Below are 228095 nucleotides of genomic sequence, written 5' to 3'. Positions count from 1 at the left end.
TCAATGACTGGCTCGACGGGCGTGACGGCGTTGACTATATCTTGGCCGGCGGCGGTAGTGACCGAGTCATTGGCGGTCAGGGCAGTGACCGAATCTCCGGCGAAGATGGCCCTGATAGTCTCTCCGGCGACAACGGCCGCTACGTACCGCGCGTCCTCGGTGAGGACAATGACGAGGTCAACGGCGGTCGCGGCAACGATGTCCTCTACGTGGGTGACGGCCGGGACTTTTTGTCAGGCGGGGCCGATAGAGACACTTTCGTGTTCCAGTTCCACGATCCAATTCCTGGGATGCATACGCCTTGGGAGTATCCTGAGGAGCCTGGGGAGCCTGGGGAGCCTGGGGGAGAATCGGTGTTCCCGATGCGCGACATCACTACTATCGAAGATTTCGATCCGAAGGAGGACACCTTCGCCTTCGACGCCGTAGGCCTCCTCAACGATGGTTTTGGCGCAAACTTCATCAATAACGCCAGCCCAGAGTCTGGCCGCCCGGTGAGCAGCTTCTAGAGCGGTAAGGCCTCGGATGCGAATGGCGAGCACGTCGTGGTGATCACCGACAAATCGTTCACCTCTGCCTCTGACGCCGCGAATGCCATCTCCGGCGAAACCGTCGGCGACATCATCGTCTACCACTCCAACGACGGCAAGGGACTCGCGAGTCTGGCCTATGTCACCTCCGAGAACCAGGCGGAGGACTTCACCCATTTGGGCGGTGTGGACAGTTTGGCCGATCTGGCCAATCTGGGCCTGACAGCCTCGGACTTTACCTTCGTCTGATTCGGAAAGTCGATATGGGACCCGCCCCACACGTGGGGCGCTTCCTTTTCCACTACTTGCCGATGGCCGTGGCGCAGCATGTCACCTTGATAAAGGGCTGCTAGTCGTAGACCGTCCTGAAGGTACACATTGAGGCGGTGAGGCTGTCCGGACCCCTGGCAGGAGCGGAGCACAATGGCTGATGAACGAGCCGGCGCGATCAGTGTCGCTCCTCCATTTGGCGAGCACTGCGCGTGCTGTGCCGACAATTAACGGAGGCATTCTCCTGAGCAAGTATCTCTCGAACATTTCAGTGTGGAGACCTTCCGGTCTGACTTCCACCATTGGGGGAATTTTGTTGATAAGTGGCGTGGTCAATGTGCTTGCGCTGACCTCGCCGCTGTTCATGCTGCAGGTCTACGACCGCGTTCTGGCAAGTCACAGCGTACCGACGCTGGTGGGGATAGCCGTGCTTGCTGCCGGGCTTTATGCGTTCCAATGCCTGCGCCTCAGTCAGGCATCGTTCAACAACTCGCAATTCATACGGTCGGCGGAGTGATCGCGCCCGCCGATCCGATCATGCTAATTGTGCCCGAAGGCGACGATCTGACGCTAGAAGTGCGGATCAACCCGAAGGACATCGACCAAATCCAGCTCCTTCACAAGGCTGTGCTGCGGATGTCAGCCTTCAATCGGAGAACCACGCCCGAATTGAATGGATATGTAAGCCGGATCGCAGCCGATCTGGTGACGGACGAAAAAAGCGGCAGTTCCTATTACCTGGTGAGTCTCTCAATCCCGCATGCGGAACTGACGAAACTCAAGGACCTGACGCTCGTGCCCGGCATGCCGGCCGAAGCGATGGTCCAGACGGGCGAGCGTACGGCGCTTTCCTATCTTGTGAAGCCGCTGGCCGACCAAATCAGTCGCGCATTCCGCGAGGAATAGAAAATAGGCATTTTCGCCGCTGAACTCTCTATTTTGCCAAACGTTGAATCGGGATGCCGTCCAGTTATCCGAGTTCTCGGCGACCTCAGGTCATTGCTGGTGATGTGAAACGGGCGTACGCTCCCGCCCATTGGTCACTTTCAGTTTAACGAGCCGATCATTGGCCGTCGAGTCAAAGCTGCGGACTCATGGCCGGCGTCCTCACCTGCGTTAACAGCATGCAAGCCGGCGGGAGGAGACGGAGAATACTCGGCCCAGGTGCGATATGCAGCCCAGCGCACTCCTTCGTCTCGCCGTGGCTTGCTTCTCCGGGCCGGACGCAATGACTCGTTTTGGCGACAAGAAGCAAACCCTCTTCCGAGCCCTGGATCCACGCACCAAATCCTTCTGCAGCGGTGGCCTCGTTCGTCAGCGATCCAACAAAGGTGCTCACGTCTTAGCTCCGCATGGGCCGTGCGGCAGGCCGCGAATCGGTTGCCACAGTACCGGCCCATTCAGACGTCCCCTCCAGCGGATGCGCAACAGGCTGGCGTGAGAGATCTCGAGAAACCCGGCAACCGCCTGCGTTTTGCCGACGGGCTGAGGCTTTCCGATGCGCGACAATGGCCACGTTGCGAGGCGAAGGATCCGATCCATACGCGTATCGGTCACCGTCACGATCCGGGTGAGATTGTTGGCCAAGCCGAATTCGATCATGCCGGCGAAGAGCTCGTAGGTTGCTTGGGCAAGGCCGCCTGCCGCCTTGGGCGTTGATGGGGGCAAATCGAGCCCGAAACGGCTGCTTTCCCATATGTCAGGACTCGCGGGCTGGGCGCGGTCCGCATCGACTATCCATGGTATGGATGCGCTCATCGAAACAAACTATTTGATCAACCTTCCGGGATCTCGCATTGACAAGAGCCCGGACACGCACCGAGAACCCGTTGCCTTTGTCGCTTGAAAAAGGACCCGAAAGGGAAAATCTTTGAATGAGCTCAGACGTGCGCTGGAAATTGTTCTGGGAATGAGTTGCAGAAGGTCAACGATTTCGAACGCCGACCTCTCTTTCACGCAGCTGAATTAGCGGAGACAGCCCATGTTTCCGCCCATCATTGCCCTCGCTGGTCGGCAAGGTTTTCCCGACTGACCGGGGCCGGACGCCGGAGCTGCTCTTTCACTCGCAGCCGCGACACTGCAAAATTGCCAGTCACGTTTGCCGCTTAATCGTTCAACGGATAAGACGGGAGGCGCCAGCTTGGCCGGCCTACTGTCGGCATTTTCACCGCGTCACATCTACCGGAGGTTTGGGGGTTTCGTGGTCCCCTGGTCAGCATGCTTATGAGCGTTGTTGAATGTCGCGAATGTGGTCTCGACAAAGTGCGGCGCTGTCCAGTCAAAGTCCGCTGCAAGTTCGACATCACGCCCGATCTCGTGATTGCCGAGGTAGACGCCTTGATGAATTATTGTAAGGGGCGCGACAAACTTATTGTGGCTCCCGGGTGTGCGGCCAGCACGACCGTCGCGCGCGAGGAGGCAGCTTAGTGCGCGTGTCGTGACGCGGCCGCTCGATTCAGGTCATCTTGTGGAGCGCCAACCATACGGGTCGCGGCAGCGATCGCCTGTCGACGGCGGTGTTTGATATCCGGCACCCTCAGCCGACTGGCGATGGCTTGGACATAGCCATAGCCCCACGCCCAGCCCAAGAGGAATGCTGTAGCGAAAGCGGTTCGTGGCGCTGAACGTCTTCCTTGGGCGATCAGATATTCCGGCGCTGCAGGCCTGAAAGAGTTCGAGCGAATCGATGTTTCCGAAGCCCGACCCACAGGATGAACCCGCCCCGCGGATCGGTGACCTTTGTGCTTTGCGCGATCCGCCCGCGCGCTTCGTTGAACCGGAGAGCGAGTGTGAGGCGCTGAGCATCTAGCAGCGACCGAGACGTGCCGAGCTGTTGCGCGGAGTGGCCATGCGGGATGGCTCCTGCAACCAGAGGCTTGCTGCGTCATTGAAACGTATCCCTATCCACAGCGTGGATGCGTCTTATCGAAACAAATAATTTTATCAATCTTCCGGAATGTCGCATTGACGACAGCACCTCACACACACCGATCACCCGCTACCCTTCGTGTGACGACTGCGAAAGAAGAGCCCGAAAGGAGAAAATCTTTCCATGAGCTCAGACGTGCGATGGAAGTTGTGCTGGGAAATGAGTTGCAGCTGGCCGACCATTTCGAACTCTCCGACTTCTTCCGAAAGCCGAGATTTTTGACGACGGTCCACTTTGCACATTCGAGATGCTGCTGGCGCAAAATCGGGTGCCGGCAACGTTCTTCGTCATCGATGCCTACGCCGCAGACCAACCGGAACTCATCCGGTCTCTATAATGCGATTGGTGTTGGCGAGTGGCACAAGCCTGGTCAGGGACGATTTTCGCGACGTGACTGGCAGAGGCATGGCGCCGCGCCCACGTCAAAAGGCATTACTATGGAAAGGAACAGAATGGCTGATCAACTCGCAACGGAAATCATTGCCACGATCAAGAACCGAGTCGAATCGGAGAGCGGCGAGGGAAAGAGTGTGTCCATCATCGGCGAAATAACGACTGCCACGGAACTGACCTCACTCGGAGTCGATTCGCTGGGTCTGGCGGATCTCCTCTGGGATGTGGAGCAAGCCTACGGCATCAAGATCGACATGAACTCGGCCGACGCCTGGTCGAATCTCAAGAGTGTCGGCGACATGGTGGAAGCCGTCCGCGTTTTGCTCGCGAAGGAGGTCTGACTTGGACAGGCGAGTCGTCATTACTGGGATGGGCGGGCTTTGCGGCCTAGGCAACGACGCCGCCTCTATCTGGAAAGAGATGCGCGAAGGCCGCTCCGCCATCCGCCCGATGGTAACTTCCGAGATTCATGAGCTGAAGGGCACTGTCGGTACCGAGATCAAGGAGCTGCCCAACCACGACATCGGCCGCAACCAGCTCGTCTCGATGGACCGCCTCAGCTTGCTCGCTGTGCTTGCAGCGCGCGAAGCCATGCAACACGCCGGACTTTCCTGCGATGAGGGAAATCCGTATCGCTTCGGCGCGACAGTGGGCGTCTGCGGCTGGGGCTGGGGAACGGTCGAAGAAACCTACCGCGCCCTCCTTTTGGGCGGCGCGAAGCGTGCTGGCATTTACAGTGCACCAAAGGGGTTGCCGAGCGCCGCTGCCAGCCAGGTCAGCATGAGCCTCGGCCTGCGCGGCCCGGTCTTTGGCATCGCCTCCGCATGCGCATCGGGCAACCATGCGATTGCGTCGGCGGCTGATCAGATCAGGCTCGGCCGGGCCGACGTGATGCTTGCCGGAGGTGCCGAAGCGCCACTCGTATGGGTTCAGCTGAAGGCATGGGAAGCAATGCGCGCGCTCGCTCCGGATACGTGCCGGCCTTTCTCCGCCGATAGGAAGGGAGTGGTGCTAGGCGAGGGTGCGGGCATGGCCGTGCTAGAAAGCTATGAGCATGCCGCGGCACGCGGTGCCACGATGCTTGCCGAGATCGCAGGCATCGGCCTTTCCGGCGATGCCTTCCACATCGTCGCGCCGTCTATCGAGGGGCCGGAGGCCGCGATGCGCGCTTGCCTTGCCGACGCCGGACTGAATACCGAGGACGTGGACTACCTCAACGCCCACGGCACCGGCACTAAGGCCAACGATCAGACCGAGACAGCGGCGATCAAGCGCGTCTTCGGACACTATGCCTATTCGATGTCTGTCTCGTCCACCAAGTCCATGCACGCGCATTGCCTCGGCGCAGCGAGCGCACTTGAAATGATCGCCTCCGTGATGGCGATCCAGGAGGGCGTCGTGCCGCCGACCGCCAATTATCGCGAGCCAGACCCCGATTGCGATCTCGACGTCACGCCCAATGTGGCGCGCGAGCGCAAGGTGCGCGTGGCACTGAGCAACGCCTTTGCCATGGGCGGCATGAACGCAGTTCTGGCGTTCAAGCAGGTGTAGAAGCCATGCGAGATGCCTCCAGTAACAATATCTTTCGTGTCAAAATGCCTGCCGGATCACGATTGTGAAGGACGTGCCCTTGGACCGCCTCGGTGAATGCGCCAAGTGACAGCGGAAGCTGACGAGCGAGGCCCCGTTTTTGTTAAAATTCTCAACTGTTGAGGCGGCGGGGACCTGCCGCTGCCCGGAAGGTTAAGCGAGGCCCTTCGGGTTCGGCTAGAGCGTCTGTCCAAAGCTATACCCGATAATGTCTGGAAGGCGCAGGGCCGCCGGTGACCGCCTCCGTGCGAAGCCGGTCCTTAGAGAGGGAATCGATAACAATGTTCGATCTGACTGGCCGCAACGCGCTCATCACCGGAGCAAGCGGTGGAATCGGCGAGGCCGTGGCGCGGGCGCTGCACGCGCAGGGCGCAAACGTCGGCCTGCACGGCACCCGTGTCGAAAAGCTCGAGGCGTTGGCTGCCGAGCTTGGCGGGAGGACAAGACTGTTTCCGGCGAACCTCTCAAACCGCGACGAGGTGAAGGCGCTGGGCGCAAAGGCGGAAGCCGAACTCGAAGGCGTCGACATACTGGTCAACAATGCCGGCATCACCAAGGACGGGCTTTTTATCCGCATGTCGGACGCGGATTGGGACGCGGTACTCGAGGTCAACCTGACCGCCGTGGTCCGGCTCACCCGCGAACTGACCCATTCGATGATGCGCCGCCGCAACGGCCGCATCATCAACATCACCTCCGTGTCCGGCGTAACCGGCAATCCCGGCCAGGCGAACTATTGCGCCTCAAAGGCTGGCATGATCGGCATGTCGAAATCGCTGGCGCAGGAGATCGCGACTCGCGGCATGACTGTGAACTGCGTGGCGCCAGGCTTTATCGAATCGGCCATGACCGACAAGCTGAAGGACAAGCAGAAAGAAGAGATTATGGCCGCCATTCCGGCCAGGCGCATGGGCACCGGCGCGGAAGTCGCCGCGGCTGTCGTCTACCTGGCCTCGAACGAGGCCGCCTACATCACCGGCCAGACCATTCATGTGAACGGCGGCATGGCAATGATTTAGCCTAAAACGTTCAGTGCGCCCGACGAGGCGTATCAACGGTGGATGAAGGTTCCCGCCCAGATAGCAGTCGGTTGGTCTAGCAACGCAACTGACGAGCGGCTCGGTCGGGCAACTGGCCGGGTCGAAGCCTCGTCATAAAGGCCGCCTTGGGCGGAGGTTTAGATCAAGCTCTTTGAGCGCCTGGCTTTTCCTATTCATAGCGTGGATGCATTCATCGAAACAAACGATTTTGCCAATTCTGCAGAACGGCATAGCAAGATCAAGGATCTAAGCCAAAAGGTACTTATGGATGTTTGTATTGGCTCCGAGCAGCAATTTCTGGTGCATCGCCTCCCGGTGTGCTCCGAACACAACGAAGTCGCATGTTCATTGCGGCTAGTTTCTTCAATGATCTGCGCAAGCTACATCGAGCCGGCATGATACGACAGCGTCCTTAAGGTAGGGCTTACCTCAATCAAACAGCAACAAAGATGAGGTCTTTCATGTGCTCTGACGTGCAGTGGAGGTTGTGCTGGGAAAATGAGTTACAACAGGCCGAACATGTCGAACTCTCCGAATTCTTCCTGAAGACCTATGGACCGACTGGGGCCTTCAACGCAAAACCATTCGAAGGCGGCCGTAGCTGGGCCGGTGCGAGGCCAGAACTCCGCGCAATCAGCTACGATGCGCATGGCGTAGCGGCTCATATCGGCATACTACGCCGCTTCATCAAGGTTGACGAGGTCGAACTCCTAGTGGCCGACCTGGGCTTGTACGGGGTGCGTCCGGATCTTGAGGGACAAGGGATCAGTCATTCAATGCGCGTTGTGTATCCAGTGTTGCGGCAGCTTGGGGTTCCATTCGCTTTCGGCACCGTTCGGCACGCGATGCGGAATCATTTTGAGAGGTTCTGCAGAGACGGCCTGGCGGCGATTGTGTCGGGCGTTCGCGTGCGGTCCACTCTCGCAGATGTATACCTCGACCTACCCCCCACATGCGTCGAGGATGTGCTCGTCGTGGTTGTGCCGATTGAACGCTCGATGAGCGAGTGGCCGTCCGGCACCCTGATCGTTCGGAACGGCCCAGAGCTATGAAACATCTTGAAGTGCTGGGTGATCGCGCCGAGGGCACCAGAGCGGCGGGGTTTTTGCAGAGCTACTCGGATTGCATAGGCGTTCCCATTCACGTTAGCTGTGGGTAATTAAGGCTGAAATAACATGCATAATCTGCGCATCTAAATCGATCCGAGCGCGATTTCCGCGCGCACGGACGTGCCGGACCTGAATCGCCGTCCCCTGAAATCGACAAGGCGTCGGCTATCCCAAAAACAGTGCTTGACGTTGCGTAAGGCCCCGTGTTTTCAGATACGCGGGAACGACTTCCAGTCTCACCCAAGGCAACGAAATAGGGGCAGCAATGGTGGCTGGCGAACCTAATGACGTGCGCGTCAAGCGTTGCGGTGGGGGATGGATCGTTCATACTGTCCAGGACGGCAAACTGACAGTTCTTCGGTTCAAGACGCAGTCTCCCGCCGAAAATTTCGCCGATGCCCAACGAACCAGGCTCGGCCTTGCTGCCAAGCCACCGATCGACCGGCGCTGATATGTGACCGGATTGGGCGTTGGATGGCTGGTGAGGGCTTGGCGCCGGCGGGATACACTTTGCCGAAGGCCCGCTTCAATGGTGCGTTTTGATTCGGACACTCAGACATGCAAACCGCTGTTCGCGGGCACGAAGGCCCGCCGTACCGAAGGCGCAGTGGGCATGGGGGTTTCGAAGCTCGAGTCTTAGACGCTCTTCAGTGCCCAGCAAGTTGCAACGGGGCGAAGAGGCTCGCACATCTATCGAGCGCGGCTCACGCCCCGGAGACCAGGGCAGGAATGACCAAAGGCTCATTCGCCTCGTCAAGAATGGAGAAACTGTAACGGCCGTCTGTGTCGACATCGACTGAGTAGCTCAGGCGGTCGAGTATGTGGTTATCCTGGTCAAACGTGACGATCCGCGGCTTCAGCGAGGTGATATGCGCTTCGTCCAGGTAGATGGAGTTGCAGACAATGATCTGGTCGTCGGGCTGACAGGTGCGAGCCGCCGCTCCGTTGAGGATGCAGCACCGTGAACCGCGCTCGCCGAGGATGACATAGGTCGAGATCCGCGCTCCGGAATTCTTATTCCATATCTCCACGAATTCCATCGGCAGGATCCCGGCTGCCTCGCAGTGGTCGGGGTCGAGCGTTATCGAACCATGGTAGTTGAGGTTCGCTTCGGTGACGTGGATGCCGTGCAGCTTGCCGGCCACTATTTTTCGCATTGGTTCTGTTGTCCTCATCATCATACAAGGTGAATCTTGGTAACTGGTTCGCGCGGCTAAATCCCGAAGACGAGAGCGCCTCCGCTGAGACCCGCACCTGCCGCTGCCAGAAGGATTTTCTCGCCCTGTTGGAACGGCTCCGCCTGATGGGCCAGAGAGAGCGACAGCGGGATCGTCCCGGCGGAAGAGTTGCCATACTCGGCGATCGTCTTGACGATCGCGTCATCCGCGATGCCGAGGTTTCTCCCGACGGCATCGAAAATGCGGGCATTGGCCTGGTGCGGCACAAACCGATCGATATTCTGTGGCTGCATGCGGGCAGCAGTGAGCGCTTCCTGCGAGCAGGCAGTCATCATGTCCACGGCCTTGGCAAATACTTCGCGGCCGTCGGTGATCGTCATCCGGGTCTGCTCGAGGTCGAGGTCGCCATGGAACGGAGTGTTGCTTCCGCCGGCGGGAATCTGGATCAGCCCGTAGCGCGAGCCGTCCGAATCCACCGAAGCGCCGAGAATGCCCCGATCCGGGTCATCGCATGGACCAATCACCACGGCGCCGGCGGCATCAGCAAACAGCACGGCGCTGGCACGCTCGGCCGGATTGATGCGACGGCTGAGGATGTTGGCGGCAATGACAAGGCTCGCCTTGCCATGCAGGCGGGTGAAGCCGTCGGCGAACATCAGTGCATAGATGAAGCCGGCGCAGGCGCCGGTCAAGTCGATCGCACCGGCACGGCCCAGTCCCAGTCTATGTCCAACCAGCGGCGCGCTTGGTGGAAGGAGGTGATCGGGCGTCGAGGTGGCGAGCAACAGCAAGCCGATGTCGCTGCGGTCGATGCCGGCGTTCGCCAGCGCCATGTCGCCTGCATGCGCGGCAAGGCCCGACAGCGTGTCTTCGTCGTTTGCCCAGAAGCGCGACCGTATCCCGGTGCGTCGCTCGATCCAGCCGGGCTCGAGCCTGAGACGATTTTCGATTTCCGGATTCTCCACCTTGCGCGAGGGCGCATGATGACCAAATCCGAGAACGCACGACGACCTGCTCATGATCTCGAACCGAAACGTTCGCCGGCCTCCTCGATGGCGTCATAGAGCCCGTCCAGTTCCTCGCCGGTGATGCAATAGGGTGGCAGAAGATAGAGGACATTACCGAGTGGGCGCACGAGCAGACCGCGCTCGAGGAAGAACGCGCGCAGCTTCGGCCCGATCTCGGCCAGGTAGCCGGCAGATCCGGCGCGCAGGTCGAGGGCCGCGATCGTGCCGGTCGCCCGGCTGTCGGCGAAGTAGGGACTGTCGCCAAAGCGCCGAAGTCCGGCGGCCTGTCTCGCGCTCAGGGCCGCGATGCGCTCAGTCACCGGCTCGTCACGCCAGATCTCGACATTGGCGAGTGCCGCCGCGCAGGCAATCGGATTGGCGGTGTAGGAGCTCGAGTGGAAAAAGGTCTTCTGCCGATCCTCGGAATAATGGGCCTGGAAGATGGGGTCGGTGGCGAGCGTGACGGCCAGCGGGATGGCACCACCGGTCAAGCCTTTCGAGGTGCACAGGATATCTGGAGAGATGTTCGCCTGCTCGCAGGCGAATATGGTTCCGGTGCGCCCCCAGCCGGTCATCACCTCGTCGGCGATCAGCAGCGTGCCGGAGGCCTCAGTGATCTTCTTCAATTCGGTGACAACCGAGGCCGGATACATCAGCATGCCGCCTGCGCCAAGCACCAGCGGCTCTACGATCAGCGCGGCGGCGCGCCGGTCGCGGCTCACCGCCTCGAACCGATCCAGCGTGTCCTGCTCGCGGCCGACGGCCGGGAAGGGGATGGTGTCGACCTCGAACAGCAAAGGCTCGTAGGCGGCGTTGAACACGCCACGGGCGCCGACGCTCATCGTGCCGATGGTGTCGCCGTGGTAGCTGTGCTCCATGACGACGATGCGCGAACGCGGTGCACCGATGTTGCGGAAATAGCCGAGCGCCATCTTCAGCGCGACCTCGACGGAGGTCGAGCCGCTGTCGGAATAGAACACCCGGTCGAGGCCGGCGGGAGCGAGGCCGACAAGCGCCTCGGCGAGCCGTTCGGCCGGCTCGTGAGTGAAGCCCGCAAAGATGATCTGGTCGAGGCTCGACGCGGTCGCCTCGATGGCCTTCATGATGCGGGGATGGCGATGGCCATGGGTGACGACCCACCAGGATGAAATCGCGTCCAGGATGCGCGTGCCGTCGGCCTTGTGGAGATAGGCGCCTTCCGTCCGCACGATCTCGGGGATCGCGGGCTCAAGGGCGTGCTGGGTGAACGGATGCCAGACTCTAGACTGCGACATCAGTCGCCTCCGGCAATCAGGGTAGGGTCGAAACCGGCAACCATCGCATCTCTCAGCGTTTCACCCGTCAGCGGATTGAGGTGCGGCAGCCTGCCAAGCTGCGGCATGCCGCCGAATTCCACGATTGTACTTTGTGTCTCAGCCACCTCTTCGCCGATGAAGGCTATGCCGATGAGCGGGATGGAGCGGGCCCGCAGAGCCTCGATCGACAGCAGGGTATGGTTGATGGTGCCGAGCGCGGTGCGGGCGCAAAGGATGACCGGCAGCTGCCATTGCGCGAATATATCGATGAACCTTGTCCGCCGGTTGAGCGGCACCATCACCCCACCCGCGCCCTCGATGATCAGCGGTCCCGGCACGGCGGGAACCGAGAGGTCAGCCGCCTCGATCGAGACGCCGTCGATTTCGGCCGAACGATGCGGTGACAGCGGCATCCTCAGACGGTAAACTTCCGGCAGGACGCGCCCGGCCGGTAGACCGGAAAGCCGGGCAACGACCTCGCTGTCAGTCTCCTCGTCGAGGCCCGATTGCACGGGCTTCCAGTAAAAGCCGTCGAGCAGGCCGGCGAGCCCGGCCGAGAACACTGTCTTGCCGATTCCGGTGTCTGTTCCGGTGACGACGATGCGTTTGGTCATGCCGGGGCCAACACCTCGGCGAGCGCCTCGACCATGGCGGAAATGTCGGCTTCGTCGACGTTGAGCGTCAGGGAAATGCGCAGGCGCGACGTGCCCTCGGGGACCGTCGGCGGACGAATGCCGCGAATGTCGAAACCGCGCGCCTGGAGCGCCGCCGCCACCGCCATGGTGCGTCTGTTGTCGCCGATGGCAAAGGGCTGAATCTGCGAGCCGCTGGGTGCCACGCCGCAGCGCTCGGCCAATTGCCGGCCGGCGGAGGCAACGCGTTCGTGCAGTTGAACGCGGCGCATGGGCTCATCAGACAGCATGGCAAGCGCTTCGCGTACCGCCACTGCCATCAGCGGCGACGGCGCGGTGGCGTAGATGAATGGCCGGCACCGGTTGACGAGATAGTCGCACAGCGTTCGCGGTCCGGTGACGAGCGCGCCCGACGCGCCGAGCGCCTTGCCGCATGTGTGGAGCGCGATGATGTTGTCGCGGCCCTCGAAAGCGGCGGCCAGTCCGCGGCCGTCCGGTCCCCAGACGCCGGTGGCATGCGCCTCGTCGACGACGATGAATGCCTCGTGCCGATCGGCAAGCGCGACGAGGCTCTCGATCGGCGCGCGGTCGCCATCCATGCTGTAAAGGCTTTCGACCGCGATCCAGACGCGCCCCACGCCGCCTTCAGCGCGCCAGCGGGTGATCGCATCCTCGACAGCGTCGACGTTGTTGTGCGCGGCCAGCCCGAACTCAGCGCGCCCAGCCTGTGCGCCCTCATGCATGCTGGCATGGGCGAGTTCGTCGAGGACCAGCAGGTCGCCCTTCTGCGGCAGTGCGGTCAGGAGAGCGAAGTTGGCGATGTAGCCGCTGCCGAAGAACAGCGCGCGATCGGCCCCGAAAAACGCCGCCGCGTCCGCCTCCAGCTGCTCATGTTCCGGCGCGTTGCCGCGCAACAGCCGCGACCCTGTGGCGCCGACCGGTGTTCCCCGGGCAATCGCCGCCGCAACCGCTTCGCCAAGTCTTTTGGAGGCGGCAAGTCCGAGATAGTCGTTCGACGAGAAGTCGAGGCCGGCGCGCGGCGCAAGCGTCCGCAGCCGGTCCTTGCGCGCCAGTCCGCGCAAGGATGCCTCATACCGGGCAAGCGGTGCCTCGTTCATTGCGTGCCGATTTCCATCGGCTCGATGCCAAGACGCTGCAATAAAAGAGTATCCTTGCCTTCGCCCGGATTGTCCGCCGTTAGCAGCGTGTCGCCGACGAAGATCGAGTTGGCGCCGGCAAGGAAGCACAGCGCCTGCATCTCGTCGGTCATAGCGGTGCGGCCGGCGGAAAGGCGGACGTGCGATTTCGGCATCATGATGCGGGCCAGCGCGATCACGCGCACGAATTCAATCGGCTCGATGGGTTTAGCCTCGGCCAGCGGAGTGCCCTCGATCGGGATCAGCATGTTGATCGGAACGCTTTCGGGATGCTCCGGCAGATTGGCCAGCGTCACCAGCATGTCGATCCGGTCCAGCGGCTCTTCACCCATGCCGACAATGCCGCCGCAACAGACCTTGATGCCGCTGTCGCGGACATTGGCGAGCGTATCGAGACGCTCGGAAAACGTGCGGGTCGAGATGATCTCTGAGTAGTAGCGCTCGGAGGTGTCGATGTTGTGGTTATAGTAGTCGAGACCGGCCTCTTTCAGGCGAGCGGCCTGCTCGAGATCGAGCATGCCCAGCGTCATGCAGGTCTCCATGCCGAGCGCCTTGACGCCCTCGACCATCGCCACCACGGCATCCATGTCGCGCGGCTTGGGGTTTCGCCAGGCAGCGCCCATGCAATAGCGGGTGGCGCCGGCATCGCGCGCCTTGGTCGCCTCGGCGATGACGCGCCGGACCTCCATCAGCTTCGACGTCTTCAACCCGCTTTCGTGATGCGCCGACTGGCTGCAATAACCGCAATCCTCCGGGCAGCCGCCTGTCTTGATGCTGAGAAGGCGGCTGAGCTGGACCTTATTGGGATCGAAATTCTCGCGGTGGACCGTCTGAGCCCGAAAAAGCAGGTCGTTGAAGGGCAGGTCGTAGACCGCCTGAGCTTCCGCTCGCGTCCAGGGGGGAAGCGCCCATCCGATTGGATCCGAGGTCAGGTCTGGGCTGAGTTCGTTCATAACGGTCTTGTTCTCCATAATCTTCCGTCCTTGACCGGGAGCGTTGCAGTGGATGCTGAAGACAAGGCGCATGCCCAGCGGGAAGTCTTCTATCGAAATGCGATTGGTGGCGCGCTCGAGCGGACTCTCCAACTGCTGCCCGCAGGCTCAACTCACGTCATCCGCGGGGATTACAGTTTCCATTGTTTGGCTCTGAGCACAGGAATGCTCCTTTCTGATCGCGTCGCAGGATTCGGTGAACGCGACGTCCAGCAGATAACCGAGAAGTTCCAGCCCATGAGAGGCCGCCAACTGGCGCATCTCGTCGAGTCGGCAGATGATGACGCCAAGGGCTTCAACGCGTCCTTCTGTACCTTGCTGGTCCGTCGATCCCGCCTCCGTCGTTGAAGCGTGTCGCTTGGCACCGTGCAGGCTTGCATCGGCTGTTGGTGGAACCGGGGACGTGCTGACGCAAGTTAGCCTGCGACCAAAGGAGTTCCTGCGATCCCGGTTCATGTCCTCTCCCTCAGTTCAGATGTCTGTTGCAATTTCGGTCGGCCGGCATGTCGAGACCGATGTCGAGAATGGGCGCGCTGTGGGTAAGCCAGCCGACCGATATGAGGTCGACGCCGGTCGCCGCAATTGCCGCGGCGCTCGCCCGCGTTACCCGGCCTGAAGCCTCCGTGATCGCACGGCCCCCGACCATAGCCACTGCCTGCGCAAGGTCCTCGACTGACATGTTGTCGAGGAGCACGGCGTCGACGCCCGCTGCAAGCGCTATCTCCAACTGATCCAGCCTGTCCACCTCGACCTCGATCTTGACCATGTGACCTATGGCGCTACGCGCCCGCTCGATTGCGGTGCGGATATCGCCGGCAATGGCGATGTGGTTGTCCTTGATCAGCACGGCGTCGTCGAGCGCGAAGCGGTGATTGGCCCCGCCGCCCGCTCGTACCGCATATTTTTCCAGGACACGCAGGCCGGGCGTCGTTTTGCGTGTGCACACGATCTTTGCGTTATGGCCGCGCACCGCGTTTACGAGCGTAGCCGTTGCCGTTGCGATGCCGCTCAGCTTGCACAAGAAATTGAGCGCCGTCCGTTCGGCCGTCAGCAGGCTGCGCGCCGGCCCGTTTACGATCGCGATGGTCTGGCCGGTCGAAATCTTGCCGCCCTCAGGACACCGCAGCTGGATACTGATCCCGGGATTGACCAGCAGGAAGGCAAACATCACCAAGTCGAGCCCGGCAACAACGCCCGCTTGGCGCGCGTTCAGCGAAAGCGTGGCTTTGCAATCGGCGGGGATGATTGCATCGCTCGTGATGTCGCCGGCTCTGCCTAAATCTTCCAGAAGGGCATTTCGTACGATCGGCTCCATGATGATCTGGGGAAGTGGTGCAAGTGAAGTCATATCAACGGCTCCGTTCGGATGCTTGCCATCTGAGCGTGACGGCATTCTCAAAAGCTGTGCAGAGCGTCAGTCGTGAGGGGCAGGCGGCAGCATCGCGCCCGGGGAAATCGGATCGGTAATGCGAACCCCGGCTCTCCTCGCGCCGAAGGGCTGAGATCGCCATCAACAATGCCACCAGGGCCGGATCGGCCGCGGCCGTCTCGCCAACGGCCAATGGCAGCAGTGTCGTGATTGTTTCGCGCAGCCTCTTGCCGTTGCGGACTATCCCGAGTGCATCGGAAGCGACCTGGCGTATAGATGACGGGTTCGGTCGCGCGGGCACTATCTCGGGAAGCCTGGGCCATTGCCACCCCGCGCAAGTGCCAGCGACGCTTGCCGCCACCCAAGCCGATGTTGCGACCGCTTCGGAGAGCGAGTTGCTGGCCAGCCTGTTGGCGCCATGCAATCCGGTACGGGCGACCTCGCCGCACGCCCATAAGCCAGTCACGGAGCTCCGCCCCTCGGCGTCAACGGCCACTCCGCCCATGTGATAATGTGCCGCCGGACGCACGGGGATTGGCTCCAGGGCGGGATCGATACCGGCCTGCTTGCAAACAGCGTCGATTGCTGGAAAGCGTTTTGCGAATTTCGGCCCGAGGCATTGTCGTGCATCGAGATACACACGATGCCCGGCGGCGAGCTGATCGGAGATCGCCCTCGCGACCACATCGCGCGACGCGAGTTCTGCCCCGGGCGTGTCTGCCAGGAAGCGATGGCCGTGCTCATCGATCAGCACCGCGCCTTCGCCGCGCACCGCTTCGCTGACAAGCGGCATTGGCCGGCGCGGACCATCGAACGCGGTCGGGTGGAACTGCACAAATTCGAGATCGGCGAGCTCCGCTCCAGCACAGGCCGCAAGCGCAAGACCGTGGCCGAATGAGGAGAGCGGGTTTGTTGTGTCGCAAAAGAGACCACCTATACCACCGGTGGCCAGCACCACACGGCGCGAGGGCAATGCGAACACGCCGCCGTGCAGAACAGCCAGCAAGCCCACAATGCTGCCCTGGGCGACAACCAGGCGAAGCGCTGTCATGCCTTCCATGATCGTGATCGAACGGGTTCGCCGCGCCACGCCGAGCAGCACCCGAAACAACTCGCGGCCGGTTGCGTCGCCGGCGGCGTGGACGATCCGGCGACGTGAATGCGCCGCTTCCAGGCCGAGCCGCAGCCTCCCGTCTAGCGAGCGGTCGAAGGGAGCACCAAGACGAATGAGGTTCTCGACGGCTTGAGGTGCGGCCTCAATCACCCGCCTGGCCATTTGTTCGTCGCAGTGTCCGTCCCCGGCAGCAAGCGTATCGGCGAGGTGGAGTTCCGAGTTATCGTCCTCGCCGAGGCTGGCTGCGAGCCCGCCCTGGGCGAGCGTGCTGGAGGCTTCGGTCCCGAGCGGAGTTCTGGAGAGAAGAACTACCGGTTGTGGCGCCAGATGCAGCGCCGTGAGAAGGCCGGCGAGGCCAGCGCCGACAATGACCGGCGCCCCGCCAATGTCAATGTCCTGCGTCATACGAAGAGCATGCGCTCGACAGCCCAGCGGGCCCGGTCAGCAACACGCGGGTCGATCGTGACGACGTGGCGGTTCTCCTCGAGCGCGGTCCGGATATTACGAAGCGTGATCCGCTTCATGTGCGGGCACAGATTGCATGGGCGCACGAAATCCACGTCCGGATGCTCGACCGCGACGTTGTCGCTCATGGAACATTCCGTCATCAGCATCACACGCGCCGGCTTATGCCGGGCGACATAATCGGACATCGCTGCTGTCGAGCCGGCGAAATCGGCTTCCGCGACCACTTCGGGCGGACATTCGGGATGGGCAAGTACACTGATGCCGGGATGGGCCTCACGCAGCTCGCGGATGTCGGCCGCTGTGAAGCGCTCATGCACCTCGCAGCGCCCCTTCCAGGCAATGATCTCGACCTTGGTCTGCGCCGCGATGTTCTTCGCCAGATATTCATCGGGCAGCATAATCACACGCGGCGCGCCAAGCGATTTTACGACTGCAAGCGCGTTGCCTGAGGTACAGCAAATGTCTGACTCGGCTTTCACCGCGGCGGAGGTGTTGACGTAGGTGACGACCGGAACGGACGGATAGCGCTGCCGCATCAGGCGTACGTCTTCGGCCGTGATCGAGTCGGCAAGTGAGCAACCGGCCTCGAGGTCCGGTATGAGCACTGTCTTGTCGGAATTGAGCAGCTTGGCTGTTTCCGCCATGAAATGCACGCCAGCCAGAACGATGATATCGGCATCGACCGTCATTGCCTTTCGGGCCAACGCCAGGCTGTCGCCGACGATGTCAGCCACGCAGTGAAAAATCTCCGGCGTCTGATAATTATGCGCCAGTATGACCGCGTTGCGCTGTCGCTTCAGTTTCAGGATAGCGTCGATGTCCTCGACGAAGAGTGGCCACTCGATTGGTGGGATAACGCGCCGAACGCGGTCGTATAGTGAGGCGCTCGAAGGCAGGACGGCGCTCATCGAGCCTCCAGTTATAGTCAACGCGATTATAAGGCCTATATAATCGTTGTGACTATAAGTGGTGTCAAGCCCGTGCGAGCGGCAATTTTGTGCCGGCCACAGGCCTCTCGTCTAGAATAGCATGGTGGAAGCGGTAGAGCTGCGCCGGCCGGCCGCCGGTCTCGGCGGTCGTCGCCCCGGTCTTCTCAACCAGCTCCTGCTGCTCTATGAGCCGGCGAAAGTTCGGCTTGTTGATGAGCCTGCCGGAGAGCGCCTCCACGGTTCTTTGTAGCTGTAAAAGCGTGAAGAGCGGCGGCATCAGTTCGAACACAACAGGCCGGTATTTGATCTTGGAGCGCAGCCGCGCAATAGCCGTGGCCAGAATGCGGCGATGATCGGCGCTCATCGATCTGCCCGGCACCGGAGCGAGGATGGCCGAATCTCCGCCGCGTTTTGCTTCCTCTACCAGGGCGGCCTCATACAGCAGCTCATAGCGCTGCAGCGCGAGCTCTTCGTTCCATGCCCGGTCGTCCAAGGCAAAGGCGACCGCCGCTCGCCGGCGGCGATCGAAGCGCGTCGCGCCGTCGTCCGCGCCGTCCGCCCATTCGATAAGGCGCGGCCACAGTTCTTCCAGCATCGAAGGCCTGCCGGAGCGATGATCCTCCCAGGGGAAATAGTCGTACCAGCTGGCCCAGCTGCGCCTGCCCGAGGCGCCCGCATCGTCTTCGCGGGTGAGTGCGAGATAGCTAATCGAGATCACGCGTTCGTTGGCGCCGATCCGATCGCGATCGGCGAAGGTGTAGAGCTGCTCGATATAACCGAGAGGCTGACCGGTCTGCAGTTCCACCCATGCCCTGAGGCCCGACTGGAGCGAACGATGAGCGAGCTCAAACGGGCCCGAGGGAAGGGTGTCCCCCTGTTCGATGGTCAGAACACAAGGTCCTGCGTCGTTCACGGCAACGACGACTGCGATGAGGTCCGCGTTGACGTCGTTGGTCTTGCCTGTGACTCTGCCTTTCCTTGGTCCCTTTGCCTGATCCATAGTTCCTGACCTACTTGGCAGAGCTCCGCCTGTCTAAACCGATTTAGTTCTGTTCTTTATCATACCACCCGTCGCGTCAACACCACGCGCTCTGGCGATTTTACCTCTTCGCACCTCGACAAAAATATGCCAAACGCGACACTGGCCGGGGTGACGTTGGGTGAGGAGAGACGTGGATTGAGCGCCGCTGGTGTCGTCAAGGCGATCACGCCGCCGAACATCCGTGCGCGAAAGGGCAGCACGCCGCTGGTCTGCCTGACGGCCTACACCACGCCGGTCGCAAGGTTGGTTGACGGCCACTGCGACGTCGTTCTTGTCGGCGACAGCGTCGGCATGGTTCTCCACGGCCTTCCCTCCACGCTCGGTGTCACGCTCGATATGGTGATCATGCACGCCAAGGCGGTTCGGCGGGGAATGGAGCGGGCGCTCCTGTTCGTCGACATGCCGTTCGGCTCGTACGAAGAAAGCCTAGAGCAGGCCTTCCGCAATTCCGCGCGCCTTATGGCGGAGACCGGATGCGCTGCGGTCAAGCTCGAGGGCGGCGCGACGACCGCCGAGACGATCCGCTTCCTCACAGCGCGCGGAATCCCGGTCATGGCGCATGTCGGCCTGACGCCGCAGGCGGTCAACGTGTTTGGCGGATATCGCGTGCAGGGCAGGGGCGAGGATGCCGAGCGCATTTGGCGCGATGCTCTTGCGGTTAGCGAGGCTGGCGCCTTTTCCGTCGTACTGGAAAAAGTGCCCGAACCGCTCGCCCGCCGCATCACCGAGGAAATCCCAATCCCGACGATCGGCATCGGCGCCTCCGCGGCCTGCGACGGGCAGATCCTGGTCGTCGACGACATGCTGGGCCTGTTCGGCGACTTCCGGCCGAAATTCGTCAAGCGCTATGTCGAACTGGGAGAGGTCGCTTCGGCAGCGATCGAGGCCTACGCGTGCGACGTGAAGGAGCGCCGGTTTCCGGCGGCCGAACATGTCTTCGGCGATGAACCGAAAGCCATCAAAGGAGGAGAAGCGACATGAGCACACGGGTCGTCCGGACCGCCACCGAGTCGCGCAAATCCGTGGCGGCATGGCAGGCTGGGCATGAAGGTCGCGCCCTTGCATGAAGGCCCTCTCAGCCTGGTGCGCGCCGCACTTCAACGCGCCGACCGGGTGATCCTTACCTCTTCGCGAAGCAGTTCAACGACCGCCGCCGACGTTGCCGCCTATCCACCCACGGAGCATGAGGATGCTGCCAAGCTGCTAGGCGCCGGATGCTTTACGCGCCGCAAGAGAGATGTATCTCGAGTGGTTGCCACCGCTGTCGCGGTGAGCGGGGTGAGCGAAGGCTGTGCGTCGCGTTCGGCGACGGCGTGGCGCGATTGGTGACGAAGCTCTTTTCCAGACCGCTGCTGGTCCGGCCTTCTTGGCGAGAAAGATTTCCAGCAGTTGAAACTCGTGCGCCGTTCTGCCCGCTTTCTCGAGATCATCGCCTTTCCGAAAAGGCGCAAAGCCATGGATGGGCGATCGCAATTCTCAGCTGCCGGCCGCGCAGCGCGTGGCGATCCCCCAAAGCGAAATACTGTTAAAGCGGCCGAGAGGCTGGCCAAGGCACTGCGAGAGGCGACGCCATCCTAGCCGCCGGCTACAGAGAAGTCGAATATCTCGGACTACGGGCCGACGATGATCCCGATCTGTTTTTACGGACCAGCCGACCGAGCTGCAACTACAGCATGTCCTGTGATGATGACTCGATGGTCATGTGACAGTTGCTTTGGTGCTGATTCAAAATCCTTGAACGGAGGTGAGCAGTCGGTGCGGATCAGCCAAAGCGCCTTGAGCGCCTGCCTTCGCGGGTCCGGCGAAGCTTGTGTTGCTGGACGAGACCGACCTCTCATGCGACGCAGAATGACGGCGAGCGCGCGGGCAACAGCAACAAAGGCCGGAGGCATACTGCGCAGTTGGCGACGTTCATGCCCCACGCTCTGAGGCCCGACCCTTTCTTGCTGAGCACGAGCAGCGAATAAGCCGCCTCGGAGAGCCGTGCTGGCCAGTTGGTCACTGCATCGGCCCAATGGCCCTTTGGCTACAAGCTGGCAGTCCTGCGCGGGCATCGCCAACGTCCTCGTCCAGCGGCTTCGCGCGTCGAATGTCGCCAAGTGCAGGCCGCCGCGGTCCCGCCCGTCACTGAAGGCAGCAGGGCGAAGAGCACGTGAAAACATCCATCCGGCAAATGCATTCATAACGGCAAACGATTACCGCAATGGCTCGGTGAGCGGTATACGAAGTGCTTCGTCGCGGCAGCATCGGGAGACTGCAATGAGAAAGCTTATCCTGCAGCTAAAACAGTTTCTTAGGGGTCAACCAACTCCCGAAGCAATCGAAAATGAGCGGCACGATGTGAGCGTGGGACCTGACCGCAGTGACAGAACCGACGCTTGTCGAGGCGACTCTCAATCTTTAGCCCGCGAGGGCGATCACCGACCCTACGGTGATAAGGCATGCACGAACTCTCCGGTGACAGAAGCCGCGACAAACCGCACGTTTTTGGGGAAAACAATAACATGCTCTGCGGATTCGGCGAACGGCAGCAAGGATTACCTGACCGCGGGCGTTGACTCACGTTTCCAGGATCCGACGAACGATTTCGATCCGAGATTAGGGTGGAGGCCGCACGTCATCGCTCTCGTTGATATCGAACGCAATAGCTTCATCTTTCAGACGGTGGGGTACTACAGGGACGGTTCCAACGCGAACTCCGTCGACAACGCCGGCGCACTGCCCGGCTACCCGGCGAACTGGTTTTACACAGGCAAATCCTCATTGCACTAGTTCGCAGAGCCGATCGACAGGACCGACAGAGCGACCATAACGGTGCTGCGTTCCCAACCAACTTGATCGGGCGGCCGTGCGGGCCGTTCTTGGCGCCGGTAGGGGGCTGGACCGCCTCGCGGAGGTCCGTGCCGAATGAACCAACCCTTGATTTGACCCAGCTATTCGCCTCGCTCGCTCTGTCGCGCGGCCGCCACATATCGAAAGTTCGACAGCTCGTTCAGAGACACTTGATCTCGATACCGTATTTCCTCAGCGCGTAGCCAATCTGGCGCGGCGTCAATCCAAGCAGGCGCGCTGCCTTTGCCTGTACCCAGCCGGATCTTTCCATCGCCGCGATGAGACGCTCGCGATCGGTCATCTTCCCGTCGCTCACGAGGCCTATCCGATCAGGCGCTGGCAGTGCCTGCTCGCTGTCAACAGGCGGGGTCGCAACGGCGGCCGATGCAAAGGCACCAGATGATTTCATGGCCGGGTTTAGTGGCGATGGTGCGATCGCCTCGAATTTCGGCGAAGTCTCCTTAGACGCGTGCTTCCATAACATCGCGGAAAGGCATCGGCCGTGTGAGCAGTCAAAGTCGTTTCTGACGATTGGCGTTCCCGCTGCGAGGGTCGCTGTCCGCTGCACGCAATTTTCAAGCTCGCGGACATTTCCGGGAAAAGCACAGTTCATCAGCACTTCAGTCGCACTCGCATCGAAGACCATCGTACGGCCGTTCTCGCTGTTGAAATTCTTGAGAAACTCAGCGGCAAGGAGCGGAATATCACCGCGCCTTTCGCGCAATGGCGGCACCAGCAAGGGAACAACGCTGATGCGGTAATAAAGGTCGGCGCGAAACTCGTTCCTTGCAACCGCGTCTTCCAGATTCCTGTTCGTGGCGGCAATCACGCGAACGTCGACCTTAATCGTCTGGTTGCTGCCGACGCGCTCGAACTCCTGCTCCTGCAGCACGCGCAGCAGCTTTGCCTGGAACGAGGCCGAAATCTCACCGATCTCGTCCAGAAACAACGTCCCCTTGTCGGCGAGCTCAAAGCGCCCCTTGCGCGTGTTGAATGCACTGGTAAAGGCACCCTTTTCGTGACCGAACAGTTCGGATTCCAAGACCGTCTCAGGGAGCGCTGCGCAATTGAGCTTGATGAACGGCCGCTTGGCGCGCCCCGACAGCTCGTGAACGGCCTTGGCGACCAGCTCCTTGCCGGTCCCGGATTCGCCGCGCAGCAAAACGGTGCTGTTGGACCTGGCCACTAACGCGACCTTCTCGAGCAGCCCGCGCAGCGCCGGGCTGTCGCCAATGATCCCCTTGACATGAGCCCTCTTGCCCTCATGGCCAGGCTGCTCGAGTTCGCCGAATTGCTTTTGCATCCGGATTCTCTCGGCCATCAGTCGCTCGGGGTCGGACGCGAACATGCGATGCAGCTTCACTGTCTGCCCAACCAGATTGGCGATTGTGGTGAGGAGGCGGAGGTCGTGATCGAGAAGGGAACCTGATTTGTTGTCCAGGATGCGGTCGATGGTCAGCGTGCCCACGACGTTCGCATCGACGCGAATGGGTACGCCGATGAACGACACATTCATGTTGTCGGACACCCCGAGCACGTCCTTGTCGGCGGCGTTAAAGGCCGGATCCAACGCTATGTTCTCGGCGACGAGTGCCATGCCCGTCGTTATGATCTGGTCGATCGCCGTCCGTGGCAGATGCTTCCGGTAGCGCACATCGCTGTCTTCGCTCCAGCCGGCGCCGACGGTCATGTCCGGTATGCCGGCACCGCCGCAGAGCGAGATGATGCCGTGCCGCACCTGCACCAACGATGGCAGGAGATCGACGACGTTGGCCAACGTGGCTTCCAGTCCAGACGGAGCGGTGAGCGCTTTTGACGTTTCAAAGATGTCCAGAGCCCTCTCGTGCAACGGCACAACAGGGACCACGTCATTCATCTCGGACTTTGAATTGGGCCTTTTCATTTTTCGAAGCGATATGCAGCGTGACGAGATCCGCCTGGCACTTTGCTCGGAGTTGCGAGCATCGTGTTGCATGTGATCATCCATCTCGCGCCATGAAATCGATGCCCGAGGCAAGTGCGCCGGTCGTCCAGCGCGTGGATGTCCATGGCGAATCGCATTCGTCGGCGTCTTCGCTCCGCAGGCCGCCGCACAATCGACGAGTTTGCTTGCCTTGATCTGGCACGCCGGGATTCATTGAAGCACAAAAAGGCGTTGATGGAGACAGTCGTAACGATTGGTCCGCCAGCGAGACGGACGTCTGCAGCGGGTTTTTCGCGAGTAAGGAGATTGCCGTCGGGATGATAGTTAATGTCGCTGCCAGTCAGGCCCGGGCCGCGGGCAAGTGCGGCCTTGGCAAGTTGGGGCGGCGCTATGCGGTAGATCGCAAAGCGGAGCGATGCTCGACGCATGGCTTTCCTTTCTCTTCCATGAAGTGCGGGTCATCGTTCTCGGCTGACTGGATTCCGCCGCGCAGCAATCATTCTTTGTTAAACGAGACCGGAATGAGGGAGTTGAGTCAACCAAACTCCCGCTGCTTTTCTTTCATCGACGAAAGGAAATTAGGCCTCTCATGATAGTATTTTATCAGTTTTTCAGATGTTTTCGGGCAGATAGATTTCGAACGGCAGAAAAGTCTGCCCAAGCGTCTCCGAAGTGCCGACCTTGATGGCCTTGGCCATTAGCGTCATCAGTTCCTGGCAAAGCAGGCGCTGGGGTGTGGCGACCGACATCGTGATCATGCCATCTGCGAGTGCTGCCCGCGACTCCGGCGTGATCTCATTAACGATCGCGACGAGACCCCGGCTTTCGCCTTCTTCACGGAGCGCGGAAATCGCTCCCTCCATACCTCCGCCGGCCACATAAAAGCCGGTGAGTTCGGGTTCCCGTTGCATGAGGTCCAGCGTGACCTCGTAGGTGATCTGCCGTGCCTCAAGGTTCACGAGCGGATCGAGCAGCTCGAATGTCGGTGCATTCTCACGGAAATAGGAGCGAAAGCCGGCCTCCCGCAGCTCCTGCCCCTGAAAACGGTGGCTGCCGACAAAAACCGCCACCTTTCCCGGCCTTCTTGCGATCTTTGAAAACATCCACGCTGTCGTCCGCCCGACCTTGCGGTTATCGAGGCCGATATAGCCCTCACGAACACCTTCCGCGAAATCGGAAAGCAGCGAGAAAACGGGGATGCCTTTCGCCTTGAGTTCTTGGACGGCTGCCGTGATCGCCGGATGGTCCGGCGCCACCATGGCGATCGCGTGGCAGCGCGCGCCGAATTCCTTGAGCAGTGGAATAAGGTCGCACGGCATGTGCGACGGCGCGAATTCGATGAGCGAAGTGCCATGGAAGCAATTCGCCGCGTTGACCGCCGCTTCGACCTCACGCGCTAATCCTTGGTAGAAGTGGTGAGCCGGTTTTCTCAGGATGAAGCCAAGCCGATATTGCGGCAGGTCCCGCTGCAGGCGCTGCTTGATGAGACCTGCGGCGTGATATCCGATGGCCTGTGCCGCCGCTAAGACCCGCCGCGCAGTCTCCTCCCGCACCGGATGACGGGCATTCAGAACTCGGTCAACGGTGGCAACACTGACCCCGGCTTCCCGGGCGATATCAGCAATTATGGGTCGCTTCGCCATTGTCCGACTCTGATCAAAACGACATCAGGAAGAAACCCGGTAAAGGTAAGATTCAGTAAAATCTGTCATTCCTGCATTGATCCTGTTCGCTAGCGGAATTCTTGTCGTGGCGTGGCGCGAGGGAGCAGCCGAAACGTAGAACCCACGCGCCATCCGATCGTCTTCGACATCATCGATGCCCATAGATCATTGATTCCTCTATGCCAAGGTCGCTTTCGTTGCGTAGAGCGTTGGCGAATTGTTCAGCCGTGCCGACGAGAGTTGACCGCGGCGGCCTCCGATCGAGCTCCGCGCCCGGTTCACGAACCTTCGCAATCTTCGGAAGCATTAAGCGGTTCATCGATGGCTTGTGTGTCGTGACCGGTGCGAGTCCTTCGCAAGGCGCACATGATTTCGCACCCACCGCATTTCGGGATTCTTGATTTCATCGGCCCGCGAGGTTCTGTTTGGAACCCGCGGCTCGATTGTCCGGCGTTTGCGACCAGCCAGGCGCTTCAATCGGTAGCGATGCTGCCGACTCGCCCGGCGCGGGCACTATCAGTGGCTGGCCGGTTGATGTCTCGGCAGGCTGGTGGCCGCAGAAGGCAGCTTCCAATTGCGCCTGGTCCAATTCGCCTTCCCAGCGGGCGACGACGAGCGATGCCACCGCGTTACCGACCAAATTCGTGAGTGCCCTGCATTCCGACATGAAGCGGTCGACGCCAAGGATCAGCGCCATTCCAGCAACGGGAACAGCCGGCACTACCGAGAGCGTAGCGGCCAACGTGACGAAGCCGGCACCTGTGACACCTGCTGCACCCTTCGAGGAAAGCATCGCGACGAGCAACAGGAGGACCTGATCGCTAACTGACAAATCCGTATTCGTCGCCTGCGCGATGAAAAGGGCCGCAAGGGTCATGTAGATATTGGTGCCATCCAGATTGAAGGAATATCCGGTCGGGATGACCAGGCCCACGACCGAGCGCTTGGCGCCGGCCTTCTCCATTTTCTCCATGAGAGAGGGCAGCGCGGCCTCGGAGGAGGACGTTCCGAGGACCAGCAGCAGCTCTTCCTTGATGTAGCGGATAAGAGAAAAGATCGAGAAGCCATTGTAACGACAGACTGCGCCGAGAACCCCGAACACGAAGAGGAAGGCCGTGAGATAGAAGGTCCCGACCAGCATCGCAAGGTTGGCCACCGAGCCGATGCCATATTTGCCTATCGTGAAGGCCATTGCTCCGAAAGCGCCGAACGGCGCGGCTTTCATCAGGATGCTGACCAATTTGAAAACCGGTGCAGTGAGGTCCTGAAGGAAGGAAAGAACCGATTTGCCCGATTCTGCGACCATCGCCAGCGAGATGCCGAAGAGGACGGAGAAGAACAATACCTGTAGAATGTCGCCTTCCACAAAGGCGCCGACAATCGTGGTCGGGATCATGTTCATCAGGAAGCCGGTCACGGACTGCTCATGGGCCTTTGAGGCATAGCCACTGACGGCCTGGACGTCGAGCGAGATCGGATCGATGTTGAGGCCGGCGCCAGGCTGAATGACATTGCCGACGATGAGGCCGACGATAAGTGCGAGCGTCGAGAAGGTGAAGAAATAGACCATCGCCTTGCCGGCAACACGGCCGACCTTCTGAAGATCGCTCATGCCGGCAATTCCAGTCGCCACAGTCAGAAAAATGACGGGCGCGATGATCATCTTGACTAGCTTGATGAAGGCATCGCCGAGGGGCTTCAGGTTTTCTCCGATTTGCGGATAAAAATGGCCAACTGCAACTCCGAGGATGATTGCGACAAGCACCTGCACGTAAGGCTTGCCACAAAGGGTTTTGCGGGGTGCGCGTTTTGCGCTGGGGGGCAGTGGGGCCAACATGTAAGTTTTCTCTCCCTGACCGGGTCGGGCGGGCTCTTCCTCCCCGCGGCTTCTCCCATCGCGGCGCTCCGGTCAAACGCTGCTGCGATGTTGGTCGCAAGAGCCGTGCCAAGCCAAGAAACGCTGAATTCGTAGGAGTCTCGGGTATTTGCTACAATTTGCGCAGTTAGATTGTGTGGTTTTCCGCACTGATCGCTTTCCCTTCTGGCGGAACCCCGCACTATGGTTCGTCAATGATCGGTCTGAAGAATGCGATGGCAGAAGAAGACATAGGCAACGGCGCCTTCCAGCGCGCCCCATGGGTCTTCCCTGGCAGATGGCTGGCGGTCGATCTGTCTGGCTTGCGGTTTTGCTTGCAATTCTTGGTGCAGCGCTCTGTTTAGTGGTCTTTGCAACGGGCCGCATCGCCGGCACCAGAGCACAGTATGCCCTACGCGACCGTGCTCTTGCCGCGTTCCCACTTGCGGCCGACAGTTTGAAAGGGGAGGTCGAGAAGCAGCGAGTGATTCCGCTCGTCCTGCACCGAGGCCATGGCGGACGACGCGGCTATGCAATACGCGCTCGGCACGGTTAGCGCACGGCCGGGGCTCTATCTGTCGAGCCGGGTCGATGGATCGGAGGGGCCGGGCGGCCCGGCAGCGGCAGAAAGTGCTTGTGTTCCTGAATGCGGAACTGGAGCATCGCGTTGAACTGCGCACTGCGGAGCTCCAACGCTCGAACGAAGCGCTCGCCGGTGAGATCGCCGAGCGAGAGAACGCAGAGGCAAGAGTGCGCGCCTGCGCAATGAACTCGCCCAGGCGAACCGCTTGTCAATCTCGGGACAGAGAACAGCCGGGGTCACCCACGAGGTCAACCAGCTGATCGCCGCAATCCGCACCCATGCTGAAAATGCCGCGCGTCTTCTTGGGGCCGGCCGGTCGCAAGGTACCGGCGAGAATCTGACCTCGATAGCCGCCATGACCGGCAGGATCGGCACGATCACCGAAACGCTAAGGTCCTTCTCCCGCCGCGCCAGTGGATCGATGGAACCGATACTGGCGGAAGACGTGATCGACGACGCCCTGTCGCTTCTTTCAGTCCGAATTCGCGATTCCGGGGTGACGATAGAACGAAAGCGGATTGATCCATCTCCAATTGTCATGGCAAACCGCATGCGACTGGAGCAGATCCTCGTCAACCTTCTCCAGACCGTGCTTGACGCTCTGAAGGATCAACCGGAGCCCCGGGTCGAGATAGCGTTCGCCGATAACGGGGAAATGGTCGCTATTTCCGATCGGGACAACGGCCTCGGCCTTGCCCCCCAAGATTCGCAGGAGCCTCTTCATGCCGTTCATCACCAACAAGGAAAAGGGTCCCGTCTTGGCCTGGTCATTTCGGAGGAGATCGCACGTGAGCTCGGCGGCTCGTTGCGGCATGATGATGCCGGCCAGGAGAGAGGGAGTTCCTTCACGGTCGAGCTGAGGCGCGCGGCATGAATGCTGAAACAGGACCGGTCATTTTTATTGACGATAATGAGGATCTGCTCCGCGCAGCCACGCAGATGCTGAAGCTTGCCTCCTTCTCACCGAGCGTGTTCGGTTCGGCCGAGGCCGCGCTCGCCAGTATCGACGAGAACTTCGATGGCCCTGTTGTGAGTGACATCCGCATGCCCGGACTGAACGGCCTTCAGCTCTTCGAGCGAGTGAAGGCGATCGACCCGGACATTCCGGTTGTTCTCATCACCGGGCATGGCGACGTCGAGCTAGCCGTTGCCGCGGTCAAGAACGGCGCCTACGATTTTATCTCAAAGCCTTATGCGAACGACCGGCTTCTAGTGACGCTGCATCGCGCTTCGGAAAAACGGCGCCTGGTCCTGGAAAACAGACGTCTTAGGGATGCAGTTGTCCGATCTGCGGGCGATATCCCGCTGATCGGGGAGGCACCGACCATGATTCGACTACGCGAAACTCTCCGTCAGATCGCCGATACCGATGTGGATGTCCTTGTGGAAGGCGAGACGGGCACGGGTAAGGAGGTGGTCGCGGATCTGCTTCACCGCTGGAGCAAACGACGCACGAAGCCCTTCGTTGCCCTGAATTGTGGAGCGCTGCCCGAAAGCGTCATCGATAGCGAACTTTTCGGGCACGAGGCAGGCGCCTTTACTGGCGCGCAGAGGCGCAGGACCGGTCGCATCGAGCATTCGAACGGAGGGACGCTCTTCCTCGACGAAATCAAGTCGATGCCGCCAGCACTCCAGGTGAAGCTTCTGAGGGTGCTTGAGACCCGGCAGATCACGCCGCTCGGCACGAACGAAACCCGCAGCATCGACCTTCGTATCGTGTCGGCTACGAAGGCCGATCTCGGCGACCCGGCCGCCCGCGGAGATTTCCGGGAAGACCTTTATTTCCGGCTGAATGTGGTGACGCTCCGCATCCCGGCGCTTCGTGAAAGGCGCGAAGACATCCCGATACTCTTTGGACATTTCCTGGAACGCGCCGCCAAACGTTTCGGCAGGCCAGTTCCCGACACAAGCGCTGGCGTGCGCGATCGCCTCATGAGCTACAATTGGCCCGGCAATGTCCGTGAACTCGTGCATTTCGCCGATCGCGTTGCATTGGGACTTGAAGAGGTAGACACGCCCATTGCGCCCGGTCGAAAGGAACAAGCGGTATCAAACCTCCCGTTGTCCGAAAAAATTAGCCTTTATGAAGCGACCGTCATCCGTGATGCCTTGCAGGAATGCGGCGGCGACGTGAAGCGGACGATCGAAATCCTGGGAGTGCCGCGCAAGACCTTTTACGACAAGCTAAAACGACATGGGATAGACGCGGCCGATTATCGAAGAAATGCCAGTGTCTGAAGCCTTCTTGCTCGGGTACCTGGAAAGGCTGCGATGATGTGTTGGGTCCAGTGCATCGGAATTGCTAAAGTGGAATGATTTAGCTGCGGTCTCAATCTGGTTGACGAAGACGTTTCGCCATTCTTGCAAAGTGACGGTTTCGAGAATCGAGCGATGGCGTCGCAGAACGGCATTGACAGTTTGGCGGCGGCGTCGCGCAGAGGTGGCTCGAGCCGGCGAGCGAGAACAACGGGTGTTGCGGCTGCGGGTTCCGCAGGACCGAGCCGGCCTCTTCTCCACCGAGTGCTCGAGCGCTACCAACGTTCGGAGCGCGCCTTGGTGGCCACCTAGCGGAGGTGTATGTGCAGGGCGTGTCGACCAGGAAGGTCAAGGCGATCACGGCTGGCTGTGCGGCCATGCGTTCTCGGCCATCAACAAGCGGCTGGACGAGAGCCTGAAGCCCTTTGTCGAGCGCCCGTTTCGCGAGCTGCTTGCTTACCTCATCCTCGACGCCTTCTGCGAGAGGCACTTATCCATAGCGTGGATGCTCGCGATCTAAACAATCAATTTTACCAATCCGGGCGTGTCGTTCATAGATCGCCACGTGACATGCACCGCCGCTGCTTCTATCGCGTGAGGTGCACAAAAGAACCCGAAAAGAGGAAGTCTTCGCATGCGCTCTGGCGTGGGTCGAGGTTGTGCTGGGAAAATGAGTTGCAGCTTGCCGATCACCCGAAATCTCTGAGTTTTTGAGAAAGACCTACGACCCGACCGGGGTGTTCACGCAAAACCATTCGAGGGCTCTCGAAGCTGGCCGCTGCTAGGCCTGAGGTCCAGTGAAACGATGCTCGCGGATCTGCTCATCTCAACGACGCCGGCAGATCAGGCGTGAAGTTCTCGAAAAGGAGCAGCGGCAATTGCGGAAGCAGCGCCGCGTTCGGTTGCATCACATAGATGCTGATCGCATCCATCAAGACTTCGGTCAAGCGCTAAAGCATAGCAGTCAATACTAATATGGCCGTGGCCCGGCTCATGACCGTGATGCGAAGCTTATTCCCATGAAATTGGCAACGACCACGATCACCGGTGGCTGGTCTGTGTGTGGGGCCAGACATATTCAAGCCCATTAATGCTTGTGGTGTTCTGAAAAGAGGCAATGTAGATGCTTATCGACAGTTCAAGGAAGGATCGTTTCGTTGTTTCTCGACGGCGCACCGGTTTCGGTGATTGCCTGTGGTCCCTCGCGTCGGCTTGGGACTACGCACATCGAACGGGGCGAGCTTTAGCAATAGATTGGCGCGGCTCTTGTTACCTTGACAACCCTTTTTCGAATGCCTTTGCGGTTTTCTTCAAGCCAATTGAGGATATCGGTGGTGTACCGGTCATTTGCGATGACCAGATCAACAACGTCTCATTCCCTGGCCCCTTTTTCCCGTCGTGGTGGAACAAGCCATCCATCGACTGCGTGTACCGTCCGGATGAACAGATTTTCCAAGAACGTGACGAGCTAATCGATCTTTTACAGGCCCAAGATGATTGTGAAGCCGACACGGTAGTGTGTGATGCTTGCTTGATGTGGCGCTGCGATGAGAAGGCAGAGCGAACCATATTTCGAAGCATCACACCGAGGTTCGAAATTGAGAATCGCATTGAAGCGCTCTACCACGAACACTTTGACGGGTACAGCATTATTGGAGTCCATGTCCGCCACGGTAACGGCGAGGATATTATGGATCATGCACCTTTCTGGGCTGATCCGAAGGTTGCCTTGGAGCAGGTATGTACTGCCATTCGTATGGCCAAAGCGCAACCGCATCCGAGACCTGTAAGGGTGTTCTTGTGTTCGGACAGCGCCCAGGTTGTTGATCACTTGTCGGGCGTATTTCCCGAACTTTTCACCGTTCCAAAACGCTTCCAGGCGGATCAGTCCGGCCCCTTACACAGTGCAGCACTGGGCACCGACGGGGGTTTTTCCGCTCTCGTTGAAATGTATCTCCTCGGCAGGTGCGACACTGTAATTCGCTTTCCTCCGACTAGCGCCTTCACCCGCTATGCCCGCCTCTTCGTGCCACGCATTATTGAATTCGATTTGAATGACCCGCGTCGTTTGATCTTGATTGATAATTCTTCCGAACGTCCCCCGGCACCATGAAAGGGTTGGCATCCCACTCGAACTCTCCCTTGCCTTCGCGCAGAGGCCCCGTTGCCCTGCCCAAAGCGCCCCCTTTTCGCCACGCAATCCCGCCGCAGGCGAGCATCTTCTTGGGCGCGTCAAAATCAAAAAGGATTCAAGCTTGTCGCAGAGAAAAGTCGCTTTAATCACCGGGATTACGGGGCAAGACGGTTCCTACCTCGCAGAATTGCTTTTGGAAAAGGGCTATTCTGTGCATGGGATAAAAAGACGATCGTCTCTTTTTAATACGGGCCGTATCGACCATCTCTATCATGACCCTCATGAAAGTGGCGTTGATCTTACCCTTCACCACGGGGACTTGACAGATTCGTCCAGCCTTACGCGCGTCATACAACTGGTGCAGCCGAACGAAATTTACAATTTGGCAGCTCAGAGCCACGTGGCAGTCTCCTTTGAAGAACCAGAATACACCGCGAACTCCGATGCCTTGGGTGCGCTGCGTATCCTCGAGGCAATTCGGATCTTGGGGCTCGTCGAGCATACGCGCTACTACCAAGCCTCGACGTCTGAGCTCTACGGGCTGGTGCGGGAAACGCCACAGACCGAGACGACACCTTTCTACCCCCGATCACCCTACGCTGTTGCCAAATTGTATGCTCACTGGATCACCGTAAACTATCGAGAAGCTTACAATTTGTATGCGTGTAACGGCATTTTATTCAATCATGAGTCACCCGCGCGCGGAGAAACATTCGTAACACGCAAAATCACGCGCGCCCTGGCTCGGATCAAGCTTGGAATGCAGCAGACTCTATTCTTGGGCAACCTTAATGCGCGTCGCGATTGGGGGCACGCTCGAGACTACGTCCAGATGCAGTGGTTGATGCTGCAGCAGGAGCAACCTGAAGACTTTGTGATCGCTAGCGGTGAGCAACATTCGGTGCGCGAATTCGTCAACGTCGCGGCCGCTGAACTCGGCATCGGTGTTCGTTGGGTGGGGGAAGGGGTCGACGAAGAGGGGTACGATGCAAAGACGGGAGCTCTGATCGTAAAAGTAGATCCCCGTTATTTTCGTCCTGCCGAGGTCGAGACACTTCTCGGCGATGCCCGCAAGGCCAAAGAAAAACTTGGGTGGGAGCCCAAGATATCCTTCATCGAATTGGTTAGGGAGATGGTTCGGGAGGATTTGCACATGGCAGAGCGTGACGCAGTGCTGATGAAGCAGGGTTATTATTCACACAGTCCACAAGAGTTATGCTGACAACGGCCGCGCCATGCTGACTTATTGTCAGTGCCATGGTGGCCTTCTTACGGAGCGTCCAGAGCGTTATCAATGGAAAACAAAAAGATGAAGAAAGTCTACGTGGCAGGTCATCGCGGCCTTGTGGGATCCGCCACCATGAGAGCCCTCGAGGCGTTAGGATCCTATGAGATAATAACACGCACTCACGACGAACTGGATCTATTTGATCGGAGCGAGACGCGCAGCTTCTTCATGTCGCGGCGACCTGATTACGTCGTTATGTGCGCCGCGAAGGTTGGTGGTATACTGGCGAACGCTACCTCCCCTGTCGATTTCCTTCACAACAACCTCGCGATTCAAGTCAGTGTTTTTGATGCCGCTTACGCGTCCGGCGTCGAACGGATGATTTTTCTTGGCTCCTCGTGTATCTATCCACGCGACTGTCCACAGCCGATACGGGAGGAATACCTTCTCACCGGTCCGCTTGAAGCGACAAATCGTCCCTACGCTTTGGCAAAGATCGCAGGTGTTGAATCATGCTGGTCTTTCAACCGGCAGTACAAGGCGCGCTATCTCGCGTTGATGCCGACCAACTTATATGGTCCGGGCGATAATTATCACCCCGAAAATTGTCACGTTCTGCCTGCTCTGATACGCCGTTTTCATCAAGCTAAAGTAAACGGCGACACCTCGGTGGGGGTCTGGGGATCCGGAAAGCCTCGGCGAGAGTTTATGTATTCGTCGGATCTAGGTGATGCCATAGCGTTCCTGCTTGGCCTGCCAGATTCGGATTTTGACGCCTTGACAGCCGCCGACACTGCGCCCCTGATTAATGTTGGCGTTGGTGAGGATGTCACAATTCGCGAGGCAGCGGAACTCGTCAAGGCGGCAGTCTGCTGGGAGGGCAATCTGGTATTCGACTCGACGAAGCCAGACGGTACTCCGCGCAAGTTACTGGACGTAACGCGCTTGCGTAACCTTGGCTGGAAAGCCAAGACGTCTCTTGGTGCCGGGTTGCAAGCGACGTATGAGGATTTTCTTCGCCTTCATGGGGCTTGATGTGGATGCGTGCATCTTGGTTGGACTGCATGTCCGACCTGGTGCAAGCTTATTCAGTCAGGCGAAACAGAAGAGAGGGACACATACTCGGCAGGCATGCGCCATGATGCGGCCGTTTACAACCCATGCAGCAGCGGGTCTCGTTGAAGACGAAGCGGCTTGCCCTGTACCAACCGTTCGAGAGCGTCTGCAGAGCGCCAAGCTCGATTGGCATCGGCCCCAACGCGCTCATGATCATCGTGCCGCGCACGGCTTTTGCCTTTTGCCGCCAAGTGAAGCCGATCATCTGCGAGCGCTCGCCGCGACAATATTCCATTATGCGCATTCCGCATCGCCGACCTTGGTGCGGCCGGCGGGCGATGCTCCGCTCGGCGGGTTAGAGCCAGGTGCTGGCTCGAAACAGCAGCGCCTCTCGGAGTTGTTGAAAACCCCGCAAGTGAATTGCCCGTTTTCCTTTCGGCAATCGCTGTTGAGACGTCTGGGAATGACTCAAACGATTGCCCTTTTGGCTTCATGCAATGTCTCGCCCAATCCGACGAGACGGGCCGCGGCTTGACCCGTCGGCATGTCAATGACCGTGATTGCGCTTGCTGCAAGGAAGCGGCGCTCGTTCTTGGTCAGCGTCGCTGTATCCATTGCCGCAAAATGTGGGCCATTGGAGCGCTTCATGATCTGTCGGGCATAGGTGCGCAGCATCTGATCGTTGAAGCGGCAGCCGAGGAAGAAAAGACCACGGCTGGCTCGCCGTTCCTTCACAAGGTCAGGGATCGGCGTCTGGATATCGATTTCGCTCAGCACTTCGACATAGTCGGAATCTGCGACGAGGAAGTTTGCGGCCGGCCTGGCGCCGCCGTGGGGGGCGTAAAGAACCGTCTTCGCCGTCGGTGCGGATTCGAGTAATATCCCGGACAAATCGTAGGCTTTCGTCCAAATGTCGCCGGTCTCGTGCGCCCGTGGGACCCCTTGTATTTCAACGACGTCCGTTCGGCGGGCCTGTATTAGGGCCGCGCGCATGGCACCGTCGTACCAGCTGTCGATGATCACGGAGAGCGGCAGCGTTGCAAGCCAGGCATGGAAGACGGTCGGCAGCACCGGGACGGCGAATATTTCGGCCATCCAAACTTTAAGCGTGCGGCGGTGCCGGCGCTGTTCGATATACTGCGCAACCGACCACATGTTGGTGCGAATCTTCGAAGGGGCCGGCGTGCGCTTGTGGAGCGCTGCGGCAACGGCTTCGGGGGTATTCGGTACGAGCGGTTCGGCGGAGCTGGTCTCAAGCAGACCCGGCCCGAGATAGGGAATTACGTGATCGGCCGCGAGCGCTGCCTTCAAAAGGTCAAGTTGCCTTTCAGCAAAACTGTCCCGAATAACGACGAGGTGGCCCGAGGTCATCGTGTTCATGCTCGTATCCCTTTGCCGCTCTCTTTGTGTCAACCCGAAGATCAGCTCTCGTCGGGAATCTTCCTTGCCTCGACGGTGATCGGCAAAGGCGTTTCCCGCGGAAGGTCGGGCAGGACTAACCGCCAGCCATTCTTCAGCGTCACGACCCCGCCCCATAAGTGTTCGTTGTCGGCCTTGATGATCGGCTCTTCGAGATCCTTTTTGGGAACATACGCCGTCAAGCCATCACCGGTCCTGCGGATCATTACCTTCATCCGGCCGTTCCTTCGTTAAAACCAGCACCGATTTCGGCACTGCAAGGAGTCCGAGCCGTCTCAAGGCTCATGAGTTCACGGGCACGCATGCCGACGACGGTGCCGCGATCGATCCATTCGACTGCATAGATGTAGAACTGCTGGAGAAAGGTGCCGATGTCGCGCACATAGCCCTCGTCGCCTTTGCGCACCAGGTTTTCACCGATCTCCTTGCCAGGATAGGTGCCGTCATTTTTTATATGGCGTGTGGCGCGGACCCGCTCACCCGGCGCGAATCGCGGAGGTGTACGGATTTCGATGTCCTGTTCGCGTTCGAGGCCCATGGCCGTTCCTTTCTCCCGTCTGCAGCTTTCCAACAGGAGGTCAATGATTCTGATGAGGCGCCTCGACCGTGTCGGTAGCCGAAATGGAGGTCAGGCGGGGACGCAAGTCTTCGACACCGGACACACCGAGGCGCATTGTTGCGTTTCGAAGGTGCCCTCGCATTCGGTGCACTTTTTCGGATCGATCACATAGGTCTCGCCCTTGAACTTGATCGCGCCGGAAGGGCATTCGAACTCGCAGGCGCCGCACTGGGTACATTGGGAAGCTATGATCTTAAAGGCCATTTTCATCTCCGGTTCGGTTAGAATGAGGCGGCTCAGGCCGTCGCAGCCAGTGGCTCGCTCCCAAACTCGGCGGCGTAAAGCGCGCCGATCGCGGTCTCGATGTAGTCATAGCCGTAAGCATCCGTTGCTCGGATCCCACTTTCCTTGAGTCGATCCTCGGGGCTATTTCCAATTCTCGCGCACAGCACGATGTCTACGCCTTCGAGCGTAGAGATGACGCCGTCGAGGCTCTTGTCCTCGGCCCGGCCGCCGAGGCAATACTGCTCGACTTTGCGATGACCCACGAAGCCGATCCCTTTCGGCGAGGCCTCATAAATCTGGAATTCCTTGGCATGGCCGAAATGCTCGTTGATGCGACCGCCTCCCTTGGTCGCCACCGCGACCAGAAGCGATTTGCCGGAGCCTGCGGTCTTGACCATCCCGAGCGCCTCGCTCTTGGCCGCCATGCGATCGCCCCGCTCGCGCGCGACCACTGCCCGGTACGTCTCGCGCTTGCTGGCGTCGTACGTGACCTTGTCGGGAAGCCGGTCGAGGGTGAATTCCTTGCCGCGATCCTCACCGAGCAGCCCGACAGCATCGGCCCGGCACTGCCGGCAATGGCGCATCAACTTGGCGCCGCCTTCGAGACGATCCTGAAGGGCCTTCAGCTCCATTGCCTTGGGGCCGCGCTGCCCGCTCAGGCCGTAATGCGTACCGTGCGCCGGGTCGGAAATCAGCGGCATGACATTGTGCAGGAACGCGCCGCGCTCCTTGACCCATTTATTCACCTCGATCAGGTGCTCATCGTTTACGCCGGGGATCATTACCGAATTGATCTTGGTGAGGATGCCGCGCGCCGTCAGCATCTCCAGCCCCGACATCTGTCGTTCGTGCAGGATCGTGGCTGCCTCAACGCCCGTATAACGGCGGTTCTCATAGAAGATCCACGGATAGATCTCGGCACCGATCCGCGGATCGACCATGTTGATGGTGATCGTCACGTGATCGACATTCATTTCGGCAAGCTCGGCGACGCGGTCTGGCAGCGCGAGACCGTTGGTTGAGATGCACAGCTTGATGTCGGCGATTTCCTTGGCGACCCGTTCGAATGTGGCCTTTGTGTTCTTCCAGTCGTAACAGGCATCGCCCGGTCCGGCGATGCCAAGCACGGAAAGCTGCGGCACTTGGTTGGCAACCTCGATCGCCTTGCGCAGCGCCTGGTCGGGCGTCAGTCTTTCCGAGACGACCCCAGGCCGGCTTTCGTTGGCGCAGTCATATTTGCGATTGCAGTAGTTGCATTGAATATTGCAGGCCGGGGCGACCGCCACATGCATGCGCGCGAAGTAGTGGTGCGCTTCCTCTGAAAAGCAGGGATGATCCTTGATCTTCTCCCAGACAGCCGAGTCCATCTCGTGCGGCTTTGCGGAGGAGCCGCAGGATGAAGATGCGCAGCCACCGGATTTCGCTCTCGCCGGCGACTGATCGAAGACTGTCGTGCCGGAAAGGCCCTGTAGCGAAATCATCGGTGCAGACATCGAACGGCTCCGTGCGTGGTGTGAACATCGCACTTCAGAGCGCAAGAGATATGCCAACTCGAAAAGTGGTCTTTATCGTTATGTTGGCTTTTACGTCGTGCCTTTTGTGTCCAATTGTGTCCGTTTCCTGCGACACGTCTTGTCAGGTCGCCGACAACGTCAAAAAAGGTTCCGTCTTGTCTCAGTTATGCCCAGTGCGGGAAGCAACCGCGCAACCACGTTCGATGTCATCAGGGACGTTTAGAACTTCTTCACTCCGATACGATGCCGGCGCAAAGCATAGCCGACCTGCCGCGGCGTGAGACCGAGAACACGAGCCGCCTTGGCCTGTACCCAGCCGGCCCTCTCCATCGCATCAATCAGCCGGTCGCGTTCCGTCAGACGCGGGTTCATTGCAGGACAAACGGGATGGTGGGGGTCGCAGGTCTCGCCGGGCGATGCCTCATTCTGTGAGGCGCCGACCCGCATGGGAGACGGCCGCGATCCAGCCGGCATCACATTGGCACGTGGGAACTCGTCGACGGCATAGCCGCCATGCGAACGGCCGACTCCTTTCCACAGAAGCGCAGACAAGCACTGGCTGTTCTTGCAGGCGAAATCCGACGCAGTTATTGTCGTTGAACGCGCAAGTGTGGCCGTCCGTCTCACACAATTCTCCAACTCACGCACGTTGCCAGGGAAATAGCATTGCGACATTAGGTCAAGCGCCGACGGCGTGAATGCAAGATCGCGATGGTTCTCCTTGTTGAATCGCTCGAGGAGAGCTTTCGCAAGGCGTGGAATATCGCCCGGCCGTTCTCTGAGGGGAGGCAGGACTATTGGCACCACATTGATGCGGTAATAGAGGTCAGCCCTGAACTCTCCATTCCGGACAGCCGTCTCGAGGTCCTTGTTGGTGGCGCATATGAGCCGCACGTCAACTTTGAGGGTCCTGGTGCCGCCCACTCGCTCCAGTTCTCCTTCCTGCAAGACGCGCAACAGCTTGGCTTGAAAGGCAGGCGAAATCTCGCCGATTTCATCAAGCAGCAGGTTCCGCCATTCGCCAATTCGAACCGGCCAGCGCGCTGCAGGATAGCCCCGGTGAAGGCGCCTTTCTCGTGGCCAAAGAGCTCTGATTCCAAAACGCTTTCGGGCAGTGCGGCGCAGTTCAATTTGACGAAGGATTTGTCCTTCCGATGTGAAAGCTTATGGATAGCCTGTGCAAAGAACTCCTTGCCGGTACCGCTTTCGCCTCGCAGAAGCACGGTGGAATTGGTCCTGGCCACGACCGAGACGATATCGAGGACTTGCTTGAGGGCGGGACTTTCTCCGATAATTCCGTCGATCTTGACATGCGGATGTCGGGCCGGATGGGTCCTGTCCTCGTCGAGCGACTGCTCTGGTCTCGGTTGCTTTTCCACAAGTCGCTGACGACATGTGCTCAAAGTGCGATGGAGGCGGATGGTCCGGCCGACCAGATTGGCGACCATGGCCAGGAAGCTTAAGTCCTCCTCGTAGTGGAACCTGGTGGTACCGTTCCTGACGCGGTCGATCGACAGCGTCCCGAAGATCTTTTCCTCAGCCTTTAGCGGGACACCGATAAAGGCAGTTGCGATCGTGCCGCTGTTCGATCGAGGATCAGCCTGAAATAGCTCGGACGTGCTTGTGTCTTGTATGACGATCGGCAATCCGGTAGCGACGATTTTGTCTATTACGGCCTGGGGAATGACGCTGCCGGCGGCTGATTGAGGCACAGTGCCGCCGGTAGTTGCGCTAATCTGCGGCTCTCCTTCAGCGTCCAGGACGACGATTGCGCCATGACGCATTTGCACAAACGAGGAGAGGATATTCGCGACATTGGCAAGCGTAATCTCCAGCTGGGCCGGGGCAGTCAGAATCTTCGATATCTCGTAGATTCCCCTGAGCAAGCTGTCCGCATTGCTCACCGCTTCGACCGCAGGTTCGGGCGGGGTGTTCCGAGATGCGATTTCACCGACCTGATCTGGAAGCATGTGAGCCATGCAAACACCTCAAGGATTGTCCAAGGTGCTCCGCCCAAGCCCTTTTTTGTATTTTGAGTTCCAGAAACTTTTTTCAGCTTTTCGGTAATTGTGAACACTATTGACGGTATTAACCGCAATTGCGAGCCTCTCATTTCTCGCTCTGCGCCAGTCATCCGAACTTGAAGAGAACGCCGAAGCCGCCGCGCGGGTAATTCCACACGATCTCACCGCTGGCCTCGCACAGCACGCGACAGGTGCCGCATTCCATGCAGCCGTCGGGAGTGGTCTCCACCTGTCCCTTGTCGTTCAACTCATAGCACTTAGCCGGGCAGATGTGTGTCAGCGCGAGCAGGTTCGCGCTCGGCCTCTCGTGCGGTCGCACTTTGATATGCGGGCGGCCCGGATCGACCAAATAACGGTTCTGATAAAGCTTCTCCTCGACGCGTAACTTCGTCACGGCCATCGTCATTCTGTTTCTCCTTCAGCGCCACGCCAGTGCCAGGCGGACCACATCGCTGATCAGCCCCCAGCGCGAACGCGCCTTGATGAAGGCAGCAGTGGTCGCCTTTTCCTTCTCGATTTTCGGGGTTCCGTCGACCCGCATGAAGTTCTGCGCGGCCTGCGACATCAACTGCGGGTAAGTCATGAAGAAATTGCGGGAATTGGTGTGTATCAGGTCCGGCATGTCCTTATATTTCATCAAGTCTTTGACTACGAAGGACTTGTCCAACATGGTCTTGTAAAGGGCGAGATTCCTCCTGATCATCGGCTGGTTGCGGCCCTTGATCTCAATGATTGCCTCGCCCGCGATGCGACCTGAAGTCATGGCCAGGTTCGAACCCTCGCGGTGAATGGCGTTGTTCAGTTGGGCGGCATCGCCGACCGCGACCCAACCGTCACCGAAGAGCTGCGGAATGGCCTTGTAGCCACCTTCGGGAATGAGATGCGCGGAATACTCCTTGACTTCCGAGCCCGCGATCAGCGGCCGAATCGAAGGATGGTGCTTAAAGGCGTCGAGGAGGACGTAAGGGCTCTCCCTTGTCTGGGCGAAATCGGAGACGAGGCAGCCAATGCCGAGAGAGATCGACTCCTTGTTGGTGTAGAGGAATGCAAGTCCGGCCATGCTGCGAGAGATCGTGCCCGCCGCTTCGATCACGCAGCCTTCGTCGCCCTGGAGGCCGAACCGCTGCTCAATGACCTCGTCGGGTAGGAAATGCATTTCCTTGACAGCGAGCGCCACGCTTTCTGGCTTCGGCATCTTGCGCAGGCCGGCCCGTGTACCGAGCAGTCCGTTGACACCTTCTGCGAGCACGACGACGTTCGCATAGATCGGCCCGCCAGCCCGGTCGGTGCGCACGCCGATCACCTTACCTTTGGCATTGCGGACGAGTTCGGTCACCGTCGTCTCGCACAGAACCGTCGCGCCGGCCTCGCGCACCTTGCGCGAAAACCACTTGTCGAATTGGGCACGGATGATGGTGTAGCGATTGGGCCTCGCCTCGTTGAAATCATCCGATCGATACTGCATCCCGGTGTGGGAGGTGTCGTCCATCACCCAGAATCGCTGCTCGACCAGATGCCGCTCGAGAGGCGCATCATTCCGGAAATCCGGGATGATTTGCTCCAACATGTCGGCATACATGATGGCGCCCTGGACATTCTTGGAGCCCGGATACTCGCCGCGCTCTAACTGCAGCACTGCCAGGCCCTGGCTTGCCATAGTATAGGCGGCCGCGTTTCCGGACATACCGGCCCCGACGACGATGGCGTCGAATTCTTCCTCGATCATGGCCGTCTCCCTTAGCTCGCAAGCTTGTCGTGACTGTGCGGCGACAGCCGCCGGGTGAAGGCGTCCGTCAATGCCGGCAGGAAACGGATCGCATCAGTGACGATGCCGAGGTGGGCAAAGTCGAAGATCGGGGCGTTCGGGTCGGTGTTGATGGCTACGACCAAATCAGACCCCTCCACGCCAACCCGATGCTGAATGGCGCCGGAAATCCCGGCCGCTATGTAAAGCTTTGGCCGGATGGTCTTGCCCGTTTGGCCAACCTGCCGATCAGCCGGCATCCAGCCCTTCTGGACCAGCGGGCGCGAACAGCCATATTCGGCGCCGATTGCCCGCGCTAGATTCTTCACAAGCTGCAAATTTTCCGCCGAGCCGAGGCCCAGGCCTCCGGCAACCACGATGTCGGCGTAGGCGAGATTTGCCTTTGCCGATTGGCGATCGAGGTTGAAGCCAAGGACTTTGGTGATGATCTCTTCCTCGGTCATCGACAGCTTGTGCCGGATGACACGCCCAACCGGCTTATCCGCCCGCGGTGGCATGGCCATAACTCTGGGTCGTACGGTGGCCATCTGCGGCCGGTAGTTGAGCGTATAGATCGTGCATAGCAAGGAACCGCCGAAAGTCGGACGGGTCGCGGCGAGCGAACCGTCCACATCCACATCGAGTTCGGTGCAGTCGGCAGTAAGCCCTGTCAGCAAGGTCGTCGCTACTGAGCCAGCGAGATCCCTGCCGAGCGTGGTCGCACCGAGAAGCAGGATCTCCGGTTTGTGGGTATTGACCAGATCCGTCATCGCCTTGGTGAAAGGCTCGTTGCGATAGTCGGCAAGCAGCGGTGCTTCGACAAGGTAGACAAGGTCGGCGCCGTAAGCGAAGGCCTCGGCAACGGCATGCTGGGTGGCCTCACCCGGCGGTCCGAGCACGATGCCCGCAAGCTGGATGCCAAGCTTGTCGGCGAGCTTGCGGCCTTCGCCAAGCAGTTCGAAGGACACGGGATGGACCTCGCCGCGTTCCAGTTCGATGAAAACCCAGACGTGCCGATAGTCCCTAAAGTGCTCAGGCAATTCCCTCTTGATGCCGGCACGGCCGGCGGAAGGAGGGGCTTCGCGGTTCGCGTTCGACATCGTCTCTCCTTGCCGTCCCGTCACTGGCCGCCGTCAAAGGCGAGTTCGTGTTCGAGCGCTGGCTGGCGGGTGAAGATTGCGGCGATCAGTTCGTCAGCGGCGTCATGCTGTGTCTTGTCGGTCATGTCGATTTGCGTCGCCTTTTCCGCCCGCGTCGTAGGGGCGAAAACGCGCTTGACGACCGTCGGCGAGCCGCGCAGGCCGCATTTGTTGAGGTCCTCAATGCCAGCTTCGGCCGCACTCCACTTCACGATCTGGCTACGCGCGGCGCGCATGGCGTCGTCGAGCGAGCCCCTGCGGATTTCGTTGGTGCCTTCCAGCATTGTGATGAGGCAAGGCAGTCTGCTTTTCAGCATCTGCGTACCGCCTTCGGAACGGCGGTTGACGGTGATCTCGCGCGCATCGAGATCGATAGAGGCGATCTTCGCCACATAGGTGAACTGCAACAGGCCGAGGCGCTTGGCGATGCCGGGCCCGACTTGGGCGGTATCGCCGTCAATCGTCTGCTTGCCGGCGAAGACGATGTCCGGCGCGCCGAAGGTCTCGCCAATTCTCACGATTGCCCGAGAAAGCGCGAAGGAGGTCGCTAAAGTATCGGAGCCGGCAAAACAGCGGTCGGTCAACAGGACCGCGCGGTCGGCGCCATAGGTGAGCGCCTTGCGCAGCGCATCTTCTGCCATCGGCGGACCCATCGTAAGCACGGTGACCTCGCCGCCATGGGCGCCGCGCAATCTAAGTGCCTCTTCGAGGGCGAACAGGTCGTAAGGGTTGATGATGGTCGGTACGCCCTGGCGCATGATCGTGTTCGTCACCGGGTGGACACGTATCTGCGCGGAGTCCGGCACCTGCTTGATACAGATTACAATGTGCATTGCATCTCTCTCGGCTCCAATCCGCAAGCGCCCGTGGCGTTCATCTCCTTCTCAGCATCATTCGTGCCAACCCTCTTGCGTTGCTCTGTTCCCTTTGACATGGGGTTGTTTTCTTCCGAAGGTGCCGTCGTGATGACCGGACTTGTCGGCTTTTCGACATTGTCGCGTCGCAACCGTGTCGCGCTCAGTCTGTCTCGAACCGCCTCAGGATCGAATCGAACGGGACAAAGGTGTGGTCCCGAACGGCCGGTTTGTCCGGATCGTGCTCTTTGAGCACCTTGAAGACCCGGTGCGTGAGGGGCGAGGATGTCGCGAAATCCTCATAGGCGCGTTCCAACGTCGCACGCGCCCGCGCGGCGATCACCCCGTCGGGAAGGCCGGCGAAATCCTCTTCAGCGAGGTATTGGCCCATGCGCTTCATGATATGCAGGCGTGAGACATTGAGCACCTTCGGATCATAAGAGATGCCAAGGACTGCGAAGAACTCCTCCGCAGCCGACAGGCTCATCAGCCGGGCGAGGATGTCGGTGACATCGATGGCACAGCTTTCAGCGAAACAACTACGCATTGCATCCTCCTTGGCCCGAAACGGTGCTCGGGGGTTGCGTCGTCGCCCGGAGCTGGAGCTCATTGAAGTCCTTTCGCCTGGCTGGCGAAGACGGGGAAAGGTCATGCAGCTTCTTAACGATCCCGGGCATGACCTCGAGCACCCGGTCGACGTCCTCCTCGCCGTTGTTGCGCGAAAAGGAGAAACGGATTGCGCCGTGTGCCGCGCTATTGGGGATATTCATCGCCACCAAGACATGGCTCGGCTCCAGCGAGCCGGAGGCGCAAGCAGAGCCGGAGGAGCAGGCGATGCCCTCGCGATTGAGGAAATGCAGTATGCCCTCACCTTCGATATGTCCAAAGGCGATGTTTGCGGTGTTCGGCAACCGCTTTAGTAGGTCGCCGGCCACGAAGGCGTGTGGGATGCGCTGGAGAAGTTCTTTCTCCAAGCGGTCGCGCAACGCCTTTACCCGTGTGTTCGCGTCGTCCATGAATTTCAAGGCAAGTTCGGCTGCCATGCCGAGACCGACGATGCCTGGCGTATTCTCCGTGCCCGCGCGGCGGTTGCCCTCCTGGCGCCCCCCCTTGATCAGCGGACAGAAGCGCACGCCGCGCTTTGCATAAAGTGCGCCGACCCCTTTCGGTCCGTGTAATTTGTGACCGGAGAGAGACAGCATATCGATTGCCGTCGATTTCAAGTCGATCGCAAGCTTGCCGACCGCTTGCACCGCGTCGGTATGGAAAAGGGCGCCGACTTCCTTGGCCAACTCAGCAAGCTCGGGCACCGGGAAGATCGTTCCGGTCTCGTTGTTCGCCGACATGATCGAGACGATCGCCACGCGCGGGGTGAGGGCGGCCTTATAGGTGTCGAGGTCGATCCTGCCGTGGCGATCCACCGGGATCCTATGCACCTTTATGCCGCGCGCCTTTTCAAGGTGGGCGCAAAGCGTCAGCACGGCCGAATGCTCGACTGCGGAAGTCACGATCTCAGTGCGCTCAGGCATCACCTCGAGCGCCGAAAGGATCGCCGTGTTGTCGCTTTCCGTCCCGCCCGAGGTGAAGGTGATTTCGTCGTCGAACTCCGCGCCGATCAGCGTTTGCACCTGCAGGCGCGTCTTTCTCACCGCCGCCCCGGCGGAAGCGCCAAAATCGTGGTTCGACGACGGGTTGCCGTAATGGTCCGTAAAAAACGGCAGCATCGCTTGAACGACTTCAGGATCGACCCGTGTCGTTGCGTTGTTGTCCAGATAAACAGGCCTCATGGATGTGATCCTTCTCCTGAGCGCAATCACGCAAAAGCGCACGCCCGGTCTGTCATGATGATGGCTAGCCAAAGGAGTTGCCGCGGCCACATTCGGCCCGCGCTTCTTGGACCCAGCGCGGCCGCTCGCCTCGACTTGATGCGCCAGCCTTGCGCCGGCCCGGGAAAGCGCGGTCTTTAGGCCACGGCGTTTTCGGTGCGCTGGATCATGGACTGTTTCTCCTTCAGGCCGGGGCGCGTTCTCGAACAGCTACGCATGGACCGTGCCAAAGAAGGAAATCATTTCAAAACAACAGATGTCTTCAACACTGCTATGTCGCATGTCCGACATCGGCCTGAATTGTTCAACGCGGAACGCCGTTGAATCGGCGTGAATTCCGCTTCGCGTGAGGAGCAATCCTACGTCGTTCGCCCAGGGTGCCCGCGCGATCGATGCGTCCTGTCGGGTTTGTCGGGTTCGCGACGCGGCACTGTTCCGCCCCGTTGCCTGCTGAGATCTCGTTTGTCATTGAGGAATATGCAGAAAATCCTTCTGAGCGTCTTCTGTGCCTTTGGCACGGCTATTGCGGTTCTATCCTCGTAAGAGCGGCGCGTGCTCGCAGCCGATATTCATCTCGCGGGTGACATCGCGATCGATGGAACGAAGGAAAGAAAGAAAGCAACATGCCAGGTCCAGATCAGCTACCCGCATTCCGCATGTTTTCGTCCTCACGCAGACCTTCCATTTCAGCTTTCTTGAGACCGAGCGTCCTGCTGCGCTCGTACAAAGCCAAGCGTCGTTTTCACATCGATCTGCGCGGCGCCGCCTTTCGCGACGTTTTCGCCTTCACCATGCGCCACTGGAGCAGGCAGCCGGTCCGGCTCGCGATCATTATGATCGCGGTGCTTGTCGCAACGCTCCTTGACGTCCTGACGCCGTTCTATTCCGGACGGCTCGTAGACGCGGTCGCCCAAGGGGCGGCAGCAGAGGCCGTCGTGTGGGATGCGGCTCTTGCGGCCTTTTCAATGTTGATTGCTCTCACACTCGGCGCCGTCGTCTTGCGCAACGTCGCCTTCATTGCCGTCAATGACTTCATTCTGAAGATGATGTCGGACATCGCCTGCGACGCGTTCCATCGCGTCCAGCGCTTTTCGACCAATTGGCATGCGAAAACCTTCGCCGGCTCGACGGTGCGCAAGATCACGCGCGGCATGTGGGCGCTCTGCCTCCTCAACGACACGATGCTTTTTGCGTTGTTCCCCTCGCTCATCATGCTCGTAGGGTCGAGCGTCCTGCTCGGCTGGTATTGGCCAATGATGGGGCTGATCATCGCCTGCGGCTCGGTTGGCTATGTGGCGCTGATCATTATCCTGTCGCTTGGCTATGTGGCGCCAGCGGCAAGCCTTGCCAACGACTGGGATACGAGGCTTGGGGGCTCGCTTGCTGACGCGATCAGCTGTAACGCCGTGGTCAAAGGCTTCGGCGCCGAGGTGCGGGAAGATTATCGCCTCGCGAAAGTCATCTCTAAGTGGCGGCACCGCACCCGCCGGACCTGGGTGCGCGGGACAACCAGTGCTGCATTCCAAGGAATCATGCTTCTTGCGATGAGAGCGGCTTTGATCGGCTATGCCTTATTTTTGTGGTCGCGCGGCCAGGCTACCCCAGGTGACATCGCCTTGGTGCTCGCGTCTTTCACCGTCCTGTATGGCTACTTGCGTGATGTTTCCATACACGTGCGCAACATCCAGCGCTCTGTAAATGAGATGGAAGAACTGGTCAAAACCTACAGCCAGCCGCCCGACGTGGCCGATGTTGCCGGCGCCAAGCCGATCCGGATCACGAAGGGTCACATCGATTTTGAGAGCGTCCATTTCCACTACGGCAATCATTGGTCGCCATTTTACAGCGACTTGTCGATTTCGATTGAGGCCGGCGCACGGGTCGGTCTGGTCGGCCCCTCTGGCTCCGGCAAGACCACCTTCGTCAAGCTCATCCAGCGGCTTTACGACCTGGATGCTGGACGAATCTTGATCGATGGGCAGGACATCTCGCGGGTGACGCAGGCCTCGCTGCGCTCGCAGATTGCGATCGTACAGCAGGAGCCACTTCTGTTCCACCGCTCGCTGGCCGAGAACATAGCCTATGGGCGGCCAGGTGCTTCTCGGACCGACATTGAGCAGGCGGCGCGGCTCGCCAGCGCGCATGACTTCATTGCGCGCCTGCCGAACGGCTACGGTACGCTGGTCGGCGAACGCGGCGTGAAGCTTTCAGGCGGCGAGCGCCAGCGTGTGGCGATAGCGCGCGCCTTTCTCGCCGATGCCCCGATCCTGATTCTGGACGAGGCGACATCGAGCCTCGACTCGGAATCGGAGGTACTGATCCAGAAGGCAATGGAGCGGCTCATGGTCGGGCGCACCACGCTCGTCATTGCGCACCGGCTCTCGACGGTGCGCGAACTCGACCGGCTGCTTGTCTTCGACCGTGGTTGCATCACCGAGCAGGGCGACCACGCCGCGCTGATCCGTCGCGACGGCATCTACCGCCGCCTGTTCGAGCGGCAGGCCTTGGAGCTGACAAAGGGGTGGGGTGGGACCGATGTGCAACGCGGTTGAACACGGCGTAGATTCAGCTCGCCTCCCCAGCAATCCTGTCGGGCCGTTCCTGAAAAGGCGGCCGCAACCTGTCGTCGGGTTTGTCCAATCCACGACACGCCTGGTGCCGGCCTGTCTTCCTGCCGCGCTCTCGAGCAAACCAATGAATGGGATGAAGACAATTTTTTATGAGCTGCGTCCTGCGTTCCCGGCACGGCGCTTGAGGCTTCAACCTGAGGCGGCCGCCGCCGCGCGATCATTTAGATCTTGGTTGATGCGATCAATGAAGCGAAGGAAAGCAACGCGCCGGGTCCGCGCCAGATCCGCGTTCTCTGGCAGAGAGGTGTCGCCAAATCGACGCCCTCCCAGCATGCGCGCACGGCCCGCGTCGACATGGGGCACTGATCGTGATTGTCGGCTGCGACCCACCGCTCTTATGCCGAACTCGAAGGTGCAGGATACGGACCTGCGTCTCGCAGCGCGGGATTGCATAAGCTGGCTGTAGCGTCTCCTATGCACCATCGCCATCATCGGTTCGGCTTCGAGACGTTCCGGAAACTCGCCGAGGCCGGCACGCCGGCGATGCGGTCGCGGCCATAGAAGCGCGTCCGACATGGCGCGGGGGTAAGAAAACCGGCTTGCGAGGAAGGGGATCATGTCAGACCTTGAGCTGTTGCAGAAGAAGGTCCGCAAGCTGCAGTCGCGCGCGGGAGCGCCAAGATCGAATTGCACGACCTTGCCAAGGACCTGCGGGTCAACTGGACCGAGATCAAGGCGGTCGCCAGGGAAACCTTCGAGATTTTTGCCGAGCTGGATGCGGCAAAGGAAGAACTCGCGGCGTTGGAGAATTTACAATGACGAGCGCTTTTGTCACCCGCGACGGCTCGCCATGGACGCCGCACTATCTGACGGCGATCAATAGCGCGACCTGCATCGGCTGCGGGCGCTGCTTCAAGGTCTGCTCGCGCGAGGTCATGCACCTTCATGGCGTCGACGACGCAGGCGAAATCCTCGGCATCTGCGCGGGCGAGGACGACGACTTCGATGGCGAGCTCAACCGCATGGTCATGATCGTCGACCATGCCGGCCACTGCATCGGCTGCGGCGCCTGCGGCCGCGTCTGCGCCAAGAACTGCCAGACCCACCTTGCGGCCGACAAGCTTGCTGCATGAGCTGGGGACAAGACCAGGAGAACGGCGCCACAGTCGCCCATCACCGTGTCTGTTTCAGCACCAGCCAATGGCCGCCGACAGACCTGGCGGCGGCGTTCGACCGGCATGCGCTTGCCTGTGTTGTTTACCTCGCGTTCGAGGAGGTCGGGGCCGGCAAGGCGACCGCGACCGAAGCAACCGGCCTTTCGCGTGCCGACCTGCGAGATGTCATGACACACTATTTCCCGGCTGTGCCCGTCACCGCCTTGGCGCTGGAAAAGCTGACCGATCCCGAGCCGGATATGGAGGAAGGGCTTCTGCGCGGCCTGCTCATTGGGCATGCCAGGCCAGACGATCCGGCGAGCATCCTCTTCGCCAAGATCATCGCCAGGCGTAGCTTGCGCAATGACCATCTGTGGCAGGACCTTGGCCTTTTCAATCGGGCCGAACTCAGCCGCTTGATCGCCAGGCATTTCCCGGCGCTGGCGGCCGGCAACACCAAAAACATGAAATGGAAGAAGTATTTCTATCGTAAGCTCTGCGAAGATGAAGGCTTTTCGTTATGCACCGCGCCCAGTTGCCAGGAATGCCGCGATTTCGAAAGCTGTTTTGGCCCGGAGGAAGGCGAAAGCCACTTGGCCCGGATCAAGAACGGGTTCGCTTTGGATTAAGAGCCGCTCTCGTCGGCGCCGCCGCCCTGGCTTGATTGGCATCGAAGCCGCACGCGCTTTTCCCGGCGACGGCGCGCGGAGGACGGGATGTTCAGCGCCTCACGATATTTCGCAACTGTTCGGCGAGCAATGTCGATCCCGGTTTCCTTGAGCCGGGTGGCGATGTCGTCGTCGGAAAGCACTTCGTCGGGCGATTCCACGGCAACCATCGCCTTGATTTGATGGCGGACGGCTTCAGCGGAGTACGCGTCGCCGCCTTCGGAGGAGCCGATCGCGACAGTGAAAAAATACTTCAGTTCGAACACGCCGCGCGGGGTCAGCATGTACTTGTTCGACGTCACCCGGCTTACCGTCGACTGGTGCACGTTGATCGCCTCCGCGACAGTCCTGAGATTGAGAGGCCGCAGGTGGGCGACCCCATGTTCAAAAAAGGCGTCCTGCTGGCGGATGATTTCAGCCGCTACCTTGAGGATCGTCTTGGCGCGCTGATCAAGGCTGCGGATTAGCCAGTTCGCGTTTTGGAGGCACTCGTTGAGAAATGACTGGTCTTTCGAATTTTGGGCGCTTAGGCGTGAGACCTCGGCAAAATAGTTTTGGTTCATCAGGAGCCTGGGCAGCGTGTCTGGATTGAGTTCGATTTGCCACCCACCTGCGGGCGAGGGCAGGACCAAGACGTCGGGTATGATCGATTCAGGCCCTCCGGATTGGAAGCGATTTCCAGGCTTGGGATCGAGCGCGCGGATTTCTTGCAACATGTCGAGAAGGTCGTCTTCATCGACACCGCAATGGCGCTTCAATGTTTGAAAATCGCGTCGCGCTAGCGCTTCAAGATTGGCGACCAGCGCTGCCATCGCCGGGTCGAACCTATTCAGCTGCCGCAACTGTATCTCAAGGCATTCGCTGAGAGTTCGCGCAAAAATACCCGGTGGATCGAACTGCTGTAAGGTTCCAAGAACTTGTTCCACAACAGCCTCCCGGACATTCAGGCTGCGGGCCAGTTCCGAAAGGTTCACCGGAAGGTATCCGGTGTCTTCCAGATGACCGGCAAGTTCGCCAGCTATTCGCCGCTCCAGCGGCGCGAATGCGCTGAGAGCGATCTGACGAGCGACATGGTCGTGCAATGTTTCGATGGAGGTGAAGGAATCTTCGAAAGCATGGTTTCCCGCCGGTTGGACATTGTTTTTGCCGCGGATTGATTTCCACTGCGAGGCCCGATCCGATGCTCCGCCCGTGGTCGGCCCGATGCGCGGGTTCCCGGCCGAAATCGACGGAATGTCCTTCGGCGCCCGGTTTGATGCCCGTTCCAGAAAGGGGTTCTTCTCGATTTCTTGCTCGACGAACTGATGCAGTTCGGGATGCGCCAGTTGCAACAGGCGAATGGATTCCATCATTTGCGGCGTCAAAACCAACGATTGCTTCTGACGCTGAAGCAGGCTTGCTGAGGACTCCATGGTTAGCGTGAAACTCCTACCGAGCGATCCTTCGCCTTGTGCAAGGGGATTTTCGAGACGTTGACTCGTCTAGATCATGCCGCCGTCACGGCTTCAGCGGCTTTCAGCGTTTCAAGGACGTTCTGCGGCGACGATACGCCATAGGGATCGGTCTCGCAGTTGTCGCAGAAACCGTCCTCCTCGAACCACCGCTCCACTAGGCCATTATTGATCACGGCAGCGTAGCGCCAGGAGCGCATGCCGAAGCCGAGATTGTCCTTGGCAACCAGCATGCCCATCTTGCGGGTGAACTCGCCCGAGCCGTCTGGGATGAGCTGGACTTTCTGCAGCCCCAGGGCCTTGCCCCAGGCATTCATGACGAAGGCATCGTTGACCGAAACGCAGTAGATCGCGTCAATTCCCTCCTTCTGGAACTCGTCGTAGAGCATTTCGAAATCGGGCAACTGGAAGGTCGAGCAGGTCGGGGTGAACGCACCGGGCAGCGAGAACAGGATGATGCGCTTGCCGTTGAAACAGTCGTCGGATGTCTTGTCTTCCCAGCGGTACGGGTTTGGCCCCTAGATGGAATCATCCCGAACACGCGTGCGAAAGGTGACGAAAGGAACCTTTTTTTTGACGGTCATCAATGTGCTCCTGGAGGAAGACTGGTCCGCTGCTTTTTTGGTTGAAACTGACACGGCATCGACCTCGGCCGGCAATTCGGCCGAGCGCCGCGCGTTTTGTGTCGGCCTTGGATCAGCCATGGCAAAACCGCTCGCAAGCGTGGGCGTTTGAAGAAACGAGGTCTCGATTTGCGGCGGCAACGAGAACGGTTTCACTACGCGCTTGTACGGGACGTCGCGATGTCTGCAATGGTCTTGCTCCCGGCCACCTTGTGATGGGTTCTACCGAGTCCGACGCAAGCGCCATGCCATTTGATTTAGGCAGAGGTTCACACTGATTTTTTTGCAGCGACACTCTTTGCCTTGAGCGGCCAGGACCATGCCTTCGCCGAGGTCGAGCGCGCCCATAATCACCTGATCGTGAGCTCTGGGCAGAGGGCATCCCCTTTATGCGTTTCAATCCGCGAACCTCTTTGTCCGAAGCTGGACAAAAATGTCGGAAGTCGGACCGGAAGGTCGCCGGGTCGCACAGAAAATAGGTGGCTCGTATTCGGCGCGGTCGGGGCTAACCTGACGAGGGTCCCTCCGGCCTCCGGCCTACGCGCTTCGGCCTATCGACGCCCCCAGACAGCTTCGAAGTCGACGATGGGTAAAAAAGCCAGCACGTCCATTGGCAAACTGGCCATGTGCATCTTCCTGAACTGCGCTTGCGTGAGGCGGGCACGGTCCCAAGTGACGGAAAACCGCCTTGTGCTCTCGGAGCATTTGAAGCTGCCGCGACTTTGCTGTCGGGTATGTCAGGTCCGCGACACGGCTGTGCTCCGCCAGGCTTGCGGCTGCGCATTCGTTCAAGCTGTTGAATGATACGCAGAAAATCTCCTGCAAGGCTCTTTCCGCGCCGTTGGCACGACTTTTGAAGCTGTGTTGTTGAGACGGCAGGAGATACCGACTGGCGTCCATTCGTGAGTGAAATCGCGCTCAATGCAAAGAAGGAAGACAACATGTCAGGCCAGCGTCAGTTCAAATTCTATCCGAAACGGGCATTGCCTTTGGAATGCAATATCGACCGGCGTGGCTTGCGTCACCATCACAATCGCCCGGCACCGGCCAATGGCCACCGATCGACCTGGAGATACGATTCGACCAGCATGTGCTTGTCCCTGTCCTCTCGCCGGCGCTCGAGGAGACCGGCGAGCGCGTCGGCGGCCAAGCGGCCTTTCGCGTGCCGCGCTGCGGATATCCTCGATGAGATGACTGACCCCGAACCGCTTTGGAGCAAGAGCTTCATTCCGGCTCGCAACTCGAAGCTGGAAAACGCCGCGTCTCCGACGATTTCGCTCGTCGGCTCTTTGGCGGCCAGACAGCGGTCTGGCCAAGAGGGTTACAAGTTGCCGGATGGCCAAGATGCAATGCCGCGCAGCCTGGTTGGTGGTTAGACGGCAGAAAAAGTCCAATGGCGCTCAACCAGGTTCCGGATCATGTCCCGCCCGAAATGGTGGGGGACTTCAGCCTGTTCACGTCGCCTGGCATGCTGCCGACGCCCGACGGGGACCCGCAGGCCGCTACTGCTTGCGTTCATGCCGGGCCACCGATCTTTTATTCCCCCTTTAACACACGCGATGGCCGAGGCACCTGGGTCATCACTCGCGCCACAGACCAGCGCAGGGTGCTGCAAGACGCTGATACCTTCTCCAGCCATCGAAGCATCTTCGCCTCCGCGCTTGGCGAGAACTGGCCGATGATCCCGCTTGAACTCGATCCACCGGCCCATGGCGTCTTTCGCTCGCTACTCAATCCGCTGCTCTCGCCCAAGCGGGTGACGGCACTCGAACCGGCTGTCCGTGAGCGAGCGATAGCCCTGATCGACAGCATCGCCGCATCGGGCACGAGCTGCGACGTCATGAAGGATTTTGCCTTGCCTTTTGCGGTAAGCATCTTCCTTCGCCTTCTTGGGCTACCCGATCACCGACTCCATACATTTGTCGGCTGGGCGAACGACCTGCTCCACGGCGACGATGTCAAAAGACCGGCGGCGGCCCGGACGATCCTGGCGTTCATCGACGAGCTCGCGGCCATGCGCCGCGAGGAACCGGTCGACGATTTCATGACCTTCATCTTGCAGGCACAGGTCGAGGGCCGGCGGCTGACCGACGAGGAAGTCCGTGGCATCGGCGTGCTCGTGTTCGTCGCGGGACTTGACACGGTCGCTGCAGCGATTGGCTTTGACCTGGCCTTTCTCGCGCGTCATCCCGAAGAACAGGAACTGCTGCGGAGCGAACCGAACCGAATCGTGCTCGCAGCCGAAGAGTTGCTGCGTGCCTATCCGACCGTGCAGATTATCAGGGTGGCAAGGAAAGATATCGACTTCGAAGGCGCGCCGATCCGTAAGGGGGACTATGTTTCCTGCGCGACGATGATTGCCAATCGCGATCCGGCGGAATTTGAATGTCCCGAAACGATAGATCTCATGCGCGAGGACAACCGCCACGCCGCCTTTGGCTATGGTCCCCACCGCTGCCTTGGCTCACACCTTGCCCGGCGAGAGATTGTTATTGGCCTGGAGGAATGGTTGGCGCGCCTCCCGGCCTTCCGGATCAAGGAAGGTACAGCGCCCATCGCCTATGGCGGCCATGTGTTTGGGATCGAAAATCTGATCGTCGACTGGTCCTGACCAAGAAGTCTTCAGCCACGGCACAGACAATGGAGGAGCGCCATGCACATCGTCGTCCACAAAACCAAGTGCCAGGGTCACGCACGATGCTGGGCGCAAGCTCCGAACATCTTCAAGCTTGATGATGAGGGCTACGTCCTGCCTGGCGACATCAATGTCGCGCAAGAGGACGAACTGCTCGCGTCACGGGCCGTGCGATCCTGCCCCGAAAGTGCGCTGGAAATCGATCGCACGTCGGCCGCGCGGTTCGAACCAGCCGACATGCAACCAAGCGCTGGGGAAGCTTAGGTGGAATCACGAGACGTGGCCCCAAACCGCAAGGCAAGATGTCCGGCCGCTTCCCTGCCTATCTCCTCTCCGGCATCGAGACCTCAATGACACGCACGCGACGCGTGAAGTTCGTCTCCGTTCTGGCTTCTTCGGTTGCCGATCGGTTCGTCCTTACATGCACCTAGAGGCACGAAGCGCCTCTTCCAATCTCAAAATTTGCGACAGAGCGATGAGCCAGGCAAAAATCACCGAACTGCGCGACCGCGAGGCGATCCGCGACTGCCTTTATCGGTACTGCCGCGGCATAGACCGCGCGGATGAGGCTGCGCTGCGCAGTGCGTATTGGCCCGATGCGCATGACAATCACGGTGCCTATTGCGGCTCAGCCGAGGGCTTTTTTGAGGTTGCGTTTGGTCTCTTCAAGACCGGACCGCGGTTAATCCACCAGATCACGAACGTATTGATCGAGTTCATCGACCCGGCGGAGGCCGTGGTTGAAAGCTATTTCACCGCGCTGCAACGCGGACCAGACAACGACGGAGAAGCACGCCAGGTGCTTCTCTGCGGCCGTTACTGCGACCTGTTTCAGAAGAGGGAAGGGGCGTGGCGCATTGCCGAACGGACCGTCGTTTACGATTGGCTCGAAGAGCAGACCCCACCAGCGGTCCCCGAGGCAGAACGGTTCGGCTTACGGCAACCGATCGGAGCAGCGCATCCCAATGACCCGGTTTACGCGCTCAAGAAGCGCCGCAGCTCGTCATCAAGATGAAAATGCAAAGCTGACACCACAATGCTTTCCAAGGCTCCCAACTGGAGAGCCGCATCGCGGGAGCGGTCCTGGAACGCAACACGTCTACCGGTATGGAAACTTGCGGTCACCAGGACGTCTTGCAATGCCGCGACCGGCTGGCTCGCGTCGAGGACGCTGGCTGCGGAGAGGTTCATGTGGAGCGGGCAGGACGGGTCGTCATCATTACTGGAGCGGCAGGCGGGATCGGCCGCCGAACGATAGGCAGCTCTGCGCAAGATGGTCGATTACGTCGCCGCCGGATCGATACCCCGGCCCACCCGCAATCGGCACAAGTCGAAGGCTTGATTGGCCACTTTGTGTAAACGAGGAAACGCCATGGAATTCGCGACGTTCATCTTGGCGGCCCAGCGAGGCTATCATCAATCGTGCGACAGCGTCATCGGTAACTCCATAGAACAGGCAATCGCTTCGGAGCAGGCCGGCTTCAACACCGCATGGTTCGCCGAGCACCACTTCAACAATTACAGCCTGGTTCCCTCGCCCTTGATGATGGTGGCACACTGTGCTGGCCTCACGAGCACCATCGGCCTCGGCACCGGCGTCTGTGTGCTGCCGCTATATCAACCGCAGCGCCTGCTCTCCGAGATCGGCTTTGCCGATATCGTTTCGAACGGCCGCCTCGAACTCGGCGTCGGCTCGGGATACCAGCAGTTCGAGTTCGAGCGCTTCGGCGTCGATGTCGATCAGGCGCCGGCCATGTTTGCGGAATATCTGGATATCCTTCTCAAGGGCCTTAACCAGCAGGTCTTCGAGCACAATGGCCAGTATGAGAAGATACCTTTAACGGCGATTTCGCTGCGCACCATCCAAAGGCCAGCCCCACCGATCTGGATCGCCTGCGGTTCCGCGCGAAGCATGTGCCGTGCCTATCGTGAGGGCCACAATCTTTTCGTCACGGCGTTCCACTACGGCTTGGAAAACATAAGAATGCTGCGTGAGACCATCGAGGCGGCAGCGGCCTCGCGGGGTAAGGATGTCACGGCCGCCAAGATAGCGCTTCTGCGCTGCTGCTATGCCAGCGACGATCAGGCTGAGATCGACAGCTATCTCGACAACGCCCGCTTCCAGCGCCGGCTATCTGAAGCACTTCATCAGCGTCGCCAGCAGAGCCGGGACGGCTATCTGCTGCAGGAAACACCGACGCAGCAGGACCTGTCGTTCGAGACCATGCGCCAGAACCTGCCGATCGGCAGCGTAAGTCGCGTCATCGATCGCCTGCTGGAAGAGATAAGTGTCCTTAAGCCGGACCAGATCGCAATTCAGACCCAATTGGGAGATTTCGACCAAAAGACGATGCTACGCCAGATTGAGCTCTGGGGAGACAAGATCATTCCAGCGATCAACAAGGCGCTCGGTCACGTCAAGGCTTGAAGTTCCGGGCGGCCGCTGGGGTTGTTGAAATCTCGCGTGCCGATGCTCGGCAATTCGTCCATGCGGCCTGGATAGACAATCAAGCCGCCTGGCGATTGCCGGGATCGAAGACCAACGCCGTCCGTCACCTTGCCTGCACGGACCGCAGGTCTTCCGCTCCTTGGGCCACCCCGCTTGAGATCGTTGATCGGCAGCGTGGCGGGCCAGCCGCCACGGCGCAGACGAATAGCCACTCCCACGACCCCTCTTGTGTCCGAAGTTGGACGAGGATGTCGCAAGCCCGACCAAAGGGCCTGGCACGCGTATGGAGAATGGGTGCGGCGCAGGTGGGGCGCCATTTCGGCACGCGCCTTGCTTCATTCATTCTGTCCGGTGCACGACAGTGGCAGATCGCCGATCGGTGGGCAGAGCGGTTCGTCACTGAAAGTACTTCGTGCGGCAGCAATGACAGGCTTGTCGGCTGGATAGCGTCGGTGGAGGTGAGACCGCATGGTGGAGAGGCAGTCTGGTGCGCAGACGCGCGAGAGCTTGCGCCGAATGATCGCGTCCGGTGAACTCGCCTTCGCAATGGAGGCTCATGACGGCCTTTCGGCTGCGATTGCCGAGCGCGCTGGCTTCAAGGCGCTCTGGGCGTCCGGCCTCTCGATTTCATCCAGTCTCGGATATCGAGATGCGAACGAAGCTTCCTGGTCCCAACTCGTCGATGTGGTTGAGCGAATTTCCGACACGGTGGACATTCCAGTCCTCGTCGACGGGGACAGCGGGTTCGGGAACTTCAACAATGCCCGTTTGGTCGCCCGCAAGCTGCGCCAACATGGCGCGAGCGGCATATGTCTCGAGGACACGGCGTTCCCGAAAATGAACTCGTTTATCGGTGATCGGCACCCGTTGGCCGATATTCCCGAGTTCTGCGGCCGGCTTAAGGCGGTGAAGGACCAAGTGCCGGATGCGGAGTTCGTTCTGGTCGCCCGGATCGAGGCGCTCATCGCCGGCCGCGAAGAGGATGAGGCGCTGGCGCGAGCACAAGCCTACGCTGAGGCCGGCGCCGATGCTATTCTGATTCATTCCCGCAAGTCCAACGCTGAGCAGATTTTCGCCTTCACGCGCGCCTGGCAGAACCGCCTTCCGGTCGTGATCGTGCCTACGAAATATTACCGCACACCGGTCTCCGCGTATCGGGCGGCCGGAATCTCCACGGTCATCTGGGCGAACCACAACATGCGCGCGGCGATATCGGCCATGCGCCAGGTCTGCGACCGTATCCTCCGCGAAGAAAGTATCGCCGGTATCGAGGACGAGGTGGCGACCCTCGATGAACTCTTCGATCTGCTCAATTACCAGGAACTCTCAGCGGCGGAAGAGAAATATCTGCCGCAGACGGCGACCGGCGTGCGGTAGCAGCCCCAGCCCGTCTTTTGAAAGCAAACGAAAACGGGAGCGCACATGCTTGCGCATCGGACAAACCTGTTCGCTACATCGGGTACCGCCGCAGCGCGCGCTGCAGCAAAAGCGGCGGCCGATGCTGGCAAGGAGATCATCGATCTGACCGCCGGCGAGATCTGGAGCGAGCTTGCTCCCACGATTCGCGACGGCGCGATCGACGCCATCAATAACGGCGTCAATCGCTATACCGATACCGTTGGCAATGTGGAGCTGCGCGAGGCACTGTCGCGGAAGATATCCCGCGCTACCGGCCAGATCTGGAAGGCCGAGGAAGTTGCCGTGACGTGCGGAGCGAAGCAGGCCTTGTTCAACGCCGCAATGGTGCTTCTAAACCCAGGCGACGAGGTCATCATCCCGGCGCCTTACTGGACAACGTTTCCCGCCCAGGTCCTAATCGCCGGCGGCACACCGGTATTCGTCGACACCAAATCAAACGGTTACGTCCCGCGCCCCGAGCACATCAAGGAGGCGGTCACCGAACGCACGCGGGCGATCGTCGTCAACACGCCCAGCAATCCGGGCGGTGCGGTCTACGATGTTGAAACCCTGATGGCCATCGCTCAACTGGCAGTCAGCCGCAACCTGTGGATCATTTTTGACGAGTGCTATGGCGACTTCATATATGGGCATCATACCCACCACCCGATCGTCTCGGTCGCTCCCGACATTCGAGCACGCGCGCTGATCGTCAACTCCTTCAGCAAATCGCTGGCATTGACCGGTTGGCGCATCGGTTATCTGGCGGGTCCAAAAGAGGTGATCAATGGCGTCAAGGCCCTGCAATCGCACACCACTTCGAATCCAAACGTAATTGCCCAGCACGCGGTGCTCGCCCACTTGCAAAGGGGGGGCTCGGACTATGAAAGCAAGCTGCGTTCACGCCTGACAAGCACCAGGCGGGTCGGTCTCGACGCGCTTTCTTCGTTGACGCGTGTACCGGTCGCCAAGGCGCAAGGGGGCTTTTATTTCTATCTCGATCTTTCCCGTCTGCTGCGACCGGGATCGAAAGACGGCGCCTCAACGACGGCCGACGATGTCGTGACGGCTCTGCTTGCCGAAACTGGCGTCGCAGCTGTGCCGGGCACTGCGTTCAGTGACCCCGCCGGCCTGCGCCTGTCCTATGGAATTCCACCTGAAAAACTCGCGACCGGCCTGGCCCGGCTCGTCGAATTCCTCAATGCCTGGAAATGACACACACAACGAAAGAGGTCAATGAGATGCCTCCCGCTGCTCCCAGGAAAGCCGTCATTCTCGCTGCTGGCTTCGGCTCCCGCCTGCGTCCGCTGACCGATCTGTGTCCCAAGCCCCTCATCGAAGTCAACGGCACACCGATACTTCACAATGCCCTGTGGAACCTCCAGGCGGTGGGAGTTGAAGAGGTGACGATTGTTGTCGGCTATCGCAAGGATGCCATTCGCCATGCGTGTGGCAAACGCTTCGGGAGACTTGAAATCAACTATGTCGAGTCCTCGGTCTTCGACAAGACGGGGAGCGCCTACTCGCTCTGGCTGGCGCGCGACACGCTTCTTTCGGGCGACTGTTATCTCCTCGAAGGTGACGTCTTTTTCGAAGAAGATGCGCTGCGCCACCTGATCTTGGGGGAGGCGGCAAATGCCGCCGCGGTCGCGCCGTTCGATCCATCCATGGAAGGGTCGGCAGCCGTCCTTTCCAGCGACGGCTTCATATCCGAAGTCCGATTGAAGCAGACGGCAGCAAACCTGGTATCAGGCAGCCCGGCGCTCTTCAAGATGATGAACCTCATCCGGTTCTCTGGAGCCGAACTCCAAACGGTGATCGTGCCGGTCCTCCACGACCTGATCGGCTCGGGCGCGATCAAAGCCTATACCGAGGAGTTGCTCGCGCATCTCATCGAGCAGCGCGGACTGCAACTCGCCGCGGTGCGATGCGACGATTTGCGATGGTACGAGATCGACAGTGAACAGGACCTGCGGGTGGCGGAAAGGATTTTCGCCTTCGAGCGACCTCACGGACATAGTACCGGCGCGCCGGCCGCCGTGGCGGGGGTAGGACGATGATCCGCTATCTGTTCGACGCTGCAAATGCCATTACGGCCCTTGGGCTGACCTTGGCCACCACGGCGATCTACTTTGCTTTGATCGGGCGCTTCGAGATTGGCATCTGTTTCGGCTTGTGGGCTCTTTTGGCGGATGATGCCGACGGCATGGTCGCGAAGAGTTCGCCGAACCGGTCCGCTTTGACGGCACAACTGGGTGGCGCGTTGGACGGGCTGCTTGATTTGGTCTACGCAGCCGTCTTTCCAGCGGTTCTGATTTTGTCCTTCAACGCGTTCTCCGTTTCCGCCTTGTTGGCTGCCAACTGCCTCATCCTGTCGGGGGCTCTGCGCCTCAGCTACTTTTCGACGTTCGGACTGGACGCTGACGGATTCGGCAGAGGATTGCCGTTGAACAACAACCTCTTCGTGTTGGCGTTGCTCTTCGTCGCCGACCATCACTTGCCAGTGCAAGGCCTGGGCAACCTATTGATCGGTGCAGGATTTGTGCTGTCGGTCCTGCATCTTTCAAATTTCAAATTTCCCGGTACCGGCAATGCGTTGCGCTTGGCCAATCTTACACTGGTCGCAGCCGGATCTGTCGCCTTGCTCACAAAGTGAATCAGTTTGTAGCTATAGGGAAGAGAATACATGGAAAGCTCTTTCGAGATCGAAACTCGCACCGTCTTTGATCGCTACCAGCGCCAGCAGGAGAATGACGACCACATATTCGACAGGTTGGTCTCTCTGATCGAGGAGGACTATTTCGGCCTGCCAACCGGTAGCTTCCGCGGCCTTGATGTCCTGGATGCGGGCTGCGGCTCCAATGCGAATGCGTCCTATGCGTTTCTCGACAAGGGGGCCCGAAACGTTGTTTCGCTTGAATTGAGCAATGATTGGATGGATTGCGCGCGCAAGCGGCTCAGCCGATTTGGGCCGCGCTCGGAACTGGTCGCTGGCAGTGTGCTCGATCTGCCGTTTGACGACTTCAGTTTTGATTTTGTCCATTGCGCAGGGGTTTTGCCGCATACCAGGGATCCGAAAAAAGGCTTTGAAGAGCTTGCCCGTGTAACCCGCCCCGGCGGCAGCTTCTTCTTGACGATTATGGGTACCGCCAACGGCGTCATTTACCGATGCATCAATCACTTGCGAGAACTCTACCAAAGCGACGAACAATTCCGCAGTTCCATTGACAATCTAGATGCATCCACCGCACGCGAAGCCATCGACTGGCTGTTGAGAACAAAGGACGGCGAAGAAAAGGAATATATCCCTGGCGAAAACGAATTCTTTCGGAGTCTTTTTGATGATGATTTGTTCGTGACGATTCGGGATCGCTTCCAGGCGCCGACCTATCACCAGTTCGCCTTCACAGAGGTGCAAATCCGAGGCTGGTATGGCGAGTGCGGCTTCGAGAAGATCCGCAGGATCTCAAGGTATACAAAAAATTTCCATAATCTTCGGCGCTTTCTCGCTCCGATGTACCGTCATTATGACCACCCGCTGGCCCGCTTCTGGTTCGGCGATGGCTGCATCCAGATGATCGGCGAAAAGCCGAGCACGTAGTTGGCGTTATTCGTGCCAAGAGAGCGACCCCAATGTGCGGAATCTTTGGGATAGTCCTCAAAACCGAGGGGACACCCGTTTGTGCTGAGGCCGTTGAGCGTTGCGCTGACGCTCTCGCTCATCGCGGGCCTGATGCCAGCGGCTTATACATTGATCAATCGGTCGCATTCGCGCATCGACGGCTATCGATTGTCGACGCTCATTCTCGCGCCAATCAGCCCTATCGCGATGACAATACCGGAGTGGTGGTAACGTACAACGGCGAGATATTCAACTATCGGGAAATTAGAGCTGAATTGAGGGACATGGGTTTTTCCTTTTCGACGGTGTCCGACACCGAGGTTCTAATTCTTAGCTATATTGCTTGGGGAAAGTCATTCCTGAACCGCCTTGACGGGATGTTTGCCTTCGCGCTTTTCGATCCCCGGAACTCGCTTGCTCTCATCGCCCGAGATCGTTTGGGGGTAAAACCCCTTTACTACACGATCTGCGATGTTGGCCTTCTCTTTGCGTCGCAGCCGAACGCTCTCATTCGCTGGCCGGGCGTGATGCGCGGACCCGACATCATCGGCGCGCTCAGTTTTCTTTCCTATCGCGCGGTTGTCGGCGCCAGAACGCTGTTTGCCGGGATTTCCAAGTTAGAGCCCGGCCACCTTCTCGAAATAACAAACGGGCGACACACGTCGGAGCGTTGGTGGAATCTGTCCGAGCGCATTTCGCGATCGAAGCCGGACTATTCCGACATAAGGAGACTATTTGGAAGCGCCGTCGAACGTCAGCTGGTGGCTGACGTACCGGTCGCCGCATTGTTGTCCGGTGGACTTGACTCGAGCATCCTGGCCTATGAGGCATCCGCTCACTCCCAAATCCGTCCGATTTGCTATACCGGCAAGGTCGAGGCCCCCGATTATGACGAGACGGCTTATGCGATGGAGGTCGCCGCTGAATTCGGGCTCATTCAACGGGTCGTTCCAATTGGAGAACCTTCCGATATCAACGCTGTGTCAGAGCTGGTTCGCCTGCGTGGACATCCACTTGGGATGCATAACGAAATCGCAATGTTTACGCTCGCAAAGGCGATTTCGAAGGAGCATAAGGTCGTCCTCACCGGCGAGGGTGCCGATGAGATTTTTGCTGGCTACAGCCGATTGTTCCGTACGCCGTATGACTACAATCGAAGCAAGATCATCGCCGCATTGCCACGTGCTCTTGCCCAGGTCGCACGCCGGCGCCTCGGACTCGACGTCCACTGCTCTCAATTGCAGTTCTTCCTGGCGCGTTACAGCTACTTCCCGACCGATGAAATCCGCTCGCTTGCCATCGATGGGCGGATACGAAGGGAGCACGAGATGGCTCTGTTCGATCACTTCTCGACTCAATTTGCAGAGGCCGGCGGAGATTTCTTTAGCAAGATCTCATATGTTCTCGTCTCTACGCATTTGCCCGCATTGCTGGAAATGGTTGACAACACCACAATGGCAGCTGGGCTTGAAGCTCGCGTTCCTTATACCGATCACCAGCTCGTTACCGCCGCAATGGCGATGCCCGGCTCACAGCGGTTGAGGTGGAGGACTCCAATCGCTTCGGTCCAGGCACTGTGGCATCCGGTTGCTTCCTTCAGCGAACGTCTCGATGTCTCAAAATTCCCCTTAAGAAGGGAATACCGCAGCGTCTTGCCCAGATCTGTTCTATCTCGCAAAAAGATGGGATTTCCGCTGCCGCTGGGTGAGTGGGCCGTTGGCGAGGGAGCAACGGAATATCGAAGGCTGCTGTTTGATAAGGACTCTCCACTGGGAGATTTGTTCGATCCTGCTGCTTTGCGGCGTTGGTTCGAGGAGGGACAACGAAACCCATCAGATTCATTTGGCCGGAAATTCTGGCTGCTCGCCAACCTTGGGATATTCTTCAATGAGGTATTCTCATGACGAATATGCGAGCCCGCAGGCGGGCGGCTGCGGGCATTTTACAGAAGACCCTTTGCCGAAAACGGGGCGTTGGACAATCCCAAGATCTGAGCAATGGTTGGCGTGAACTCTTCAGCGGAGCCCCAGGCAACATTGCAAGGTTGCATTCCCGGGATGCTCAACAGGCATATGCGATCGTCCTCCGCGCTGCCCGGTCGAAAACCGTGGGTCGACAAGTATCGAGGTCTGCCCGTCGGGCCAGCTTCTTGCGTGTCTCCAACGGTCTCCTCGAAGGAGTGTCCAGGAGGTGCGACATAGGTCGCTATGCAATCGCGTTCATTTACCGGAACATGGTCGCTCGACCACGGCTCCACTTGGAAGCGCGCCAACAGTCCGTCTGCGATTCTGCGGTCATGAGCTCCGTCAACCAGGACATGGAGCGTCGCTCCTTCACTTTCCCAAAGCAAGTCAGGGATGATCGCATCCGGATAAATGGTTGTGTGGACGGCGCTATGTCCATGGTCACTTGCGACTACGATCGCGTAATCGTCTTCCCGCCCGACTCGCCTCAGTCCTTCGATGAGAGCGCCAATCATCATGTCGGCCGCGGCGACAGACCAATGTGCCGCCTCGCTTTCGTATCCGAACTGATGCTGAATCGAATCCGTCATGTCGATCTCGGTCAAAATGAGATCAGGCGGGTTCTCCGAGCAAGCCAGCGCTCCTGCAGCCCCGATCATGAGATGATCCGCGGCCAGGCCCGCAACGAGAGCAGTGCTCGCAACGGTGTCACTACTGGACGGGAAGCCGAAGAGATCGAACACGCCGGCGGCTCGCAACCGCCCATCTGGATCTTTGATCATGCGCGAGCGAGCGATGCGGTTTTCGGACAGGCTCTTAAATGACCGGCTTCCCTGGAGAAACCCTCGTTCCCACCAGGCCGGCACGAAGACATCGCAATCGGCTGGGTCGATCAACCCAGCGCCGATGGACGCGACATCAAGCCCGCTATTTTTGGCAAGCTTTGCAATTGTCGGAACCCGCAGATCAGACGCGTCGGCGCAGACAAACGAGCCATCTCGCACAATGTGGTTTCCGTAGATCCCGTTCGCTTGAGGCGCCGCGCCGGTTAGCATGCTCGCGCGCCCCGGCATCGACGTTCCCGGCACCGTTGAGCGCAGGCGAGTGATGGACAGACCGTCTCCTGCCAAACGAAGAAGCGTCGGCAACCGATGTTTGTGCTTTTCGAAATAGTCCGCGCTTACGCCGTCCATGAGGATCAGAATCGCTTTCGTAGGAGCGCGCGGCTTTATCGAGGCAGGCGTGTGAAAACGAGCGGTAGGCCTGGATGGATTGGTGTGGGTCATTTTGCACCTGGAAGAGACCGATCGAAACCAAAGCCCCCTATAGGCTTCGGATGACGCCGGTATGAACGCATCACGGGATTCTTCGAGCGCCCGTGGGTCGTTTTGATTTTTGGGAATGGGCGCTTCTAGGCGCTCTTTTTGCTTCCTTCAGAAGAAAGGAGTCCGAGATGGCCGATACGACCCGTGCTATTTTTATCCTCGATTTCGCAGGGCCAAAAATACATCTGTGGAGTGGCAGCTACGATGCACCGTTGGTTCCTATCAACGGTCAGCCGCTCTTGGATCGTCTCGTCAACGCCTGTGTCGAAAACGGCATTGAAGATGTCACTTTCGTTGAAAACTTGAGCAGCGGCACATTCGATGGGTTCCGACTGCAGGACAGCACAAATACGCTTTCGTGGCGCGACGCGCATGACGGCGATCTCATTGAGAAGTTCCGCCAACATGAGGGCGATACTCTCCTGATATGGGGAACACCGCTTTTCGACAGTGAGGTTCTTGACGGTATCAATACCAACAAAGGTTTGCGCGGCTCCGCTTGGCGGCCCGACGCGCCGACCGGGATTTATCGATTGAGTGCTGATGTTCTACGCAATCTTCTGGCCGAAAGCCGCGCCGCGGCATCTCTGCATCAGGCCTTCAGCTGGTTAGTCGCGGGCCTGTCCCAGCTGGACGTAGCGTTGCCTGACAATGTGCTGACTGCTGGCTCCAAGCTGCTCGATATTTGCGACGGTGTCGACGCATCCATCGCGGAATTTCGGTGTGACAAGGAGAACGTGCTGTGGCGTCTGGAAACGAGCGTCGGAGGTTATTGGCGCAAGCCAATCGCTGAGCACATGCTTCTTTGCAATACCCGTTTCCCTCCCAAGACTTTTTACGATCGGCTGGCGGCGAGGCTCGAAGGCGTGTTGACATGCTATCCTTCTCAGCAGATGGATATCGCTTCAGTTGTTGGCACGATGACCTCGCAGCAGCCGGACTTTATTGCAGTCGGAAACGGGGCGACCGACCTCATCCAGGCGCTCTATTCAACGCTGAACCCAACAATCGCGATTCCCGTGCCGACGTTCGCCGGCTTTCAAACACCTCCCGATGACGAACAAAAGAACAACTTCGTCCTCACCCCGCCCTATTTCGATCTCGACGTTCGAGCCTTCCTGGAATTCGTACTGGCGACAGGCGCGGATACGGCAATCGTTGTAAATCCAAACAATCCGACCGGTCGACTTGTTGATCATGCTGACGTGGCATGGCTGGCGGAGGCCCTAGGATCTCGAGGGCGACGGCTGATCGTGGATGAATCGTTCATTGATTTTCCCGCTGATGGCCGACCAAACAGCGTTGAGAATCTGGTTCCGTCCTGTGCCAATTTGATCGTGGTGAAGAGCCTTGGAAAGGTCTTCGGACTTGGCGGAATCCGGCTCGCCTATCTCATGGCTGGCGATCCCACCCTCGTTGCCGCCGTGCGCCGGAAACTGCCGCTGTGGAACATTAACGGCATTGCGGAATACACACTGTTCCTGCTTCCCGAATTTGCAGAGGAATTGGAACACAGTCTAGAGATGTTGCGAGAAGATAGAGAGCTGTTCATCGAGGAGCTGCGGACGGTACCGGGCCTCGACGTCGTACCTTCGCAAACGAATTTCATCTTGTGCCGGCTGCCTGAAAATTCGGTATCCGCTGCCGAACTCAAGCGCCGCCTCGTTCTATTCGAATCCGTCCTCGTAAGAGAATGCGGCTATCAAGCCATGAACGAAGCAGATCGATATCTGCGCCTGACGGTTCGAAGTCGGACGGAAAACGAAAGGCTGGCAAAAGCTCTGCGGCGCACCTTAAGCCGCTCAATGGCCTGTGAGAGTGACGCCCTGGCGTGACATTTGCGCAGCGAACTGAATGGTCTTTTTTCGAATGCCGCGAGAGAGAGAAGCATGTCGCTTAGTTACAATCGTCATAAAAGGCTCGTAGAAATCGTCCAGGCGAATGGCGAAGTGCGCATCCGAGATTTGATGCAGCGGTTCAATATTTCAGAAGAGACTGCGCGGCGGGATATCAAACGGCTCGAGCAGGATGGCTTGGTCGCACGTGTCCATGGCGGCGCGGTCGCAACGCAACGGCCCAAGTTGCTGGCCATCTCATCGCGAGCTGTTTCCGAGCGCGCGGAAAAAAGCACCATCGCTGAGATCGCCCTGGGTCTTCTGAAGCCCGGTCAGAATCTCTTTTTCGGGGGCGGCAGCACCATTCTGTCGTTGGCCAGCCGCATATCGGCCCTCCCAGAAATGCGCGTCGTCACCAACATGGTCGATACTGCCATAGCCGCGGCCGAAGGCCATCGGCATCGCGTCGTCATGCTGGGAGGCGATTTCAATGTCGATTTCCGGACCGTAACCGGATTCACCGCCTTGCGTACACTCCGCGAACAGCAGATCGACATCGCATTCATCGGCGTCAACGCGGTGCATCCGAATGGCGTCTTCGACCATGAACAGGTCGGACAGGAGCTTGCTGCGACGCTCTGCGAGCAAGCGCGGAAAATTGTCATTCTCGCAGATCACAGCAAATTCGGCTTGTCGGCGCGCTACCGCATCCTGCCCTATTCGGCGATCACCGCGATTATCACCGACCGGAAGCCTGCATCGGACATGCTGGACAAGATCGAGGCCGCCGGTGTTGAAGTTCTATATCCGCAAAACCGTCACAACCCCGCACCGGTCTCTACTTGATCATCTGCGTTCAGCCAGCAGGCTGCCCCAACCGTGAAAGATTTTTTTCCGTTTGATTTCAAGAACCACCACAATCCGTCTCAAACCTGCAAAAAACCGTCACATAACCGCGCTATGTCTCAGCCCGTCTCGGGAGCGGATTTCGTTCGCTCCGATTGTCATCCCGACTGAAAGAGAGGGGATTTGATATGCAAACGACACGTCGCAGATTTCTCGGCATGACCGCCATGGCGGCTGGCGCGATAGCATTGCCGAACACGATCATGGCGGCAACCGCCCGGCGGCCGAACCTCAATATTGCCGTTCAGGACCTGCGCACAATTCTGGAACCGGTGGACGGCTCCTCCATCGCCAACGTTTCCTGGCGGGTGCAATACAGCATTTTCGATCAGCTTTTACGGACCGACTACATCGACAATTTTCGCCTGAATTTCGCGCTTGCGACATCATTGAAGCAAATTGACGCCACGATCCATGAGATCAGGTTGCGCGACAATGTGAAGTTTCATGACGGTTCCACAATGACGGCGGATGACGTTGTCTTCTCGCTCGGGCCGGATCGTCTGCGCGGCGAAAATGCGCCGGGCGCGGCCGTGTTTGCCAACTTCCTCTCCTCGCTCGCCGATGTTCAGAAGATCAATGACCGCACTGTCCGTTTGATCACCAGGACAGAGGATCCGGTCTTTGCCCAGCGGCTCGGCGCCTGGGGCACGCAGATCATCAGCGCCAGGGCACGGGCTGGCGCAAGCACCTATGACGCCTGGGCGGCGAAGCCGATCGGCACCGGCCCTTACAAGATCGGCGAGGTTCGCAATGGCGACGAGATCACGCTGGTGGCGCACGACGAATATTGGGGAGGTCAGCCGCCATTTGCCTCGATCCGCTTCAAGCGGTTGCCGGAAATCGCCGCGCGCATCGCCGGACTGAAGTCGGGCGATTACGATATCGTCACAGACATCACTCCGGACCACATTGCCGAAATTGAGGGAGTCAACGGCCTCTCGATTGTTGGTGGCGAAGCCATGTGGTTCCGCTTTCTCACATTTGCTCCACTCAGGACTCCCATCCTGAAAGATGTCGATCTGCGTCGCGCACTCGCACTCGCTATCGATCGCGGTGCGCTGGCGGACGGCCTCTGGGACGGCCGGGCGAAAGCGCTGACCAGCTGGCAGCTACCGATCTTCGGCGAGATCAACGACCCCAACCGCAAGGGGGTGTCCTATGACCCGGCGCAGGTCAAGGAACTGCTCGCCAAATCATCCTACAGAGGCGAGGAAATCCCATACCCTTCCGTCGGCACCTATTATCCGATGCAGCTCGCCGAGAACCAGGCGCTTGTCGAGATGTGGAAGGCTGCCGGAATCAACGTCAAGCTGATCATGTGTGAAAACTGGACGCAGGTCGGCGACATTGGCGGCATTAATGACACGTCCGGCGGCGCCTTCTACGCCGATCCCGTTTCCATGCTGTGGCAGATTATCGGTCCGACCAATGACCTCCAGTCGACAGGTGGCTGGACCAATGCCGAGTTCAACGCGCTCGGTCACGAGCTTGAAACGACGACCGATCTCGCCAAGCGCCAGGCGGCCTTCAAACGGATGCAGGACATTGTCGGGATCGAGGACCCTTGCATCACGCCGCTGCACTCCATGCCCTTCATCTATGGGCAGAAGGCGGATGTCAGCTGGCGGCCCAACCCGTTGCCGCAAATGTATCTCGGTCCGAAGATGCCGCCTGAGCCGGTGGCCTGAGTTCCATGCTGCATAAGTCTTTCCAGAACAGCGCCGGCGCCGCGCTGTTGCCGGCTCATGGCATCGGGGCTTCCGCCACCAAACCTGCCATCAGCATTGCTGGCTTGAGGGTGGCGTTCGGCGATGTGCCTGTGCTGCACGGTGTCGATCTCGTTGTGAACAAAGGCGAGGCCTTGGGTATCGTCGGCGAATCCGGCTGCGGCAAGTCCGTGACCTGGCGGGCGGTTCTTGGCCTGCTGCCGAAATCCGCGGAGATCGGGGGCGAGGCCAGGATTGGTGATCTCGATCTTGTGGGCGCACGACAATCCGTTTTGGATCGGGTGCGCGGCGGACGCATCGCCATGATCTTCCAGGATCCGGCCAGCGCGCTGAACCCGGTGCATCGCATCGGCGCGCAGATCACCGAAGCGCTTCGCCTGCACCGTGGCCTCAGCGGTGCCGCCGCCCGTGCCGAGGCCTGCCGCCTGCTCGACCAGGTCGGGATAGCCGCTGCGGCAAGCAGGCTCAACACCTACCCCCACGAACTGTCGGGCGGCCAGAACCAGCGGGTGATGATTGCCATCGCGCTCGCCGGCCGGCCCGAACTGCTGATCGCCGACGAGCCAACGACCGCGCTCGACACCACCGTGCAGGCGCAGATCCTGCTGCTGCTCAAAGATATTCAACGCGACACAGGCATGGCGCTGGTCATGATCAGCCATGATCTCGCCGCGGTGGCGGCCGTCTGTGACCGGGCATGCGTCATGTATGCGGGCCAGATCGTCGAAACGGCACCGAAACACACGCTTCTGACCGCGCCGCAGCACCCCTACACACGCGACCTGATCGGTGCCATTCCGCCCTCGCACGGTCCGCGCATGCGGTTGACCGCCATTGCCGGCGCGCCGCCACAACGCCATCTGTCGCCGGGATGCGCCTATGCGCCACGCTGCCGGCACGCGATCGCGGTATGTCGCACGAGCCGACCGGAACCGCGGCAGGTCGCCGCGCGGCATTCGGTGCGTTGCCTTCGTTTGGACGCCGGCACGTATCAATGACCCTGCTGCGTCTTAACAAGATCACCCGTCGCTTTCCGCTCGGCTCGCCACTCTACGGACCGCGGAAATATCTTGTAGCAGTCGATGGCGTGTCGCTGGAAGTCGAGATGGGCCGGACGACCGGCATTGTCGGCGAATCCGGATGCGGCAAGTCCACCACCGGCCGTATTGCGCTCGGTCTGGAGCCGCCGGACAGCGGAGGTGTGCTGTTTCAGGGTTTGCCGCTGCCGCGCATCGACAGCAACAGGTTGGCGCGCGCAGCGGCGCCAAATGCAGCTGGTCTTTCAGGACACCTTGGCAGCGCTTGATCGCCGAATGACTGTCAGCGCTCTCATCGCCGAGCCGCTGGCGATTTACGGGATTGGCGATTCGGCAAGCCGCAAGCAACGTGTGGCGGAGCTTCTCCACGGCGTCGGCCTCGGCGAAGACCATGGCGTGCTCTATCCGCATCAGCTTTCCGGCGGCCAGCGCCAACGCGTCGTGCTTGCGCGGGCGCTGGCGCCAAAACCCTCGCTTCTGGTTTGCGATGAGCCGGTCTCGGCGCTCGACCTGTCCGTCCAGGCGCAAATCGTCAATCTGCTCATGGATCTTCAGCAGGAGCTCGGGCTCGGCCTCTTGTTCATCAGCCATGACTTGCGGGTCGTTCGCCATGTCAGCGACCGGATCGTCGTCATGTATCTTGGCCGCGTCGTTGAGCAGGGGCGCGCCGACGCCATTATCGATCAACCCGCCCATCCCTATACGCAGGCGCTCGTCTCGGCCATGCCGAGGCTTCCGGGCGGCTTCGATCATTATGTGGCGTTGCCAGGCGAGCCGCCGAGCCCCACCGATAGGCCGTGCGGATGCCCGTTTCATCCACGCTGTCCACTTGCGCGCGACGTTTGCCGCCAGAGCCTGCCCGAACTCCTGCCGCTAGGAACGGAACGGCAGGTCGCCTGCCATTTGGTGAGGCATTGATGAGTGCTGTGTTTCGTTTCGCCGGCCCCAAGATCCTGCGTGCCGGCCTGTCGATCCTGATCGTGGTGACCTTTACATTCGTGGTGCTGCGGGCCTCTGGAGACCCGGCGCTGCAGATACTCGGTCCCAGCGCCCGCGCCCCGGATCTTGAGGCGTTTCGCCGGCATTGGGGGCTCGATCGGCCTCTGTATGTGCAATATGTCCGCTATGTCCTGGCGGCACTCCACTGCGATTTCGGGAATTCCATGCTGGCTGGAAAACCGGCCCTTGAGCTTGTGTTCGAGCGCGTGCCCCTAACATTGGCGCTCATGCTGCCGGCACTGGCGCTCACGATGCTGATCGGCATTCCGGTTGGCGCCTACGCCGCCATGCATCGCGACACCTGGGTCGACCGATCGGTGATGATGCTGACCGTGTTCGGCTTCACCGTGCCAAGCTTCGTGCTCGGGCTATTGCTGATCCTGATCTTTTCCGTGACGCTCGGCCTGTTCCCGTCCGGCGGCGCGGATCGGCCGGAAAGCTTCGTACTGCCGGTGCTCACGCTTGGTTTGGGCGGGGCGGCCATTATCGCGCGCTTCACGCGTAGCGCCATGATCGAAGTTCTGTCGCAGCTCTACATCGTGGCGGCCAGCGCCAAGGGCGTGGCGTGGCGGCAGGTGGTTCGCCACCATGCCTTTCCGAATGCGATCATTCCTGTGCTGACGCTGTTCGGCCTGATGCTCGGCGGGCAGGTCGCGGGCGCCGTACTGGTGGAAAGCGTCTTCGGCTGGCCCGGCATCGGCCAATTGCTGGTGGTTTCGGTTGCGAACCGTGATCTCGCCGTGGTTCAGGTCATCCTCCTTCTCGTGGCGCTGACCATGACGTCGGCCAACCTGCTGATGGACCTGCTTTATGGCGTGTTCGATCCGCGCCTGCGTGGAACAAACTCAGGATCGCAATGAAAACGGCAACTGTAGAAACCAACCGTCCGACGGCTCGCTCGGTGGACCTGCCGACACTCCTTGCGGGCGGCTGGGTTCTCCTCATGCTCTTCACGGCGCTCGCCGCGCCGCTAATGGCTCCTTATGAGATTACTTCTATCGACCTGCGCCATCGCCTGGCGCCGCCCGTCGGCTTTGGCGGAACGATGCTACACGTCCTGGGAACCGACGATCTGGGCCGTGACGTGGCCTCGCGTCTTTTCTACTCGATCCGCACCAGCTTGCTGGTCGCCTTCGGCGCCACTGCAATCAGCGTGTTGGTCGGTACCGGGATTGGCTTCATCGCCGCGTATTTCCGCCGGCTCGTCGAGCATGCCCTGCTGCTAATGATCGACGTACAGGCTTCGCTACCGTTTCTAATCGTGGCGCTGGCAATGCTCGCCTGTTTCGGTAATTCGCTGACGCTGTTCGTCGCCCTGATGGGACTTTATGGCTGGGAGCGGAATGCGCGGTTGGCACGAGGACTGGCAATCACCGCCAGCGCGCAGGGCTATGCGAGCGCAACGCGCCAGCTCGGCGCCCATCCGCTGCGTGTCTATCTGCGGCATATCCTGCCCAACAGTGCGGCGACGCTTCTCGTGGCGGCGACGGTGACCTTTCCGGAGATCGTCCTGGTGGAAAGCGGACTGTCCTTCCTCGGCCTCGGCGTCCAGCCGCCGATGACCAGTCTGGGTGTCATGGTCGCGGCGGGCCGCGAGTATATCACCCGCGCCTCCTGGATGCTGCTCGCTCCAAGCCTTGTCATTGTCATGACGGCCGTTGCCGTTAGCGTCCTCGGCGATTGGTTGCGCGATAAGCTCGACCCGACCCTCAAATAACGGTTCCCAGTGCAAAGCAAGCTGATCTCCGTACTTGTCGACGGCTGCGCTCTCGCACGTAGCGGGATGCCGAACCTTCGCCCGCGGCCGGTATCGACGTAACCGGAATACAGCATATGGATCTCGTCGCGGGCCCGCGTCAGGCCAACATAGAACAGCCGTCGGCTTTCGCGTCGCGCCGCCGGCTGCTCGTTGCGCCAGGGCAAACCGCCCAGATCGAGTCCCACCATGATCACGACATCATATTCGCAGCTCTTTGCCGAGTGCGGCGTCAACAGATTAAGATGGAGAGGCGACGCGTCGCGTCCACCGAGGCTCGCCAGATCCAGGTCGGCGAGCGGCCCGCCGACAGCGAGCGCCGCCGACATGCGCACCACCTGTTCGCGCTGATCGGCGAGGCTTGGCTCTACCGCCATCAGCGCATCGAGCATTCCCGGCCGCAGCGCGCCGATTGGCGAAGTTTGTAATTTTGATCCGCGAAATTCGCACGGCGACATCGTGCCAGTGACGAGCAAAGCGATCGCCGCGCCGGCGCTCCTGCAGGCAGAAGACATGGATGGCCGTCGCCTTCTCCCAGAAGGGCACCTGCACGCGGAACCCGTCCAGCAGGCGTTGTGGTCAACCATCGCCGCGCGAATCGACCAATCCCTGTTTCGCGCCGTTCGCCAAACGAGCCTCGCCCGTCCTGGGGCCGACGCCCTCTGGTCGGCGCCGAGATATTTCTCTTGTCAGCGCAAAAAATCCGACGCTGAGGCCGTAAAAAAGTTACGCCCTTGATTCAAAGGGAAAATTGCCGGAAACATTTTTTTGAGGTTTCGCCAACCATCGGCACCAGATCGGACGATCTTTACACCTCGCGTCGGCCGGCGGCTGCTCGACGCTGGTCAACAAGTACCGTCGCGTAACATATATCACGCGTCCACCGATGCCATTCAACCGAAAGAGCGCACTGCCCGGACTGCCTGCACCTTGATCAAACCCAGCATTCTGGTTATATTACTGGAAATAAGTCGGAGGTAACTATGGGCAGCTCGCAAAAACGCGCCATTCAAAACTATCGATCTCGCCTCAGCGAGCGCGGCTTGGCGCGCTTCGAGGTGCTTGGCCGCGATGCCGATCGCGACCTCATTCGATCTTTGGCTCGCCGCCTGGCGGAAGATGGACCGGATGCCTCTAGCCTGCGCGCTGCTGTCAGCCAGACCATCGCCGGCGAGCCACCCAAGCTTGGCGGGATTCTCGCCGCATTGCGTCGTTCGCCGCTGGTGGGAGCTGACCTCGATCTTTCCCGCCCCCATGAAGAGGGACGCAAGATCGACCTGTGACACGCTACCTCCTCGATACCAACATCATCAGCAATGTCGTGAAATCGCAGCCGTCGGAATCGCTCCTGGCATGGATGTCGAGACAGCGTGACGAGGATTTGTTCATCGCTTCGCTGACCGTTGCGGAAATTCTTCGCCGGGTTCTGGAGAAGCCACGCGGGAAAAAACGCAACGCACTCGACAAGTGGTTCTCTGGGCCCGAGGGGCCGCAGGCGCTGTTTGCGGGCCGCATCCTTTCGTTCGACGACAAGGCAGGGCTGATCTGGGCGCGGCTGATGGCAGGAGGAAAAGCGGCCGGCAAGCCGCGCAGCGGGCTCGACATGAGCATCGCCGCTGTCGCCGGAGCGAACGAGTGCGTGCTGGTAACGGATAACGAAAAAGACTTTGCCGGGCTCAAGGTCGTCAATCCGATACGCGGAGCGGTCTGATGCGGCGTCGGGTCAAGGAATGCTCGGGAGGGCAAGATGGCTGAAACTCAGATAGAGTGGACAGACTCCACTTGGAACCCCGTCGCAGGATGCTCCATCGTCACCGCAGGCTGCACCCATTGTTATGCTATGGAAATGGCCAAACGCCTTGAGGCCATGGGCATCGCAAAATATGCGGGACTTACCCGTAAGACGGGAAAGCGCACCGTGTGGAATGGCGTCGTGCGGGAAGACCGCAAAGCGCTGGCCATGCCCTACGGATGGAAGAAACCGCGGAAAATCTTCGTAAACTCTATGAGCGACCTCTTCCACGAGGGTGTCAGCGACGAATTCATCCTTGAGGTCTGGAAGGTCATGCGCGAGACCCCGCGCCACAACTATCAAATCCTTACTAAGCGTCCCGAGCGAATGGCAGCTCTCGTCGCCTCGCAGTTGGGCGACATCCTGCCCAATGTCTGGCTGGGCACTAGCATTGAAGACGCGAACGTCGTGAGTCGAGTCGACTATCTCCGCCAGGCGCCCGCAGCCATTCGCTTCATCTCTTTTGAGCCTCTCATTGGATCGGTTGGCGCCGTCGACCTCCGCGACATCCATTGGGCCATCGTGGGCGGTGAAAGCGGCAAATCCGCTCGACCGATCAGGGAAGAATGGATCGACGAAATTTACGGCCAATGCCTGGCGGCCGGTACCGCCTTCTTCTTCAAGCAGTGGGGAACCTGGGGCAAGGATAACAAAAAGCGTTCCAAGAAGGCCAACGGGCGCGAGTATCGGGGCCGGACCTGGGACGAGATGCCGACCACCCAGCAAGGCACGGTTACAATGTAGAACAACATCCGTCGGGGGGAGCAAAGTGGTCGAAAAACGATATGAATGGGCCGACGGAGCAAAGCTGGAGGAACACTCTCGCCGCAAACATAAAATTTTGCGAGAATATGTATTCGACTACTTGACGGTCCGCTGTAGGCTGCCTCAGCAGGAGCGATTTCGCCTCGCGATCGTCGACGGTTTCGCTGGCGGCGGGCGCTACCAGTGCGGCTCACCTGGATCGCCGTTGATTTTCATCGAAGAATTAAAACGAGCAGTCGAGGCTGTGAACACGCAGCGCGCCGTCCAAGGGCTTGGCGCTATCGAAGTCGAATGCCTCCTCGTATTCAACGACGCCAACCGCGATGCGATCGAACTTCTGAAGACGCATGTCGCACCGATGCAAGCAGAGGCTAGCCAGAGCTGCCCCAAGCTGCATCTGCGGGTCGAATATCTGAACGAGTTCTTCGAAGCCGCTTATCCCGATATCAAGAGCCTGTTGGGGCAAGGCCGCTATCGGAGCGTCATCTTCAACCTCGATCAATGCGGTCACAGCCATGTCGAGCGAAACACCATCCTCGACATTATGCACTCTTATCCCGCGGCTGAGATTTTCTACACCTTCGTCATCAGTTCGCTGCTCGCATTCCTTCAAAAGGACCAACCGGAGCGGCTTCGCGCCCAGCTCGATCATCTCGGGCTGACGAGCAACGATATCCAGGCGCTCGATGCGTTAATGAGCCAAAAGGACTGGCTCGGCACAGCCGAGAAAATCGTCTTTGACGCTTTCCGATTGTGCGCCCCCTATGTCAGCCCGTTCTCGATCAATAATCCCGGCGGGTGGCGGTACTGGCTGATCCACTTTGCGAATGCCTATCGGGCAAGGCAGGTCTACAACAACATTCTTCACGACAACGCCAGCTTACAGGCACACTTCGGTCGATCCGGCCTCAACATGCTCTCCTACGATCCAAAGCATGATGAAGGCATGCTCTACCTCTTCGACATCAGCGGTCGCGTATCGGCAAAGAACCAGCTTCTCGGAGACATTCCGCGCCTGATCATGGAATGCGGAGACGCCATGCCTGTCATGGACTTCTACGAAAGCATATACAACATTACCCCGGCGCACGCCGACGATGTCCATGCAGCGATCATCGAAAACCCAGACCTTGAGGTGATAACGCCCGCCGGCGGGGAGCGACGGAAGGCCAATACGATTGGCGTTGATGACGTCATCAAAATGAAGAAGCAGATCAGCTTCTTCCCAATGTTCCTGAATGCCGGGACAAAAGGCGGTCCAAAAGAATGACCGCGAACCGACATCGGGATCCCGAATGGCGCGAATTCGAACGCCTGATCGCGCGGATCGAGGCCGACGCAGGCCCCCGGGGGCTGATCGTCAAGTCACCGGATCGTCTGCGTTGCAGGCTCACAGGTCGGCTGAGGGAAGTGGATGCCAGCATTCGTGCCAAAGTCGGCACGACCGAAATGCTTGTCACGATCGAATGTCGACGCAGATCAAGACTGCAGGATGTCACCTGGATCGAGCAGCTAGCCACAAAGAAGTCTTCGATTGGCGCGGATCGAACCATTGCCGTCACTGCATCTGGTTTTTCCCCGGAGGCTCAGATTGCCGCGTCTCATGCGGGCATTTCCCTGCGGAAAATTTCGGAAATTACGGTTGCGGAAATCAACTCGATCTTGTTGCGACTGGACTTTGTGCTCTTTTGGCATAGGGCCTGCGGCATTGCACGGATCGGCATCCGGAGGTTCCGTTCGCTCGATTGGAAAGTTCCCAGTACGCAGGACGTGGATTTTACTTTACCGGAGGATACTGATCCGCTCGCGCCGATCTTTCGCAACACCGAGTCCGACGCAACTTGGTCTTTAACTGATCTGTGGCACCAAATCCAAGGGGCTGCAGATCCGTTTGACGGCATTCAAAAGGCGCAACCGCCTGCGTTCCGCACCGCATGCTTTCCTTATCCCGGCTCAGTCACCCTCACCACCGCCGACGGCCCCTGCGTGCTCGGTGACGTCCTACTGACGGTCGCGCTTTGGATAGAGGCCGAGCAGATCACTCTCGATGCGGCGCACAAGGTCGAGTACGCATCCGACGAGATGGCCGCGATCCAGCGCGTCGAATTCGCCTCGCGCCGGCGAAAAACGAACGATTGGCGCATCTCCCTCCAGATCCCAAAAGACTCCGAGGATCCCGCCAATCTCCGAACAGGAACCAATTGGCTTGATGCCGAGAAATAGCGACACACATTGCCTTTTGAAAAACATCGACCAGTTTGTGCCCCCGCCCGACCCTGCACATGCGCAGCAATCGGACAAGCTGCTGTGAGGGTCCTGGCTAGGGGCGTGCGTCCCAGGAAAGGATCTCTATGAGTATCGCCCAGACAGTTCGACCGATTCATTTCGAGGATTTCAGTGGGTCCGAGTTCGAACGACTTGTCTTTGCCTATCACCTCTGTGAGGGATGGACCGACCTCGCATGGTACGGCCAGGCCGGCAGCGACCAAGGGCGAGACATCGTCGGCACTCGGCCATTCGACGACCGGCCGGACGAACGGACTGTCATTCAATGCGTAAACCGCGCAAGTCTTACTCAGACAAAGGCCGAGAAGGATATGTCCGCGGCAATCGGTGCTGCGTTCGGGCGCCCGGCGACATTTAAGTTTGTTTGCCGATGCAGCGTCTCCGCTCAGCGGCGGGACGAAGTGAAAGCTGCGGCCAACAAGCTGGGAGTGGCTCGCGTCACGATCTGGTCGGGCTCAGAGTTTGAAGAACATCTGAGGCTCCGCGCCGAGTTCCTCCTTCGACGTCTGGTCGAAGGGGTCCCCTTTCCCGACACCGCGGCTGAACTGCGCGATTTCGTTGACCGGTTCTCGGCTATTACCGATGACCAGACACTGGCGATGCTTGCGCGGGCCTTCGATAGACCGGCCTTTCGAACACCCTTTCAGCAGGAGAGTAACCTTCCAGCCTTCCTACAGGCCGTCGAAGACACCATTCGCGTGCTGAGCACCGGCATCTGGCAAACCCGTGAAGGCGTAGAAATCCATCGCCTTCCCTCGTTGCATCACATCCGTGATCCAAGCGTCCGATCGGCCCTCGAAGCGACGGTGCGTGAACTAGATAACCTTCGTCGCCGCTATAAAACCTTGCTTTCAACCGGTGCGATCAGGCCGTGCGGCTGTGGCGATCCGTCCTGTCCGACCTTCATGTTGACCGATGCCGCTGCCCGGGAAATGGACCGCGCCCGCGATCGCGTCCTTACTGCATTTCGAAAGCCATATCCGAGCTTCAGCGTAACTCTGGAATAAAGCAGGCTGATGAGCGACACGTTATACATCATCGGCAATGGCTTTGACCGCTATCACGATATTCCATCGGATTACGTGGACTTCGGCCGATATCTCAAGCAAGTCGATCTGGCCACCTATCGCGAAGTCGAGACATATTTTGCAGTCGACGACGCGTTCTGGTGGGAATTCGAGGCGAGGCTGGCCGACTTCGATGTCGACACGGTTATTGACTATGCCTCTCAATTTCTCATGTCCTATGGAGCGGAGGACTGGAGTGATTCAGGCCATCACGACTATCAGTATGAACTGAACCGCGTCGTCGAGGCTATTTCTTCTACAATGCGGGCACGGTTCGCCGATTGGATTCGACAGCTTCGCATCCCCGCAGCCAATTCATTCACCGGCAAACCTTTACCGCTCGACCCGACCGCGCGTTATCTCAACTTCAATTATACGCCGACACTTCAGAAGGCCTATGGAATTGCCGATAGCCAGGTTCTGCACATTCACGGGCAAGCCAGTAGCTCTGCTGACCAACTCGTGCTCGGCCATGCATGGCAGCGCACTTTGGCGGACTCCCTCAATCACGGCGTTGATGTCGAGGCTGCGGACACACGCGTCCTTGAGGGCAACAGGATCGTCGACGACTATTTTTCGGCGACGTTCAAGCCGACCCATAAAATCATCCTGCAGCAGCAGCCGTTCTTCCATAGCCTGAGATCAGTGCGTCGAATCCTCGTCATGGGACACTCCCTTTCTGAGGTGGACGCGCCATATCTCGAGGAAATAACCAAGCACATCGACGCAACAACGGTGACGTGGAAGGTTAGTTATCACAGTAATCCAGCGGCGGCGCAGGCTCCAATGTCGGAGCTGGGAATTGATCCTGGTCTTATAAGCCTCGCACGTTTGATCGATTTCTGAACAATTCTGATCCTTTCCAAGAATGTCCCCTTTTCAGCGACCAGACCGCTGTGGCTGCCATACGACCCTTGCTTGAGTCCAGGCCTGACCCGCGAAATTATCCGACTTGGCGCCCGATGGCCGCAGCTACAACCTCGACGGGCAAACCGACCAAGTCGGGGTGAAGACGCGAGGGGGCATCTACTTCATCAGATTTTGACAACTAGCTTCCTTCCGGGCTCCGCGGCCGACCAACGCCATCCGACATCTCCTGTCGCCTTTGTCGGGCCCGCGACACAAGTTTATTTAGCCAATTTAATATTTTTGCCAAATGTTAAACAGCTGAAAAGCAATCATAAAATTTCTTCTTCGATCCAGCCGGCCAAATTGGCACGAGTTTTGAAACGATCGGTGCGAGGCGGCGGGATCTGCCGACCGGCATTGAAGTCGCGGTAACCGCTATGGATGGAAAGAAGGAAGGAAGCAACATGTCAGGTCTGCGTCAGATCGCATTCTACGGAAAGGGAGGCATCGGCAAGTCCACCACCTCTCAAAATACGCTAGCCGCCCTGGTCGACCTCGGACAGAAAATCCTGATCGTCGGCTGCGATCCCAAAGCCGACTCCACCCGCCTGATCCTGAACGCAAAGGCGCAGGATACCGTTCTGCATCTCGCCGCCCAGGAAGGTTCTGTGGAAGACCTTGAACTCCAGGACGTGCTCAAGATCGGCTACAAAGACATCAAGTGTGTGGAGTCCGGCGGCCCCGAGCCGGGTGTCGGCTGCGCCGGCCGCGGCGTCATCACCTCGATCAACTTCCTCGAGGAGAACGGCGCCTATGACAATGTCGACTATGTCTCCTACGACGTGCTGGGCGACGTGGTGTGCGGCGGCTTCGCGATGCCGATCCGCGAAAACAAGGCCCAGGAAATCTACATCGTCATGTCCGGCGAGATGATGGCGCTCTATGCCGCCAACAACATCGCCAAGGGTATCCTGAAATACGCCCATTCGGGTGGCGTGCGGCTCGGCGGGCTGATCTGCAACGAGCGCCAGACCGACCGCGAGCTCGACCTCTCCGAGGCGCTGGCCGCCAGGCTCAATTCCAAGCTCATCCACTTCGTGCCGCGCGACAACATCGTCCAGCACGCCGAACTGAGAAAGATGACGGTAATCCAGTATGCGCCGGACTCCAAACAGGCAGGGGAGTACCGCGCGTTGGCCGAGAAGATCCATGTCAATTCGGGCCAGGGCACCATCCCGACCCCAATCACGATGGAGGAGCTCGAGGACATGCTGCTCGACTTCGGCATCATGAAGACGGACGAGCAAATGCTTGCCGAGCTTCAGGCCAAGGAAGCGAAATTGGCCGTCGCTCAGTAACCGCCGCTACCGACAGGGGGCGCCGACCGTGACCTGGCGCCCCTTTCTACGAAGCAAGGCCTCGTTGGCGAGGCGTTACCCGAACCTTGAAAGGGGCAGGTCCCATGGGCCTCGACTATGAGAATGACGGCGCTTTGCATGCGAAGCTTATCGAAGACGTGCTGTCCCAATATCCAGACAAGGCGGCGAAGCGTCGCAAGAAGCACCTCAGTGTCGCAACGAGCAAGGACGAGGCCGGTGGGGAGGACAAGGGCCTTTCCGAATGCGATGTTAAATCGAACATCAAATCCATTCCGGGCGTGATGACGATCCGCGGCTGCGCCTATGCCGGCTCCAAGGGCGTGGTGTGGGGTCCAGTCAAGGATATGGTCCACATCTCGCACGGGCCGGTCGGCTGTGGGCACTATTCCTGGTCGCAACGCCGCAACTATTACGTCGGCACGACGGGCATCGACACGTTCGTGACAATGCAGTTCACCTCCGACTTCCAGGAGAAGGACATCGTTTTCGGCGGCGACAAGAAGCTGGAAAAGATCATCGACGAGATCGAGGACCTGTTTCCGCTCAGTGGCGGCATCTCGGTGCAGTCCGAATGCCCGATCGGCCTGATCGGGGACGATATCGAGGCCGTGTCGCGCAAGAAGGCCAAGGAGCACGAAAAGACGATTGTACCGGTGCGCTGCGAAGGTTTCCGCGGCGTTTCACAATCGCTCGGCCACCACATTGCAAATGATGCGATCCGCGATTGGGTCTTCGACAAGGACGATGTCGCGTTCGAGTCCGGCCCATACGACGTCAACGTCGTCGGCGACTACAACATTGGCGGCGATGCCTGGGCCTCGCGTATCCTGCTCGAAGAGATTGGGCTTCGGGTGGTCGGCAACTGGTCGGGCGACGCCACACTCGCCGAGATAGAGCGCGCGCCCAAGGCCAAGCTCAACCTGATCCACTGCTACCGGTCGATGAACTACATCTGCCGGCACATGGAGGAAAAATACGGCATCGCCTGGATGGAATACAATTTCTTCGGACCCTCCCAGATCGAGGCCTCCCTGCGCAACATCGCCAAGCATTTCGGCCCGGAAATCGAGGAGAAGACCGAAAAGGTGATCGCCAAGTACCGGCCCTTGGTAGATGCCGTCATCGCCAAGTACCGACCGCGCCTCGAAGGCAATACGGTGATGCTTTATGTCGGCGGCCTGCGCCCCCGTCACGTCATCACTGCCTACGAGGACCTCGGTATGGTGATCGTTGGCACCGGCTACGAGTTCGCCCACAACGACGACTATCAGCGCACCGGCCATTACGTGAAGAATGGCACGCTCGTCTATGACGACGTCACCGGTTATGAGCTGGAGAAGTTCATCGAAGGCATCCGCCCTGATCTCGTTGGCTCCGGTATCAAGGAGAAGTACCCGGTGCAGAAGATGGGCATCCCGTTCCGCCAGATGCACTCCTGGGACTATTCCGGCCCGTATCACGGCTATGACGGCTTCGCCATTTTCGCCCGCGACATGGATCTGGCCATCAACAACCCGGTGTGGGGTCTCTACCGCGCGCCGTGGAAGAAGATGAAGGACGCGCCGGTGAGGGCGGTCGCCGCCGAATGAGGACTGGCCACCCTGCCAGGCAGGGAGGCCGATAAATGCTTGGGGCGCACTCGATCCGCGGGAGGCCCCTTAACGTCTCGATGTCCCTGTGCTGCCGCTTGGCGCGGCCAGATGGAAAAGGTGACCACCATGCCGCAATCGGCCGAAAAAGTTCTCGACCATGCTCCCCTGTTCCGCGAGCCGGAATACAGACAAATGCTTGCCGAGAAGAAGCTGAATTTCGAATGTCCGCACCCTGATCAGATCGTCACCGATCAACGCGAATTGACCAAAACTTGGGAATACCGCGAAAAGAACCTCGCTCGCGAGGCGCTTGTCATAAACCCCGCCAAAGCCTGCCAGCCGCTCGGTGCCGTGTTCGCGGCCGCGGGGTTCGAGAAGACTATGTCGTTCGTTCACGGTAGCCAGGGCTGCGTTGCCTACTACCGCTCGCATCTGTCGCGACATTTCAAGGAGCCTTCGTCAGCGGTTTCCTCCTCGATGACCGAGGACGCGGCAGTGTTTGGCGGCCTGAAGAACATGGTCGACGGGCTCGCCAATACCTACAAGCTCTACGACCCCAAGATGATCGCCGTCTCGACCACCTGCATGGCCGAAGTCATTGGCGACGACCTGCGGAGCTTCATAGAGAACGCCAAGAACGAAGGCTCGGTCCCCTGCGACTTCGACGTGCCTTTCGCTCATACGCCTGCCTTCGTCGGCAGCCATGTCGATGGCTATGACGGCATGGTCAAGGGCGTGCTCGAGCATTTCTGGAAGGGCAGCGAGCGCTCGCAAGCCGCTGGGACCATCAACATCATTCCAGGCTTCGACGGATTCTGCGTCGGAAACAATCGGGAACTCAAGCGCCTCCTCGACCTGATGGGTGTCACCTATACCGTCATTCAGGACGCCTCAGACCAGTTCGACACGCCGTCGGACGGCGAATACCGCATGTATGACGGTGGCACCAAGATTGAAGACCTGAAAGGGGCACTCAACGCGGAGGCGACACTGTCGCTGCAGCATTACAACACCCGCAAGACGTTGGAATATTGCAACGAGGTCGGGCAGGCGACGGCATCCTTCCACTATCCGCTGGGTGTCCAGGCGACCGACGAATTCCTGATGAAGATCTCGGCGATTTCCGGCCAGGAGATCCCCGAGTCAATCCGGATGGAGCGCGGCCGACTGGTTGACGCCATGGCGGACAGCCAGTCATGGCTGCACGGCAAGAAGTACGCAATCTATGGCGATCCCGACTTCGTCTACGCCATGGCCCGCTTCGTCATGGAGACCGGCGGCGAGCCGACACATTGCCTCGCGACCAACGGCACATCGGCCTGGGAGGCCGAGATGAAGGAATTGCTTGCATCCTCGTCCTTCGGCCAGGATGCCCAGATCTGGGCGGGCAAGGATCTCTGGGCGATGCGTTCGCTGCTGTTTACAGAGCCGGTGGACCTGCTGATCGGCAATTCCTATGGCAAGTATCTGGAACGCGACACCGGCACGCCGCTGATCCGGCTGATGTTTCCAATCTTCGACCGGCACCATCACCATCGCTTTCCCCTCATGGGCTACCAGGGTGGATTACGCGTGCTGACGACGATCCTCGACAAGATATTCGACAAGCTCGATCGCGAGACGAGCGAAACGGGCGTGACGGACTATTCCTATGACCTCACCCGCTAAGCCCGTGCCGGCTTTTCGTCGAGGCCGTCCATTGCCCAATGGACTTCGGAGACTGACGCAATGACCTCGCTCAGTGCCAAGATCCAGGACGTTTTCGACGAGCCCGCCTGCGATACCAACCGCGGCAAGGATGCCAAGGCGCGCAAGGAGGGCTGCTCGAAGCCGCTGACCCCCGGGGCGGCAGCCGGCGGCTGCGCCTTTGACGGCGCCAAGATCGTCCTGCAGCCAATCACCGACGTTGCGCACCTGGTCCATGCGCCGCTCGCCTGCGAGGGCAATTCCTGGGACAACAGAGGCGCAGCTTCGTCCGGGCCAACCCTGTGGCGCACAAGCTTCACAACCGACCTCACCGAACTCGACGTCGTGATGGGGCGGGGCGAGCGGAAGCTGTTCAGGGCGATCCGCGAGATCAAGGAAACATATGCGCCGCCGGCAGTCTTCGTCTATTCGACCTGCGTGACGGCGCTGATCGGCGACGACATCGAGGCCGTGTGCAAACGCGCGGCCGAAAAATTCGGCTTGGCCGTGGTGCCGATCAATGCGCCGGGCTTGGCCGGCTCCAAGAACCTCGGCAACAAACTCGCCGCCGAAGCGTTGCTCGATCATGTCATCGGCACGGTGGAACCCGACGACGCCGGGCCCTACGACATCAACATCCTTGGCGAATTCAACCTCTCGGGCGAATTCTGGCTGGTGAAGCCGCTGCTTGATCGGCTCGGCATCCGGGTGCGCGCCTGCATTCCGGGCGATGCGCGTTACCTTGACGTTGCATCCGCGCACCGCGCCCGGGCGGCTATGATGGTGTGCTCGAGCGCACTCATCAATCTGGCACGCAAGATGGAGGAGCGCTGGGACATCCCGTTCTTCGAGGGCTCCTTCTACGGCATAACCGATACGTCGGAAGCACTTCGCAACATTGCTGAGCTGCTGGTGAGGAAGGGCGCCGATGCGGAGATCCTCGATCGCACAGACACGCTGATTGCTGAGCAGGAAGCGATTGCGTGGAAGAAGCTCGAGGCCTACCGCCGGCGGCTTCAAGGCAAGCGGGTGCTGCTCAATACAGGCGGTGTGAAGTCCTGGTCAGTCGTTCACGCGCTGATGGAGACCGGCATGGAGATCGTTGGCACCTCTGTCAAGAAATCCACGGTCGAAGACAAGGAGCGGATCAAACGGATCCTCAAGGACGAAAACCACATGTTCGAGCAGATGGCAGCGCGCGATCTTTACGCCATGCTCTCAAACCACAAGGCCGACATCATGCTGTCGGGTGGGCGCACGCAATTCATCGCGCTGAAGGCCAAGACACCCTGGCTCGATATCAACCAGGAGCGCCAACATCCTTATGCCGGCTATGACGGCATGGTGGAACTTGTACGGCAGATCGACCTCGCCATTCACAACCCGATCTGGGGTCAGGTACGGGAGCCGGCGCCGTGGGATTGCCCGCCTGCTTTGGAGGACGATCTGGCGAGCACGAAGAACGGGACCGCGACTGTGAATGCTTTCAATGAATTCGCTGGCGCGACGGCTCACCGCTTCGACAACCGTTGAGGAAATCCGATGGTCCGCATCCTTCGCAAAATCAAATCAGCGGCGGTCAATCCGCTGAAGTCGTCGCAGCCACTGGGTGCCGCCTTCGCTTTTCTTGGAGTCGACGGTGCGATGCCCCTGTTCCACGGCAGCCAAGGCTGCACCAGCTTCGCCCTCGTGCTCTTCGTGCGGCATTTCAAGGAAGCGATCCCCTTGCAGACAACGGCGATGGACGAGGTGGCAACCATACTCGGCGGAGCGGATCATCTGGAAGAGGCGATCCTCAACCTCAAAACCCGCACAAAGCCAAAGCTGATAGGGGTGTGCACGACCGCGCTGGTGGAGACCCGTGGCGAAGATTGCGCGAGTGATATCGCCAACGTCAAGCTGAAGCACGTGGAAGAACTCGCGGGTACGGAGGTCGTGCTGGCCAACACGCCAGATTTTGACGGCGCGATCGAAGAAGGCTGGGCCAAGGCTGTCGCGGCGATGATCGAAGGGATTACACGGTCGGGCGCACGGACCCGGCACCCGAAGAAGATCGCGATCCTGCCCGGATGCAACCTCACTGTCGCTGACGTCGAGCATTTGCGTGACATGGTTGAAAGCTTTGGGCTCAAGCCGGTTGTTCTGCCGGACGTCTCCGGCTCTCTCGACGGCACGGTTCCCGACCGCTGGGTAACGACTACCTATGGCGGCACCAGCGTCGAGGAAATCCGCGAGCTTGGCACTGTCGCGCAATGCATCGTCATCGGCGAGCACATGCGCCACCCTGCGAAAGTGCTGCACGGGTTGACCGGCGTGCCGTTCGCGGTGTTCCAGTCGCTGACCGGATTGAGGGCTGTCGACCGGTTCGTCTCGCTGCTATCGGCGGTTTCGGGCGCGGCGGTGCCGGCCCAGGTGCGCCGTCACCGGGCGCAATTGCAGGATGCGTTGCTCGACGGACATTTCCATTTCGGAGGCAAGAGAATTGCGATCGCTGCTGAACCAGACCAACTCTATCAACTCGCAACCTTCTTCACCGACATGGGCTGCGACATCGCGGCGGCGGTCACGACGACCGATATGTCGAAGATTCTGCAAAAAGTACCGGCGGAGTGGGTTCAGATCGGCGATCTCGGCGATTTGGAAGCTCTTGCAGCGGGCGCGGATCTTCTCGTAGCACATTCCCACGGTCGCCAGGCGTCGCAACGCCTTGGGATTCCGCTCATGCGCGTCGGCTTCCCGATCTTTGACCGGCTGGGCAGCCAGCACAAGCTCACAATCCTGTATCGGGGGACCCGCGACCTGATCTTCGATGTTGCCAATATCTTCCAGGCCAACCAGCGCGCGCCGACACCTGAGGCGCTTGACCCATTCCGTAATCGAGAAATGCCAGATGAGCTCCGTTCGTCGCCTCTCACTCGTCACTGACGAGGTTCACGCACCGATGCCTGAACGACGAGCAGGCGCATTGCGCGTAGCCATCGCCACGCAAGACATGAAGGGTCTCAATGCCCATTTCGGGTCGGCCAAGCGCTTTGCTGTCTACGACGTGACGCGCGAGGAGTGGCATCTCGTGGAAGCCGTGGCCTTCGATGAGGTTTCCGATGAGAGCGGGAAGCGTCGGACCGAGGGCGATGACCGCATCACGCCGAAGGTGGAGGCGCTGAGGGGATGCCACCTGCTGTTTTGTCTGGCCATCGGCGGGCCTTCGGCAGCCAAGGTAGTTTCGGCAAAAATCCATCCCATCAAGGTGCCGCAGCCACAAACCATCCAAGAGGTGCTGTTGCGCACTCAGATGATGCTGAGGACATGTCCTCCTCCCTGGCTGCGAAAGGTGCTGGCCGAAGCCGGTGTCGCCGAAAAGAAACCCTCCTTCGAGGACGAGGACTGAAACGAGGAAAGAGCAAAATGTTTGAAGTCGCGATCAGCCCTGCTGTCAACGATGACGAGGCGGCCCTTGCCAGCCCGTTCGTCAAATGCCTCGTGCGGCTGATCCGTGCTCAAGATACCCACGGGTCGTGGGACGGCAAAGCGGACGCCGAGTTGCTGGCCGACTTCATCGTCAGCAAGGAACAGCGTCGGACGATTCCAATCATCGGCGATCCCGATCCGGACGTGCTGTGGAGGCTCGACAAGTTTTACACTGCCGTCGCCCTTGCGATCGAGGAGCGCTCCGGCCTGATGGCATCGCCGATGATCGAAATGAGCCATGAGGGCTTCGGGCGTGTGCTTTTCACCGCCGGGCGGCTGGTCGTTCTATCCAAGACCCTGCGCGACGTCCATCGGTTCGGCTTCGAGACGTTCTGCAAAGTCGCCGCGGCCGGTACGAAACTGGCCGACGATGCTATCGCAGCCATCGACGCCTATCCCGAGGTGGCACGGGCATGAAACCGATTTTCGAGCAAGAGGATCATGTCAGGCCTTGAGGAGCCGCGACGGCCAGCCTACGCGGCCGACGCAGTCGAGGCCAATTTGGTTCTCGGGGTAGCGCTGATGAAGCCACTCGTCCTGATCTGTTCGCAAGATGCGGAGTTCTATCTGTTCCTCAGCCACATACTGGAAGTGGACGGGTTCGCCAGTGAGCCGGCAGGCGGCGCGAAGGAAGCACTTGCAATGGCCGACGAACGGGAATTCCAGGCCGTGGTGCTGGACTGCGGTCCAACGAGCCTTACCGGGTCCGCAATCTGCGCCCGGCTCAAGCGCGAGCCCCAGACCGGCGGCCTGCCCATCATTGCCCTGATCGCGCCCGGCGCCGAGAACCAGCAACTCGATCTGTTGAAGGCCGGCATTGACGAGAGCTTTGTACGGCCAATGGCGCCGGCCAAGCTGCTCGATTGTTTGCGGACGAGGCTGGCGCTGCCGAAGCCGGGTTCAAACGGGATTGAAAACGGCAGCTGGCTTTCCTGTGGCACTCTTGAGATGAAGCTCGATGCCCACCGGGTTTGCGGCAATGGCCATGACATCCATCTCGGACCGATCGAGTTCAACGTCCTGCGGCATTTGCTCGAGGCTCCCGGCAAGGTCTTCAGCCGGGACGAGTTGATCGGCGCGGCCTGGCCGGCCAATATCCACGTCGGTGTACGCACAGTCGATGTCCATATCAGTCGGCTCAGAAAGGCGCTGGAGACGGCCTCGACCGGCATCGTCATCCGTACCGTCAGGTCGGCCGGCTACTCGCTCGAGAAGCCGGACGGCTGAATCAAGTGCCGGGTGTGGTGCCCTCTTTTCCTCGGTCTTGCGGCCTGAAACGCCCTCAACGAATACTCAGGAAGAAGCAGGAAAATGGGCTTTAAAACCGTACTCTGTTTGACCGGCGCCGACCATTCCGATCAGGACGTCACAACTGCTGCCGGCTTGTGTGCGGAAATCGGCGCGTACCTTTCCGTACTGATCATGCCCCCTCCGACGCACCTTATGTCGCATCGGCGGATCGAGGATGGTGTCCCCGAGTGGCCGATAGGACGTGGACAGGCAATTACCAGATTGAACGATCGGTTTCGGCAAATCGATCGATTTACACACGACGTGGTCAGACGGGAAAAACGCTCCAGAGATGTCCAGAAACTGCTGGAATCTATGTCGCTCGCCGGTAGTGGGTCAGTTTGAAATTCAGACCGCCATTCTATGAAGATCGATGAACATGACAGGCGACTCTGACGCCTTGTTGTCCGGCGTATCGATCATCGTGAAACCGTATCGCTCATAGAATTTGATGGATGGCTGTTTGGCGTCTACGACAAGAAAACGACACCCGACATTCGGGCATATTAGCTCCTTTGTGACACCTAGCGCGAGGTCCACTAGTTGCCGGCCAAGCCCGCCGCCTTTAAGACGTCTGTCAACCGCCAGCCTAGCAATCTTGACCGCCGGATACCTTGGATACGGATACTGAAGATCCTCGCCATCATGGTTCGCCTGAACCTCAATTTCTCCGCATATAACGGTGATATAGGCGCTTACCCTCTCCGTTCCGTCTTCGACCGCAACATAGGTTCGAGCTAGGCTCGCCGCCTGATGGGACTTGGCGTCCTTTCGAAGAAAGGTCTTGAGAGGTGTAAAAGCCGCGTCACCCAACGATAAGGACGTTACTCCATCCTTATCGTTGAGCGCTCGTATCTGAAATTTTAGTTCAGCGTTTGCGGCCAGGGGATTTCGCGTCCGATTTCTTGATCGTAACGCTTACCGAACCCGACTTCTGCATTTGACAAAGCATGGCCGAGCCACGCTTGGCGGATGCCGCCGCAGCTGCTTTTGGTCGTCCGTAGCGGACCTGATTCAGAAACTTTTTGGCGTCATCACCAGTCAGGGTGACTCCACCAAAAGCAGAGGATTTAATGCTCATGTCGGTCTCCCTTTCTTAGTGTTGGAACCAATCCGGTTACGTATGTCGGCATGGAATTATGTCCGTCAATAGCCTACCAAAGGTTGACTAGCAACGAATGGCATGTTATCGAGCGACTTGCTCTCTCGGCTAGTCGCTTTTCAAGGCCGCATTCCCTGAAAAAAATATGTTATGCTGGGACGTTGGCGGCATTTTTAGCACAGCCAGGAAGCGTCTCTGTTTCTCAATTCCGCTTCTTATAAGGGCCGCGCATGACCGGCGTCTCCGCTTCCTTCGCCTCGATCAGCGCCACGATGTCGCTTATCTCCCAAAGCTTGCCAGTTACGCCAGCGGCCATCGCCGGGGTCATACGAAGCGACGAATGGATTTTCACGAAGTTGTAGTACATGAAGTGCAGCGCGACCGCATTTGCGTGAGCTTCCACCTTCTTGGAAAAGCCATTGGTTAGACGCGTGAAGCGGCGCATGTGCATCCGCATAGTCAGGTTCTGACGTTCGGCAAATGACGTGCTGACGTACGCCAGATCGGGCGAACCTTCGATACGGTTCTTCTTGATGCCGGTGCATTCGGCGGGGCTGTAGCGGCCCTTGGTGCTGTCAGGCGAGGCCCCGTAGATCTTGATCAGCATTGCGTAGTCGATGTCGCCGCCGAATGCGCCTTCAACCGCCTCCAGATAAGCCCTGTGGCCGTCGCTGGTCAGCTGGACGCGATTGGCGAGGCGGCGCGAAAGATCGTCCATGAACGCCATTGCGTATCCGCTGTCGCGCCCGCCGACCAGCCACGACATGACGAGCTTGCTATCCGCATGGATGGCCGTCCAAGTCCAAGTGTCGCCGGCCCCTTCCGGCGCTGCTTTCGCCGTCGCGACGTTCTTCTGCTTGGCGTAGGTAAAGCTCCAGATTTCGTCTACCTGGCAGCGGCGCGTGTTGAGATTGCGAAGGGCTTTGTCCTGATACTCGGCACACACTGCGCCAGCATCCGAAAGGAGCTTGGCGACAGTGTTCTTGCTCATGCCCATGACGCGCGTAATCGAGCGGATGGATTGGCCTTCACAAAGAAGGTGCAGGATACGCGAACGGGTTTCAGGGGTAAGCTTGTTCATACCCCTTCAATATGACACTTATGCTTGTCAGTCAAGCACAAAAGGTCAGTTCGAAATCACTTCGGCTATTTCGCCGGTTCCGACCCGTTCGGGCGGGTAACCGGCTCCGAGTTGCCTCTTTCTGGAGAATTTCCAGATAGCTTTCCGGACCGATTTCGGCGTCGAGGATTTCCCGCGCCTCCGGGAGGCGCGACTGGGTTTTGGCTTGCTCCGACGCTTGCTTTCGCAGTTGGTGGTTCATCGTTCAAATACTCCAGTCTTGGTCCCTGCTCCCTTGGGAGCACAATGTCCATACCCAATTTGTCAACTAAATCCAGCATTTCAGGCGGGTATGGCGCCACGTTTATAAAGAGGTTTGAGGCCTCTTTAAGGTCGATTACGAAACCGTGGGAATCGTAACCAGAGAGCAAGTTGTCCAACGCGTCCAACTCGCGAGTGCGCTTAAGGTTCCGGCTGTGAACGTTCAACCGTGTCGCATAGGAGAGCGCTAGCCGGTTGGACCTATAGTCCTCACCGATTGTAACGGGTTCCATCTTGTCGAATATCGGCTGGACGACACCAATGGTCATTTTTGTAGCGATATCTGAGGCGGTCTTGAGCGTAACGCGATAGCCTGAATCGCCTAGGTTTCGGACGAAGCCAATAAAAAACTTGAACGCTTCAAGCTGCAGTTTCTCGAACGCTGCCTCGGCGACCAAGCCAGATTTTTGCTCATTCATTTCGTCAGCTTTGACGATCTGCACATCAAGCGGACCAAGCTCGCCAGCGTCGCCCATGACAAGCTGATGTGCCCCGATGCACATAAGCGTTCCTGCACTCTTGCACCAGCCGCCCACAGCGACTGTGACACGTTGATACCGGGCCTGCAGGAACCGCATCATACGGAACGCGGAATCAGCACTACCGCCTTCGGTAGTTAGGAAAAGCAGAACTTTGCTTCTCCGATTGCGAGACCCAACGGTTCGAATGAAGACGAAATCGCCTGGGGGATAAATCTCGGCGTTCAGGATCAGGATGTCTGTGTCTAGATGCTCAGCCAAAGCATTCGCTGACGCCTTAATCGCGTCAATCCTCGCTTGACTGGTTGCCATCTCCCCGACCCCAACGCCGACGCGCGGCCTCCCGCGCAATTTCTTCCCGGCGCTCTGAGGATAACTTGTTCGCCCTCGACCGTCCACCTTTCTTCCCAGCTTCGCTTAAGATGGGGTTAGCAGACGTTTTGGTGTGGTCGCTCCGCTCGCCTGTGGCTACGTCTACTATCGACTTCGCCAATTGGTTCGGATCGCGCGGGCGGTTGGCGTGGCCGCTCACAATTTGCCTTCCTTCGCCAGTTTCTTCTGCAACTGGTCGAGTTCGGCGGCGGACAATCCCTCGGTATCGATACCGTGATCTTTAAGCAGGGTCTTGGCCTTGAGGCCAAGTTCGCTCCAAAGCCTGTCTATCTCTTCGCGTGTCTTTTCGGTCATGCGTCCAATATGGCATTGTCAGAGGTCACTTTCAAAGCCAGATTTCAAACTGACCCACTACCCGCTCGCCTATGACGTTGACACCGACTATTACGGTCGGGCCAGCCTCGGTGAAGTGGCACGACAGCGGGCGCTCTGCGCCGACCTCACTATCATCGGACCGGGGCTCCTCAACGACGAGAATCTCGGACCTCCTGTGGTCAACGGCTGCTTGTTTGATACCGGAAGGCCGGTGCTCGTTGTGCCGGAGGGCGCTGAGGCGACGCTGTCGCCACGGCGCGTCCTAGTCGGTTGGGATTCCCGAGCAGAGGCGTCCCGTGCGGTTCGAGAAGCGCTGGGTCTCCTATGCCTTGCTGAGGAAGTTCGTGTCGCCCTGGTCGATCCGAAGGCCAACGACAACGGGAACGGCGCGGAACCTGGAGCCGACATCGCTGCCTATCTCACTCGGCACGGTGCTCGGGTGTCGGTTGACGTACTGCCAAGTGCCGGCAAATCGGCGGCCACGGTGCTTGCGCAGCACGCAACCGACACGTCTGCCGACATGATAGTCATGGGCGCTTATGGCAGCCGCCGGCTGCGTGAGCGGCTCTTCGGCGGCGTGACGAGATGGATAGTCGAAAAGCCGCCATTGCCACTGTTTTTGGCTCGCTGACGGTTCTGGACCCGCACCGATGCTGTTCAAAGCTCTACTGTGACGCCTGCATTCATTCGTAGATGGGCTCCATCGTAATAATCGATTTTACGAAGAGTAACGAACATGAAAAGCATTGCTCGGGAGGCGACGCCCGCCGGAAATCTCTCCAGTCATGCGCAAGGCGGAAGGTAGAACGGAGTCCTCCCAGTACTGATGCCCAGGGTATGCGCCGGCACGTCGTTGGCGATCGATGACGCATCGGCCGACGAGGCTGCTCGTTCCACGAAAAGCGACAAGCGCGAGATCAATGGGCAACCTCGTCGGGATCGAAAAGAGCGCTAAACCGGGTTGCTAGATCAATCCAGGGTGCCGCGTCGCCGCTCTCTGAAGCTATTCGAACGACCGCCGCCAGATAATCGGTAAAAGCCTTCAGTCTTATGGCGCCTTGCTCTGAGAGGCAGTCAATGGCGTCAAGCCGCTGGTAAACGGCAGCGAGCATATGTTGCACCAAAAGCAGGGAGGATGGGCAAGGGCAATCGCTCTTACTCGCGAGACGCCTGCACTCGCCGCAAAGCGGCGGAATGTCCTCTAAGGCTAGGTCGCTGGAAAGACGTTGTATGAGATTGTCAGTGGCGTTCCTTGTCGAGAAGTCGGCCACCAGCTCCCCATCGCGTTGGTTCAATGAGATATCACTGTAAAAGTTCATGGTTTCTTCCTTTCCGATGGCGAGGCTAGGCTTGCGCGAGATAGTCGTGGACGACCTTCCCGAGCGCGAGCGTGAGATCTGCAACGAGGTGTACTGCCGAGACTACTTCCAGCACCGGCAGTTCGGCGACGGGGGCAAGCGCGTGCGACCAGAGGTTCAGGGCTGCCGGTCCGGTCCAGGCGCCCCTCAGATGGACGTCCTCTAGATGATATTCCACGAGCTCACAGATGCGCGGCGTGCCGTCGACATGCGGGATAATCTTGAGGAGGAAGTTCGGTTCAGCGAGCGAGGCCCTCACGCTCGCGAGGTCGGCGGCTCGGTGCTTGTAGCCCATGGTACCCGTCGCGACGCGGACCGGCCCGTAGTCCAGCGTGCCAACGAGGGTATCCGTCTCCGTTCGGAGCGTTGGGCTAGCGAGCTTCTTGGGAAAGCCCCACAACTCGCGTCCGCCCGCTATCGGCGGATGGTCGTCGAGAAACATGCAGAGGGTGTAGCTCCCCCTGCGGCCACAGAAGGAGACAGGGATGACCTGTCCGCCTTCCGTGTAGTCGCCGAAGCCCGTCGAGTCCGGCATGCGAATGAACTCGAATTTGACCAGAGGCTCGCACACGTGAAGCGGCTCCGGCACGATGTCGCGCAGTTTCTGCGGATCGGTGCGATATGTGATGATCAGATACTCCCGGTTGCGGAAGCGATATGGGCCGGCCGGGTAGGCCGGGCTGGTCAGGGGCATGGCGAAAGCTCTCCCGCGGACGGTATCTTGGTGCATGTTTTGAAATTCCTTTGTGCTGGATCAAGTGGGCCCAGATCGGTCTGCATGATGGCGGCGAGGCTCTCCGAGGTGCTGTCGTAGCCTCGTAAGGGATGCATGGCGTAATCGCGCGTAGCCATTTTGCGCTGGGCAATTGCCTTGGGGCGCGATCATTGGCGATGGTCGCGGACGCGGTTCCATGACTGCGGTTGTGGTCGAGAGGCAAGATTCGAGGCAAAGTCATTTTGTTCCTCATTTGAAGGCGCTGCTTCCCGTCTGCCCTCGTGGCTGAAGGAGGTAGAGTGGCGGCCAGCTCGGATTTCTCCTCATGACCGGGTTTGCGGATCGAGGCGCATGCGCCATGCCAAATGAGAAATCGCCGAGGCCCGCAGGACAGACGGCCTCAGCGAGCCAGTCGAGAGAGAAGGTCTTCGCCTCACGCGGATCAGATACGAATTCCCGAGCACTGCGGTGATGTAGCAAGAAGGCCTGCGACGCCACCAAACCTCTGTCGCGAAAACATGGAGGTGACGCGGTATCCGCGGTCTAGCGAGACGAGAGCAGCATCCGGCAGCACGCACTCAACGGCCTGTTGTCATTGCCGGCTTCAGGAGAAAAGATCAGCTATGAGCCGACAGGCAATCGCTGCACGCGGCGGTCAGGCCGTGTAGATCTTCCGCGCACACAGCCGGCGCCGAAATGATGCTAGATGATGAGCCGACGCCAACATTACCGCAGGGGAGACAGCCAAGTCTGTCCTCCAGCGTCTGACGATGAGTGATGCATGTCCAAAAGCTGACAGCGACAAAAAACATGTCTGGTCCAAAACCACCGGCCGCCTTGGGCATGAGGTTTCTCGAAGCCTACTCATGCCGTTGCTGCGGCTAAGCGCGCTGGCACGGCCTTTGCTGGAGATGCGGCACTGAGTGGGGGGCTGACCGCATGAGAAAGCGCGAGACGATTGATGGTCTGCTACACCATCTCGGCGGCGCGCCCGCTCAACGGTCACGGCTACACCTTTGGCAATGGCTGACGCGCGACATTGCGGTTGCACCGCCCTGCCGCGCCGATGCGCCCAAAGTTCGTTGATAGTTCGCTCGGCAGATTGAGGAAGCCGCTGTTGACTGCTGCCCAGGCGGAGATGGCTGGGTTCATTCGGAACGTCTTGACCGTCGGTGTCATGAAGCCAACGACACCATGCTGGACGTTACGCATGACCAGACGAGTGGGAGTCATAACGAATGGTTTTACCGGAACTGCGCTCTGCTATCCCAGCCGGAAGAGTTTTGGAGATAACGACGACCACAGGATGCATCGTGGGATGTTCATATTGTCCGCAGGACAAGTTCGCTGACCGGCAAAGAAAAGTCTCTGATACGAAGCATCTTAGTCTTGGAGATTTCAAGCGCTGTCTGGCGCGCGTACCAACCTCCGTCGACATTGGTTTTGCCGGGTATTCTGAGCCATGGCTCAATCCAGATTGCACCGAAATGGTCGAGCACGCTGCCGCCAAAGGCCACGGCATCAGGATTTTCACGACGCTTGTGGGAATGAAGGGGCAGGATCTGCAACGCTTGCAAGCGCTGCGTTTAGGCGTATTCGTTGTCCATGTTTTCGATGATGGCACCCACATGAACAGCCGCCTCGTTGGAGACAACTATCGCGATCTGATTCGTCAACTCGTCCACGCCAACATCCCTTCGATCCGATTCGTGGTTTTGGGCGAGCCCCACCCAGAAGCCGACATTATTCCTGCCGAAATACTCATTCGCGCGCAACCCGTGAGCAGCAGGGGTGGAAGCGTCGACCCCAAGATCGTTGAACCACGGCAGCCAGTCGTCGGAGCGCTAACCTGCGTGGACGAACGACAGTATCGGAATGTACTCCTTCCAAACGGCGAGGTTACCCTCTGCTCCATGGATTTTGAGCGGCGTCACGTACTGGGCAACCTTCTATGCGACGAATACGGCGATCTCTTTAAAAGCCCAGTTTTTTGCGAAATCGTCGATCGCATGAATGGAGCGGCTGGCTTTCTGCTTTGCAGGATGTGTGAATTTGCCGATCCAAACGATAGGAACTGACTGATGCCGGCTGACGCGGCGGGCCGACGGCCCTGAAACGGCAAGATGCACATGCCCGCGAAGTCATCGTGTTTTCACGTCACGCTAACACGATCCCGTAGGCGCGGCAGTCGGCCTCGACCATTTCCGAGACGAGCTCATCGAAAGTGGTCTTCGGCTTCCAACCGAGTTTGGTCGGCTGCCTTGGAGGCACCGCCGATCAGCAGGTCAACCTCGATTGGCCCGAAACAGCGTTTGTCGATCCGGATCAGCGCTTGATTACTCATGCGTTCACGGCCCACCTCGTCAACGCTTTCGCCCTCACAGACGATCTCCTTTTCGACTCGCCTGAAGGCAGCCCCGACAAAGGTGCGGACCGTGTGTGTCTCGCCGGTTGCCAGCACGAAATCGTCAGGTTGATGCTCACATGTCCTCGACATAGGCGCGCGCCGAGCCCCAGTCGCGCTTTGCTTCCAGGTCTGCGAGATAGAGACAGTCCTGTTTGCCGGCCATGATCGAGCCACGGCACGCGTCACCTTGCGCGTGATGAAAGTTTCGCCGCGCGTCGGCCCTTTAATTGAACAGGATGCCGTTGCTTGCATAGAGCCCGCACACCTTGCGGTAGTTCATGGTGGTAGAGCTTCGCCACCGCATAGGCCGAGCGTGGATAAAACGGAGTGGTCTCCTGCTGCGGCACCCCCTGGACCGAACCAAAGAGTTCCGAAGTTGATGCCCGGTAGAACCGCGTTTCTTTCTCGAGACGAAGAATGCGGATCGCTCAGCAGCCCAGCGTTCCGAGCGCGGCTGCGTTTCTTGCCGGAGACGGATCAGCTTTGCCGCATCCGTCGTGTCGCCGTAATGCAGGACCATGTCGGGATAGTGCCCATGAGGATCTTGATGACGGAATTCCTCTTCAGGGATCGACACTCGGCGCCGAGGCCATTCCTCGATGACGACAGTATGGAAAGTGCCAAGAGCGCCTGCAACGCTATGAAGTCGAAAAAGTACGATTACCTGCAAACGTGGGCGCCCGTGCAAGGTTTCGGCCTCAATGTCGGATACTCGACAGGATTGCAAACCTGCCTTCCGTTGCTTTTGCTGATGTTTTGCTCTGGCACATTCGATGCAGGGGACCTCCCGAACGCAGCAGCGGATGTCTTCAATGATCAAACCCACGGAAAAATGCTGTCGCCGCACTCATGTGCGTGCCCTCGCTGGTCGCCAAGCAGGCCGAAGGTCGGCTCATCGTGGTCGAGGCGGGCAACTGAGCCCTGTTGCAATGCGGGACAGGCTGCGAAAGCATGTCACTGACCACGCGGGGGTTATCGAGGCGGGGTTCTCGATGCCAGCCACGCGCAACATGTCACCGGCATGAGTGCCGATCTCATCAGAGAGCCGGAATCCGCGGGCGCCACACCCGACGATACGAAGGCGCGGACAAGCTGTCGCAAGTCCGGCGGTGTCGACGATGAGTTCGCGGAGGGGAGGCCCAACGGCTATGGCCGACATTCGCCGCATACAGCGCCTGAATGGGACACATCAGTAGGAGTAAGACAACTGGAGCTCTCTTGCATTGGGATCGGTGCTGGTCCGTCCAATTTGAGCCTTGCGTGTCAGATCCATGAGCAGGTTGGGCACGGGGCACTGTTCTTGGATCGACAAGTCGACTTCCGCTGGCATCCAGGCAGCGCATTCGAGTCCTCAGAACTCCAGGTCAGCCACTTCAAGGATCTGGTCACGCTGGTGGATCCGCGGTCAGCCTATACTTTCATAAATTTTCTGCACGAGAACGGGCGTCTATACCACTTCCTGAATGCACAGTTCGATTCTGTGTTCAGGGCTGAGTTCGGACAATACCTGAATTGGGCGTTCCGCAGGAACCCACTTGTCCGCGGCGGCGAGACTGTCCACGAGATACGGTATGATGGCGAGTTTCGGGTGCGGACGGACGACGCGGTGCTTAGTGCCAGAGACCTGGTGGTCGGCATCGGCAAGCAAGCGCGGATTCCACCTCAATTTCAGGGCTGGATCGGACGCAACCTGTTCCATTCATCCGATTTGCTGCACATCCATCCTGAGGTGCGGCAAAAACATGTTTGCGTCGTTGGTGGAGGGCAGTCGGGAGCCGAGGTGCTGTTGCATCTGGTGGGTGGGCCAAGAGAACGGCGGCCTGCCTCGATCACCTGGGTCTCGCAGCGCGAAAACTACCTGCCCCTCGACAACAGCCCGTTCACAAACGAGTTGTTCATGCCCTGTTTTTCGGATCGTTTTGCGGCAATGAGCCAGACGCAGCGCAAGCTGTTCCTGCAGCGTTTCCTGCTTGCCTCGGATGGTATTTCGGATCGCACTTTGCGCGCCGTCTACCAGGCGCTGTATCGCCACGAATTTCTTGAGCCAGCCCCATGTGACATCGCACTGCGGCCGGGTTGCAACGTTTCACGCTGCATCAACGACGGCGCGGGTCATAACTTGACGCTGCAGCGCGGCTTGGGCGACGTCGAAGAAGTCACGGCCGACATTGTCATCCTGGCCACCGGTTACGAGAACGCTGTGCCAAGCTTTTTGGAACCGATGGCGGACCGGCTGCAACAGACCGACAATGAGTTGGTCATCAACGAGGATTTTTCGGTTTGCTGGGACGGACCGCGCGACAGACGCATCTTCGTACAGAACGCCAATCCCGGGCAGCGCGGGCTGGCCGATCCGAACCTAAGCCTGCTGGCCTGGCGAGCTCGCCGCATTCTTGACAGCCTTCTACAGCGCGCGCCGTGCGCGAAGCCCGAGCATCCTGGCTTTATCAGCCGTACCTCCGTCGAAAGCTGGCCCGACCCGGTAGCCGAAGAAATGGGCAGGGGGATATGAGTCATCGACTACCGATCATCGGCGGTGGCATCCAAGGAATGATGTCCGCCTCCGCTGCGGCGAAGGCCGGAGCCCCCTCCGAACTCATCGTGAGTGAACCTGCCCTTGGACCTATGGGCGCATCGCTTTATTCTGCGGGCGTCCATTTGCCCCACGGTCGTCGAAACCGTACCAGGTCGCTCACAGTGACCCTGGCGGCCATGACTGCGTCGGCCGTCAGGGGAGGCTTCCGGCCCGTAGCGATGCGTGTGGTGGCCGGACCGGGTGATGTAAGTGATCGGGACCAGCTTAGGGAACCCCTGGACCCAGCTTGGCCTGGGATTGGCAGTCTAGCGCCGAACTTCTGCGGACAATACCCGTTTTTGGAGCATCGATGGACTCGATGCCGACGTGCCCTCCCTGATCGCCCCGAACGGAACTTGTCGCAAAGGTTCGCGTGGCGCGGCTTGCGTCGCGTCAGGCTGCACGAAAGGTCGTCCATCGGGCAGTCGCACCATCAACAGCATGTTCGGCGGTGACTACTATGCAGACGTACCGGATCGACAGATCTTTACGGGCCTGGGCGATCTCTCCATTGAGGAGGGACAACAACGCCGTGCAATCCACCCGGAGCGGAACGCGCTTGGCGTCGCCGTCCGCATGTCGTGGAGTATCGTCTCCGAGGGCCCCCACCCTGACAGCGCCCGACTGCCCCTAACCGGAATGTTTGACCAACCACTCTTTCCAACAGGAGGCTTTTCGCATGTTGACCGATGCACAAAGAGAAAAGTGGCAGAGAGACGGATACGTCAGGCTCGAAAGTTTCTTCGAGCCCGCGGCTCTGGAAGGTATTTCCAGCTTTGTTGAAGACATATCACGCTGGGATGTCAGCGATGATAAATGGCTCATGTGGTTCGAGAAAACGACGGACGATCGGAAGATTATCTCCAAAGCCGAGAATTTTCTCGACTTCCATGACCCATTGCGTCTTCTCCTCCTGGAAGATCAGCGCATTAAGTCTGCGGTCGAGGATTTGCTTGACGAAGATTCGCGCAGGCTCAAGGAGTTGCTGATCTTCCACTATCCCGATAGCGGCGGCTATCGCCCGCATCAGGACATTTATCACATTCCACACAGGCTGCCCGACCGGATGGTCCATGCGGTCGTTGCCATAGGCATTGACGACTCCGACCCGGACAACGGCGGGCTTTTCTTCAGTCCCGGCAACCACAAGAAGGGGGTATTTCCCATGGATGCCGGCGGGGTGATCGATGCTGAGGTCGCCGAAAGGTTTTCCTGGGAGCCAATAGTATGGAAGGCTGGCGACATCTTCATCTTCGACGATTACGCACCGCATTACTCACAACCGAACAAAAGCAATCGTTCTCGGCGGACACTCTACTTGGTGTTCCAGCGTGCTTCGACCGGTGGACCGACCCGCGCTGAATATAACGTGCTTAAGCGCGCCCTTAATCCGCCAGAGGGCAAAGTGGCCGATCTCGACAACCTCAAGCTCCCAAACGGCATTTTCTATCGCGATTGAGCTCACGGAACCAGGCGAGGCCATGCACACGAAACTGATCTACCGCTAGAAAATGCGCGGAGAGCATGGCGTTCTGATTGCCGGCTACGGGAGCTTCGCCGCAATCCGTTACGACGCTTCGGTACGTCGATTGTGAAGGTGTCGCCGGGCGGTCTTCTGTGACGCCTAAAGCCCCACTGGCGCCCGTCGTCGCCGGCCTGGACCCTAGAGACGGATTATACTGAAGGAGGCGGCCAACGTTTCGGGCTACCGCCGCTCTTCGCAACTTGCAGCAGAGGCTGTTGCGTGGGCAGCCGAAGATACCACTGTTTCAATCGCTGAGGTTCGTCATGCGCAAATCCACGTTTTCTCGAACGGAGCTGTCGCGGGCGTTCGGTATTGACACGGCCACGCTCGGAACGGGAAGCGCGGGCACCGGGTTTTCATTCGGCAAGGTGGCACCGGGCGTCACATCCGAGCCCCATCGGCACGACGAAATCGAGGCCTTCGTGGTCCTGTCTGGAGTGGGCAAGGTCAGGACCGATCTTGGGGAGATCCCGGTCGCGGCCGGCGACGTCGTTCTGTTCCACCCTTTTGAAGCGCATGTGCTGCACAACGATGGGGACGAAGACCTAAATTTCGTCGATGTCTACTGGCGCGACGGCAAGGCCGCCCTCGAAGCTGCTGCACAGACCGCGACTCCGCGCGGACCGATCTTCGTCTTCTCCGCGCCACCGACGCCTAATGGCGATCTGCATCTGGGGCATCTTTCTGGCCCTTATCTTGGCGCTGATGTCTACACGCGGTTCCTGCGCATGAAAGGGGCCGAAGCCTATCACCTGACGGGAAGCGACGATTACCAGAGCTACGTCGCCACGCATGCAGATGCCGATCAATCGACGCCCGCAAAGGTGGCGCGCCACTACGCCGACGAGATTCGAGCCACGCTTGCGCTTCTCGACTGTGAGGTCCACAGTTTCCTCCCCACCTCGGGTGATAGCGCTTATGCAGAGTTTCAAGCGGCGCGTTTCCGTAGTCTTCTGAGCAGCACGGCGGTAGATCTGCGCCAGAGCCCTGCGCTCTTTGATGCTGTGACAGGCGACTACCTTTACGAACCGGATGTAAGCGGCCTCTGCCCCGATTGCGGCGGCTCCGCTGCTGGCAACATCTGCGAGGAATGCGGCGCGCCGAACCTATGCCACGACCTGGGTGCAGTCCGGTCGCGGCACTCGGCCGAGGCGCCGCTGGTCGGCTCCGTGTGCCGTCCCGAACTTGCGCTGGAACGGTGCTACGTCAATATCGACCGGCATTTAAGGGCGTCGGGCGCCCCCGTTCGGATCATGGACCTCTTCGCGCGTCTACGCCAACGTGGCGACTTTTCCGTGCCCATCACCCACCCGTCGGACTGGGGGCTACCAGCCGAAGGGTTCCCGGGGCAGGTGACCTGGGTCTGGCCAGAGATGGCGTTTGGTTTTCTTTACAACATCCAGGCGCTGGCTAGCTCGCTCGGTCGAGACTGGAATGCGGCCCTGCCCAGCAATGACTGGCAGATTGTCCATTTCTTCGGCTTCGACAATTCCTTCTACCACGCGCTACTTTGCCCCGCCGTTTATGCCGAGGTCTTCTCCCACTGGACGCCACGCATCCGGTATCATGTGAACGAATTCTATCTGCTCGACGGCCAGAAGTTCTCGACCAGCCGCGGCCATGCGGTCTGGGGCAAAGAGGTTCTAGGCCCAAAGACAGTCGATGTTGTCCGTCTTCATTTGGGCCTGACACGTCCAGAAGGTGAGCGGACGAACTTCACGCTGGACGCGCTGCGCCGCACCGAGAACGAGGTGTTCCAAGGGATCTGGCTGAATTGGCTTGATGCGCTGCACCGGGAAATCAAGCAGGACTTCGGCGGTTGTGTGCCCGACGCAGGCGACTGGGCTCCCGCCGATCGCGCTTTCTTTGCTCGGATAGAGCTCCATCGCGCGGCGATGGAACGCGCCTATTCGGACGATGGCTTCTCGGTCCGGCGCGCAGCCGCGCAGGCCTGCGATTTCGTGACCGATTGCGTAGTCTACCGACAGGCGCAAGACTATGCAGCGGCGCGACGTCTCTATCCCGCCCGTATCCGGACTTCGCTCGCCGTTCAGACGACGGCCGCTGCGATCCTGGCACAGACACTCGCGCCGCTGATGCCCCGATTTGCCAGCACGCTGGCGCGAGGCATCGACGGCATCTCAACCGAAACATGGCCGCGGTCGGTCCAGAGGCTTGCGCCCGCAACGACCTTTGATCTCGAACCCGTGCTGGCGTTCTATGCCAGAGCAGACATTCCTGTTCCCAATGAGGAGGAGGCATAATAGCTATCGTGATTTCGACTACCGTGATTTCGACCAGATTCTGGCGGCAATCAAAGCCGATGTTGCCGAAGCTTTACTCGCTACCACTGGCTGCCGAAGGCCACTCTGAGACCATAGACACAAACACTCGCCTTAACCAAAATGTCGAGACGCTGGCCCGCGCCTTGGAGGATCGCTCGGTTGACAGCCTTCCAGCGCTTGCCATTCGTGCGGCAAATGCCGAGCGGGCCCCACTGCGCTGACCAACTTTCCTGAATCGCGGAATTTCCGACCTATTGCCAGCCGGTCAAGAAGGTCATGCGGTTCGGGGCGCTGGGGCAGCCTAGCGCGCCCGCGCATCGCCGGCGGCGAATGGTGCTGGATGAGCCGACGCCAACATTACCGCAGTAGAAAGCCAAGCGGTTCTCGCCCTCAAGCGTCTGATGCATGACGCGTGTCCAAAAGCTGACAGCGGCAGAAAACATGTCTGGTTCAAAACAACCGGCCGTCTTGGGCTTGTAAGGTTTCGAGGCAGAATCATGCATTTACTGCGGGCAAAGCGCTGGCATGACGTTTGCTGGTTGAGATCGGCAATACTGAGTGAGGGCTGGTCGCATGAGAACACGCAAGACTTCGATGGTCTCCCAACCGGTGTGTTCCGTTCTGAGAGAACAACCAGCTCGCGCATAAACGTCAGGAAAGGTGTGGGAATGGAAAACAACATATTGCGTAGAGAATCCCCGGCTCCTCTGCTCGAAGTGGACGATCGGCTGCGTAGCGAACCCTCACGAACTTTCAGCCCGGCAAGGAGTAGGGATGACAATTGGAAGGGAACCCTGGTCAATTCGCCCATTTTCTACGGCGCGCCCGCAGTAGCTATGTCCATGGGGCACAGGGTCGACCGTTTGCTTCAGGTCAGGGCTCGGACGTTAAAGACCTCCAACCGAATAGCCGCGGCCGCGATATTCGACGCGAATTTGGCCGTCGATGAAGACGTCACAGTCCACGACGTGTTTAAGGTCGGCCACCGCAGCATTTACGTGGAATTGGCCTGGCCAGGCCGGACGTCGGCTGCGTAAGCGGCCCCGAAGTCCACTTGCCGAAAGCAGAAATCCTCCGTTGAGGACGAGACCTAAAATTGAGGAAACGAAATGTCTCACGCAGCGCTGGCCCTGCCGTCAACAGGACGGCAAGGCCCTTGCCCGCCCGTTCGTCAAATGCGTCCTGCGGCTGATCCGTGCTCAGGACTTCCACGGCTCATGCCAACGGAAACCGGACACCGGGCTGCTGGCCGATTTCATCATCACCAAGGAACTGGGCCGGAATATCCAATCACCGGCAATCCGGATCCGGACGCGCTGTGGAGGCTCGACATGTTTTGGACCGTAGTGGAGCTTGCGATCGAGGAGCGCTCAGGCGTGACATAGTCAACAACAGAAATCAAACCGACGGGTGCTTTCGGACGCGTGCTTTTCACGGTCGGCCAGTTCGAGGGTCTGTCGAGACGTCTACCGTATCGGCTTCGAGACGTTCCGGAAACTCGCGAATACCGGCGCGAAACTGGTCGGTGATGCGACTGCAGCTATTGCCTATCCCGACGTGGTGCGGGCGTGAAGAAACTGATTTTCGAGGAAGGATCATGTCAAACCTGGATGAGATGGCGAAGAAAGTCCGAAAGCTTCAACTGCGCGCGGCAATTGCCAAGACGAACTTGCGCGACCTTGCCGAGGGTCTCCCGGTCAAATGGATTGAGATAGAGGAAGTCGCCGAGAAAACGCGTGCCGTTTATGCCGAGTTGGATGGTGCCAGGAGAGAGCTCGCCAAAATGAAGACTTTGCGATGAGCGGCACATTCATCAGCCGCGACGGCTCCATATGGGTGCCGGAATATCTGATCGCTATAGATGGCAAGATCTGTATCGGCTGCGGCCGCTGTTTCAAAGTCTGCTCGCGCGAGGTCATGCATCTTTACGGCGTCGATGACGCGGGGGAAATCCTTGGCGCCTGCGACAGCGGTGACGACGACTTCGATGGTGAGCTCAATCGCATGATCATGGTTGTCGACCGTGCCGGCCGCTGCATTGGCTGCGGAGCCTGCGGCCGCGTCTGCCCAAAGAACTGTCAGACCCATGTCGCGGCCGACCAGATCGCAGCATGAATTGCATGATTTGACGAGACAAAATCAGGAGAACGGCATTGCGCCTCATCAACTTTTGTCGGCTCCTCGGGCTGGTCCTGTGCGGCAACGCTGTGACGGTTTACTTCGTCTCGCATTCGTTCCGTCTAGCAGTCGTCACGACGCTGGGCTGTTCGCTACTTCTTCAGCTGGGCTATTTCGCAAGTGTGCTCTTTCTGATTTGGCGATCCAGCTGCGCTGGCAAAGCCGGGCAAGGGGCTGGGCTTTTCGACAGGTCACAGGAAGTTCGGTACCAGTCGCGCGACGATGATGCGCATAGGAACGAAACTCAAGATGTGCAGCAGCGCAATCAAACGCTCGGCATATCGCTGCTCCTCCCTTGAGGCGCCGTAACAAGATCAGAACTCAAATTCGTCACTTTCGGCGTCCGATTTTGAGCCCCGGTTGATGGAGATCTGCGGCCATCCGCTTGTCTCGGCGAGCGGATGGAGGGGATGAATAGGTGGATACGATTGCCCGTGTTCGGCGCGCTTTTTATGTTCAGGGGTGGTCGGTCAAACGGATTTGCCGGGACCTTGATCTGTCGCGCAACACGGTGCGCAAGATCCTTGCCAGCGACGCATAGATGACGACGGCGCTGCTCGACTGGCCCACCTATCACTAGATGAGTCCTCGCGCTTCAAGAACCCCACCTAAAGCGCCCCCACCGCCCAAACAATCTGCGCTCGCCGGGCTGCGCAACCCCGACCAGCTCCGCCCGGCGAGCGCTCCTCGTCGCGCTTATGCAAGACGGGTCAATATTTGACGCTTTTGGGGAAATTCGAGCGGCATTGACAGTTCGAGGCCAAGACCCAGTTCGCCGTCGTCTTCGGCGAAAGGTTCGTCAGCCAATGACGAGATCGGCCTCGCGCACAGAATTGCCGACAGTCACTTCGTTCGCATCCGAGGCAAACTGCATTATCTCTGGCGAGCTATCCCCAGGCGAAGGATCAAATTGTGCACGCCCGCGGGGCCATTGACGACCAGGTAGGCGCCCAAAGCAAGCACGCCCGACTGCAGCATCATTCTAAGAGATAGCCTCCCTAACCCTGTCGCAACATCAGAGGCGCGCTGCTGGAAATCCATATAGCTTCATTTGCAGCGCTCCAATGGCTTCCTACGCGCTTGGCCATTCCCATCGCACGAACGACTTCAGCGTTGCGCCTGTTTGCTCCTGCAATGGAATTTCTGATGGTCCCGAATTCGGCTGTCTTGCGCGATGGCTCTCGAGTGAGTCGCTCGGTCATAAGCGTCACAAACACCAGAAGCAGAGCCCCGACCAGGACCGCGCTGCCTATCCACGCATGAAACATAAAGCAGATGCCAACGTAGAGCGGCAACCAAGGCAAATCGAATAAAGCTCCCGGTCCCCCATCGGAAAGAAAGTATTTGATCCAGGTCATGAAGAGGCTGAACCATCTCCCCTCTCGTCGTTCACGAGCGGCAGGCCAATCAGCGTCTCGTGCACCCTCCCACTCAACCTCTCGTCAAGAAGTCGGCCGACGCGTATAAACAGGCGTGCGCGGCCAACATCCAGCCAGCCTTGGAAAACGAAAAGACCGCCAGCAAGAATTACGAGACCAACAAGAGTTGGCACGCTACGACTTGGCAGAACCCGGTCATAGACCTCGAGCATGAAGACGCGCCGGTCAAGTGTAGCGAGCTGATCACTCCGCTCATCGCCGCCGTACCTGCCAATGCCCAACGAGAGGCGGCGATAGCTTCGCGAGGCTGCGAACCGGTTGCATGCTTGTTCTGCATAAATGTTATCCGTCGACGCGCGAGAAGGAGTGCGGCGCTGGGGGGAATCCCCCTGACAGCACCATCCAGCCCATGCAGAAGGCGCTGACCCAGATGAACCTGCAGCTCCAGCACGCGGGGACCGACAGCACCGGCCAGACGGGGCTGCGCAGCATGCCGATCAGGGTTGCACCGCCCCGGCAGCCCCTGATCGATCTGGGACCTATGGCTCGCGCCAACGCGAAACCTTCCTTGACGCGAGCATCATGGCAACCCCTCCAGAGTCGCCATGGCAAAGGCATGGCCACCCAGACGCTGGCCCGTCCACGATGGACGGCGCCAGGAGCCGGAGCGTCCTCCTTGCACCGTCATAAGAGGAAGAAATACACTTCTGGGTGGGCGTGAACGTCCTCAGCATTCACATCGAGGAGTCGGATCGAGTCGCCATTGCCTAGTTCGACAATCGTGTCGTTGTCGACTTGGTGACTGGCGTCAGCGAGGTCGGCATACGTCTTGATGTTGGTGCCGTTCATCCCCAGGTCGACCTCGAGGAGGTCCTCGCCAGGCGCGAAGTCTAGAACTTGATCTTTGCCGCAGCCGCTCTGGAATATGAACAAGTCGCCGCCCTCACCGCCCCAGAGCGTATCGTATCCGGGGCCGCCCTCCAGGGAGTCGCCCCCGGAGCCGCCAGAGAGCCTATCGTCTCCGCCGCCCCCCCGCAGGGTGTCGACCCCGTTTCCGCCCCAGAGCGTATCGTTTCCGTCGCCTCCAAAAACGCTGTCGTTCCCTTCAAAGCCGTCGAGCTTATCGTCTCCGGGGCCGCCCTCCATGTGGTCGTCCCCTTTTCCGCCCGTCTTCCTATCGGGATACGGATCAGGGGCGGGATCAGGGCTGGGATTGTCGTCGTCGTGAGGGGGACGCCAGGGACGATGATATCCAGGTTCCCAATATATAGGTGGTGTAGTAGGGATATCAGGACGATGTCCACCCTCGGGGTCGGGATGAGCGTCGTCTACACCGAGCCTCTGGGCGGCGACGGCGGCAACTCCGCCGGCATGAAGGTCGAGAGCGTCAATGCCGTCCGATCCAAACGTCGCGCGCAGGATTTCGCTGAAGCCTGCGTCTTTAATCGTAGCCATGCCTATCTCCTTGTTATGCCGCCCGCCGAGAGCCCGCACTGGTGAAGGCGCATTGAGGGGTTTGGGCAAGTGCGCTTTGAAACCCTCCGCGTACAATCCTGCAGAAGCACCCATGCCCCAAATGCAGCATTCCGGAAGAGTGGTAAAATTGATTTCCTGATTGCATCCATCCGCGCCATGGATGAGCTATAGCGGAATGCGTACTGTCAACTTGGACGCCGGCGAGGCAAAGCTGCCGCGGGCGCAGCCGTCACGCGGTACTGTCAAGTTGGCGAGAGGCGGCGATCTTTGGCTTGGTCTTGGGTATGAGCGCGACGTCCAATCCCTACCGGGGCTTCCGCTGTCCGGCCGAGATCACAATCAGGCCGTCTGGTTGTATCACTGCTCCAGCCTGAGCCCGCGTGACGTTGAGCTGATTCTTGCCGGGCGAGTCGTGGTCAGCTACGAGACTATCCGTGAATGGAGCCTGCGCTTCGGCTGCGCCTATGCAAAGTTGCGGAACAGCCCTTCCGACCAGAGCACGTCAGCAAAGTCCGGTCCGATGCCCTTGATGTCCAGCAACACCGCCGCCGAGGCAGGTGTTGCCGCGTCTCGTGTCTCAACGGTCATATGGTGCCGCGAAACTTGAGATCCTGCCGGGCGTGGAGGGCATGGACTGGACGCGCGTCAAGGCTGAACGGATACGACGGCGGACCTCGGCCGGATAGACCCGTGACCAAGTGAACTCAGGTGGTCGAAAGCGGGGCCTCGAATCGGGCTAAATGTGCTTCTGTCGAGCCATGACGCGCGGTGTTTCTGCCCTTCCCAAGATGACGGCACACTGAAGGCGATGCTTGCGGCCGTGGCCTCGCAGAGGGGGGCAGTGGATCGCCGGCCGCGCTCAGCCGGACATAGCGCTCGTCAATATCCCAGAACCCAGCCTGACCTCGCATCCAACGCCCCCGTGCAAATCACCAGGCGAAGTGAATCAAAATGCGTTCTCGATTGCCAGGTTTTTCGAGGTGTCCAGTCGGAGGATGTCGATGCGGCACCCGCGGCTTGGGACGAAACGTTCGACATCGACCGCGACGACCTCGAGAGGCTGCTGCGGGAGGCCGATCTGCAGGCGATGGTGCGCTCGCATCGCATGCTGCTGTGAACATCATGTCCCGCAACAAGATCTCGGTAACGGAAAATGCCACCCCGACGACGCCCGTAGCTGCTTCTCGATCGCAACATCCGCACCTTGCCGGTGATCGGTGCGGACGGCCGGCTGGCCGGCACCGTGGGGCTCCGCGAGCTGACGCAGGCGATCGAAGCGGTGAAGGGCTTGATATGTCGAAGGCGGGCGTCGTCTCGCCCGAGATGCCGGCGATGAGCCTGCTTCCCGTGCTCACCGACGGCCGCAGCCATGCGGTCGTCATTGTCGGTGCCGAGCGGCGCATCCTTGGCCTGATTACCCAGACCGACCTGCTGGCGGCGGCGGGGCGCCTGCAAACGGCAGACACAGCACTTTCTGCAGCGTAAATCATATTCTCGATTTGCTCAAATCCGAACCCCCTTTTGCCGGAGTGGCATCCTATTGCCGGATGCCCACGCCTGTCCGGGAGATCGGGGCGCAGAGCGCCAAACCCGCAAGGGCGCTTCGAGCATGGGATGCCGCGTCGGACGCTATCGCTATGGGCGGGCATGCGAACGAAATCGAAATGGTCGCCGCCCAGGGAGCAGAATTCTGGGTGTCGCGCTCACTGATGATTACAGTTGGATTGTTTCCGCTGCCCGACCAGCGATCGGCATTTGCCCGATTGTGGCCCGCGAAGCCGAAGTCGGCATGGATGGTCCGACCGCAGCCTTCAGGATCTGCCGGTCCAGGGCAAGCCCGTGACGGTGAAGCTCCTGCTGAGCCGCTGGCGATGTGCACATCAGAAATGTGAGCGACAAACGTTCACTGATCGACTCCCGACGGTTGCTTCCCTTATCCGCGCAGGACGACGAGGGTCGTGGAGATTGTCGGCTTGCGCGGCCATAGCACGGGTGGACGTCCTGGCGGACGCCTCATTCAACGGCTCGGCATGAACGTCAGGTGACGACACCATCCTGCGGCAACCGAAGCGGGATGCTGCGGTTACTCGCCGCGCCTCCGAGATTCGGGTGGTTGGCATCGATGACTGGAGCTGGCGGGGAACGACGCTATGCGGCACTATCATGGTTGATCTCGAGCGTCACTCGCTCGTCGACATTCTCGATGATCGAGTGTCGATAGCGCAGCCAGGTGGCTGCGGAATCATCCCTTCGTCGAGGTCGTCAGCCGAGACCGCTGCAGCCTGTATGCGGGAGCCGTCCGTGAAGGCGCACCGCGGGCTCGCCAGGTGGCCGACGGATTTCATCTGTCGAGAATCTTCGTACGGCAACCGAGGAACAGATGAGCCTTAATGGACGTGCTTCAGGAAGCCCCATCCTGTCCGAGGACGCCATTGTCGACGCTGCGACACATCGCCGGCGTGCCCGTCTTGCGCATAGGCAGTCTCGCCAGGAGATATTCGAGATGCTCCACGCCTTACGCCAATAGCTTACGCCCCCTCCCAAGGCAAAGCCGGCCTGGCAGCGAGCTCAGTCTCTGCCGGGCATGCCATTTTAGACGTACTCGCGTTCAGAACTTCAAATTGGGCGGCGTAATGCCCGGCTGAAGAGGAATTCGTCGAATGAAATATGAGGCCGTTCCGAGGGCTCTCCGATGGCACCTGGCCGGAGCGCGAAGGAAGCGTTGCTGTGCCCATGCGGGTGGGTTCACGCTAAGCGTGTTCGTCGACATCCGACAATTGTGTCGGCTTGTCGGTTTGACGACACAGCCTTGTTTGGCCGGCGTCTCGGACGTTTGGCTAAACCGCTGAAAGCAAACATGCAATTCCTTCCCTGTCGCCGTCATCTAGATTGGCATGAATTTAGCTTAATTCCGCTGAGAGAGCGGGAGCTTCTTGCCAGGAAGAGCGAAGAGATGGCTCGGCAAAGTTGAAGGACGGGAGATCACAGATTTGTTGCGAATGAACACGTTGGCCGCTGGGCGGACATGCGTCTGAGGCTAGAGCCTCCGGCGGGTCCAACAAGGGGGTTGCAGATGTGCATACGGCTGGCGGCCGGTTACGTCCTGTTCGTGATGGCATTCTTCGTCAGCGCCATGACTGCGAACGGACAGGAGACCAGCCTTGTCGGCATTTATCAAGGTTCGGAGCTGACCGCGGCCGCCAACCATCTGGGACAAGGCGGATACGAGCTGTCGGATGGTACGAAAGTGTCTTTCGAAAAATGGTACCATAGCAACTGGATCGACATGCGATTTGAAATGTTGACGCAGCTCTCGGATGATTTCGGTCTCCTGTGGGGCGCGAGCACCGGCCAACGTGCCGAAAAGATCCGAATCGACCCAGGTGTGAAACTCGGCTTCATTCTGCAAAAGCGACCGACACCGTCCACGACGCTTTCTCTCACCGTCAGTTCGATTTTGGGCGGGAACCTGACGGAACGACCTTGCACGGCTGACTATGGCGCCGTCGGCGGCTTCCATGCAGTGAATTGCCGTCTGGCGGCCTCGCAACTGCGGCCCTCGGATACGTTGAAATACATGACCAACCTCGAGCCAAGCCGATGGAAACTTGACCTTCGGTTCAGGGGTGAATTTTAGCGATGGTGAAAGGCAAGGCCGTAAATTTCGTTGATGAAGAACAATCAGACAGGAAGTTGATTATGCACAAAACACAATTGTTCCCGGCAGGTTTCGTTGTCGGTCTTATAGCGTGCCTGTTGGCTGCACCCGGTTTCGCGGGTGATCTCGATGCCGGTGTCAGCGGCAAAGGAACGACCGGTACTCTAGCCGCGGAAAGCAGTAGCTCGGGCTGTCCACAAAATGCCGACGGCACATTCTGCTGGATGAGCCCAGATATTGGTGAAGCATGGACATCAGGCTTTATCGGTTCCGGCGTATCGATAAATGTCATAGATGACTTCAAGGAACAGCCATTTGACGCAGACCTCGGTCGCGGTACGCAGACGCAGCGACATGGAGATTGGGTCGCTGAAATTGCCGGCATGGTCGCCCCTGGCGCAAACATATTCAAGTATGGCTATCTCGAGGGGTCTTCGATCGGTCTGCAGGACGGCCTCAATATCATCAATGCGAGCTACCGCATTATAGAGCCCCTGAGCCAGCATCCGCGCGAGCAGGCGATCGTCGATGCCGCCTGGGCCGGCTCTGCCATCGTCACCAAGAGTGCCGACAACCGCAGCAGCGAGGTTGGTAGGCCGCACGAAGGGGATTTCGATGAGCTAACCCTCGGGCTGATCGGGGCGCCATCGACAATCTTCGTGGGTGCGCTCGACCATAATGGCACTCCCGGGAACAAGACGCGGCTGGCCCGATACTCGAATTATCCCGGCTCAAACCCCGAGGTGCGGAACCAGTTCCTGACCGTGGGTGTCGAGGGTGACAAGACTGGCCTATACGGCACGTCTTATGCGGCACCTGTGGTTGCAGGCTATGCCGCCATTCTGGGCAGCAAGTTCACGTCAGCAACACCGACACAGATAACCAATCAGTTGCTGGATACGGCTAGAACCGACACGCTCGTCAACTACAATCCGGCGACTTACGGCCGCGGCGAGGCCAGCCTTTCGAGGGCATTGGCACCCGTTTCGATCAGGTAGACGAGCACTTCGATCGAGCAGCTGAAACCTCTGTGAGGCATTTGAGCGCCACAAAAATCACCTGGCAGAATTCGGCTCGGCAACCGTCCAGTTCCTGCCGGTCCAATCGCAAACAAGAGCCACTGCGTTTTTATCGAAGTCTGTTGGTTTGGCGGTCTGGCTGCACTTGCAAAGCTGGCAAAAACGCAGATGCCGACCGCGTGTCGTCGTTGGTTTCCTAGGCAATGGTCGCCTCATGGCAGCATGCCGACATGTCGATCGCTTCGTCTCAATCGCAAGGAAGGCGCTGGAAATCCCAAGGCTCTGATGGGAGGTCGGAGAGCGCGGCCGACCAATCCAAGCGGCGCTTTTGGAACGAGTTTTGCGTGGCTATTTCAGCTGAATGATCATCGCCGGAGAGAATATGCTGGAAAAATTCGAGCGTTACCCGCTCACCTTTGGACCCACACCCATCGAGAAGCTCGACCGGCTCGGCAAGCATCTGGGGGGCAAGGTCGAAATCTACGCCAAACGCGAGGACTGCAACTCCGGTCTGGCGTTCGGCGGCAACAAGCTGCGCAAGCTCGAATATATCATCCCCGACGCGATCGCGTCAGATGCCGATACCCTTGTCACCGTCGGCGGCGTGCAGTCCAACCACACGCGCATGGTCGCCGCCGTTGCCGCCAAGATCGGCATGAAATGTCTCCTGGTTCAGGAGAGCTGGGTCCCGCATGAGGACGCCGTCTACGACCGCGTCGGCAACATTCTCTTGAGCCGGATCATGGGAGCGGAGGTGCGCCTGGTCGACGATGGCTTTGACATCGGCATCCGCCGCAGCTGGGAAAAAGCGCTCTATGAAGTCAAGGCAAGGGGCGGCAGGCCCTATGCGATACCGGCCGGGGCGTCTGTTCATCCGAATGGAGGCCTCGGCTATGTGGGGTTCGCGGAGGAAGTGCGCGCCCAGGAGGAACAGCTAGGGTTTGCCTTCGACTACATGGTCGTTTGCACGGTCACCGGTTCAACGCATGCCGGCATGCTCGTCGGTTTCGCCAAGGACGGTCGGCAGCGCAACGTGATCGGTATCGATGCCTCTGCTACCCCGGCCAAGACCAGGGCGCAGGTGCTTAGCATTGCCCAACACACTGCGACCCTCGTCGAGCTCGGAACGGAACCTGTCGAGGATGACGTGGTGTTGCTCGAAGACTACGCGTACCCGCGTTACGGCATTCCATCCGAGGAAACCAAGGAGGCGATCCGTCTGTGTGCGCGGCTCGAGGGTATGATTACCGATCCCGTCTATGAGGGCAAATCGATGCAAGGGATGATTGACCTCGTTCAAAAAGGCTTTTTTCCAGAGGGCTCGAGGATACTTTACGCGCATCTCGGCGGCGCGCCGGCCATCAACGGTTATGGCTACACCTTTCGCAATGGCTGATGCTCACAGACCTCCACGTGCTGTGCCTGCCGTAACAGCGCTGCGCCAAGTTTGACCGAAGGCCCGTTGGCAGACTTCAGCGGGCAGCTGTTAACTGCCGCCACGACGTGGGTCGTGGTGCTGGCATGCTTGGCAGCATTTGCCTGTGCTCAATGTGTCCCGGAGCGGCATAAGAAGGGAGAAGACATGGCCGTTTGACTTTCTTGTCATTTTGCGGGCCGCGATAATCGCCGTAAATTTGATAAATTGTAAGCCACCGAAGATGTCGCGCAGGCGCGGAGGTATCTACTTGAGCAGGTTTGGAAGCTGTGACCAAGCGTGCTCGAGCGGGTCGTCGTCGGCGAGCACATCGCCGGACACCCCCAGCGCGGCGGTGAACTGGGCCTGCATGGGTGAGGGAGAGGCGTCCCCCGCGACGTGACAGCGGGCAGTCGGTATCCGGCTTAACGAGGGCTTGCTCATACCTATTGCGAGCGTCGACGAGACTGTCGTCCCTTCGGCAATTTTGACCGAAACGGCGCGTTCAGCCGACGCGTTGCCCTCGGGCGGGCTCGTCCACCTGGCGCTCAGCACTACGTGCGGAGGGGGCTACGAAGTCGCGGAGCCGCTCTATACGGAAGGGCGCGCGCGAGGCGACGATGAGGTCGAGTTGTCCCACGATCGCGTTTAGGCAGCTCTAAGTGTCTACATATCGGCCTGATTCTAGATCGTCGAGACAGAGGGCTGCTTGATCTTGAGGATCGAGGCGATCTCTGCCTGGGCTTCCCAGCCGCACGGCGCAGCTCGCCGAGGCTCTCGACCTCCGTCCTTTAACTCTTCGAAACGTGCATCGACACGCTCCCGACGCTCCTCAGGGAGGGCTGCGATCACGTCATCAAGCCTGCGTTCCATCACTTCCTCTCCTTCTTGTTCGCCGCCGCCCGGCGGTGAGATGCCTTGATGGCAGTTGGTCCAATGGCGTGTTGATTGGTGGCCCGGAACGGGAAGTCGCATCTGGCCATTGCCATCGCCCGGGCGCTCATCCGCGACAGCGGGCGCGGCTACTTCGACGGAACAACGGACCGCACTGCTCGAGCCTCTCACGCATCATTGCGAGATCATCGAAATCGGACATGAATCCTGGCGCTCCAAGAACCGCGCCTGATCAACACATCGCCCAAGACGATCCGCGCTCGCCGGGCTTCGCAACCCGGACCAGCTCCGCCCGGCGAGCGCTAAACGCGATGCGCTGCCGCCAATTTTTACCGGGATACTCGCTGCGGCCAAGCAAGAGGGATACCTCAAAAAAGCAAACTGGGCTCATTATCGATGTAGCACCGCCAAAGTGCTCTACTGGGTGGATTTGCCGAGCGCGATTGACGAGTATCTGGGAGGGTTTTGCGCCGAGCTGGAACGGTCCGTGCAGTCCAAAATGCGTTCATAGGAAATTTGATCACTTGGCGAAACGGCTGTTTGACCCGAATCTTTCTTTCAGTGGCTGAGCGGAGTCAGATTGGTCGATGTCTGCATCGTCATGGTCTTGCAATCAACGATGCCCAAAATGGCGAGCAGCATCTGGCGGTCAAAGCCCTCAAGGGATTTGGCGGCCGAATTCTTGCGGTGGCCGACGACTTAGACAGGGATACTTATCGCGCCGTCCATGCCGTCGCTTCGCTGGTGTGATCTTTCCTTGCTTCCAGAAGAAGGCAGGGAGATGCCCAAGTGCGAAATCGATCTCGTTAAGGCGCGATTGAAGGCGGCCGAGACGCACTATCGCGAAAACTATCGGAAAGGAACAAAGTCATGACTGAAGGAATCACCGGCGAAATGACCAGCGGCAACGTGTTTGCGGATTTGGGCTTTGACAATTCCGAAGAGGAATTGCGGAAAGCCAAGCTCGCCCGTGAGATCCGCGCCGTCATTAACCGTCGGCGCCTCACTCAAGCCAAATCAGCTCAATAGCTTGCCATGAAACAGCTCGACATATCTGCCATAGTCACGGGGCGAACAGACAAGTTCTCTATAGATCGCCCAGTGCTGCCTCGATCGACGCGACAATAAGGTGGACGTTATGGCGCGCCACAAGCCGCGCAAATCGGCACGAATGGTCGGACAAGTAGCCTAATCATTGCGGGAAGCGGGGGTCCACCTCTCGACAAGATCGTCTTCCTGGGGGATTTCCATCTCCTCGTCCTCTTGGCCTATTTCGGTGGATACGAGGATCGTGAGTGCCGAACTGCCCTTGCGCCCCAGTTTTCCTCCAGGAAGCGGTCGTCGCTTCGCAGCGGCACGGATGACCTTATCCGGACGACTATGGCTCTTCCGATTCTTAAGTCCAAATACTCTCTGGCGTGAGAATCTCGAACGGAACAATCCGCTGTTCGATTAGCCGCGTGTCCGTGCGTTCGATCATTCGCAGCATCACGTCGATGAGTTCTTCAGGCATCCTGTCGACGGGATGGCACAAGGAAGCAGTAATCAACCCTTCGCTCAATCCCTTGCGTGTCTCGGGCCCGATGTCGCGGCAGACGATCCGGATTTTGCAATGCTCCACAGCGAGCTCGCGCATGGCACGCAGAACGCCGGAAATGCCGCCGCCATTAACGAAGATGCCCCGGAGCTCCGGCTCCTCCGCTATCAGCCTGCGAACGATTGCATAGGCGTTCTTCGGCGCCTCATGGGTCAGGAGGGTTTCGCTGACATGGAACTCGGGCGCGTGCTCGCGCATGTAGGAGCGAAAGCTCGCATCCGAGATGTCTTGGAACTGATAACGGTTGCTGCCGATGAGAGGAAAGACCTTGCCGGGCCGACCGGACGTCTGGCTGATAAACCATGCGGCGGTGCGGCCGGCCTTCCAGTTGTCGGTTCCCACAAAGCCGGCCCGTCTGGCGGCGGACAGGTCGGTGACGTAGGCGATCACCGGAACGCCTTTGACGCGCAACTCATCAATCGCCTGGCCGACGAGCGGGTGATCGGCCGAGATCACCGCGATTGCATCGGCGCTTCCGCCTATCTTGAGCAGATTGGCAGCGACCGCTTCGGGGGAAGGGTCGTCCTCGAACAGCACGTCTGGCTCAATAACCGCATCTGTGCGTCGCGCGCAGGCACCTAGAAGCGCCTCGGCCCAGATCCGGCAGAGCGGCCGGTGGGATTGCTGCATGAGAAAGCTCAAGTGCCGATGCGGGAGATTGTCCCGCCTGCGTTCGTGCAGCGGCCCCGAACTGCGGAACCCGATCTGCTGCGCTGCGCTCAAGATGAGGTCGGCCGTCTGCGGTCGCAGTGCGCCAGTTCCGTGCAAGAGCCTATTGACCGTGGAAACGCTTACGCCCGCGGCATTCGCCAGATCGGCGATCGTTGGTCTGTTCATCAGCCGCCTCTCTTATGCAATTCGTGAATGACTTTCTTTCAAGTGCAAAGGCCATGTCAGCGGCGAAAGACGCGTTTCTTCGGATCCTTCGAGGAGAGGCCCGACATGTTGCAAGAAATCTCCGCGCCGCCTGACGCCCAATCGGCCAGATTGTTCGCCCGCGGCCGCCCGTTTTCCTCGAGCCACGCACGCAGCGGCTGTGCGATCCGAAGCCGCGCGGCGCGCTGCAACGCGAAGGCGCCAATCTGGCTGACCTCAACGGACAGCGCTTTCGGGACCTCAACAACACTTTCGCTATCCTGATGCATAGGGATGGCTTTGCCCCGGCGCTTGATGCGGTCGCGCGCATTCGTTCATGACGGCAGCCGCCTTTTCAATTCGACGGCACATGAGATCGACTTTGCTGAATTACCTGTTTGATTGTCTTCCGGCGGTTGAGCACATCCATTTCGTCAAACATCGAAACTGAGGCTGTGACGATCGCCATCAAGGCGGCACGCGCATTCACCACGAGCATTGCCAGATCGAAGGCGCTTATCAGGAATCCTTTGATTGGGCCGAGGTAGGCCAGGGGAGGGATATCCGCAACATCGCGTCGCCGCAGGCGCCTGCGCCCGTGCCGGCTTACGCAGGCGCCGGCATCGATTGCCGATGAGGTCGTCATTCGTCGCTTCAATGATGCCGATGGTGCGGCCATGCTGGTTATGGACCTGCATGGACGATCCTCCAGGATAAGGGGAGGCTCGGGCATTAACCGCCTCTCGTCGAAACCACAACCTCTCCTTTTTCTTGGCGGTACGCTCCACGATCAATCCGACCGGGATTAAGGATAATAACCGCGGCCTGCTCGCCATGGTGCTGAACTCCCCTACCAAACAGCACCACGGAACGGCAAAGATCATCAAGGTCGATGGTATGGAACAGCCCTTCGAAACGGCATCGAAAGCGCCTACCCTGGTCGTGCTGTACATCACAAAGAGAAAGAAACGATCTATGGAACAGATGCCACCGTCAGCCTGGATCTTGGCGCTCACGTGATTTCATGGGCGGCAACGGGTGTCTCTTTGCAGGATCGGAATTGCTCCCATCCCGCCGCGCGAAGATTACACTCGATGCAGGTCCCGCAACCGAAACCCCAGCTATGTCTATGTTCGCGGTCTCCGCTATAGCAGGTGTGACTTCCCTCGCAGATGAGCTTCACCAGCGCCTCGCCGCCCAGCCAATCCGCCAGCGCCCAGGTCTGCGCCTTGTCGCGCTGCATGAGGGGTGTGTGAATGATGAAACGCGTCTCCATTCCAAGGTTCAGGACAAGTTGCATCGCTTTGACTGCGTCATCCCGACAATCCGGGTAGCTGAAACGATCCGTCTCGGAAACACCGATCACGAGGTGTTTCGCGCCCATCCGGTAAGCTATCGCGGCCGCAAAGCCGAGGAACAGAAGGTTGCGGCCAGGCACGAAGGTATTTGTTAGACCGTTCGCGTTCAGTGCGACCTCGACGTCGCGCGTGAGCGCGGTATCACTGATTTGGCCGAGCACGGCCAGGTCAATCATGTGATCCTCGCCTAGTCGCCCACGCCAGGTCGGAAAGTCTGTTCGAATGCGCTCGAGCAGATAGGGCCGCACATCGAGCTCGATCCGATGCCGCTGCCCATAGTCGAAACCGATTGTCTCGACGCGCTCGAAGTTCTCCAGCGCCCAGGCCAGGCAGGTTGTCGAATCCTGACCGCCGGAGAAAAGGACGAGTGCGGTTCCCGAATCTCGTTGCATCGGGTCAACCCTCGTATTCAGCCCAGCACAGCGGCGTCTCATAGACCGTTACCGAGCACATTTGGCCAAGAAGCGGCTTGGTTTGGTTCCAGATCCAGACCGCAATGTTTTCCGCTGTCGGATTGTCGAGACCCTCAACCTCATTCAGATACTGATGGTCGAGACGTTGCAGAAGCGGTCCGAACACAGCCTCGACATCGAAGAAATCGATGACAAAGCCCGTGTCTGGATCGACGGGCCCTTCCAGACGCAGTTCCACACGGTATGAGTGGCCATGTATGCGGTGACAGCGATGGGTCTTTGGCACGCGCGGAAGGCAGTGCGCTGCCTCGAAGGTGAAAGCTTGCGTAATTTTCATGGGATCCCGAGAAGTTTGTGGGTTTGAAGGCTCAAGCGCCAACGTGGGTTGGCAAGACAATAGGCTACTGCGGCGGCCGTATTCGCCTCGCGCTCGGGCCCATCCATCGGCTGAAGCAAAAGGTGCTCAAACGCGAGAACTTCGAAATGCTCGGGCTCCGCGCCAATCTGAGGATATACAAGCTTTAGCTCGTCCCCTGCCATGACCACGAGGCGTGTATTGCATTTCGGACTGACGCACAGCCAGTCGATGCCGGCGGGTGTGGGGATGGTACCGTTGGTCTCCACGGCAATTTCAAACGCCAAGGAATGCAGCGCTTCCAGGAGTTCTTCATCGATCTGGAGGAGGGGTTCCCCTCCGGTGAGCACGACAAGACGTTGCCCCACCGACCCGCGCCAGGCTTGTTCGATCGCCAACGCAAGCTCCCGCGCGGTGTCAAAATGTCCGCCACCGGGGCCATCTACCCCAACGAAATCGGTGTCGCAGAATCCGCAGAATGCTCTTTCCCGGTCGCCTTCACGTCCCGACCAAAGGTTACAGCCGGCGAAACGACAAAATACGGCAGCCCGCCCGGCATTTCGTCCTTCACCTTGAAGGGTGTAGAAAATTTCCTTGACCGCATATGACATTGCTTACGCGGCCTTCGACTGAGCACGGGAGCGCCTCTGCTGGCCTACGAGACGCGGCAAAAGGTGGGAAATGTCCCACTGCATGTTTTGCATCTCGGTCCACTGTCGAGGCTCGATGCCAAAAACCCAATCGCCCGAATTCCACGCAGAATTGGGTTTCAGCGGGGGAAGGCTGTGGGGAAGGGCCTCTCGCTCCTCGACGCCTGTCACCACGAGAAACGCCTCGATCACGTCGCTCATGGCGATGATGCCTTGACGAGGACCAGGCGGGAGAATGCTGGTGTCTCCTCGAAAGCCTGCCTCACAGCACGGAAGAACTCGCTCATCAGCCGCAAGCCGCGCTCCAGGATGAGGCGGTCGAGCGATGAGTATATCGTCTGCGGCGGCAGGGCGCCGAGAAAATCCGCTATGTCCTGATCGGTGATCTGAAGGGCTTCATCGATGGTCTTGCCGACGATGAATTCGGTAAATGTCGAGGAAGCGGCTATGGCCGAGCCGCGGCCGAAGGTCTGGAACGCTGCGGCGGTGATCGTCTCGGTCTTGGGGTCGAAACCCATCATCAATTTAAGCCCGTCGCCGCAGGCGACGGCACCGACCTCGCCAGCCGCATTGGGGGTGTCCAAAGCGCCGACATTGTTCGGGTTGATGAAATAGAGCTTGTCGCTGAAGAGGTAGACGTTGTCGGTATTATCCCGCACGGCGCCGATCCTTGTCGTGATGGCGGCTAGCCGAAGGACTTGCCGCAGGCGCATTTGGCCCGCGCATTGGGATTGTCGAAGACAAAGCCCGAGGACTCCAGGTCCGTGACGAAGTCAACGGTCATGCCGGCGAGATGGAGCTGGGATTTTGCGTCGACGAACACCTTGAACCCGTCCGTCTCCATGATGGCATCGCCCTCGCGCGAGACGCTTTCCAGACCCATCAGGTATTTGAGGCCGGCGCAGCCGCCCGCCTCGACCATGATGCGAAAGCCTTCCGCCGGTTCGTCGGCGCGGGAAAGCGCGGCCTTGACGGCGGCGACGGCGTTTTCAGTGAGTGTGATCATGGGACTATTTTCTTGCTGATGCGTTCGCAAGCCACGCTGCACAGAACGTGCCAGAGAAGAAATTCGATTAAAACACCGGGTTTGCGGATTTGGCGCCCTGTCTCACATCCAACAATTGTCGGATGTCAGACAAAGTGAAACTTTGCGCACAGAAGCGGCATTGAACACATCGCTAGTGCGTCGCCTCATCTGGCGTTTTCGATCAAGTGGGATGTTGAGGGGCGCAATGGGCGGCAACTCTTTCGTCGCACAATTCTTCGCGTTAAAATCTGGGATCGCGACAGATAGTGCTTTGCGTCGACCCTCACTCTGGCGTTACGTCGCCTCGACCGAAAAATGTTTGTCACACATCCAGGTACGGCCGGATTCGCCCGATGCCCGCTCGGTCGTTTGGGCGAACAACCTCGTGCCTCGTTCTCTGCAGGAGGCCGTCATTGACAAGAGCAGCGAGACGACCGCGATCCCGGTGCTTGTGCTGCGCCTGGCGGCCCATGACGGCCGCAAGGCGCGCTCGTTGCGATCTAGCCATCGCCACCAATGCTGCCATTGCTGCCACCATCAGGGGTGCCGGCGCCGACTTCCTGCTCGCGGTCAAGGCCAACCAACCGAGACTCAGAGCCGAGATCGAGAGCTATTTCGACGCCGCTCCCGCCGATTGCCTCGACAGCTTCGTCGATCTCGACAAGGCCCATGGCCGCATCGAGGAGCGCACCGTCACCGTCAGCCGCGAGGCCAGCTGGCTCGAAGGCCAGCGCTGCTTCCCCGGCGAACTGCGCCTGCCAGACGCCGCAACCATCGTGCACGTCAATTCACGCACCGGACTAAAAAATAGAAGCCGCTTCGACACGCGATACTTTATCGCCTCTGCCGCGCTGACAGCCGAACGGCCGCTTACGCCGTGCGTGGCCACTAGCTGATTGAAAATGCCCTGCACTGGACACTCGACGTCGCCTTCAATGACGATCAGTCGCGGCTCAGAAAGGGCCAGGGCGCCCTCAACATGCTATTGACCGCCACTTCGCTCTCAACCTCGTTAGAGCTATCGGCCACAAGCATTCCTTCGCTCAGACGCCAAAAGGCCGGTTGGAGCATCGACTACCTCGCCTCAATCCTCGACGAGCTTCATCGTTAACCTGGATTCGCAGCCTTGCGTTGAGCCCTGGCCTGCTGGGCGCCTCGCCCGCGGGATCGCACGCACGAGCCATAGGCAGGAGGATTGCAGCAAATGACACCAACACCACGCGACCGCGAGGGGTCTCCGGAAAACGCGTGGTGCCCGCTTGTGCAACGTTTTCGCCTGCGCCTGCTGCGGGCTCAATCCATGCGCTCGCGCTACCGACGAGACATTCGCGCTAGGCGCCATCGCCTCCCCCATAGTCCGCGCATTTCGATTCACCGACCAATGCCAGCTCAGCTAGGGCGTTCAGCCGATCGGCCACACCTTCGGCTGACCGCAAAGCTGTCAAGTCTGGACTGGGGCGGAGACTGCAAGCCCATCTCCCGGGAGAATCATCGCGAAGTGTCCCGCCCAATATTGGGTCTGATTAGCGCTTACCGCAAACCATCAGTGACTGGTTAGACTGACACCCCTCGAATATCGAACCCACCGAAATTCGCTGAGACGCTCCACGCGACGCTGCCGGTCACCAACAGCGCAACAGATATTACAAGTAATTTCACAGAATCTTTACGACCTAAAATTGCTGATAATGCTACGTTCACCCCAAAATATGAGGTCATGGCGCCCTAGCTACTTGAAAGTATCCCAACTGAAACGCGAGCCCATCTTCAGATGATCCGGGTCTCGCCTTCGTAGCAGCAAATCGCACGTCAATGTATCTGACGGGGAAGTGATATGGCGATGCAAAACTCTATCCATCCCATCGGCCCCAACGGGGCGAGCATGTCGACAAGGGAGCTTCTCGAAGCGGCCGCCGATGAAGTTTGGAGGCCATACATGTATCACCAGACGTTCGACGGCGCAGATGCGGCCCAGATTGTCGCCGAGGACGGGCAGCAGCCAAGTGTTCATTCTAGCGACGCCCTTTGTTGCGGTACATTCGGCGAGTTGCTGCAAGGTCAGTTACCGGTCGGCTCCGTTCGGGACCCTCACTTCTTAGTAACGATGCCCATCGCGCTCTTTGCGCGAGCTCACTTCATGCCGATTGCAGGCACGCGATCCGTAACCGTTTATCCGCCACATAAAGTCAAAGCGAAACGACTGGCTGAGAATCTCGTGATTGCGCTCGGCTCCTCAGGGGGGATCCTGCTTTTGCAATCTGAGCTCCCCGAAGGCAAAGGGCTGGCAAGTTCGTCTGCGGATCTTGTTGCGGCGGCACGGTCAATCGCCTGCTCGTTCAAGCATAAAGTCCGGACATCATTGATCGAAAAGCTAATGGCGGAGATCGAGCCGTCCGACGGGGTAATGTACCCGGGAGTGGTCGCATATCAGCAGCGAGCATGTAGCCTCATCTCCTTCCTCGGGCAAATGCCGCCGCTTGCAATCGTTGGTATTGACGAAGGAGGAACGGTCGAAACTGTCGACTATGATCAACGGCGAGGTGAAATCTCCGCCAGTCACAGAGCAGAATATCGTCAATTACTCGACAACGCACGGATAGCAATTCCGCGGGGTGACACGGCCACGATAGGCAGAATAGCTACGGCCAGCGCGCTTCTGCATCAGGAGCGGGCTCCAAAGGAGCATCTGAACACGATGCTGAAAGCATCCGAGGCGAGTGACGCTCTCGGGGTCATAGTCGCGCACAGCGGCACAATGATTGGAATTCTGCTTGATCGAATGGCGGCTGACTTTCCACGGAAACTTCGGTCCGTGCTCGCCCATGTATCGCCTTTCGACAACTCGCCAAAAATATATCTGACCATGACTGGCCGCCGGTGAGGGAAGCAATATGGACGCTGTTCGCAAACACCTGCCATTCTCGGGCTATTCTGATGCCTATGCTCTCCCCAGCATTATTAGGTGTGAGACGAACCTTTATCTTGCGCAGTTCGCATTCATGAAGCTTCTCCCTGCGAAGTACATTATTGAGCAAGCGCTGGCTCGAGGGACTTTGACGCACGGCATGAGAGTTCTCGAGACTTCGAGCGGAACCTTCGCGCTGGGTTTGGCCGTAATTTGCCGAGAACGTGGATTCCAGCTCGAAATCTTCACGGACCCAGTAATGGACGAGGGTCTGGAAAAGAGGCTGAAATCCTTGGGGGCCGAGGTCTTCATAATAACCGAGAAGGCGAGGCACGGTGGCTATCAAAGAAGCCGCCTCGACGCATTACACGCCAGGATGAGACAGCTTGGCCACTCCTGTTTCTGGCCCCGGCAATACGAAACCCCCGACAACCCCGCAGCCTATAGGGTCTTCGCCGACCAAATATCGGAGATGTTGGACGCCGACGTAACTCTGGTAGGTTCTGTGGGGTCAGGCGGCTCTACCTGCGGAACGATAGAGCGCCTCCGCCAAAAAGCCTCTGGGGCGCGCCTGATTGGAGTGGATACCTTCAACAGTGTCATTTTTGGGCAACAGGATGGCGAACGGAAACTGCGGGGCCTGGGGAATAGTCTTGTCCCCAAGAACGTGAAGCATGAACTGTATGACGAGGTGCATCTCATCTCGGCTCAGCTCGCATTCGCTGCAACGCGAACCCTCCACGAGCGGCACGCCGTTTTCGCCGGTCCGACCTCTGGAGCGAGTTATATTGTGGGGCGTTGGCGTGCTCAGCAGTATCCAGAAGAAACCGTAGTCGTCATATGTCCCGATGAAGGCCACCGCTACGTCGAATCTGTTTACGATCACGAGTGGCTCAAGCAGAACGGGTGTCTACATGAAGGTGTTCTTCTGGAAGCTCCGTCGGGCGAAGCGCATCCCTCGACCGCTCTCCCGCCCTGGAACCGATGTCGTTGGAATCGGAAAAGCCGAGAAGCTGTTCTGAACGCGCTGGAGGGCAAGTCGTGAGGAATCGAGGCAGCTTCCTTTTCGTGGAAAGCAACACGACCGGCACGGGCGAACTATTAATGAAGCGGGCCCGAGTCCTGGGCTTTGAACCTTACCTCGTTACCCGCAATCCGACGCGCTATCCGTTTCTTAAGGACTCCGTCGCCCAGGTGATCGAAGCTGAAACGCGCAGCCCGGGCGAACTCACCGGCGTCGCCGTTAAAGTAAAAAGCCTGGCAGGAATATACTCGTCGTCGGATTATTTTGTGGAAGCAGCGGCAAGTGCCGCGACGGCGATGGGATTACCAGCGGCGAATCCCGAGGCCATAGCCACATGCCGCAACAAATGGAAGCAAGCGGCCGAGTTGCAGCGACAATCAATCACGATCCCCGAAACTCGGCTGGCCGCTTCCGTCAGAGACGTCGAGAATATTCTTGCCCAAGCTACTCTCCCGGTGGTCGTGAAGCCGGTCTCCGGAAGCGGTAGTAGCGGCGTGAGATTGTGCGATAGTGCCGGAGCCGCCATCAAGGCGTTTGAGAGTGCAAGGGGCGCACTGCTCGATCAAGTAGGTCTGTGCAACCCCGACGTCCTCATTCAGCAATATGTGGAGGGTAAGGAATACTCAGCAGAGATAATTGCGTACGATGGGACGCTGCATTGCCTTGGAATTCTTGCCAAGCACAAAGGCCCGCCTCCCTGCTTCGTTGAGGTGGGACATGACTTCCCGGCCCCGCTCCCGGAGCGCTCACTCCAGGAATTGGCAGCTTTTGCCGTGAGCGCGGTATCGGCGCTCGGCCTGGAGTTCGGACCGGCTCATGTAGAGTTCATGATAGCGGAGTCGGGCCCGGTCATCATTGAGGTCAATCCCAGACTGGCTGGAGGAATGATCCCAGTCATGCTGTCGCACGCTTTGGGCACGTCAATCCTGGACATGGTTATCAAACTTTACGCGGGAGAAGGGTTCACACCTCCGCGCGCTGGCGCAAGAGCAAGAGCAGGAGCCATCCGTTTCCAACTTGCTCACAAATCCGGCAAGCTCAAACGCCTGGGTTTCTCTCGAGATAGAGAGCCGACAGTGCCTGATGCCAGTGTTCTCAAATCTGAGGGGGAGGAAGTTCAAATAAATGGCGACTTTAGAGACCGAGTAGCCTACGCAATTGGCGTCGCTGATGAACTCAATGCAGCTGCCGCGGCAGCTGAAGGGATGATCGACTCGCTTGAGATCGACATCGAGACGGGTGGTGGTGAATCGGACAACAAGCAGCAGGCTGGGTCAAGCGATGCTAGGTGGACCCTGCATCCCGAAGCAATGAAGTTGCTCGCTCCCCCTATCCAAATCACGCGTGATGGTCGCCTTCTGCAATACCAAGCGGCCATAGACGAAGCACATCTGGTGATGCTCGCGGACCAGGTCTTAGTCAGCCCGGCAGCCGCTGCTGATCTCCTCAAGCACATCTTGGACCTCCAGGACGAGGGCTTTCAGTCATTGGAGGGCCGCGATGCTCCGCGTGGCCTCTATCTGGCCTATGAGGCGGAACTTGCCGCCAGAGCAGGACCGGAAAAGGCCGGCTGGCTGCATCTTGCGAGATCCCGCAACGACTTGAACGCGACTATTTCTCTGCTGGCCCTTCGGGAGGCCGCGTGTTCCACCTCGCAGGAAATAGGAATTCTACAGGATGCACTGCTTCAGCGAACGGAAGAGGCATCGAAACTTGTGGCTCCGCTGTACAGTCAGTACCAGATCGCACTCCCTGGGTCGCCAGGGCACTACCTGCTTGGCGTCTTCTTCGCTCTGGGGCGCGAGCGCCAGCGCCTCCATTGCCTGCTGGAAGACATCAGGAACTGCCCTATGGGGGCGGGTGCGGGTGGAGGTACCAGTATGCGTATAGATCCGTTGAAGACCGCAAATCTTCTGGGATTTGAACTGCCGTCATTCAACTCACTCGATGCGGTCGCAAGCCGCGATCATCACCTGCAAGCGCTGTCGATCTTCGCTGGCGTTTCAATTTTGCTCAGCCGTGTGGCGCAGGATCTGCAGGTTTGGACGACGCGGGAGTTCGCGCTGATCGATGTTCCAAAAAATCTTGCTGGGGGCTCTTCCATGCTCCCCCAAAAGAAGAACCCGTTTTTGCTTGAACACATCAAGGGGTCGGCAAGCACAGTGGTTGGGGCCTACGTTTCTGCGGCAACGGCAACCTGCAAAGCGCCTTTCAGCAACTCTATCGAAGCAAGCAACTACGGCTGCTCTCCGCTGGGCGTTGCAGAAGATGCCCTGAAGCGGGCAATAACCCTCACATCGCTCATCGTGAAGTTCATGTCTTTCAACGTGAGGTCGATGCGTGAGAATCTCGAAGACGGCTCACCGATGACGGCCGTCGCCGCCGAACGGATGGCGTCGCGAGGCGTTCCTTTCAGGCAGGCCCACACACTAGTTGGCGAGATCGCCGAACGCCTGTCTCAGGATGCCGGCGTCGCGGAGCGCCGAAGCGAACTGGCCAGTCACCTCGCTGATGTGTTGCCGGCGAGTCCTGAAGAGGGCAGGGACGCTTTGCAGTTCGGAGGAGGACCCGCAAAACGATCAACCGACGACCAGATTTCTTTAGCAAAAACACTGTTCCGGGAAATGCAGCTGAAATGTGAGGAGATACGGGAGCGGTGGGCTGGCGCCGAGGTGCACCGCAAACGACGAGTGAAAGAATTCGTTGATGACGTATGCATACGCTGAAGCGTAAGCGCGTCGCTGATCCCCTACGGATCTGGGCTTGACGCTTTTCGGAATCGCCAAGGCATGAGTTCCTCGATCTGGCTCTGCGGATAGCCGTTGATGATGTGGCGTCGAGGGTTTCGGCAAGGTGGGCGACGGGGCTGACGTCGTGGCGTTGTCATGTTGTATGAAATGTGGCCGCGTGAGGCCGACACCGCGCTTTTCGGGCAGGCCGTGCACTCACGGCTTCCCACGTGGCCATGGCTTGGCGTCGACGGGTTCGAATTTGTGCTGCCGAGCGGTTGTCTGGGATGGGACAAAGAGGTTTCGGACTACGGAGAAGATCGACACGAAATGAGCCGACCGACCGGAAACCCTGTCGCGTTCGCTCCCGTTTTCGGAACGGCAGGTGAGAATTCTCCGCCCGGTTGTTCAAGCCTTTATGCGAGCGGTGTTCCACCTTCGGCGTGACCTGGCGTTTGGCCGCCCCGTAGGAGCGCAATTTGTCGGGGACCATACGCTTTGGCGACATGCCCTGCTCTTCAGAAGTCGCGTCAGCAGGCGCTTGGCGGCCTTGGGGTTGCGGCGCGTCTGGACGATCTCATCGAGCACATATCCGTCCTGATCAACCGCTCTCCACAACCAGCATTTCTGACCGTTGATGCGCACCAAGACTTCATCGAGGTGCCAGACATCGCCTTACGTCGGCGTCTTGCGGTGTATGCGGCGCACATAACCAGGGCCGTGCTTTCGGCACCATCGGCGGATGGTCTCGCAGGAAACGACGATCCCGCGATCGTGCAGCATTTCCTCGACATCGCGCAGGCTCAGATTAAAGGTACGCATACGACGAAGGCCGCATGATTGGCATAGGCGCGTGCGCGCGGCGGGCTCTATGATGGCGATGCGTGAAGGTCAGGCGGCCTGCTGATCTTCGGGCTCGACTTCGCGCAGGCGCTTCCATTGCCAGGGCAGTAGTTCGTGCAGGCGCGAGGTGGGAAGATCGGCAATGCGGCCCAGGACGTCGGCGAGCCAGGCTTTCGGGTCGACGTCGTTGAGGCGTGCTGTGGTGATGAGGGTAAGCATGACGGCGGCGCGTTCGGCGCCGCGCTGGGAGCCGGCAAAGATCCAGTTGCGCTTTCCCAGAGCAATGCCGCGCAGCGCTCTTTCGGCCGCGTTGTTGCTGAGGCAGATTCTGCCGTCGTCGCTGAAGCGGGTGAAGTCGGCCCAGCGCCCGCCAGCCGGTTCTGGACCCTTCTTTGGCTGCTCCGCTACGATCACCGCCGGCACGAAATCGCAGACGCCACTTTCGCCGAGCCGACCCTCGCGATGCGCCTTGCGCCAAGCAAACAGCAGTGGGTTGGAAATCCCGTGACGCCGCGCTGTCGCGGATGCTTGCCGCGGAGCCGAATAGCTCTCCTCGACAATCCGCAGCTTCGCCTCTTCCGACCAGCGGCGCCGGCGGCCAGTGTCAACAATCTCGAGACGAGTGACTTGGCGACAGTCAGTAGCGATATCCATACCGACAGTCAGCTACATCCTCCCTTCGCCCGCAAGGCGGCCCTCCTCGGAGGCGTACGATTAAAGCGGAAGTAGAGCCAGACCGCTCGGGCTACGATTTCGAGCGGATAGCGGTGGTTCTTGTAGGTCGGTGCACCCACCATGATAGGCGCGCTGCTACTGGACTCTCAGGAATTCCGTGTGCGGGCGGGCATAATGGGTAAAAAGGATTCCCTCTATGACCCGACGCAAAGACCCTGCGATACCAAATGATCTTCTCGACCAGCTTCTGGCGGGAGGCGCAGCCAGTGCTGCCTTCGAACAGGGCGGCCTGCTGGATTCGCTCAAGAAGGCTCTGACCGAGCGCGCGCTGAACGCGGAGATGGACCATCATCTGGCGAGCGGCGAAGACGTAGGCAATACGCGTAACGGCTACGGCCGCAAGACCGTGACGACGGAGACCGGCAAGCTGGAGATCGACATACCGCGTGATCGCCAGGCCAGTTTCGATCCGCAGCTGATCGCCAAGTATCAGCGTCGCTTCCCCGGCTTCGACGAAAAGATCGTGTCAATGTATGCGCGCGGCATGAGCACCCGGGAGATCACCGGACACCTGCATGATCTGTATGGCGTCGACGTGTCGCCGGATCTGATCTCAACGGTGACGGACGCCGTGCTCGATGAAGTCGCCACTTGGCAGCAGCGCCCGCTCGATCCGGTTTATCCGCTCATTTTCTTCGACGCGATCCGGGTCAAGATCCGCGATGAAGGGATGGTCCGCAACAAGGCCATTCATATCGCACTGGGCGTCCGCGCCGATGGCGCCAAGGAGGTGCTCGGCCTGTGGCTCGAGCAGAATGAAGGCGCCAAGTTCTGGCTGCGGGTGATGAACGAGCTCAAGAACCGCGGTGTCGATGATATCCTGCTGGCCGTCGTCGATGGCCTGAAAGGCTTCCCCGACGCGATCACCGCCGTGTTCCCGGAGGCGATCGTTCAGACCTGCATCGTCCACCTGCTGCGCAACTCCATGGACTTCGTCTCCTGGAAAGACCGCAAAGGGCTGGCGACAGCGCTCAAGGACATCTACCGCGCCGTCAATGCCGATGTTGCCGAAAGGGCGCTGACGGCGTTCGAGGCCGGCCCCTGGGGCCAGCGCTATCCCGCCATCGGCCAGAGCTGGCGGCGGGCCTGGGGCGAGGTCATCCCATTCTTTGCGTTCCCTGACGAAGTCCGCCGGATCGTCTACACCACAAACGCAATCGAGGCGCTGAACTCGAAGCTCAGGCGGGCTGTCAGGGCCAGGGGCCACTTCCCCAGCGATGACGCGGCCACCAAGCTGCTCTATCTGATCTTGAACCGGTCCGAAAAAGAGTGGAAAATGCCGCCACGTGAGTGACCATGGCCAAGGCCCAGTTTGCCGTCATCTTCGGCGAGCGCTTCATCAAAGCCATGGCGGCATAATGTTCAACCGCCCACCCGCACACGGAATTCCTGACAGTCCCCGCTGCTACCTTACCGCTCAATCAATGTGACAGCACCGACGGGGCGCACCCGCCCCGAAACGAACCCGCCGACCGCAACCCGCAACCCCCGCCTTCCATCACGACGGATGATCACTGCCGGCGCCCAACCAACTTGTGAAAAAGAACAGAAACGGCGACCAGATCACCGCCTCAGGCCGCCAAACGTTCAGCGCCGCGCATCAATCCGGCTAAGTTTTGGCGTAGTTAGGGACCAGTATGTCCTTTACGCGTCATATGATCGAAAGCTCCCTTGCTACCTCCGCAAACGCCTCAACCGCACGGTCAATGTCCGCAGTGGAATACGCCGCTGACATCTGCGTGCGAATGCGCGCATGGCCCTTCGGCACCACTGGGAACCATGCCGTCCATGGAAAACACGCCGTCGGTGGCGATCAGCCGGAAGCGGCAATCCTTCGCTTCCTTCAATCGCGCCTCCAGTTCGGCCATGTCGTTGTTGGCGTAGCGGAAGCGCTTGGCCTTCGACAGCCGCACGCCATCGATGATCGAAGCGTGGTTCAGCGCGTCGGAAATGATCGCATCGTCCTCGCCCAGCAGCGTTTCGAACAGGCCGCCATTGGCGTCGAAGCAGGAGCCGTAGAGGATGGTGTCCTCCAGGCCGAGGAAGGACGAGATCGTCGCCTCGAGCTGCTTGTGCTCCTCCTGGGTGCCGCAGATGAAGCGCACCGAGGCCATGCCGTAGCCATAGCGGTCGAGCGCCTGGCTGGCCGCCGCGCGCAGGTCGGCGCTGTCGGCGAGGCCGAGATAGTTGTTGGCGCAGAAATTAAGCACCTTCTGCCCGCCGACCTCGATCTCGGCGGACTGGGTCGACGAGATCACCCGCTCGGATTTGTAGAGGCCGGCCGACTTCAGGCCGGCGAGTTCGTTCGAGAGATGAGAAATAAAAGCGTCGGTCATCGGCAGACTCACGGCAGCACAGACTCCCCGGCGCTGGGGAGGAGCGCTCGAGAATATATCGCGGTACTATCTGTAATTTATCGGGGTCGACCATGCCGGATCGGCATGCTTCTCCCAATACAGGTCTGTCAGCTGGTGTGTTAGAGCGCCAACCTTGCCGTCGCCAACAACGGTCTCGTCAATCTTGGACACCGGCATAATCCCGCCCGCAGTAGACGTGATGAAAACCTCATCGGAGCCCTTCAGCTCGTTGCGATCAATGTCGCCGACGCTAACAGAGATGCTCAATTCGCCGCATAGATCAAATACGGTCTGGCGGGTAATGCCGGCAAGGACGCCATAAGCCGGTGTCTTCAAGCGGCCGTCCTTCACGGTGAAAACGTTGAAGCCAGGCCCTTCGGCAATGTTGTCGTTGATGTCGACGATCAATGCAGTTTCGGCACCGTAGTCGTACGCATCGAACAGTCCCTTCACCAGATCGAGCCAGTGATAGTTCTTGATGGTCGGATCGATCGACTTGGGCGGGATCCGAACGATGTTGCTGATGGCGACATGCAGGCCGCGCTCAAGCTGCTCCTTGTTGGCGACTGACCCGAAAGGCACCGCGAATGCGATGAACCTGTTCTCCGACTGGCGCGGGTCACGGCTAAAGGTGGGCGACCCGCCTCGCGTGCAGACCATTTCCACATACGCCGACTTGTGCCCGGATAGCGCCACGCAGGTAGAAAGGATTTTCTCGATCTCACTGCGGTTGTAGGGAACATTCATGCGGAGCTTTTCCATCCCGCGGAAGAACCGGTCCAGGTGCAGCTCCAGCCTGAAGAACCTTCCGTCCCATACATGAACGGTATCGTAGGTGGCATCGGAATGCAGAAATCCCCAGTCCAGGACGGACACTTTGGCTTCGGACATCGGCAGGTACTGACCGTCCATGAAGGCTACGCCATGAGGATACTGTCGTTGATCCCGGTGCCGTTGCTCTATGGTCGGGAGAGCCGTTGCAGGTTCGGCTGCAGCAAGTGTCATTCCTGAGTCCTCCAAATCTTGCAATCCAGGCGCTCCGTACACCCGGTCACGATTTGCCGCCGCGAAACCGCCCAGCGGCTCCACATCTCAGCAGTTCAAATGTTGGCGCACCTCGGACCGCCAGCACGCCGTGCGTGCCAAATGTCATCAGCGCGATCGATTACCGCTACCCTTTTATGGGCGGCCGCCGGTCACCCGGCGATCCAATAAATCCCAGACTTCGGTGCGCCGATTGCGATCAAACTAGCCCTTCAGCCGCAACGCACGCTTCAAAATCAGGGCAGGAGTGGCGGAAACGTTCAGGCCTTAAGAAGGCTACACTAGCACCCGGGGCTCAAACTTCACGCGGTCCAGCGCAATCATGCTCTTGAACTTGCGGACATTAGGATTTGTGTAGAGTTTGGTCTTTACAAAAACGTCAAAGGCCTCGACGTCTTCCACTGCTACAATAAGAACAAAGTCGGCATCGCCTGTGACCATATAGCATTGAGTGACTTCTTTTGCCGCCCTCATCGCCCGCTTGAAGTCGTCGACGAGGTCTAAACGCTCGCGATCGAGCTCCACTGTGACGACCACAGTCAGCGACTTACCGAGCGCCTTAGGGTCGACTAGGGAGATATCAGCGGTGATAACCCCGTCGGCGCGTAACTTATTGACACGGCGCATACATGAGGCAGCAGACGAACCCACGAGGTCCGCAAGGTCAGAGAACGACAGCCTGTTGTTCTTTTGAAGGGCGCCGAGTATCCGCCGGTCAAGATCATCTAACACACCTTACACCCTAGATACGAAACAACGATGTAGCATGAGCGATCTGAAACGCTCGTTGCAAGATCGGACACTCAATGAAACGCTACCCCATTCAAAGGGTGCCATTATCGCAATCGTCACGGAGAGGCAATCGTTTCTTTTCGCCCGAATGCGTGTTTTGCCCAGGGTTGCTTGGATTCTTTGAGCTGCGCGTTTCTCATGACCCGGAGGCGCCATCAACCATGAGGTTCGTAGCCAGGCGCGAGGCTCTTGAGGGCGTTGTCACGTTGTTTGAAATGTGGCCGCGTGAAGCCGACACGCGCTTTTCAGGCAGGCCGTGCATTCACGGCGGTCGTGGTCGACTAGCTGTGAGCTTTCGGGAGGTTGTCCATTCGGACCGGACCGGGGAGACTGGAGTTACCAGGCTTCAGCACTCACCGGAGGGTCCGAATGAACATCCACAAGAATGCCCGTCTCACGCCGCTGCGTCGAGAGGAGATGGCGCTGTCGGTGATAGAGGGCGCTTTTTCCAAAGCCCATGCGGCGCGCCTCTTTGGCGTGTCGCTCAAGATCGTGGCGCGCTGGGTCGAGCGCTATAAGGCCGAAGGGCGGGCCGGCACGGTCGACCGTTCCTCGCGGCCCGCCCATACGCCGCAGGCCACCGCTGCGTTGATCGCCGAGCGCATCATGGCGCTGCGGCGGCAACGTTGGACCGGCAAGCACATCGCCCATGAGGTCGGCGTCTCGCCCGCTACCGTCAGTCGGGTACTCAAGCGTGCCGGACTGTCGCGGTTGCGGGATATCGAACCGGCCGAGCCGGTCCGGCGCTACGAGCGCGAGCATCCCGGCGAGATGATCCACATTGACATCAAGAAGCTCGGCCGTTTTGAGCGCATCGGTCATCGCATTACCGGCAAACGTACCGGCAATGCCAGCTCGCGCGGCAGCAGTTGGGAGTTCGTCCATGTCTGCATCGACGACGCCTCCCGCATCGCCTTCTCGCAGATCCTGCCAGATGAGAAACAGGAGAGCGCCATCGCCTTCCTCAAGGCGGCGGTGGCCTACTACGCCAGCCTCGGCGTCACGATAGCCCGCGTCATGAGCGACAACGTCCTAAGCGCGGAACGAAATGGAGTCTGCAGTCAAGGTCTCTCTATCCGTCAGCATGCTCTCGCTGCGTGACGTTGGTCAAGTCGTCGAAACAGGCGGCTTCCACCGGCAAGGGAAAAGGTCTCGTCCATAGCAAACAAACGGTACGCACGGAGGCGGCCCTCACCGTCCTCAACACGAGCTTCTGATCCAGGCGGAAGACCCGAACATTATCTACAGGGTCATCGAAGCGATGCCCTCACGGCCCTAGCTGACAGAGGTTCTTCCACCTGGCACCCGCCCTTCAACGAAGGGCCGGTAGTCGGAACCACCTTTGACAACAGCGTGCACGACGCGCGCCATCTTGGCGGTAATAGCCGCCTTGCGGCGTAGATCGGGATTGTCGCGACCCCTAGCAATGTAGCGTTCGAACTTATGACGGAAGCCATTCTCCCGCTGGCGGATGGCGACTTGTCCGGCGATCCACAGGGTGCGGCGCAGCCGAGCATTGCCGAATTTGGAAAGGCGGGTCTGGCCCCGATATTGGCCTGACTGCTGTGTCGAGAGGTTCAGCCCGCAGAACTTTAGAAACTGGCGATGATGACCGAAACGGCGAAGATCGCCGGCTTCGGCAATGATCGTCAGCGCATTGATCGGCCCGATGCCGGGGATCTGGCGTAGGAGCTGATAATCCTGGCTGTGCCGCAACAGCTCATCGGCCTGCGCTTCGATCTCATTGCGTTGCCGGATCAGGCCGCGTGCCTCGTCAATGACCATCCGGAACATGCGAATGGCAGGGGCATCGAGCGGCAGCGGCAGTCCGATCGATGAGCGCGCCGTCTCGTAAATATCCATTAGAATCTGTGTCTTGCTGACCTTGCGACCGACGACATCCCACGCTGCTGTCACAAACTCCTCCTTCGTCAGCGCCGTGATGCTTGCTGGGGTCGGAAAGGCATGGAGGAAGGCGAAGAACCAGTCGCTGCGGCTGTTCCCCCGGAAGCGATCGATCTCGGGAAAATACAGCGGCAGGTAGTGCGTCAGGATACGGTGCTGGATCTCGGTCTTGGCCCTGGCGATCGCTTCATGGGTCTTCGACAGCTCCTGCACGTCGTTGATGCCGGCGCGCAGTGGATCATGGTAGACTTGTGTTGCCTGGATCCTGAGCATGTGCAGCATCACCTGTGCATCCTTTGGATCGTTCTTGTCCCAGCTGTTGTGCAACGCTTCTCGTGTTCGGGCCAGCGCTAGCGACGACACCAGCCGCACCTCAAAACTCGCTTCAGCCAGGCGCCATGCTATCGGCCGGTGATAGTTCCCGGTCGCCTCAAAGGCGCAGACCACAGGGCGGCCGTACGCCTGCAGCACTTCGATCAGATGGTCGTGCTCAGCACGGGTGTTGAGGACCAAAAGGCGACGCCGGCGCTTGTGGCCTGGTGCTTCGATCAGAACTTCATTGCGCACCTTGGCAATGTCGATCGCTACCAGCACCGCGGCGGCGGGTGTAGAATCTGAAGTGGTCATGGTCGGTCTCTCCGGAATGGGTTGTGAACATTCACATTCTAGAGAAACTTTGACTGGCCATGGCCGCCTCGACAGTGGTGCGCGCCTGCAGCGAAAAGCTGCGCGCACCGCTCTCTCGGTCGCCGTCGCTCCTTCATTCCGTAGGTGCTACGGCTCCTGCTACAGATCGAAGGCCTTCGCCAAGGCCTGCCGCGGTCTCGGCCTCAAGCACGTCAGGACAAGGCCCTATACGCCCAAGACCTACGGCAAGGCCGAGCGCTTCATCCAGACAGCACTGCGCGAATGGGCCTATGCCATTGCCTATCCGACTTCAGATCACCGCGCCGCAGAGTTGCCGGTCTGGCTGCATCGCTACAATTGGCACCGTCCCCACGGGAGCCTAAAGTCCAAAACACCTATCAGTCGCCTCGCTCTCTAACCGAGAACAACCTGTTGAGGCTCCACAACTAGCTCAGCCATTCGGCTTTCGACCGGGTCACCGGAGGCGGTCGCCGCCCCCGGTTCCCACAGAACGTGGCGTGCGGAGCTACCGCAGCACGTTGCTTCACAGCACCGCAAGTGCCCGCAGCCCCCGGTATGGGGGCGAAAGCCGAATGGCTGAGCTACTCGACCACGATCTGTCGGCCTCACGCAGCCACATTTCAAACACCGTGACAACGCCCATGTGACAGCACCTATCCTTCAACTAAATTTGCAGGAACTTTACGTTTGCGGGCCGCTGACAGTGATACCTTCACCGCAAAGTCTGAGGTCAGGCACGGATTAAAAGCTGATGCCTGTTCACGCTCAGACCGCCCACACAACGGAGGGTCAACGTCAGTGGCAAGAAGAGCGCTTATCCTGGTTGAAGGCCATAGGAGTATTGGTTTTCTATATGTGAACGCGGCCGAACGCCTTGGTCTCTGTCCAGTTACCCTGTCGGCGGATCCAACTCAGTATGACTATCTTGCGGCGGAAGGCATTGAGGCAATCCGTGTCGATACAACCAATCTCGACGCGTTGATCCGCGAATGTTGTCGACTGCGTGAGACATATGACATCGCTGGCATTACTGGCTTTTCAGGCCTCGACGAGTCGGTCCCGACGACAGTCGGCAAGCTCTGCCGGCATTTTGATCTACCGGGACCGAACCCCGCATCGATTGAACGTTGCCACGACAAATTCACGCAACGTCAGATTCTCGCGGAGGCCGGCGTCCCAATACCTGCTTATCGCTTGGCGGCGAATGCGACCGACGTGAAAAGCTCTGCCGCGGAGATCGGTCTGCCGGTTATTGTTAAGCCAGCCGTAGGCTCTGGCAGCAGCGGTGTCCGACTGTGCCACAACGCCGACGAGTTAGCTGAACATACGTCCTATCTGTTGGGCGAGAAGCAAGTATGGCGGTCTTCACCGAGGATATTGGTCGAAGAATTCGCACAAGGCTCCCATTACAGCGCTGAGATAATGGGAAACGAGGCCTTTGGAATTGCCGCCGTTGACTTCGGCAGCCCGCCGCATTTCGTCAGTCTTGAGTACACCTATCCGGCCGTGCTGACCGATGATGAGCATAGGCGTATCACGGATGTTTCGCTGAGCTGTTTGCGAGCTCTCGGCCTTGGCTGGGGGCCAACGAACATTGATCTCCGATGGACGAGACGTGGTCCAGTCGTCATTGAAGTCAATCCGCGTTTGGCGGGTGGGACCAGCCCTCAGCTGGTTCAAGCGGCCTGCGGCGTCGATCTCATCACGGAGCACATCAAACTTGTCATCGGCGGTGAATGGAATTTATGCAAAAGGCATTCGCACATCGCGGCCGCGCGGATCCTGGTTGCTGATTGCGACGGCACTCTCGATTGGATCGATGGTGACGGTCTGGCGGCTGCCGTGCCAGGTGTCGCTGAGGTCAAATTGTATGTTGAACCCAAGACGCCGATCGTCAGGAAAGGCGATTTCCGAGACGCTATCGGGTATGTCATCGCTGTTTCACCCACCCTCGCTCAGACCGAGACGATACTTCGACGCGCCGTCGACTTGATCCATTGGTCGATCACACCGTTTCCGACCATTGGCGAATAGGAGCAGTCCGGGGTCTCTTGCGTCGCCGCACTTGCAGAGGTGGCGCGAGGCGATAGGTGATTGTCGCCGGACACACTTGGCGCAATTGAAAGATCCTCCTAGTCTTAGTCTAGTTTCCATCCATAAACGTGCGCATTTTGCAGCAGTTACAAAGACTTGTGTCGGACTGGATGCTTTTGAGGGGCATGCTCAGGGTCAAGACCGCTGATTGCCGAGAAAATGGTGTCATCGGCACGATCCGGCGCACGCCACGAGGGCCGGGAATGGCCGGCGCAAGGCCACCGCGATGCCGGGTCGGCGTCAGGTCGCTTTGAGGCGAGTGAAGAGGACGAGGTTATAGGCCACGACCGAGGACCAGACGTAGGCCCTGAAGTGATCGAGGCCGCGCCAGGTGCAGCGTGCCAGGCCATAGGCGCGCTTCAGGCATGATATGCCGGCTTCGATGCCGGCGCGGAAATTGCGCAGCTTGCGATAGACCCACTTGCTTCGGACCATGTCCTCGATCCTGAGGCCGGCCTTCTTGTCGAAGGCCATGTCGGAGACGCCCCACGCCTTCGCTGTGGCCAGGTTGTTGCGAGTGGCAAAGCCGCCATCGGCAGCCGCTTGCCGCGGCGCTTGACCATAGAAGTCGATGTGGCGCTCCAGCATTGGCAGCAAGCGGTCGCTGCCGGCCGGGTTGCCTGCTTCGATCACCAGATCAAGGATCATGTCGCTCCTGCCGGTGGTCAGGTTGAGCTTGTGGCCGTACTCGGTGTCGCGGCTGCCTTTGACGATGATATCGGAATGCGGTTCGAACAGGCTGACCAGCTTCTCGCCGGCTGGCACCGGCTCGCCGGCTAACGCCGCTCGCTCTGTCCGATGATCCGTTCAACCAACGGCCGATAATGACGAACCTGGATCTGCCACAGTGCGATAGCTGGCGTGCTCGCCACGGCTAATCGCTCGCTCGCCTGCGTCAGATAGGCCAAGGTCGCGCGGGTGATTGCGATCAGTTCACGGTAGAGTTGGACGCGATTGGGTCGACCGCGCGTGAACTGGATCTTGCGGGCGCGCTTCTTGGCTGCGCGGCAATGATTTGCGCCATGATGAGCCAGCGCCGCCGACCAAGCTATCGGCCCGCTTCAGAAAGCGCACCATGACCGTAAGCGCTCATTTCCCCGCACATTGACGGCCCTTGCAACAACTGATCGCTTTCAGACGGACGCGTCGGGTCAGGCTGCGGCGGCTTTGAGGAAGTTGAAGGGCAGGAGATCGTCGATAGCCACGTTCTCGGGGCGCTGAGGCAGTTCAGTGAGGACGTGGCGCAACCACGCTAACGGCTCGACGCCACAGGCGCGGCAGGTCAACATCAGGCTGTAGATGACAGCGCTGGCCTTGGCTCCGTCGACAGTATCGCTGAACAACCAACTCTTCCTGCCGGTTGCAAAAATCCTGATGTCGCGCTCGAGAAGATTGTTGTCGATCGGCATGCTGCCGTCCTCGGTGTAACGCGTCAGATATCCCCATTGGTTCAGGGTGTAGGACACGGCGTCGCCGAGCTTGCTGTCCGGCAAGACTTTTGGGGCGATGTCGTCGAGCCATGCCTTAAGAGCATTGAGGATGGGGACACTATGTTGCTGGCGGAAGCGGCGAATGCAGTGATCTCGCGTTTCGCCCTTGTCCGGTTTTTCGTTCCGCGCCTGCCTTTCAACCCGATAGAGCTGTTCGAAGAAGCGGAGCGCCTGTTCCGGCGGGCCGCCGCCTTTCTTCCTCGCCTTTAGGGCATCGACGAAGCGCCGCCTCGAATGGGCCATGCATCCAATATGCGTTGCCCCCTCCAGCGTGCGCCAGGCGGAATAGCCATCGCTCATCACTATGCCGTGGTAATGGCCGAGGAAGGCCTGCGGGTGTATCTGGCCGCGGCCTGGCTGATAATCGAGCAGCACGATCGGCTCGTCACTGTCCTGGCCGCTCCGGTAAGCCCACATATATGACGTGCTGGCGGCCTCTCTGTCCATTTCCTTCAGCACCTGGACCGTGGTCTCGTCACCATGGATGAGGGGCTGCGATCTGAGCCGCAGCTTCAGCGCGTCATAGATGCGGGAGAGATGCTTTTCGCTCGAGCCGATCACCCAGTGGCCCAGAGCGCCTCGGCTGACAGGAACGCCGGCGCGCTCGAATGCCTGCGCCAGGCGGTAGAGCGGTGTGCCGTCGACATACTTATGAACGAGCGCGAAGGCCAGCGTCGAGGCCGTGGCGATGCTGCCCGGCAAAGGTTGCGCGGGCATCGGCGCGATCACGACCGGCGTGCTGATCCCGGTGCGGTCGCAATGACGGCAGGCATACTTGAACCGCACATTCTGCAGGACCTTCGCCTTCACCTCGATATGAAGCTGCTCGGTAACGGTCTCGCCCATGCGATGCATCTGGCCGGCGCAGCAAGGACACGCCTTCTGATCGTCGGGAAGGTCATACTCGACACGCTCGCGCGGCAGGTTTTCCGGCAAGGCCTTGCGGCCGCGCTTCTTTCCGGTCTTGCTTTCGACCACTGGCAATCCAGTATCCGGAAGGTCGGCGACATCGTCATCTTCGCCGTCGCATTGCCTCGTCGAAAATGTTCCTGAATGTTCAACCGTTGCCTCACATAAGTTGCTCCCTACCGAGGGGTAAGAGCAGGGGCGACTATGGGACGGCTGAGCATGGCGACAAGGAAAGAACTGACGACGGCGGTTTCAGAGCGCTATCGTGCTTCGACGCGAGCGGAGAAGGCGAGAATTTTGGATGAGTTCGTCGTCGTCACGGGCTTTCACCGCAAGCACGCGATGCGGCTGCTACGACGCGGTGAGGGGCCGTTTGCAGGCCGGCGAGCGCGGCCGCGGATTTATGATGAAGCGGAACGCAATGCGCTCATATTGCTCTGGGAGGCGTCCGACCGCGTCTGCGGCAAGCGGCTGAAGGCGTTGCTGCCCATCCTTCTCGAGGCGATGGAACGGCACGGTCATTTTGACCTGGCGCCCGAAATCCGGGGCAAATTGCTGGCGATGAGCGCGGCCACGATCGACAGGACGTTGGGACCGATCCGAGAAGGCTTGGGACGTCCCCGACGACGGCCTGCAGCGCATGCCCTGCGACGGAGCATTCCCATTAGAACGTCGGCGGATTGGGACGATCCAGCGCCAGGCTTCGTTGAGGCGGACCTCGTGGCCCATAGCGGCCCTTCGGCTCGCGGCAGCTTCATCCAAACCCTCGTGCTCACCGACATCGCGACCGGCTGGACGGAATGTGCGCCGCTGCTGGTTCGCGAACAGACGCTGTTGAGCACGGTGCTCACAGAATTGCGCAAGCAACTGCCCTTCGCGCTTCTCGGCCTGGATACGGACAACGACACCGTTTTCATGAACGAGACGCTGAAGGCCTATTGCGTCGCCGCCAACATCGTCTTCACGCGCTGCCGCCCCTACCGCAAGAATGACCAGGCCTTTGTCGAGCAGAAGAATGGCGCCGTGGTGCGTAGGATGGTCGGATATCGTCGGTTCGAGGGGCTGGAGGCCGCCACGCTGCTAGCGAAGCTCTACCGGTCAGCGCGGCTGTTCGTGAACTTCTTTCAGCCATCGTTCAAGTTGATCGCGAAGCAGCGCGACGGCGCGCGTGTGCGCAAGACGTATAGTCCGCCAGCTACGCCGCATCAGCGTCTGGTTGCCGACCCTCGCACCTCAGATGCAGTCCGCTCCCGTCTGCAGGAAATCTACGCCGGGCTCGATCCTGTCCTGCTGTTGCGCGATATCCGCGCCGTGCAGGAGCGACTCGCTGCGCTTGCCGATACTCCGCCGGCCATGCGCCCTGACGGAACAGCTCAGCCAATCGACCTTTTCCTGGCGAGTTTGCGGACTGCTTGGAAGGACGGAGCTATCCGGCCGACGGATCGCCCGATTGTGAAAGCCAAAAGGGGGCGGCGGCGTCCTGACCCTCTCGTCAAGGCGACTGCGGACTTACGAAATTGGTTCGAAGCCGAACCATGGCGAACCGGCAGCGAACTTCTGTCACGACTGCAGGCCGAGTATCCCGGCGATTACCCGGACAAACTGCTTCGAACGCTTCAGCGTCGTCTGAAGGTCTGGCGCAGCGAACAGGCGGACGCGTTGCTGTTTGGCCCCTTGATCAAGGAGCCGCCGATCCTGGAGATCGCAGGGCCACACTGAGGCGCCGTGGCGCTCGCGAAGGAGGCCGGGCGCTGCGAAACCCGGCCATCTCCGCGCCCGGCCTCCTTAGCCCCAAGCCGGGAGCAAAATGAATGAGGCAACGCTCGAATCTCGAGGAACATCGTTACGTGAGGCAATACGCGCTCTCACGTTGATTGCCGCGCCGCAGCGGGCTCCACGACCAGGGCAGGCGGGCAAAGGCGCGAAACGAGGCGGAGTCCTCGAGATGGAACGCCAGCTCCTGGTAGCTCAGTTGCCGATACTGCTTGAGGATCGCGCAGCGCAACACCGCCTCGGCCGGCATACCCGAGGCGTAACGAGACGTCCCTGCCAGGACGTGGGCCGAGCCATTCCGCTGTGTCAGTTGCATCGTTGGCGTCACAACGCTCGCGATTGCGTTTTAAACCTTGGAAGGCTCCATCCCTCGCGAAGCCCATCATGCGGCGGCTTCATGTCGACCGCGAAGACGACCGTGCTCCCGGCAAACGACACCTCAATACAAATTTGGGCTTGCATTTCGGTCCGCAATTAGACGACTGACAACGCCTCTTCTCGCCATAGGCGGAGCCGGTGGCCGCGCCCACCTCTATCTCCATCAGCTTCTCAGCGACAAAGCCGATCATCTCGCGCAACAAATCCACATCGGCGCTCTTCTCAACGAGCGAGCGCAGGATCATCACGTCGTCGGTCATCAGTGATCCTTCATCAGGTTGGAGTGTGAACAACCAGACTCTCCCGGAAAACATTGATGGCCACCCCGCTACGCCGCTCGCCTACAGTGCTTCTATGACGATTACGACTGAATGTGTACGAAGTTATTGTACGAGATAGATTCCATAGCAGGAGCGACAATTCAGATGTCATCCCGTGTCCAGTCGAACGTGCGGGCCGGGCCAATAATCGGAAGGTCGCTTTTCGTCAGTCAGAGGCAGCTGATCTGACGACCGGTCCAGGCGCCTTAAACGCTGACGACATTTCAAAAATCATCCTTTGCTGTAGCGGATATTTCAACAGGAAACGCAGTTTGGTGTAAATCCCTCGTCATAATGCAGCATATTGATTTACGGCCGATTAAAACGAGATTGAGTTTTTTTCGTAAGGTATCCTCAAAGAAGGTCTCCATTGAATCCTTTGCCCTTTTCCGAGCAGAATGACGCTGGAAATTTGCATCTAAACGGTCCGGCGAAAAGTTCTAAATATGGATAAATGCAGAATGACAAGCTTTGAAATTTTCCGGGATCTGCAGCGCGAAGCAACCGAATGGCGCCGGTATCTTCATCAATATCCTGAACTCGATTACCGGCTACCTAACACAGCACAATTCGTTGCGGAGAAATTAGCCTCGTTTGGTATCAATCACATCGAAACGGGGATTGCTGAGACGGGCATAGTCGCGATTGTCCAGGGTAAAGGCGGCGACGGGCCGACTGTGGGGTTTAGGGCTGACATGGATGCCTTGCCAATTGTTGAGGCTTCAGGCAAGCCCTGGGCATCGAAAATGCCGGGCCGAATGCATGCATGCGGCCATGACGGGCACACGGCCATGTTGCTGGGCGCCGCGAAACATTTCGCAAGAACGCGCAACTTCAAGGGCTCCGTTGCTCTGATCTTCCAGCCGGCAGAAGAGGTTGAACTGCCATCGGGTGGTCTGAAAATGGTCCTAGAGGGGATCATGGATCGCTTCAACATCTCCCAGGTCTTCGGCATGCACAACAGGCCAGGGGTGGAGATCGGCACATTCGCAATTTGCGATGGTCCCATCATGGCGTCGCAAGATGACTTCGACATAGTCGTAAAGGGCAGGGGTGGTCATGCGGCTTCGCCGAGTCGAACTATAGATCCTGTGGTTGTTGCAGCACAGATCATCATGGGTCTGCAGACACTGGTCTCGCGCAAAACTGATCCTATGGACTCCCTCGTGATCTCAGTGACAAAGTTGAAGGCCGCAGAAGCCTACAATGTCATTCCCGATAACGTTGAAATCGCTGGGACTGTGAGGACGCTTTCATCCGAGCTGAGAGATTTTGCCGAGCGAGAGGTGTTTGCTTCCGCTCAGGGCATTGCGCGTGGATTCGCCGCCGATATCGAGTTCACTTATCGCCGATCTGTTCCGGTTACTTTCAATCACGCTAAAGAGACGAATTTTGCGGCCACGGCGGCTCGCAACGTGGTGGGAGCCGCATCAGTGAACGACAAGGTCAGGATGAGTATGGGCGCAGAGGATTTCGCCTATATGCTTGAGGCGCGCCCGGGCGCCATGATTTTTCTTGGAAATGGATCGTCGCCTTCTCTGCACAATCCGGCTTATGATTTTGACGATGAGGCCCTTGTCTATGGCATCGGGTTCTGGATCAGCCTAGTAGAGATAGTGTTGCCGGTTTGAGAGGAATCTGATCCGAAACGTGAATCGTTGACATTCTTGATTACCAAGTAAGTTTGCAGGAGAAGTCATGTCCAATCCACATCTTTCTGGCATTATAACCATCCCTCACGTGCCGTTTCCGCGGATTGAGTGTGAAAATCGGATTCTGAACGCGCGGCAGTTAATGAAGGAGCATGCTTTTGACGCGATTCTCGTCACGTCCGAACATAACTTCCGCTATTTTGTTGACGACACCAGCACCACTCCCATTCAGACTACGCGACCGCGCTTTTTCTTGCTCCTGCAGTCTGGTGAGGCGATAGCAATTGTTCCAACTGGTCTAGATGAATTTTTCAGGGAAACCACCTGGATAAAAGATTTCCGTACTTGGCCGGGTCCGAATCCGAAAGATGAAGGCGTCTCCGAAGTTGCAAAACTCTTAAATGAACTGTTGCCAGAACATGCCCGGATCGGGATCGAGCTTGGCGCAGAAAGCAGACTCGGAGTGCCTGGAGGAGACTTTTTACGTATAAGAGAAGCAATAAGGCCTCGGACATTTGCCGATGCGTCAGGACCAATTCTGACACCATTGAGAATGATTAAGTCAGAGGGCGAAATTGATCGCATTAGAACTGTATGTAGAGCCGTTTCCCAGGTCTTTGACAATTTGACTCACCAATTGCACTTCGGAATGACGGAGCGAGAGGCCTGCCGTCTTTTCGAATTTGGATGCTTCATTCACGGCGTCGACAAAACTCCGAAGATCGACAGTGCTTCAGGCCGTGGAGGATATTCGCGCTGCTACGGTGAGCCGACCGATAAAGTGCTGTCTGGGGGGGATGTGCTTTTCATTGATGCTGGCTGCTTGTTCAATTTTTATTGGAGCGACTTCAACCGCAACTTCTCTTTCGGAGAAGCTGATCCGCATACACAGGATGTCTACCAGGCGGTTTGGGAAGCGACAGAAGTAGGAATTAGTGCTGCACAGCCAGGCGTTCCAATCTGTAACGTGTGGACTGCAATGTCCGATGCGCTATCTCATTCGACGAATCTAGGAAAAAGCTCCACTATCGGCCGTATGGGTCACTCCATGGGTTTATGGATGCCAGAGCTGCCTTCCGTTCAGCAGAATGACAACACGATACTGGAGCCAGGTATGATCATCAATATTGAGCCCAGTATGACGTATCCATCCTATTTTGATGGCTCTTCAAAGCTAATGCTCCATGAAGAAGTCGTCGTAGTGACCGAAAGCGGGGCGAAATTGCTCACCTCGCGTGCTCCGCGACAAATCCCCGTCGTTAAGTAGTCGATTGGAGGCGCTGCTCCGCTACCATTCTGAACCGCCGGAAGGTAGAGTTTCCCGGCTTTCTCACGATGGCGGGCTGGCGGCGCCATCGTGAGTGAGCAACGAGATCAGCGGCGTCCATACTGAACTGCGCCTGCCGAAGCGGCGCCGAGGACAGCGCAACAGCACCTCCGGCGATATCATCGCGGCCGTCCGCCAACTGGTGCTCATCGCCAATGATGATCTGATTGCCGGCATCCTCAACCGCAATGGACTGGTGACCGGCCACGGCAATCGATGGACCCGCGAACGGGTCACCGCGCACAGGTCGCATCACAAGATCCCGGTCTTCCGGCCAGCGGCGGACGGCAAAGAGCCATGGCTTAACCTGAACAAGGCGGCGCGCCTTCTCGGCCTCGCACCGAAGACCCTCAGGCTCGCCGCCGAGGCGGGCGACATCGAAGGCGTTCATCCTCTACCGGACGGTCCGTGGATCTTCAGCCGATCAACGCTTGGCGAACCGGCGGCTCAGCGCATCGTTCATCGCGCGCGGCAAAGCCCAAAATACCCCACGGGATCGCATCCCGATCAGCAAAACCTATTCACTTCAACGACATAGGCAGATGGGTGTTATGAAACAGGATTGTAGTATCTACGCCAATCCTCCAACTTTTCGGCGGCGTCGGCAAGGGTCAGGAACGAATGGGCGTTCAGGCACTCCGCCCTGAAGCGGCCGTTGAAGGCTTCGATGTAGGCGTTGTCGGTGGGCTTTCCCGGCCTGCTGAAGTCGAGCGTCACGCCTTTCGCGTAGGCCCATAGGTCGAGGTCGCGGGAGACGAACTCGGAGCCTTGGTCGACGCGGATCGTCTTCGGATAGCCGATCTTCGGACAGACCTGTTCCAGTGCCCTGACCATATCCTCTGCCCGATAGCTGAACCGCGGGTCGAGCACAGGCACATAGCGGGAGAACGTGTCGACGACCGTCAGCACACGGATCTTCTTGCCCGTCGCGAGCTGATCGTGGACGAAGTCCATCGCCCAGACGTCGTTCGGGCCGACGGCTTCCTCACGGCCTTCCCGCAGCTTCGCCTTCACACGCCGCTTCGGCGTCTTGTTCCTGAGCTGCAGGCCCAAGTCCCTGTAAATTCGATAGGTTCGCTTCATGTTATGTTCCAGCCCTCGCGCGTGAGCATTACGTGCACGCGCCGGTATCCGTAGCGGACCCGTGTAGGCGCAGATTTCCTTGATCCGAGCTTCGATGCCGGCCTGATCGCGGCGGCGGGACTTGTAGTGATAGGTCGACGTGTCGAACTCCAGAACCCGGCATGCCCGTCGGATCGACAAGTTCCACTCATCACACGTCTCCGCCACCAGCTCGCGTTTGCGACCAGGCCTCACAGTTTTCGGCGGATCACGTCCTGCAGCATCTCCTTGTCCAATGACAGGTCGGCGACCAGCTTCCTCAGCTTGCCGTTCTCGTCCTCAAGCTGCTTCAGCCGTCGGCAGCAGTCCGTCGAATTTCTTTTTCCAGGTGAAATAGGTCGCCTGGCTGATTCCCGCCCGCCGACAAGCCGACCGACCGGAAACCCTGTCGCGTTCGCTCCCGTTTTCGGAACGGCAGGTGAGAATTCTCCGCCCGGTTGTTCAAGCCTTTATGCGAGCGGTGTTCCACCTTCGGCGTGACCTGGCGTTTGGCCGCCCCGTAGGAGCGCAATTTGTCGGGGACCATACGCTTTGGCGACATGCCCTGCTCTTCAGAAGTCGCGTCAGCAGGCGCTTGGCGGCCTTGGGTTGCGGCGCGTCTGGACGATCTCATCGAGCACATATCCGTCCTGATCAACCGCTCTCCACAACCAGCATTTCTGACCGTTGATGCGCACCAAGACTTCATCGAGGTGCCAGACATCGCCTTACGTCGGCGTCTTGCGGTGTATGCGGCGCACATAACCAGGGCCGTGCTTTCGGCACCATCGGCGGATGGTCTCGCAGGAAACGACGATCCCGCGATCGTGCAGCATTTCCTCGACATCGCGCAGGCTCAGATTAAAGCGGAAGTAGAGCCAGACCGCACGGGCTACGATTTCGAACGGATAGCGGTGGTTCTTGTAGGTCGGTGCCCCCACCGTCATAGGCGCGCTGCTACCTTACCGCTCAATCAATGTGACAGCACCAGATCGGCACCTCGGAGGCGAGCCGATCTGGACGGAGTTCCTGCGCAAGCTGACACGCCGCGGCCTCCGCGGCGTCAAGCTCGTCGTCTCCGACGCGCCCGACTATCACGTCAGGCCTGTGAACGTAACTGCGACTGCTGTCACACAAAAAACGAGCTACACCACCGGGGCACGACCCATTCCCCGAAATGCGCAACGGCGTTCCAAACTGCGTCGCTTGGTGAAATGATTATTTCAGCAGCGCGTCACTATGACGCGAAACTTATATCTACTCATGTCACATTCCTCTCGGTCAACAAACGCCGCGGGTAAATCCACGCGCCTGGCTCAAGAAGGGGAACTGAAGCATGACAATCACTCGACGCGACCTCATTAAGGCAAGCTTGGCTGCCGGGACGGCGTTTTCGGTCCCATCGGTACTGCGGGCGCAGACAGCGGCAACCGCGGGGCGGACGGTGCGCATGGTGATGGGTTCTTTCCCTCGCACCTTCGATCCAATGTTTACGACAGATGACACAGCTCAGTCGCATGGTCTGGCAATTTACGACACGCTGTTTGCGCTGGATTCCAAGTTTATGGTGCAGCCACAAATGGTACAGAAGTGGGGTGTATCCGACGACAAGAAGACATATACTTTTGAACTCCGCGATGGTCTCTCTTGGCACGATGGCGCCGCCGTCACTGCGGCGGACTGTGTCGCCTCGATCCGCCGATGGGCGCAGGTGCAGTCTGGCGGGCAGCTGATGATGGAGCGAACGAAGGACATTTCGAAGAAGGATGACAGAACCTTCTCCATCGCACTTAAGGAGCCTTTAGGGCTTCTGCCCGAAATCTTAGCTTCAGCGCCGCCTCTATTCATCATGCGCGAAAAGGACGCGAACCGCCCCGCAACCGAGCAGGTAACCACGAATATTGGGTCGGGTCCCTTTAAGTTCAATGAAGCGCTATCCAAGCCCGGCGCCAGCATCACGTACGATCGTAATGAACAATATGTTCCGCGCAGGGAGACCGCCGACGGTTTTGCCGGCGGAAAGGTGGTTAACGTTGATCGCGTCGTCTGGGAAAATATCGCCGATCAGCAGACTGCCTACGCGGCCCTGCAGGCAGGTGAGATCGATTTTATTCAGACGCCGTCCACCGATCTTCTCTCGGTAATTGAAAGCGATCCCAACCTGCAGCTCGAGATTCTTGACAAGGGAGGCCGGATTTTGCTCTTGCGCATGAATTGCCTTCAGAAACCATTCGACAACGTCAAGGCGCGACAGGCGATACTTCACCTTGTCGATCAGGAGGCGTTCTTGCAGGCCTCGTTCGGTAACCCGAAATACTTCAGAACCATAACTTCTCTGTTCGGAAACGATACGCCCTATTCAAACGACGAAAATACGGAATGGTTCAAAAAGGGCGGCGACCCGGAAGGCGCCAAGCGGCTCTTGAATGAGGCTGGATATGCCGGGGAAAAGATTGTCCTTCTCCAACCTACCGACTGGACCGAGTCCAGCAATGCTTCGCAGCTACTGGCGGCCGAATTGCGTAAAATCGGGGCGAATGTCGAACTCGCGCCGAGCGACTGGGGCGGGATTGTCGAGCGCCGGGCAAAGATGGGTTCTGTCGAAGAGGGCGGATGGAGCCTCTTCATCACGGATCACAGCAATTATGGCACGACTCAGCCGCATACCAATATCGACATGGTCGCGAACGGCAAGAAGGGATGGTACGGGTGGCCGACAAGCGACGAGTATGAGTCATTGCGGGCCAAATGGGTGGAGGTCGACACGCTGGAAGAGCGTCAAGCGCTGGCGGGCAAGATGCAGAAGGTCTATTGGGATTTTGTCGGTATGGTTTACCTAGGTGCGTATGTCCAACCAAGCGCCCGCCGCAAGTCTCTCACTGGTCTAATCGGCATGCCTGCGTATCTCCCGATGTGGAACATGCAAAGGGTTTCGGGCTAATGGCCACCTACATCCTTCGCAGAATGTTCTCGACCGTCGCCGTTATGGCGATGGTCGGGATGTTCGTTTTCCTGCTTCTCAGGCTGGCGCCCGGTGACCCCGCGGCGATGATCGCCGGCAAGGCGGCAACCGCCGAGGTGATCGCCGGTATCCGCGAGCAGATGGGACTGAATGATCCGCTGCCGATTCAATTCATAAGTTGGGTGCACGACATACTGCAGGGGGATTTAGGGACCTCGCTTTTTGCGGGGCGACCAGTTCTAGAACTCGTCTCGCAACGGCTTGAACCCACTATTTCTCTATCGATCCTGACGATGGTCATTTCGGTGACGGCAGGCGTCTGCTTCGGTATCGTTGCCGCATGGCGAGCGGGTGGCCTTGTCGACCGGATACTGACGGCATTCGCGACATTCGGTTTTTCTGTCCCGGTCTTTGTCGTCGGATTTTTCCTGATCTATTTTTGCGCGATAAATACACATTGGCTGCCGGTCCAAGGTTATAAGCTTATCGAGCATGGCTTTGGGCCATGGCTTGAGCACCTGATCCTCCCGACCGTGACATTGAGCGTACCCTACATTGCTTTCATCGCGCGGATCACACGGGCGAGTATGCTCGAAGTCCTGTCCGAAGATTATATACGGACGGCCGCAGCGAAGGGCGCTTCGACATATTCCGTGCTTTTCCACCATGCTCTGAAGAATGCAGCGGCCCCGATCCTCACTGTAATCGGTTTAAGCTTCGCGGGTTTGATTGGTGGGGTCGTCATCACCGAAACGGTCTTCAATATACCTGGTATCGGTCGTTTGGTGGTCGATGCGATCAATAGCCGCGATTACCCTGTCATTCAAGGCGTCCTCATCCTCGTTTCGGGCCTGTACGTTCTAATCAATCTGGCGGTCGATCTTTCATATACCCTGGTCGATCCTCGCATACGGTACTGAAATGACGCTCCTCTCCGCACCAGTTGAAGCTGCGCCGATGGGTCGTCTGCAGCTATCCGATCTTCCTCGTCTGGCAAGGCGGCATCCGTTGGTTCTGATAGGCGGCGGCCTCTTGGCGCTATTGATTGTTCTAGCACTCGCTGCCCCCCTTTACGCCGGCGATCCTTTGAACATAGATCCATTCAAACGGCTCCAGCCACCTTCCGCCGAGATGTGGTTCGGAAGCGATAATCTAGGCCGTGACGTGTTTGCACGAACCGTGTTCGGCGCCCGGATCTCACTAGTAGTCGGATTGACTTCGGCGGCGGGCGCAGCTCTGGGCGGCCTTATGATAGGTGTGATCGCCGGCTATAATCGTGCCTTCGATAATGTCACAATGCGAGTCATGGACGGCCTTATGTCGATTCCGACGATTCTGCTGGCCATCGCCCTTATTTCCCTGACAGGGCCCGGCGTCGGTATCCTCATAGTTGCTATCACGGTTGCTCAGCTGCCAAGCGTCGCGCGGCTGGTGCGCTCGGTGGTTATGAGTGTTCGGGAGCGTCCATACGTGGAGGCCGCGGTCTGCGGCGGTGCGCGCCTGCCGAAGGTGCTGTGGCGGCACATCCTGCCGAATACCATTCCTGCGCTAATGGTGCAGAGCGCCATTGTGTGCGCGGATGCCATTCTGACGGAAGCCGGACTGAGCTTTCTGGGCGTAGGCGTGCCGCCCGAAATCCCCAGCTGGGGTAACATGATCTCAAGCTCTCGCTTGTATCTCAATATTGCTCCCATCACGGTCTTCGCCCCCGGCATCTGCCTTGCCGTCATGGTCCTTGCCGTAAACCTGCTTGGGGATGGCCTGCGGGACCTGTTCGACCCCCGCTCGAAGCGGAGGCGCTGACATGCTAATGCGAGAACCCGCAGGGAATGACGTGCTTCTCGAAGTCCGAGACCTTGAGACGCACTTTTACGGTCAGGAGAGCGTCACCCGTGCCCTGGGCGGCATTAGCTTCCAGGTGAAAAAAGGCGAGACGCTCGGCGTCGTCGGCGAATCCGGATGTGGCAAAAGTGTCACCGCCCTCTCCATCCTTCGCCTGCTGCCGAAGCTGAGCGCCAGGACCGTCGGCGGCGAGGTCCGCTTCCACGGACGCGACCTCCTTGAGCTGTCCGATGGGGAGATGCGAAAGATCCGCGGCGACCAGATCGCAATGATCTTCCAGGAGCCGATGACGAGCCTGAACCCCGTCTATACGGTCGGCCGCCAGATCGCCGAGGTGGTACAGATCCACACGAAAGCGTCTCGCTCGGCGGGCATGGCAAAGGCAGAAGAGATGCTCCGTCTCGTCCGCATCGCGGATCCCGAGCGTCGCGTCAACAACTATCCTCACGAAATGTCGGGCGGCATGCGTCAGCGCGCCATGATCGCCATGGCGCTCGCCTGCTCACCGGAACTTTTGATTGCCGACGAGCCAACGACCGCCCTCGACGTCACGATCCAGGCGCAGATTCTGCGGCTCATCGTCGATCTGAAGGAGCGCACGGGAACGGCCGTGATGTTCATCACGCATGATCTGGGCGTTATAGCCGAGACATGCCAGCGCGTGATCGTGATGTATGCTGGCCGGATCGTAGAACAAGCGAACGTCACGGATTTGTTTGCGCGACCTGCGCATCCTTACACCCAGGGGCTCATGCGATCGCTGCCTGACCGGCGGCGTGGCCGACAGCGCCGCCTTCCGGAAATTCCCGGCATTGTCCCTAGCCTACGCGAGCCCATTGTGGGCTGCAGCTTTGCGCCTCGCTGTCCGTTCGCTATCGACATTTGCCGCGACAAGACGCCCGCCCTGCGTGATGTCGGGTTGAGCCACGCCGCAGCTTGCTGGCGCGCCGAAGAGGTGATGGGCGCATGAACGGTCCTCTACTGAAAGTCGAGAATCTGACCAAGCATTATCCGCTTGGTTCGGGAATCTTCAAGAAAAGCATTCCGGTGATCCGGGCGGTGGAGGATGTATCGTTTTCCGTCGAGGCGGGCGAGACACTTTGCATTGTCGGTGAATCCGGCTGCGGCAAGTCCACCGTGGCGCGGCTCTTGATGCGGCTCGTGGAGCCGACGGCCGGGCGCGTGCTGATCGACGGGACCGACATTGCGGGTCTCAAGAAAAACGCACTTCGAGATTGGCGCCGTCGGATGCAGATGGTCTTTCAGGATCCTTACTCGTCGCTGAACCCGCGCCTCTCCGCCGGACAGATCATCACCGAACCCGTTGAAAATTTCGAACGTCTCAGCCGCAAGCAACGCCAAGCCCTTGCCGCGGACCTCCTCCAAAAGGTGGGAATGTCGCCCGAGATGATGCACAGGCTTCCGTCCGAGTTGTCGGGCGGCCAGCGCCAGCGGCTTGGCATCGCCCGGGCACTGGCCCTTAAGCCCTCGCTCATTATCGCCGACGAGGCGGTGTCGGCCCTCGATGTTTCCGTGCAGGCACAGATCCTCAACCTCCTGATGGATCTGCAACAGCAGATGGGCATCACCTTCCTCTTCATCTCGCATGACCTCGGCGTCGTGGAGCATATCGCGCATCGCGTTGCCGTCATGTATTTGGGGCGGATCGTGGAGCTCGCCCCGAGCCAGGCGCTGTTCGCCAAACCCGTCCATCCCTACACCGAGGCGCTGATCGCTGCAGCACCCGTGCCGGATCCCACGCGGGTTCGGCTGGAGGCGCCCGTCGAGGGAGAGGTGCCGAGCCCGATCAACCCGCCGAGCGGGTGCGCGTTCCACCCGCGCTGCCCGCTCGCGGTAGAACGCTGCCGCATCGAGGTACCGCCTTTGGTGCCGATGCCAGATGGGCGGGTAGTGGCCTGTCATGTACGCGCTCCGGCCACAAACATTCCGACCCAGCCGACTGAGATGTCCTATCCTTCGCTCACTGCGGGACCGCCGCAAACCCTCCACCCGATCCAAGACCTTCACAACATAGCTGACATCGACACTGAACATCATCCCAAGTAGGGCAGGAAGAAGGAGAATGAAGAGACAGGGACCACCGGGTGATGAAGCTAGCAGTCATGTCACCATGATGAACACAATCTCGAACTCAATCCAACTTCATCATTGATCGTTCTGGCCGGAGCGACCATCCGATCGGTTCGCCATGCCTCTCACGGAGTTAGTAACTATGGAAAACGACCCTCTCAGCCTTAATGAAATCGTCCGTCGCGTGAATGCGAAGGCGGCCGACTACTGCGCCTTAAGCGACCGCATTTGGACCATGCCAGAACTAGCTTTCGAGGAGCATCGCTCAGTTGCCGAGCACATCGCTATGCTCGAGCACGAAGGCTTTCGCATCACGAGAAACGTCGCTGGTATCGCTACCGCCTTTGTGGCTGAATACGGCGAGGGCAGTCCCATTATTGGCATCCTTGGCGAGTACGACGCGCTCCCTGATCTGGCTCAAACGTCAGGCGCGACCGAGCATAAGCCATTAACCAAGGGTGGTCACGGCCATGGCTGCGGGCACAATCTTCTCGGTGCCGGCTCGGCGCTTGCGGCGGTGGCGTTAAAAGATGCGCTAGCAGCGGGAGGCATCGAAGCGAAAGTGCGATATTATGGATGCCCGGCAGAAGAAGCCGGGGGGGGCAAGTCATACATGGCTCGAGCGGGCGCCTTCGACGATCTCGATGCTGCCTTTTGCTGGCACCCAGGTGCACTAAATGAGGTGATGACCAAGTCAACGAATGCTGCAGTTAGCGCTCGTTTCAGCTTCACGGGTCGTGCGGCGCACGCGGCGGTGGATCCCCATTTGGGACGCAGTGCGCTCGATGCGGTGGAACTGATGAATGTAGGAGTTAACTACCTGCGGGAACACATACCCTCCAACGCACGCGTCCACTATGCCATTACCAATACCGGCGGTGAGGCACCCAACACGGTGCAGGCATATGCCGAATCCAGCTACTCTGTTCGTTCTCCGACCTTGACAGATGCTGAGGGGGTACTCGCCCGCGTGAAGAAGATTGCAGATGGCGCTGCTCTGATGACAGAAACATCTGTCAAGATGCAGAGGATCGGCGGCAGCGCGAACATAATTCCAAACGAAGCACTGTACGACGTCATGTTTGAGAACATGAGCCGTATCGGCCCACCGGCCTTCGACGTTGTTGACCTGGAGTTTGCCAAGGAGCTTCGCAGCAAGGCATTGACGGATGACGATGTGATGGCCAACGTCGCGGCTAAAGATATTTCACTTAAGGACAAAGTACTCCATGATAGCCTGCTCCGTTTGGGAAGTGGTCAAGTGGACATGGGCACGACAGATGTAGGCGACGTCAGCTGGATCGTGCCAACCGCACAGTGCTTTACAGCTTGCTTCGCTATCGGTACGCCGTGGCACACCTGGCAGCTTGTCACGCAGGGCAACTTGCCAGCAGCTCACAAGGGTATGGTTTTGGCCGCAAAGGCTATGGCCGCTACTGCGGCCGATTGCATACGCAATCCGGACATTATCGCTCGTGCTAAGGTGGAGTTGAAGCGGCGTACTGGGAGTCATCCATATCGCTGCCCAATCCCCTCAGACGTCGTGCCCAGTGATTTGCGTGCGAAGGCATCATAGCCTTCTCGTGATGTCTCTCTCACGCGGCAGTATACGTTGCGCCCTCTCGCTTCCCACACATGGTGTTGGCGCCGAGAACAGCGAAGCACAAACAGTGTTCCGCGAAGATGGCAACTTTAAATACTCAAAAAGGATCAGTGTCGATGACAGAAGTTGAAAAGTTCGACGCCATTGGCTCGATAGCGACAAACGTTGCGGATGGCTTCACAATGGTTGCCGTTGGTGATCTCATGATGAGGCGCCCCGTAACTAAGAACCGGCGAAACGGTATTGGCGATGTTGTGGAAATACTTCGGAGCGCTGATGCCACATTCGGCAACCTTGAGACGAATATCTTCGACACCCGCTCGTTCAAGGGAAGCCCCCAAGCCGAGCACGGCGGCGGCTATCATGTCGGACCGCCAGAACTTGGACTGGATTTGAAAGCTATGGGATTCAACGTTCTAGCTGTTGCGAACAATCACACGTTTGATTGGGGGGCGGAAGGCATGCGCGAGACCGGTCATGTGCTCGACCAGAATGGTATCATTCATGCGGGCGCTGGTGACAGTTTAGCTCAAGCTGGGGCCGCTCGCTATCTTGAGACCGCCCGTGGTCGCGTAGCGTTGGTATCGTTCGCGGCCACGTTTACGCCTATGTCCCGTGCGTGCGATCCTGCAGGCGAATCGCCGGGCAGGCCAGGCATTGCCACCCTTCGGTTGGCGAATAGTGTCGTAGTCCGGCCTGAGATGCTCGAAAGCTTGAAGCACATACACAATTCGTTGCCTGACTCAATTCCAGGTCGTGAGGATGAAAACCGAGTAATCCTCGCCGGTGTGACATTCCAGACCGGCGAGAAAGTTGGATATAGTTTCGAACCCGACCCCCGCGATCTAGGCGGCATCTGCCGAAACGTTCGCCAAGGCAAGCAATTTGCCGACTTCTTAATTGTCACTAACCACGGTCATGAGCCGGGCGAATGGAGCCGAGAGCCACCTGATTACGAACAGTCGCTAGCCCACAAGTTGATTGATGCTGGGGCCGACGCATACGTCGGGCATGGGCCTCATCAACTGCGGGGCATCGAGATCTATAGAGGCCGGCCTATTTTTTACAGCTTGGGTAACTTCATCTTCGACAACCTTCAAATGATTGAGGGGGCCGATTTTTTCGATGAATATGATAAAGACCCACGTGTCGACACTGTTGCTGATATCCTGGTCCAAGCGATGAACGAACAGGGTATTCAGGGTACAGAGTGCTATGAGAGTATTGTCACCGTCAGCCGGTTTGAGCAAAATCAGCTTGCTGAACTGAGGCTCGTTCCGGTCGAGCTCGGTTACTCGGAAAGGTTAGCTAACCGGGGTGTGCCGCGTCTCGCGCCCAGGCCCGAAGCCGAAGTCATTCTGGAGCGTCTACAGAGGCTGTCGAAGCCATTTGGGACCCATATCACCATCGAAAATGGCATTGGGATCATCAGGGTAACCAGCAGTTCGCCGCGATAGTTCTATCCCCTATGATGGCCGGGCCTGAGGGTCGTGGTGTCGCAGAGACAATCGCTTCTTGGTTAGACTGCCATCGATGACGACGCGATCGGCTCGGCGATGATTGGCCAGCGCTCTGTTGAAGAAGCGTTTCGCTCTCCGTCGATCGCTCGATAGATACACATCCACTGGCCACGATGCTTGAGATAGGTTTCGTCGACATGGCATCTACCAGTGACGATCACTGACCGGTGAAACCGGCGCCCCTTGAACATCGTAATCTCCCGAAAACCGTAAGCGGTGCGCCAAGGCACCTTGCAATAGGCTGATAAACATGGAGCTTTCGCGCCATGACATTGGAACATGCGAGGGGCGATATGGTCGCCGAGATCAGCGGCGGCGCGCCGGCCGAAGATTGTGCAGCGATGCCCGGGCGCGTGCGGCAGCGAAGGCTGTGGAGTTGCACTGAGAAGCGCGCGCTGGTCGACCTGGCGAGCGCGGCGGGGTCGTCGGTGCCTGAGGTCGCGGAGGCGTTCGGCGTAGCTCCATCCCAGCTCTATGCGTGGCGCAAGCAGATGGCCGGCGGCGAACTCGAGGCCGATCGGGCGATGGCAACTTTCGCGCGGATCGAAGTGAACGATCTGCCCGAGGTCGAGCGTCCCGTCGCCGATTGCCCGGACCCGGCCGGCAGGATCGTCGTGGCCTTTCCGAACGGCGCGCGCTTGCGGATCGACGGGACCATCGATCCGACGGCGCTGCGTATCGTACTGGCGGAGTTGACCAGGTGATCACGGTGGTGCCGACCGACCGGATTTACTTGTGCTGCGGTGAGACCGATATGCGCCGCGGGATCAACAGCCTGGCGCGGATGGTGCAGCAGGTGCTCGCGCTCGACCCGCATTCCGGCGCGATCTTCTGCTTCCGTGGACGCAAGGGTCATATCATCAAGATTTTGGCGCATGACGACCAGGGGTTCTGCCTTTTTACAAAACGCCTTTCCGATGGGTGTTTCGCTTGGCCGACTACCAAGGATCAGGTGACCGTGTCGCTCACTAAGGCACAGCTTTCCCTACTTTTGGACGGGATCGATTGGCGCCGGCCGAACAAGATTTATCGACCGCGTCTGGCCGGCTAAATTAGGCCGTTTCTCATTGATTTTGTGTCGATTTTGCTTCCGTAGACGAGGTCTTTCGGGTATGTAATTTGGGTGTCGGAACAAGCTCCCTCCATCGCTGATTTCCTCGCCCGGATCGCCACTCTGGAGGCGGCCGTTTCCGCCCGTGACACCGCCATTGCCGAACGCGATGAGCAGCTGCGAAGAGAGCGCGCCGAGGCCGCGCTTCGCATCCAGCGCCTGCAGCTGCGGATCGATCGCTTCAACCGCAAGGCCTTCGGCCGCTCCTCCGAGAAGCTCGGCCAGATGCAGCTCGAACTCGAAGATCTCGAGATCGATTTCGCCGCCAGCGTGCCCGATCTCGAACTGCCTATCGTCGCGGACAGCGACAAGGTGCGGGTGTTGCCGCTGCGTAAGCTTAACCCCAACCTGCCGCGCAAGCGGGTCGTTCGCGAGCCGTCTTGCGCATGCTGCCCGGGCTGCGGCGGCGATCTGCGCGCCATGGGCGAAGATAGCGAGGAGATGCTCGATCTGGTCGCCCAGGCCTGGCAGGTGATGGAGACCGTTCGACCCAAGTACAGCTGCCGGACCTGCGATAAAATCATCCAGGCGCCGGCACCAGCCAAGGCCATTGCTCGCGGCAAGCTCAGCTATGCCGCGCTCGCCCATATCATGATGGCCAAGTGGGGTTATCATTTGCCCTTCTACCGTCAGGCCCAGATGATGGCCGCCAAGGGCGTCGATATCGAGCGATCCACGCTTGCGCGCAGCGCCGGCTACGCCGCCGCCTTGCTCGATCCGATCTACAACCGCATCCGTGAGATCGGCCGTACCCGCAGCAAGATTCACACCGACGACACGCGGCTTCCGATCCTGGCGCCCAGCACCGGAACGACGCACAAGGGCGCGCTCTGGGTTTACGTCGCCGACGACCGCAACTCGGGTTCGCAGGAGCCGCCGATCGCCTGGTATCGCGCCACCATGGGCCGAGCCGGCGAGAGCGTGATGACCGAGCTCGCCGGATTTGCTGGCACTCTTCAGGCCGACGGTTTTAGCGGCTACAATCAGCTCTACAAGGGCGGCGCCATTCGCGAAGCCGCCTGCCTGGCCCATCTGCGTCGCAAGATATTCGACGTTCACGACAGCCAGCCGACCGAGCTCAGCACGACGGCCATGGCCGGTATCCAGGCGATCTACCGGATCGAGGAAGAGATACGTGGGCTGCCGCCCGCCGAGCGATTGGCCGCTCGACGAAGGCGTACCCGACCACTGGTCCGCGCGCTGCGACGACAGCTCATGCGCCAGGGCAAGGGTTTGTCGCGCCATGCCGATATCGCCAAGGCCTTCGCCTACGGCGCCAAGCGATGGCGCGCGTTCAATCGCTTCCTCTACGATGGCCAGCTCGAGCCCGACAACCTGATCGCGGAGCGCGCCATTCGTGGATTTACGGTCGGAAGGCGCAACTGGCTTTTCTCGGGTAACTTTGCCGCGGCAGAGCGGTCAGCGGTCGTGCTCAGCATCATCGAGACCTGCAAGCTCGGCGGCGTCGATGCCGAAGCCTACATGGCCGATGTCACCGAGCGCATCCAGAACGACTGGCCAGCCTCGCGCTGGGACGAGCTGATGCCATGGAACTGGGCGCGCCGCGAAGAGATGCCGCTCCCGTTGGCGGCATGAGCGCGCTCGATGCCACGGCGCTGTCGGACGAGGCGCTCGAGGCCTGGATGGCTGCCAAGACCAACCGCCCGCTGGTGCGGACGATATCGGCGCTGGATGGCTTCGTAACGGCGGCGGTCACTGGGCCGCGCTACCCGGACCCGCAAGACTGGATGTGCCCGCTCATGGGGTTGCGGCGCGACGTCGTGGCCAAAGGCTCTGCAGCCGATCACGCCGTGTTTGCCAGCGTCGCCAGGATCCACAACCGGATCAACGAGACGCTCTTCGACAGACCGCAGGATTATGCGCCCCGCTTCGCAACCAAGCCCAGCGGCGGCATCGACCCGCGGCCGTGGTGCCAGGGGTTCTACGCGGCCATCAATCTCAACATCAAAAAATGGAAATCGCTACTCGACCTCAACAACCCCAACCACGGTCTGCTGCTGCCGATCCTGATCTACTGCGTCGACAAAAAGGGCAGGCCCGTCCTCGGCAAGCCCAGGCCGGGGCCCGAGACCGCGCGCTTCATCGAGCACGAGGCGTACAAAGACATCGCCCTCGTCATCCCCGCCCTGCGCGAACTCCACTACGTCACCCGTTATGACGCTCCGAAGTGATCGGCGCCGGCGCGCCGACCAACGATCGATCTAACCATCAAGACGATTTCGGGACAGGTGCCTTGGCGCACCGCTTACGCTTATGCGCCAGGGCAACGGTTTGTCGCGCCATGCCGATATCGCGAAGGCCTTCGCCTATGGCACCAGGCGATGGCGCGCGTTCAATCGCTTCCTCTACGATGGCCAGCTCGAGCCCGACAACCTGATCGCGGAGCGGGCCATTCGTGGATTTACAGGCGGCCGACGCAACTGGCTTTTCTCGGGCAGCCTCGCGCGGCAGAGTCCCCGCCCTCCGCGAACTCCACTACGTCACCCATTATGACGATCCGGAGTGATCGGCGGCCTCGCGCGGACTAACGGCTGACCTACCATAGACGCATCACAAGACGATATTGGGAGGTGCCTTGGCGCACCGCTTACCGAAAACCGTCGAGACGCTCCGTACCACAGCGCACATAAGCAAAAACGGTTGCAACAGATCCTTCGTAAGCGGTGCGCCAAGGCACCTCCCAATATCGTCTTGTGATGCGTCTATGGTAGGTCAGCCGTTAGTCCGCGCGAGGCCGCCGATCACTCCGGATCGTCATAATGGGTGACGTAGTGGAGTTCGCGGAGGGCGGGGACTCTGCCGCGCGAGGCTGCCCGAGAAAAGCCAGTTGCGTCGGCCGCCTGTAAATCCACGAATGGCCCGCTCCGCGATCAGGTTGTCGGGCTCGAGCTGGCCATCGTAGAGGAAGCGATTGAACGCGCGCCATCGCCTGGTGCCATAGGCGAAGGCCTTCGCGATATCGGCATGGCGCGACAAACCGTTGCCCTGGCGCATAAGCGTAAGCGGTGCGCCAAGGCACCTGTCCCGAAATCGTCTTGATGGTTAGATCGATCGTTGGTCGGCGCGCCGGCGCCGATCACTTCGGAGCGTCATAACGGGTGACGTAGTGGAGTTCGCGCAGGGCGGGGATGACGAGGGCGATGTCTTTGTACGCCTCGTGCTCGATGAAGCGCGCGGTCTCGGGCCCCGGCCTGGGCTTGCCGAGGACGGGCCTGCCCTTTTTGTCGACGCAGTAGATCAGGATCGGCAGCAGCAGACCGTGGTTGGGGTTGTTGAGGTCGAGTAGCGATTTCCATTTTTTGATGTTGAGATTGATGGCCGCGTAGAACCCCTGGCACCACGGCCGCGGGTCGATGCCGCCGCTGGGCTTGGTTGCGAAGCGGGGCGCATAATCCTGCGGTCTGTCGAAGAGCGTCTCGTTGATCCGGTTGTGGATCCTGGCGACGCTGGCAAACACGGCGTGATCGGCTGCAGAGCCTTTGGCCACGACGTCGCGCCGCAACCCCATGAGCGGGCACATCCAGTCTTGCGGGTCCGGGTAGCGCGGCCCAGTGACCGCCGCCGTTACGAAGCCATCCAGCGCCGATATCGTCCGCACCAGCGGGCGGTTGGTCTTGGCAGCCATCCAGGCCTCGAGCGCCTCGTCCGACAGCGCCGTGGCATCGAGCGCGCTCATGCCGCCAACGGGAGCGGCATCTCTTCGCGGCGCGCCCAGTTCCATGGCATCAGCTCGTCCCAGCGCGAGGCTGGCCAGTCGTTCTGGATGCGCTCGGTGACATCGGCCATGTAGGCTTCGGCATCGACGCCGCCGAGCTTGCAGGTCTCGATGATGCTGAGCACGACCGCTGACCGCTCTGCCGCGGCAAAGTTACCCGAGAAAAGCCAGTTGCGCCTTCCGACCGTAAATCCACGAATGGCGCGCTCCGCGATCAGGTTGTCGGGCTCGAGCTGGCCATCGTAGAGGAAGCGATTGAACGCGCGCCATCGCTTGGCGCCGTAGGCGAAGGCCTTGGCGATATCGGCATGGCGCGACAAACCCTTGCCCTGGCGCATGAGCTGTCGTCGCAGCGCGCGGACCAGTGGTCGGGTACGCCTTCGTCGAGCGGCCAATCGCTCGGCGGGCGGCAGCCCACGTATCTCTTCCTCGATCCGGTAGATCGCCTGGATACCGGCCATGGCCGTCGTGCTGAGCTCGGTCGGCTGGCTGTCGTGAACGTCGAATATCTTGCGACGCAGATGGGCCAGGCAGGCGGCTTCGCGAATGGCGCCGCCCTTGTAGAGCTGATTGTAGCCGCTAAAACCGTCGGCCTGAAGAGTGCCAGCAAATCCGGCGAGCTCGGTCATCACGCTCTCGCCGGCTCGGCCCATGGTGGCGCGATACCAGGCGATCGGCGGCTCCTGCGAACCCGAGTTGCGGTCGTCGGCGACGTAAACCCAGAGCGCGCCCTTGTGCGTCGTTCCGGTGCTGGGCGCCAGGATCGGAAGCCGCGTGTCGTCGGTGTGAATCTTGCTGCGGGTACGGCCGATCTCACGGATGCGGTTGTAGATCGGATCGAGCAAGGCGGCGGCGTAGCCGGCGCTGCGCGCAAGCGTGGATCGCTCGATATCGACGCCCTTGGCGGCCATCATCTGGGCCTGACGGTAGAAGGGCAAATGATAACCCCACTTGGCCATCATGATATGGGCGAGCGCGGCATAGCTGAGCTTGCCGCGAGCAATGGCCTTGGCTGGTGCCGGCGCCTGGATGATTTTATCGCAGGTCCGGCAGCTGTACTTGGGTCGAACGGTCTCCATCACCTGCCAGGCCTGGGCGACCAGATCGAGCATCTCCTCGCTATCTTCGCCCATGGCGCGCAGATCGCCGCCGCAGCCCGGGCAGCATGCGCAAGACGGCTCGCGAACGACCCGCTTGCGCGGCAGGTTGGGGTTAAGCTTACGCAGCGGCAACACCCGCACCTTGTCGCTGTCCGCGACGATAGGCAGTTCGAGATCGGGCACGCTGGCGGCGAAATCGATCTCGAGATCTTCGAGTTCGAGCTGCATCTGGCCGAGCTTCTCGGAGGAGCGGCCGAAGGCCTTGCGGTTGAAGCGATCGATCCGCAGCTGCAGGCGCTGGATGCGAAGCGCGGCCTCGGCGCGCTCTCTTCGCAGCTGCTCATCGCGTTCGGCAATGGCGGTGTCACGGGCGGAAACGGCCGCCTCCAGAGTGGCGATCCGGGCGAGGAAATCAGCGATGGAGGGAGCTTGTTCCGACACCCAAATTACATACCCGAAAGACCTCGTCTACGGAAGCAAAATCGACACAAAATCAATGAGAAACGGCCTAATTTAGCCGGCCAGACGCGGTCGATAAATCTTGTTCGGCCGGCGCCAATCGATCCCGTCCAAAAGTAGGGAAAGCTGTGCCTTAGTGAGCGACACGGTCACCTGATCCTTGGTAGTCGGCCAAGCGAAACACCCATCGGAAAGGCGTTTTGTAAAAAGGCAGAACCCCTGGTCGTCATGCGCCAAAATCTTGATGATATGACCCTTGCGTCCACGGAAGCAGAAGATCGCGCCGGAATGCGGGTCGAGCGCGAGCACCTGCTGCACCATCCGCGCCAGGCTGTTGATCCCGCGGCGCATATCGGTCTCACCGCAGCACAAGTAAATCCGGTCGGTCGGCACCACCGTGATCACCTGGTCAACTCCGCCAGTACGATACGCAGCGCCGTCGGATCGATGGTCCCGTCGATCCGCAAGCGCGCGCCGTTCGGAAAGGCCACGACGATCCTGCCGGCCGGGTCCGGGCAATCGGCGACGGGACGCTCGACCTCGGGCAGATCGTTCACTTCGATCCGCGCGAAAGTTGCCATCGCCCGATCGGCCTCGAGTTCGCCGCCGGCCATCTGCTTGCGCCACGCATAGAGCTGGGATGGAGCTACGCCGAACGCCTCCGCGACCTCAGGCACCGACGACCCCGCCGCGCTCGCCAGGTCGACCAGCGCGCGCTTCTCAGTGCAACTCCACAGCCTTCGCTGCCGCACGCGCCCGGGCATCGCTGCACAATCTTCGGCCGGCGCGCCGCCGCTGATCTCGGCGACCATATCGCCCCTCGCATGTTCCAATGTCATGGCGCGAAAGCTCCATGTTTATCAGCCTATTGCAAGGTGCCTTGGCGCACCGCTTACGCATAAGCTGTCGTCGCATCGCCCGGACCAGTGGTCGGGTCCGACTTCGTCGTGCGGCCAATCGCTCGGCGGGCGGGAGCCCGCGTATCTCCTTCCTCGATCCGGTAGATCGCCTGGATACCGGCCATGGCCGTCGTGCTGAGCTCGGTCGGCTGGCTGTCGTGAACGTCAAATATCTTGCGACGCAGATGGGCCAGGCAGGCAGCTTCGCGAATGGCGCCGCCCTTGTAGAGCTGATTGTAGCCGCTGAAGCCGTCGGCCTGGAGCGTGCCGGCAAATCCGGCGAGCTCACTCATAACGCTCTCGCCGGCGCGGCCCATGGTGGCGCGATAACAGGCGATTGGCGGCTCCTTCGAACCCGAGTTGCGATCGTCGGCGACGTAAACCCAGAGCGCGCCCTTGTGCGTCTTGCCGGTGCTTGGCGCCAGGATCGGAAGCCGCGTGTCGTCGGTGTGAATCTTGCTGCGGGTACGGCCGATCTCACGGATGCGATTGTAGATCGGATCGAGCAAGGCGGCGGCGTAGCCGGCGCTGCGCGCAAGCGTGGATCGCTCGATATCGATGCCCTTGGCGGCTATCATCTGGGCCTGACGGTAGAAGGGCAGATTATAACCCCACTTGGCCATCATGATATGGGCGAGCGCGGCATAGCTGAGCTTGCCGCGAGCAATGGCCTTGGCTGGTACCGGCGCCTGGATGATTTTATCGCAGGTCCGGCAGCTGTACTTGGGTCTAACGGTCTCGATCACCTGCCAGGCCTGGGCGACCAGATCGAGCATCTCCTCACTATCTTCGCCCATGGCGCGCATGTCGCCACCGCAGCCCGGGCAGCATTCGCAAGAGAGCTCGCGAACGATCCGATTGCGCGGCAGGTTCGGGTTGAGCTTGCGCACTGGCAACACTCGGACCTTGTCGGTGTCAGCGACGATGGGCAGTTCGAGATCGGGCACGCTGGCGGCGAAATCGGTCTCGAGATCTTCGAGTTCGAGCCGCATCTGGCCCAGCTTCTCGGACGAGCGGCCGAAGGCCTTGCGGTTGAACGATCGATCCGCAGCTGCAGGCGCTGGATGCGAAGCGCGGCCTCGGCGCGCTCTCTTCGCAGCTGCTCATCGCCGGCGATGGTGGTGTCACGGGCGGAAACGGCCGCCTCCAGAAAGGCGATCCGGGCGAGGAAATCAGCGATTGAGGGAGCTTGTTCCGACACCCAAATTACATATCCGAAAGACCTCCGTTACGGAAGCAAAATCGAGACAAAATCAATGAGAAACGACCGAATTTAGCCGGCCAGACGCGGTCGATAAATCTTGTTCGGCCGGCGCCAGTCGATCCCCTCCAGAAGCAGCGAAAGCTCCGCCTTGGTCAGCGACACGGCGGCCTGATCCTTGGTGGTTGGCCAGGCAAAACAACCCTCGGAAAGCCGCTTTGTAAAAAGGCAGAACCCCTGGTCGTCATGCGCCAGAATCTTGATGATATGACCCTTGTGTCCACGGAAGCAGAAGATCGCGCCGGTGTGCGGGTCGAGCGCGAGCACCTGCTGCACCATCCGCGCCAGGCTGTTGATCCCGCGACGCATGTCGGTCGCGCCGCAGCAAAGGTAAATCCGGTCGGCCGGCACCACCGTGATCACCTGGTCAACTCCGACAGGACGATACGCAGCGCCGTCGGATCGACGGTCCCGTCGATCCGCAATCGCGCCGTTCGGAAAGGCCACGACGATCCTGCCGGCCGGGTCCGGGCAATCGGCGACGGGACGCTCGACCTCGGGCAGATCGTTCACTTCGATCCGCGCGAAAGTTGCCATCGCCTGATCGGTATCGAGTTCGCCGCCGGCCATCTGCTTGCGCCAGGCATAGAGCTGGGATGAAGCTACGCCGAACGCTTCCGCGACCTCCGTCACCGACGACCCCGCCGCGCTCGCCAGGTCGACCAACGCGCGCTTCTTGGTGCAACTCCATAGCCTCCGCTGCCGCACGCGCCTGGGCACCTTTGTAAGATCTTCGGCCGCCGCGGCACCGCTTAACTCGGCGACCAGATCGCCCCTTGCATGTTCCAATGTCATGGCCCGAAAACTCCATGTTCATCGGCCTATTGCAAGGTGCCTTGGCGCACCGCTTACGATCCTTCAAATAAAATCACACAATCTTTGCGACCGCAGATCGCTGACACTGATACCTTCACCGCAAGGTCTGAGGTCAGGCACGGCTGAAAGAGGTTATGCCATGTACGCTCGCCCGCCCGCACAGCACGCAACGGAGGTCGATAATGCCAAGAAGAGCGCTCATACTGGTTGAAGGCGGAAGTAATATGCCTCTACATGTCCAATACGTCCAAGCGGCCAAGCGTCTTGATCTTCAACCAATTACACTGTCGGCTGATTCTCGGTACGACTATCTTGCGGCGGAAGGAATTGAGGTAGTCCGTGTCGATACAGAAAATCTCGATGCGCTGATCCGGGAATGCTCCCGGCTAAATGCGACCTATGACATTGCTGGCATCACGTCCGCAGTGGAGTTGTTCTATTCGACGGCTGGCAAGCTCAGCCGGTACTTCGATCTACACGGACCGAACCCCGAGCCGATTGAACAATGCTGCGATAAAGTTACTCAGCGTCAGCTCCTCGCGCAGGCCGGCGTTCCAATACCTGCTTATCGCGTGGCGACGGATGCGACGGATGTGGAAAGCGCTGCCGCGGAAATCGGCCTGCCGGTGATTGTTAAGCCAGCTGTAGGCAGCGGCAGCACGGGGGTCCGATTGTGCCGCAGTCTAGATGAGTTGGCTGAACATACGGCCTATCTGTTAGGCGGGAAGCACATATGGCGTTCTTCGCCAAGGATACTGGTCGAAGAATTCGCACAAGGCGCTCATTATACCATTGACATAATGGGAAATGAGGTCATTGCGATTGCGGCCCTTGACTTCGACCGCCCCCCGCATTTCGTCTATCGTGAGTGCACCTATCCGGCAGTGCTGACCGATGACGAGCATGAGCGCATCGCCGATGTTTCGCTGAGCTGTTTGGCAGGTCTCGGCCTTGGCTGGGGCCCAACGAATATTGAACTCCGATGGACGAAGCTCGGTCCAATCGTCATTGAAGTCAATCCTCGTCTTGCGGGTTCGCCCAGTCCTGAACTGGTTCAGCTGGCTTACGGTGTCGATCTCGTCACAGAGCACATCAAACTTGTAATTGGTGACGAATGGAATTTGCGCAGAAGCCATTCAGACACTGCGGCCGTGCGCTTCCTAGTTCCTGATCGCGATGGCACCCTTGATTGGATTGATGGCCACAGTCGGGCGGCTGCCGTCTCAGGTGTCGCCGCGGTTAAGTTGTTTGTTGAACCCAACACGCAGATCGTCAGGAAAGGCAATTGCCTAGACTGCATCGGACATGTCATCGCCGTTTCACCCAGCTTTGCTGAGACCAAGGCCATACTTCAGGATGCTGTCGACTTAATCGATTGGTCGATCACACCATTTTCGGCCCTTGGCGACAGGAATAACCTGCGGCCCCTCGCGCCCCGCATCAGCGCCGGTGGCCCCAATAAGAGGTGATCGTGGACGAAGCAATTGAGAGCACGAGAGAGTGCTCTGATCCCTGAAAACTGGATCGTTCGAAAGTGGAGTTTTCCGCTGTAATTTCCCGATCGGGAGAGGAGCGGAAGACGATGAAGGCATCGAAGTTCTCGGACGCGCAGAAGGCGTTCATTCTGAAGCAGGGATCGGACGGAATCCCCGTCGCGGAGATCTGTCGTCGGGCGGGGATTAGCCAGGCGACGTACTTCAACTGGAAGAAGAAATACGACGGACTGCTGCCGACCGAGATGAAGCGGCTGAAGCAGCTTGAGGACGAGAACGGCAAGCTCAGGACGCTGGTGGCCGATCTCTCCTTGGACAAGGAGATGCTGCAGGACGTCATTCGCCGAAAACTGTGAGGCCTGGTCGCAAACGCGAGCTGGTGGCGGAGACGTGTGATGAGTGGAACTTGTCGATCCGACGGGCATGCCGGGTTCTGGAGTTCGACACGTCGACCTATCACTACAAGTCCCGCCGCCGCGATCAGGCCGGCATCGAAGCTCGGATCAAGGAAATCTGCGCCTACACGGGTCCGCTACGGATACCGGCGCGTGCACGTAATGCTCACGCGCGAGGGCTGGAACATAACATGAAGCGAACCTATCGAATTTACAGGGACTTGGGCCTGCAGCTCAGGAACAAGACGCCGAAGCGGCGTGTGAAGGCGAAGCTGCGGGAAGGCCGTGAGGAAGCCGTCGGCCCGAACGACGTCTGGGCGATGGACTTCGTCCACGATCAGCTCGCGACGGGCAAGAAGATCCGTGTGCTGACGGTCGTCGACACGTTCTCCCGCTATGTGCCTGTGCTCGACCCGCGGTTCAGCTATCGGGCAGAGGATATGGTCAGGGCACTGGAACAGGTCTGTCCGAAGATCGGCTATCCGAAGACGATCCGCGTCGACCAAGGCTCCGAGTTCGTCTCCCGCGACCTCGACCTATGGGCCTACGCGAAAGGCGTGACGCTCGACTTCAGCAGGCCGGGAAAGCCCACCGACAACGCCTACATCGAAGCCTTCAACGGCCGCTTCAGGGCGGAGTGCCTGAACGCCCACTGGTTCCTGACTCTTGCCGACGCCGCCGAAAAGTTGGAGGATTGGCGCAGATACTACAACGAGGTGCGCCCGCATGGGGCGATCGGGCACAAGGCCCCGATCTCGTTGCTCAATCTCGATGGCGCCGCCAGCCCGCCGTCGTGAGAAAGCCGGGAAACTCCACCTTCCGGCGGTCCAGAGAATGGTATCGGAGCAAAAACGGTCGAGGCTCTAATCGCCGCTGGATGAAAGTTCAGTGGCAGGTCAATCGCAACATAAACAAGCTGGACCTGAAGCTGAACTTGATCCCCTACATCAAACCCGAGCTCCCGTGAGCCCTCTACGACAAGGTAGGTCTGCATCAAGTTTTCTGTGATGCCATCGTAAGGCGGTACAACTTTTTCACTGGCAAATGCAGTGGGCGCGCTCGGCACACAACCCAGCAGAACAGAGCGAAACAACGACTTTATAGCCTAGTTCCCTCTTCTCATTGGGCTCCCGCCCCAGCGCAGACTCCTGGTGGAATCAGGAATCGAACGACATGTCGGAGGCGCGTTTTAGCCTGAGTCAATTGGTTGGATTTGAAATGCCACTTCCCTGTGCGCTATTTTAGCATCCCATACCGAAACTCGGATCGGAAAAAAACCAATCAGACGGTTGAGTTTTTTGGAAAAGGTGCCGTAGCGGATCGTGTCGGAATTTGGCGGAGCAGCCTCCGGCAAGTTGAGGTTTATCGATTCATGCGGCGAGGTCAATCTGCTGATCGAGTGGCTTGGCGGGGAGCCATCCGTCGATTTGGCAACCCATCATAGACGTTATGACCGTGGTGCGATTGGCGGCCCGTCCTTAGTCTTCAACGGCTTTCGCACCGATGCGGCGGTGATCCGCGAAGCCTTGGAGGCGGCCGCGCCGATGGCGATCGAAGCGGCATTGGAGGCTGAACGGATGCAACTGAAGAGCGAGGCCGGCAGATGATCGAGTTGGACCTGCAGCAGGCGCGCTAGCGGCCTGCGACCCCGAAGACCGCCTCATTGCGGTTCAGCTCGAGAGCTGGGAAGCGACACTCACGCGCGTGGACAGCTGCGAGGCTCGCCTGAGCGAGGTCCAGCGCGTGGAACCGGTCGATGCGGTCCGGACTTCACGGTCCTCGCGCAAAGATCTTGAAGCCGCCTGGAACGCGCCGGGCGTCGACATGCACTGTCGTTCCCTCCGGATTCTGGACATTGCTTTGCCCTTAGCATGTTCTAATCTCCTTCTCGAGAAAACCGAACGACCTACTGCAACTCGCGCGCGCGCCCGGCGCCATTCCCGGTTTCCCAGATTGACTCGAAGTTGCGCAACATCACTTCCGCGACGCTGAAGGTGTGCTTCCCTTGCCGGGAAGTCAGGCGAGCGTCGATGTCGGGATAGATAAAGAATGGAAGGGAAATTCGTTCGGCCGGACCGGTGTGCACGACCTGATGGGGCGTGCTCTTGAATCGGCCATCGCTCAAGGCCTGAAGCATGTCGCCCAGATTGACAACGAGACTATCGGGCAAGCTCGGCGCCGGCACCCAGCGCCCCCCGAACCACACCTGCAAGGAGCGAGTCGGGAGTTCCTCCTGCAGCAGCAGCGTGAAGAACCCATTGTCGGTATGCTTTCCGGCCGTGCCGCCAGTAGATGGATATCGGATCACGCGTTGCAGGACCGTCGGCGGGTTGAAATGGCGTCGGAACCAGCCCTCTTCCATATCGAGCAGGTCGGCTAGCGCGGTCCCGAGCTGCGGCACAACCTCGTTGACCACGGTAGCCTGCAAAGCAAGCAGGCTTCGAGCGAAACCAGGAGCCAACGTGTCGTCCGGAAGGCGCGTGCGTCCGGCAAACGGACGCCGGTCGCCTTCGTTCTCGATTCCGAGATCGAACATTTCCTTTGGATCGGGGCCAGCTTGGGGATGTAGCACCTCGCCGTGCAACGGACTGTATCCACGGGCGGTAGCGGGGTACACGTCTTGGCCTGCGTGACCATAACGTTCCTTTGTCGAATGTGGCAACGCGAAGGACCGCCGGGAAGCCTGGATGGCCTCTGATATCTGTTCTTTCGGGATCCCGTGTTCGACAAGGTAGAAGAAACCGTACTCCTCGCAGGTCATGCGTAGACGCTCACGCTCTTCGTGTCGCGTTGCGTCGGCTGCCAATCTCGCCAGCGAGATTTGCGGTAACGTGGTCATGGCCGCTCCTCCGTTTGTGCGTTAGCCTCATGGGTCACCTGAAAAATCCAATAGTGCGCGTGCTCCTCGGCGACGTATCTGCCGTCGTTTAGACGCTGTGCCGGCACAAGAACGCCCGCATCCTGCAGACGCCGCACCTCCTGTTCGAAGGATGTGGCCTCCGCATAGCTCTTACGGGTGCTTGCGATGACGAACCCGTTTGGGCGCGTGACGCGAGCCAATTCGCGCAGCCCCTCCGGTCGGACATGCCCGAGCGTGAAGACGCCGCAGCAGACCGTTATGTCATAGCTTGCGCTGGAGTAGTCGGAGAGCGGCCCGTTGAGGTCGACATCGCCTCGAACATGGCGGTAGACGCGGGTTTGCCGGGCCTTTTCGGCCATCTCCTCGGAGAGGTCGATCCCGTCGATCAACCGGAAGCCGAGGCGTTCCAGTTCCACGCCGACGAGGCCGGTTCCGCAGCCAGCGTCCAGGATTGCAATGGTTGCTCGCTGACCGGCCAAATAGGCCGTCTGCACGGCGCCCGCCAGTTCCGCCACGATCATCGGCCCGCAGTACTCGTCGAGGCCGACATCCAGATCGTAGGAACTGGCCCATCGGCGATAGAAGTGGGCCAAGCGACCGACATCGCCGTTGAGGGCGTGGGAATCCTTGATGCGCTCTCGTGCGGCTTGCTCCAGTGCCGTCTGCTGATCGGGGGTGTTCATGCCAGTTCCTCCGTGTGGGGGCAGATGGTCATCCGGCGGCGCACCGGTCGGCACCTGCTGCCGTCTCGCAACCAGGGTTTCAAAACTCGTGCCAATTGGCCGAACAAGGCGAAGAAAGTATTTTTGTGATTGTTTTCAGCTGTTTGGCCTGAGGCAAAACAAGAAATTGGCTAAAGAAGCCAGTGTCGTGGACCCGACAAGGCTGACAGAATGTCTGATGGCGTCACCGGGTCCGCTGCACGTTGAGGGCGGCGGAGAGCCACAACGGCAGGCGACCACTTCTCCCGCAAACGGCAGGGCTGTCCGGGGAAACTGTCTGGGAATGAAATGCCGCGGGCCTATGCCCGTACGCCCCGCGTCATACGCAACGCCAGCAAACCCCTGATTGACGCGCCGCGACAATCAAACCGACAAACCCCTTGCGCCCGCATTGCCTCGTCGAAAATGTTCCTGAATGTTCAACCGTTGCCTCACATAAGTTGCTCCCTACCGAGGGGTAAGAGCAGGGGCGACTATGGGACGGCTGAGCATGGCGACAAGGAAAGAACTGACGACGGCGGTTTCAGAGCGCTATCGTGCTTCGACGCGAGCGGAGAAGGCGAGAATTTTGGATGAGTTCGTCGTCGTCACGGGCTTTCACCGCAAGCACGCGATGCGGCTGCTACGACGCGGTGAGGGGCCGTTTGCAGGCCGGCGAGCGCGGCCGCGGATTTATGATGAAGCGGAACGCAATGCGCTCATATTGCTCTGGGAGGCGTCCGACCGCGTCTGCGGCAAGCGGCTGAAGGCGTTGCTGCCCATCCTTCTCGAGGCGATGGAACGGCACGGTCATTTTGACCTGGCGCCCGAAATCCGGGGCAAATTGCTGGCGATGAGCGCGGCCACGATCGACAGGACGTTGGGACCGATCCGAGAAGGCTTGGGACGTCCCCGACGACGGCCTGCAGCGCATGCCCTGCGACGGAGCATTCCCATTAGAACGTCGGCGGATTGGGACGATCCAGCGCCAGGCTTCGTTGAGGCGGACCTCGTGGCCCATAGCGGCCCTTCGGCTCGCGGCAGCTTCATCCAAACCCTCGTGCTCACCGACATCGCGACCGGCTGGACGGAATGTGCGCCGCTGCTGGTTCGCGAACAGACGCTGTTGAGCACGGTGCTCACAGAATTGCGCAAGCAACTGCCCTTCGCGCTTCTCGGCCTGGATACGGACAACGACACCGTTTTCATGAACGAGACGCTGAAGGCCTATTGCGTCGCCGCCAACATCGTCTTCACGCGCTGCCGCCCCTACCGCAAGAATGACCAGGCCTTTGTCGAGCAGAAGAATGGCGCCGTGGTGCGTAGGATGGTCGGATATCGTCGGTTCGAGGGGCTGGAGGCCGCCACGCTGCTAGCGAAGCTCTACCGGTCAGCGCGGCTGTTCGTGAACTTCTTTCAGCCATCGTTCAAGTTGATCGCGAAGCAGCGCGACGGCGCGCGTGTGCGCAAGACGTATAGTCCGCCAGCTACGCCGCATCAGCGTCTGGTTGCCGACCCTCGCACCTCAGATGCAGTCCGCTCCCGTCTGCAGGAAATCTACGCCGGGCTCGATCCTGTCCTGCTGTTGCGCGATATCCGCGCCGTGCAGGAGCGACTCGCTGCGCTTGCCGATACTCCGCCGGCCATGCGCCCTGACGGAACAGCTCAGCCAATCGACCTTTTCCTGGCGAGTTTGCGGACTGCTTGGAAGGACGGAGCTATCCGGCCGACGGATCGCCCGATTGTGAAAGCCAAAAGGGGGCGGCGGCGTCCTGACCCTCTCGTCAAGGCGACTGCGGACTTACGAAATTGGTTCGAAGCCGAACCATGGCGAACCGGCAGCGAACTTCTGTCACGACTGCAGGCCGAGTATCCCGGCGATTACCCGGACAAACTGCTTCGAACGCTTCAGCGTCGTCTGAAGGTCTGGCGCAGCGAACAGGCGGACGCGTTGCTGTTTGGCCCCTTGATCAAGGAGCCGCCGATCCTGGAGATCGCAGGGCCACACTGAGGCGCCGTGGCGCTCGCGAAGGAGGCCGGGCGCTGCGAAACCCGGCCATCTCCGCGCCCGGCCTCCTTAGCCCCAAGCCGGGAGCAAAATGAATGAGGCAACGCTCGAATCTCGAGGAACATCGTTACGTGAGGCAATACGGCTTCTCTCCCAGATTGTCGCGCTACAGGAAGGCACCCATTTCACCCATACCGACTGGTTGTTCGGGTGGCGAAGACGAGGAGCCAAGACGCCCCTTGCAATGAGATGCCAACGGATAGGAGCCGCAAAGCATCATCGTATCTGACGGCAGATAAATTCTAGCTGAATGAATTTACAGGACCTACGCTCTACCATGCAAAGAGTGCACCTTTTACTCGGAAATTGGAGCAACGTTTGGATCATGCAGTAAACGATGATCAGAGACGAGAGGCTTATCGGCGGATGCTCGGCCCGGCGCCGACCGCGAAGAGAAGCGAGTGACCCACGGGGCGACATCGTCCGGAAAAGACAGGAAAAGTTGACCTCACCGACCCCAATCAGAGAAGCCTGCTAGTACCGTTTCACCGAGGTTCTGACTCTTTGACTGTTAGCGGATAGGCGCGGCCCATCTTGGCTCGGGCCTTTTCGGTTGTGAACATCCAGTTGATTTGGGCACCGGTGGCATTTCGCTGATGCTCGCAGGCGGCGATCTCGCTGAGAAGGCGTCTGGCGTCGTCGAGACGTCGGTGCAGGCACTGGCCGTTGAGGACGCCGATCTCGATCTCGACCATGTTGAGCCAGCTGGCGTGCTTGGGCGTGTAGTGGAATTCGAGGCGGCGCAGGATGCGGCGCGCTTCGGCCGGCGGGAAGGCTTCGTAGAGGGCCCCGGCCGAGTGGGTCGACAGATTGTCCTGCACGAGGCGAATGCAGGTGGCCTCGGGATAGTGGACATCGACGAGGTCGCGCATGCAATGGGCGTAGTCTCGTGCCGCGCGCCGTTGGGTGACCTTGACCTTTCGCCAAGGCCGGTTGACGTCGACAAGGACAAAGAGATTGACGGTACCGTTGCGGCGGTACTCCTAGTCGTAGCGCTCAAGCTGGCCCGGCTCGGCCGGGATGGGTTGGCGGACCTCGCCGATGAGCTGCACCGGGTCTCGTCGAAGCAGACCACCGGGCGCTCGGGATCGGGCGCTTCGGCATAGAGATCGAGCACGTCTTCCATGCGTGCCACGTACTCGCCATTGACCTGGGGAATGCACCACACGTCCCTGCGCCAGGGCTTGAGGCTGTTCTCGGCCAGCCGGCGGCGCACCGTCTCGTGCGACAGGCTGTCGTGATCGGTGAGCTTGACCATGGCGTCGGCCAGCAGCTCCAACGTCCAGCGAGCGCGGCCAGCAGGCGGGTTCGCGCAGGCCGTCGCCACCAGCAAGGCTTCCTCCTTGCCCGGCTCCTCGCTCAGCGCATATTCCGGATTGCCTTCCACAAAGCGTCGCTTGGTTCGACAGACGGTGGAGCCGCTCACCGCCACGACCCGGACGATCTCCTCGTCGCTGCTTCCCGCATCGGTGGCCAGCAGGATTTGGGCTCGTTTGAGCTTGCGGGCGGCATGCTTGCCGCCGCTCAGCATCGTGTTCAGTTCAGCACGCTCGGCTTGGCTCACTTCGACCCGGTAACGTAATCATCGCAGCCTCCTCGTTGGAGGCCCGGGACGAATCAACAGATGAGTCAAAATTCAGGCGCTGCGCACCGGCCCATCGACCAGGGCTTCACCGAAAAGCAAGGCCAGTACCTAGCCTTCATCTAGACCTATTCGCACATGTTTCGACGCCCGCCCGCCGAGGCCGATATCAAACGCCATTTTCGCGTCAGCCCGCCCTCAGTCCACCAGATGATCATGACGCTCGAACGAAATGGGCTCATTCGTCGTCAACCCGGCGCATCCCGAAGCATCGAGGTTCTCGTTCCGCCCCATCAGCTGCCCATCTTGCAATGGCTGCAAATCAACCAGTCAAAATCACTGTAAAACGGTACTAGTGGCCCCAAACCGTGAGAGGTTCGCCGAGAACGGCGCGGTCGACTTCGATTCCAAGCCCCGGCAGGTCCGGCGGGATAACTCCCCCGTCGCCAAATCGCGCGTTGAACGTGGCTGTTTTCAACGTAACCATATCATCAGTATTCGCTACGCCCGCAGTAGACGCGTCGGTACGGTCGCGCCGAGATGAACGATTGAGGCGAACGCGATGGCCGAGCCCGCGGTGTCCTGGACACTCATAGTGAGGCCTGCAGCACGGCAAATATCGCGATGTCGCCGGCCATGTGTGAGACCACCGGCCTTCGCAATCTTGAGGCCAATACCGTCTGCCGCATCGTCGGCGATTGTCTGGACGATTGACGCGTCGTTCGTCGCGAGCTCATCGAAGATTATCGGAACGCCAGTCCTTCGACGTAGCGAGACACACTCGCGCCACGTCGCGCAAGGTGCCTCCAAGACGAAGTCGAGACCGTGCGGTAGCAACCGCAGCATTCTCAGGGCCGTCTCCACTGTCATGCCGCAATTAGCATCCACGAGAAAGAATTCGCCCGGTTTCTTGTCTGCCAAGCACGCTGCGATACGTTCGGCATCGAGCGCCGGTCGATTTGCTATCACAGCGGGCGAATTCTACTCTAATATTGGAGCAATTTTGATCATGCAGGTCATGTAAATTAATCAGCTAGAATTAAACTGGCGGGAGATACGATGATGCTTTGCGGTTCCCGTCGTTTGGCATCCTATTGCAAGGGACGTCTTGGCTCCTCCTCGTCGTCACCCGAAAAACCAGTCGGCATGGGTGATCTGGGTGCCTTCGGGCCACTCGGGCAGGCCTTCTACGCCGATGGCGCTGGAAGGGACATCACAATCCGCTTCTCGTCCTCGACGAACAAGGTGGTGGTGATCGGAAGTGTCCGCGTCGAAATAGCCGTGTGATGCGTCAACTGTGAGTATGCGTGAGAGCCCCGGCTCGTAGAGCTGGTTCAGCGCGTTGGAAAAGGTTGCGAGTGAGACACCGACCTTGCCTTGGTTGGCCCTTCGAGGGACTTTTTCGGCACGCACATTTGGATGAAGATCGGTCAGCGGCAAATCGGCGAGCGCTACGCCTTGGCGCGTCGGCCTCGGACAAATCCTGGGCAACATAGCTACCGAGCACGGACCTCTGGAATGGACCATGTCCCGATGTTCAGCGGAAATGGGGACAGTTTTTTAGGCGTTTGTATGGAGCTTCGCGGTGTCAGCAATGGCCTTGTCCCTAGTCTCATAGTGTTTTCTCTGAGCCCAGAGAGTCTGAAGCAAGCGCCGCGCCAGTACTTAAGGCTATGCAATCACATTGCTTTTGCAGCGACGAGGCGCCGCCGGAAGAACATCCCCAAAGCTTCATTTGTCCGAAGTTGGACAAGAATGTCGGAAGCCCAAACAAAATGGGCACTGGGCCGGAGCTACGGACAAGCGGCATGACCTGCCCCTGAAATGTCTTCGCTTTGAGGTCGGTCTGCTCTTGGCATATGTTGCGCAATTGTGCCGCCCGGCGTGTCTCGATCAACTGCAGCGCAGCCTCGGCACCAAGCGGCTGGAGCAGCTTTATGACCTGCGCGCCAACGGCAAGATCAATCCCCAGCGAACCAAACGAGCAGCCGCCAGTTCCGCGGAGCGGCGCCGATGATCCGCCAATCGCAGGCGAGACTGTCCGCAAAAGCCAGGTGCTCCTGATCCGGCAGGAGAACGGCGCTCCACGCCGCCGGGTCGGAGTTTCGGAAGGCGACTTACCCTCATGGAAGACTTAGCTTGGCAGTGCGGCCACCATCCACGACAAAGATCTGGCCGGTGACGAATGCAGCCTCGTCGGAGGCAATCCATGTGACCATAGCCGCGACTTCCTCAACACGGCCGGTTCGACCCAACGGATGAATGGCACCAAGCCGCCCCCGCGCCTGCTCGGGCAAAGCGGCGACGAAATTTACGTTGAGATCGGTATCGATCCAGCCAGGAGCCACGGCGTTGCAACGCACCCCGTCAGGCCCCCCATCGACCGCCACCGCACGCGTTAGGCCATGCAGCCCTGCCTTCGAGGCGCAATAGGCCGCGTGCCCGGGGTTGGACGCCAATCCCTCTATCGAGCCGATATTGACGATGGCACCGCGGCTTCTGCAAAGATGAGGCATGGCGTGACGGATCAGCAGAAAAGGAGCGTCAAGGTTGAGCGCCATTGTGCGTCGCCACTCCTCCAGCCCCGTCTCATCTATCTTCGCTTCAACCATGCGCCCAGCGTTGTTGACGAGGATATCGAGTCGGCCGGCCTGTTGAACGACATCGTCAATGATCATGGCCGGAACGTTGGGGTCACAAAGGTCCGCGACTATCGATTCTACACGGCCAGCCTCCTCGAGCTGAACCGCAAAGACCCTGGCTCCCTCGCTGGCAAGCCTGTCGGCGATCGCCGCTCCAATGCCGCTACTTGCGCCGGTCACTAGGGCGACTTTTCCCGCGAAGCGCGTCATGCGACAGCCCTTCCGCCGTTCACCTCAACAGACACGCCGCACATGTAACGCGCGGCATCGGATGCCGACAACAGGACAACATCAGCGATGTCTTCCGGCCGCGCGACGCAACCAATCGGCACCGAGTCGTCCGGATCGGCCATCGCCGTATTCACGTCCAGCCCGCGTATGGCGAAGCCGGTGCGCAGCATCGGCGTCTCGAATTCGTTGCGGTAGGCCGGGTTGACCCGGACACATTCCTGCGCGTGATCGCGGCCCATCCACCGCGTCGGCGATGCGAGCGCTGTCTTGGGCGGTGATGTCGGCGTCGCCCAGTGGGACCACAAGATGGATAGTTGCGCTTCTGCCTCCGAAGGCTCCGACACCTTATGGCCGACCGCCTCGAGCGTGCGGTACGCGATACGATGGACAAATTTCTCGACCAGAGCGGACGGCTCTGTGGGCCTGATCTGACGGCCATGCGCAACATCGCTCAAGGCCGCCGCCTGGGCCGCACCCGGCGCGCCACTCGATGTCCAAAGTTTCACTCTGAATCGTGGTGAGAGCATCTGCATTAAAGCCTCTTTCTCGGTTGGGTGGCCAAGCCTCCGCCCTACGCCAGTACGATCTGACTCAAGTTCAAAGGCGTCGCGCAAAGATTTTCCAGTGAGTCCGATGCAGGGGCCGTTTCTGCCACCCGCCGGCAACTCCTACTGCCTCGCTACAAGGAAGATTCAAAAGTCGTGCCAACTGAGCAGAAGGAGCATCAGAAAAAATGTTCTTCCTATTATTCAAAGCCTTAATGGGAGCGCAACAGCAGCCAAGCCGAACGCCACTGTGTCACCGTGTCGACAAAACCGACAATTGGTGTCGGCACTGCCAAAGAATGTTAAGTGTGGCCCGCATGCCTCGTCCCCCCGCTGAGTCTCGAAAAACCGGAGCCACCGTCGTACGGGCATAGGCCCGCGGCATTTCATTCCCAGACAGTTTCCCCGGACAGCCCTGCCGTTTGCGGGAGAAGTGGTCGCCTGCCGTTGTGGCTCTCCGCCGCCCTCAACGTGCAGCGGACCCGGTGACGCCATCAGACATTCTGTCAGCCTTGTCGGGTCCACGACACTGGCTTCTTTAGCCAATTTCTTGTTTTGCCTCAGGCCAAACAGCTGAAAACAATCACAAAAATACTTTCTTCGCCTTGTTCGGCCAATTGGCACGAGTTTTGAAACCCTGGTTGCGAGACGGCAGCAGGTGCCGACCGGTGCGCCGCCGGATGACCATCTGCCCCCACACGGAGGAACTGGCATGAACACCCCCGATCAGCAGACGGCACTGGAGCAAGCCGCACGAGAGCGCATCAAGGATTCCCACGCCCTCAACGGCGATGTCGGTCGCTTGGCCCACTTCTATCGCCGATGGGCCAGTTCCTACGATCTGGATGTCGGCCTCGACGAGTACTGCGGGCCGATGATCGTGGCGGAACTGGCGGGCGCCGTGCAGACGGCCTATTTGGCCGGTCAGCGAGCAACCATTGCAATCCTGGACGCTGGCTGCGGAACCGGCCTCGTCGGCGTGGAACTGGAACGCCTCGGCTTCCGGTTGATCGACGGGATCGACCTCTCCGAGGAGATGGCCGAAAAGGCCCGGCAAACCCGCGTCTACCGCCATGTTCGAGGCGATGTCGACCTCAACGGGCCGCTCTCCGACTACTCCAGCGCAAGCTATGACATAACGGTCTGCTGCGGCGTCTTCACGCTCGGGCATGTCCGACCGGAGGGGCTGCGCGAATTGGCTCGCGTCACGCGCCCAAACGGGTTCGTCATCGCAAGCACCCGTAAGAGCTATGCGGAGGCCACATCCTTCGAACAGGAGGTGCGGCGTCTGCAGGATGCGGGCGTTCTTGTGCCGGCACAGCGTCTAAACGACGGCAGATACGTCGCCGAGGAGCACGCGCACTATTGGATTTTTCAGGTGACCCATGAGGCTAACGCACAAACGGAGGAGCGGCCATGACCACGTTACCGCAAATCTCGCTGGCGAGATTGGCAGCCGACGCAACGCGACACGAAGAGCGTGAGCGTCTACGCATGACCTGCGAGGAGTACGGTTTCTTCTACCTTGTCGAACACGGGATCCCGAAAGAACGCTCGGCACCGCCTACCCAAGCCCCGATGGTATCTTCACGCTGTCAGTCAATAAGAGAATGGCCCGAAATCGTTGTGCCGACTCCCATTGTCAAACAAAGGTGTACTCATGTCTAAGGAAATCGTAGCGAGACTGGACGACAAGCTGCACGCGAAACGCGAAAGCTTTGACAAGATCCCCGTGGTTGATATATCGCCGCTACTCGATGGCAGCAGCAAACAGGGGGTGGCGAAGGAGATACGTTGGGCGTTGTCGAACACTGGCTTCATGTATGTGAAGAACCACGGTATTCCGCAGGATTTTGTGGATTCGGTGTTCAATGTGAGCCGTCGTTTCTTTGATCTGCCCATGTCGCAGAAGATGACATTGCATATTAGCAAGTCCGATGTCGCCTTTCGCGGATACATTGAGCCGTTCGGGGAAAACACCGATCCGGGGAAGACGAAAGACCTGAAGGAGTGCTTTGATATCGGACCTGAACGTTCCACGTTGGAAGGTCCGTTTTTTGGCCCCAACCAGTGGCCCTCAAGTCTGCCCGAGTTTCGGGAACTGACATACGGGTATCATCAAAAGATGGTGGACCTCGCGAAAAAACTCTTGCAGGGCATTGCACTCAGTCTGGACCTGTCGGAAAGCCATTTCGAAAGCCTTATGCGGGATCCAATCAGCGTTCAGCGCCTACTCCATTACCCGCCGCAGAGTGGCTTTGTCAGCGAAGAGATCATCGGCATTGGCGCCCACACGGACTACGGCAATCTGGCTATCCTGGCGCAGGACGACGTGGGTGGTCTTCAGGTCATGAATCGAGATGGCGACTGGGTCGAGGGGATTCCGATTCACGGCGCGTTCGTAATCAACATTGGCGATCTGATCCAGCGGCTCACCAATAATGTCTACCTAGCGAACATGCACCGCGTGGTGAATATCTCGGGCCGTGAGCGATACTCAATCCCCTTCTTTATCGACGCTGATTTCAACGCGACCATAGAACCATTGGCCTCATGTGTCACAGGCAGCAACCCGCTTCGCTACAAGCCGGTTACGTGCGGCGAGCACAAATTCGGGCGTTTCGCAGCAAGTTACGCTCACCTGGCCAAGTGTAATGAGGTGGGCAGGCAACTCATTTGACACTACCTGCCGCTTACTTCCTACAACCATTTTAGCGAACCAGTCAGGCGGGCTTTCGAAGTCGCCCGCGAAGCGGCTGTGGCGCGGTGCTGAACCCGGTACGCTGATCGAGGCGCATGTACCTGCTGTCAACCGTCTGCAATAGCGACGGCATGCCCTTGCCAATCGTGGCGCGCGGCAAGACCGATACCTATAGGCTTTAAGTCCGAACTTCTCGCCCAATGGCGAACCATTTGGCGGATCTCCCGCGTGACTACCTCAGCAGGGAAACGGTAGCGGATATAACGCGAGCGAGGGGGCTTCTTCATACCTCCTCATACGGTGCAGGATAAGCGGACGAAACAGTCGCCGGGGCCGGTCCGAGTGGTGCAACTCAAAACGTTGCGCCAATCGGCACGCAACTTGGATCGATGATTTTGTCATCGGCGGGCGACCGGAATGCGTCATGGAGGCCAGTGGTGATGACTTTAACCTCTGTAAGTTGACGGCGGTCCTTTCGTCCAGAGGCACGGCCTGAATGCACTGTATGTCGATCTGATTGGGCTGTTCGATGGTTTATCGCTTTTATGATCTCCCATCCCTCACTGCCCTCGTGGGATTCGAGGCCGCGGCACGCCATCTCTCGTTCAACCTTGCGGCTTCCGAGCTAAACGTAACGGCGGGAGAGATCGGTCGGCAAATCAAAGCCATTGAGGACGAACTCGGCGTTCCGTTGTTTGTGAGGCCTGGAACCAGCGTGATACTTACCAGTGCCGGCAAAGAACTCTACAGCGTGCTGGCCAGCAGTTTTTCCCAGGCGTCCGATGTCGTCGGGGCCATTAAACGCGGCGATCGTTTCCGGAATGTCACGATTGCCTCCACCGATGCGTTCGCCTCGATGTGGCTAATGCCGCGCATGCCGCGCTTTTGGGCACAGCATGGAGATATCACAGTCGACCATGTGATCTCCGACAGTTCGCGCGACTATCTACGCGCTGAAGTCGAGCTGCGCATCCGCTATGGCTTCGGCTTATGGCCTGACGAGACAGCGGAACTGTTGTTTGGCGATGTCATCTACCCGGTCTGCGGTCCGGGCTTCGCTCAGGAGCACAGCGATGCGACCGCCAAATGCTTGCCCAAATTGCCACTCCTGCACGTTGAAGGGATCCAATCCGATTGGGCCGGCTGGGACGAGGTCCTGCGCCGCGCGGGGATTCCCTACGGGCCGCTTCGTGGCCATAGGTTCAGCAAGTTCTTCGTGGCTTTGCAAGCCGCGCAGGCTGATCAGGGCGTTGCCGTGGGCTGGCACCGGCTGGTGCGAACATCGGTCGAAGAGGGCAAGCTCGTCAGGATTACCGACCTCAAGCTGGACGCCCCGGGAGGGTACTATCTGACGTGGAACGAGAACCGCGTCCTGTCGCCAGGGGCGGAGCGGCTGCGCGAGTTGTTGCGGAAAATCTCGGCCGAGGAGCTGAACGCCTGAAGTTAGAGCTCGCGCCCGGCGCACCTTTGAGGGGCCAGAGGCACATCGGTTGCGGTTATCGGCATCACGGGTTCGGAATGACGTTTGCAGGGAGTGAATTCGTCTAAAAATCCTTGGTCTCGAATGAGAGCTTCGTGGCCGCTCGCCATTCCGGGACGAGATCAGGAAGAAAATGCGATCAATGGTGCGTGCAGTCGTCCCATGCCTTAGCGGAACCGCCGAAAATGACAGAGTTTGGCAAGCAGGCGAGGGAACTTCTCGCTGCGATGAAAGGCGTAGAGACCGCAACGACACCTTTTACGGACCTTTCTGGACGAGACATTGCGACCGGACAGGAAGAGTCCGACTTCGAAACGTTGAGAGAGAAGCTTGGGGCGCCTTTGGTCGAGCAGATCGAAAAAGGAACAATCTGGTACGAGCATGTAAATAGCGCGCCCCAACGCCGCTCGTCCGCTCCTGCGCTATTGAGGGCGCGCTCGCGAGCGACTTCGTCACCACACCATGCCGTGGGGACGACCCGCGTGCCGAAACCAATTGTCGATTTTGTCGAGTCCGTGACACGGTGGCGGTCGGCTTCGCTGCTGATGTACTCTCATTTAAGGCTTTGAATAATCCGCAGAAACTTTTTTCTGACGCTCCTTCTGCTCAGTTGGCACGCCTTTTGAACCGTCCTTGTAGCTAGGCAGCAGGAGCTGCCGGCGGCGGGTGGCAGAAAACCGCCCGGCGTATTTGCCAAGCACTTGACCAGAGGAAGCCTAATGGACGAGAGGATGCCTTCCACGGCAAATGGCGAAACTCAGGCGCGTGGCGCCAGCTTTGGCAGAATTCACTGCGCAATGCGCGCTCGGTTGGCACCCTGCCTGTTCGCCGAATGTCTTCTTGAACGAGCTGGACCGGCCGTGTTGAGAAAGTTGCGGCTATGGTCGCATGGATTGCCTCCGACGAGGCCGCATTCGTCACCGGCCAGGTCTTTGTCGTGGATGGTGGCCGCACTGCCAAGCTCAGTCTTCCATGAAGGGAAGTCGTGTTCCGAACTCGGACCGGCGGCGTGGAACGCCATTCTCCCGCCGGATCAGGAGCGCCCGAATTTTGAGGACAATCTCGCCTGCGGTTGGCCGATCATCGGCGTCGGCTTTGCGGGACTGGCCGTCAATTCTCGACACCCTATTACCAGCCAACCGCGCGCTCGATAGTTTGTCGGCAAGCCCCGCTATTCTGGATTACGAGACCAGGAAAGTGAATGAACTATACACGACGAATTTATAGGGCCTGCGCTCTGCCATCCGCGGCGGCATCTTTTACCTGGAAATTGGAGCAACGTTTGGATCATGCAGTTAAACGGTCATCAGAGACTAGAGGCTTATCGGCGGATGCTTCGCATCCGTTGCTTCGAAGAAGAGGGTATGCGCCAGTTCAAAGGTGACAATATCCCTGGATTCTTCCACTCGAGCGTGGGTCAGGAAGCCGCCATCGTAGGGGCATGTCTCGCCCTTCGGGACGATGACGCCATGACCGGAACGCATCGTTCGCACGGCCATCCGATCGGGAAGGGCGCGAATCTGGACGCGCTCATGGCCGAGCTGATGGGTAAGGAAGGCGGCATTTGCAAGGGGCGCGGCGGTTCTATGCATCTTGCAGACAGGTCGGTGGGGATCATCAGCGAGTCGGCTATCGTCGGAGGGGGCATCCCTCTTGCCACAGGGTGTGCGTTCAGTTCGACGGTTCGGGGCGTCGATCAGGTTACCCTTTGCTTCTTTGGCGATGGAGCGGTGAACCAGGGCACCTTCCATGAGAGTCTCAACATGGCGTCGCTGTGGAAGCTTCCGGTCATCTATCTTTGCGAGAACAACGGCTATGCAATCACTACCTCGGTGGCGCAAAGCCACGGGCAGCCGGACATAGCGATGCGGGCTCCTGGCTACGGCATGCCTGGGATAACGGTTGACGGGCAGGATGTGAGCGCGGTCTATGAAGCTACGGCACGGGCCGTCACGCGAGCACGCGCGGGTGAGGGGCCTACTCTCATAGTCGCCGACACGTATCGATTCGATGAACACAATTTCGGCTTGGTGATTCCGGGGGAGCCCTATCGATCGGTTGAAGAAGTCGAGGCCCACAAACGTGACTGCGATCCAATTTTGCTGTATCGCACCGTGCTCATAGAAGAAGGCATAGACGAAAAGAGTCTGAGAGCAATCGAGGATGAAGTCGCCGAAGTTGTCAAGCAAGCTGTACAGTTTGCTTTGGCCAGCCCCATGCCTAGGTCCGAAACCTTGCACGACCACATGTTCAACTCGCCCCTTGCCGGCCATTACAGCTTCGTGGCTGGGCAGAAGCGGAATTAATCGACATGCAAAATACTGCCCAGAAATTTGTCGCTGCGCCCGGCACCCGTATTGAGATGACCTATCTTGAAGCGCTCGTGCAGGCGCAGATAGAGGAAATGGATCGTGATGAGCGCGTCGTCCTGATGGGAGAGGATATTTCGATCTATGGCGGCGGCAAACTTATTGAGCGGTTCGGCAAGAACCGGGTTTGGAACACGCCGATTTCAGAAGGCGGTTTTACCGGCCTCGCAATCGGGGCTGCGATCAACGGCTTGCGACCGATCGTGGACCTCTCAGTTGCCAGCTTCGTCTATCTTGCCTCGGATCAGATCATCAACCAGGCCTCGAAATTGCAGTATATGACTGGAGGTCAGATCGACATTCCGATCGTGTTTCGGTGTTGGATGTACTCGGTGGGGTCCAAGGCGGCGCAGCATGCCGATCGACCGTATCCGCTTTTTATGAATGTGCCTGGTCTCAAGATCATCTGTCCGACCAGCCCCGCCGACATCAAGGGCCTTATGAAATCGGCCATTCGCGATGGCGATCCTGTACTCGTCTTCGAAGACGCCTGTCTGTGGCCGGTCAAGGGCGATGTGGCCACAGATCCGGACTATCTAATCCCGATTGGCAAAGCGGATGTGAAGCGCCGGGGAAAAGACGTAACCCTTATCGCCATTGCCGGCGCCATTCGGCCGACGATGGAAGCTGTCGACGCGCTCGCCGAGGAGGGCATTTCGGTCGAAGTGATCGATCCACGTACGTTGAAGCCGCTCGATTATGAAGCCATCAGGATCTCAGTCGCCAAGACCGGACGGCTCATGATCGTCGAGAACGGGCACAGTGTCTGCAACGTCGGAAGTGAAATTGCCGCGGTGATGGCAGAAGAGATTTTCGATCTCTTGCAGCGACCGATCCTTCGCCTGAGCTCTCCGGACATTCACGTCCCATTCAGTCCGGCCCTCGAGAAGGATTTCTTCCCGACGAAGGAACACATCACCGCTGCCGTGCGGCGGCTGCTGTGAGCTCCTCGAAGGCTCTCAATAGACTGGAAGCAAAATGCCAAACGAGATCAGTCTACCCTCCAGAGGAATGCTGCCCCGCGAGTCGCGGCAGATTGTCTCGGCAAGACGCGGATTGCAACGATGCTGATTTGTACGCTGTCAGTTGACCATCGTGGTCATAGAGCCGAAGCAAAAATTTCTGCGGGCTTTCGGGATGTCTTTCAGATCCCAATCGATTGGCATCGGCTTAAACCGCAATCGTATCCGCTCGGGTAGTTCAGGAGGCACAGTCGAATAGATTTCAAGGGGACCCACGCAAGCTCTGGCGCGTCAACACCGATGGCACGAATTCCGGCAGCGGGGAAGCAGCAAGGAGGTTTTATGCATAGCGTCATGGTAAACGGTGCGGCGATCCCCGCAATCGGGCTTGGTACATGGACGCTCAAAGGCGAAGCGTGTTCGGAATTGGTCGCGCATGCGCTTTCGCTCGGCTACCGCCATCTCGACACCGCAGCGGTCTATGACAACGAGGGCGCGGTGGGCGAGGGACTGCGATTTTCCGGCGTACCGCGCGACAACGTCTTCATCACAACCAAAGTCTGGTCTACCGATATCGCTCCCGGAGATTTAGAGCGATCGGCCGAGGCAAGCCTACAGCGGCTCGGACTCGACACAGTCGACCTGCTCCTGATCCACTGGCCAAATCCTGCCATTCCGCTGGCCGGATCTATCAAGGCGCTGAACGCGGTTCGCAATTCCGGCATGGCGCGGCACATCGGTGTGTCGAACTTTCCCACCGGGATGCTTGCGGAGGCAGTGCGCCTGTCGGATGCGCCGCTTGTGGCCAACCAAGTCGAATATCATCCCTTTCTCGACCAGACTAAGGTCCATGCGGCCTGCCGAGCGGCCGGCATGGCGATGGTCGCCTATTGCCCGCTCGGCCGAGGTGGAGCGTTGTTCGAGGAGGCGGCGGTCGGGGACGCCGCCAAGCGGCACAGCAAAAGCCCGGCGCAGATCGTGCTTCGATGGCAAGTCCAGCAGGAAGGTGTAGTCGCCATTCCGCGCACCGAATGCAAGGAGAGGCTAGCGGAAAACATCGACCTGTTTGATTTGGAGCTTTCCGAAGAGGAGATGGCAGCGATCTCGCGGCTCGGGTCGCGCAACTACCGCATCTGCGATTTGGACTACTCGCCGAAATGGGATACGCTTGGGTAAGTGTAGCGATTGCTGTGGTCTCCTCGTCAGCGACAATTGAATGCGATCGGGCCGGCCGCGGCGCTGTAGTCGCGCGGCTTAGAGTGCGGGGCACCCGCCGACGGAGCCAGAAGATGCCGCGCGTCTGAAGTTTTCGCCATGGATTGTCGCAATGCTGGGGGAAAGGCAACCGGCTTGCCGCCAACGGTGGACCGCATGCGACGAAATGAATGGAAGGCGCTGCTCGCCGTCTCGCCGGCCTGTGCCGAATGCGGGCGATCCTGGAGTGACATCCCGCTGCAGCCCGATCCCCGTTACAAACAGTGTGGACTAAGGGACACAAGATTGCCGTTTATCACGGCGGCACCGATGACATCGGCAACATCCAGGCCGAATGCAATCAGTGCAACTTCGGGAAGAATGCGGGCCGGTTGACGCGCTAAGTGTTGATCCCAGGCTTTGATAGTGCATCATTTTCTTCCGAATCGAAGGAGGCACTATGGGCCAGATTTTACACGGCAGCGCCTCGACGACAGAGGCAGTCCGTCGAGCAATACAAGATAGTCATGTCTGGACGGCGCCCGCTGATCGGGGTTTGTTTTCAGCAATGGGACGGTCGCGGGTGCGGTCATGTCTCCGGCCTGTTGCTGCGGCGCTATGGCCGCTGGCCCTGATGGTATCCGCTGATCCTTTGGCCTGATCAAGAGAGCGAGCTCGAAGCTCCGACTATTCTGCAGGCTTTGGGGATCTGTCCTCGTCTGTTCCCATCACGTCATTGTCACCCTCGATTCCGGCTCGCGGCCTCAGCCGATGCTGCAGTTACATCGGTGTGCCGGCATAATGTGTTGCGTCGCGCATGAGTGCGAAGGCGATACGGGCGAGTTTGTTTGCGGTTGCCACGGCGACAAGCTTGAATGGCTTGGTTTCCATCAGGCGATCCGCCCAGTTTCTCAACGCATCGCCGGAACGCTTGCGATGGAACAGAACGGCATGAGCACCGACCACGAGCAGCTTGCGCAAATATCGGTTACCCATCTTGGAGACGCGTCCCAACCGTTCCTTTCCGCCTGAAGAGTTTTGCCTTGGTGTGAGCCCTAAGAAGGCGGCGAATTCGCGCGGACCTGAGAAGGCGGAGATATCCTGGATGCTCGCCCCAAGCGCGGAGGCAGTAATGGGGCCGATGCCGGGAACGGTCATCAGACGGCATGCCATTTCATCAGTCTTGGCGAGGGCCAGAATAGCCTGATCGCTCTGCCTGATCTCGTCATCGAGTTCTTTCAGTTGGCGCACCAACGGCAACAGTGCCGAACGCACGGTCGCCGGGATCATGTCGTTGCCCTCGATGACGAGGCTAGCCAAGGCGCGTGCGTTGTTCGGTCCCTGGGCGGCGATGATCCCGACTTCGGCCAGATGGCTGCGAAGGGCATTGAGAAGTTGCGTGCGTTGGGCCACCAGAAGTTCGCGTACCTTGTGATGCATGAGCGCCGCCTGGTTCCCGATCGATCGTACCGGCACAAAACGCATCGAAGGGCGCGTCACCCGCCTCGCAGATGGCTGCTGCATCAGCGGCATCGTTCTTCTGGCGACGCACGTAAGCCTTCACATAGGCTGGCGGCATCAGCCGCACGTCATGACCGAGCTTAATGAGTTCGCGAGCCCAGTGATGGGCCGAGCCACACGCTTCCAAGCCAATGAGGCAGCATGGCAGAGATTCGAAGAATGCCAGAACATCCTTGCGCCGAAGCGCCCGGTTCGTGACGACGTGCTCCGCAGCATCCACCGCGTGAACCTGGAAGACATGCTTGGCCAGATCGAGGCCAACAGTAGCAACAGCGCTGAGATCGGTGGTAACATTGCCCATGGACGGTGCTCCTTCAGATGAGTGCTCGACAGCCGCCATCTTGGCACGCCTCTCACGAGGATGATGCCGTTACGGGCGCCGTCCACATGGGGTAATCGCGGGAGCGAGTCGCCCTGAAACCAAGCATATCCTTGGAAGGTGGCTGTTCCCCGATAAGATGGAAATACGGGCTCACGACCTGACGCCGGGCCCAAGCATCTGATGGAGAACAGCCATGGAAGAATATATCGGTCTCGACGTGTCGATGAAAGAGACAGCGGTGGCGATCCGACGTGAAGGCAAGCGCGTCTGGCGCGGGAAGTGCGCCTCTGATCCAAAGATCATTGCCGAGCTTATCCGCAAGCGGGCGCCAGCCGCCAAACGCGTGGTGTTCGAGACTGGACCCCTTTCCGTCTGGTTCTATCACGCGCTACGCGCGGAAAGGGTGCCAGCGATCTGCATCGATGCTCGCCATGCCAAAGCTGCGCTCGATATGGCGCCGAATAAGACCGACGCGAACGACGCCGACGGTTTGGCGCATCTTGCAGAGGTGGGATTCTTCCGTGAGGTGCGGGTGAAAGGATTTGACAGCATGCTGACCCGCACGCTCGTGGCGGCACGCACCCGGCTGGTCCGGATCACCACCGAACTTTCCAACCAGATTCGTGGAATCATGAAAACGTTCGGGCTGCTCGTTCCTGCAGGTAAGGGAACCACGTTCGAGAAGAACGTTCGGCGCCTTCTTATCGATCACGAGGAACTTGCTCTCATCGTGCTGCCGATGTTGGAGGCCTGGCGCGGCATTCGCATCCGTGCCGCCGAGCTTGGGCGCCAGCTCGTCGCAGATGCACGTCAGAGCCAGGCATGCCGCATGCTCATGTCGATCCCTGGCATCGGCGCCATCACCGCAACCTCGTTCGCCACTGCCATTGAAGATCCGGGCAACTTCAAGACGTCCCGATCTGTTGGCGCCTGGATAGGCCTAACGACGCGCCGCTACGAATCGGGAGAAGTCGATTATGACGGCCATATATCCTGACGCGGCGACCGCCATTTGCGAGGGCTTCTCTACGAAGCGGCGTCGGTTATTCTGACGCGTAGCTCAACCGAGAGCACCCTGCGGACATGGGGTCTCCAGCTCCGGGAGAGGATCGGCTTCAAAAGAGCTGCCGTGGCTGTGGCGCGCAAACTGGCGGTGATAATGCATACGATGCTTAAAACCGGCGAGCTCTTAATCCGAATGCAGGAGCCACAACGTAAATCCGGATAGCGTTCAGAATCTGAACGCCTGAGGCGTCCCTGCCGGGACGTGAGCCGAGCCATTCCGCTGATGGGGTTGCACCGCTGACTCAGCAAAGTAGCGTCGTCCACATTGAAGGCTCGTCCCGCGAAGCTCCATCATGCGGCGACCGATGTTGACCGCGAAGACAACCGTGTACCCGGCCAACGCATCTCCAAGCGCGAAGATACTTGACGTCCCCACCGCGATTAGACAACCCCATCAAGAGAGCCTGAGGACACTGGCCAAGCGTTACGGGATCAACCAGAAGACGGTCATCAAGTGGAAGGGGCGGAAGTCGGTGCATTCCTCGCGCACTGCGCAGATGTAGGATCAGGCGAACTGGTTGCACATTCAGGCAGAGGTGAAACGGCTTCAGGTGCGTATCGCCAAGGCAACCCAGGAAGGCCGATGGGGCAAGGTGAAAGCATTGCAACGTCTGCTGACCCGCTCGCATAGCGGCAAGATGTTGGCCGTGAAACGGGTGACGGAGAATCGCGGTAAGAGAACGCCGGGGGTGGACGGTAAGATATGGTCATCCCCGGCGGCCAGATGGAACGGGATGAGGTCACTTCGACATCGCGGTTACCGCGCGATGCCGTTGCGACGTGTTTACATTCCCAAGAGTAACGGCAAGAAGCGTCCGCTGGGAATTCCTATATGCGGTGCCGGGCGATGCAGGCGTTATCGAAGCTCGCTCTGGACCCGGTGGTAGAGACACTGGCGGACCCGAATTCCTATGGGTTCCGGCCCGAACGCTCGACTGCCGACGCCATCGAGCAGTGCTTCATCACTCTGGCTAAGCGCGCTTCGCCAGAGTAGATTCTGGAAGGTGACATCAGAGGCTGTTTGGAACCATTATCGTAATACCCCCTGGTTCATGAGGCGCGTTCGAAGAGGGTGGGAATGTTGTCTATGGTCTTGATCCATAGACCTTTTCTCTGTCCACGGATGACATAAACGGCTTCCAGTTCGCCGCGCTTCACTCGCTGCAACAGACTTTGGCGCGACAGGCCAAGGGTCTCCATGGCGTCGCGGATGGGTTCAAAGCCGTCGCTGGGCGTGGCGAGGAAGCGGGCCTTGAGGTCCGTGGTCAGGCGAATGCGCCATGGCGCGCCGGGTGTCACCTGTTCGCCCTAGATGAGGCCGTCGTTGATATGGCGGTGAAGCGTCGAGGGCGCCACGCCGAGCGCGACGGCAGCCTGACGGACGGTGACAATGTCGCCGTCGGCGGCCGGTGCCTTGGCCTTGCAGACAGGGATCTTCCAGTAGCGGCGCTTTGCCGACGCGATTGGCGTCGAACCGATGGCCATAGACCGTTCGACGGCCCTGGCGGTTGAGAATGCCGGCGATGACGGCGTCGGGATAATGCGGCACCAGCCGCCGTACGAGCGCCAGCGTGTCCTCGTCGGTGCACACCGTCGCCGGCCGCGAGCGCGGCAGGGCGACGGTGAGGTGGCTTAGCGCGCCGCCCTTCCAGCGCAGGGCGAGTTGCGCCGCCGCCTTGTCGCGGTCGACATGGAGGGTGGCCTCCTCGATCAGCGTGCGCAAGAGCTCCTTGCGGTCACGCGCCGTCGTGGTCGGCGCGTGCCAGACGCTCGCCAGATCGGCGCCGAGGGAAAGCAGCTTCTCCCGCTCCGTGGCCGACAGCCTACGCGGGCGCTCCGCCTCGCGCCGCACCAGTTCGGCCTTGGCCGCCTCCAAGGCACGCAGGGCCTCCTCCCACTGCTGCTCGAGCGTGCGGGCGACCAGGCGATTATCGGGATCGACGGCGCGATAGCGCCGCTCGGCGCGGTCAACGGCGAACTGCGCCCGCTCGACATCGAGCCGCCATTGCTTGAGTGCCGCTTCGCGGTCGTTTTCCAGCCGCTCGGCCGCCGCGAGCGTGGTGGCCAGGCGTGCCGGCTCCAGCGCTTCCAGGAAGGCCGCGACCACGGCTTCGTCGATCTGCACGCCGCCGACATTGAGGCAATAGACGCCGCGTCCCTCGGCGATGACCTTACCGGCGCAATGATAGCCCGGTGTCGCGGTGCGGCCACGGTAATGAGTGCGCAGGCGCCGCCCGCAATGACCGCAGCGGGCAATGCCCTGAAGCAGGGCGCCGCCTTCACGCACCGCGCCGCCGGAGCCTCCCCCGGCTTCGGCATGGAGGCGCGGGCGGGTGTTGGTCGCCATGCGTTGCTGATTGGCCTCGAAGGTCGGCCAGTCGATATAGCCCGGGTGGTGAGCCTTGATCAGCACTTGCCATTCGTCCATCGGCAGCTTGCGTATCCGTTTGCGCCGCACGCCGGTTTCGTCGAGCACCGTCTCTCGGCGATTCTTGCCATAGACATAGGCGCCCGCATAGACCGGATTGGCCGGCACGGAATGAACGGCGTGGTAGCTGGCCTCGCTCCAGCGCAGCTCATGATGCCCACCAAGCGACAGTGGGAACTTCCGCATGTCCGGTTCTTAGGGGGCGGCGGCGCAGCAATGCGCCGCCGCTACCCGACCAGATGCCCGGCGCGGATGGATCGGGAGCCGTGGCCTTCCGCAAGAAACTGCGTCGTGACCAGGTGCTCAAGTTTCTTGCAGCGCAGCCTGCTTGCACGGTGGCCATGGAGGCCTGCGCCGGCGGTCATTATTGGGCGCGGGAGATTGCGAAGCTTGGGCACGATGCCCGGCTAATCGCTCCGTGAAGCCTTTCGTGAAGCGGCAGAAGAACGATGCCGCTGACGCTGAGGCGATCTGCGAAGTAGCCCAGAGGCCGACCATGCGGTTCGTGGCGGTGAAGAGCGAAGAGCAGCAAGCTGCGGCAATGGTATTCCGCGTTCGCGATCTTATGGTTCGTCAGCGGACTCAGACCATCAATGCGATACGGGGCCATCTTGCCGAATTCGGGCCCGTGGCTGCACAGGGTCTCTTCCATGCCGCCAAGCTTGTCACGGCGATTGAGGACAAAGGTACCGCCATCCCCGAAGCTGCCCGTCCGATCCTGTCTCTGCTCGTTGCACAGTTGCGGTCGCTGGATGAGAGAGTGGCCGTGCTCGACCGCGAGATCGCCCGGCGTGCCAAGGAGGATGCAGAAGCCAGGCGATTGATGACCATTCCCGGCATAGGGCCGATCACCGCGACGGCACTTGCTGCTCTGGCTCCATCGGCGACAACCTTCAAGAGGGGGCGAGACTTCGCGGCCTGGCTCGGCGTCACGCCGCTGCAACGCTCCACGGGCGGAAAGCAGAAGCTCGGCGAGACGTCTCGGATGGGCGAGCGAACGCTACGCCGGCTGCTGATCATAGGGGCCAGCGCGGCCGTGCGCTGGGCAATGCGGAAGGGGGAATCTGCGGACCCATGGCTCATGCGCATCTTGGGCCGCAAGCCGCCCATGTTAGTGATCGTCGCGCTTGCCAACAAGACTGCACGCATCGTCTGGGCACTGATGGCGAAAGGCGGAACTTATCGGGCGCCAGCCGCTGTCGTTTTCTCCCTGTCATCCAGCCGCGATTAGTAGGGAGCGGGTTGAGCAATCGGGAAGAAGACGTTTAGCCTTCGTAGCGTCGAGCCGGTAGGTTCCATGCCTTAAGACTGGCGGGACGGCTCTCCACCGGCGAGCCCCCAGAGGGTGCCACCGCTGGCTCGGCATTGGCGGACAGATCGGCGCTGTTCAGCTGCACCTGTCCCGTCAGGAGAACGAGCTTCTGGCCTGGCACCGCTCCAACGAGCTGTCGCAGCGTTTGGCCACGATCCCAGGCATTGGTGTGATCTCCGGAACGGAGTTGGCTTGTTCTGTTGTCGAGCCGCACCGCTTCCGGTGCGGTCGGTAATTTCGGCGCCTTGCACGGTCTGACGTCACATCAGAACTGCTCGGGAGGCCGACAATGGATGGGCCAGATCACGCGAATGGTGACCGCTACCTGCGTCGGTTTTGTTGGTGGTTGGTATGATCTCGCTCGTCCGACGCGGAGGATACAGCTAACCTCAGTTGATGCGCGATCTGTCTGCCATGCCGGCGCGCAAACCGGCACGTCTCGTCACGGTGGCCGCGCCAACCGAACGGGCGCACGGCCTTGACGATCATGACGCGCTACGAAACCTACCAGGCGCCGATCAGCGCCGCAGCCAGATCCCGGTGATATGAAGAAAGGCGCCCAAGGAGCAGGAGGTTCACCAGTTGCAAGGGCGATGAAGCGTGATGGCGAGCCGGTCATATCGGGAGCCGGGACAACTCGTGGGATTTCGTGGGCGTCATTGCCCCGCAAAGCAGAATGGGAGCCCGACTCCCGATCACCGTATGGCTGATCGACATGAACCACTGCGGCCATAGGCCGGATCGTCAATAGCGGCAAATTATCCATTGCACCGCGAGAGCCCCTCCACAGGAGACAATTCGCAAAAGCTGTTTTGGTAGCCATCATCCCCTATTTTGGCCGCCCTTCATTTTCTTGACGGACTCTCGCAAAAAAGTAGCTTGTCGAGTGATTTTATTTCGACTGCTGAGTGCACCATCCTTGCATATAACGACGTCGGAAGCCAAATTGGAGTCAGGCTGATGTCGTTCAAAGGCGTTATTCCGCCCGTCACAACGCCCTTTCACGCGGACGGATCGATCGACCGTGACGGCTTCTGCGTCGTGGTCGAGCACTTGGTCGCGACTGGCGTCCACGGGATCATTGTCGGTGGCACGACAGGCGAGTACTACGCCCAGTCACGCGATGAGCGTGTCAGCCTGCTTAAGCTTGCTAGGAGCCTTGTGAAGGGGACGACGCCCCTGATCGCCGGCGTCGGCGCGATTCGCACTGAGGACTGCATTGAATATGCGCTGATTGCAAAGGACCTGAAGTACGACGGCATCCTGATCGGCTCGCCGTACTACGCTGTTCCCACGCAGCTCGAACTTGCCAATCACGCGCTTGCGATCGACAAGGCCGCCAATCTACCAGTGATGCTCTACAACTATCCCGGACGCACCGGCACGATGATGGATCTTGAGTTCCTGGACCGCGTCGGTCGCAGCTCCAATTTCTGCGCCATCAAGGAGTCGAGCGGCAGCATGAACCAGCTGCATGCGCTGGCTCGTGACTATCCGCACATCGACCTGTTCTGCGGTATGGATGATCAGGCGCTTGAGTTCTTCGCCTGGGGCGCAAAAGGGTGGGTCTGCGGTGCCGGCAACTGCCTGCCGTCAGAGCATCTCGCGCTGTACGAAGCCTGCGTGATCGAGAAGAACTTCACTAAGGGCCGGCAGATTATGTCGGCGCTTCTGCCTCTGATGAGGCTTCTCGAACAGGGCGGCAAATTCGTGCAGAGCATCAAGTTCGGGTGCGAACTCGCGGGGCTGCCGGCCGGCCCGGTGCGCCGGCCGATGCGGGCACTCGACGACGAACAGAAGCGGGAACTCGAGTCGACGATCCGCACCCTTAAGGCCGTCATAGCGTCGATCACCGCAAAATCCCAAAAGAGGGCTTCCGAGAATGTCATCGCTATTAACGCGTGATGAGTACCAGAACCTGGCGGAAAGCCTGCCACTGCCGACCAATGCGGTGATCGACGGCAAGGTGCGGGCGGCACAATCTGGGGATACTTTCGAGACCATCAATCCGGCGACGGGGCAGGTCATCGCCAAGATTGCCTCTTGCGGCCAAGTTGACGTCGATCTCTCTGTCGAGAAGGCACGATTGGCGTTTGAATCAGGCGCATGGTCGCGGGCCCATCCCAGCGAGCGCAAGCGTGTTCTGCGGCGGCTCGTGAAATTGATGGAGCGGAACGCCCATGAGCTTGCGGTGCTTGAGACGCTCGAAAGCGGCAAGCCAATCTATGACGTCGAGACTATTGATATCCCCGAGGCGCTGCATTGCATGGAATGGCACGCGGAAGCCACTGACAAGCTCTACGGCCAGACGTCGCCTTCAGGCGACGACGTCGTGTCGATGATCGTGCGCCAGCCGCTTGGCGTGGTCGCCTGCGTTCTGCCCTGGAATTTCCCGATCCTGATGCTGGCCTGGAAGATCGGGCCGGCTCTTGCGACCGGCAACTCCGTCATCGTCAAGCCGGCCGAGCAAACAAGCATGTCAACATTGCGGATTGCTGAACTGGCGCACGAGGCCGGGTTGCCGCCGGGCGTCCTGCAGATCGTCACCGGTCCGGGCGAAGTGACCGGGAAGGCGCTTGGTATGCATCCGGATATCGACATGGTCGCTTTCACCGGCTCGACAGATGTCGGCCGAAAATTCCTGGAATATTCCGCCAAATCCAACCTCAAGCGGATCGTGCTTGAATGTGGGGGAAAGAATCCGTGTATCGTGCTCGATGACGCCGAGAACCTTGATGTTGTCGCACAGCATGTCACTCAGGGTGTCTTCTGGAACATGGGCGAGAACTGCTCATCCAATTCCCGCCTGATCGTCCATGAGAAGATCAAGGACCGGTTGGTGGAGACCGTCCTCCACAAGCTCAAGGAGTGGCCATTGGGCGAGCCATTAGATCCGGGCAATAGGCTGGGCGCCATCGTGTCGAAGGAACAGTTCGACCGCATCATGGGCTACATCAAGAAGGGCCGCGCGGAAGGCGCCAGGATCGTGACGGGCGGAAATGCCCATAAGCACGGCAAAGGTTATTTCATCGAGCCGACCATATTCGACGATGTCACTCCCGAAATGGCGATTGCGCGGGAAGAGATTTTCGGACCTGTACTCTCGGTCATCAAGGTAGCCAACGCTGACGAGGCGCTTAGGGTCGCCAACGATACCCAATACGGGCTTGCAGCGTCCATCTTTACCGGCAATCTCGGCAAGGCACATCGCATGGCGAGGGACATTCGCGCCGGGACGGTGACCATCAATTGCTACGGCGAAGGAGACGTCTCTACGCCCTTTGGCGGTTTCAAGCATTCGGGCTTTGGCGGGCGGGACAAGTCGCTGCACGCACACGACCAATACACCGAACTCAAGACCATCTGGGCGGACATTTCCGACCCGAAGGTCTCGCGTTCCGTGGACTAGCCTGGTCGCGCTGATGAGCGATCATGAGGCTGTCCGCACGCCTGCCGACACATCCTTGTCGGGCTGGTACGGTATTCTGCCGCCTCCCAAGGCACCAGAGGTGCTGCGCGGCCGTCACAAAGCAGACTGGCTCATTGTAGGAGCTGGGTTTGCTGGCATGGCGGCCGCGCGGCGCTTGTCACAATTGGTGCCGAACGAGCGCATAGTGGTGGTCGATGCCCAGCGTGTCGGCTGGGGTGCTGCCGGCCGGAACTCGGGGTTCATGATCGACCTGCCGCACGAACTTGGCGGCGAGAATTATGGCGGAAGCCAGGACCACGACCGCAAGCGCATTCGCATGAACCGCGCTGCGATTGAGTTCTCGGCTTCGGCGGCAGATGAATACGGATTACAGGGCTTCTTCGTTCGGGCCGGAAAGTTCCATGGCGCTGCAACTGATCACGGCCTCACCGTACTGCGCGATTTCGAAAGTCACCTGACCAGCCTTGGCGAGCCGTTCGAACGTCTCGACGGCCCCGTGTTGAAGAAGATCACCGGAACCGACTTCTTCGTTGGCGGCACGTTCACACCGGGAACGGCAATGGCTCAGCCGGCCGGCCTCGTCCGCGGAATCGCCGAAGGTTTGTCAAGCCGTGTCAAGATATTCGAGAATTCACCGGTAACATCTTTGCAGACTGGCAAACTGCATACCGTGACGACGACCGAGGGCGAGATATCCGCGCCGCGTCTTATCCTCACCGTAAACGGTCATCTGGAAAGCTTTGGTTTCTTCAAGAAACGCCTGCTGCATGTGTTCACCTACGCCAGCATGACAAGAGCCCTCTCCAAGAGCGAACAGGCAGCGCTGGGTGGTGAGCCGCATTGGGGCTTGATCCCGGCCGACCCAATGGGATCAACCATCCGAAGGATCGGCGATCGGATCGTCGTCCGAAACACCTTCACGTACAACCCGGACATGTCCACCAACGAGAAGCAGGTCCGTCGGATCGGCGCTGTTCACGATCGATCATTCCGGGCCCGGTTTCCGATGCTAGGCCAAATACCAATGGAGTTTCGATGGGGAGGGCACTTGTGTCTGTCCCTCAATTCCGCGCCCGCCTTCGGCGAAGTTGAGGAGAGGGTGTTCGTCGCCGGGTGTTGCAACGGCTTGGGAACGGTGCAGGGCACCCTTTACGGGATGCTGGCTGCCGACTTAGCCGCTGGCAGCAATCACCCAATGGTTGCAGACGCCCTGAACGAGCCAGCCCCGGTTCGGCTTTATCCAGAACCGTTGATGTCGATCGGAGCGCCGCTGAAGTTGTGGGCAATGCAGAAGCGCGCCGGCAGGGAGTTCTAGACTAGCAATCAAGTGGTCCGCTCTTCGGTTGCGACCTCTCTCAACCATTTCCGAAATAGTTCGGCCGCAGGCGACAAGGTTCGATTGTCGTTCCAGGTTAGATGATATCCTCCGGGAGCAGGCAACTCGAGATCGGTAATCCTGACCAGTTTACCCTCTTCTATCAGCGACCGGACCAGCCGGTGCCAACCAACGGCGACACCCTGATCGGCTTGGGCAGCCTGCAGGGTCACGAAGAACTTGCCGAACCTACGGCCCCGGGGTGCTCCGTGAGGAATTCCTGCACGACGCAGAACTTCGTCCCAGTCCGCCCATTCAGGATCAACCCAATTAACGTGCAGTAGCGGAAGTTCCGGCAACGATTCAGCCGTCGCGTCCCTATGCACCTGGGCGAAGCCCGGGCCACAAACCGGATAAATGACATCGTCGAAAAGCGGTTCCGTCGTTTCGTCGGACCATGAACCAAACCCATACCGGATGCGCAAATCCACTTCGGCGCGGCGGTAATCTCGCGAATTGTCAGAGATAAGATGATCGACCGCGACATCAGGGTAGCGCGTCCAGAAGCCCGGCATACGCGGTATCAACCACATTGATCCAAATGCATCCGAGCAGGCGACGGTCACATTCTTGGAGCGATCGCCGCGTTTCACGGTTCTGACAACTTCGGAGGCCTTGGAAAATCCACTTGCCAGCACGGCATATAGGTCTTCGCCAGCACTGGTGAGCATCACACCGGTCCCAAGCCGCACGAATAGAGGAACGCCGATCTCGTCCTCAATGGCTTTAATTTGTCGGCTGACGGCGCCGGGGGTAACGTTCAGTTCCGCGGCAGCCAATTTGAATGACAGGTGTCGCGCAGACGCCTCAAAAACCGCCAGGGCGGTCAAGGACGGCAGATCGTAAAAGCGGCGAACCATTTCGAACTCCAAATACTTCGATAATTGCGCGCCGCGACGCCGTGAGCAAGAGATGCTCAACATGACCGGAAAGCATTGCAGGCATCCGGTCGTGTGGTCCAGCCGATTTTGGCTGCGTCCCAATCATTTACGGCGGAACAGCGGAACGCGGCCAACTAGCCTTCGCGATCTGCTACGGCCTTCAATCAACGCCCGACGCGGTCGAGGGCGCCGCGCAACTCAACAAGGGGGTGAGTCTTTTGCAGGGAAAACCACTGGTCTTCCGCACCCATTCAGGAAATAAGGTTGGCGTGGAGTATCGCATCGAAAAAAATCGCATCTACATTCACAACAAACTGCTGCGACGCCCGTGGTCGCCGAAGGCTAGAGGCCGAAACCAATGGAGCCGAGAGTAGAGGCTGGAGCAAGAGTGGCGAGCTCAGGAATAGGCCCATCGCAACGCTTTGCATGGATACGACATTCAAACCCGACATCTTGGACCGCCGTCAACATCCCCAGGCATGATCATGGCTGACAAACTGGCAGGCAAGATTGCAATCATCACTGGCGGGGGACGCGGCATCGGAGGAGGCATCACCCAGCGCTTTGCCGAGGAAGGGGCAAAAGTGGCCATCGTGCAGAGGAACGAGCCTCAAGAGAAGATGCTCAACGAGAGCATCATCTATATGAAAGCGGATCTTTCGAACTCTGACCAGATCGCTTCGGCTGTGCAGGCCGTCGTCGAGCGGTTCGGCGGCCTCGACATCCTTGTCAACAACGCCGGGATCATGTTCGAGAAGACGCTCGATGAGATGACCGAGGCGGATTGGGACCAGATGATGGATATCAATCTCAAGGCCCCATTCCTGCTGACGAAGGCGGCGCTGCCGCATCTTCGCAAGCGGTCCGGTGCGAGCATCATCAACATAGGCTCGATCGAAGGTCTGGCTTCCAATCCAGGACACCCCGCCTACTCAGCCTCGAAAGCGGGCGTTCATGGCTTCACCGCAGCTGTCGCCGTCGACCACGGGCACGAAGGCATCCGCTGCAACGCCATTGCACCGGGCTGGATCAATTCCGATTTGAGCGAGCTTTACATCGACAGCATGCCGGATAAGGACCGATTCCGGAGGGAACTCCTAATTATGCATCCGGTCGGACGCCTAGGCGAACCGAAAGACGTTGGCAATCTCGCCGTCTGGCTTGCTTCCGAAGAAAGTGCCTTCGTAACCGGGCAAGTCTACGTCATCGACGGCGGTCGTACGAAAAAGCTTCCGCTGCCGGTCGCGTGACAAAAGCGGAAGCTGCCAACCGCCAACTTCCAGTTGTTACGCTCTCGCCTCGGCTTCGTCGCTGATGTCAACGAGTAGGATCGAGGGAATAACGAACGAGTAGCCAGCTTCGACGCCTCTCCAACGAATGAACGATGGGGCGGGTCACTTCACCTTTAGGTCGTTCGTGCTTATACGGCAGCTTACGACGTCGAGCCGTCACTGCGGCTTATTTGACACCTACTGGGATCGGACGCTACCATTATGCATTCATTCGAATGAGCTTCGGACGCCATTAAGTGCTTGGCAGAGAATGCCCTTCGGGTCGCGGCGCTGACCAAGTTTGATCGTGACATCTGCCGAAATAAAGTCATCCGTCACGCTACTTTTTTGCGACCCCTCCTTAGGGGAAGTCATGTTACCTTTTACAGCGAGCCAGTTCACGAATACAATGGGGAACTATGATGAACGGATGTGGCTTTTTGAACCCGTTTGATTGTGGGAAATTGCCACTCGCATCGTGGGTAAGCGAGGGATTGCGCTGGATGGTCGAAAACTATCGACCCTTCTTCCAGACGGTCAAAGCGCCGTTCGACACAGTCTTGCAGTCGCTCACCAATTTCATGACTTCGGCACCGCCGACGCTGGTGATCCTCGTTATTATGCTGCTGACCTGGCAGCTCTCGAACTGGCGCCTTGCTGCCACGCTTGCAGCCATTCTTTTCTTTGTAGGCTTTATCGGTGCCTGGCCGGAAACGATGACCACACTATCTATCGTGCTGACTGCGTTGATCTTTTCTTTGGTCATTGGGATCCCTCTCGGAGTCCTGTCGACCAGATCTGAGTTATTGTACGCGATTCTCAGGCCGATACTTGACGGAATGCAAACAATCCCAGCTTTCGTTTATCTCGTTCCCATTGTCATGCTGTTCGGCATCGGCAACGTGCCGGGCGTGATTGTCACCGTGATTTTCGCGGTCGCTCCAGTCATCCGTTTGACTTATCTGGGCATCCGTCAGGTGCCAGAAGAAGTCAACGAAGCCATGCGTGCTTTTGGCGCGACGGATCGTCAATTGCTGTGGAAAGCCCAACTCCCTCTGGCGCTGCCGACAATCATGGCAGGTGTCAATCAAACGCTGATGATGTCACTTTCGATGGTGGTAATCGCCTCGATGATCGCAGTTGGAGGACTGGGCCAGATGGTGCTTCGTGGCATTGGCCGTCTCGACGTTGGGCTCGCCAGCATCGGGGGTCTCGGCATTGTCGCCCTGGCGATCATTCTCGATCGGATCACACAAGCGCTCGCCCAGCCTCGAAAGCGTCCCGGGGAGATCTGGGCGCACGGCCCAGTTGCAGCTATTCGGTACGCGATGCGACTCCTTCGGGCGTCTCCTAGTCAGCGACTGGCAGCTGGATCTGAATAAAAAGGTATCCAATGAGCAAGCCAGTCGTTCAGTGTTCCGGTATTTGGAAGATCTTCGGGAACAAGGCGAACGAAGCCCTTCAGGCCATCCGAGAACAAGGACTCTCCAAGTCCGATGTGTTGAAGCGGTACGGCGCGGTTACGGCAGTTGCCGATGTTTCGTTCTCAGTCGGTGAGGGTGAAATATTCTGCATAATGGGTCTATCAGGATCGGGCAAGTCGACCTTGATTAGACACATCAACCGTTTGGTCGAGCCTACTGACGGCGAGATTGTCGTGGCTGGCCGCAACGTAGGTGCATTGAGTAACTCTGATCTCCGCGCCTTGCGCTCGACGAGCGTGGGGATGGTGTTTCAGAACATGGCGTTGTTGCCTCATCGCAGCGTTCAGGACAATGTCGCTCTAAGCCTGGAGTTGCGCGGCGTGAGTAAAGTTCAACGTATCCAGACGGCGAAAGAAAAGCTTGAGCTCGTGGGCTTGGAGGAATGGGCTTCACGGTTTCCGGATGAGCTGTCGGGCGGCATGAAACAGCGCGTCGGTTTGGCGCGGGCCATGGCGGCAGATCCAGAGATCCTTTTGATGGATGAACCATTCTCAGCTCTCGATCCGTTGATCCGCCGGCAACTCCAGCAACAGTTCCTGGAACTCTCCAAGGTTGTCAAAAAGACGACCATCTTCATCACTCACGATCTCGACGAAGCGATTCGACTCGGCACTCATATCGCAATCATGAAGGACGGAAGGTTCGTCCAGGTCGGGACTCCGGAGGAAATTATTACAGATCCCGCGGACGAGTACGTGGCGGACTTTGTGAAGGGAATCTCAAGACTTGAACTGGTAACCGCTCGCAAGATTATGAAACCGATTCCGAACGATGCGGTCATGACGCCTCATAACGGTGCTACGGTGGCAGCTACCGATAAAATCGGTGCCATTATCGATCTCGCAACCCATCATGATGGGGACATTACGGTGATGGACGACAATCGGCCGGTGGGCACAATTTCGCGTCGTGACCTTCTTCTTGGAATCCGAGGCTGAGCGGTTACTCCAACTTGACCGCGTTAAAAGCCGCCGGCGACGCTGAATTGCGCCCTTTGTGTTGTGATCGATGCATTCAGCGAGTCCAACGATATCCCCAGGAGACAGCAATGCCGCCGATTGAAAGCAAAACTTTTCACAGCCAGTTTGACCTGGCCGGGAAAATCGCGCTTGTGACCGGTGGAGGGCGTGGTATCGGCTTGCAGATCGGCCGTGTCCTGCAACAAGCCGGTGCCGAGATAATTCTGACCGACGCCGACGGTATCCGACTCGCCGAGGCCGCAGATCACTTCCCCGTCAAGCCGCAGGTTTATCAACTCGACGTCACCGATTCACAGGCGATCCGCAATCTCGCGGGCAAAATCGGCCTTTGTCCCGATATCCTTGTCAACAATGCCGGCGTGTCTCGTGCCGCGCCGACCAACGAGACTACCGATGAGGATTGGCACGCGGTGCTCTCCGTCAATTTGGACGGTGTGTTCTACTGCAGCCGGACCTTCGGTTCGCTAATGGCGGAACGCGGTTCTGGGACGATTGTGAATGTCAGTTCCATGTGCGGTGAGATCGTTACCCGACAACAATCGGTAGTGACAGCTTACAATGCGAGCAAGGCAGGGGTGAACATGGTGACTAAGACACTTGCGTGCGAATGGGCAAGGTCCGGCGTTCGCGTAAACGCAGTTGCCCCTGGGTTCGTACGATCTGAGATGACCGACAAGTACCCCGAAGAAGTGATCAATAAATGGGCCGACCAGACACCGATGGGCCGCTTTGGCCAGCCTCACGAGATCGCATGCGCGGTTCAATTTCTGGCGAGCGATGCATCAAGTTATATAACAGGAACGATACTGTTAGTAGATGGCGGCTATACCTGTTGGTAGCAGTGCCTGGCTGCCGTCGAGACCCTTCTCGACGACAGCCGATTGCCTTGCGAGGTATGCAGAGACTATAGGCCGGGTTGCGGAGCCTAGCCTCCCATATATGATCCGCCATTCACGTGAATGGTTTGGCCCATGATATAGCTCGACGCGTTGCTGCAAAGAAATGCCACCGCATCCCCTACTTCTTCACCGGTACCGAAGCGACCAGCCGGCGTGATCGACAGAAACTTGTCCCCCTTCTGCCTCAGAAGTTCCGTCACCATCGGAGTGTCTATAGTCCCGGGCGACACTGTGTTCACCCGTATGTTCGGTGAGAGCTCTCTCGCAAGAGATTTGGTGAAAGCCAACACTCCGCCTTTCGAAGCCCCGTAGTGAACGTGCTCGGGCGAGCAACCTTCATGCGCCGCGGACGACGCGATGGTTACGATTGTTCCCCCCGGCCTGATGTGAGGGATGGCTCGCCTACAAATATAGAACACTCCATCCAGGTTTATCGACATCGTTCGCCGCCACTGCGCGTCTGTCATAGAGGCGAATGGCTGATCTTCGAAGATTGCTGCCGCCGGAACGACATGGTCGATGTGACCGAAACGAGCGATGCATGTCGATACGACGGTGTCTGCGTCTGATGGTTTGCTCGCATCATAGGCGACTGGTATGACCCGCTCGCCAGTGGGATCTAGCGACGACGCCAATTTGGATACGCCGTCTTCATCATAATCAGCTAGCAACATGCGTGCGCTTAGCCGATGAAAAGTTCGGGCGATAGCGCTGCCGATCCCCCCAGCAGCGCCCGTTACAATGACAACTTGATCTACTAGGCTGTTATTAATCAATTAAACTCTCCCGCGACAGTTTGCTCTCGCAACTTTAGCTAGTGTGCAGCCTTCGCCTGGGAGATCCATTCATCCCACTTGGCTTTGTTGGTAGAAATCCACTCCGATGCGCGCTGTTTGATCTGATCGTTGGAGCTCTCACCTTTGTAGATTCGCAGATCTTCTGCGTTCAGGTCGTCGAGAGGGATTGCAACGAGCTCGAAGAATTTCTTCGCTGATGGATTGTCTTTGACAAAAGCCGTAGCTGCAACAATCCTTTGCTGGATCATCGGAAACCCAAGATTTCCTAGGCCGGGGATTGTCGTGCTGGCTGTCTGGCCCTGGGGTAACTCGGTCTTCTTCACGTTAAGAAAAACGACGTCTTTTCCAGGCTGCAGAATGCTGGATACCCATAGCGGCGTCCAGGTATAGTATAGCGTGGGCTTCCCTTCTTTTATGCGTTCGATCGCGTCCGGAATGATCGCAAAATAACCGCCTTGCTTCTCTTCGACAGTATCCCGTAGCCCATATGCGTCGAGGTGATGCTCAATAATTACCTCGCACCCCCAGCCCGGCTCACACCCATAAAGATCAGCTTTGCCATTGCCATCGATATCGAATAGCTTCGCCTTCTCCGGATCCTTAAGATCCTCTATATACTTGATACCATTCGCGTCCGCCGTCTTCTTGTCGATCAAATAGCCCTGTATATTGTCCGCGGAGACGTGTCCGAGGCGAGTCAATACGGCCTCTCCTCCGTTTTCCTTTATATATTGGTCGTGGATCGGCTCTGCATACGCAGCAAAGAACGTCGCGTCCCCTTTTGCGATTGCAACGTAAGCCAGTTGAATCTGAAGCTGGACGGGCTCTACCACATCGTACCCGAGCTGCCTCAATCCCTCATCGACAATGTAAGTCTGCATGAGGTTTTCAGTGATGCCATCCCACGCCGGCGTCACTTTCTCGCCGGCAAACGCGGTGGGAGAGAGCAAAACAGAACTCAGCAGGATGGTGCGTAACAGCGACTTCATAATCTATACTCCCTATCGTTTGCATTTTTTCTTCTTTGGGCTCATTCAAGCAGGATAGCCTCTGTGCTATCCCTGCTAACAATCATCACCGACCGTCCATTGTCGTCGATCTGCCTGGCGGTTGACTCCTGGATCCTTGGCGAATTGAGCGGCACGGGAGTCGCACGTTTCAGTCGGACTTAAACGCTTGGATCTGAAAGGCCTCTTCCCTAGGTGGTCTTAGCACCCGCGCCGATAAAATAGATCGGAAAAAAAAATACGTGGCGGTTGAGTTTTTTGATGACTGCGGAATAGTTGCTTTAAGGCAGCGTCACCAAGCAAGCTGCTCAAGCGGTAATCTGCGTTGGCTTTTTCCGGGGAGCCGCTCGCGATAGCTGCGAGATTGGGCGCGCTTGAGATTGCAGTCGACTCCGCCGTTAACCGCCGCTAGCCCCCTCGCTGTTCGGCACGATGAGCCGGCCTGACGAGCTCCAAGGCGCGGACTGCCCGCCGCAACCAGGCTACGCGCAACAGTATTTGTGCCGATCGCCGTTCCAATTTCGACGCGAGCACCGAACAGATCCGTGGAAGGACCTACACGGCGAGCGGAGCGTGCCTGACAAGACCGTTCTTGCTCCGAGACCGTTGTGGCCGCGCCGCGCGCAACCTGGCGAAATCGTCGCCGGCGTGATGCGACGAACGCGTCAGCGGGCTCGACGCCACCAGCAGGAAATCCTTGGTCCGGCCGATCGTCGCGAACGACTTGAACTCCTCCGGCGTGACGAAGCGGATCACCGGATGGTGCTTCTTCGACGGCTGCAGATACTGGCCGATGGTCATGAAGTCGACATTGGCCGAGCGCAGATCGTCCATCAGCTGCAGGATCTCGTTCCGCTCTTCGCCCAGCCCAACCATGATGCCGGACTTGGTGAAGATCGATGGGTCGAGTTCCTTGACCCGCTGCAGCAGCCTGATCGAGTGGAAGTAGCGCGCACCCGGCCGAACCGTCAGGTAGTTCGACGGCACGGTTTCCAGATTGTGGTTGAAGACGTCAGGCTTGGCCGCCACGACGATCTCCAGAGCGCCTTCCTTGCGCAGGAAATCCGGCGTCAGGATTTCGATCGTCGTCAATGGCGTCGCCGCCCTGATGGCGCCGATGACCCGGGCAAAATGCTGCGCACCGCCATCGGCGAGATCGTCCCGGTCGACCGAGGTGATGACGACATGGGTCAGGCCCATCTGCTTGACCGCATGCGCGACGCGGGCCGGCTCATCGGCATCGAGTGCGGTTGGAATGCCGGTGGCGACATTGCAGAAGGTGCAGGAGCGCGTGCAGATCTCGCCCATGATCATGAAGGTCGCGTGCTTCTTTTCCCAGCACTCGCCGATGTTGGGACAACCGGCCTCTTCGCAGACCGTCACCAGCTTGTGTGACTTCACGATCTCGCGGGTCTCGGCATAGCCTTTCGAGACCGGCGCCTTGACGCGGATCCAGTCGGGCTTGCGCAGCACGTCCTGGTCGGGCTTGTGCGCCTTTTCCGGGTGCCGCAGCCGCGGTGCATCGGCGATCGTGTCGAGGACAGTGACCATCTTTTGGCCTTAGGACGGCCGTCGCGCTGAGGGCCCGAGAGCCTGGCCCCGAAACTCTATTGCCAACCGCAGCGCGTCACGAAAGGAGATGGAGGGGCTCCAACTCATCGCAATCTGTCCGGGTCTGAAACGGCGCCGCGCAAGCTCTGCAGGAATTTGCTCGCTTCAACTCCGTCAACAGCACGATGGTCAACGGACAGCGTGCAAGTCAGCATTGTTGCGATTTGCGTTTTGCCGCTACGATCGGCAACGACTCGGGGGCTGGCACTTCCTATGGCCAAAATGGCGCATTGTGGCGGGTTTATAATTGCATCGAATTGTTCGACGCCATAGCCGCCAAGATTGGATATGCTGAACGACCCGCCGGAAATCTCGCTCATCTTGAGTGCGTTTCGACCTGCTCGCTCGGCGAAGTCCCTCACTTCCGCAGATATACTCACCACCGATTTCACATCTGCGCCGCGCACCACCGGAGTGGCAAGCCCACCTTCAACGGCGATCACCACGGAAATGTCGGCACTGTGAAATCGGTGTATCGCAGTCTCCGTCATCTGGGCGTTGAGCGCGGGGGTGTCGATCAACGACACCGCAACCGCCTTGATGAAACAATCATTGACCGATATTTTCGCGACCGGGTTAGCTTCGTTGATTGCTGCCCGCCAACGCAAAAGAGCATCGACTTCAATATTAGCCACAAGCCGGAAATGTGGAATTGTCTGATTGGCGTACGTCATTCGTGCGGCTATGGCTTTCCGCAACGGTGTCAGTGGGACCTCGGTGAACGACCGCGACATTAGTCTTCAATCGTTCCGATAATGGCGTTGATCTCGACGGTCTTGCCCTCCGGTGCCACGATCGTCGCCAATCTGCCGCTCGCCGGCGCTTCGACCTCCACGGTGGCTTTGGCGGTCTCGACTTCAGCGACCGGCTCGCCCTCCACGACCTCGTCTCCGACGCTTTTCAACCAACGGACGATTGTAGCTTCCTCGATACCCATTCCGCTGGAAGGTAGGATAATGTCGGTTGTCATCTTTGTTTCCATCCTATTCAAGTGTCCTGGGTTGTTAGAGCAACCGTCGCACAGCCGCTATGATGTGATCCTTGGTTGGGAAGAAATCCTTCTCGATCGACGGACTGAAGGGGACGTGAATGTCTGGAGCGCATACACGAAGAATAGGTCGTTTCAGCAGATCGAACGCTTCTTCCGCCATCACGGCGGCGATTTCACTGCCAACGTTGCAGACACGGTGCGCATTTTCGACAATCACAAGCCGTCCGGTCTTGGCGACCGACGTCTTGATGGTGTCATGATCAAGCGGCTTCAACGTACGTGGATCGATCACCTCAACCGAAATGCCTTCTTCTGCCAGTGCGTCGACAGCTTCCATGGTCGGCCGGATGGCGCCTGCAATGGCGACGAGGGTCACGTCCTTTCCTTCACGCTTCACATCCGCCTTGCCAATCGGGATGACGTAGTCCGGATCTGTGGGCACATCACCCTTGAGTGCCCAGAGGCGGGCATCTTCGAAGACGAGTACAGGATCGCCATCGCGAATTGCTGATTTCATCAGCCCCTTGATGTCAGCGGCGTTGGTCGGGCAAATGATCTTGAGACCCGGAATATTCATGAAAAGCGGATAGGGCCGGTCGGCATGCTGCGCCGCCTTGGAGCCGACTGAGTACATCGAGCAGCGAAACACGATCGGGATGTCGATCTGGCCTCCGGTCATATACTGCAATTTGGAAGCTTGGTTGATGATCTGATCCGAGGCGAGATAGACAAAGCTGGCGATTGTGAGGTCGACGATAGGCCGCAAGCCGTTGATGGCAGCACCGATTCCGAGGCCGGTAAAACCGCCTTCTGAAATAGGCAAGTTCCAAACCCTGTTCTTGCCAAACCGTTCTATGAGCTTGTGACCACCGTAAATCGGAACGTCCTCTCCCAGCAGAACTACGCGTTCATCGCGATCCATTTCCTCTAACTGCGCCTGGACGATCGCTTCAAGATAGGTCATTTGAACATACGCGGCTGGCGTCGCGGCGAGTTTCTGGGCGTTATCCATAATGATTAGTTCCTCCCTAGCCCAGTCACGAAACTATTGTGGCCAATAAGCGGTGTATTGAACATATAGTCGGCCCGAGACTCGGGCCGAGGCATGGGGCTGGCCAAGCCAAATTGTATAGCCTGCTTGACAGCTGCGACCACCTCATCCTCGATTGATCTCAAACTCTCTTCTTTTAGGCCTTCATCGATAAGTATAGCGCGATAGAGCACAATCGGATCGCGGTCGCGTTTGTAGGCCTCTACTTCTTCAGCCGATCGATAAGGTTCGCCCGGAACCGCCAAGCCAAAGTTGTGCTCATCGAAACGATACGTATTGGCGACTATGAGGGTTGGGCCCTCGCCAGCGCGTGCTCTCGCGACGGCCTGAGCCGTAGCTTGATAGACGGCACTCAGATCTTGCCCGTCAACCGCCACTCCTGGCATGCCATAACCAGCCGCCCGAAGAGCAATGTCCGGCTGCCCATGACTCTGCGCCACCGAGGTGGTGATTGCATACCCGTTGTTTTCGCAAAGATATATGACTGGAAGCTTCCAAAGGGAGGCCATGTTGAGACTCTCATGGAAGGTGCCCTGGTTCACTGCGCCATCACCAAAAAAGCAAAGAGTTACCTGATCGACGCCCCGCACCTTGGCGCTAAACGCGCACCCCGTCGCCAGCGGAATGCCTCCGCCAACGATGCCCGATTCGCTGATGATGCCGACCGACCTGTCAGCAAGGTGCATCGAACCGCCGCGTCCCTTGCAAATGCCACCCTCCTTTCCCATCAGCTCGGCCATGAGGACGTCTAGACGCCCACCCTTCCCGATCGGATGGCCGTGCGAACGATGCGTCCCGGTCATTGCGTCATCGTTTCGTAGGGCAATACATGCCCCGACGATGGCGGCTTCCTGACCCACACTCGCATGGAAATTACCGGGGATTTTGCCGCCTTTGAACAGGCGCATCCCCTCTTCCTCGAAACGACGGATGCGGAGCATCCGTCGATAGGCCTCCAGTTTCTTATCACCGTCCAACTGCATCATGTAACGTAGCTCCGATGTGCAAACAAAGAGGCGCGGATCGCAAGACGAGCAACCTCACCGGTGTGAACGGCCGAAGCGCATTCACGGAAACTGGTGACGGCTGAAGCCTGGGGCCTCCGCCAGCACGAACGCGCTACGCAGCTTTGCAGGCCGTCGATGTCGAACACCGGTCCGCCTGGCCCGAAAGTCCGGCCGCCGAAGGCCGCGAACGACGCTCTTGGTGCTAGATCGTGGTCGGATCGACGCCGACATCATTGATCCAGCCTCCGAAAGAGAGTCTGCACATTACGTGAACAGCTTTGCACATCAGGTAGCTTGTCGGCATTGCGTATCGCAACCGAAATAAACTCAACTGCGACGCGACTTTTTCTGCAAACAGCAAGATGTTGATGATTGCCAGCATCGCGTCATATCCGCCGAATGCGCTTCGAGTGAGGCGAGGCGACAATGCAGCGCAGTTCCACCGATCCGGCCGAAAGTTGATCGTGGTGAGCGCCCGCCGGCGCATCCCGCGCTTCAGTTCCTGCGGAAATGTAACGAGGGGGTTGATTCTATTTCTTGAGACAATCCATTGTTTCGATCCACGAGATTCATTAACAATGCGCCCCATTCACAATGCGCCCCATTCACAATGAGCCCCATTCACAATAAAGGAGTCATCGATGGCAGGCGCCACTAGTGCGAGACGCGTTAGCGGCAGCGCACCCGCCATCTCATTCGACGTCATCATCGTCGGTGCCGGCTTTGCTGGAATGTACATGCTGCACCGACTTCGTTCTTTGGGTCTGTCGGCCGTCGTACTGGAGGCGGCGGCGGGGGTTGGCGGAACGTGGTTTTGGAACCGTTATCCGGGCGCCCGCTGCGACGTTGAAAGTATGCAGTACTCCTACTCGTTCTCGGAGGAGCTTCAGCAAGAATGGCGCTGGGCCGAACGGTACGCGTCGCAACCGGAGATTCTGGCCTATGCGAACTACGTGGCGAAGAAATTCAATCTTCTGCCCGACATAGAATTCGACACCCGAGTCATAGGCGCGGTCTATCGCGAAGAAGACTGCCGATGGCTCGTGTCGACTGATCGAGGAACGCAGTTTCGGGCTAAGTGGTGCGTGATGGCGACGGGCTGTTTGTCCGCTGCCCAAACTCCGAACATCCGTGGTTTGGATACTTTCAAGGGTCGGGTCTATCACACGGGCAATTGGCCTCATGAGGCGGTCAATTTCTCCGGTCAGACCGTAGGAGTGATCGGCACGGGATCTTCGGGTATACAGGTGATACCGGAGATCGCAGCGCAGGCCAAACACCTATACGTGTTTCAGCGTACGCCAAATTTCAGCGTACCCGCGCGAAATCGGGCGATGGATTCCGAATACGAGCGGTCCTGGAAAAAGAACTATGCTGAGCGGCGTGCAATGGCACGTTCGATGCCTGCCGGAATTTTATGCCAGGTCGGTGCGAAATCCGCATTGGCTGCGTCTCCGGAGGAGCGAAATCAGGAATTCGAGCGGCGATGGGCTCAAGGAGGAACCGGTCTTACGGTGGCATATTCAGATTTGCTGAGAGACGTAGAGGCAAACGAAACGGCCGCTCAATTCGTTCGAGACAAAATCCGCACGGTTGTTGAAAATCCGACAGTCGCCGAGCTCTTAATACCGATGGATCATCCTATCGGTGCCAAACGCATATGCTCCGATACAAAATATTTCGAGACCTTCAATCGCGAGAACGTCACCCTGGTTGACCTCCGTGCGAATCCGATCCGCGATATGGGTTCGGATGGAATAACAGCCGGGCTTGATTTTTTCAAACTGAACAGTTTGGTTTTGGCGACTGGGTTTGATGCTATTACGGGCGCACTGAGCAAGATCGATATTGTTGGTCGCCACGGACTCTCACTTAGAGAAAAGTGGCGCGATGGGCCGAATACATTTCTTGGCCTTATGAGCTCCGGGTTTCCAAACCTTTTTGTCGTTACGGGACCCGGCAGTCCATCAGTGTTGACCAATGTTATAGTTGCGATCGAAGATAATGTTGAATGGATAGCTAGTTGCATTGTGCATTTATTGAAAGTGGACGGCGAGTATATAGAAGCCACTTCGTCAGCTGAAGAGACATGGATGGAGCAAGTTCAGAAAGCGGTCGAGGGAACATTGTATCCTCAAGCGAAATCTTGGTACCTCGGCGCCAACATTGCGGGAAAGCGTGCGGTATTCCTGCCATACGTGGGTGGCCTGCCAACGTATCAACGGATCTGCGACGAAGTGGCTGCCATGGGATATAGCGGCTTCAAGATTGGTATGCGACCGACTTAAGTTGCAACAAGCTGAATCCCCGCACGTGATAGCACCCGCGAGGAGCTGCATCCAATACAGGATCTCAGAAGCTGGTAAGCTCAGGTCTGCGATGCCTTATGCTGCCCTGCCCCTCGCGCTCTGCCAGTTGGATACGCTTACGGCGGCGCTTTACTCAACAGCCGCGTGAGACTTTTGCAGTAGGTCAAATCTTCTGTCGCGGCAATAGTAGCGCGCGGTTCAGGTTTTTTGAGCCCTCGATTTTGTCTGGAGGAAGACCAGCATGACTGCTCAACTGCAAGTTTCTCGCAGAGGAGGGCGGGAAGCGCGGCGAACGATCCGCACGGCGCCTAAGATCGACATGTTGCCGACGCTGAAGCGCGGCTTGCCCGTTGTGGAACCGATGGATGTCGAGCAGGTTGAGCGCATTCACGAGGCCTCGCTCGCGATTCTGGAAGAGGTGGGCGTGGTATTCCGCGACCCGATCGCGATCGAGGACTGGAAGAAGGCCGGCGCCGACGTGCGTGCGGATGACCGTGTTCATCTCGACCGCGGTCTGGTGATGGAGCTCATCAAGACCATCCCTCCCACGGTTGAGTATTTCGCGCGGAATCCAGCGAAGAATGTCGAACTCGGCGGCGACAAATCTATCTTCGTGCCGATGACCGGCGCGCCTTACATGCGCGACCTCGACGACGTCAGGCGTGGCCCGACGATCGCGGACCTTGGGACCTTCCATAAGCTGGCGCACATGATGCCGGCATTGCATTCATCGGCGCACCATATCGTCGAACCAATGGACATTGTTGTCGCTCATCGGCACCTGCACATCACGTATTCGTCGATGAAGCACTCCGACAAGATATTCATGGGAATGACCACTTCGCCCAAGAATGCCGAGGACGTGCTCGACATGTGCGAAATCCTTTTTGGCGAGGGCTTCCTCGAGAAGCATGCAGTAACCACCGGAAACTGCAACGGCAATTCGCCGCTCGTGTGGGACCAGGTCATGCTGGGTGGCATGCGTGCTTTCTGCCGGCGCAATCAGCCCGTGTTGTGCTCGCCCTTCGTTCTCGGCGGCGCGAACACGCCAGCGTCCACCGCGGCGGCCGTGGCGCAGCTCAATGCGGAGGCGCTTTCGGCACTCGCCTACACGCAGGTGGTGCGCAAAGGCTGCCCTGCGATCTACGGGCATTACCTGTCGACCGTGTCGATGCAGTCGGGGGCTCCGATGGCTGGAACGCCAGAGATATCCCTCATGAACTTCATGATCGGGCAGATGGCGCGCCGCTACAATGTGCCGTGGCGTACCTCGAACCTGCTCGGCGGCGCCAAGGTCTTCGATGCCCAGGCCGGCTACGAAAGCGCCATGACCATGATGGCTGTGCTGATGTCGGGCGCAAATTACATCTGGCACTCGGCCGGCTGGAACGAAGCTGGCATGCACTGCTCGATCGCGAAGTTCGTCGTCGATGCCGAGGTCTGCTCCATGGGCTACCGAATGGCGCAGGGCATTCAATGGGACGACTTCGACGAAGCCCTTGCTGCGGTGCGAGATGTCGGGCCGGGCGGCCACTACTTTGGACATCCGCATACACAGGCGAACTTCGAGAAGGCCTTCTTTATCCCGAAACTCTTTGACAATAACTCGATCGAGCAGTGGTACGCTGATGGCTCCAAGGACATCAAGCAACGCGCCCTCGATCATGCTCGCCATCTTCTGGCCGAATATCAAGAACCCAAGGTAGACGTCGCGAAGGACGAGGAATTGCGCGCGTATATCGATCGTCGCTCGCGGGAAATCCCAGCCGTCGACGCGCTCAACGAGGAATACTGAGCATCCTCATGCGCATTGACCGGATCAACGTCTATAAGATCCAGCTGCCTGTCAAAGGCGGCACTTATCGAATGGCAAGCGATGACGTCGACGCGCTTGACAGCACCCTCGTGGAGATTGTGGCCGATGACGGGCTGACGGGCTGGGGTGAGACCTGCCCGGTCGGGCCCGTTTACCAGCCGCATCATGCACTGGGCGCACGCGCAGCGATTGCTGAGATTGCGCCGGGGCTCATCGGTGAGGAAGTTGCATCGATCAGGTCTCTTGCGAAACGAATGGACGAGCGGCTGGACGGACATGGCTATGCCAAGGCCGCGTTCGACATGGCGTTTCTCGACCTGCTCGGCCAGCGGCTGGGTGTGCCGGTCTCGACATTGCTGGGTGGTGCGCTGACCGACCGCGTCCCCTCATACTATTCGCTGATTGTTGGCCGGCCGGACGAAACGGCCAAGATTGCTGCCGACAAGGTGAAGTCAGGGTATCCACGGCTGCAGGTGAAAATAGCTGGACGCAATCTCGAAGAGGATGTGGCCACCGTTCACAAGGTTTGGGAGGCGGTCGGCTACAAAGCCCGCATCGCCGTGGACGGCAATAGAGGTCTAACCGCGGCCTCCGCCATTCATCTCGATCGGCTCTGCCAGGCGATCCCGTTTGTTTTCGAACAGCCCTGCAACACTATGGACGAAGCCGCGACGCTCAGGGGCCGCGTGACACACCCGGTCTATCTGGACGAGAACACGGAGGATCAGAATGTCGTGCTTCGAGCGATCTCGCTAGGCATCGCGGATGGCTTCGGCTTCAAGGTCACGCGCCTGGGCGGTCTCACGAAGATGACGACCGTGCGCGACCTTTGTGCCATCCGCTCACTCCCGCACAGCTGCGACGACGCCTGGGGCGGCGACATCATCGCGGCGGCGTGCGTCCATCTTGCGGCGACCGTCGAACCGCGCCGCATGGAAGGCGCCTGGATCGCGCAGGAATATATCGAAGGACATTTCGACACGAAGAACCCTATCGTGATCGAAAAGGGCCATATCGCCGTACCGCAACTGCCAGGCCTCGGCATTAAACCGGTACCCGGCATCTTCGGCGAGCCGGTAGCTACCCACGGGTCCTGATGAACGCACCCGCCAACATCAACGCAATGAAATCGTTGGCCACGCCGAAAATTTCGGCGGCGGCCGATCGACCGTTTGACCTAGTGGTTCTGGTGTTACCCGGCTTCTCGCACCTGGCGCTTCACGCCTATATCGAACCCTTTCGCATCGCCAACACGGTATCGAGGCTGCCGCTGTTCAGGTGGCGAATCGCGGGGCTTGACGTTCGGCCAATCGAGGGCGCCAACGGCCTTTCGGTTGCCGTTGATGTCGCAATAGACGAGCTGGTTTTCGGCTCGGACGATCGCAGACCGAACCAGCTCGCTATCGTGACGGGCGAGCCGGTAGAACGGCAACTGACGCCAGAGCTGAACGGATTTCTGCGAACGATGGCGCGTCGCGGAATTCCGATATCAGCGGTTGGGACAGCGACATGGCTGCTTGCGCGGACGGGCCTTCTGGCAGGCACACGCTGCACGATACACTGGTCGCGGCTCGCTGCTTTCGCCGAAGTGTTCAACCAGCCCCGCATAAGCGATTCCTTGTTTGTCAAGGACGGCCAGTATTCAACCTGCGCAGGAGAACTGGCAGCCTTCGATCTGGCAATCGATCTGATCGGCAGCCACGCCGGCGGGTATATTGCACAGGAGGTCTGCCGCCACGCGACTGTCCAAGGTCAGCGCTCAGGATCAAACCGCCAGACCGGGCCATCGGGTCTAGCCTTTGCCGGTGTGAGCGACAAGCTCCTGATGGCAATGCGGATCATGGAAGAAAATGTGGAGTTCCCGCTGGCAATGGACGAGGTCGCGCAACGGGCCGGAGTATCGCGGCGCCAGCTCGAACGCTTGTTCGCTTCCCATATAGGACTTCCGCCGGTGCGTCATTATCTCCGGATTCGCACAGACCATGCGAAGCGCCTGATCGAAGGCACGCGGATGCCCATCATCGACGTTGCCATCGCCTGCGGGTTCATGTCTGCTTCGCACTTCGCAAAGTGCTTCAGAGCCTTTAATGGAATGTCGCCGCAGCAGTGTCGAGCGATAGTGCCGGCTTGGGTTGGGGCCGGCTTAAGATGATAGCTTGGTATTTGAATTTAGCGGAGAACAGCGGCACCTCTACGAATGCCAATGTTGGAGTCGATCTGTCCACTGACAAACAGAAAGTGGCGCAACAAGGCGTTCCGGATCATAGCGCCCAAAGCGCCAAGGATGCGCCTCTCCGTTGTCCTCTTCTTCGTGCCGACCGACGTTCACGTGGCAACCATTGGATTGATGACGGCTTTGATGCCGCCCGACCATGGTGGCGCAGGATGACTTCTCACAATTGCATGATGAAGGGGCGGCGATGATTTCATTTCTTTCATCCAATCCCAACAAGATACTCCGATTGCACTATTGCGTGGGGAAGATGCCGTAGCGTCTCGGAGATGGTCGTTCGAAGAGTCCAGCGTAGCTGCAGTTGGCGATGACTGGTGCGAAGATAGTGGAAGCGTCGCGGCATTCTGTAAAGACGCTCAGCCGGCCAATGCCCGCGAAACAGGCCGCGGTTATGCGGGCCGGCTTATGGTGGCGGTCTACAGGTAGGGTGGCGGGCAGCAGACAGATGAAGGGATCGAGTCAGGATAATGACGAAGAACATGCCACCTATATTCGAGACATTTCTGGAACAGCTGTCCGAGAGTGTCGATGAGGCAGATTTCCGGGATGCCATGGCTCGCGCGGCCGCAGAACTTGATCTACGCACCTTTGCCTACCTGTCTTTACCCTCACAACCTTCCGGCAAACCCAGCTTGATCTCGAACTATCCATCTCGCTGGACCAAGCAGTATCTGGAAAAGCGGTATGAGAAACTCGATCCTGTCGTCTTGCGCGCGCGGTTTGGCGGCTACCCGTTTCTATGGGGATCGGATTTGTGTGGCATTAAGATGTCGCCAGCTCAACAGCAGTTGATTGATGAGGCGGCCCAGTTCAGCATCCGCTGCGGTTTGACAATCCCGATTGTCGATCTTCGCGGCTGCATTGCTGCGATCACTTTTGCCGCTGATGAGCCCAATCCGGCATTTCTCCGGGTGGCTGAACAGTATGAACAAGCTCTTCAGCTCTTGGCGACCTGTTTTCACATTTGCGTTCGCCGCAAGCTGCCGGGTGACCGAACAGTGGATGGCATTTCGCTGACACCGCGCGAATATGAGTGCCTGCAGTGGGCCGCGCGCGGCAAGTCAGCCTGGGCTATCGGCCACATCTTGGGCGTCAATCCGCGCACCGCCGCTTTCCATTTGGACAACGCTAAGAAGAAGCTCGGCGTGCGCACCCAAAATCAGGCCATAGCGCTGCTGGCCTCCTCACGGTCTTCAATTCTCTGAGAAACTGAATTCGTCTTTTGGGCCGCCTGCCAAGCGAAGGGGCTGTTTCGGCGGCGCATTCATCTCCGCGTCGACCTGAAGCTGAGAGATGCTATTTCCCCGGCGATCTCACGAGCGATGCAGCCGTATTCTGCTGTCCACGCAGGGGCTCATACATTTTGCCAGTGGTTGTAGAGCCGGTGCTTCATCCTCGGGGAGATCGTCGTTCGCCCTGGTATTTATGGAGAGGACGGGGGGTCGAAGGCGCTGCCATACCGAACGGTCCTTTTGGTGGGCGACCGCAGCCAATATGTTATATTGCGGCGTGCCAGGCGGACATCTCCAACTCGTCCTTTCCGGCGCGGAGGCTGCTCGTACTGTCCGACTCTCGTTACCGACGCGACATGGCCCACTCGGCAAATGAGTATCGGCTTCGGGCGTTTGGAAAGGCTCAAATAATCTTACCGCGCACGGACCTTGCTCGATAGGGCTGCTGCCTCGGTGGTTTACCAATCCTGACGTCTTGGGTTGACCAATCCGTTGGCCGACGTAAGCGGGTTGACCAACAAGGACGCCTAAATTCCACGCAAATCCAATTGCTTAATGCCAGTCCAGAATTACTGTCATTGAGGCCATTGGTAAACTCGGTCTTTGGATCGCGTACGCTGCTTTCGGTCGAACAGTGTGTCAGGATAACCGCCGCGGCTTCGTAGAGAAGCCCCCGCAGATGTCGATCCCCGCGCCGGGATATATGGCCATCATAATCGACTTCTCCCGATTGGTATCGGCGGGTTGTCAGGCCGATCCAAGCCGCGACAGAGCGGGACTTCTTGAAGTTGTTTGGATCCTCAATGGCGGTGACGAAAGAGGTCGCGGTGATCACGCCGATGCCGGGTATCGACATCAGGGTGCGGCAGGCTTGGCTTTGACGAGCATCCGCAAGCAGTTGGCGCCCGACCTCGGCGGCGCGAATGCGAATGCTGCGCCAGGCCTCCAGCATGGTAGCACGATACGAACAAGCTCGTTCTGATCGATAAGAAGGCTCCGGACGTTCTTTTCGAATGTAGTTCCCTTACTGCTGGGACGAGCAGGCCAAACGTTTTCACGATCCCTCGGATCTGGTTGGAAAGCTCGACGGTGATCCGGACCAGTCGGGTGCGTGCTGCCACGAGCGTGCGGATCAACATGCTGTCGAAGCCTTTAACGCGCACCTCGCGAGAAAGAACCCAACTTCAGCAAGATGCGCCAAACCGTCGGCATCGTTCGCCTCCGTCTTGTTCGCCGCCATATCAAGTGCAGCTTTGGCATGGCGAGCGTCGATGCAGACTGCTGGCAACCCCTCGCTGCGCAGGGAATGATATGACCATACCGACAGCGGGCCGGTTTCGAATACGATGCGCTTTGCGGCCTGTGCCCGCTTGCGGACAAGCTCGGCAATGATGTTGGGATCAGATGTGCACTTTCCGCGCCAGATCCGTTCGCCTCCACGGCGGATCGACACTGCCGTCTCTTTCATCGATACGTCGAGACCGATATATTCTGTCATGGCTGTTCTCCGCTGATGCTGGGCCCGGCGTCGGCTGACTTTCTGCGACACGATAACACCGTCATTGGCGATGCCATGCAGATGGAATGATTGTTTCCCGAGATCGATTGCCAGCGGATTCATTGTCATTGCTTTCCTCCTTCAAACTGCATCACCCATTGGCTTGCGAGATATCGATGCGCTGCGGCGGGGCAGGATCTGGAAGCCCTTCTGGTCGTCGGATCTGCGGATGATCTCTACCACGAAGTCCAGGTCGGCGGCCTTATTCATGAGCTTTAGCCTGTCATAGGCGCCGTCGGCGAACGGATGCTTCACCCAGGGACAACGCTTGCGGATATAGTCCAGGATCGCCTGAATCCTCGTCGCAATGGGAGGCAATTTCATTCGCCGAAACGCTCATACCCCCGCTTTGGCATTATGATGCGAAACAGAATCTTTGCAATCGTCAATGAATAGAAATTTGGCCGTTATACTTTAAAAATGAATTTAACATTTAGAAGCCTGATTTAACGGAAGTTTATTCCCAATGGTGACGATCTGCGCTAAGTTTCTAATAGCTATTGCATCCGGCTTGCCACCGTAATCGCAGCTTCCGCTGGCCAAACGAGACGCATCTCGGCGTTGCTGAGAGCGGCTGGAGATCGTGAAATGAAACGGCCTGTTATATTACATGGCAGTATGTCATACGGCAATGGAGCGATGCTGTGCCCGCCAATGTGCAGAAATCTCTCGCATAACAAACGGGACTTCGAGGTACTTCCTTCCTTCCTTGACAGAAGCTCGTAAGGAAATTCTATTGTCTTATCAGTCTACCATTGGTGACCTTCATTTGTAGGAGCTTGACACATGAGGATAATTTCATTTAAACCGCACCATGACGGCACAATTGCAGCACTAGATACGTCATCAGCCGAGCTCATCTATTCGTACGAGGCTGAGAAAGATAGCTTCCCTAGATATTCGGCAGTTACCCCTACGACTGTCCTCGACGCCGCTGGCCGCCTGGACGCCATTCCGGATGTGGTTGCTGTCGGTGGGTGGGAGAGGGCAGGATTCAGACGCCACGTCTCCGACGCGGCAGACTACTGCGGGATAGCCGCAGGGTCCGAGATTGTCGGCGAGAAGACAATCTTCGGCAGGAGGGTGCATTTCTATTCTTCTACGCACGAACGCTCCCATCTTTGGTGCTCCTATGGCATGTCCCCATTTCCCACCGGAATGCCCTGTTATGTGCTGACCTGGGAAGGATTACTCGGCGATTTCTATGAAATCGATGAGTGCCTGCAGGTCGTGCATTTAGGAAAAGTGATGGCAGGCCCTGGCGAGAAGTATTCGTTCCTCTATGCCCTGGCTGATCCGAAATTCACATTGCCCCAAGAACGGTTTCGCTACGAAGATGCCGGCAAGCTAATGGCGCTTTGCGCCTATGGGGAGGCGGGATCGCCTGACCGGGACGAGCAGGCGCTAATAGATTTCCTGCTTCCAAGCGATCCGAACCGGTTGTATAATGAGGATTTGCGGAGTTCGCCCTACTCCAATATTGGCGTAACCCATCAGAAGTTCACCAACCTTGCTAGGCGATTTTCGGACGCCATCTTCGATTCGTTCCACACCTTTGCGAAGAAAAACCTCACAAAGGGATTCCCTCTGCTGATTGGCGGCGGGTGCGGGTTGAATTGTGAGTGGAACCGCCGGTGGGTAGAAACAAACCTTTTTTCCGATGTTTTCATTTCTCCATGCACAAACGACGCAGGGTCGGCAATCGGAACCGCAGTCGACGCGATGCGGCATTTCACTGGCAACGCTAAGATTAAATGGAACGTCTATTCAGGTCAGCCTTTTATATTTGACGAGATCGACCGGACCGGACTCGAGGCCCATCCGCTCGACTACGACCAAGTTACCTCGGCGTTGCTCAGCAACAAAGTGATCGGCTGGGTCCAGGGGAATTGCGAGATCGGGCCACGGGCGCTCGGCAATCGATCGATTCTCGCAGCACCCTTCTCAAAGGCAACCCATGAGCGCTTAAACCGCATCAAGAACCGGGAGGGTTTCCGCCCGATCGCACCGGTTTGCCTGGAGCAGGACGTCGCGCTCCATTTCGATTTGGCACGCCCGTCGCCCTACATGCTTTTTTTCCAGAAGGTTCTCGATAGCAGGTTGAAGGCCGTCACGCATGTCGACGGAACAGCGCGGGCGCAGACAGTTTCTCGGGAGCAGAACCCGCGCCTCTTTCAGCTGCTTACCTCGTTCAAGGGTAAGCGGTGCGCCAAGGCACCTTGCAATAGGCTGATAAACATGGAGCTTTCGCGCCATGACATTGGAACATGCGAGGGGCGATATGGTCGCCGAGATCAGCGGCGGCGCGCCGGCCGAAGATTGTGCAGCGATGCCCGGGCGCGTGCGGCAGCGAAGGCTGTGGAGTTGCACTGAGAAGCGCGCGCTGGTCGACCTGGCGAGCGCGGCGGGGTCGTCGGTGCCTGAGGTCGCGGAGGCGTTCGGCGTAGCTCCATCCCAGCTCTATGCGTGGCGCAAGCAGATGGCCGGCGGCGAACTCGAGGCCGATCGGGCGATGGCAACTTTCGCGCGGATCGAAGTGAACGATCTGCCCGAGGTCGAGCGTCCCGTCGCCGATTGCCCGGACCCGGCCGGCAGGATCGTCGTGGCCTTTCCGAACGGCGCGCGCTTGCGGATCGACGGGACCATCGATCCGACGGCGCTGCGTATCGTACTGGCGGAGTTGACCAGGTGATCACGGTGGTGCCGACCGACCGGATTTACTTGTGCTGCGGTGAGACCGATATGCGCCGCGGGATCAACAGCCTGGCGCGGATGGTGCAGCAGGTGCTCGCGCTCGACCCGCATTCCGGCGCGATCTTCTGCTTCCGTGGACGCAAGGGTCATATCATCAAGATTTTGGCGCATGACGACCAGGGGTTCTGCCTTTTTACAAAACGCCTTTCCGATGGGTGTTTCGCTTGGCCGACTACCAAGGATCAGGTGACCGTGTCGCTCACTAAGGCACAGCTTTCCCTACTTTTGGACGGGATCGATTGGCGCCGGCCGAACAAGATTTATCGACCGCGTCTGGCCGGCTAAATTAGGCCGTTTCTCATTGATTTTGTGTCGATTTTGCTTCCGTAGACGAGGTCTTTCGGGTATGTAATTTGGGTGTCGGAACAAGCTCCCTCCATCGCTGATTTCCTCGCCCGGATCGCCACTCTGGAGGCGGCCGTTTCCGCCCGTGACACCGCCATTGCCGAACGCGATGAGCAGCTGCGAAGAGAGCGCGCCGAGGCCGCGCTTCGCATCCAGCGCCTGCAGCTGCGGATCGATCGCTTCAACCGCAAGGCCTTCGGCCGCTCCTCCGAGAAGCTCGGCCAGATGCAGCTCGAACTCGAAGATCTCGAGATCGATTTCGCCGCCAGCGTGCCCGATCTCGAACTGCCTATCGTCGCGGACAGCGACAAGGTGCGGGTGTTGCCGCTGCGTAAGCTTAACCCCAACCTGCCGCGCAAGCGGGTCGTTCGCGAGCCGTCTTGCGCATGCTGCCCGGGCTGCGGCGGCGATCTGCGCGCCATGGGCGAAGATAGCGAGGAGATGCTCGATCTGGTCGCCCAGGCCTGGCAGGTGATGGAGACCGTTCGACCCAAGTACAGCTGCCGGACCTGCGATAAAATCATCCAGGCGCCGGCACCAGCCAAGGCCATTGCTCGCGGCAAGCTCAGCTATGCCGCGCTCGCCCATATCATGATGGCCAAGTGGGGTTATCATTTGCCCTTCTACCGTCAGGCCCAGATGATGGCCGCCAAGGGCGTCGATATCGAGCGATCCACGCTTGCGCGCAGCGCCGGCTACGCCGCCGCCTTGCTCGATCCGATCTACAACCGCATCCGTGAGATCGGCCGTACCCGCAGCAAGATTCACACCGACGACACGCGGCTTCCGATCCTGGCGCCCAGCACCGGAACGACGCACAAGGGCGCGCTCTGGGTTTACGTCGCCGACGACCGCAACTCGGGTTCGCAGGAGCCGCCGATCGCCTGGTATCGCGCCACCATGGGCCGAGCCGGCGAGAGCGTGATGACCGAGCTCGCCGGATTTGCTGGCACTCTTCAGGCCGACGGTTTTAGCGGCTACAATCAGCTCTACAAGGGCGGCGCCATTCGCGAAGCCGCCTGCCTGGCCCATCTGCGTCGCAAGATATTCGACGTTCACGACAGCCAGCCGACCGAGCTCAGCACGACGGCCATGGCCGGTATCCAGGCGATCTACCGGATCGAGGAAGAGATACGTGGGCTGCCGCCCGCCGAGCGATTGGCCGCTCGACGAAGGCGTACCCGACCACTGGTCCGCGCGCTGCGACGACAGCTCATGCGCCAGGGCAAGGGTTTGTCGCGCCATGCCGATATCGCCAAGGCCTTCGCCTACGGCGCCAAGCGATGGCGCGCGTTCAATCGCTTCCTCTACGATGGCCAGCTCGAGCCCGACAACCTGATCGCGGAGCGCGCCATTCGTGGATTTACGGTCGGAAGGCGCAACTGGCTTTTCTCGGGTAACTTTGCCGCGGCAGAGCGGTCAGCGGTCGTGCTCAGCATCATCGAGACCTGCAAGCTCGGCGGCGTCGATGCCGAAGCCTACATGGCCGATGTCACCGAGCGCATCCAGAACGACTGGCCAGCCTCGCGCTGGGACGAGCTGATGCCATGGAACTGGGCGCGCCGCGAAGAGATGCCGCTCCCGTTGGCGGCATGAGCGCGCTCGATGCCACGGCGCTGTCGGACGAGGCGCTCGAGGCCTGGATGGCTGCCAAGACCAACCGCCCGCTGGTGCGGACGATATCGGCGCTGGATGGCTTCGTAACGGCGGCGGTCACTGGGCCGCGCTACCCGGACCCGCAAGACTGGATGTGCCCGCTCATGGGGTTGCGGCGCGACGTCGTGGCCAAAGGCTCTGCAGCCGATCACGCCGTGTTTGCCAGCGTCGCCAGGATCCACAACCGGATCAACGAGACGCTCTTCGACAGACCGCAGGATTATGCGCCCCGCTTCGCAACCAAGCCCAGCGGCGGCATCGACCCGCGGCCGTGGTGCCAGGGGTTCTACGCGGCCATCAATCTCAACATCAAAAAATGGAAATCGCTACTCGACCTCAACAACCCCAACCACGGTCTGCTGCTGCCGATCCTGATCTACTGCGTCGACAAAAAGGGCAGGCCCGTCCTCGGCAAGCCCAGGCCGGGGCCCGAGACCGCGCGCTTCATCGAGCACGAGGCGTACAAAGACATCGCCCTCGTCATCCCCGCCCTGCGCGAACTCCACTACGTCACCCGTTATGACGCTCCGAAGTGATCGGCGCCGGCGCGCCGACCAACGATCGATCTAACCATCAAGACGATTTCGGGACAGGTGCCTTGGCGCACCGCTTACGTTCAAGGCGAAAAGCGGGGTCGGTGTTCTTTGCAATACATCGCTGAACTTCAATGGCACTGGGTTCATCAATCGTGCAAGCGATTTGCTAACGTATGCCCGGGCCACAGGTCTCGACGGATTTGTTATCAATGATGCTTTTTATATTCTCAAGAAGACGCCCTTCGCCGCGTCGTTCCGACAGAAAGTTTGAGTTTGCGGAATTTCTCTGCCCGTGGCTCGCGCTCCACTCCGCGTCCGAGGTTCCTCGGACTGTCAGAGCCGATCCTCACCACCGGAGGAAGAAACGGCGATCGTACGCCATCGATTTCCGGCTATGCTTACCGCAATTGTCGTAGGTGGATAGAGCAAGTGCACGGAGCGGAACGCGGCGACCGGTTGTGCGGTAGGAAGTTTCGGAAGGGGCGATCGGGCGTTGGCACTGGCCGTACGCCGCCAAGGCGCAGATCGTGC

At 59.2% G+C, this 228095-nt stretch carries 200 protein-coding genes and 39 pseudogenes (1 of these 239 running past the window's edge); 139 read left to right on the top strand and 100 right to left on the bottom strand.

Annotated features, from left to right (window positions below; translation table 11 throughout):
* The 4 genes and pseudogenes from EB815_RS32645 to EB815_RS32635 form a co-directional block, all read left to right on the top strand.
* Positions 1-509 carry the 3' portion of a calcium-binding protein gene (locus tag EB815_RS32645; RefSeq protein WP_348625435.1) on the top strand. It extends 82 nt beyond the left edge of the window, so the window shows 509 of its 591 coding nt (coding positions 83-591); its start codon lies off the left edge, out of view; its stop codon occupies positions 507-509.
* A gap of 36 nt (positions 510-545) precedes the next feature.
* Entirely contained in the window at positions 546-779 is a 234-nt protein-coding gene (locus EB815_RS34185) for a hypothetical protein (RefSeq protein ID WP_348625436.1), read from the top strand.
* 292 nt (positions 780-1071) lie between these two features.
* A pseudogene (locus EB815_RS34180) lies at positions 1072-1263 on the top strand (type I secretion system permease/ATPase); the annotation flags it as partial.
* Positions 1251-1706: pseudogene (locus tag EB815_RS32635) on the top strand (HlyD family efflux transporter periplasmic adaptor subunit); the annotation flags it as partial. The pseudogenes EB815_RS34180 and EB815_RS32635, both read left to right, overlap by 13 nt.
* A 429-nt stretch (positions 1707-2135) precedes the next feature.
* Here the strand turns inward: EB815_RS32635 and EB815_RS32630 are convergent.
* Positions 2136-2513, bottom strand: a pseudogene (locus EB815_RS32630) (acyl-homoserine-lactone synthase); the annotation flags it as partial.
* A gap of 1433 nt (positions 2514-3946) precedes the next feature.
* Between EB815_RS32630 and EB815_RS32625 the strand changes: the two are divergent.
* From EB815_RS32625 to EB815_RS32605, 5 genes and pseudogenes are all read left to right on the top strand, one after another.
* Positions 3947-4063, top strand: a pseudogene (locus tag EB815_RS32625) (polysaccharide deacetylase family protein); the annotation flags it as partial.
* 118 nt (positions 4064-4181) lie between these two features.
* On the top strand, positions 4182-4463 hold the full coding sequence (locus EB815_RS32620) for an acyl carrier protein (RefSeq protein WP_065005706.1): 282 nt from the start codon (positions 4182-4184) through the stop codon (positions 4461-4463).
* Position 4464: 1 nt separating this feature from the next.
* Positions 4465-5673, top strand: coding sequence for a beta-ketoacyl-[acyl-carrier-protein] synthase family protein (locus tag EB815_RS32615; protein WP_019863253.1), 1209 nt, complete (start codon positions 4465-4467; stop codon positions 5671-5673).
* A 320-nt stretch (positions 5674-5993) separates the two neighbouring features.
* On the top strand, positions 5994-6731 hold the full coding sequence (gene fabG / locus EB815_RS32610) for a 3-oxoacyl-[acyl-carrier-protein] reductase (protein WP_019863254.1): 738 nt from the start codon (positions 5994-5996) through the stop codon (positions 6729-6731).
* 482 nt (positions 6732-7213) lie between these two features.
* Positions 7214-7804: a NodA family N-acyltransferase gene (locus EB815_RS32605; RefSeq protein ID WP_027047768.1), complete on the top strand. Its 591-nt coding sequence runs from the start codon at positions 7214-7216 to the stop codon at positions 7802-7804.
* Positions 7805-8565: 761 nt separating this feature from the next.
* On the opposite strand, the gene panD is transcribed toward EB815_RS32605, so the two are convergent.
* The 6 genes from panD to bioB are packed head-to-tail and all read right to left on the bottom strand — an operon-like array spanning position 8566 to position 14083.
* Positions 8566-9018, bottom strand: a complete 453-nt coding sequence (panD, locus tag EB815_RS32600; RefSeq protein WP_019863256.1) for an aspartate 1-decarboxylase — start codon at positions 9016-9018, stop codon at positions 8566-8568.
* A 56-nt stretch (positions 9019-9074) separates the two neighbouring features.
* Positions 9075-10058 (bottom strand): beta-ketoacyl-ACP synthase III, encoded by a 984-nt coding sequence (locus tag EB815_RS32595; RefSeq protein ID WP_019863257.1) that lies wholly within the window; start codon positions 10056-10058, stop codon positions 9075-9077.
* Positions 10055-11320, bottom strand: a complete 1266-nt coding sequence (locus tag EB815_RS32590; RefSeq protein WP_019863258.1) for an adenosylmethionine--8-amino-7-oxononanoate transaminase — start codon at positions 11318-11320, stop codon at positions 10055-10057. Before EB815_RS32590 ends, EB815_RS32595 begins: the two co-directional genes overlap by 4 nt.
* On the bottom strand, positions 11320-11955 hold the full coding sequence (gene bioD, locus EB815_RS32585; RefSeq protein WP_019863259.1) for a dethiobiotin synthase: 636 nt from the start codon (positions 11953-11955) through the stop codon (positions 11320-11322). Before bioD ends, EB815_RS32590 begins: the two co-directional genes overlap by 1 nt.
* Positions 11952-13091, bottom strand: a complete 1140-nt coding sequence (locus EB815_RS32580) for an 8-amino-7-oxononanoate synthase (RefSeq protein ID WP_065005707.1) — start codon at positions 13089-13091, stop codon at positions 11952-11954. Before EB815_RS32580 ends, bioD begins: the two co-directional genes overlap by 4 nt.
* The gene (gene bioB, locus EB815_RS32575) at positions 13088-14083 is read right to left on the bottom strand and encodes a biotin synthase BioB (RefSeq protein ID WP_032921514.1); all 996 of its coding nucleotides are present in this window, start codon (positions 14081-14083) and stop codon (positions 13088-13090) included. The genes EB815_RS32580 and bioB overlap by 4 nt, the downstream gene beginning before the upstream one ends.
* Before the next feature lie 48 nt (positions 14084-14131).
* Here bioB and EB815_RS32570 point away from each other — a divergent pair, with 48 nt between their 5' ends.
* Positions 14132-14470, top strand: a complete 339-nt coding sequence (locus tag EB815_RS32570) for a hypothetical protein (protein WP_019863263.1) — start codon at positions 14132-14134, stop codon at positions 14468-14470.
* 118 nt (positions 14471-14588) lie between these two features.
* On the opposite strand, the gene nadC is transcribed toward EB815_RS32570, so the two are convergent.
* The 4 genes from nadC to EB815_RS32550 form a co-directional block, all read right to left on the bottom strand.
* The gene (gene nadC / locus EB815_RS32565; protein WP_065005708.1) at positions 14589-15470 is read right to left on the bottom strand and encodes a carboxylating nicotinate-nucleotide diphosphorylase; all 882 of its coding nucleotides are present in this window, start codon (positions 15468-15470) and stop codon (positions 14589-14591) included.
* Between the two features lies 1 nt (position 15471).
* A complete protein-coding gene (locus EB815_RS32560; protein ID WP_019863265.1) occupies positions 15472-17010 on the bottom strand; it encodes an L-aspartate oxidase in 1539 nt (512 codons plus the stop codon).
* On the bottom strand, positions 17007-17981 hold the full coding sequence (gene nadA, locus EB815_RS32555) for a quinolinate synthase NadA (protein ID WP_019863266.1): 975 nt from the start codon (positions 17979-17981) through the stop codon (positions 17007-17009). Before nadA ends, EB815_RS32560 begins: the two co-directional genes overlap by 4 nt.
* A gap of 64 nt (positions 17982-18045) precedes the next feature.
* The gene (locus tag EB815_RS32550; RefSeq protein ID WP_019863267.1) at positions 18046-19002 is read right to left on the bottom strand and encodes an NUDIX hydrolase; all 957 of its coding nucleotides are present in this window, start codon (positions 19000-19002) and stop codon (positions 18046-18048) included.
* Positions 19003-19179: 177 nt separating this feature from the next.
* Between EB815_RS32550 and panB the strand changes: the two genes are divergently transcribed.
* Positions 19180-20025: a 3-methyl-2-oxobutanoate hydroxymethyltransferase gene (gene panB, locus EB815_RS32545; protein ID WP_065005709.1), complete on the top strand. Its 846-nt coding sequence runs from the start codon at positions 19180-19182 to the stop codon at positions 20023-20025.
* 1278 nt (positions 20026-21303) lie between these two features.
* Positions 21304-21816 carry a hypothetical protein gene (locus tag EB815_RS32540; protein WP_019863269.1) on the top strand — a complete coding sequence of 171 codons (513 nt, stop codon included), beginning with the start codon at positions 21304-21306 and terminating at the stop codon, positions 21814-21816.
* Between the two features lie 220 nt (positions 21817-22036).
* Here the strand turns inward: EB815_RS32540 and nifA (EB815_RS32535) are convergent, their stop codons facing one another.
* The 3 genes from nifA (EB815_RS32535) to EB815_RS32525 all read right to left on the bottom strand — a co-directional run bounded on the left by nifA (EB815_RS32535) (position 22037) and on the right by EB815_RS32525 (position 27301).
* Complete coding sequence (gene nifA, locus EB815_RS32535) at positions 22037-23752, bottom strand: nif-specific transcriptional activator NifA (protein ID WP_155249244.1); 1716 nt, start codon at positions 23750-23752, stop codon at positions 22037-22039.
* A 659-nt stretch (positions 23753-24411) separates the two neighbouring features.
* On the bottom strand, positions 24412-25443 hold the full coding sequence (locus EB815_RS32530; protein ID WP_019863271.1) for a LacI family DNA-binding transcriptional regulator: 1032 nt from the start codon (positions 25441-25443) through the stop codon (positions 24412-24414).
* A gap of 424 nt (positions 25444-25867) precedes the next feature.
* On the bottom strand, positions 25868-27301 hold the full coding sequence (locus EB815_RS32525) for a dicarboxylate/amino acid:cation symporter (RefSeq protein ID WP_019863272.1): 1434 nt from the start codon (positions 27299-27301) through the stop codon (positions 25868-25870).
* Between the two features lie 806 nt (positions 27302-28107).
* Between EB815_RS32525 and EB815_RS33850 the strand changes: the two genes are divergently transcribed.
* From EB815_RS33850 to EB815_RS32495, 6 genes and pseudogenes are all read left to right on the top strand, one after another.
* Positions 28108-28776, top strand: coding sequence for a sensor histidine kinase (locus tag EB815_RS33850; RefSeq protein WP_223217812.1), 669 nt, complete (start codon positions 28108-28110; stop codon positions 28774-28776).
* The gene (locus EB815_RS32515) at positions 28773-30140 is read left to right on the top strand and encodes a sigma-54-dependent transcriptional regulator (RefSeq protein WP_019863273.1); all 1368 of its coding nucleotides are present in this window, start codon (positions 28773-28775) and stop codon (positions 30138-30140) included. The genes EB815_RS33850 and EB815_RS32515 overlap by 4 nt, the downstream gene beginning before the upstream one ends.
* A gap of 235 nt (positions 30141-30375) precedes the next feature.
* A pseudogene (locus EB815_RS32510) lies at positions 30376-30645 on the top strand (transposase); the annotation flags it as partial.
* A gap of 636 nt (positions 30646-31281) precedes the next feature.
* Positions 31282-32271, top strand: a complete 990-nt coding sequence (locus EB815_RS32505) for a nodulation protein NodZ (RefSeq protein ID WP_019863275.1) — start codon at positions 31282-31284, stop codon at positions 32269-32271.
* A gap of 142 nt (positions 32272-32413) precedes the next feature.
* Positions 32414-33514, top strand: coding sequence for a GDP-mannose 4,6-dehydratase (gene gmd, locus EB815_RS32500; RefSeq protein WP_019863276.1), 1101 nt, complete (start codon positions 32414-32416; stop codon positions 33512-33514).
* Positions 33515-33586: 72 nt separating this feature from the next.
* Positions 33587-34555, top strand: a complete 969-nt coding sequence (locus EB815_RS32495; protein ID WP_019863277.1) for a GDP-L-fucose synthase family protein — start codon at positions 33587-33589, stop codon at positions 34553-34555.
* Positions 34556-34604: 49 nt separating this feature from the next.
* On the opposite strand, the gene EB815_RS32490 is transcribed toward EB815_RS32495, so the two are convergent.
* The 13 genes and pseudogenes from EB815_RS32490 to nifS form a co-directional block, all read right to left on the bottom strand.
* Positions 34605-34841: a hypothetical protein gene (locus tag EB815_RS32490; RefSeq protein WP_155249157.1), complete on the bottom strand. Its 237-nt coding sequence runs from the start codon at positions 34839-34841 to the stop codon at positions 34605-34607.
* 203 nt (positions 34842-35044) lie between these two features.
* Positions 35045-35956, bottom strand: coding sequence for an SIR2 family NAD-dependent protein deacylase (locus EB815_RS32485; RefSeq protein WP_019863279.1), 912 nt, complete (start codon positions 35954-35956; stop codon positions 35045-35047).
* A gap of 41 nt (positions 35957-35997) precedes the next feature.
* The gene (nifT, locus tag EB815_RS32480; RefSeq protein ID WP_065005710.1) at positions 35998-36210 is read right to left on the bottom strand and encodes a putative nitrogen fixation protein NifT; all 213 of its coding nucleotides are present in this window, start codon (positions 36208-36210) and stop codon (positions 35998-36000) included.
* Positions 36207-36533, bottom strand: coding sequence for a nitrogen fixation protein NifZ (locus EB815_RS32475; protein WP_019863281.1), 327 nt, complete (start codon positions 36531-36533; stop codon positions 36207-36209). The genes nifT and EB815_RS32475 overlap by 4 nt, the downstream gene beginning before the upstream one ends.
* Before the next feature lie 90 nt (positions 36534-36623).
* Entirely contained in the window at positions 36624-36818 is a 195-nt protein-coding gene (locus tag EB815_RS32470) for a 4Fe-4S binding protein (RefSeq protein ID WP_010913566.1), read from the bottom strand.
* Positions 36819-36850: 32 nt separating this feature from the next.
* Positions 36851-38332: a nitrogenase cofactor biosynthesis protein NifB gene (gene nifB / locus EB815_RS32465; protein ID WP_064987093.1), complete on the bottom strand. Its 1482-nt coding sequence runs from the start codon at positions 38330-38332 to the stop codon at positions 36851-36853.
* Positions 38333-38572: 240 nt separating this feature from the next.
* Positions 38573-40332 (bottom strand): annotated as a pseudogene (nifA, locus tag EB815_RS32460) (nif-specific transcriptional activator NifA).
* A 151-nt stretch (positions 40333-40483) separates the two neighbouring features.
* Positions 40484-40783, bottom strand: a complete 300-nt coding sequence (locus tag EB815_RS32455) for a ferredoxin family protein (RefSeq protein WP_019863285.1) — start codon at positions 40781-40783, stop codon at positions 40484-40486.
* Between the two features lie 12 nt (positions 40784-40795).
* On the bottom strand, positions 40796-42103 hold the full coding sequence (locus EB815_RS32450; protein ID WP_019863286.1) for an FAD-dependent oxidoreductase: 1308 nt from the start codon (positions 42101-42103) through the stop codon (positions 40796-40798).
* A gap of 11 nt (positions 42104-42114) precedes the next feature.
* Entirely contained in the window at positions 42115-43221 is a 1107-nt protein-coding gene (locus EB815_RS32445) for an electron transfer flavoprotein subunit alpha/FixB family protein (protein ID WP_019863287.1), read from the bottom strand.
* Positions 43222-43241: 20 nt separating this feature from the next.
* Positions 43242-44093: an electron transfer flavoprotein subunit beta/FixA family protein gene (locus tag EB815_RS32440; RefSeq protein ID WP_019863288.1), complete on the bottom strand. Its 852-nt coding sequence runs from the start codon at positions 44091-44093 to the stop codon at positions 43242-43244.
* Positions 44094-44277: 184 nt separating this feature from the next.
* Positions 44278-44661, bottom strand: a complete 384-nt coding sequence (nifW, locus tag EB815_RS32435; protein WP_019863289.1) for a nitrogenase stabilizing/protective protein NifW — start codon at positions 44659-44661, stop codon at positions 44278-44280.
* Positions 44654-45901, bottom strand: a complete 1248-nt coding sequence (gene nifS, locus EB815_RS32430) for a cysteine desulfurase NifS (RefSeq protein ID WP_065005711.1) — start codon at positions 45899-45901, stop codon at positions 44654-44656. The genes nifW and nifS overlap by 8 nt, the downstream gene beginning before the upstream one ends.
* Positions 45902-46596: 695 nt before the next feature.
* On the opposite strand from nifS, the gene EB815_RS32425 reads away from it, so the two are divergent.
* The 4 genes and pseudogenes from EB815_RS32425 (at position 46597) to EB815_RS32410 (ending at position 50293) form a co-directional block, all read left to right on the top strand.
* Positions 46597-48492, top strand: a complete 1896-nt coding sequence (locus EB815_RS32425) for an ABC transporter ATP-binding protein (RefSeq protein ID WP_019863291.1) — start codon at positions 46597-46599, stop codon at positions 48490-48492.
* 634 nt (positions 48493-49126) lie between these two features.
* Positions 49127-49329: pseudogene (locus EB815_RS32420) on the top strand (CCE_0567 family metalloprotein).
* Complete coding sequence (fdxB, locus tag EB815_RS32415; protein WP_019863294.1) at positions 49326-49643, top strand: ferredoxin III, nif-specific; 318 nt, start codon at positions 49326-49328, stop codon at positions 49641-49643. The pseudogene EB815_RS32420 and the gene fdxB (EB815_RS32415) overlap by 4 nt, the downstream one beginning before the upstream one ends.
* Complete coding sequence (locus EB815_RS32410) at positions 49640-50293, top strand: nitrogen fixation protein NifQ (RefSeq protein WP_064987094.1); 654 nt, start codon at positions 49640-49642, stop codon at positions 50291-50293. Before fdxB (EB815_RS32415) ends, EB815_RS32410 begins: the two co-directional genes overlap by 4 nt.
* Here EB815_RS32410 and rpoN read toward each other — a convergent pair.
* Positions 50290-51744 carry an RNA polymerase factor sigma-54 gene (gene rpoN / locus EB815_RS32405; RefSeq protein WP_064987095.1) on the bottom strand — a complete coding sequence of 485 codons (1455 nt, stop codon included), beginning with the start codon at positions 51742-51744 and terminating at the stop codon, positions 50290-50292. The two genes, EB815_RS32410 and rpoN, sit on opposite strands and share 4 nt — an antisense overlap.
* Positions 51745-51818: 74 nt before the next feature.
* Positions 51819-52367, bottom strand: a pseudogene (locus EB815_RS32400) (peroxiredoxin).
* On the opposite strand from EB815_RS32400, the gene EB815_RS32395 reads away from it, so the two are divergent.
* From EB815_RS32395 to asnB, 12 genes are all read left to right on the top strand, one after another.
* Positions 52357-52518 carry a hypothetical protein gene (locus EB815_RS32395; RefSeq protein WP_155249159.1) on the top strand — a complete coding sequence of 54 codons (162 nt, stop codon included), beginning with the start codon at positions 52357-52359 and terminating at the stop codon, positions 52516-52518. The pseudogene EB815_RS32400 and the gene EB815_RS32395 sit on opposite strands and share 11 nt — an antisense overlap.
* A 790-nt stretch (positions 52519-53308) precedes the next feature.
* Positions 53309-53782, top strand: a complete 474-nt coding sequence (locus EB815_RS32390) for a hypothetical protein (RefSeq protein ID WP_155765395.1) — start codon at positions 53309-53311, stop codon at positions 53780-53782.
* A gap of 17 nt (positions 53783-53799) precedes the next feature.
* The gene (locus EB815_RS32385) at positions 53800-55017 is read left to right on the top strand and encodes a cytochrome P450 (protein WP_064987096.1); all 1218 of its coding nucleotides are present in this window, start codon (positions 53800-53802) and stop codon (positions 55015-55017) included.
* 42 nt (positions 55018-55059) lie between these two features.
* Positions 55060-55305 carry a ferredoxin gene (locus tag EB815_RS32380; RefSeq protein WP_064987097.1) on the top strand — a complete coding sequence of 82 codons (246 nt, stop codon included), beginning with the start codon at positions 55060-55062 and terminating at the stop codon, positions 55303-55305.
* 211 nt (positions 55306-55516) lie between these two features.
* Positions 55517-56056 (top strand): nuclear transport factor 2 family protein, encoded by a 540-nt coding sequence (locus EB815_RS32375; protein WP_064987098.1) that lies wholly within the window; start codon positions 55517-55519, stop codon positions 56054-56056.
* Positions 56057-56413: 357 nt separating this feature from the next.
* Positions 56414-57469, top strand: coding sequence for an LLM class flavin-dependent oxidoreductase (locus tag EB815_RS32370; RefSeq protein ID WP_064987099.1), 1056 nt, complete (start codon positions 56414-56416; stop codon positions 57467-57469).
* A gap of 489 nt (positions 57470-57958) precedes the next feature.
* Entirely contained in the window at positions 57959-58867 is a 909-nt protein-coding gene (aepX, locus tag EB815_RS32365) for a phosphoenolpyruvate mutase (protein WP_065005712.1), read from the top strand.
* A gap of 45 nt (positions 58868-58912) precedes the next feature.
* Positions 58913-60103, top strand: coding sequence for an aminotransferase class I/II-fold pyridoxal phosphate-dependent enzyme (locus EB815_RS32360; protein WP_065005713.1), 1191 nt, complete (start codon positions 58913-58915; stop codon positions 60101-60103).
* Between the two features lie 26 nt (positions 60104-60129).
* Positions 60130-60948, top strand: a complete 819-nt coding sequence (locus tag EB815_RS32355) for a phosphocholine cytidylyltransferase family protein (protein WP_064987145.1) — start codon at positions 60130-60132, stop codon at positions 60946-60948.
* Positions 60945-61544, top strand: a complete 600-nt coding sequence (locus EB815_RS32350; RefSeq protein WP_064987102.1) for a phosphatidylcholine/phosphatidylserine synthase — start codon at positions 60945-60947, stop codon at positions 61542-61544. Before EB815_RS32355 ends, EB815_RS32350 begins: the two co-directional genes overlap by 4 nt.
* A gap of 30 nt (positions 61545-61574) precedes the next feature.
* Complete coding sequence (locus EB815_RS32345) at positions 61575-62489, top strand: class I SAM-dependent methyltransferase (protein WP_065005714.1); 915 nt, start codon at positions 61575-61577, stop codon at positions 62487-62489.
* Between the two features lie 32 nt (positions 62490-62521).
* Positions 62522-64414 carry an asparagine synthase (glutamine-hydrolyzing) gene (asnB, locus tag EB815_RS32340; protein ID WP_064987104.1) on the top strand — a complete coding sequence of 631 codons (1893 nt, stop codon included), beginning with the start codon at positions 62522-62524 and terminating at the stop codon, positions 64412-64414.
* Positions 64415-64452: 38 nt separating this feature from the next.
* Here asnB and EB815_RS32335 read toward each other — a convergent pair whose 3' ends face one another.
* Positions 64453-65760 carry an alkaline phosphatase family protein gene (locus EB815_RS32335; RefSeq protein WP_065005715.1) on the bottom strand — a complete coding sequence of 436 codons (1308 nt, stop codon included), beginning with the start codon at positions 65758-65760 and terminating at the stop codon, positions 64453-64455.
* A gap of 167 nt (positions 65761-65927) precedes the next feature.
* On the opposite strand from EB815_RS32335, the gene EB815_RS32330 reads away from it, so the two are divergent.
* The 8 genes from EB815_RS32330 to EB815_RS32300 all read left to right on the top strand — a co-directional run bounded on the left by EB815_RS32330 (position 65928) and on the right by EB815_RS32300 (position 74023).
* Positions 65928-67634, top strand: coding sequence for a pyridoxal phosphate-dependent aminotransferase (locus EB815_RS32330; RefSeq protein ID WP_065005762.1), 1707 nt, complete (start codon positions 65928-65930; stop codon positions 67632-67634).
* Between the two features lie 54 nt (positions 67635-67688).
* Positions 67689-68480 carry a DeoR/GlpR family DNA-binding transcription regulator gene (locus EB815_RS32325; protein ID WP_020629141.1) on the top strand — a complete coding sequence of 264 codons (792 nt, stop codon included), beginning with the start codon at positions 67689-67691 and terminating at the stop codon, positions 68478-68480.
* Positions 68481-68668: 188 nt separating this feature from the next.
* Positions 68669-70231, top strand: coding sequence for an ABC transporter substrate-binding protein (locus EB815_RS32320; protein ID WP_065005716.1), 1563 nt, complete (start codon positions 68669-68671; stop codon positions 70229-70231).
* A gap of 5 nt (positions 70232-70236) precedes the next feature.
* On the top strand, positions 70237-71268 hold the full coding sequence (locus tag EB815_RS32315) for an ABC transporter ATP-binding protein (RefSeq protein ID WP_065005717.1): 1032 nt from the start codon (positions 70237-70239) through the stop codon (positions 71266-71268).
* Positions 71265-71576 (top strand): ATP-binding cassette domain-containing protein, encoded by a 312-nt coding sequence (locus EB815_RS34175; protein ID WP_348625437.1) that lies wholly within the window; start codon positions 71265-71267, stop codon positions 71574-71576. Before EB815_RS32315 ends, EB815_RS34175 begins: the two co-directional genes overlap by 4 nt.
* Complete coding sequence (locus EB815_RS32310) at positions 71539-72225, top strand: oligopeptide/dipeptide ABC transporter ATP-binding protein (RefSeq protein ID WP_348625438.1); 687 nt, start codon at positions 71539-71541, stop codon at positions 72223-72225. The genes EB815_RS34175 and EB815_RS32310 overlap by 38 nt, the downstream gene beginning before the upstream one ends.
* On the top strand, positions 72225-73166 hold the full coding sequence (locus EB815_RS32305; RefSeq protein ID WP_065005718.1) for an ABC transporter permease: 942 nt from the start codon (positions 72225-72227) through the stop codon (positions 73164-73166). The genes EB815_RS32310 and EB815_RS32305 overlap by 1 nt, the downstream gene beginning before the upstream one ends.
* Positions 73163-74023: an ABC transporter permease gene (locus tag EB815_RS32300; protein ID WP_065005719.1), complete on the top strand. Its 861-nt coding sequence runs from the start codon at positions 73163-73165 to the stop codon at positions 74021-74023. Before EB815_RS32305 ends, EB815_RS32300 begins: the two co-directional genes overlap by 4 nt.
* A 164-nt stretch (positions 74024-74187) precedes the next feature.
* On the opposite strand, the pseudogene EB815_RS33845 reads toward EB815_RS32300, so the two are convergent.
* Both EB815_RS33845 and EB815_RS34350 read right to left on the bottom strand, forming a co-directional pair.
* A pseudogene (locus EB815_RS33845) lies at positions 74188-74253 on the bottom strand (3'-5' exonuclease); the annotation flags it as partial.
* Between the two features lie 208 nt (positions 74254-74461).
* A pseudogene (locus EB815_RS34350) lies at positions 74462-74602 on the bottom strand (nucleotidyl transferase AbiEii/AbiGii toxin family protein); the annotation flags it as partial.
* A 443-nt stretch (positions 74603-75045) separates the two neighbouring features.
* On the opposite strand from EB815_RS34350, the gene EB815_RS32290 reads away from it, so the two are divergent.
* The 15 genes from EB815_RS32290 (at position 75046) to EB815_RS32220 (ending at position 90173) form a co-directional block, all read left to right on the top strand.
* Positions 75046-75345 carry a hypothetical protein gene (locus tag EB815_RS32290; protein WP_019863317.1) on the top strand — a complete coding sequence of 100 codons (300 nt, stop codon included), beginning with the start codon at positions 75046-75048 and terminating at the stop codon, positions 75343-75345.
* Complete coding sequence (locus EB815_RS32285) at positions 75342-75773, top strand: PIN domain-containing protein (RefSeq protein WP_065005722.1); 432 nt, start codon at positions 75342-75344, stop codon at positions 75771-75773. The genes EB815_RS32290 and EB815_RS32285 overlap by 4 nt, the downstream gene beginning before the upstream one ends.
* A 36-nt stretch (positions 75774-75809) precedes the next feature.
* Positions 75810-76598, top strand: coding sequence for a DUF5131 family protein (locus EB815_RS32280; protein ID WP_027047779.1), 789 nt, complete (start codon positions 75810-75812; stop codon positions 76596-76598).
* Between the two features lie 25 nt (positions 76599-76623).
* Positions 76624-77889, top strand: a complete 1266-nt coding sequence (locus tag EB815_RS32275) for a three-Cys-motif partner protein TcmP (RefSeq protein ID WP_064987112.1) — start codon at positions 76624-76626, stop codon at positions 77887-77889.
* On the top strand, positions 77886-78842 hold the full coding sequence (locus EB815_RS32270) for a restriction endonuclease (protein WP_065005723.1): 957 nt from the start codon (positions 77886-77888) through the stop codon (positions 78840-78842). The genes EB815_RS32275 and EB815_RS32270 overlap by 4 nt, the downstream gene beginning before the upstream one ends.
* Before the next feature lie 128 nt (positions 78843-78970).
* Entirely contained in the window at positions 78971-79912 is a 942-nt protein-coding gene (locus EB815_RS32265) for a restriction endonuclease (RefSeq protein WP_065005724.1), read from the top strand.
* A 9-nt stretch (positions 79913-79921) separates the two neighbouring features.
* Positions 79922-80818 carry a bacteriophage abortive infection AbiH family protein gene (locus EB815_RS32260; RefSeq protein ID WP_065005725.1) on the top strand — a complete coding sequence of 299 codons (897 nt, stop codon included), beginning with the start codon at positions 79922-79924 and terminating at the stop codon, positions 80816-80818.
* Positions 80819-81285: 467 nt separating this feature from the next.
* Positions 81286-82179, top strand: a complete 894-nt coding sequence (gene nifH, locus EB815_RS32255) for a nitrogenase iron protein (protein WP_006331760.1) — start codon at positions 81286-81288, stop codon at positions 82177-82179.
* Between the two features lie 104 nt (positions 82180-82283).
* Positions 82284-83789 carry a nitrogenase molybdenum-iron protein alpha chain gene (nifD, locus tag EB815_RS32250; protein ID WP_065005726.1) on the top strand — a complete coding sequence of 502 codons (1506 nt, stop codon included), beginning with the start codon at positions 82284-82286 and terminating at the stop codon, positions 83787-83789.
* 129 nt (positions 83790-83918) lie between these two features.
* On the top strand, positions 83919-85460 hold the full coding sequence (gene nifK / locus EB815_RS32245; RefSeq protein ID WP_065005763.1) for a nitrogenase molybdenum-iron protein subunit beta: 1542 nt from the start codon (positions 83919-83921) through the stop codon (positions 85458-85460).
* A 60-nt stretch (positions 85461-85520) separates the two neighbouring features.
* Positions 85521-87011: a nitrogenase iron-molybdenum cofactor biosynthesis protein NifE gene (gene nifE, locus EB815_RS32240; RefSeq protein WP_019863329.1), complete on the top strand. Its 1491-nt coding sequence runs from the start codon at positions 85521-85523 to the stop codon at positions 87009-87011.
* A 9-nt stretch (positions 87012-87020) separates the two neighbouring features.
* Positions 87021-88403 (top strand): nitrogenase iron-molybdenum cofactor biosynthesis protein NifN, encoded by a 1383-nt coding sequence (gene nifN / locus EB815_RS32235; protein ID WP_065005727.1) that lies wholly within the window; start codon positions 87021-87023, stop codon positions 88401-88403.
* The gene (gene nifX, locus EB815_RS32230; RefSeq protein ID WP_065005728.1) at positions 88369-88866 is read left to right on the top strand and encodes a nitrogen fixation protein NifX; all 498 of its coding nucleotides are present in this window, start codon (positions 88369-88371) and stop codon (positions 88864-88866) included. The genes nifN and nifX overlap by 35 nt, the downstream gene beginning before the upstream one ends.
* A 17-nt stretch (positions 88867-88883) precedes the next feature.
* Complete coding sequence (locus EB815_RS32225; protein ID WP_019863333.1) at positions 88884-89363, top strand: NifX-associated nitrogen fixation protein; 480 nt, start codon at positions 88884-88886, stop codon at positions 89361-89363.
* Positions 89364-89387: 24 nt separating this feature from the next.
* Entirely contained in the window at positions 89388-90173 is a 786-nt protein-coding gene (locus EB815_RS32220) for a response regulator transcription factor (protein WP_019863334.1), read from the top strand.
* Between the two features lie 411 nt (positions 90174-90584).
* Here the strand turns inward: EB815_RS32220 and EB815_RS32215 are convergent, their stop codons facing one another.
* From EB815_RS32215 to EB815_RS32195, 5 genes are all read right to left on the bottom strand, one after another.
* Entirely contained in the window at positions 90585-91049 is a 465-nt protein-coding gene (locus EB815_RS32215; protein WP_065005729.1) for a GNAT family N-acetyltransferase, read from the bottom strand.
* A 55-nt stretch (positions 91050-91104) separates the two neighbouring features.
* Positions 91105-91317, bottom strand: coding sequence for a hypothetical protein (locus tag EB815_RS32210; RefSeq protein ID WP_155767356.1), 213 nt, complete (start codon positions 91315-91317; stop codon positions 91105-91107).
* Positions 91318-91540: 223 nt separating this feature from the next.
* The gene (locus EB815_RS32205; RefSeq protein ID WP_065005730.1) at positions 91541-92419 is read right to left on the bottom strand and encodes a helix-turn-helix domain-containing protein; all 879 of its coding nucleotides are present in this window, start codon (positions 92417-92419) and stop codon (positions 91541-91543) included.
* 65 nt (positions 92420-92484) lie between these two features.
* Positions 92485-93510, bottom strand: a complete 1026-nt coding sequence (locus tag EB815_RS32200) for an SDH family Clp fold serine proteinase (RefSeq protein WP_065005731.1) — start codon at positions 93508-93510, stop codon at positions 92485-92487.
* 216 nt (positions 93511-93726) lie between these two features.
* Positions 93727-93885, bottom strand: coding sequence for a hypothetical protein (locus EB815_RS32195; RefSeq protein WP_155767357.1), 159 nt, complete (start codon positions 93883-93885; stop codon positions 93727-93729).
* Between EB815_RS32195 and EB815_RS32190 the strand changes: the two genes are divergently transcribed.
* Positions 93884-94537: a universal stress protein gene (locus EB815_RS32190; RefSeq protein ID WP_245303392.1), complete on the top strand. Its 654-nt coding sequence runs from the start codon at positions 93884-93886 to the stop codon at positions 94535-94537. The genes EB815_RS32195 and EB815_RS32190 overlap by 2 nt on opposite strands.
* A gap of 286 nt (positions 94538-94823) precedes the next feature.
* Here the strand turns inward: EB815_RS32190 and EB815_RS32185 are convergent, their stop codons facing one another.
* Together EB815_RS32185 and EB815_RS32180 are read right to left on the bottom strand one after the other, a co-directional pair.
* Complete coding sequence (locus EB815_RS32185; protein WP_064987147.1) at positions 94824-95225, bottom strand: hypothetical protein; 402 nt, start codon at positions 95223-95225, stop codon at positions 94824-94826.
* Positions 95226-95250: 25 nt separating this feature from the next.
* A complete protein-coding gene (locus EB815_RS32180; protein WP_065005732.1) occupies positions 95251-95994 on the bottom strand; it encodes an acetoacetate decarboxylase in 744 nt (247 codons plus the stop codon).
* Between the two features lie 1223 nt (positions 95995-97217).
* Here EB815_RS32180 and EB815_RS32175 point away from each other — a divergent pair.
* A complete protein-coding gene (locus EB815_RS32175) occupies positions 97218-98057 on the top strand; it encodes a radical SAM/SPASM domain-containing protein (protein WP_065005733.1) in 840 nt (279 codons plus the stop codon).
* A 137-nt stretch (positions 98058-98194) separates the two neighbouring features.
* On the opposite strand, the gene EB815_RS33840 is transcribed toward EB815_RS32175, so the two are convergent.
* Entirely contained in the window at positions 98195-98638 is a 444-nt protein-coding gene (locus EB815_RS33840; RefSeq protein WP_246740212.1) for a GDP-mannose 4,6-dehydratase, read from the bottom strand.
* Positions 98569-98805: a GDP-mannose 4,6-dehydratase gene (locus EB815_RS33835; protein ID WP_246740218.1), complete on the bottom strand. Its 237-nt coding sequence runs from the start codon at positions 98803-98805 to the stop codon at positions 98569-98571. Before EB815_RS33835 ends, EB815_RS33840 begins: the two co-directional genes overlap by 70 nt.
* A gap of 788 nt (positions 98806-99593) precedes the next feature.
* On the opposite strand from EB815_RS33835, the gene EB815_RS32165 reads away from it, so the two are divergent.
* The 8 genes and pseudogenes from EB815_RS32165 to EB815_RS34345 form a co-directional block, all read left to right on the top strand.
* A complete protein-coding gene (locus EB815_RS32165; RefSeq protein ID WP_065005764.1) occupies positions 99594-100898 on the top strand; it encodes a lysine N(6)-hydroxylase/L-ornithine N(5)-oxygenase family protein in 1305 nt (434 codons plus the stop codon).
* A 742-nt stretch (positions 100899-101640) separates the two neighbouring features.
* Positions 101641-102420, top strand: coding sequence for a phytanoyl-CoA dioxygenase family protein (locus EB815_RS32160; protein ID WP_065005734.1), 780 nt, complete (start codon positions 101641-101643; stop codon positions 102418-102420).
* Positions 102421-102749: 329 nt separating this feature from the next.
* Positions 102750-104750, top strand: coding sequence for a class I tRNA ligase family protein (locus EB815_RS32155; RefSeq protein ID WP_065005735.1), 2001 nt, complete (start codon positions 102750-102752; stop codon positions 104748-104750).
* Positions 104751-105866: 1116 nt separating this feature from the next.
* Positions 105867-106343: pseudogene (locus EB815_RS32150) on the top strand (DUF269 domain-containing protein).
* 25 nt (positions 106344-106368) lie between these two features.
* Positions 106369-106572, top strand: coding sequence for a CCE_0567 family metalloprotein (locus EB815_RS32145; protein WP_019863342.1), 204 nt, complete (start codon positions 106369-106371; stop codon positions 106570-106572).
* Positions 106569-106886 (top strand): ferredoxin III, nif-specific, encoded by a 318-nt coding sequence (fdxB, locus tag EB815_RS32140; RefSeq protein WP_065005737.1) that lies wholly within the window; start codon positions 106569-106571, stop codon positions 106884-106886. Before EB815_RS32145 ends, fdxB (EB815_RS32140) begins: the two co-directional genes overlap by 4 nt.
* 38 nt (positions 106887-106924) lie before the next feature.
* Entirely contained in the window at positions 106925-107248 is a 324-nt protein-coding gene (locus tag EB815_RS32135) for an exopolysaccharide production repressor protein (protein WP_064987124.1), read from the top strand.
* A 119-nt stretch (positions 107249-107367) separates the two neighbouring features.
* Positions 107368-107487, top strand: a pseudogene (locus EB815_RS34345) (helix-turn-helix domain-containing protein); the annotation flags it as partial.
* Between the two features lie 460 nt (positions 107488-107947).
* On the opposite strand, the gene EB815_RS32125 reads toward EB815_RS34345, so the two are convergent.
* The 3 genes from EB815_RS32125 to EB815_RS34070 form a co-directional block, all read right to left on the bottom strand.
* The gene (locus EB815_RS32125) at positions 107948-108307 is read right to left on the bottom strand and encodes a hypothetical protein (protein ID WP_065141585.1); all 360 of its coding nucleotides are present in this window, start codon (positions 108305-108307) and stop codon (positions 107948-107950) included.
* 705 nt (positions 108308-109012) lie between these two features.
* Entirely contained in the window at positions 109013-109783 is a 771-nt protein-coding gene (locus EB815_RS34075) for a calcium-binding protein (RefSeq protein ID WP_027047785.1), read from the bottom strand.
* A 483-nt stretch (positions 109784-110266) separates the two neighbouring features.
* On the bottom strand, positions 110267-110392 hold the full coding sequence (locus EB815_RS34070) for a hypothetical protein (RefSeq protein WP_257784413.1): 126 nt from the start codon (positions 110390-110392) through the stop codon (positions 110267-110269).
* A gap of 705 nt (positions 110393-111097) precedes the next feature.
* On the opposite strand from EB815_RS34070, the gene EB815_RS32115 reads away from it, so the two are divergent.
* From EB815_RS32115 to EB815_RS32095, 5 genes and pseudogenes are all read left to right on the top strand, one after another.
* On the top strand, positions 111098-111289 hold the full coding sequence (locus EB815_RS32115; protein ID WP_027047788.1) for a hypothetical protein: 192 nt from the start codon (positions 111098-111100) through the stop codon (positions 111287-111289).
* 162 nt (positions 111290-111451) lie between these two features.
* Positions 111452-112328, top strand: a pseudogene (locus tag EB815_RS32110) (transposase); the annotation flags it as partial.
* A gap of 549 nt (positions 112329-112877) precedes the next feature.
* Complete coding sequence (locus tag EB815_RS32105; protein WP_019863348.1) at positions 112878-113441, top strand: hypothetical protein; 564 nt, start codon at positions 112878-112880, stop codon at positions 113439-113441.
* Positions 113442-113443: 2 nt separating this feature from the next.
* Entirely contained in the window at positions 113444-114460 is a 1017-nt protein-coding gene (locus tag EB815_RS32100) for a S8/S53 family peptidase (RefSeq protein WP_245303394.1), read from the top strand.
* A 403-nt stretch (positions 114461-114863) separates the two neighbouring features.
* Entirely contained in the window at positions 114864-115877 is a 1014-nt protein-coding gene (locus EB815_RS32095) for a 1-aminocyclopropane-1-carboxylate deaminase (RefSeq protein ID WP_065005765.1), read from the top strand.
* 702 nt (positions 115878-116579) lie between these two features.
* Here the strand turns inward: EB815_RS32095 and EB815_RS32090 are convergent.
* Positions 116580-116768 (bottom strand): hypothetical protein, encoded by a 189-nt coding sequence (locus EB815_RS32090; RefSeq protein ID WP_065005741.1) that lies wholly within the window; start codon positions 116766-116768, stop codon positions 116580-116582.
* A 130-nt stretch (positions 116769-116898) separates the two neighbouring features.
* Here EB815_RS32090 and EB815_RS33480 point away from each other — a divergent pair.
* The 3 genes and pseudogenes from EB815_RS33480 to EB815_RS33815 form a co-directional block, all read left to right on the top strand.
* Positions 116899-117021: pseudogene (locus tag EB815_RS33480) on the top strand (ATPase); the annotation flags it as partial.
* 308 nt (positions 117022-117329) lie between these two features.
* Positions 117330-117539, top strand: coding sequence for a hypothetical protein (locus EB815_RS33820; RefSeq protein ID WP_245303395.1), 210 nt, complete (start codon positions 117330-117332; stop codon positions 117537-117539).
* A gap of 120 nt (positions 117540-117659) precedes the next feature.
* On the top strand, positions 117660-117818 hold the full coding sequence (locus EB815_RS33815) for an XRE family transcriptional regulator (RefSeq protein WP_245303396.1): 159 nt from the start codon (positions 117660-117662) through the stop codon (positions 117816-117818).
* A 367-nt stretch (positions 117819-118185) separates the two neighbouring features.
* On the opposite strand, the gene EB815_RS32075 is transcribed toward EB815_RS33815, so the two are convergent.
* The 3 genes from EB815_RS32075 to EB815_RS32065 form a co-directional block, all read right to left on the bottom strand.
* Positions 118186-119223 carry a LacI family DNA-binding transcriptional regulator gene (locus EB815_RS32075; protein WP_065005742.1) on the bottom strand — a complete coding sequence of 346 codons (1038 nt, stop codon included), beginning with the start codon at positions 119221-119223 and terminating at the stop codon, positions 118186-118188.
* A 56-nt stretch (positions 119224-119279) separates the two neighbouring features.
* Entirely contained in the window at positions 119280-119531 is a 252-nt protein-coding gene (locus EB815_RS32070) for a hypothetical protein (RefSeq protein WP_065005743.1), read from the bottom strand.
* A gap of 65 nt (positions 119532-119596) precedes the next feature.
* Positions 119597-119887, bottom strand: a complete 291-nt coding sequence (locus tag EB815_RS32065) for a hypothetical protein (RefSeq protein WP_065005744.1) — start codon at positions 119885-119887, stop codon at positions 119597-119599.
* Positions 119888-120012: 125 nt separating this feature from the next.
* Here EB815_RS32065 and EB815_RS32060 point away from each other — a divergent pair, with 125 nt between their 5' ends.
* Entirely contained in the window at positions 120013-120261 is a 249-nt protein-coding gene (locus EB815_RS32060; protein ID WP_065141586.1) for a hypothetical protein, read from the top strand.
* Here EB815_RS32060 and queC read toward each other — a convergent pair.
* From queC to EB815_RS32030, 6 genes are read right to left on the bottom strand one after another with little or no spacing between them, the layout of a single operon-like run.
* Complete coding sequence (gene queC / locus EB815_RS32055; RefSeq protein WP_065005746.1) at positions 120254-120991, bottom strand: 7-cyano-7-deazaguanine synthase QueC; 738 nt, start codon at positions 120989-120991, stop codon at positions 120254-120256. The genes EB815_RS32060 and queC overlap by 8 nt on opposite strands.
* 4 nt (positions 120992-120995) lie before the next feature.
* The gene (gene queD / locus EB815_RS32050) at positions 120996-121349 is read right to left on the bottom strand and encodes a 6-carboxytetrahydropterin synthase QueD (RefSeq protein ID WP_065005747.1); all 354 of its coding nucleotides are present in this window, start codon (positions 121347-121349) and stop codon (positions 120996-120998) included.
* The gene (queE, locus tag EB815_RS32045; protein WP_065005748.1) at positions 121346-121978 is read right to left on the bottom strand and encodes a 7-carboxy-7-deazaguanine synthase; all 633 of its coding nucleotides are present in this window, start codon (positions 121976-121978) and stop codon (positions 121346-121348) included. Before queE ends, queD begins: the two co-directional genes overlap by 4 nt.
* A 3-nt stretch (positions 121979-121981) precedes the next feature.
* Entirely contained in the window at positions 121982-122218 is a 237-nt protein-coding gene (locus EB815_RS32040; protein WP_065005749.1) for a hypothetical protein, read from the bottom strand.
* Complete coding sequence (locus EB815_RS32035) at positions 122215-122676, bottom strand: iron-sulfur cluster assembly scaffold protein (RefSeq protein ID WP_065005766.1); 462 nt, start codon at positions 122674-122676, stop codon at positions 122215-122217. Before EB815_RS32035 ends, EB815_RS32040 begins: the two co-directional genes overlap by 4 nt.
* Positions 122677-122702: 26 nt before the next feature.
* Positions 122703-123023 carry a HesB/IscA family protein gene (locus tag EB815_RS32030; RefSeq protein WP_065005750.1) on the bottom strand — a complete coding sequence of 107 codons (321 nt, stop codon included), beginning with the start codon at positions 123021-123023 and terminating at the stop codon, positions 122703-122705.
* 392 nt (positions 123024-123415) lie between these two features.
* Here EB815_RS32030 and EB815_RS33810 point away from each other — a divergent pair.
* Positions 123416-124026, top strand: a pseudogene (locus tag EB815_RS33810) (ISAs1 family transposase); the annotation flags it as partial.
* Between the two features lie 145 nt (positions 124027-124171).
* Here the strand turns inward: EB815_RS33810 and EB815_RS33805 are convergent.
* Positions 124172-124330 (bottom strand): annotated as a pseudogene (locus EB815_RS33805) (CapA family protein); the annotation flags it as partial.
* 650 nt (positions 124331-124980) lie between these two features.
* Between EB815_RS33805 and EB815_RS32020 the strand changes: the two are divergent.
* From EB815_RS32020 to EB815_RS32010, 3 genes are read left to right on the top strand one after another with little or no spacing between them, the layout of a single operon-like run.
* Positions 124981-125925 (top strand): hypothetical protein, encoded by a 945-nt coding sequence (locus tag EB815_RS32020; RefSeq protein WP_245303397.1) that lies wholly within the window; start codon positions 124981-124983, stop codon positions 125923-125925.
* A gap of 10 nt (positions 125926-125935) precedes the next feature.
* A complete protein-coding gene (locus tag EB815_RS32015) occupies positions 125936-126994 on the top strand; it encodes a cysteine synthase family protein (RefSeq protein WP_065005753.1) in 1059 nt (352 codons plus the stop codon).
* Positions 126995-127017: 23 nt separating this feature from the next.
* Positions 127018-129699, top strand: a complete 2682-nt coding sequence (locus tag EB815_RS32010) for a lyase family protein (RefSeq protein ID WP_245303398.1) — start codon at positions 127018-127020, stop codon at positions 129697-129699.
* A 157-nt stretch (positions 129700-129856) separates the two neighbouring features.
* On the opposite strand, the pseudogene EB815_RS32005 reads toward EB815_RS32010, so the two are convergent.
* From EB815_RS32005 to EB815_RS31995, 3 pseudogenes are all read right to left on the bottom strand, one after another.
* Positions 129857-130515 (bottom strand): annotated as a pseudogene (locus EB815_RS32005) (IS6 family transposase); the annotation flags it as partial.
* Between the two features lie 78 nt (positions 130516-130593).
* A pseudogene (locus EB815_RS32000) lies at positions 130594-130911 on the bottom strand (transposase domain-containing protein); the annotation flags it as partial.
* A 141-nt stretch (positions 130912-131052) separates the two neighbouring features.
* A pseudogene (locus EB815_RS31995) lies at positions 131053-131199 on the bottom strand (transposase); the annotation flags it as partial.
* 217 nt (positions 131200-131416) lie between these two features.
* On the opposite strand from EB815_RS31995, the pseudogene EB815_RS31990 reads away from it, so the two are divergent.
* Positions 131417-132639: pseudogene (locus EB815_RS31990) on the top strand (IS256 family transposase).
* A 392-nt stretch (positions 132640-133031) separates the two neighbouring features.
* Here EB815_RS31990 and EB815_RS31985 read toward each other — a convergent pair.
* From EB815_RS31985 to EB815_RS31975, 3 genes and pseudogenes are all read right to left on the bottom strand, one after another.
* A pseudogene (locus tag EB815_RS31985) lies at positions 133032-133616 on the bottom strand (aminotransferase class I/II-fold pyridoxal phosphate-dependent enzyme); the annotation flags it as partial.
* Positions 133617-133682: 66 nt separating this feature from the next.
* Positions 133683-134642: an aminotransferase class IV gene (locus EB815_RS31980; RefSeq protein ID WP_065005756.1), complete on the bottom strand. Its 960-nt coding sequence runs from the start codon at positions 134640-134642 to the stop codon at positions 133683-133685.
* Positions 134643-134957: 315 nt separating this feature from the next.
* Positions 134958-135413, bottom strand: coding sequence for an Lrp/AsnC family transcriptional regulator (locus EB815_RS31975; protein WP_065005757.1), 456 nt, complete (start codon positions 135411-135413; stop codon positions 134958-134960).
* Positions 135414-135842: 429 nt separating this feature from the next.
* Between EB815_RS31975 and EB815_RS31970 the strand changes: the two are divergent.
* Positions 135843-136502 (top strand): annotated as a pseudogene (locus EB815_RS31970) (helix-turn-helix domain-containing protein); the annotation flags it as partial.
* Positions 136503-136723: 221 nt separating this feature from the next.
* Here EB815_RS31970 and EB815_RS31965 read toward each other — a convergent pair.
* Positions 136724-138005 (bottom strand): annotated as a pseudogene (locus EB815_RS31965) (IS110 family transposase).
* A 151-nt stretch (positions 138006-138156) separates the two neighbouring features.
* Between EB815_RS31965 and EB815_RS31960 the strand changes: the two are divergent.
* Both EB815_RS31960 and EB815_RS31955 read left to right on the top strand, forming a co-directional pair.
* Positions 138157-138455: pseudogene (locus EB815_RS31960) on the top strand (integrase core domain-containing protein); the annotation flags it as partial.
* 369 nt (positions 138456-138824) lie between these two features.
* Positions 138825-140060 (top strand): ATP-grasp domain-containing protein, encoded by a 1236-nt coding sequence (locus tag EB815_RS31955; protein ID WP_065005767.1) that lies wholly within the window; start codon positions 138825-138827, stop codon positions 140058-140060.
* A 300-nt stretch (positions 140061-140360) separates the two neighbouring features.
* Here EB815_RS31955 and EB815_RS31950 read toward each other — a convergent pair.
* Together EB815_RS31950 and tnpC (EB815_RS31945) are read right to left on the bottom strand one after the other, a co-directional pair.
* Positions 140361-141209 (bottom strand): annotated as a pseudogene (locus EB815_RS31950) (transposase); the annotation flags it as partial.
* Positions 141210-141271: 62 nt separating this feature from the next.
* A pseudogene (tnpC, locus tag EB815_RS31945) lies at positions 141272-142642 on the bottom strand (IS66 family transposase); the annotation flags it as partial.
* A gap of 81 nt (positions 142643-142723) precedes the next feature.
* On the opposite strand from tnpC (EB815_RS31945), the gene EB815_RS31940 reads away from it, so the two are divergent.
* Positions 142724-144238 carry an integrase gene (locus EB815_RS31940; RefSeq protein WP_065005558.1) on the top strand — a complete coding sequence of 505 codons (1515 nt, stop codon included), beginning with the start codon at positions 142724-142726 and terminating at the stop codon, positions 144236-144238.
* Between the two features lie 169 nt (positions 144239-144407).
* Here EB815_RS31940 and EB815_RS31935 read toward each other — a convergent pair.
* Both EB815_RS31935 and EB815_RS31930 read right to left on the bottom strand, forming a co-directional pair.
* Positions 144408-144548, bottom strand: a pseudogene (locus EB815_RS31935) (transposase); the annotation flags it as partial.
* Positions 144549-144786: 238 nt separating this feature from the next.
* Positions 144787-144930: pseudogene (locus tag EB815_RS31930) on the bottom strand (IS256 family transposase); the annotation flags it as partial.
* 521 nt (positions 144931-145451) lie between these two features.
* On the opposite strand from EB815_RS31930, the gene EB815_RS31925 reads away from it, so the two are divergent.
* The 3 genes from EB815_RS31925 (at position 145452) to EB815_RS31915 (ending at position 148507) form a co-directional block, all read left to right on the top strand.
* Positions 145452-146621: a M20 aminoacylase family protein gene (locus EB815_RS31925; protein WP_065005389.1), complete on the top strand. Its 1170-nt coding sequence runs from the start codon at positions 145452-145454 to the stop codon at positions 146619-146621.
* Positions 146622-146688: 67 nt separating this feature from the next.
* Positions 146689-147909: a M24 family metallopeptidase gene (locus tag EB815_RS31920; RefSeq protein ID WP_081294914.1), complete on the top strand. Its 1221-nt coding sequence runs from the start codon at positions 146689-146691 to the stop codon at positions 147907-147909.
* A 94-nt stretch (positions 147910-148003) separates the two neighbouring features.
* On the top strand, positions 148004-148507 hold the full coding sequence (locus EB815_RS31915) for a hypothetical protein (RefSeq protein WP_245303362.1): 504 nt from the start codon (positions 148004-148006) through the stop codon (positions 148505-148507).
* Positions 148508-148518: 11 nt separating this feature from the next.
* Here EB815_RS31915 and EB815_RS31910 read toward each other — a convergent pair whose 3' ends face one another.
* The 4 genes and pseudogenes from EB815_RS31910 to EB815_RS34335 all read right to left on the bottom strand — a co-directional run bounded on the left by EB815_RS31910 (position 148519) and on the right by EB815_RS34335 (position 150017).
* On the bottom strand, positions 148519-149259 hold the full coding sequence (locus EB815_RS31910) for an IS3 family transposase (RefSeq protein WP_246740211.1): 741 nt from the start codon (positions 149257-149259) through the stop codon (positions 148519-148521).
* Positions 149260-149370: 111 nt separating this feature from the next.
* Positions 149371-149442 (bottom strand): hypothetical protein, encoded by a 72-nt coding sequence (locus EB815_RS34170; RefSeq protein WP_348646032.1) that lies wholly within the window; start codon positions 149440-149442, stop codon positions 149371-149373.
* A 79-nt stretch (positions 149443-149521) separates the two neighbouring features.
* Positions 149522-149768, bottom strand: a pseudogene (locus tag EB815_RS34340) (DDE-type integrase/transposase/recombinase); the annotation flags it as partial.
* A 30-nt stretch (positions 149769-149798) separates the two neighbouring features.
* Positions 149799-150017 (bottom strand): hypothetical protein, encoded by a 219-nt coding sequence (locus tag EB815_RS34335; RefSeq protein WP_432442937.1) that lies wholly within the window; start codon positions 150015-150017, stop codon positions 149799-149801.
* A 61-nt stretch (positions 150018-150078) separates the two neighbouring features.
* Between EB815_RS34335 and EB815_RS34330 the strand changes: the two are divergent.
* From EB815_RS34330 to EB815_RS31865, 8 genes and pseudogenes are all read left to right on the top strand, one after another.
* Positions 150079-150210 (top strand): annotated as a pseudogene (locus EB815_RS34330) (transposase); the annotation flags it as partial.
* 196 nt (positions 150211-150406) lie between these two features.
* Complete coding sequence (locus tag EB815_RS31895) at positions 150407-152011, top strand: ABC transporter substrate-binding protein (protein WP_065005232.1); 1605 nt, start codon at positions 150407-150409, stop codon at positions 152009-152011.
* The gene (locus tag EB815_RS31890) at positions 152011-152952 is read left to right on the top strand and encodes an ABC transporter permease (protein ID WP_065005233.1); all 942 of its coding nucleotides are present in this window, start codon (positions 152011-152013) and stop codon (positions 152950-152952) included. Before EB815_RS31895 ends, EB815_RS31890 begins: the two co-directional genes overlap by 1 nt.
* Position 152953: 1 nt before the next feature.
* Positions 152954-153835, top strand: coding sequence for an ABC transporter permease (locus tag EB815_RS31885; RefSeq protein ID WP_065005234.1), 882 nt, complete (start codon positions 152954-152956; stop codon positions 153833-153835).
* A gap of 1 nt (position 153836) precedes the next feature.
* The gene (locus tag EB815_RS31880; protein ID WP_065005235.1) at positions 153837-154844 is read left to right on the top strand and encodes an ABC transporter ATP-binding protein; all 1008 of its coding nucleotides are present in this window, start codon (positions 153837-153839) and stop codon (positions 154842-154844) included.
* On the top strand, positions 154841-155941 hold the full coding sequence (locus EB815_RS31875) for an ABC transporter ATP-binding protein (protein ID WP_065005236.1): 1101 nt from the start codon (positions 154841-154843) through the stop codon (positions 155939-155941). Before EB815_RS31880 ends, EB815_RS31875 begins: the two co-directional genes overlap by 4 nt.
* A gap of 166 nt (positions 155942-156107) precedes the next feature.
* Positions 156108-157541, top strand: coding sequence for an amidohydrolase (locus tag EB815_RS31870; RefSeq protein WP_065005237.1), 1434 nt, complete (start codon positions 156108-156110; stop codon positions 157539-157541).
* A 107-nt stretch (positions 157542-157648) separates the two neighbouring features.
* The gene (locus EB815_RS31865) at positions 157649-159025 is read left to right on the top strand and encodes a CapA family protein (RefSeq protein WP_065005238.1); all 1377 of its coding nucleotides are present in this window, start codon (positions 157649-157651) and stop codon (positions 159023-159025) included.
* 62 nt (positions 159026-159087) lie between these two features.
* Here the strand turns inward: EB815_RS31865 and EB815_RS31860 are convergent, their stop codons facing one another.
* Positions 159088-159279: a DDE-type integrase/transposase/recombinase gene (locus EB815_RS31860; RefSeq protein ID WP_155772427.1), complete on the bottom strand. Its 192-nt coding sequence runs from the start codon at positions 159277-159279 to the stop codon at positions 159088-159090.
* A 102-nt stretch (positions 159280-159381) separates the two neighbouring features.
* Here EB815_RS31860 and tnpA (EB815_RS31855) point away from each other — a divergent pair, with 102 nt between their 5' ends.
* From tnpA (EB815_RS31855) to EB815_RS31835, 5 genes are all read left to right on the top strand, one after another.
* Positions 159382-159792, top strand: a complete 411-nt coding sequence (gene tnpA / locus EB815_RS31855; RefSeq protein ID WP_065005555.1) for an IS66-like element accessory protein TnpA — start codon at positions 159382-159384, stop codon at positions 159790-159792.
* A complete protein-coding gene (tnpB, locus tag EB815_RS31850; protein ID WP_023782575.1) occupies positions 159789-160139 on the top strand; it encodes an IS66 family insertion sequence element accessory protein TnpB in 351 nt (116 codons plus the stop codon). The genes tnpA (EB815_RS31855) and tnpB (EB815_RS31850) overlap by 4 nt, the downstream gene beginning before the upstream one ends.
* Positions 160140-160211: 72 nt before the next feature.
* On the top strand, positions 160212-161795 hold the full coding sequence (gene tnpC / locus EB815_RS31845) for an IS66 family transposase (RefSeq protein WP_065005554.1): 1584 nt from the start codon (positions 160212-160214) through the stop codon (positions 161793-161795).
* Positions 161747-162391 (top strand): UPF0149 family protein, encoded by a 645-nt coding sequence (locus EB815_RS31840; protein ID WP_245303377.1) that lies wholly within the window; start codon positions 161747-161749, stop codon positions 162389-162391. Before tnpC (EB815_RS31845) ends, EB815_RS31840 begins: the two co-directional genes overlap by 49 nt.
* Before the next feature lie 82 nt (positions 162392-162473).
* Positions 162474-162713, top strand: a complete 240-nt coding sequence (locus EB815_RS31835) for an IS66 family transposase (RefSeq protein WP_246740210.1) — start codon at positions 162474-162476, stop codon at positions 162711-162713.
* Between the two features lie 261 nt (positions 162714-162974).
* Here the strand turns inward: EB815_RS31835 and EB815_RS31830 are convergent, their stop codons facing one another.
* The 7 genes from EB815_RS31830 to tnpB (EB815_RS34165) form a co-directional block, all read right to left on the bottom strand.
* Positions 162975-163214 (bottom strand): IS66 family transposase, encoded by a 240-nt coding sequence (locus tag EB815_RS31830; protein ID WP_246740210.1) that lies wholly within the window; start codon positions 163212-163214, stop codon positions 162975-162977.
* A gap of 82 nt (positions 163215-163296) precedes the next feature.
* The gene (locus EB815_RS31825) at positions 163297-163941 is read right to left on the bottom strand and encodes a UPF0149 family protein (protein ID WP_245303377.1); all 645 of its coding nucleotides are present in this window, start codon (positions 163939-163941) and stop codon (positions 163297-163299) included.
* Entirely contained in the window at positions 163893-165476 is a 1584-nt protein-coding gene (gene tnpC, locus EB815_RS31820; RefSeq protein ID WP_065005554.1) for an IS66 family transposase, read from the bottom strand. The genes EB815_RS31825 and tnpC (EB815_RS31820) overlap by 49 nt, the downstream gene beginning before the upstream one ends.
* A gap of 72 nt (positions 165477-165548) precedes the next feature.
* Positions 165549-165899 carry an IS66 family insertion sequence element accessory protein TnpB gene (gene tnpB / locus EB815_RS31815; protein ID WP_023782575.1) on the bottom strand — a complete coding sequence of 117 codons (351 nt, stop codon included), beginning with the start codon at positions 165897-165899 and terminating at the stop codon, positions 165549-165551.
* The gene (gene tnpA / locus EB815_RS31810; RefSeq protein ID WP_065005555.1) at positions 165896-166306 is read right to left on the bottom strand and encodes an IS66-like element accessory protein TnpA; all 411 of its coding nucleotides are present in this window, start codon (positions 166304-166306) and stop codon (positions 165896-165898) included. Before tnpA (EB815_RS31810) ends, tnpB (EB815_RS31815) begins: the two co-directional genes overlap by 4 nt.
* 80 nt (positions 166307-166386) lie before the next feature.
* Positions 166387-167385, bottom strand: coding sequence for an IS66 family transposase (gene tnpC, locus EB815_RS31805; RefSeq protein WP_065005547.1), 999 nt, complete (start codon positions 167383-167385; stop codon positions 166387-166389).
* 281 nt (positions 167386-167666) lie between these two features.
* Positions 167667-168449 (bottom strand): IS66 family insertion sequence element accessory protein TnpB, encoded by a 783-nt coding sequence (tnpB, locus tag EB815_RS34165; protein WP_348625444.1) that lies wholly within the window; start codon positions 168447-168449, stop codon positions 167667-167669.
* 203 nt (positions 168450-168652) lie between these two features.
* Between tnpB (EB815_RS34165) and EB815_RS31790 the strand changes: the two genes are divergently transcribed.
* The 4 genes from EB815_RS31790 (at position 168653) to EB815_RS31780 (ending at position 171965) form a co-directional block, all read left to right on the top strand.
* Positions 168653-169939, top strand: coding sequence for an ATP-grasp domain-containing protein (locus EB815_RS31790; RefSeq protein WP_065005548.1), 1287 nt, complete (start codon positions 168653-168655; stop codon positions 169937-169939).
* Positions 169940-170052: 113 nt separating this feature from the next.
* Positions 170053-170319 (top strand): transposase, encoded by a 267-nt coding sequence (locus tag EB815_RS33795; RefSeq protein WP_065005549.1) that lies wholly within the window; start codon positions 170053-170055, stop codon positions 170317-170319.
* The gene (locus tag EB815_RS31785) at positions 170316-171155 is read left to right on the top strand and encodes an IS3 family transposase (RefSeq protein ID WP_348646009.1); all 840 of its coding nucleotides are present in this window, start codon (positions 170316-170318) and stop codon (positions 171153-171155) included. The genes EB815_RS33795 and EB815_RS31785 overlap by 4 nt, the downstream gene beginning before the upstream one ends.
* 525 nt (positions 171156-171680) lie before the next feature.
* Positions 171681-171965 carry a hypothetical protein gene (locus tag EB815_RS31780; RefSeq protein ID WP_065005556.1) on the top strand — a complete coding sequence of 95 codons (285 nt, stop codon included), beginning with the start codon at positions 171681-171683 and terminating at the stop codon, positions 171963-171965.
* A 299-nt stretch (positions 171966-172264) separates the two neighbouring features.
* Here the strand turns inward: EB815_RS31780 and EB815_RS31775 are convergent, their stop codons facing one another.
* Together EB815_RS31775 and EB815_RS31770 are read right to left on the bottom strand one after the other, a co-directional pair.
* Positions 172265-173197: an isopenicillin N synthase family dioxygenase gene (locus tag EB815_RS31775; protein ID WP_171883335.1), complete on the bottom strand. Its 933-nt coding sequence runs from the start codon at positions 173195-173197 to the stop codon at positions 172265-172267.
* Complete coding sequence (locus tag EB815_RS31770; protein ID WP_065141624.1) at positions 173194-173901, bottom strand: class I SAM-dependent DNA methyltransferase; 708 nt, start codon at positions 173899-173901, stop codon at positions 173194-173196. Before EB815_RS31770 ends, EB815_RS31775 begins: the two co-directional genes overlap by 4 nt.
* Before the next feature lie 514 nt (positions 173902-174415).
* Here EB815_RS31770 and EB815_RS31765 point away from each other — a divergent pair.
* A complete protein-coding gene (locus EB815_RS31765; RefSeq protein ID WP_065005558.1) occupies positions 174416-175930 on the top strand; it encodes an integrase in 1515 nt (504 codons plus the stop codon).
* A 542-nt stretch (positions 175931-176472) separates the two neighbouring features.
* On the opposite strand, the pseudogene EB815_RS31760 reads toward EB815_RS31765, so the two are convergent.
* A pseudogene (locus EB815_RS31760) lies at positions 176473-177518 on the bottom strand (IS630 family transposase).
* Positions 177519-177707: 189 nt separating this feature from the next.
* Between EB815_RS31760 and EB815_RS34325 the strand changes: the two are divergent.
* A complete protein-coding gene (locus EB815_RS34325; protein ID WP_348625443.1) occupies positions 177708-177914 on the top strand; it encodes a LexA family protein in 207 nt (68 codons plus the stop codon).
* Between the two features lie 156 nt (positions 177915-178070).
* Here the strand turns inward: EB815_RS34325 and EB815_RS31750 are convergent, their stop codons facing one another.
* The 5 genes from EB815_RS31750 to EB815_RS31730 all read right to left on the bottom strand — a co-directional run bounded on the left by EB815_RS31750 (position 178071) and on the right by EB815_RS31730 (position 180897).
* The gene (locus EB815_RS31750; protein ID WP_245303347.1) at positions 178071-178538 is read right to left on the bottom strand and encodes an enolase C-terminal domain-like protein; all 468 of its coding nucleotides are present in this window, start codon (positions 178536-178538) and stop codon (positions 178071-178073) included.
* Between the two features lie 156 nt (positions 178539-178694).
* Positions 178695-179009 (bottom strand): transcriptional repressor, encoded by a 315-nt coding sequence (locus tag EB815_RS31745; protein WP_155767372.1) that lies wholly within the window; start codon positions 179007-179009, stop codon positions 178695-178697.
* A 172-nt stretch (positions 179010-179181) separates the two neighbouring features.
* Positions 179182-179616: a hypothetical protein gene (locus tag EB815_RS31740; RefSeq protein WP_065141615.1), complete on the bottom strand. Its 435-nt coding sequence runs from the start codon at positions 179614-179616 to the stop codon at positions 179182-179184.
* 76 nt (positions 179617-179692) lie between these two features.
* Entirely contained in the window at positions 179693-180421 is a 729-nt protein-coding gene (locus EB815_RS31735) for an SDR family NAD(P)-dependent oxidoreductase (RefSeq protein WP_065005239.1), read from the bottom strand.
* A complete protein-coding gene (locus EB815_RS31730; RefSeq protein ID WP_065005240.1) occupies positions 180418-180897 on the bottom strand; it encodes an SDR family oxidoreductase in 480 nt (159 codons plus the stop codon). Before EB815_RS31730 ends, EB815_RS31735 begins: the two co-directional genes overlap by 4 nt.
* Before the next feature lie 802 nt (positions 180898-181699).
* On the opposite strand from EB815_RS31730, the gene EB815_RS31725 reads away from it, so the two are divergent.
* From EB815_RS31725 to EB815_RS34320, 10 genes are all read left to right on the top strand, one after another.
* On the top strand, positions 181700-182407 hold the full coding sequence (locus tag EB815_RS31725) for a class I SAM-dependent DNA methyltransferase (protein WP_065141624.1): 708 nt from the start codon (positions 181700-181702) through the stop codon (positions 182405-182407).
* A complete protein-coding gene (locus EB815_RS31720) occupies positions 182404-182655 on the top strand; it encodes a 2-oxoglutarate and iron-dependent oxygenase domain-containing protein (RefSeq protein ID WP_171883334.1) in 252 nt (83 codons plus the stop codon). The genes EB815_RS31725 and EB815_RS31720 overlap by 4 nt, the downstream gene beginning before the upstream one ends.
* Positions 182648-183667 carry an isopenicillin N synthase family dioxygenase gene (locus tag EB815_RS31715; RefSeq protein WP_065005220.1) on the top strand — a complete coding sequence of 340 codons (1020 nt, stop codon included), beginning with the start codon at positions 182648-182650 and terminating at the stop codon, positions 183665-183667. Before EB815_RS31720 ends, EB815_RS31715 begins: the two co-directional genes overlap by 8 nt.
* A gap of 550 nt (positions 183668-184217) precedes the next feature.
* Positions 184218-185129: a LysR substrate-binding domain-containing protein gene (locus EB815_RS31710; RefSeq protein WP_065005219.1), complete on the top strand. Its 912-nt coding sequence runs from the start codon at positions 184218-184220 to the stop codon at positions 185127-185129.
* Positions 185130-185353: 224 nt separating this feature from the next.
* Positions 185354-185737, top strand: a complete 384-nt coding sequence (locus EB815_RS31705) for a hypothetical protein (protein WP_065141597.1) — start codon at positions 185354-185356, stop codon at positions 185735-185737.
* 311 nt (positions 185738-186048) lie between these two features.
* On the top strand, positions 186049-186144 hold the full coding sequence (locus EB815_RS31700; protein WP_155767367.1) for a hypothetical protein: 96 nt from the start codon (positions 186049-186051) through the stop codon (positions 186142-186144).
* Positions 186145-186532: 388 nt separating this feature from the next.
* Complete coding sequence (locus EB815_RS31695) at positions 186533-187474, top strand: thiamine pyrophosphate-dependent dehydrogenase E1 component subunit alpha (RefSeq protein WP_245303343.1); 942 nt, start codon at positions 186533-186535, stop codon at positions 187472-187474.
* A 5-nt stretch (positions 187475-187479) separates the two neighbouring features.
* Complete coding sequence (locus EB815_RS31690) at positions 187480-188481, top strand: alpha-ketoacid dehydrogenase subunit beta (protein ID WP_065005217.1); 1002 nt, start codon at positions 187480-187482, stop codon at positions 188479-188481.
* Between the two features lie 360 nt (positions 188482-188841).
* Positions 188842-189675: an aldo/keto reductase gene (locus EB815_RS31685; RefSeq protein WP_065005216.1), complete on the top strand. Its 834-nt coding sequence runs from the start codon at positions 188842-188844 to the stop codon at positions 189673-189675.
* Positions 189676-189977: 302 nt separating this feature from the next.
* Complete coding sequence (locus tag EB815_RS34320) at positions 189978-190097, top strand: HNH endonuclease (protein WP_081294832.1); 120 nt, start codon at positions 189978-189980, stop codon at positions 190095-190097.
* A gap of 376 nt (positions 190098-190473) precedes the next feature.
* Here EB815_RS34320 and EB815_RS31675 read toward each other — a convergent pair.
* Positions 190474-191515 (bottom strand): annotated as a pseudogene (locus EB815_RS31675) (IS110 family transposase).
* 214 nt (positions 191516-191729) lie between these two features.
* Here EB815_RS31675 and EB815_RS31670 point away from each other — a divergent pair.
* Positions 191730-192764 (top strand): annotated as a pseudogene (locus tag EB815_RS31670) (IS110 family transposase).
* Between the two features lie 373 nt (positions 192765-193137).
* Positions 193138-193488: a reverse transcriptase N-terminal domain-containing protein gene (locus tag EB815_RS31665; protein WP_348625442.1), complete on the top strand. Its 351-nt coding sequence runs from the start codon at positions 193138-193140 to the stop codon at positions 193486-193488.
* A gap of 329 nt (positions 193489-193817) precedes the next feature.
* Here the strand turns inward: EB815_RS31665 and EB815_RS31660 are convergent, their stop codons facing one another.
* On the bottom strand, positions 193818-195215 hold the full coding sequence (locus tag EB815_RS31660; RefSeq protein WP_065005215.1) for a recombinase family protein: 1398 nt from the start codon (positions 195213-195215) through the stop codon (positions 193818-193820).
* Positions 195216-195268: 53 nt separating this feature from the next.
* Between EB815_RS31660 and EB815_RS31655 the strand changes: the two are divergent.
* The 5 genes and pseudogenes from EB815_RS31655 (at position 195269) to EB815_RS31635 (ending at position 201086) form a co-directional block, all read left to right on the top strand.
* Positions 195269-196260, top strand: a pseudogene (locus EB815_RS31655) (IS110 family transposase).
* A gap of 56 nt (positions 196261-196316) precedes the next feature.
* Positions 196317-196885 (top strand): annotated as a pseudogene (locus tag EB815_RS31650) (transposase); the annotation flags it as partial.
* A 416-nt stretch (positions 196886-197301) separates the two neighbouring features.
* On the top strand, positions 197302-198246 hold the full coding sequence (locus EB815_RS31645) for a dihydrodipicolinate synthase family protein (protein WP_065005214.1): 945 nt from the start codon (positions 197302-197304) through the stop codon (positions 198244-198246).
* A complete protein-coding gene (locus tag EB815_RS31640; RefSeq protein ID WP_065005213.1) occupies positions 198224-199750 on the top strand; it encodes an aldehyde dehydrogenase in 1527 nt (508 codons plus the stop codon). The genes EB815_RS31645 and EB815_RS31640 overlap by 23 nt, the downstream gene beginning before the upstream one ends.
* A 13-nt stretch (positions 199751-199763) precedes the next feature.
* A complete protein-coding gene (locus EB815_RS31635) occupies positions 199764-201086 on the top strand; it encodes an NAD(P)/FAD-dependent oxidoreductase (protein WP_065005212.1) in 1323 nt (440 codons plus the stop codon).
* 8 nt (positions 201087-201094) lie between these two features.
* Here the strand turns inward: EB815_RS31635 and EB815_RS31630 are convergent, their stop codons facing one another.
* The gene (locus tag EB815_RS31630) at positions 201095-202006 is read right to left on the bottom strand and encodes a LysR substrate-binding domain-containing protein (protein WP_065005211.1); all 912 of its coding nucleotides are present in this window, start codon (positions 202004-202006) and stop codon (positions 201095-201097) included.
* 506 nt (positions 202007-202512) lie between these two features.
* Here EB815_RS31630 and EB815_RS31625 point away from each other — a divergent pair.
* The 4 genes from EB815_RS31625 to EB815_RS31610 all read left to right on the top strand — a co-directional run bounded on the left by EB815_RS31625 (position 202513) and on the right by EB815_RS31610 (position 206601).
* The gene (locus EB815_RS31625; RefSeq protein WP_065005225.1) at positions 202513-203277 is read left to right on the top strand and encodes an SDR family NAD(P)-dependent oxidoreductase; all 765 of its coding nucleotides are present in this window, start codon (positions 202513-202515) and stop codon (positions 203275-203277) included.
* A gap of 524 nt (positions 203278-203801) precedes the next feature.
* Positions 203802-204680, top strand: a complete 879-nt coding sequence (locus tag EB815_RS31620) for an ABC transporter permease (RefSeq protein ID WP_245303341.1) — start codon at positions 203802-203804, stop codon at positions 204678-204680.
* Between the two features lie 11 nt (positions 204681-204691).
* A complete protein-coding gene (locus tag EB815_RS31615) occupies positions 204692-205720 on the top strand; it encodes a quaternary amine ABC transporter ATP-binding protein (RefSeq protein WP_065005210.1) in 1029 nt (342 codons plus the stop codon).
* 110 nt (positions 205721-205830) lie between these two features.
* A complete protein-coding gene (locus tag EB815_RS31610; RefSeq protein WP_065005209.1) occupies positions 205831-206601 on the top strand; it encodes an SDR family NAD(P)-dependent oxidoreductase in 771 nt (256 codons plus the stop codon).
* Between the two features lie 86 nt (positions 206602-206687).
* Here EB815_RS31610 and EB815_RS31605 read toward each other — a convergent pair whose 3' ends face one another.
* The 8 genes from EB815_RS31605 to EB815_RS31570 all read right to left on the bottom strand — a co-directional run bounded on the left by EB815_RS31605 (position 206688) and on the right by EB815_RS31570 (position 213714).
* Positions 206688-207437 carry an SDR family NAD(P)-dependent oxidoreductase gene (locus EB815_RS31605; RefSeq protein ID WP_245303340.1) on the bottom strand — a complete coding sequence of 250 codons (750 nt, stop codon included), beginning with the start codon at positions 207435-207437 and terminating at the stop codon, positions 206688-206690.
* A 38-nt stretch (positions 207438-207475) separates the two neighbouring features.
* Positions 207476-208447 carry a glycine betaine/L-proline ABC transporter substrate-binding protein ProX gene (gene proX, locus EB815_RS31600; protein WP_081294831.1) on the bottom strand — a complete coding sequence of 324 codons (972 nt, stop codon included), beginning with the start codon at positions 208445-208447 and terminating at the stop codon, positions 207476-207478.
* A gap of 573 nt (positions 208448-209020) precedes the next feature.
* Complete coding sequence (lipA, locus tag EB815_RS31595; RefSeq protein WP_065005207.1) at positions 209021-210016, bottom strand: lipoyl synthase; 996 nt, start codon at positions 210014-210016, stop codon at positions 209021-209023.
* 104 nt (positions 210017-210120) lie between these two features.
* On the bottom strand, positions 210121-210750 hold the full coding sequence (locus EB815_RS31590; protein WP_245303339.1) for a 2-oxo acid dehydrogenase subunit E2: 630 nt from the start codon (positions 210748-210750) through the stop codon (positions 210121-210123).
* 59 nt (positions 210751-210809) lie between these two features.
* The gene (locus tag EB815_RS31585; RefSeq protein ID WP_065005222.1) at positions 210810-211046 is read right to left on the bottom strand and encodes a biotin/lipoyl-containing protein; all 237 of its coding nucleotides are present in this window, start codon (positions 211044-211046) and stop codon (positions 210810-210812) included.
* A gap of 34 nt (positions 211047-211080) precedes the next feature.
* Positions 211081-212079: an alpha-ketoacid dehydrogenase subunit beta gene (locus EB815_RS31580; protein ID WP_065005205.1), complete on the bottom strand. Its 999-nt coding sequence runs from the start codon at positions 212077-212079 to the stop codon at positions 211081-211083.
* 5 nt (positions 212080-212084) lie between these two features.
* Positions 212085-213104: a thiamine pyrophosphate-dependent dehydrogenase E1 component subunit alpha gene (locus tag EB815_RS31575; RefSeq protein WP_245303338.1), complete on the bottom strand. Its 1020-nt coding sequence runs from the start codon at positions 213102-213104 to the stop codon at positions 212085-212087.
* Positions 213105-213327: 223 nt separating this feature from the next.
* On the bottom strand, positions 213328-213714 hold the full coding sequence (locus EB815_RS31570; RefSeq protein ID WP_155767366.1) for a hypothetical protein: 387 nt from the start codon (positions 213712-213714) through the stop codon (positions 213328-213330).
* A gap of 52 nt (positions 213715-213766) precedes the next feature.
* Here EB815_RS31570 and EB815_RS31565 point away from each other — a divergent pair, with 52 nt between their 5' ends.
* The 5 genes from EB815_RS31565 to EB815_RS31545 all read left to right on the top strand — a co-directional run bounded on the left by EB815_RS31565 (position 213767) and on the right by EB815_RS31545 (position 220688).
* A complete protein-coding gene (locus EB815_RS31565) occupies positions 213767-215413 on the top strand; it encodes a flavin-containing monooxygenase (RefSeq protein WP_065005203.1) in 1647 nt (548 codons plus the stop codon).
* A 262-nt stretch (positions 215414-215675) separates the two neighbouring features.
* Positions 215676-217229: a trimethylamine methyltransferase family protein gene (locus EB815_RS31560; RefSeq protein WP_065005202.1), complete on the top strand. Its 1554-nt coding sequence runs from the start codon at positions 215676-215678 to the stop codon at positions 217227-217229.
* Between the two features lie 8 nt (positions 217230-217237).
* Entirely contained in the window at positions 217238-218347 is a 1110-nt protein-coding gene (locus EB815_RS31555) for a mandelate racemase/muconate lactonizing enzyme family protein (protein WP_065005201.1), read from the top strand.
* A complete protein-coding gene (locus EB815_RS31550; protein WP_065005200.1) occupies positions 218347-219402 on the top strand; it encodes a GlxA family transcriptional regulator in 1056 nt (351 codons plus the stop codon). Before EB815_RS31555 ends, EB815_RS31550 begins: the two co-directional genes overlap by 1 nt.
* A 560-nt stretch (positions 219403-219962) precedes the next feature.
* Positions 219963-220688: a helix-turn-helix transcriptional regulator gene (locus tag EB815_RS31545; RefSeq protein ID WP_432430892.1), complete on the top strand. Its 726-nt coding sequence runs from the start codon at positions 219963-219965 to the stop codon at positions 220686-220688.
* A gap of 430 nt (positions 220689-221118) precedes the next feature.
* On the opposite strand, the pseudogene EB815_RS31540 reads toward EB815_RS31545, so the two are convergent.
* From EB815_RS31540 to EB815_RS31535, 3 pseudogenes are all read right to left on the bottom strand, one after another.
* Positions 221119-222213, bottom strand: a pseudogene (locus tag EB815_RS31540) (IS110 family transposase).
* Positions 222214-222237: 24 nt separating this feature from the next.
* Positions 222238-222342, bottom strand: a pseudogene (locus EB815_RS34315) (IS110 family transposase); the annotation flags it as partial.
* Between the two features lie 54 nt (positions 222343-222396).
* Positions 222397-222567 (bottom strand): annotated as a pseudogene (locus EB815_RS31535) (IS5/IS1182 family transposase); the annotation flags it as partial.
* A 492-nt stretch (positions 222568-223059) separates the two neighbouring features.
* On the opposite strand from EB815_RS31535, the gene EB815_RS31530 reads away from it, so the two are divergent.
* The 6 genes and pseudogenes from EB815_RS31530 to EB815_RS31505 form a co-directional block, all read left to right on the top strand.
* The gene (locus tag EB815_RS31530) at positions 223060-224646 is read left to right on the top strand and encodes a carbamoyltransferase C-terminal domain-containing protein (protein ID WP_246740209.1); all 1587 of its coding nucleotides are present in this window, start codon (positions 223060-223062) and stop codon (positions 224644-224646) included.
* The gene (tnpA, locus tag EB815_RS31525) at positions 224528-224965 is read left to right on the top strand and encodes an IS66-like element accessory protein TnpA (protein WP_081295079.1); all 438 of its coding nucleotides are present in this window, start codon (positions 224528-224530) and stop codon (positions 224963-224965) included. The genes EB815_RS31530 and tnpA (EB815_RS31525) overlap by 119 nt, the downstream gene beginning before the upstream one ends.
* On the top strand, positions 224962-225312 hold the full coding sequence (tnpB, locus tag EB815_RS31520) for an IS66 family insertion sequence element accessory protein TnpB (RefSeq protein WP_023782575.1): 351 nt from the start codon (positions 224962-224964) through the stop codon (positions 225310-225312). The genes tnpA (EB815_RS31525) and tnpB (EB815_RS31520) overlap by 4 nt, the downstream gene beginning before the upstream one ends.
* Before the next feature lie 72 nt (positions 225313-225384).
* Positions 225385-226968, top strand: a complete 1584-nt coding sequence (gene tnpC / locus EB815_RS31515) for an IS66 family transposase (RefSeq protein WP_065005554.1) — start codon at positions 225385-225387, stop codon at positions 226966-226968.
* The gene (locus EB815_RS31510; protein WP_245303377.1) at positions 226920-227564 is read left to right on the top strand and encodes a UPF0149 family protein; all 645 of its coding nucleotides are present in this window, start codon (positions 226920-226922) and stop codon (positions 227562-227564) included. The genes tnpC (EB815_RS31515) and EB815_RS31510 overlap by 49 nt, the downstream gene beginning before the upstream one ends.
* Before the next feature lie 94 nt (positions 227565-227658).
* Positions 227659-227835 (top strand): annotated as a pseudogene (locus tag EB815_RS31505) (carbamoyltransferase C-terminal domain-containing protein); the annotation flags it as partial.
* Positions 227836-228095 lie beyond the last annotated feature (260 nt).

Source organism: Mesorhizobium loti (genome assembly GCF_013170705.1).
GTDB lineage: Bacteria > Pseudomonadota > Alphaproteobacteria > Rhizobiales > Rhizobiaceae > Mesorhizobium > Mesorhizobium loti_D.
This window is presented reverse-complemented; position numbering and strand designations above follow the sequence as displayed.

Excerpts from the sequence above, each read along its gene's own strand:
- EB815_RS31570 (WP_155767366.1), bottom strand. The coding sequence starts at position 213,714 with ATGGGGCGCATTGTTAATGAATCTCGTGGATCGAAACAATGGATTGTC.
- EB815_RS32410 (WP_064987094.1), top strand. The coding sequence starts at position 49,640 with ATGAGCTGGGGACAAGACCAGGAGAACGGCGCCACAGTCGCCCATCAC.
- nifD (WP_065005726.1), top strand. The coding sequence starts at position 82,284 with ATGGGCCTCGACTATGAGAATGACGGCGCTTTGCATGCGAAGCTTATC.
- EB815_RS31920 (WP_081294914.1), top strand. The coding sequence starts at position 146,689 with ATGTCCAATCCACATCTTTCTGGCATTATAACCATCCCTCACGTGCCG.
- tnpA (WP_081295079.1), top strand. The coding sequence starts at position 224,528 with ATGACATTGGAACATGCGAGGGGCGATATGGTCGCCGAGATCAGCGGC.
- fdxB (WP_065005737.1), top strand. The coding sequence starts at position 106,569 with ATGAGCGGCACATTCATCAGCCGCGACGGCTCCATATGGGTGCCGGAA.
- EB815_RS32065 (WP_065005744.1), bottom strand. The coding sequence starts at position 119,887 with ATGACGACCTCATCGGCAATCGATGCCGGCGCCTGCGTAAGCCGGCAC.
- EB815_RS32305 (WP_065005718.1), top strand. The coding sequence starts at position 72,225 with ATGAGTGCTGTGTTTCGTTTCGCCGGCCCCAAGATCCTGCGTGCCGGC.
- EB815_RS31865 (WP_065005238.1), top strand. The coding sequence starts at position 157,649 with ATGGCAACTTTAAATACTCAAAAAGGATCAGTGTCGATGACAGAAGTT.
- fdxB (WP_019863294.1), top strand. The coding sequence starts at position 49,326 with ATGACGAGCGCTTTTGTCACCCGCGACGGCTCGCCATGGACGCCGCAC.
- nifT (WP_065005710.1), bottom strand. The coding sequence starts at position 36,210 with ATGAAGGTAATGATCCGCAGGACCGGTGATGGCTTGACGGCGTATGTT.
- EB815_RS32605 (WP_027047768.1), top strand. The coding sequence starts at position 7,214 with ATGTGCTCTGACGTGCAGTGGAGGTTGTGCTGGGAAAATGAGTTACAA.
- EB815_RS32260 (WP_065005725.1), top strand. The coding sequence starts at position 79,922 with ATGAGCGACACGTTATACATCATCGGCAATGGCTTTGACCGCTATCAC.
- EB815_RS31860 (WP_155772427.1), bottom strand. The coding sequence starts at position 159,279 with ATGTTCAAGGGGCGCCGGTTTCACCGGTCAGTGATCGTCACTGGTAGA.
- EB815_RS31555 (WP_065005201.1), top strand. The coding sequence starts at position 217,238 with ATGCGCATTGACCGGATCAACGTCTATAAGATCCAGCTGCCTGTCAAA.
- EB815_RS31615 (WP_065005210.1), top strand. The coding sequence starts at position 204,692 with ATGAGCAAGCCAGTCGTTCAGTGTTCCGGTATTTGGAAGATCTTCGGG.
- EB815_RS31775 (WP_171883335.1), bottom strand. The coding sequence starts at position 173,197 with ATGACCACGTTACCGCAAATCTCGCTGGCGAGATTGGCAGCCGACGCA.
- EB815_RS31835 (WP_246740210.1), top strand. The coding sequence starts at position 162,474 with ATGCGCCAGGGCAACGGTTTGTCGCGCCATGCCGATATCGCGAAGGCC.
- EB815_RS32590 (WP_019863258.1), bottom strand. The coding sequence starts at position 11,320 with ATGTCGCAGTCTAGAGTCTGGCATCCGTTCACCCAGCACGCCCTTGAG.
- EB815_RS32015 (WP_065005753.1), top strand. The coding sequence starts at position 125,936 with ATGGACGCTGTTCGCAAACACCTGCCATTCTCGGGCTATTCTGATGCC.
- EB815_RS32580 (WP_065005707.1), bottom strand. The coding sequence starts at position 13,091 with ATGAACGAGGCACCGCTTGCCCGGTATGAGGCATCCTTGCGCGGACTG.
- lipA (WP_065005207.1), bottom strand. The coding sequence starts at position 210,016 with ATGGTCACTGTCCTCGACACGATCGCCGATGCACCGCGGCTGCGGCAC.
- panD (WP_019863256.1), bottom strand. The coding sequence starts at position 9,018 with ATGCGAAAAATAGTGGCCGGCAAGCTGCACGGCATCCACGTCACCGAA.
- EB815_RS33840 (WP_246740212.1), bottom strand. The coding sequence starts at position 98,638 with ATGCAAGCAACGGCATCCTGTTCAATTAAAGGGCCGACGCGCGGCGAA.
- queC (WP_065005746.1), bottom strand. The coding sequence starts at position 120,991 with ATGCAACGAGATTCGGGAACCGCACTCGTCCTTTTCTCCGGCGGTCAG.
- EB815_RS32560 (WP_019863265.1), bottom strand. The coding sequence starts at position 17,010 with ATGACGCAGGACATTGACATTGGCGGGGCGCCGGTCATTGTCGGCGCT.
- EB815_RS32360 (WP_065005713.1), top strand. The coding sequence starts at position 58,913 with ATGCTTGCGCATCGGACAAACCTGTTCGCTACATCGGGTACCGCCGCA.
- EB815_RS32225 (WP_019863333.1), top strand. The coding sequence starts at position 88,884 with ATGTTTGAAGTCGCGATCAGCCCTGCTGTCAACGATGACGAGGCGGCC.
- EB815_RS32205 (WP_065005730.1), bottom strand. The coding sequence starts at position 92,419 with ATGAACAAGCTTACCCCTGAAACCCGTTCGCGTATCCTGCACCTTCTT.
- EB815_RS32490 (WP_155249157.1), bottom strand. The coding sequence starts at position 34,841 with ATGATCGGCTTCACTTGGCGGCAAAAGGCAAAAGCCGTGCGCGGCACG.
- EB815_RS32300 (WP_065005719.1), top strand. The coding sequence starts at position 73,163 with ATGAAAACGGCAACTGTAGAAACCAACCGTCCGACGGCTCGCTCGGTG.
- EB815_RS32090 (WP_065005741.1), bottom strand. The coding sequence starts at position 116,768 with ATGGAACGCAGGCTTGATGACGTGATCGCAGCCCTCCCTGAGGAGCGT.
- EB815_RS32270 (WP_065005723.1), top strand. The coding sequence starts at position 77,886 with ATGACCGCGAACCGACATCGGGATCCCGAATGGCGCGAATTCGAACGC.
- EB815_RS32440 (WP_019863288.1), bottom strand. The coding sequence starts at position 44,093 with ATGCACATTGTAATCTGTATCAAGCAGGTGCCGGACTCCGCGCAGATA.
- EB815_RS32385 (WP_064987096.1), top strand. The coding sequence starts at position 53,800 with ATGGCGCTCAACCAGGTTCCGGATCATGTCCCGCCCGAAATGGTGGGG.
- EB815_RS32425 (WP_019863291.1), top strand. The coding sequence starts at position 46,597 with ATGTTTTCGTCCTCACGCAGACCTTCCATTTCAGCTTTCTTGAGACCG.
- EB815_RS32075 (WP_065005742.1), bottom strand. The coding sequence starts at position 119,223 with ATGAACAGACCAACGATCGCCGATCTGGCGAATGCCGCGGGCGTAAGC.
- EB815_RS32620 (WP_065005706.1), top strand. The coding sequence starts at position 4,182 with ATGGCTGATCAACTCGCAACGGAAATCATTGCCACGATCAAGAACCGA.
- nadA (WP_019863266.1), bottom strand. The coding sequence starts at position 17,981 with ATGAGCGCCGTCCTGCCTTCGAGCGCCTCACTATACGACCGCGTTCGG.
- EB815_RS32595 (WP_019863257.1), bottom strand. The coding sequence starts at position 10,058 with ATGAGCAGGTCGTCGTGCGTTCTCGGATTTGGTCATCATGCGCCCTCG.
- EB815_RS34070 (WP_257784413.1), bottom strand. The coding sequence starts at position 110,392 with ATGACCGTTGAGACACGAGACGCGGCAACACCTGCCTCGGCGGCGGTG.
- EB815_RS32200 (WP_065005731.1), bottom strand. The coding sequence starts at position 93,510 with ATGGCAACCAGTCAAGCGAGGATTGACGCGATTAAGGCGTCAGCGAAT.
- bioD (WP_019863259.1), bottom strand. The coding sequence starts at position 11,955 with ATGACCAAACGCATCGTCGTCACCGGAACAGACACCGGAATCGGCAAG.
- queE (WP_065005748.1), bottom strand. The coding sequence starts at position 121,978 with ATGTCATATGCGGTCAAGGAAATTTTCTACACCCTTCAAGGTGAAGGA.
- nifA (WP_155249244.1), bottom strand. The coding sequence starts at position 23,752 with ATGAATGACGTGGTCCCTGTTGTGCCGTTGCACGAGAGGGCTCTGGAC.
- EB815_RS32540 (WP_019863269.1), top strand. The coding sequence starts at position 21,304 with ATGAGAAAGCTTATCCTGCAGCTAAAACAGTTTCTTAGGGGTCAACCA.
- EB815_RS31940 (WP_065005558.1), top strand. The coding sequence starts at position 142,724 with ATGGGACGGCTGAGCATGGCGACAAGGAAAGAACTGACGACGGCGGTT.
- EB815_RS31580 (WP_065005205.1), bottom strand. The coding sequence starts at position 212,079 with ATGGATAACGCCCAGAAACTCGCCGCGACGCCAGCCGCGTATGTTCAA.
- tnpA (WP_065005555.1), bottom strand. The coding sequence starts at position 166,306 with ATGGTCGCCGAGATCAGCGGCGGCGCGCCGGCCGAAGATTGTGCAGCG.
- rpoN (WP_064987095.1), bottom strand. The coding sequence starts at position 51,744 with ATGGAGTCCTCAGCAAGCCTGCTTCAGCGTCAGAAGCAATCGTTGGTT.
- EB815_RS32315 (WP_065005717.1), top strand. The coding sequence starts at position 70,237 with ATGCTGCATAAGTCTTTCCAGAACAGCGCCGGCGCCGCGCTGTTGCCG.
- EB815_RS32495 (WP_019863277.1), top strand. The coding sequence starts at position 33,587 with ATGGAAAACAAAAAGATGAAGAAAGTCTACGTGGCAGGTCATCGCGGC.
- EB815_RS31640 (WP_065005213.1), top strand. The coding sequence starts at position 198,224 with ATGTCATCGCTATTAACGCGTGATGAGTACCAGAACCTGGCGGAAAGC.
- queD (WP_065005747.1), bottom strand. The coding sequence starts at position 121,349 with ATGAAAATTACGCAAGCTTTCACCTTCGAGGCAGCGCACTGCCTTCCG.
- nifS (WP_065005711.1), bottom strand. The coding sequence starts at position 45,901 with ATGAGGCCTGTTTATCTGGACAACAACGCAACGACACGGGTCGATCCT.
- EB815_RS31545 (WP_432430892.1), top strand. The coding sequence starts at position 219,963 with ATGCCACCTATATTCGAGACATTTCTGGAACAGCTGTCCGAGAGTGTC.
- EB815_RS31550 (WP_065005200.1), top strand. The coding sequence starts at position 218,347 with ATGAACGCACCCGCCAACATCAACGCAATGAAATCGTTGGCCACGCCG.
- EB815_RS34325 (WP_348625443.1), top strand. The coding sequence starts at position 177,708 with ATGTTTCGACGCCCGCCCGCCGAGGCCGATATCAAACGCCATTTTCGC.
- EB815_RS32040 (WP_065005749.1), bottom strand. The coding sequence starts at position 122,218 with ATGAGCGACGTGATCGAGGCGTTTCTCGTGGTGACAGGCGTCGAGGAG.
- EB815_RS31705 (WP_065141597.1), top strand. The coding sequence starts at position 185,354 with ATGACAGAGTTTGGCAAGCAGGCGAGGGAACTTCTCGCTGCGATGAAA.
- tnpB (WP_348625444.1), bottom strand. The coding sequence starts at position 168,449 with ATGACATTGGAACATGCAAGGGGCGATCTGGTCGCCGAGTTAAGCGGT.
- EB815_RS32470 (WP_010913566.1), bottom strand. The coding sequence starts at position 36,818 with ATGGCCTTTAAGATCATAGCTTCCCAATGTACCCAGTGCGGCGCCTGC.
- EB815_RS32485 (WP_019863279.1), bottom strand. The coding sequence starts at position 35,956 with ATGAACACGATGACCTCGGGCCACCTCGTCGTTATTCGGGACAGTTTT.
- EB815_RS31790 (WP_065005548.1), top strand. The coding sequence starts at position 168,653 with ATGCCAAGAAGAGCGCTCATACTGGTTGAAGGCGGAAGTAATATGCCT.
- bioB (WP_032921514.1), bottom strand. The coding sequence starts at position 14,083 with ATGAACGAACTCAGCCCAGACCTGACCTCGGATCCAATCGGATGGGCG.
- proX (WP_081294831.1), bottom strand. The coding sequence starts at position 208,447 with ATGAAGTCGCTGTTACGCACCATCCTGCTGAGTTCTGTTTTGCTCTCT.
- EB815_RS31825 (WP_245303377.1), bottom strand. The coding sequence starts at position 163,941 with ATGGAACTGGGCGCGCCGCGAAGAGATGCCGCTCCCGTTGGCGGCATG.
- EB815_RS31770 (WP_065141624.1), bottom strand. The coding sequence starts at position 173,901 with ATGAACACCCCCGATCAGCAGACGGCACTGGAGCAAGCCGCACGAGAG.
- EB815_RS32190 (WP_245303392.1), top strand. The coding sequence starts at position 93,884 with ATGCGTCCAATATGGCATTGTCAGAGGTCACTTTCAAAGCCAGATTTC.
- EB815_RS33815 (WP_245303396.1), top strand. The coding sequence starts at position 117,660 with ATGACTGAAGGAATCACCGGCGAAATGACCAGCGGCAACGTGTTTGCG.
- EB815_RS31700 (WP_155767367.1), top strand. The coding sequence starts at position 186,049 with ATGGTCGCATGGATTGCCTCCGACGAGGCCGCATTCGTCACCGGCCAG.
- EB815_RS32210 (WP_155767356.1), bottom strand. The coding sequence starts at position 91,317 with ATGAGCATTAAATCCTCTGCTTTTGGTGGAGTCACCCTGACTGGTGAT.
- EB815_RS31620 (WP_245303341.1), top strand. The coding sequence starts at position 203,802 with ATGGTCGAAAACTATCGACCCTTCTTCCAGACGGTCAAAGCGCCGTTC.
- EB815_RS31765 (WP_065005558.1), top strand. The coding sequence starts at position 174,416 with ATGGGACGGCTGAGCATGGCGACAAGGAAAGAACTGACGACGGCGGTT.
- EB815_RS32125 (WP_065141585.1), bottom strand. The coding sequence starts at position 108,307 with ATGACCTGGATCAAATACTTTCTTTCCGATGGGGGACCGGGAGCTTTA.
- nadC (WP_065005708.1), bottom strand. The coding sequence starts at position 15,470 with ATGACTTCACTTGCACCACTTCCCCAGATCATCATGGAGCCGATCGTA.
- EB815_RS31565 (WP_065005203.1), top strand. The coding sequence starts at position 213,767 with ATGGCAGGCGCCACTAGTGCGAGACGCGTTAGCGGCAGCGCACCCGCC.
- EB815_RS32115 (WP_027047788.1), top strand. The coding sequence starts at position 111,098 with ATGTCGAAGGCGGGCGTCGTCTCGCCCGAGATGCCGGCGATGAGCCTG.
- EB815_RS32505 (WP_019863275.1), top strand. The coding sequence starts at position 31,282 with ATGCTTATCGACAGTTCAAGGAAGGATCGTTTCGTTGTTTCTCGACGG.
- EB815_RS32355 (WP_064987145.1), top strand. The coding sequence starts at position 60,130 with ATGCCTCCCGCTGCTCCCAGGAAAGCCGTCATTCTCGCTGCTGGCTTC.
- EB815_RS32550 (WP_019863267.1), bottom strand. The coding sequence starts at position 19,002 with ATGGATCAGGCAAAGGGACCAAGGAAAGGCAGAGTCACAGGCAAGACC.
- EB815_RS31530 (WP_246740209.1), top strand. The coding sequence starts at position 223,060 with ATGAGGATAATTTCATTTAAACCGCACCATGACGGCACAATTGCAGCA.
- EB815_RS31635 (WP_065005212.1), top strand. The coding sequence starts at position 199,764 with ATGAGCGATCATGAGGCTGTCCGCACGCCTGCCGACACATCCTTGTCG.
- EB815_RS31735 (WP_065005239.1), bottom strand. The coding sequence starts at position 180,421 with ATGACGCGCTTCGCGGGAAAAGTCGCCCTAGTGACCGGCGCAAGTAGC.
- EB815_RS33795 (WP_065005549.1), top strand. The coding sequence starts at position 170,053 with ATGAAGGCATCGAAGTTCTCGGACGCGCAGAAGGCGTTCATTCTGAAG.
- EB815_RS31695 (WP_245303343.1), top strand. The coding sequence starts at position 186,533 with ATGCGCCAGTTCAAAGGTGACAATATCCCTGGATTCTTCCACTCGAGC.
- EB815_RS32195 (WP_155767357.1), bottom strand. The coding sequence starts at position 93,885 with ATGACCGAAAAGACACGCGAAGAGATAGACAGGCTTTGGAGCGAACTT.
- EB815_RS31715 (WP_065005220.1), top strand. The coding sequence starts at position 182,648 with ATGTCTAAGGAAATCGTAGCGAGACTGGACGACAAGCTGCACGCGAAA.
- EB815_RS32030 (WP_065005750.1), bottom strand. The coding sequence starts at position 123,023 with ATGATCACACTCACTGAAAACGCCGTCGCCGCCGTCAAGGCCGCGCTT.
- EB815_RS32475 (WP_019863281.1), bottom strand. The coding sequence starts at position 36,533 with ATGGGCCTCGAACGCGAACAGGACATCGAAATCCGTACACCTCCGCGA.
- EB815_RS32515 (WP_019863273.1), top strand. The coding sequence starts at position 28,773 with ATGAATGCTGAAACAGGACCGGTCATTTTTATTGACGATAATGAGGAT.
- EB815_RS31690 (WP_065005217.1), top strand. The coding sequence starts at position 187,480 with ATGCAAAATACTGCCCAGAAATTTGTCGCTGCGCCCGGCACCCGTATT.
- EB815_RS31840 (WP_245303377.1), top strand. The coding sequence starts at position 161,747 with ATGGAACTGGGCGCGCCGCGAAGAGATGCCGCTCCCGTTGGCGGCATG.
- EB815_RS32100 (WP_245303394.1), top strand. The coding sequence starts at position 113,444 with ATGGTGAAAGGCAAGGCCGTAAATTTCGTTGATGAAGAACAATCAGAC.
- EB815_RS32345 (WP_065005714.1), top strand. The coding sequence starts at position 61,575 with ATGGAAAGCTCTTTCGAGATCGAAACTCGCACCGTCTTTGATCGCTAC.
- EB815_RS32070 (WP_065005743.1), bottom strand. The coding sequence starts at position 119,531 with ATGCATCAGGATAGCGAAAGTGTTGTTGAGGTCCCGAAAGCGCTGTCC.
- nifN (WP_065005727.1), top strand. The coding sequence starts at position 87,021 with ATGGTCCGCATCCTTCGCAAAATCAAATCAGCGGCGGTCAATCCGCTG.
- EB815_RS34175 (WP_348625437.1), top strand. The coding sequence starts at position 71,265 with ATGACCCTGCTGCGTCTTAACAAGATCACCCGTCGCTTTCCGCTCGGC.
- nifE (WP_019863329.1), top strand. The coding sequence starts at position 85,521 with ATGACCTCGCTCAGTGCCAAGATCCAGGACGTTTTCGACGAGCCCGCC.
- EB815_RS31710 (WP_065005219.1), top strand. The coding sequence starts at position 184,218 with ATGGTTTATCGCTTTTATGATCTCCCATCCCTCACTGCCCTCGTGGGA.
- EB815_RS31895 (WP_065005232.1), top strand. The coding sequence starts at position 150,407 with ATGACAATCACTCGACGCGACCTCATTAAGGCAAGCTTGGCTGCCGGG.
- EB815_RS32380 (WP_064987097.1), top strand. The coding sequence starts at position 55,060 with ATGCACATCGTCGTCCACAAAACCAAGTGCCAGGGTCACGCACGATGC.
- EB815_RS32105 (WP_019863348.1), top strand. The coding sequence starts at position 112,878 with ATGTGCATACGGCTGGCGGCCGGTTACGTCCTGTTCGTGATGGCATTC.
- EB815_RS32320 (WP_065005716.1), top strand. The coding sequence starts at position 68,669 with ATGCAAACGACACGTCGCAGATTTCTCGGCATGACCGCCATGGCGGCT.
- EB815_RS31610 (WP_065005209.1), top strand. The coding sequence starts at position 205,831 with ATGCCGCCGATTGAAAGCAAAACTTTTCACAGCCAGTTTGACCTGGCC.
- aepX (WP_065005712.1), top strand. The coding sequence starts at position 57,959 with ATGGTGGAGAGGCAGTCTGGTGCGCAGACGCGCGAGAGCTTGCGCCGA.
- EB815_RS31880 (WP_065005235.1), top strand. The coding sequence starts at position 153,837 with ATGCTAATGCGAGAACCCGCAGGGAATGACGTGCTTCTCGAAGTCCGA.
- EB815_RS32375 (WP_064987098.1), top strand. The coding sequence starts at position 55,517 with ATGAGCCAGGCAAAAATCACCGAACTGCGCGACCGCGAGGCGATCCGC.
- EB815_RS32180 (WP_065005732.1), bottom strand. The coding sequence starts at position 95,994 with ATGCACCAAGATACCGTCCGCGGGAGAGCTTTCGCCATGCCCCTGACC.
- EB815_RS31925 (WP_065005389.1), top strand. The coding sequence starts at position 145,452 with ATGACAAGCTTTGAAATTTTCCGGGATCTGCAGCGCGAAGCAACCGAA.
- EB815_RS32455 (WP_019863285.1), bottom strand. The coding sequence starts at position 40,783 with ATGACGATGGCCGTGACGAAGTTACGCGTCGAGGAGAAGCTTTATCAG.
- EB815_RS32155 (WP_065005735.1), top strand. The coding sequence starts at position 102,750 with ATGCGCAAATCCACGTTTTCTCGAACGGAGCTGTCGCGGGCGTTCGGT.
- EB815_RS31890 (WP_065005233.1), top strand. The coding sequence starts at position 152,011 with ATGGCCACCTACATCCTTCGCAGAATGTTCTCGACCGTCGCCGTTATG.
- nifK (WP_065005763.1), top strand. The coding sequence starts at position 83,919 with ATGCCGCAATCGGCCGAAAAAGTTCTCGACCATGCTCCCCTGTTCCGC.
- EB815_RS31875 (WP_065005236.1), top strand. The coding sequence starts at position 154,841 with ATGAACGGTCCTCTACTGAAAGTCGAGAATCTGACCAAGCATTATCCG.
- EB815_RS32450 (WP_019863286.1), bottom strand. The coding sequence starts at position 42,103 with ATGATCGAGGAAGAATTCGACGCCATCGTCGTCGGGGCCGGTATGTCC.
- EB815_RS31660 (WP_065005215.1), bottom strand. The coding sequence starts at position 195,215 with ATGCGGAAGTTCCCACTGTCGCTTGGTGGGCATCATGAGCTGCGCTGG.
- nifH (WP_006331760.1), top strand. The coding sequence starts at position 81,286 with ATGTCAGGTCTGCGTCAGATCGCATTCTACGGAAAGGGAGGCATCGGC.
- EB815_RS32335 (WP_065005715.1), bottom strand. The coding sequence starts at position 65,760 with ATGACCCACACCAATCCATCCAGGCCTACCGCTCGTTTTCACACGCCT.
- EB815_RS32265 (WP_065005724.1), top strand. The coding sequence starts at position 78,971 with ATGAGTATCGCCCAGACAGTTCGACCGATTCATTTCGAGGATTTCAGT.
- EB815_RS32175 (WP_065005733.1), top strand. The coding sequence starts at position 97,218 with ATGGTTTTACCGGAACTGCGCTCTGCTATCCCAGCCGGAAGAGTTTTG.
- EB815_RS31575 (WP_245303338.1), bottom strand. The coding sequence starts at position 213,104 with ATGATGCAGTTGGACGGTGATAAGAAACTGGAGGCCTATCGACGGATG.
- EB815_RS32530 (WP_019863271.1), bottom strand. The coding sequence starts at position 25,443 with ATGGCGAAGCGACCCATAATTGCTGATATCGCCCGGGAAGCCGGGGTC.
- EB815_RS32325 (WP_020629141.1), top strand. The coding sequence starts at position 67,689 with ATGTCGCTTAGTTACAATCGTCATAAAAGGCTCGTAGAAATCGTCCAG.
- fabG (WP_019863254.1), top strand. The coding sequence starts at position 5,994 with ATGTTCGATCTGACTGGCCGCAACGCGCTCATCACCGGAGCAAGCGGT.
- EB815_RS31510 (WP_245303377.1), top strand. The coding sequence starts at position 226,920 with ATGGAACTGGGCGCGCCGCGAAGAGATGCCGCTCCCGTTGGCGGCATG.
- EB815_RS32525 (WP_019863272.1), bottom strand. The coding sequence starts at position 27,301 with ATGTTGGCCCCACTGCCCCCCAGCGCAAAACGCGCACCCCGCAAAACC.
- EB815_RS32310 (WP_348625438.1), top strand. The coding sequence starts at position 71,539 with ATGCAGCTGGTCTTTCAGGACACCTTGGCAGCGCTTGATCGCCGAATG.
- nifW (WP_019863289.1), bottom strand. The coding sequence starts at position 44,661 with ATGCGTAGTTGTTTCGCTGAAAGCTGTGCCATCGATGTCACCGACATC.
- EB815_RS31560 (WP_065005202.1), top strand. The coding sequence starts at position 215,676 with ATGACTGCTCAACTGCAAGTTTCTCGCAGAGGAGGGCGGGAAGCGCGG.
- EB815_RS32145 (WP_019863342.1), top strand. The coding sequence starts at position 106,369 with ATGTCAAACCTGGATGAGATGGCGAAGAAAGTCCGAAAGCTTCAACTG.
- EB815_RS31725 (WP_065141624.1), top strand. The coding sequence starts at position 181,700 with ATGAACACCCCCGATCAGCAGACGGCACTGGAGCAAGCCGCACGAGAG.
- EB815_RS32330 (WP_065005762.1), top strand. The coding sequence starts at position 65,928 with ATGGCCGATACGACCCGTGCTATTTTTATCCTCGATTTCGCAGGGCCA.
- nifB (WP_064987093.1), bottom strand. The coding sequence starts at position 38,332 with ATGTCTGCACCGATGATTTCGCTACAGGGCCTTTCCGGCACGACAGTC.
- EB815_RS31585 (WP_065005222.1), bottom strand. The coding sequence starts at position 211,046 with ATGACAACCGACATTATCCTACCTTCCAGCGGAATGGGTATCGAGGAA.
- EB815_RS32185 (WP_064987147.1), bottom strand. The coding sequence starts at position 95,225 with ATGAACTTTTACAGTGATATCTCATTGAACCAACGCGATGGGGAGCTG.
- EB815_RS31885 (WP_065005234.1), top strand. The coding sequence starts at position 152,954 with ATGACGCTCCTCTCCGCACCAGTTGAAGCTGCGCCGATGGGTCGTCTG.
- EB815_RS32220 (WP_019863334.1), top strand. The coding sequence starts at position 89,388 with ATGTCAGGCCTTGAGGAGCCGCGACGGCCAGCCTACGCGGCCGACGCA.
- EB815_RS31630 (WP_065005211.1), bottom strand. The coding sequence starts at position 202,006 with ATGGTTCGCCGCTTTTACGATCTGCCGTCCTTGACCGCCCTGGCGGTT.
- EB815_RS31830 (WP_246740210.1), bottom strand. The coding sequence starts at position 163,214 with ATGCGCCAGGGCAACGGTTTGTCGCGCCATGCCGATATCGCGAAGGCC.
- EB815_RS31625 (WP_065005225.1), top strand. The coding sequence starts at position 202,513 with ATGGCTGACAAACTGGCAGGCAAGATTGCAATCATCACTGGCGGGGGA.
- tnpA (WP_065005555.1), top strand. The coding sequence starts at position 159,382 with ATGGTCGCCGAGATCAGCGGCGGCGCGCCGGCCGAAGATTGTGCAGCG.
- EB815_RS34335 (WP_432442937.1), bottom strand. The coding sequence starts at position 150,017 with ATGACGGTGGGGGCACCGACCTACAAGAACCACCGCTATCCGTTCGAA.
- EB815_RS31720 (WP_171883334.1), top strand. The coding sequence starts at position 182,404 with ATGACCACGTTACCGCAAATCTCGCTGGCGAGATTGGCAGCCGACGCA.
- tnpC (WP_065005547.1), bottom strand. The coding sequence starts at position 167,385 with ATGCGGCTCGAACTCGAAGATCTCGAGACCGATTTCGCCGCCAGCGTG.
- EB815_RS34075 (WP_027047785.1), bottom strand. The coding sequence starts at position 109,783 with ATGGCTACGATTAAAGACGCAGGCTTCAGCGAAATCCTGCGCGCGACG.
- EB815_RS31870 (WP_065005237.1), top strand. The coding sequence starts at position 156,108 with ATGGAAAACGACCCTCTCAGCCTTAATGAAATCGTCCGTCGCGTGAAT.
- EB815_RS32160 (WP_065005734.1), top strand. The coding sequence starts at position 101,641 with ATGTTGACCGATGCACAAAGAGAAAAGTGGCAGAGAGACGGATACGTC.
- EB815_RS31645 (WP_065005214.1), top strand. The coding sequence starts at position 197,302 with ATGTCGTTCAAAGGCGTTATTCCGCCCGTCACAACGCCCTTTCACGCG.
- asnB (WP_064987104.1), top strand. The coding sequence starts at position 62,522 with ATGTGCGGAATCTTTGGGATAGTCCTCAAAACCGAGGGGACACCCGTT.
- EB815_RS31685 (WP_065005216.1), top strand. The coding sequence starts at position 188,842 with ATGCATAGCGTCATGGTAAACGGTGCGGCGATCCCCGCAATCGGGCTT.
- EB815_RS31980 (WP_065005756.1), bottom strand. The coding sequence starts at position 134,642 with ATGACACTTGCTGCAGCCGAACCTGCAACGGCTCTCCCGACCATAGAG.
- EB815_RS32095 (WP_065005765.1), top strand. The coding sequence starts at position 114,864 with ATGCTGGAAAAATTCGAGCGTTACCCGCTCACCTTTGGACCCACACCC.
- EB815_RS32350 (WP_064987102.1), top strand. The coding sequence starts at position 60,945 with ATGATCCGCTATCTGTTCGACGCTGCAAATGCCATTACGGCCCTTGGG.
- EB815_RS32020 (WP_245303397.1), top strand. The coding sequence starts at position 124,981 with ATGTATCACCAGACGTTCGACGGCGCAGATGCGGCCCAGATTGTCGCC.
- EB815_RS32370 (WP_064987099.1), top strand. The coding sequence starts at position 56,414 with ATGGAATTCGCGACGTTCATCTTGGCGGCCCAGCGAGGCTATCATCAA.
- EB815_RS32290 (WP_019863317.1), top strand. The coding sequence starts at position 75,046 with ATGGGCAGCTCGCAAAAACGCGCCATTCAAAACTATCGATCTCGCCTC.
- nifX (WP_065005728.1), top strand. The coding sequence starts at position 88,369 with ATGAGCTCCGTTCGTCGCCTCTCACTCGTCACTGACGAGGTTCACGCA.
- EB815_RS32445 (WP_019863287.1), bottom strand. The coding sequence starts at position 43,221 with ATGTCGAACGCGAACCGCGAAGCCCCTCCTTCCGCCGGCCGTGCCGGC.
- EB815_RS31590 (WP_245303339.1), bottom strand. The coding sequence starts at position 210,750 with ATGACGTACGCCAATCAGACAATTCCACATTTCCGGCTTGTGGCTAAT.
- EB815_RS32280 (WP_027047779.1), top strand. The coding sequence starts at position 75,810 with ATGGCTGAAACTCAGATAGAGTGGACAGACTCCACTTGGAACCCCGTC.